Genomic DNA, 230,686 nt, shown 5'->3' on the forward strand with positions numbered 1-230,686 from the left:
ACCGCGATCCCCGGCTGGGCCGCGAGCAGCGTGCGCAGCCCGCTGCGGGTCACCTCGTCGTCGTCCGCGATCAGGAGGGTGACGGGGGCGCCGCTGTCCGAACCGCTCACGCCGACACCCGGACCGGCAGCCGGACGGCCAGCCGCCAGCGCCGGGGCCCGTCCGGGCCGGCCTCGAACTCGCCGTGCAGCAGCCGCACGCGCTCGGCCAGCCCGGGCAGGCCGTGCCCGGAGGTCGGGAAGCCGCCCCCCGCCGCGCCCGTCCGGTTCACCACCGAGAGCTCCAGCCCGTCCGGGCCCGCCGCCACCCGGACCTGTACCGGGCCGCCCGCCCCGTGCCGCAGCGCGTTCGTCAGCCCCTCCTGCAGGATCCGGTACGCCGCCCGGGAGAGCGTCCCCTGCACCTGCGCCAGGTCGCCCGACAGCTCCGGCTCCACCACCGCGCCCGCGTGCCGCAGCCGGTCCAGCAGTTCGGGCAGGTCGGCCAGGGTCCGGGTCGGTGCCGTCCCCGGCTCCTCCTCGCGCAGCACGCCCAGCACGTAGTCCAGGTCCTCCAGCGCGGCCCGGGTCGACTCCTCGATGCTGCGCAGGGCGGCCCGCGCCGCCGCCGGGTCGGCGGCGAGCACCTCGCCCGCCACCGCGGCCTGGATGGTGGCCGCCGTCAGCGTGTGCCCGATCGAGTCGTGCAACTCGTGGGCCAGCCGGTTGCGTTCGGCCAGCAGCCGTTCCCGCTCGGCCGCCAGCGCGAGGCGTTCGGCCGTCGACGGCCCCAACAGCCGGGGCGCCGCCCGGCGCAGAGCGCCCGTCACCGCGGCGCACACACCTGCCGCCGCCAGCACGCAGGCGAGCGCCGCCACCCAGCTCCACCAGCCGCCCGCCACCTGCACCGACCGGCCGAAGAGGCTCAGCCGCGCCTCGCCCCGGAGCCAGTCACCCGGCAGCGACAGGCCCAGGAGGAGCAGCACCCCGCCCACCAGCGCCGCCGCCCAGCCCAGCCCCACGTGCAGCAGCAGCCAGAGCGGGGTCCGCCACCGGTCGGCGCCGGGCCTCCGGCCGACCGCCGGATCGGGCAACGGCACCCCCAACAGCCGCCGGGCGGAGGCGACCAGCGCCCGGCGCACGACGCGGACCGACCCGACCGCGCCGAGCAACGCCGCCCAGGCCACCAGGGTCAGCCCGGCCTGCACCGCGTACGGGGCGGACCGCCACGCCAGCGCCGGCAGCATGGCGAAGGGCAGCAGCGGAAGGCTCGCCAAGGCGCCGCAAACGGCGAACAGCGCACCCGTGTACGTGGAGCCGCGCAGCAACGGCCGGATTCCTCTGATCATGATCGCCAGTATGGTCGGGCGGCTCGGCGGCGGCCTCCCCCGATCGAGGGAGCGATTCCTCCCGCTTTTCCGCGATGTGCGCCCGCGGCTCCGGAACCCATGATCGTGCCCACTGTTGTCCCGACGATTCCAGGGGAGTTGGCACATGAACCAGCAGGCACGGCAGCAGCGGCGTCCTTCCGGGCGGCCGCGAGCCGCCGCAGCGGCGGCCGCGCTGGCCATCGGCGTCGTCCTGGCGGGGACCGTGGCACCGCCCGCCGCGAACGCCGCCTCGAACACCGCCGCGAACACCGCCGCCAGGAAGGACCCCGTCCAGCAGGGCCTGAACGCGCTGGTGCACGACGACGGCCTGCCCGCCGCGCTCGCGAGCGTCAGGGACCGTACGGGCCGCACCCGCGGCTACACGGCGGGGGTCGGCGACCTGGCCACCGGCGCGAAGGTGCCCCGGGACGGCCAGGTGCGGATCGGCAGCAACACCAAGACCTTCACCGCGGTGGTCGTGCTGCAACTGGTCGGCGAGCAGCGGATCGGATTGGACGAACCGGTCGAGACCTACCTGCCGAACGTCGTCCGGGGCGAGGGGATCGACGGCCGCCGCATCACCGTCCGCCAGCTCCTCCAGCACACCAGCGGGCTGCCCGACTACGAGGGCTCCATCGACGACGCCACCATCCGGCACCGCTACTTCGAGCCCCGCGACCTCCTGGACATCGCCTTCCGGCAGAAGGCGGACGCCGCGCCGGGTGCGAAGTTCGGCTACAGCAGCACGAACTACGTGCTGGCCGGCCTGATCGTCCAGCAGGTCACCGGCCGCCCCCTCGCCGAGGAGATCGACCGGCGCGTCATCCAGCCCCTCGGGCTGCGCCGCACCACCTTCCCCGCCCCGGGCGACCGGACCGTCCCCGAGCCCCACCCCCGGGGCTACCACCGGGATCCGGCGGACGGGCCGCTGCGCGACATCACGGAGCTGGACCCCTCCGCGGGCGGGGCCGCCGGCCAGATGATCTCCACCACCTCCGAGCTCAACCGGTTCTTCACCGCGCTCCTCGCCGGCCGCCTCCTCCCGCCGGCCCAGCTCGCCCAGATGCGCACCACCGTCCCCATCGGCGACACCGGCGCCGGCTACGGGCTGGGCCTGATCAGCCGGCCGCTGTCCTGCGGCGGGGTCTACTGGGGCCACGGCGGTGACATCCCGGGCTACGAAACGCGGGGCGGAGCCACCGACGACGGCCGCGCCGCCGAGATCACGGTGACTGCCGTTCCGACCGACGCGGCCGCCACGAAGCACCTCGAGGCCGTGGTGGACACGGCCCTCTGCCACTGACACCGCCACGCGCCCACGCGGCCGGAAACCGAAGTGGCCGGTCGATCCGAGGATCGACCGGCCACTTCTTCTGTGCGCGAGGGGGGAGTTGAACCCCCACGCCCTTTCGGGCACTGGAACCTGAATCCAGCGCGTCTGCCTATTCCGCCACCCGCGCATCTGGGTGATGGGTTAAGCATAGACCATCTGGAGGAGTGCTTCCGACCACCGGGAAATGGACGGGCCGACCGCACGGAGGCCGGGGGTCGCGGCGACCGGCCGACTCGCCGTGGCCCCCTGACCGGACGGCAGGAAGGAGCCCCGACCGGGGCACCGCGCGGCGCCCCGACCCGAACACCTACGGCCGACGCACTACGGCCGGCGCCCTGCGGGCCGAGCGCCGCCGCCCCGGTGCCCGCCCGCCGGCGAAGCGGCTGCCCGGAAGGTGAGGGTCCACCCCCACACGGCCAGGACCGCGAGGCCGGCGGTGAGGCCGCCGAGGGCCATGACCGCGGACGGGGAGGTGCGGTCCACGACGGCCCCGCCGACCAGCGCGCCGAGCGAGATCGTCGCCTGGAAGGAGGCGGTGAACAGCACCGAGGCGGCTTCGGGGGTGTCGGGGGCGGCCCGGGCGAAGCAGGTCCGGGACGCGACCGGGACCGCGCCGTAGGCGACGCCCCAGAGGGTCAGCAGGACCACCGCGCCGGCCTTCGAGCCGCCCACCAGTGGGAGCGGGAGCGTGGCGAGGGCCAGCAGGCCGGCGGCGGCGCCGAACCCGGCGCGCGGGTGCCGGGCGACGACGGAGCCGCCCAGGAAGTTGCCGAGGATTCCCGCCGCTCCGTAGGTCAGGAGGAGCAGGGTGATCAGCGTCGGGCCCGCGTGCGTGACCTGTTCGAGGAACGGGGTCACGTAGGTGTAGGCGCCGAAGTGGGCCAGCACGACGAGGACCGTGAGGAGCAGCGCGAAGCGGGTGTTCACGCCGCGGAGCAGGCCGCCGAGGACGCGCAGGCGGGTGGTCCCGGTCGGCGGCAGGGGCGGCACGACCAGGAGCAGCAGGACCAGCACGCCGACCGCCAGGACGCCCAGCACGGCGAACGCGGTGCGCCAGCCCGCCGCATCGCCGATGAGCGTGCCGACCGGGACGCCCAGCACGGAGCCCAGCGGGACGGCCGAGAAGATCACCGAAACGGCGCGGCCGACCTTCTCCGCCGGGACGAGCCGGTCGGCGAGTCCGGCCCCGATCGACCAGAAGCCGCCGATGGTGACGCCCACCATGACGCGCGACGCGAGGACCAGCCCGAAGCTCGGGGCCACCGCGGCCAGGCCGTTCGCCAGGGCCAGCAGGAGCAGGAACGCGCACAGCATCAGCCGGCGGTCCACGCGGGCGGTCGCCACGGTGACGAGCGGCGCCGAGACCGCGGCGAGGAAACCGGGCATGGTCATCATCAGCCCGGCCATCCCGTCCGAGACGGCGAAGCCGGATCCGATCGACGTGAGCAGGCCGATCGGCAGGATCTCGGTCGTGACGATCGAGAAGATCCCCAGCATCACCGAAAGCACCGCCAGCCACTCGACCAGGGGTGATCGGGGCGGCGGGGAGGTTCCGTCCGGGCGCGGGAGGGCGGTGGTTGTCGAGGTCATGAGTTCCATCCGGTGACGGGCGTGGAGGTGCCCGACCAGTTCAGTCGGTCTCACGGAGGGCCGCTGGCAGCTTTGCGACATCACCCGTGCGGTGAGCCGCCGGCCCAGGGAGGTGCCACTCGACACCCGGACACTCGGCAACCGGACACTCGGCACCCGAACCCTCGACACCCGCACAACTCGGCTCACCCGACCGGCAGTTGGCCTAACGGCCTACCGGCACGCCTGCTCCGGGCCCGGCTCGGCCTCCGCGTGGGACGGGTTCCACAGCCGGTCGGCCTCGCCGCGGGCCAGGTGCTCCTCGTGGTAGACCCGGCGGCCGTTGGCCAGGCGCCGCACCGGGTTGGCGAACAGGCCCTCCCGCTCGTAGAACCGCAGCGCGTGCACGCTCAGCCCGCTGCGCTGCGCCACCTCACCGATGCTCAGGTCCACGGGAACTCCCCCTCGCCCAACTGTTGATCTAGAGAGGACTCTAGGACCTAGCGTCGAGCCATCACCCCCTCTCACCAGGAGAATCCCATGAGCGTTTGGTTCGTCACCGGGGCATCGCGCGGGCTCGGCGCGGAGGTCACCCGCGAGGCGCTGGACCGGGGCCACCGCGTGATCGCCACGGCGAGGGACGCCTCGGCCGTGCTCAAGGCGTACCCGGAGCAGCCGGAGGGCCTGCTGGCCGTGGCCGCCGACGTCACCGAGCCCGCACAGCTGGCGGCGGCCGTGGAGGCCGGGCTGGCCAGGTTCGGCCGGATCGACGTCGTCGCCAACAACGCCGGGTACGGCCTGGTCGGCACGGTCGAGGAGAGCTCGGACGACGCCGTCCGCGCGCTGTTCGACGTCAACGTGTTCGGCGCGCTCAACACGCTGCGGGCGACCCTGCCGACGCTGCGCGCCCAGCGGTCCGGCCACGTGCTGAACATCAGCTCCGTGGCCGGGTTCGCCACCGCGGCGGCGGTGGGCCTGTACGGCGCGTCGAAGTTCGCCCTCGAAGGCATCTCCGAAGCCCTGCACGGCGAACTGGCCCCGCTCGGGGTCCGCGTGACCATCGTCGAGCCGGGCGGCCACCGCACGGACTTCCTGAGCGGCTCCAGCCTCCGCACCGAGCCCGCCACCATCGCCGACTACGCCGCGGCGACGGGGCCGGTGCGCGAGGCGATGGCCCAGTACGACGGCCGCCAGCCCGGTGACCCGGTGAAGGCCGCCAAGGCCATCGTCGACGTCACCGAGATCGCCGAGCCCCCGCTGCGCCTGCCGTTGGGCGCGGACGCGGTCGAGCGCATCGAGGCGAAGCTGGACCTCGTCCGCCGCGAACTCGACCAGTGGCGCCGCGTCGCGCTCTCCACCGCCCACTGACCGCCACCAGGCCCCGGTGCGGTGTGCACAGGACGCGCCTGCGGCTACCGCCACTCCAGGACGACGTCGACGTCGCCGAGCGCCGTGGCCGCCTCCTGCGGGGTGACCTGCTGCGGCTGGGCGCCCGGCACGAGGTCGGTGACGAACGCGTTCTCCTGATCGCCCTGGAAGGATCGGAACAGCAGCTTCTTCCCGTCCGCCGAGACGGCCTGCGGGATGTTCTTCCGGTCGGTCGCCGGGAGCAGGACGGGGCCGGCGCCGTCCTTGGCATTGCTGTTGTCGTTCGGGTTCATCCGGTCGAGGTCGAGGGTCCACAGGTTGTTCTGGTACGGCGGCTTCGGGCTGCCGTTCGCGGCCGGGGCGCAGAGCAGCGTGTGGTTGTCGATCCACCCGGACGGCCGGCAGTCCACGTCCTTGATCGCGCCGGCATGCCCGTCCGCCTTCAGGAGCCCGCTGGCCGTCACCGTCACGACGTTCTGCCCCTCGCCGTCCACGTACCCGACCGCGCGCTTGCCGTCCGGGCTGAAGCGCACGCTGCCGCCGGTCACACCGCGGAGGGGGTTGCCCCCCAGCGTCAGGGCGAGGTCGCCGAAGGCGGCGGGCGCGCCGCTCCACTGCTCGGTGAGCTTGTGGTCGGCGGCGAGCTCGCGACTGGCGACGTGGTCCTGGCCGTTCGGGTCGCGGTACGTGAACCAGACGCTCCCGCCGTCCGGAGCGAAGAGCGCGTCCTTCTCCTTGGGCGTGCTGGTGAAGCCCGCGGCGGTCCCGGTGAGGTCGGTGAAGGTGCCCTTGAGGTCGACGTAGCCGACGTGGCTCGCGCCGGTCCTGTCGTCGGTGGTGACCAGCGCGAGGCGGCTGAAGTCGCGGTCGAAGAGCTGCCGGATCCGCGGCCCGAAGGCGTTGTCCGAGGCGTTGTCACTTCCCCCGGGCGGACGGGGGAAGTTGCCCGCGCACAGGTCCTGGAGCGCACTCAGCCTGGTGCCGGAGCGGGGGCCGACCACCGCCGTCGCCGGAACGGTGAACTCGACCGACGCCACCTTCTTCCAGCTGCCGGGCTCGAAGCCCTCCACCCACACCTTGGCCGGCCTGGACGCGGGCACGGTGCAGCCCGCGCTGATCACGAGGTCCCGGTCGCGGAAGGTCGCGTCGCCGACCGCGGCGGCGCTCGGCGGCTTCTGCGCCGCGTCCTGAGCGGGCGCCGTGGCGTGCCCGTCCGGATCGGGCTGCGAGGACGAGCCCCCGCAGCCGGCGACCAGCGGAAGCACCAGCGCCGCCACCGCCACCGGCGGCGCCAGCCGCCGCCTGACGGTGCGCCACGTCCGCGTGTCTGCCATGAACTCCCCCATCGTTGTGCGGCGGCCGCGCCTGGAGCCGACCGTGGAAGGAAGGCTAGAAGATCACGGACGCCGCCCCGCGCCGCACCCTCGATCCGTCCGCCCGCATGACGAGGAAGCATCGCGTCGGGGACGCGGCCCTCACGCGCCGTACGACAGGGAAGAATCCGGCAATTCAAACGGCTTCGGCATCCACGAGACCCCTTTCTCCTTCTTCGCCGCAGGACGCATTGTTCCCACACGAATCCAATGGGGTCAAGCGAAATAATTCCACATAAGATCGCACAATAGAACGGCCTACGGAAAGGCGTGATCAGGCACCCGGCTTCTCGGCCACGGCCACCACCGCGACCCGCGGCAGCTCCGCGACATAACCCTCCGGCACGAGCCGCACCGTCGGCCGGACGGCCCGGTGCTCGGGCGGGGTCGGGCGGTCGGTGTGGTCGAAGGCCTCGGCCAGCAGCTGCCACGCGGCGTCCGGTCCGATCGCCTCGAAGTGGCCGGCCAGGCCGTAGCTCTCCCCCATGTGGGCGACCATCGCGGCCCGCGCCCGGTCCGGGGTGGGTGCGAGCACGGTGAACGGGTCGTAGACGTCCAGCACCCGCACCTGCGGGCACCGGTCCTCGAAGAGCTTCCGCAGCTCGGGGTGGGTGAAGTGCTCGTAGTCGTGCCGCACCGTGCCGTGGCGGCTGACGACCCGGAAGAAGTCGGCCATCGCGCTGTCGGGGGCGAAGTCGTGCAGGACCACCCGGCCCCCGGGCCGCACCACCCGCAGCGCCTCGGCGACCGCCTGCGGGCGGGTCCCGTCCGGGATGTGGTGGGTGCCGTAGGCCAGCAGCACGGCGTCCACCGTGTCGTCCGCCAACAGCAGCCGATCGGCGGCCTGCCGCACGGCGGGCAGTCCGTTGGCGAGCGCCGCGGCGACCATCGGCCCGGAGATGTCCCCGGTCAGCACCTCCAGGCCGGCCGGGGACTCGCCCGGCCGCAGCGCCGCCGCGCGCGCGACCGTCCCGTCACCCCCCAGCACGTCCAGCACCACGACCTCCCGGCCGCGCCCGGCCGGGACGGTCAGCCCGAGCAGCCGCCGCACACCCGTCCAGCGCACCAGCGGATCCCGCTGGGCCCGGCGGTAGGAGTCGCCACGGCCACCGGAGTCGGAGTCGAACTCGTTCTCCCAGGCCGCCGGCTCCCGAGAGGCGACCGCGCGGTCCAGCCGGTCCGGATCGAGCAGGGCGCGCAGACGCGGATGGCTGACCGCCATCTCCGCCAGGTACTGCGCCGAGGACATTCCGGGAAGATAGGCCGGTGCGGTCATGGCTTCGCGTCCTTTCACCGATGACACCATCGCCATGACTGCCCTTCGCCGGATGAGGAAAAACTCCGCCGATGGGACGTCGATTCGACCGATGAGATGCCGGATCGGACGCTCCCGGAATCTTCGATCGTGGCCGAAGTTCCGGGGCAGAAATCATCGATCCGGGAAATTCGACCGGCTCCCGCGGTCACCGGATCGCCAGTGCGCGCTCCCCGCCGCCCGGGCCCCGGCCCCCGCCGCGCGGTGCGTGCGGCGGGGGCCGGGACGCCGGGGTCAGTTGCGCAGGAGGACCCAGGATCCGAGCCCCGCGCAGCCCGAGCTGTTGTAGGCGCCCAGGTGGTAGCCGGCCGGGACGGGGTTGCCGGGGCAGATCGACAGCCCGGGCGCAGCCAGTTGCTGGAACCAGGATCCGATGCCGCGACAGCCGGTGCTGTAGTGGCCGGTCATGACGTACCCGGTCGGGATCGGCGAGCCCGCGCAGGTCCAGACCCCGTCCGTCACCAGCCGCATGAGCCAGGCGTCGCCGAGGCAGGGGCCATTGCCGGTGACGTGGTCGGTGAGCACGTAGCCGGCCGGGATCGGCGAGCTGGCGCAGATCCACAGCGGGTCCTGCGCGGGTTGCGTGTAGGAGGCGCCGGCTCCGTTGCAGCGGCCGGCGTCATAGCTGGTGATGACGTAGCCCGGCGGGACGGCGGTCCCCCGGCAGATCCAACCGCCCACCGCCAGTTGGGCGGACGAGGCGGACGAGACGGAGGAGACGGAGGAAACAGGGGCGGCAGCGGGCGCGGCACTCGCCGGGCCGGCGGCCGTGCCGGTGAGGACGGCCGCCAGCACGGCGACCACCCCCGCCACGGCGGCGAGCCGGCCCCGGAGGGCCGCCCACGACGAACGGTCCAGCAGTCGGTGATGTCTTCTGATCACGTCACACCAGTCCTATCGGCAGGTCCGTGCGGCACCGCACGACGGCCGTACGGCGCCGGATTGTGGAGCTGCCGTGACCCTAGCGGGGGTCGGCCCGGCCGAATTGTTCACGGCATGGACACATCACCATCTTGTCCGGAAGTACGCGCGGGATGCCCACAATCCCGCCCTTGACGAGAAGGCGAGAAGCGGAGAAGCGGAGAAGACGAGAACCGCCTACATCCCCGGCCAGGCGCCCAGCTCCTCCACCTCGTGCCGGTTCCACAGGCAGTCGGGCAGCGCGTACCGCCGGGCCTCGTGAATCAGCTGGTACGCCCGCAGCACATCGGGGTGCCGGTACCGCTCGGTCGTCCCCAACGGCAGCGTCAGCCGCCACGCCGTGTTGTACCGGTCGAACGCGCCCTCGACCCCCTGCCGGGCCCTCACCAGCCGGGCGAGCGCGACCGCCCGCTCGGCCGGATCGTCCGCGACCAGCCCGAAGGCCCAGCCCAACCGCTCGTCCCACGCACGGGCGTCGTCGTCGCCCGCCACCGCATCCTCGATCACGCGGGAGACCATCCCCGGCACCGCCCGTCCGCTCCATCGACCGTCCGACGCCCCGTGGAGCCGGGAGCCGCACGGACCGTCAGTCCGAAGGGGCGCCGGCGGCCCCGCCGTGCTCCGCGAGCCAGGTACGGGCGATCCCGCCCAGTTCGGCGTCGCGGCCGGCGAGCATCATGCCGATCATCTTCGCGTCCCCGCGCAGGGACCAGCCCGGGTGCCCGAAGGTGGCCGGGTTGTTCCCCTCGATGAGGAAGTGCGCCGGCCAGGCCGTGCCGTAACCGATCAGCGGCAGCGCGGCCAGGTACCGCTTCCGGCCGCGCGCCAGGCCGTAGGCGCCCACCGCGAGCCCGGTGAGGGTGCCCGCCAGGTGCACCCACCGGGTGGCGGCCTTGGAGTGCATCGCGACGTAGTAGGGCCAGAACTCCTCGAAGGACGCGAAGCGCCCGCTCTCAACCATGCCAGGACGGTAGCGCCACGCCGGCGCCACGCCCATGGCCGCGGCGCCGGCGAGGATCCGAACGAGAGGGCCTAGATGCCCGGGTCCCAGGCGAACAGCTGGTCGAAGATGCGGCGGTCGCCGTCGAGCTCCAGGGAGTCCACCGCGGTTCGGCCGTAGAACCACAGGACCAGCTCACTGGCCGTGCCCCGGGCGGAGGCGTCGGCCGGGGCGGCGCCCTCCTCGCCCGCGGCGATGCGGGCGATCCGGGCGCCGTCCGCGGAGAGCGTGACGCGCCAGGAACGGCCCTCGGAGACGTGGTACTCGACGACGGCGGGCTCGTGCGGCCAGGGGGACGACGTCGCGCAGCAGGTGACCAGGAAGTCCTCGGCGCCGTCGAGCGCCACCTCCTCCGGCAGCGGCTGCGCGGCGCCCAGGGCGACCTGGGCGTCGTAGGTGTGCACCGCGATCTCCTGGAGCTGGTGCCGGGCGACGGCGCCGGAGGTCCGCGGCGACTGCGACTTCCCCCACCACGTCCAGCATTCGGCGTCCGGGCCGGATTCCCGCAGGGTGTCCAGCAGTTCCTGGGTCGACGCGGCCAGCCAGGCCAGCAGCGCCTCCCGCTCCTGCGGCTCCTGCACCGCGGCGCGCGCCGCGACGGCCTCGGCCGGCGGGGCGTCGGCCGGCCCGGCCGCGACGATGGCCGCCCAGAAGGGGCGCCCCGAGCCCAGGTGCCGGGCCAGGTCGCGCAGCGTCCACTCGGGGCAGGTCGGCACCCGGACGTCGAGGTCGGGCGCGGCGGCGATCGCGGCCCGGAAGGCCGTCGACCGCTCGTCGATCAGTCGCAGCAGGTCAGGGAGTTCAGGAGTCTTGAGCACTGCGGATGTCTATCACCGCACTTCGGTGGCCGGAAAGCGAATTTCCGGGCGGCGAGGCCGGACCCGGCGGCCGCCCGCCGCCGAAACCGCCGGCCCGCACCGCCGCCCGACGCCGGATAGTCTGCCAACAACCCATCGCCACCCGACCGTTGAGGGGAATCCGTTGATCCGCAGCACCAGCCGCCCGCGCGACTTCCACGTCCCCACCCACCGGGAGACCGCCGACGAGTGGGGCGGGCGGATCGCCGTCCCGCGCACCCTCCCGCCCGACTGGTTCCTCCTCCTCGGGCGGATGAGCAGCGACGGCTACCTGTGCCACCTCGACCTCAGCTACCACCTGGACCGCGAGCTCACGGCGATCGTCCAGACCTCCCGGCCCGTCCCGGAGCACTTCCGGGTCAAGTCCCACACCACCCCGCGGACCCAGCTCGCCACCTACCTGACCACCTCCGACCGCCTCCCCTACCGCGCCGCGATCGCCCCGCTCGCCACCACCACCAGCCGGGGCGAGGTGCACCTCGACGGGGTCCCGGTGCCCGTCGAGATCCACCACGCCCACGGCTGTCGCAGCGCACTGCTCCCCCACGTCCCCGGCCAGCCCGGCTACCTGATCGTCACCGCGCCGGACGAACACTGGACGACCGTCACCGACCTCGTCCTCCAGGCCCCGGACGCCTTCTGAGCGGTCCGGCAGCGCCCGGCCCTCACCGAACCTCCGGAAAAAACACGGGAGTTCCCCACCCGACTTCACTCCAAGGTGGGGTTTGGCTCAACACCCCACCGCCCAGGTGCCGAGAAGCCAACGGGGTGGCGGCGCTGAGGGCCGCCACCCCGCTCCACCCCGTCCCGGCCCCGAAGCCAACGGTGCGTCATGAATCGGTAACAGCAGGATCGTTCCGACGCTCCGCCCGCGAACCGGTCCGTAGAGTGCACGGGGCCGTCGGACAGGACGGCCCAGCAGTGGACACACCCGGGGGTGGGGGAACGCCATGGCGGAGGGCTCGGGCTACACGATCGAGGCCGGCGGGGTCGAGGAGCAGGCCAAGGCACTCGACAAAGCGGCCGGCGACCAGGGCAAGCTCCACCGGTCCACCGTCGACCCCGTCTGCTACGGCGACAACGTGTTCGGCGGCGAGGACGCCGACCCGGCGTACCGGAACTTCAGCACCGCCTGGCACGACGAGACCGACGTGCTCGCGAGCGCCCTGAAGGAACTCGCCGACAAGGTGCGCGGCTCCGCCGGCCACTACCGGAAGGCCGAGAACACCGCGACGACCGGCCTCCACCAGGCGGCCACGGGCGGTGACCCCCGCCCCTTCGGCTGAGCGCCGAGCAGCAGAGCAGCAAGCACTGAGAGCCGAGCGCCGAGAGCCGGAACCGACCAGGAGGGCTGACGAACCACCATGACGAAGCCGTCCACGTCCCAGCGCCGCAAGGCCCTGCAGGACGCACTGAAGGACCTCCGCGAAGCGGACTCCAAGAACGACGTCATCGACGCGATCAAGGACGCCCTCGCCGTCCACGCGCCGGTCGGCGACCCGGCCGCCATCGAGGCCACTGGCAACCGCTACAAGACCATGGCCACCGAGTCGGAGCACCTCCACCGGGACGTCACGACGATCGCCGAGACCGGCCTGCCGGACGTCTGGACCGGAACCACCGGCGCGAAGGCCGCCGAGGTGATCGGTGCCACCGGCCGCGCCATCGACCGGCAGAGCACCGCCTTCATCAAGGCCTGGCTGACCCTGCACAACCTCGCCGACGCCCTGCGCGCCGCCCAGGCGGCGGACGGCCCGGCGCGCTCCGGCGCCCAGCAGGTGCTCAGCCAACTCGGGGGCAAGGAAGGGTGGTTCGACGAGTGGTTCGAGGACGATGATGACGAGGCCAAGCGCAAGAAGGCGCAGCAGGCCGCCATCCCGCATGTCGAGGGGATGCTGACCGCCGCCGCGAAGGCCGACGACGCGGCCCGCGCGGCCGCCCGCGACCTCAACAGGCTGGCGGACGAGGCCCGGGCGGGCAAACTGCGCGCCAAGGGCGTCAGTTCCGCGGACAAGGTGGTCCTCGCCGAGACCTCCGGCCCGGACGGCCCCACCGAACTGAACGACCTGCTCACCGCCAACGACCTCAAGCGGTCCGGCGAGTACCTGGACAGGATGAACCCCACCGACCTCGCCGCCTTCGACCGGATGCTCGCCGACTCCTCGACCCCGCAGGAGCGCGCCTACCTGATGAAGGCCCTGGCCGCCGGCCACAACCTGGACGAGATCCGCGCCTTCGACGGCAAGATCCACGGCAAGGACCCGGAGTGGCTGCGGACGCACCTGACGCCCGTGTACACGAAGAGCGACAACCGGGACAGCGGCGGGCAGGACAGCGACGGCTCCAACCGCTACCAGTACGAGGTGAAGTTCGGCAGCGCCCGGTGGCAGCAGACCGGCCCGACCTGCGTCGCCTCCACCACCGTCACGGCCCGGGCGATGGCCGACCCGCTCTACGCGCTGGACCTGACCGGTGGCCCGACCGGCCAGGACAACGACCCCGCCGCCTTCCAACGGCGCCTGCTGGACGAGCAGAACCGCGTCCACGAGGAAGGGCACGGCAACAAGAAGGGGATGGACGAGCACGGCACCGGGGACGTGCTGGCCAAGGAGGTCAGCCCCCACACCGGGGCCACCTACGAGTACAAGCCCCTGTCGGACGAGAACGCCCGGCGCGCGATCCTGCCGGAGATCGAGAAGGCGGTCGCCGAAGGCAAGCCGGTGCCGGTGTCGATCGAAGGCCACGTCGGCGACGAACGCAAGGGCCACGAGGTGCTGATCGTGGGCCAGGAAGGCGACATGCTGCAGGTCTACAACCCCTGGGGCCGCACCACGTGGATCAGCGAGGCCGACTTCGCCAACGGCCACATGGACCACGTGGCGGACAACCGGACGCCCGTCGTCGACGCCGTCCACCTGCCGAAGTGAGCCGGCCGATGAGGACCGCGACGAGAGCACCGCTGCGGGCGGTGGCCCTGATCGCGGTGTTCGCGGCCTGCCTGGCCGCCTCCTCCTCCAACCAGCCGGACCGCGGCCGGATCCTCGGTCCGGACGAACGCTCGGTGACCCTCGGCCCCGGCGATCGCTTCTCGATCGCCGTCGAGGACAGCGCCTCGATCGGCGACAACTGGAGCATCGTGAACCCGAAGGCGGACACCGCCGTAGTGGCCGCGGTCGCTCAGGTCACCGACTACCCGCCGGGCTACGAGAAGTACAACGGCGGGGGCGGTACCGCCTTCTACATCTTCGAGGCCAAGGGGCGCGGCACCACGACCATCACGCTGTTCAACTGCTTCCGGGGGCTCTGCCACGCCCCGGAACGCATCCAGCCCGACGACCTGGAGTGGCTCGTGCGCAACACCTACACCGTGACGGTCCGATGAGCACCCCCGACCGTTTCCGCCCCAAGACGGACGACGAGCTCCGCCGACTCGACGTCCCCGTCCTGCTCCGCTACGGCCTGGCCTTCGGCGGCCACCACCGGGCGGCCCTGTTCGGCGACGGCGCGGTCGCCGCCGCACTGGAGGCCGACGCGCTCGGGGTGCTCCCCCGCTCGCTGTCCTTCCTCGCCGAGGTGGTGCGCAGTGGCGGTACCCGCTACGCGGCCGAACTCCCCGAGCCCCTGCCCGGGCCGGACGCGGCCCGGCTCGCCCACGCCTGGCTGACCTCGGCGGCCACCACCGTCACCACCGTCGACGGCGACCGGCTGCTGGCGAGCTGGCTGAAGGCGGTCGCCGAGGTCCTGGGCCTGCGTCGGACCGTCCGGGGCGCGCCCTGACCGCGAGCGGCGTCAGTAGTGGTACGCCGCGCGCTTGCGCAGCAGCACCAGCGCCACGAACCCGAGCAGCACGACGGCGATCCCCCAGAACATCTCCAGCCCGATCAGCACCCCGCCCAGCATCTCCACCGCCGCCGCGGCCGACTGCTGCCGCACCTCCACCGGCGTCCGCCGGCTCTCGGACGGCCGCACCAACTGGCGCCCGGTGCCCACCTGGACGAGGTTGATCAGCATCAGCGCACCCGCCGCGACGGCGATGAATATCCACATCCCGCCGAGCGTAGTGACCCGCCCCGCCCGGAGCCGCTACCGGGGGCTGAACAGCGGTTCGTACGCGTTGCCCTCCTCCGCGTTGAGCAGCACGTACCGCCCGCCCAGGCCGATCGCGACCTCCCCCAGCCGGGCCAACGCCTCGGCCACGGACGGGACTTCGAGCCCGAGCGCGGCGGCGGCCGCGTCCCGGTCGGCGTACAGGTCGGGCTCGTCCTCCAGGTAGTCCTCCGCCGCCTCCGCGGCCTCGGCCTCCGTCAGCCGGGTGCAGTCCCGCCACCACGGCACGGCCAGCAGCAGCCGGACCAGCTCCGGCAGGCCGACCGCCAGCAGCGCCGAGCCGCCCTCGGAGTCGGCGTACAGGACGGGCCGCTCCTCGCCGCCGTCCCCGCAGAAGAAGAAGGTGCCGCCCGCACCGTCCTTGGCGAACTCCTCCAGCACCTCGCCGGAGGCGAGCACGACGGCCTCGCCGTGCGGGTAGTGGTCGAGGTTCAGGTCCCCGGGCCAGAGCAGGAAGTCGAGGGCGGCGTCGTTGGCGCGGATGCGATCGATGAGCGACATGGCCGACACCCTAGGGTGCCGCTACGACACCGGTCCGAGCTCGCCCTCGACGACCGTCTCGGTGATCTGCGGGCGGTCCCACAGGGCGAGGATCTCGTTGGCCAGTCGGATGACCGCGCAGGGGTCCGGCTCGCCGTACGCGACGACGGCGGCGGCCGACAGGCTGCGCGGGACGGCCCCGGCGTCGAGCAGGACGCGCCAGTCCCGCGGAGTCAGCTCCAGGAACTCCAGCCCGGTCAGCCCGCCGATCTCCCGGGGGTCGGCGAGCATGCCGTGGCCGGCGGACAACGTCCGCAGCCCGGGCAGGCCGACGAGCGGGGCGAGGCTGAACGGTTCGGGGCTGCCGCCGAGGGTCAGCACCTCCAGGTCGGGGTGGGCGACGGCCTCGACGCTCATCGACTGCCGGCCAAAGATCCTCCCCACCACGGGCGCCTTTTCAGAGCTCCGGCCGGTGTACCAGTCCCGCCGCGGGTCGAGCGCCAGGTCGGTCAGGGACTCGGCGAGCAGGTACCCGCCGACCGTCTCCTCGTGACTGAGCACGATGAGCTGCCCGAGGTGGCCGCACGGGCCGGGTGTCAGGTCGACGGCGATCAGTTCTGCGTCATCGACACCAACGACGATCCAGCCCGGCGACCAGACCAGGTCCTGAACGGCAGCGTCGGGCGCAGTGACACACGCCTCCGTCGCCGCGTGTTCCCAGCGGAACGAGGAGCGCACACGATCGTCGGCGAAGAGGGAGCCCAGGGAGCTCAGCTCGAAGCCGAGCACACCGCCGGCACGCTCCGCGGCCTCGTGGAGCAGCGCGAAGTCCTCCCCGCTCTCCAGGTCGTCGTACCAGTCCGCCCTCGTCACCCGGTAGAGCACCTTCAGCTCCTCCGGCAGCGCCACCCCCAACCGGGCCTCGGCGGCGGCGATCTCCTCCTCGGTGGCGCCGGTCTCGTCCGGCAGCCGCTCGCGCAGCGTCCGCTCCAGCAGCTCCAGGTCCACGGACGGGGCGAGCCGCGCCCCGGGCGCCGGGTCGGGCAGGCGGCGCCACGGCGCCGGCACGGCGTCCTCGACCAGGGTCAGCGCGCTCCGTCCGGCGCTGCTGACCCCCGCATCGACGGCGGCGCCGTAGTCGTACATCCGCAGCACGGCCTTGCCGCTCGGCGGGATCTCGACGGTGAACGCGGCCTCGACCATCGCGGCCTCGACGAGGGCCGCCCGGACCCGGTCGACCGCGTCCCGCTCCGCCCGGTCGTCCGGCTCCGCCCCCGCCGGGCGCCGCAGCGGCACGCTCCAGCCGTGCTGCCCGATCCGCCCCGACACCCGCCCGCCCGGCGCGGCGAGGCGCTCCGCGTGGGACGCCCGCAGGAGCCGGAGCAGCGGCTCCCAGGTGGTGAAGTCGTTCAGCGTGGACAACGGGGGCCTCCGGCGCGGGCGGTGATCGGGACGGTGGCCATTGTCGCCACCGCCACCGACAGCCCGTCACCCGACAGCAGCCCGTCACCCGACGGCGCGTCCGCCCGTCCACGGCCCTCACGCCGCCAGCCGCTCCGCCAGGAACTCCTCCCAGGTGCGCCGCCCGTGCTCGGCGTCGGCCGGGGCGAGGTTGGTGCCCGCCCGGTACGCGCGGCCGACCTTGCCCGGCAGCCGGAAGTGCAGCTGCCGCCGGGTGCGGCCGTGCGCGGCGAGGTAGCCCTTCGCCAGCTCGCCCATCTCGTACACCTCCGGGCCGGCCAGGTCGGCCACCGTCCCGGCGGGCTCGCCGAGCGCCAGCTCGACCAGCCGGGCGGCGACGTCGCGCACGTCGACGGGCTGCCAGCGGACCCCGCCGGGCGCCGGGAGGAGCGGCAGCTTCGCCATCTTCTCGACGACGGTGAGCGCCAGGTCGTGGAACTGGGCGGCGCGCAGCACGGTGTACGGCAGGCCCGAGCCGGCGACGGCCTGCTCGGCGGCGTGCTTGGCCCGGAAGTAGCCGAGCGGCACGGCGTCCGCGCCGATCACCGAGATGTACACCAGGTGCCGCACCCCGGCCCGGCGCGCGGCGTCGACGAGCCGCCGGGTGGCGACGTCGTCGCCCTTGGGGCCGCCCGCCAGGTGCAGCACGGTGTGGACGCCGGCGAGCGCCGCGTCCAGGTCCGCGGCGGCCTGCGCCGCGTCGCCGAGCAGGTCGCCGCGCAGGTACGTCACGCCGTCCTCGCCCGCCCGCTCCTGCCGGCTGAGGACCCGCACGGGCAGCCCGGCGGCCCGCAGCAGCGGGACGACGTGCCGGCCGAGGTTGCCGGTGCCGCCGGTGACCAGGACCGGGGTCTTCGCCGTGTTCGCGGTGTTCCCGGTGTTCGCCGTGTTCGCCGTGTTCGCCATGATCGTCTCCGAATCGCTCGTGCCGGGCGGGAACCTTCGGGATCCAGGTCCCCGGGAGGTTGATCTCCGCGCCGCGGCCGTTGTTGGGTGGCTTCTGCTGCTCTGACCCGAGGCGACGAAGGAATGTGACACGGTGGACGAGAAATCTTCCGAGGAGTCCTCGCGGACCGCGCTCTTCGAGGAGCACCGCCCGCACCTGCGGGCCGTCGCGTACCGGATGCTCGGCTCGATCAGCGAGGCCGAGGACGCCGTCCAGGACGCCTGGCTGCGCTACGACCGCAGCGACACCACCGAGGTGGCGAACCCGGGCGGCTGGCTGACCACCGTGGTCTCCCGGGTCTGCCTCAACCTGCTGCGCGACCGCGCCCAGCGCCGCGAGGAGCCCCTGGAGACCGGGACCGGCCCGGAGCGCATCCCGGATCCGCTGCTGCGGCGCGAGGGCGTGGTCGACCCGGAGCAGGAGGTGCTGCTCGCGGACTCGGTCGGCCTGGCGCTGATGGTGGTGATGGAGTCGCTGTCGCCGGCCGAGCGGGTGGCCTTCGTGCTGCACGACCTGTTCGCGGTGCCGTTCGAGGAGATCGCCCCGCTGATCGAGAAGACGGCCGCCGCGACCCGCCAACTGGCCAGCCGGGCCCGGCGCAAGGTGCAGGGCCAGGCGCCGGCGCCGGATCCGGACCTGGGCCGCCAGCGGATCGCCGTGGACGCGTTCTTCGCCGCCTCCCGCAGCGGCGACCTGGACGCGCTGGTCGCCGTCCTCGACCCGGACGTGGTGCTGCGCTCGGACGGCGGCACGCTGCGCGCCCGGCACACGCTGGTGCTCACCGGCGCGGCCACGGTGGCCGGCCAGGCGGCCATGTGGGGCACCCTGGCGCCGTTCGCCCGCCCGGCGCTGGTCAACGGCACGGCCGGCGCGGTGGTCATCGGCGCCAACGGCCGGGCGCTGTCGATCATGGCGTTCACCGTCGTGGACGACGCGATCGTGGCGATCGACGTGATCGCCGACCCGGAGCGGCTGGCGGCGTTCGACCTCTCGGCCTTCCGCGACTGACGGTCGCGCGATCAGCCCCGTGGCGACGGAAGGGCGGCCGGAACCCCGGCCGCCCTTCCCGCTCCCCGAGTTCCCCGAGTTCCCGAACTCCCCGAACTCCCCGAGCTCAGCGCCCGGCCGCACCCCCCGGGCGCGGCCGACGACCCGTCACCAGCCCTGGGTCCGCACCCAGTCCGCCAGGTGCCGGGCGCAGTCGTCCACCGACTCCCGCCAGCTGTGCCCGGCGCCCTCCCCGGCCTCGTCGCTGACGTGCTTGACCAGCCGCACCGGCAGCCCGGCCCGGTGGGCGACGGTGGCGACGGCGTAGCCCTCCATGTCGACCAGGTCGGCGTGCTCGGCCAGGCGCTCGCGGGCGGCGGCGTCGGAGACGAACAGGTCCCCGGTGGCGAGCACCGGGCCCTCGCCCTTGCCGACCACCAGCGGGGCGCCGTACTGGCGGCCGGTGAGCGCGTACAGCGCGGGGGTGTCGATGTCGTGCTGGATCACCTGGACGACGTGGTGGGTGCCCTCCCAGCCGGGGCGCAGCGCGCCCGCCGTGCCGAGGTTGATCACCTCGGAGGGCTTCTCGCCGCCGGCGAGCACGGTGGCCAGCGCGGCGGCGGCGTTGACCTTCCCTATCCCGGTGAGCAGGACGGGCAGTCGGTCGTCGAGGTGGGCCGCCTCCTCGCGGACGGCGACGACGAGCAGCGGGCGGTCGGGGGTGATCGTTCCAAGCAGGCGCATGGGGTCATGGTACGGAGCGGGGGCCCCGCCGCCCGGGAGCACACGGACCGGTCCCGCCCGCCCGCCGTCCACCGGCCCGCCGCCACAACCGGACCCCGGCGCTCCGCCGGATCCGGGGAACCGCGTAGGGTGCAGCCCGCGTCGGACGGATCGCCGCACGAGAGCCGAACACGAGCACGGCGCGCGAACCGTGCACGACACATGCTCAAGATCCACGCAAGTCGGGTGTGGCCGGGGGGAGTCACGGCCATACTGCTGGCAACGGCCGGGCCCCGCAGGACGGGACCGGCACCAGGGGAGGATGAGGCGGGTGGCGACACCAGTAGGCAACGGCCCAGCGGGCGCCGCGGTCCCGGCACGGCCGAGCAGCCCGCCGGCCGCGCCGGGGACGGCCCCGGCCGCACCGGGCGGCGGCCCCCGCATCCCCGCCCAGCGCTCCCGCCCGGGCACCGCGGCCGCCGGCCTGATGGCCCGCCTGGCGCGCAGCACCAGCACCGCCCCCGGCCGGCTGCGGCTGGCCGGCGTGCTGCTCACGGTGCTGACGGTCGCCTTCGGCGCGCTCACCGCCTGGCAGTTGGAGACCCGGGCGCAGGCCGCCGACCGGGTGGTCTCCTACAGCCAGCCGCTGAGCCGGGACGCGGCCGAGATCCAGCGCAGCCTGGCCGACGCCGCCACCACCTCGGCGAGCGGCTTCCTGCTGGCCGGCGCCGAGCCCGATGCCGTCCGCAAGCGCTACGAACTGGACCTCGCGACGGCCGCCCGGCTGATCTCCGAGGCCGCCGCCCGGACCACCGCGACCTCCCCGGCGCAGGGCTCGCTCTCCACGCTGAACCAGCAACTGCCCGTCTACGCGGGCCTGGTGGAGTCGGCCCGGGCCGACAACCGGCAGGGCATCCCGCTCGGCGGCGCCTACCTGCGGTACGCCTCCGAGCAGATCCAGACCGTGCTGCTGCCGACCGCCGCGCAGCTGGCCGCCGCCGAGGACAAGGAGCTGGCGCGGGACTACGCGGACGCCAAGTCCGTGCCGTGGGCGGCGTTCGGCCTGGCGGTGCTCACCCTGGCGGCGCTGGCCTGGGTGCAGGTGCTGCTGTGCCGGCGCACCAACCGGGTGTTCAACATCGGCCTGCTGGCCGCCACCGCCGCCGTCCTGGCGGGCTCGCTCTGGCTCGCCGTCACCGGGCTGACCACCGGTTCGGCACTGGACCGCAGCGACCGGCAGGGCGCGACGCCGCTGCGGGCGCTCAACGCGGCCCGGGTGGACGTGCTGTCCGCCCGGCTGGCGGAGAACCTGCACCTGGTCGCGCGCGGTTCGACCGGCAAGTACCGGGACCAGTGGACCGCCGCCACCGACAACCTGGGCACCACCGAGAACCTGGCCGCGGCCGGGGCCGACCAGCTCGCCGCGGCCAAGGGCTCGCTCCCGGAGGCCCTGCGGCTCGCCCCGGGCGCCGCCGCGGAGTCCGTCCGGGACGCCGCCAAGGACTACGACACCTGGCGCCTGCGGCACACCGGGGCCGGGAAGTTGGAGCAGGACAACGCCGACTACCAGGGCGCCCTGAACGCCACCGTGTCGGCCACCGACACCACCGGCACCGCCGACGCCGCCTTCAGCCTCACCGACCAGGCGCTGGCCAAGGCCGCCGACGCCGAGCAGCAGCAGTTCGACTCCGCCGCCGAGGGCACCGGCCGGGACCTCCGCACCGCCGCCGGCGCGGCCGCGGTGCTGGGCCTGCTGGCCGCGGTCGCCGCGCTGCGCGGCCTGGGCCGCCGACTGGCCGAGTACCGGTAACAGGGGGATGGGACAGATGCGAACGAGGACCGTACCGACCAGGGGCGCCGCGGCGCTGGCAGTGCTGGCGGCCTGCGCGACGGTGCTCGGCGGGGGCGGCCCCTCGGGTGCCGCGCCGGCCGCCGCGAACGACGCACCGCCGGCCGTCCGGCAGACCGCCGTCCAGCAGACCACCGCCCAGCAGACCGGGGAGAAGTCCGGGGAGCAGTCCGACACCTGCGACCCCTACTCCAGCGTGCCGCCGAGCACGGCGGACGGCCCGGCGGTGAACCTCATCAAGGCCAAGCGCAGCCTGGTGATCGGGGTGGACCAGAACAGCTTCCGCTGGGGCGCGCGCAACCCGAACACCGGTCAGATCGAGGGCTTCGACATCGACCTGGCCCGGGCGCTCGGCGCCGCCATCATCGGCGACCCGGACAAGGTGGTGCTCAAGCCGGTGGCCACCGCCGACCGCGTCGACGCCGTCCAGAAGGGGCGGGTCGACCTGATCGTGCGCACCATGACGATCAACTGCGACCGGATGAAGCAGGTCGCCTTCTCCAAGCCGTACTTCAGCATCAGCCAGCGGGTGCTGGTCCCGAAGACCTCCCCGGCGAAGAACCTGGACGAGGCGATCGGCGGCCGGAACGTCTGCGTCGCCAAGGGGTCGACGGCCGCCGACGTCTTCGACCCGAACAAGGGCGGCGCCAAGAAGGACTCCAAGGCCCGCCTGACGGTCGTGGAGAACCAGCTGGACTGCCTGGTCCTGATGCAGCTCGGCAAGGTGGACGCCACCATGACCGACAACGGCCTGGCGGCCGGCCAGGCCGCCCAGGACCAGACGGTGCGGATCGTGGACGGCGACGTCCAGCCGGAGGTGATCGGCATCGCCATGCTCAAGACCAGCCCCGACCTGACCGCCCGGGTCAACCAGGTGCTGGCCGACTACCACGCGAGCGGCGAGTGGGGGCGCAGCTACGACCGCTGGCTCAAGCCGTACATGCTCAACGACGCCGACCACTACTGGCCCGCCCCGCACTGACCGGCCCGGCCGGCGGGCGCGCCGGCGGCACGTCAGCGGCGCGTTGACGCGCGCTTGACGCCCCGCGCCCGCGCCACCGGAACGGCCACCGGCTAGGGTTCGGGACGATCACCGCGGGCAGGTGCCGGTGGTGGACACGGGGGTTGTCGTGGGATCACCCGCCATCGAGCAGGTCGGCGGGACGCTCGCACGCGAGGAAGAAGGAAGGACACCGCGGTGGCGGCATCGGCTGGCCCGGTACTGAACCGGGAGGAGGTGGACCGCGCGCTCGCCCGCCTCGGCGCGGAGCGGGACGCGGTCGAGTCGGCGCTGCTCGCGCTGCAGGACCACCCGGGCCTGCGGCTGCTGGACGGCGCCGACCTGTCCGGGCGGACGCTGGAGCGCTGGTCCGTGGCCGGGAAGGGCCTGCCGCTGCTGTGGGCGCTGTTCGACCGCTACTCGGAGGCGCTGGCCTCCGCACGCGCCGTCCGGGCCCGCAGGGCCAAGCCCGGCGCGAGCGAACTCGCCGAGCTGAGCGAGCTGTTGACCGGCGACGCGGTGACCGTCCCGGGCGGCGCGCTGCCGGACGGCCCGCAACTGCTCGGCGCACCCGCCAAGCTGGTCGAGCGGGTCAGCCTGGACGCGCTGATGGCCCGGATGAACTCCTGGTACGCCACCGTCCTGGAGGTGGTCAGCGCCGCCGACGCCGTCTGGTCGGCGCTGCCCGCCCGGATCGACCTGCTGCTCGCCGAGCTCCAGCGGGTGCAGACCCTGGCCGCCTCGCTCGGCGTCCTGGCCGGCAGCCACCCGCTCGGCGACGACCTGACGGCCCTGGCCGCCGACCTCACCGGGCTGCGCACCGAGGTCCGCGAGGACCCGCTGGCGCTGTGGCGCCCGGCCCGGGTGCCCGCCCAGCGCGGCACCGTGCCGGAGGGCACCGCCTTCGCCACCCCCACCGGCGTGGTGGACACCGAGCGCTTCGACCGCGCCGGGCGGGCGCTGGACGGCATCCGGCTGGAGCTGGAGGACGTGCTGCGGCTGCGCGACGACGCCGAGGAGCGGCTGCAGGGCGTCGGCGACCTGCTGCAGCGGGCCGACGCCACCCTGGCCGAGGCCCGGCGGGCCCGCGGCGAGGTGCTGGCGAAGATAGCCGCCAGCGACGTCCCGGCCGTGCCCGGCCCGGCCTCGGCGCTGCGCGAGCGGATCGTGGCGGCGCTGGATCTGCGCCAGAGCGGCCAGTGGGGCCGGCTGGCACCGCTGCTGGAGGCCCTGGAGGACGCCGCCGCCAAGGAGTTGGCCCGGGCCCGGCAGTCGCTCACCGAGGTGACCCAGCCGCTGGCCGTCCGGGCGGAGCTGCGCGGCCGGCTGGACGCCTACAAGGCGATGGCGGCCCGGCTGCGGGTCGCCGAGGACCCGGAAGTGCTCGAACGGTACGAGAAGGCGCGCTGGCTGCTGTGGAGCGCGCCGTGCGACCTGCGGGCGGCCGCCGCCGCGGTGGCCCGCTTCCAGCAGTCGCTGCGGCCGGCCCAGGCCGAGGCCGTGCAGGAGACGCCACACGACGCGGCCGGCCCGGCGCCGGTCGACGGACAGGTTCAGGGGGGCTGAGGTTGATGGGCGGGACGTGCGTACGGCCGGAGTGCTCCGGCAACGGCATGATCGACGCGGACGGCTACTGCGACGAGTGCGGGCTGGCCCCGGCGGGCGGCGGGACCGCCACCGGCCCGGTCACCGGCAGCGCCGGCAGCACCGCGCCCCCGTCGGCCGCGACGGCCGGCCCCGGCTCGCCCTGCCCCCGGGACTGCTCGGGCAGCATCGACGCGGACGGCTACTGCGACGAGTGCGGCCTGACCGCGCCCGGCGCCGGCACCGGCCCGGTCACCGGCAGCACCCAGCCGTACGTGCCCTCCGCCCGGGTCGCCCCGGACTCCGGCCGCAGCGGCTCGGTCCGCTCGATGTCGGCCCGCACCGGCTCCGCCCGCTCCATGTCCGGCCGCTCCCGCTCGCACCGCTCGACCCGCACCGGCAGCAGCCGCTCGGTCTCGGTGCGCTCCACCCGGGGCAGCGGCACCGCGGGCACCCGCAACCCGCTGGGCGCCGGCCTGGTCACCGTGCCGACGGTGGCGACGGCCGACCCGGCGCAGGCGGTGCTCGTCAACCCCGAGGTGCCCGAGCGCAAGCGGTTCTGCTCCAAGTGCGAGTCCCCGGTGGGGCGGGAGAAGAACGGCCGCCCCGGCCGCCCGGACGGCTTCTGCACCAAGTGCGGCACGCCGTACTCCTTCACGCCCAAGCTGCGCCGCGGCGACCTGGTCGGCGGCCAGTACGAGGTGGTCGGCTGCCTGGCGCACGGCGGCCTGGGCTGGATCTACCTGGCGGTGGACCGCCGGGTCAACGACAAGTGGGTGGTCCTCAAGGGCCTGCTGGACACCGGGGACGAGGACGCGCTGGCCGCGGCCGTCGCCGAGCGGCGCTTCCTGGCCGAGGTCGACCACCCGAGCATCGTGCGGATCATCAACTTCGCCGAGCACCCGGACCTGCGCACCGGCTCCACCGACGGCTACATCGTCATGGAGTACGTCGGCGGCAAGTCGCTCAAGGACATCGCCAACGAGCGCCGCACCCCGGACGGGCGGCGCGAGCCGCTGCCCGTCGAGCAGGCCATCGCGTACGCGCTGGAGGCGCTGCCCGCGCTCGGCTACCTGCACGGCCGCGGCCTGGTCTACTGCGACTTCAAGATCGACAACGTGATCCAGAGCGGCGACGCGCTCAAGATCATCGACATGGGCGCCGTCCGCCGCCTCGACGACGACGGGCCGATCTACGGCACCATCGGCTACCAGGCCCCGGAGATCGCCACCGACGGCCCCTCCCCCGCCTCCGACCTCTACACCGTGGCCCGCACCCTCGCGGTGCTCACCTTCGACTTCCAGGGCTACAGCACCACCTACCGGGACTCGCTGCCCGGCCCGGAGGACGTCGAGGTCTTCGCCCGGTACGAGTCGTACTACCGCTTCCTGGTCCGCGCCACCGACCCCGACCCGGCCCGCCGCTTCGCCTCCGCCGAGGAGATGGCCGACCAGCTCACCGGGGTGCTGCGCGAGGTCCTGGCCCTCCAGGACGGCCGGGCCCGGCCCGCGCTCTCCACCCTCTTCGGCCCCGAACTGCGCGTCGTCGACACCGAGTTGGTGCTGCCCACCGAGCAGCGCGGGCAGCTCCGGCTGGCCCCGCTCGACCCGGCCGCCGCCGCCCTCGCGCTGCCCGTCCCCCGGGTCGACCCGACCGACCCGAACGCCGGCTTCCTCGCCACCCTGCTCGCCACCGACCCCGAGGAGGCGCTCGCCGCCCTCGCCGGCGCCCCCGCCGCCTCGGTCGAGAGCCGGCTGCGCGAACTGCGCGCCCTGCTCGAACTCGGCCGCCACGGCACGGCGACGGCCGAGCTCGCCGAGCTGGAGGCGGAGCACCCGGAGGACTGGCGGGTGGTCTGGTACCGCGGCCTGGCCTCGCTGGTCGGGGCGGCAGCCGAGGGCGCGAGCGGGCAGGCCGCCACTTCCCTGCGGGCCGCCGCCGAGGCCTTCGACGCCGTCTACGACGCCTTCCCCGGCGAGGCCGCGCCCAAGCTCGCCCTGGCCATCTGCGCCGAACTGCTCGGCGACGGCGGCGACGCGGCCGAGTTCTACCGGCTCGTGTGGACCACCGACCCGGCCTACCTGAGCGCCGCCTTCGGCCTCGCCCGGGTCCGCCTCGCCGAGGACGACCGGCCCGCCGCCGTGCGGGTGCTGGAGTCCGTCCCGGCCACCTCCAGCCAGTACACCGCCGCCCGGATCGCCGCCGTCCGCGCCCGCCTGCGCGAACGCCCGGCCACCGACGACCTGGCCGCCGACCTCACCGCCGGCTCCGCCCAGCTGACGGCCCTGCGCCTGGACGACCGGCTCCGCGAGGAGCTGTCGGTCGAGGTGCTGAGCGCCGCCCTCGGCTGGGTCGACGCCACCCCCGAGAACCGCCGGAAGGAGGCCGCCGCCACCGTCGTGCTCGGGCGGCCCGCCGAGGACCGGGAACTGCGCTTCGCCCTGGAACAGTCCTACCGGGTACTCGCCCGGTTGGCCGACCGGGCCGAGACCAGGATCGAGATGGTGGAGCGGGCCAACCGTGCCCGTCCCAGGACGTGGGTGTAGCCGATGCCGCAGCAGACCGAGTGCCCGAGCTGTGCCGAGTCGATGGACCCGGACGACGCCTTCTGCAACCGCTGCGGCGCCGCCCGGGACGGCGGCTCCGCGCCGGGCGCGATGCCCGCCAGCTGGGCCGCCGCCCATGCCGAGGCCGTCCCCGCCCAGCGCGGGCCGGTCTGCGTCCACTGCGGGCAGCCCAGCGTCGCCCCGGACGGCTACTGCGAGGCCTGCGGGGGCGCCCAGCCGCGCCCGCGCGACCACATGGAGAAGGCGCTCGCGGGCGTCGCCGGGGTCAGCGACCGCGGTGTGCGCCACCACCGCAACGAGGACTCCTTCACCGTCGCCGCCACCTCGCTGCCCGGCGGCGAGCCGGTCGTGGTGGCCGTGGTCTGCGACGGCGTCTCCTCCTCCGACCGCCCCGACGAGGCCTCCGAGACCGCCGTCGACGCCGCCTCCGAATCGCTGCTCACCTCCCTGGAGGCCGGCCGCGACCACGAGGACGCGATGCGCCGGGCCATCGCCGACGCCGCGAAGGCCGTCGCCGACCTCGCCGCCGACGGCACCGGGCCCACCCGGCCCGAGGTCAACGCCCCCGCCTGCACCTACGTCAGCGCGATCGCCGCCGGCGGCCGGGTCACCATCGGCTGGGTCGGCGACACCCGGGCCTACTGGATCCCGGACGACCGCGCCGCCGCCGAGCCGTTCCGGCTCACCCAGGACGACTCCTGGGCGGCCCGGATGGTCGAGGCCGGGCTGATGGGCGAGGCCGAGGCCTACGCCGACCCCCGCGCCCACGCCATCACCGGCTGGCTCGGCGCCGACGCCGACGAGGTCGTGCCGCACACCCTCGAGTTCACCCCGCACGTGCCCGGGGTGCTGCTGATCTGCACCGACGGCCTGTGGAACTACGCCGAGGCGGCCACCGACCTGGCCTACTTCGTCCGGCCCGACGCCCGCGCCGAGCCGCTCGCGGCGGCGCAGACCCTGGTCAAGTTCGCGGTCGCCGCCGGCGGCCACGACAACATCACCGTCGCCGTGCTGCCGATCGACCCGCCGCCGGTCGCGATCGAGGAGGTCGAGCAGACGCCCACCGCGCTGGACCTGCCGATCATCAGCCGCCCGGCCGCGCCCGCCGCGCCCGCCGGCCCGGGTACGCGGGCCGAGGACGACGAGGACGACGAGGACTACGAGCCGACCCTCCCGGACCTCCCGGTGATCGGCTCCCCCGCCGCCCCACTGCCCCCGGCACCGCCCGCGCCCCCGGCCGCGCCCGCCGCACCGCCCGTACCGCCCCGGCCCCCGCACCCGCCGACCGCCTGAGCACGCCACGCCCGGACGGCCCGGGGGCCTGACGGCACGAAAGGCCCCCGGCCCGGTGGACCGCCGCCCGGCGGGCCGCCCCACCGACCCGATCACACCCACCACGCATCCGACGGGAGCCGACCGCCCCATGGCCACACTGGCGAAGCCGAACCTGCCCAAGTTCGACGTGGAGATCTTCCAGAACGAGTGCCTCGCCGAAGGCGCCCGCGAGGTCAACGCCATCGTCACCGTCACCGCCACCGGCGGCGGCACCTCCGGCGGCCGCCCGCTCGGCCGCTTCGACGCCGTGCCGCCGGGTGCCGACGCCGCCGCGGCCGTGGTGATCCTGGTCGACTGCTCCGGCTCGATGGACTACCCCAAGACCAAGATCAACGGCGCCCGCGAGGCCACCGCCGCCGCCATCGACGCGGTGCGCGACGGCACCGCCTTCGCCGTCGTCGCCGGCACCCACGAGGCCCGCGACATCTACCCGGGCGACGGCACCCTGGCGATCGCCTCCGCCGCCACCCGCGACCAGGCCAAGGAGTCGCTGCGCCGGCTCACCGCCGCCGGCGGCACCGCCATGGGCACCTGGCTGACCAAGGCCGACCAGCTCTTCCTGACCCGCCGCGAGATCGCCATCCGGCACGCCATCCTGCTCACCGACGGCAACAACGAGCACGAGTCGGCCGAGGACCTGGCCCGCACCGTCGAGCGGGTCACCGGCCACTTCACCGCCGACTGCCGCGGCGTCGGCACCGACTGGCGGATCGACGAGCTGCGCAAGATCTCCTCCGCGCTGCTCGGCACCACCGACATCGTCGCCGAACCCTCCGGCCTGGCCGAGGACTTCCGCTCGATGATGGCCGGCGCGATGGGCAAGCAGGTCGCCGACGTCGCGCTGCGGATCTGGACCCCGGCCAACGCCACCGTCAAGTTCGTCAAGCAGGTCGCCCCCTCGGTCGAGGACCTGACCGCCCGCCGCACCGAGGCCGGGCCCCGGGCCGGCGACTACCCCACCGGCTCCTGGGGCGACGAGAGCCGCGACTACCACGTCTGCGTCGAGGTCCCGGCCGCCTCGATCGGCAACGAGATGCTCGCCGCCCGGATCAGCCTGGTGCTGCCCCCGCAGGTCGGCGGCGGCACCCCCGAGGTGCTCTCCCAGGGCCTGGTCAAGGCCGTCTGGACGGACGACCTGGCCGCCTCCACCCGGATCAGCCCGCAGGTCGCCCACTACACCGGGCAGGCCGTGCTGGCCTCCTCCATCCAGGAGGGCCTGGAGGCCCACCGGGCCGGGGACGTCGACACCGCGACGGCCAAGCTGGGCGCCGCCGTCCGGATCGCGCACGAGACCGGCAACGAGGGCACGTACAAGCTGCTCCAGAAGGTGGTCGACGTCGTCGACCCCAAGGAGGGTACGGTTCGGTTCCGTAAGAACGTGAGCGAGGCCGACTCGATGACCCTTGAGACCCGGTCGACCAAGACAGTGCGTGTGAAGAAGTGACCGCTGAAGACGTGGCCGGGCCGACGGCCCGGCGCGACGCCGCCCCGATCCGGCTCGACGCGCTCGAAGTGAGGGGGACCTGATGCCGATCTGCCCGAGGGGCCACGAGTCGCAGGCCGAGGACTGGTGCGACTTCTGCGGCTTTCCCATGACGCCGCCGCCACCGGCCCCGCCCGGGGCCCACGGCGGCCACCCCGCGCCCGGCGCGCCCTACGGCGCCCCGGTGCCCCCGCCGATGCCGCCGCCGTCGGCCTACCCTCCGCCGCAGCCCGGCGCGGTGCCGCCGCCCGGGGCCGTACCGCCTCCCCCGGCGGGCCACGGCTTCCCGGACCTCACCGAGGGCCTGGCCCTGTGCCCGATCTGCCGCAGCCCGCAGACCGGCCGGTTCTGCGAGGAGTGCGGCTACGACTACGAGCTGTCCACGCCCTCGCGCCGCCAGCCGCCGCCCACCGGCATGCCCGCGCCCGCGCCCGGGCCGGCCCAGCCGCCGCCGCTGAACATCCCGGAGGCGTACGGCGGCACGGCGCAGCCGCAGCCCGTCCAACACCAGCAGCCCGTCCCGCACCCGCAGCCCGTCCAGCAGCCGCCGGCGGCCCCGCCGCAGCCGGACGCCGCGCAGCACCCGCACATCTACGGCTACCCGCCGCCGGAGGGCGCCTTCCCGGACGCCGTGCTGGGCTCGGACTCCGGCCCGGTCTACGCCGGACAGCCGGCCGGGCCGCCCGCCGGACAGCCCGCGCCCAACCGCGACTACGGCACGTCCTTCCACCTCGCCCCGCCGCAGCCCCAGCCCCAGCCGCAGCCGCAGCCGCAGGGCCAGCCGGAGCCCGCGCCGACCGAGCCCCTGCGGGCCAACTGGATCGCCGTGGTCGCCGCCGACCGCGACTACTTCACCGAGATGATGACCCGCAGCGGCCCCGAGGCGGCCGGCCTGTTCTTCCCGCCGTACTGCCCCGAGCGGCGCATCCCGCTGACCGGCCGCGGCCAGCTGCGGATCGGGCGGCGCAGCCAGCACCGCGGCACCGTGCCCGAGATCGACCTGTCGGTGCCCCCGGAGGACCCGGGCGCCTCGCACCAGCACGCGCTGCTCGCCGAACAGGCGGACGGCAGCTGGGTCCTGGTGGACCAGGACTCGACCAACGGCACCACCGTCAACGGCGGCGCCGAGCCGATCGCCCCGCACACCGCGGTGCCCCTGAACGACGGCGACCGGATCCACATCGGCGCCTGGACGACCATCACGGTGCACCGCGCCTGACCGCCCTCTTGAGGGCCAGTCAGCGACAACTCCGGCCGGGCCGGGCGGAATTCACTTTCCGCCCGGCCCGGCCGCTTTCGCCCCCACCCTCAAGGAATCCCCAAATCCCCAGTCCCCGATGTGCACAAACGCGCTCGGGAGCCCTATTCTCAGGGCACATGACTGCAGCTATATCCGCTGACGGCATCCGTCAGCGGTACGGGGATGTGCAGGCTGTCGACGGGGTGTCACTGACCGTCGAGGCCGGCGAATTTTACGGAATCCTGGGCCCGAACGGCGCCGGGAAGACCACCACGATGGAAATCCTGGAGGGGGTCCGCAAGCCCGACGAGGGCCGGATCGAGCTCCTGGGGATGGCGCCCTGGCCGCGCAATCCGAAGCTGCTGCCGCGCATCGGCGTGCAGTTCCAGGCCTCCGCGTTCTTCCGCAAGTTGACGGCCCGGGAGACCATCCGCACCTTCGCGTCGTTCTACGGGGTCGGCCCCAAGCGGGCCGACGCGATGCTGGAGCGGGTCGGCCTCGCCGACAAGTCCGAGACGCTCACCGACCAGATGTCCGGCGGCCAGGCCCAGCGCCTGTCGATCGCCTGCGCCCTCGCCCACGACCCGGAGCTCGTCTTCCTCGACGAGCCCACCACCGGCCTCGACCCGCAGGCCCGCCGCAACCTCTGGGACCTCCTGCGCGACATCAACGCCGAGGGCCGCACCGTCGTCCTGACGACCCACTACCTGGACGAGGCCGAGGTGCTCTGCGACCGGGTCTCGATCATGGACCACGGGAAGATCCTGCACACCGGCGCCCCGGCGGCGCTGATCCGCGAGATCGACGACACCGTCCGGATCAGCGTGGCCTCCGGCCAGCTGTCGCTCGAGCGGGCCCGCGAGCTGCTGACCGCGGCCGGCGCCGACCTCGCCACCCTGGAGGACGACACCGTCACGCTGTCCGTCTCCACCCGGCTCCCGGCCCCGGTGCTCAGCGTGCTGGCCGAGCAGAACGCGCTGCGCGGCCTCGAGGTGCGCGGTGCCACCCTGGAGGACGTCTTCCTCCAGCTCACCGGACGGGAGTTCCGCGCATGACCGCCACCACCCCCACCACGCCGAAGGCACCCGCCCCGCGCGGCACCTCGGCCGACGCCGGCGGGCGGGAGCGGGTCAGCGCGTTCTGGAGCCTGTCCCGCGCGATGCTGCTCGGCATGAAGCGCGACCGCACCGCGACGTTCTTCATCCTGCTCTTCCCGCTGGTCTTCCTGGTGTTCTTCGGCGCCGTCAGCAAGGGCGACCACAGCCCGCACGCCAAGGTGGCGCAGGTCGGCGCGGTGAAGCTGTTCGACTCGATCCAGGGCCCGGACCGGGCCGGCCTGGACAAGGTCCTCACCATCACCCACACCGACGACGAGGCCGCCACGCTGGAGAAGGTCCGCAAGGGCGACTTCGACGCGCTGATCAAGCAGGGCGCGGACGGCAAGGTCGAACTGCGCTTCACCGCGGCCGACCAGGTCCGCGCCGGCGCCCTCCAGGGCATCCTCAACTCGGTGGTCCAGGAGGCCAACCAGGCGGCCACCGGCCAGAAGCCGGCCTACGTGCTGGACTCCCAGCAGGTCGAGGACAAGTCGCTCAAGCCGATCCAGTTCCTCACCCCGGGCCTGCTCGGCTGGGCCGTCGCCACCGGCGCGGTCTTCGGCGCCGCGCTGACGCTGGTCAACTGGCGCAAGAGCAAGGTGCTGCGCCGCCTGCGGCTCGCCCCGATCAGCGCCGGCACGGTGGTCAGCTCCCGGATCCTGGTCTCCCTGGTGACGGCGCTCCTGCAGACCACCGTCTTCGTGGTGGTCGCGACGAGCTTCTTCGGGCTCAAGCTCACCGGCAACTGGTGGCTGATCATCCCGCTGGTCGCCTGCGCGACCCTCGCCTTCATGTCGATCGGCCTGCTGGCCGGCTCGGTCGCCAAGACCGAGGAGGCGGCGAGCGGCATCTCGCAGGTCATCGTCCTGCCGATGTCCTTCCTCTCGGGCTCCTTCTTCCCGATGGACGGCGCTCCGGGCTGGCTGAAGACCGTCTCCGAGTTCATGCCGCTGCACTACCTGGTCAGCAGCGCGCAGTCGGTCCTCACCCGCGGCGGCGGCGTCATGGACGCCCTCCCCACCATGGGCGGCCTGCTGCTCTTCGCGGCCGTGCTGACCGGCATCTCCTGGAAGCTGTTCAAGTGGGAGGACGCGTAGCCGTCACCCGCTGAATCCGCGAGCGCGCGGGGTCGTACGCCTTTGGTCCTGGTGTACGGCCCCGCCGGCGTCTGCGACCATGGTCGGGTGAAAGAGATCCGGCGTGGCACGTTCAGCGAGGAGACCTTCTTCGACCAGGTCGGTGGCGAGCCGACCTTCCGGCGGCTGGCCCGGCGCTTCTACGAGGGCGTCGCCGGGGACGAGCTGCTGCGGCCGATGTACCCCGAGGAGGACCTCGGCCCGGCCGAGGAGCGGATGGCGCTGTTCCTGATGCAGTACTGGGGCGGCCCGAACACCTACAGCGAGCGGCGCGGGCACCCGCGACTGCGGATGCGGCACGTGCCGTTCAAGGTGGACAAGGCCGCGCACGACGCGTGGCTCACCCACATGCGCGCGGCCGTGGCGAGCCTGGAGCTGCCCGCCGAGCACGAGCGGCAGCTGCTGGACTACCTCGCCTACGCGGCCGCCTCGATGATCAACACCCCGGGCTGAGCCCCGGCCGGCCGTGGCACAGGCCGATCCTCGACCGCCCGAGCGGCCGGACTACCTGCGCGGCCGGACTACCTGAGCGGGCTGAGCCCGAGCCCCGCGCCCGGCGCGGCCGCGGTGCGCAGCACCACCGATCCGGCCGGGGCGCTCAGCCGCAGCCAGCCGCCCGCCCGGTGCGCGGTGAGCGGGGCGCCGGGCTTCAGGAAGCCGATCACGTAGGCGGCGTGCACCGCCCGCAGCGGCAGCTCCGGCAGCACTCCGACCGGGCGGGACCAGATCTCGTCGGCCAGCCCGTCCAGCACCGCGCGGGTGCGATGGTGGGCCGGGACGGCCTCGCTGCGCTCGCGGAACTCCCGGACGCCGGCCATCAGTTCGGGGTACACCTCGGCCACCGGCGGGGCGCCGACCGGCCGCCAGCCGGTGCGCGGCGGCAGCAGGCCGGCCCAGGCCGGGCCGGTCACCGGGGCGGGCAGCGCGACGGCGCCGGTCTCCGCGTCCACGCCGTCCAGCAGTTGCCCGGCCGAGACGGTGAGGTCCACCGGCTCGTCGAGGCCGCCGAGCCGCGCGGTGCGGATCGCCAGCGCGCCGGAGCCGCCCAGCGGCAGCCGTCCGAACACCGCCAGCACGCCGTCGCGGCCCTCCTCCGATGCCTGGCCGACCGCCTGCAGCCGCACGACCGCCGCCTTGTCGAAGCGCAGCAGGCGCAGCAGGAAGGCGGAGAGGTCGGCGGCCTCCCGGGTGTCGGTGAGGGCGAGGCGGGCGGTGACGGTCAACGCGGCTCAGCTCGAATCGTCGTGGGGGGTGTTTCGCGTGGTGCGGGGCGTACGACTTCAGACTGCCGCGACGGCGGGCTCCGCGTCCATGAACCGGGACAGGAACTCCCGCTCCACCGGCGTGATCCGGCGCGGCCGGCCCTCGGCCAGGTCGTAGGGGACGACCACGGTGGAGGCGCGGACGTACACCGTCTCGCTGCCGTCCTCGTGGGTGTCCTTGATCTCGTAGGTGACGGTCAGCGAGGCGCTGCCGATGTGCGTCACCCGGGTCTCGATGGTGACCGGCTCGGGCCGGTGCACCAGCGGACGCTTGTAGTCGATCTCGTGGCGGGCCACCACCGAGCCGCCCGCGAACTCCCCGGCACCGGCCTCGGCGGCCTGGGTGAACATGAAGTCGATGCGGGCCTCCTCCAGGTAGCGCAGGAAGACCACGTTGTTGACGTGCCCGAAGGCGTCCATGTCGGACCAGCGCAGCGGGCAGGCGTAGATGTGGCGGGCCACGGATGTTCTCCTCGGTGTCCGTTCGCCCGCCGCCGTACGTCGGTGACGGGCCGCGGCCCGGCAGGCCGCCCCGGAGGGCAGTCTGCCGGGCCGTTGTGACAGCTGGATGTCAGCCTCGGGTCAGCTTCTTGTAGGTGGCCCGGTGCGGGCGGGCGGCGTCGGCGCCCAGCCGCTCGATCTTGTTCTTCTCGTACGACTCGAAGTTGCCCTCGAACCAGAACCACTTGCTCTCGCCCTCGTAGGCGAGGATGTGGGTGGCCACTCGGTCCAGGAACCAGCGGTCGTGGGAGATGACCACGGCGCAGCCGGGGAACTCCAGCAGGGCGTTCTCCAGCGAGGAGAGCGTCTCGACGTCGAGGTCGTTGGTGGGCTCGTCGAGGAGCAGCAGGTTGCCGCCCTGCTTGAGGGTGAGCGCCAGGTTCAGGCGGTTGCGCTCACCGCCGGAGAGCACGCCGGCCGGCTTCTGCTGGTCCGGGCCCTTGAAGCCGAAGGCCGACACGTAGGCGCGGGACGGCATCTCGACCTGGCCGACGTTGATCCAGTCCAGACCGTCCGACACGACCTCCCAGAGGGTCTTCTTCGGGTCGATGTTGGCGCGGCTCTGGTCGACGTAGCTGATCTTGACGGTCTCGCCGACCTTGACCTTGCCGGAGTCCGGGGTCTCCAGGTCCTGGAGCATCTTGAACAGCGTGGTCTTGCCGGCGCCGTTCGGGCCGATGATGCCGACGATGCCGTTGCGCGGCAGGGTGAAGCTGAGGTCGTCGATCAGGACCTTCTCGCCGAAGGCCTTGTTGAGGTTCTCGACCTCGATGACGACGTTGCCCAGGCGCGGGCCCGGCGGGATCTGGATCTCCTCGAAGTCCAGCTTCCGCATCTTGTCGGCCTCGGCCGCCATCTCCTCGTAACGGGCGAGGCGGGCCTTGGACTTGGCCTGGCGGCCCTTGGCGTTGGAGCGGACCCACTCCAGCTCTTCCTTGAGCCGCTTGGCGCGCTTGGCGTCCTTCTGGCCCTCGACCTTGAGACGGGACTGCTTGGTCTCGAGGTAGGTGGAGTAGTTGCCCTCGTACGGGTAGGCGCGGCCGCGGTCGAGCTCCAGGATCCACTCGGCCACGTGGTCGAGGAAGTACCGGTCGTGGGTGACGGCCACGACGGTGCCCTTGTACTTGGCCAGGTGCTGCTCCAGCCAGTTCACCGACTCGGCGTCGAGGTGGTTGGTGGGCTCGTCGAGCAGCAGCAGGTCGGGGGCCTCCAGCAGCAGCTTGCAGAGCGCGACGCGGCGCTTCTCGCCACCGGAGAGCTTGGTGACCGCCCAGTCGCCGGGCGGGCAGCCCAGGGCGTCCATGGCCTGCTCCAGCTGGGCGTCCAGGTCCCAGGCCTCGGCGTGGTCCAGCTCCTCCTGGAGCTTGCCCATCTCCTCGAGGAGGGCGTCCGAGTAGTCGGTCGCCATCAGCTCGGCGATCTCGTTGAAGCGGTCGAGCTTCCCCTTGATCTCCTTGACGCCGTCCTGCACGTTCTCCAGGACGGTCTTCGTCTCGTCGAGCGGCGGCTCCTGGAGCAGCATGCCGACGGTGAAGCCGGGCGAGAGGAAGGCGTCGCCGTTGGAGGGGTGCTCCAGGCCGGCCATCATCTTGAGCACGGTGGACTTACCGGCACCGTTGGGGCCCACGACGCCGATCTTCGCTCCGGGGAGGAAGCTGAGCGTCACGTCGTCAAGGATGACCTTGTCTCCGTGAGCCTTGCGCACCTTGCGCATCGTGTAGATGTATTCCGCCACGTGAGATCGCTCCGGCGTCGTCGGGAGTAATTCGGCTTGCAGCCTTCCATTGTGCCGCACCCGGCCGGGAGCCCCGAACCGCCGGGGTGCCCCTCGGGGGTATCCCGGCCCGTGGGTTGAGGAGCGCCGCGCCGACGCCCCCACGGCAACGCGAACGGCCCGGCTCCCCGCAGCGGATGCGGGGAGCCGGGCCGTCGTTCCGCCTCAGGGGTCCGAGGAGGTCAGTGCCTCCGGGCCGGGCTCAGGCGCTTCAGGCGCTTCAGGCGGTGGTGCGACCGTGGCGGCCACGGCGGCGCAGGAAGAAGACCGAGGCGCCACCGGCGACGACCAGGGCACCGGCGACACCGGCGATGATCGGGGTGTTGCTGCTGGCACCGGTCTGGGCCAGGCCACCGGTGCCGGGGGCGGCGCTGGTGGTCGACGGGGCCGGGTGGGCGGCCGCGGTGGACGGACCGGCGGTCGGGGTGCCGGTCGCGGCCGGGGTGGTCGGGGCGCCGGTCGGCGTCACGCCGGTCTTGCAGTCGAGGGTGCCGGTGAAGGTCTTGGTGTAGCCGTTCGGGCCGGCCACCGCGATCTCGTAGTGGGCCTTCTCGGCGACCTTGACCAGCACGTTCTCGCTCTTGCCCGGCTGGACGGTCACCTGCTGCTTGCCGACCGTGACGGTCGCGGGCTGGTCACCGGTGTTGTTGACGGTGACGCGCACGCCGCCGTTGGCGCACTCGACCTTGGCGCTGCTGTCGACCAGCGCGCCGGTGCCCTGCTTCCAGGTGGCCTTGGCCTCGGCCGCGACGCTGACCTTGATGGAGTCGGCCAGGATCATGGTCTGGCTGTGGTTGCCCGCGTCGTCCAGGTCGCTCATGAAGACCCGGCCGCTGAGCACGCTGGTGTCGGCGCTGGCGCTGAGCGCGGCCTTGCCGTCCGGGGTGCCGGCCGGCACGTCCAGGAACAGCTGGGTGTCCTTGCCGATCGGGCCGGTCAGGGCGCCGCTGACGGCCTTGCCGTCCTTGTCGAGCACCTTGATCTTGTCGGCCGCGTCGCCGGAGACGGCCAGCTTCACCGCGTTGGCGCTGGAGTTCAGCACGAACGGGCCGAGCTTGCCGCCGGCCTTGCCGGTGACGGAGTCCGGGGTGAGCGTCAGCGAGGGCTTCGGCTCGGCCGCGACGCCCTTGTTGGCGTCGCCGGTCAGGTAGTCGCGCAGCTTCTTGGCGTGCTCGTTGCGCGGGGTCGCGGTCTTGCCGTCCGAGAACTTCCAGATCGCGGTCTGGGTGCCGGCGGCGGCGTCCTCCTCGGACAGGTCCGCGTCGCCGATGGCGTCCCGCAGCTTGGCCAGCTGGACGTGCGGGTACGAGTTGTCCAGGATCCAGCGGATCTGGGGGGCGTTCGCGTTGCTGTTGAGGGAGCTGGCCGACCAGTCCGCCTCGTGGTACTTCGCACCACTGTTCAGGTAGACCGGGTTGTCGAAGTCGATGCAGTAGGTGCGCAGCTCCTCGCCCGACGCCGTCTTGAGGGTGAACAGGCCGGCGTCGACCGCACCCTTGCCCTCGACGTCGACCTTCTCGCCGAACATCTTGTTCTGCACCACCGCGGTGACGCCCGCGCCGGGGCCGTCCGCCGCGACCGCCGCACCGGCCGCGAGCAGGCCACCACCCAGCGCAACGCTGGTCGTGAGCATGACAGTGGTTATGCGGGTCAGACTCCGCTTCTGCCTCTGGACCATCAGGAATCCCTCCGGGACGGGCTCGGCCCGAGGGGCGGCCCGCCGACTTTCCATGCCGCACGCGCCCCCTGTGGCGCTGTCGCGGGGTTTGAAACCAGACGAATCCTATTGAGCCTCAGAGGCCCCGAAACCCCCATGCGAAATCCGAACGATTCCGTATCTGGATCGTTATCAATCCTCCCAGGATCCACACAAGCTGACACCATGCCAGAAACTCGGTGCCGCTTTCCTTGATCGGTCCGGAATGCGCGTGCGGACGCAATGGCCTTCTCGATCAACATATTTGTCGACAGGGCGGGTCGTCGCCCCGTCAGCTCCGCTTCCCTTCCGCCCCACCTCCCCGCTCCCTCTCGGACACCGCGCCGGGCTCCGCCGCCGGCTTCCCGGCCGCCCCGGACGCCACCCCCGACGCCGCCGCGGATGCCGCCCCTGCCGCCGTCACGGATGCCGCCACCGACCCTGCCGGCACCGCCGGTTCGGCCCCCGCCGCACCCGTCGACGGCGCCGCCGCCGCGCCCCTGCGGCCCTCCAGGGCGTTCACGATCCACCCGGGCACCGCTTCGCCACCGGCCCCCGATCCGGCCGCCCCGCCCGGCGCGAGCGCGCCCGGCGGATGCCCGCGCACCCCGACCGCCCAACGGAAGGCCGCGGTACCGCGGGTGAGGTCGTGTCCGACCGACCGGGCGTCGATCTCCGCCCGACTGCGCCGCACCTCACCCTGCGTCCACTCCCGCACCTTCAGCCGGCCACTCACCAGCACCGGATCCCCCCGCGACAGCGAGCCGATCAGGTTCACCGCGAGCGCCCGCCAGGCCGTCACTGTGAGCCACTGCGTCTCGCCGTCGACCCAGCACTCGCGCTCCCGGTCGTACCGCCGCTCGGTGCAGCCGAGCCGGAAACTGGCCATCGGCACGCCACTGCCGGTTTCCCCGTAGCTCACTTCGCTCGCGACATTGCCGAGCAGCGTCACATGCGTCTCGTTCACAGCGCACTCTCCGTTCTCGCCGATGCACCGTACGGAATCGAGCGGTGCGAGAGGAGAGTGCGTCGCGGGGGGAATTCCGGCGATGGACTTCCGAAATCCTGTGGACAACTCGTAGGCCACTCGGCACATTCCGATAGTCACTGTCACTCGCAGGGGTGAATTTCAGCCTTTGGCCGCCGCCCGGACCCCCGACTCCTCGCGGCCATGACAACAAACCACCTGCTCCGTGACCCGGCCGACGCCTCCCGGAACGTGCCCGGGAACGCCCCCGAACGGCCGTCCGCGCACGTCAATCGACCGCGGCAACCCGAATACGACCCCCCACCCGCACCGGTGGCGACGCATTCTCCGTGTCGAATCCATAACGGGTGGGGCGGCAGCCCCGTAACGACTGCACAACGTCCGGCCCGGAACATCGCCAGACCGCTGCACGCACGGCCTTCACCTGCGATTATCGGACCGCTCCACCGAACCGACACACCAACGGCGGTGCTGTCACACCCGGCCCGGCAACTGGACACCCTTATCCTGTCCCCGACAGGGCGAGGGCCCACCAACCCCCACCCCCACACCCCTCAGGCACGGGGCCGGACGCGCGCGCACCAGCGCTCGCCATCCGAACCCGGCCACGGTCACGCCCGCCCGGCGCGATCCGTCCCGCCCCCATAGCTCAGCGGATAGAGCACCCGCCTTCTAAGCGGTAGGTCGCAGGTTCGAATCCTGCTGGGGGCGCCACCCGAGAATTCCCGCAGGCAGCCCCGCGGATGGATACTCTCCGTAGCCAATTCGGCTCTCCCGGTCATCTCCCGGACCAATCGCTTCAGCACCCTCCGACCGTGCGCCGGCCGCGCGCCCGGCGCACCCGAATCGTCACTTTGCGTATCGATCCCGTCGTGAGAGCGGCCCGGCCGCACCGTCCGGGAACCGGTCAGCGGGCCAGCGTCGCCAGGTGCCCGTCCAGCAGCGCGACCTGCCGCTCGGCCGGGAACTCCCCGGGCGCGAACAGTGCCTGCACGACCAGGCCGAGCGCGAAGGCCTGCGCCCCGGCGGCGAGGTCCGCGGGATCGGCGTCCGCCGGGAGCTCGCCGAGCCGCTGGGCCTCCACCACGTGCGCCGTCAGCGCCTCCCGCGAGCGCCCGTAGCGGCCCGCGTGCGCCAGCGCGAGGTCCGGGTCGGCCAGCGCGACGTCCCAGGAGCCGACCCAGATCCGGTTGCCGGCCACGGCGGCGCCGTCCAGCGGCAGCACGTCCAGCAGCGCCGCGCGCAGCCGGGCCAGGCCGGGCGGCGGCGGGGGGCTGCCGTCCGCCGGGGCGGCGCGCCGGGGCCGGGTGGCGGAGCGGCGGTCCAGCTCCTCCAGCGCGTGGCTGAGCAGGGCCTTCTTGTTCGGGAAGTAGTGCGTCAGCAGCCCGGTGGAGGCCCCAAGTTCGGCGGCCACGGCGCGCAGCGTGAGGCCTTCAAAGCCCCGGGTGGACAGCACCCGCCACACCCCCTCGGAGACTTCCGAGCGGCGGGCGTCATGGTCTCCACGGGCTGGCGTCATGGGGGCTATCGTACATACCAAACGTTTGTTATGAATGGTTCCGAGCACCGCGCGGTCCCCGACCGCCGGATGGCTCCCCCGACCGTTCCGCCCCACCGGAGAGGCCCCGCCCGTGTTTGCCGTACCGCTCGCCGAGAACGCCGAACTGCGCCCCCTGGAGCCGTGGCAGGCCCCCGAGTTCCTCGCCCACATCGAGCGCGGCCGCGCCCACATCGACCCGTGGATCCCGTGGGCGAGCTTCTCCACCGACCTGGAGTCGGCCCGCTCCACCCTGCAGCGCTACGCGGACCGGCAGAACTCCGACTCCGGCCGGATCTACGGCATCTGGCGGGACGGCACGCTGGTCGGCGGCGTGATGTTCGTGCACTTCGACGCCAAGAGCGGCACCTGTGAGATCGGCGCCTGGACCGAGCCGGCCGGGGAGGGCGGCGGGCTGGTCACCGCCGCCGTCCGCCTGCTGCTGGACTACGCCTTCACCACCCGCGGCCTGCACCGCGCCGAGTGGTGGTGCTCGGCCGCCAACGCCCGCAGCCGGGCCGTCGCCGAGCGGGTCGGCATGACCCGGGACGGCGTGCTGCGCGAGTGGTTCCTGCACAACGGGGTGCGCCACGACAAGGAGGTCTGGGGGATCCTCGCCCCCGAGTGGGCCGCCGCCACCGCCCGGGACTGAGCAGGTGCGGCGGGGCCCGGTGGACCTTCCCCGTCCACCGGGCCCCGCCGCACGCTCCACCGCCCTCTCCCCCGGCGGCCGCTCAGGCCGCCCGCGCGCCGACCGCCGGCGCCGGCCGCACCGCCGCCGCCGGCTCCGCGCTCGCCACGGGCCCGTCCCCGTCCAGCAGCGCGCCGCCGACCGCCCGCAGCCGCCACACCAGCAGCACCACCAGCACCAGCACCCCGCCCGCGGCCAGGAACACCGTGTCCACCGCCTCGGTGAAGCTGCGCACCGCGTGCTCGTGCGCCTCCCCGGTGAGGGTGCGCACCGCGCCGAGCGGCAGCCCCGGTTCGCCGGCCGCGAAGACCCGGGCCAGCACGCTGCCGAACAGCGCCGCGCCGAGCGCGTTGCCGAGGTTCTGGAAGAACCGGATGCCGGTGGTCGCGACGCCCAACTGGTGCTGGGGCGCGGCGTCCTGCACCACCGTGATCAGCTGGCCGATCAGCTGGCCCAACCCGGCGCCCAGCAGGGCGAGTTCGGCGAGCACCGCGACCAGCGGGGTGTCCGGCCCGCTGAGGCCCAGCAGCAGCATGGCGAGCGCCGCGCAGGCCGCGCCGGCCAGCAGGAAGACCCCCAGCGAGTGGCTCCGGGCGAGCAGCTTGCCGACCAGCAGGCCGGAGACGGTCATCCCGACCGCCATCGGGATCAGGTACAGGCTGGCCGTGGTCGGGGCGACGCCGCGGGCGACCTGCAGGTAGAGCATCACCTGGACGATCGAGCCGATCATGCCCATCCCGGTCAGGCCCTGGATCGCGAAGCCCAGCCGCACCGCGGGGATCCGGAACAGCGACAGCGGCAGCACCGGCTGGGCGGCGACGGCCTGGCGCCAGAGGAAGAGGCCGAACAGGGCCAGCGTGCCGGCGGCCAGCCCGAGGATCACCGGGGACGTCCAGCCGTAGTCCTTGCCGCCCCACTCGGTGACCAGCAGCAGGCCGACCGCGAAGGCGGCGGCCAGGGCCGCGCCGAGGAAGTCCAGGCCGCCTCGGCCGGCCGCCTTCGGCAGCTTGATCACCAGGGCGACGCCGACCAGCACCAGCACGCCGAGCGGCAGGTTGACGCAGAAGATCCAGCGCCAGCTGAGGTGGTCGGTGAGCAGCGCGCCGACCAGCGGGCCGACCGCCATGCCGATGCCGGCGATGATCCCGCCCATCGCGCTGCCCTTGCCCTTGCTGCCGGGGCCGGGCCCCTTGAACTGGGCGATGACGACCATGGTGACGCTCATCAGCCCGCCGCCGCCGATGCCCTGCAGGGCACGGAAGGCGATCAGCTGCTCCATCGACTGCGCCGCCCCGCAGAGCCCGGAGCCGAGCAGGAAGGTGGCGACCGCGCCCATCAGCACGCGCTTGGCGCCGTACATGTCGCAGAGCTTGCCGTAGAGCGGCAGCAGCGCGGTGGCGGCGAGGGCGAACGCGCTGATCAGCCAGGGCAGCCGGTCGACGCCGTGGACGGGGTCGAGGTCGCGGACGATCGGCACGGTGGCCGCCGACACGATGTTCATGTCCAGCACCGCCAGCACGATCGTGATCAGGCAGAGCAGCATGCCCAGCCTGCGCCGGACGGGTGTCATCAGCTCGGTCGCGCCGGGCTGTCCGAGGACGGCGGTCGTCATCTCAAGTCCCCCCATGGTCGGTGGAGTTCGCGCCGGGCCGGAGCGGCCGGCGGCACGTCCTCACCATGGCACGTCTTTTTGGACCGGGTCAACTCTTCATCTCGACCAATCTTTGAGCCAGGCACATGCTTCTTCCCGGTCAACCTTTGAGCCTGGTACAGTCCCGGCATGGCGAAGCAATCCGGACTGGACCTCGGCCCCGACCGCATCCCCGACCTCGACGCGCTCCCGCTGCGTGAGCGCAAGAAGATCCAGACCGGCCTGCGGATCTTCCGCACCGCCATCCGGCTGTTCACCGAGCGGGACTTCGACCAGGTCTCGGTCGCCGAGATCGCGGCCGCCGCCGAGGTGTCCAAGATGACCGTCTTCAACTACTTCCCCAGCAAGGAAGACCTGGTCATGGGCCCGATGGAGCAGCACCTCGACGAGCCGGCCCGGGTGGTGCGCGAGCGCGCGCCGGGCACCTCGGCGGTGGTCGCGCTGCGCGAGCACTTCACGGCCGCGCTGGAGCGCTTCGATCCGGCCTCGGGGCTGAACGACGACGGGACCGTGCTCGACGTGGTCCGGCTGATCCACCGCACCCCGGCACTCGCCCTGCGCGCCACCCACGGCTACGACCGCGTCGCGTCGTCCCTGCTGGCCGCCGAACTGCTCGCCCAGGACCCGGCGCACGACGAGCTGACCGCCCGCGTCGCCACCGCCCAGCTGCTGGCCGCCCGGGTGGCGCTGATCACCGGGAACCACCGGCGGATGCTGGCCGGCGAGCGCGCCGCGGACGCCCTGCCCGCCGCGCTCGACGAGGCCCGCCGCGCCTTCGCCCTGCTCGAACACGGCCTCGGCGACTACTGCGCCGCCGTGGCCGCACCCGCGTCGGACGGCGTCGGCGCCGCCTGAGAGAGTGGGCGCACACGACCCTCCGGAGGTGCGCCATGGACCGGCCAGACCAGCCGCTGCTCGTACGGGACCGCTCCGCCGTGCCCGCCCGGGCGGAGGGCCTGAACGCCTACGTCGGCGCGGACGGCGTCGCGGTGCTGGAGTTCGCCCGCCCGCACCGCCGCAACGCAGTGACCCTGGCGATCTGGCGGGCGCTGCCCGAGGTGCTGAAGCAGCTCGCCGCGCACGAGGGCGTGCGCGCCCTGCTGCTGACCGGCGCCGGGAACACCTTCAGCGCGGGCGCGGACATCACCGAACTCGCCGACGTGTACGGCGATCCGGAGCACGCGGACGCCTACCACGCGATCAACGTCGCCGCCGAGGAGGCGCTGGCCGCCTTCCCGCACCCGACGATCGCCGTGGTGCACGGCGCCTGCGTGGGCGGCGGCTGCCAGTTGGCCGTCGCCTGCGACCTGCGGTTCGTCGCCGAGGACGCCCGGCTGGGGATCACCCCGGCCAAGCTCGGCGTGGTCTACCCGGCGGTGCCGACCCTGCGGTTGGCCCGGCTGATCGGCCCGGCCCGGGCCAAGTACCTGCTGTTCTCCGGGGAGTTGGTGCGCGGCCGGGACGCGCTGCCGCTGGGCCTGGCCGAACGCGTCCTGCCGGCCGCCGAACTGGACGCCGCCGCGCTGGAGTTCGCCCGGCTGCTGACCGCCCGCTCGACGCAGACCATCGGCGCGGTGAAGGCCGCGCTCGCCGTCCCGGCCGAGCGGGCGGCCGAGGCGCTGGCCCCGTGGGAGCGCCGCTCCCGCGAGGACGGCGACGTGCGCGAGGGCCTGGCCGCCTTCCTGGAGGGCCGCCCGCCCCGGTTCTGAACCGCCACCGATGCCCGACCGCGGCTCCGAACCGCCGACTCCGAGCCGCGGCGGTGCCCGACCGCGGCTCCGAGCCGCCGCCGATTCTGAAACTCCGCCCCAGGAAAATACGATCGTCCGACAAGGATCGATCCACACCGCCTGGAGCACACCGCCGATGACCACCGAGCCCACGACGGCCGAGTCCCGGACCGCCGCCACCCCCCGGACGGTCTGGGCCCGGCGGATCACCGACGGCGTCGAGCCGAAGAACGTGATCATCGCGGTCTGCCTGCTGATGGGCGCCGTCCGCTACGGCTGGAAGGGCCTGGCCTGGGCCGCCTTCGCCGCGCTGTTCGCGGCCGTCATTCCGACCCTGTTCATCCAGCGCGGCATCCGCAAGGGCACCCTCGAGGACCGCCACGTCGGCCACCGGCAGCGCCGGCTGACCGTCATCCCGTTCATCATGGGCTCGGTCGCCGTCAGCTTCACGGTGATGATCCTGGCCCACGCCCCCGCCGACCTGACGGCGATGGTGGCGGCGATGTTCGCCTCGCTGATCCCGATCCTGGTGATCACCGTCTGGTGGAAGGTCTCGGTGCACACCGCCGTCGCCGGCGGCGCGGTGGTCTGCCTGGGCATCGCGCTCGGCCCGCTGTGGCTGCTGCTCTACCCGGGCGTCGCGCTGATCGGCTGGTCCCGCGTGGTGCTGCGGGACCACACCACCGCGCAGACGATCGTCGGCGCGGCGGTGGGCGCGCTCACCGCCGGGCTCACCTTCTGGCTGGCCCGCTAGCACTCACGGGGGCGTTCAGCGGATCGGCTTCCCCGAGATCGCCCGGGCGATGACCAGCCGCTGGATCTCGCTGGTCCCCTCGAACACGGTGTAGATCGCGCTGTCCCGGTGCATCCGCTCCACCGGGTACTCCCGGGTGAAGCCGTTGCCGCCGAGGAGCTGCATCGCCTGGGTGGTGACGAACCTGGCCGTCTCACCCGCGTACAGCTTGGACATCGAGCCCTCGGCGGCGGTGAACGGCTGGTTGTTGGCCGCCATCCAGGACGCCCGCCACACCAGCAGCCGGGCCGCGTCGATCCGGGTCTTCATGTCGGCGAGCTGGAAGGCCACGCCCTGGTTCTCGATGATCGCCCGGCCGAACTGCTCCCGGGTGGTCGCGTAGTCCAGCGCCACCTCGTACGCGGCCCGGGCGACGCCGACCGCCTGCGCGCCGACCGCCGGGCGGGAGGCCTCGAAGGTGGCCATCGCCGCGTTGCCGCGGCCGCTGCGGCGCACGCCCTCGCGGGCCCGCGCCAGCCGCTCGTCCAGCTTCTCCTTGCCGCCGAGCAGGCAGCTGCCGGGCAGCCGGACGCCGTCCAGCACCACCTCGGCGGTGTGCGAGGCGCGGATGCCGTGCTTCTTGAACTTCTGGCCCTGGCTCAGCCCGGGGGTGCCCGGCGGCACCACGAAGGAGGCGTGCCCGCGCGCGCCCAGCTCCGGGTCGACGGAGGCGACCACCACGTGCACGTCGGCGATGCCGCCGTTGGTGACCCAGGTCTTGGTGCCGTTCAGCACCCACTCGTCCTTGGCCCCGTCGTACACCGCCCGGGTGCGCATCGAGGCGACGTCGGAGCCCGCGTCCGGCTCGGAGGCGCAGAAGGCGCCCAGCTTGACGTCGTCCGGCGTGCCGAACATCTGCGGGGTCCAGGTGCCGATCTGCTCGTCGGTGCCGTTGGCGAGCACCGCGACGGCGCCCAATGTGGTGCCGACGATGGCCAGGCCGATGCCCGCGTCGCCCCAGAACAGCTCCTCCATGGCGATCGGGATGCCGACGCCGGAGGGGTCGAAGTACTGCTGGGCGTAGAACTCCAGCGAGTAGACGCCCAGTTTGGCGGCCTCCTGGATGATCGGCCAGGGGGTCTCCTCGCGCTCGTCCCACTCGGCCGCGGCCGGGCGGACCACGTCGGCGGCGAAGCCGTGCAGCCAGTCGCGTACGGCGAGCTGGTCCGCGCCCGGGTCCAGCGAGAACGTGCTGCTCATGGTGCTTGCCTCCGAGGAAGGGGTACGGCCGACCAGGGTGTTACCTCCGGTAACATCGTCGGAGTCTGCTACTTGTTGGTAACCGGTGTCAACGCCCAGACCGGTGTCAACCCCCGGACCGACCCCGACTCCCAGGAGAAGCGCATGTCCCGAGAGCCCAGACGCGAGCAACTGCTCAACGCCGCCGACCGGGTCATCCAGCGCGACGGGCCGGGCGCCAGCATGAACGCCATCGCCGCCGAGGCCGGCATCACCAAGCCGATCCTCTACCGGCACTTCGGCGACCGGAACGGCCTGATCAGCGCCCTCACCGAGCGCCACACCGGCGGCCTGCTCGCCGCCGTCCGGGCCGCCCTCGCCGAACCGCTGGAGCGCCGCGACCGGGTCGAGCACGTCCTGGACACCTACCTGGCCGGCATCGAGGCCCGCCCCCAGGTCTACCGGCTGCTCACCCACCCCGAACCGGGCGACCCCACCGGCGCGGGCAACGCGCTCGCCCCCGCGCTCAAGCAGATCGCCGAGGAGATCACCCGGGCCGTCCAGGGCCAGATCGACCTCGGCGCCGACCGCGACCTGCTCGCCGAGGCCTGGGGCCGGGGCATCACCGGCATGGTGCTGGCCGCCGGGGACTGGTGGCTGGAGAGCCGGCCCTGCTCGCGCACCCGCATGGTGCAGGCCCTGGCCGACCTGCTCTGGGGGCGCCTGGCCGCCGCCGCCGACCTGCCCACCGCCGTCCTGCCCACCATCCCGGTCGAGCCCGAGGCCGAGCCGGACGCCGGCTGAACCCCGCTGCCGGACTCCCCTGCCGAACTCCCCTACCGAACTTCCGCTGCCCAACTCCCCGTAGGCGCACGCCCCTTGTGCCGCGACCGGCGCCGGGGGCATCATCGGGCCCCGTCCCCCGCCGTGCGAGGTCCCCCGATGCGCCTGCGCCGCACCGCCGTCGCCCTGCTGCTCGCCGCCACCGCCACGCTGACCGCCACCCCGGCCTCCGCCCACGGCGAGGCCCACGGCGGCGCCCCCGACCGCTTCCCCACCGGGACGGCCACCGCCCCGGACGGCCGCACCGCCCTCACCGACGCCCGGGGCCGGCACCTCCGGTTGCGCGGCTTCAACCTCGACAAGTACGCCGAGGCCACCGAGGCCGACCTCGCCTCCATCGCCGCACAGGGCTTCACCCTCGTCCGGCTGCCCGTCTCCTGGACCAGGCTGGAGCCCGAGCGCGGCCGCCTCGACCCCGCCGAACTGCACCGGCTGCAAGGCCTCCTCGACCGGGCCGACCGCGCGGGCCTGCTCGTCCTGGTCGACCTCCACCAGGACGTCTACGGGCCGAAGTTCGGCGGCGGCACGAACGGCATCCCGGTCTGGGCCACCCGCGACGACGGACTGCCCTTCACCCCCGACCCGGACGACTGGTTCGCGGGCTACTTCCAGCCCGCCGTCCAGGCCGCCTTCCGCCACCTCTACGACGACCCCGACCTGCGCGCCTGGCAGGCCGACTTCTACACCCGGCTCGCCCGCGAACTGCGCGGCCACCGCTCGCTGCTGGGCTACGACCTGTTCAACGAGCCGTTCGGCCCGGTGGACGGCGACCCGACCGACCCGGCCGTGCTCGCCGCCGCCTCCGCCGCCCTGGAGAGCGGCCGGCTCGCCGACATGTACCGCCGGCTGATCGCCGCCGTCCGCCGGGCCGACACCCACGCCTGGCTGTTCGTCGAACCGACCGTCCTGGTCGGCCAGGGCGTACCGACGCGGCTGCCCGGCTTCACCGACCCGCGCCCCGGCGCGCCCCGGCTCGGCTACGCCCCACACTTCTACGACACCGCCGTGGAGAACGGCGCCGACTGGGACGGGGCGGACGGCTTCGTCGAGCAGTACACGGCCGCGATCACCGCCTACCCGGCCGCCCACCGGCTGCCCGTCCTGGTCGGCGAGTGGGGCCCGCCGAACTCCCGCACGCCCGGCAACCGGGAGCTGGTCCGCCGCCAGGTCGCCGCGATGGACGGCTTCGCCGAGGGCTGGACGATGTGGTACTGGTGCCGGGGCGACGGCGGCTACTGCGCGCTGGACCGGGCCGGGAACCCCGCCCCCGGCGACGAGCCCGCCTTCGGCCCGTACCCGGCGGCCGTCGCCGGCACCGGCGTGCGCACGGACGGCTCCACCGTCCGCTGGAGCGCCGACGGCACCGGGCGCGACAGCGAACTCGTCCTGCCGCCTTCCGCGTTCCCACGCGGCGCCCGGGCCGCCGTCACCCCGGCCGACGCCCGGGTCGAGGTCGACCAGCCCGCGCCCGGGCGGGCGGGAACGGTCCGGATCCGGCTCCCGCACGCCCGCCCGGGCACCCCGGTCACGGTGACGCTCACCCCCGGATGAGGATCATGCGAGCCCCCGCCGGGCCAGCAGCGGCGCGGTGTCCGGCGCCCGGCCGACCACCGCGCGGAAGGACTCCAGCGGGTCCCGGCTGAACCCGCGCGCCAGCAGCTCGCGCCGGAACAGCTCGCCGCTCTCCCGCACCGACCGGCCGTTGGTCTCGAACCACCGCACGGTGTCGGCGTCCAGCACCTCGGACCAGATGTACGCGTAGTACGCCGCGCTGTAGCCGCTGGAGAAGACGTGCTGGAAGTACGCCGTCCGGTAGCGCGGCGGGATCGCCGGCACCGCCAGCCCGACGTCGGCGAGCGCCCGCGCCTCGAACTCCTCGGCGTCCGCGACCTCCTGGCCCTGCGGCACGGTGTGCCAGGCCCAGTCCAGCAGCGTGGCCGCCAGGTACTCCACCGTCCGGAAGCCCTGCCCGAAGCCCTCGGCCGCCGCCATCCGCTCGACCAGCTCGGCCGGCAGCGGCTCCCCGGTCTCGTGGTGGCGCGCGTAGTTGGCCAGCACCTCGGGCCGGACCATCCACATCTCGTTGACCTGCGACGGGAACTCGACGAAGTCCCGGGGCACCGAGGTGCCCGCGAACAGCGGGTACTCGACGTCCGAGAACAGCCCGTGCAGCGCGTGCCCGAACTCGTGGAACAGCGTGCGCACCTCGTCCCAGGTCAGCAGCACCGGCTCGCCGGGCGCCGGGCGCGGGATGTTGAGGTTGTTCAGCACCACCGGCCGCCGCCCGGTCATCCGGGACTGGGTGACCAGCGAGTCCATCCACGCCCCGCCGCGCTTGGACGCCCGGGCGTGGAAGTCGCCGATGAACAGGCCCAGCGCGGTGCCGTCCTCCTCGAACACCTCGAAGACCCGGGCGTCCGGGTGGTGCGCGGTGAGGTCCGGCCGCTCGGCGAACTCCAGGCCGTACGCGAGCTTCGCGGCGAAGAACACGCCGTCGCGCAGCACCCGCTCCAGCTCGAAGTACGGGCGCAGCACCGCCGCGTCCACCTGGTAGGAGGCCTGCCGGACCTTCTCCGAGTAGTACGCCCAGTCGTGCGCGGCGATCTCCTCGACCCCGTCCGCGGCCGCCACGCCGGCCAGCTCCTCGGCCTCCCGGCGGGCGTTCGCCACGGCCGGCTCCACCAGGCGGCGCAGCAGCCCGTCCACGGCCTCGACGGTGCCGGCCGTCTCGTCCGCCACCACGTACGCGGCGTGGCTCGGGTGGCCCAGCAGCGCGGCCCGCTCGGCGCGCAGCGCGGCCGTCCGGATCGCCAGCGGGCCGTTGGTGTCGCCGGCCCGGCCGAGCGAGGCGGCGAGCAGCCGCTCGCGCACCGACCGGTCGGTCAGCTGGGCGAGTTCGGGCTGGGTGGAGGTGTTCTTCAGGCTCAGCACGTACTTGCCGTCGTGCCCGAGCACCCGGGCGTTCTCGGCGGCGCCGGCGATCGCGCCCTCGGACAGCCCGGCCAGCTCCTCGGCGGAGTCCAGCACGAGGGCGGCGGCGCGGGTGGCGGCGTTCACGTTCTGCTGGAAGGTCGTGCCGAGCACGGCGAGTTCGGCGTTCAGCTCGCGCAGCCGGGCCTGCTCGGCCTCGCCCAGCCGGGCGCCGGAGCGGACGAAGTCGTCGTAGCGGCGCTGCAGCAGCCGCTGCGACTCCGCGTCCAGGCCGAGGTCGGCGCGGGCCTCGTACAGCGCCTCGATCCGCTCGAACAGCCGGCGGTCGAGGTGGATCGCGTCGTGGTGCGCGGCCAGCAGCGGGCTGACCTTCGCGTCCACCTCGTCCAGCAGGTCGGTGGTGTCGGAGCACGCCTGGTTGTCGAACACCACGCGCACCCGCCGCAGCAGTTCCCCGGAACGCTCCAGCGCCAGCAGGGTGTTGTCGAAGGTCGGCACGCTCCGGGTGTCGGTGATCGCCTCGATCTCGGCCAACTGCTCGGCCATCCCGCGCTCGAAGGCGGGCAGGTAGTGCTCCTCGCGGATCTCGGCGAAGGGCGGCAGTTCGTAGGCCAGCCGGCTGGCCTCGAAGAACGGGTTCTCGGTCATTTCGCCGACCATACGCGCCGTCACCCACCCTGCCCATACGTTTTGGACGCGCGGCGCCGCGGGCGCCCGGGACCGGGGCTTGCCGGGATTGTCGTACCCACCCGCTAACGTCGACGCCGCGCGCCGGCACGGCCCCGCACACCCGCAGCGCACCCCGCAGCGCGCCCCGCCGCACCCCCGCAGCACCGCACCCCGCCCACCGGAGAGGAGGCGCCCGCCCGTGGCCCCCAGAACCGCCCTCGCGCCCGACCCGCACGGCCCCGGCGGCCGCCTCCAGCCGCTGGACGACGCCGGCACGCCGCTCGGCCCGCCCGAGGCCGTCCCCGACCTCGCCGCCGCCGTCGCCGCCCGGGAGGCCGCCGACCGCCCGCGCTGGGTCTGGGCCGCCGCCGACAGCGCGTACGCCCCGCTGCTGCCCCGGCTGCCCGACCGGCTCGCCCGCTGCCACGACCTGCGGCTGGTCGAGCCCCTGCTGCTGGCGCACGAGGGCCGCTTCGGCGCGCCCCGCTCGCTCGGCGCCGCCTGGTCCCGGCTGCGCGGCCTGCCCGTGCCGGACGACCTGCCCGAGCCCGGCCTGGCCGACGCCGACGACGGGCAGGACACCCTGTTCGCCCCCGACCGGCTGCAACTGCCGCCCGGCGCCGACCCGCTGACGGCCGTGGTCGCCGTGCACGCCGAGCAGCAGCGCCGGATCGCCGCGATCGCCGACCCGGCCGCCCGGCAGCGGTTCCGGCTGCTCGCGGCCGCCGAGTCGGCCGGCGCGCTGGTCGCCGCCGAGATCGCGCACGACGGCCTGCCCTGGCGCACCGACGTCCACGACCGGCTGCTCACCGAGCTGCTCGGCCCGCGCCCGACCGTCCCCGGCGCCCAGCCGAGGCGGCTCGCCGAGCTCGCCGTCGAGCTCCAGCACGCCCTCGGCGCCAAGCCGTTCAACCCCGACTCGCACACCCAGGTGCTGCGCGCCTTCGCCGAGGCCGGCATCCAGCTCGGCTCCACCCGCTCCTGGGAGCTCAAGGGAATCGACCACCCGGCCGCCGCGCTGCTGATCCGCTACAAGGAGCTCGCCCGGATCCACGTCGCGCACGGCTGGGCCTGGCAGGACGCCTGGGCCCGCGGCGGCCGCTTCCGGCCCGAGTACGTGGTCGGCGGGGTGGTCTCAGGCCGCTGGGCCAGCCGCGGCGGCGGCGCCCTGCAGATCCCGCGCATCCTGCGCCGCGCCGTCGTCGCCGACCCGGGCTGGCTGCTGGTCGTCGCCGACGCCGCCCAACTGGAGCCGCGCGTCCTCGCCGCGCTCTCCCAGGACGCCGGGCTGGCCCGCACCGCCGCCGGCGGCGACCTGTACGAGGCGCTGGCCGTCACCGCCTTCCAGGGCGACCGCGACAAGGCCAAGCTCGGCCTGCTCGGCGCCATGTACGGGCAGACCAGCGGCGACATCGGCCCGCTGCTGAACACCCTGCGCCGCCGCTACCCGGCCGCGATGGGCTACGTCGAGGCCGCCGCCCGCACCGGCGAGGACGGCGGCACGGTCGCCTCCCGGCTCGGCCGGGTCTGCCCGCCCGCCACCGCCGCCTTCCTCGACCTCACCGAGGCCGACACGGCGGGCGAGGCCGGCGGCCGCACCGCCCGCGCCCGGGGGCGCTTCACCCGCAACTACGTCATCCAGGCCAGCGCCGCCGACTGGGCGCTCGCCCTGCTCGCCGCGCTGCGCCGCCGCCTCCACGACCTGCCCGCGGCCGGCCCGGCGGACCGCCCGCACCTGGTGTTCTTCCAGCACGACGAGGTGATGGTGCACACCCCGGCCAACCTCGCCGACGAGGTCGCCGCCGCCGTCGCCGAGGCCGCCGAGGAGGCCCGGCGGCTGGTCTTCGGCGACACCCCGGTGCGGTTCCCGCTCAGCACGGCGGTGGTGGACTGCTACGCGGACGCGAAGTAGCTACGGCAGCTTGCGGAAGGTCCGCGCGTCCTCGGCCGCCGCGACCACCTCGGCCAGGCCCGCCCCGGTCGAGGCGGTGACGGCGGCCGCCACCGCGCCCTCCACGAACGGCGCGTCCACCAGCCGCACGCCCGGCCGCGGCTCGTCCTCCAGCACCGTCACGGCGGTCAGCACCGAGCTGCCCAGGTCCGGCAGCACGACCACGCCCGCCCCGCCGTCCGCCTCCGCGATCGCACCGGCGATCAGCTCGTAGCTGGTGCCGAGCCCGCCGTCCTCCGTCCCCGCCGCGACCACCACCCGCACGCCGTCCGAGGCGAGTTCGCCGAGCAGCTCGCGCAGCCCGGCCGCCAGCGCGGCACTGTGCGACACCAGAACAATCCCCACGTGTTCGCTCATGCCGGCGACCCTACGGCCGAACGCGCTGCTCCGGGAGAGTGACCGGAAACCCGCGTGTCGCACCCCGTGCCCAGCACCCCCGTCTGGCGTAGCGTCGGGTCCAGCAGCCGTCTGCCGAGGGAGCGAAGCGTCGTGAAGAAGCTGATCAACACCCCGGAGAGCGTCCTGGAGGACGCGCTGGCCGGAGTGGCCGCCGCCCACCCCGAGTTGACGGTGGACATCCCCAACCGGGTGATCACCCGCGCCGCCCGCCCGGCCGGCCCCAAGGTCGCGCTGATCTCCGGCGGCGGCTCCGGCCACGAGCCGCTGCACGGCGGCTTCGTCGGCACCGGCATGCTCGACGCCGCCTGCCCCGGCGAGGTGTTCACCTCACCCGTCCCGGACCAGATGCTGGCCGCCGCCAAGGCCGTCGAGAACGGCGCCGGGGTCGTCTTCATCGTGAAGAACTACACCGGCGACGTGATGAACTTCGAGCTGGCCGCCGAACTCGCCGCCGAGGAGGGCCTGGAGGTCCGCACCGTCCTGGTCAACGACGACGTCGCGGTCGAGGACTCCACCTGGACGGCCGGCCGCCGCGGCACCGGCGCCACCGTCCTGGTCGAGAAGACGGCCGGCGCGCTGGCCGAACGCGGCGCCGGCCTGGACGAGGTGGCCGCCCTGGGCGAACGGGTCAACGCCGCCTCCCGCTCCTTCGCGATCGCCCTCGGCGCGGCCACCGTCCCGGCCGCCGGCAAACCCGGCTTCGACCTGCCCGAGGACGAGATCGAGGTCGGCGTCGGCATCCACGGCGAGCCCGGCCGCCGCCGCGAGAAGCTGCGCCCGGCCCGCGACCTCGCCGCCGAGGTCGTCGAGACCGTCCTCGCCGATCACCACCTCACCCCGGGCGACGAGGTGATCGCCCTGCTCAACGGCCTCGGCGCGACGCCGCTGCTGGAGCTGTACGTGGTCTACGGCGAGGTCGCCGCCCGGCTCGCCGCCCACGGCATCACCGTCGCCCGCAGCCTGGTCGGCAACTACGTGACCAGCCTCGACATGGCCGGCTTCTCCCTCACGCTCACCAAGGCCGACACCCAACTGCTCGAACTCTGGGACGCCCCGGCCGACACCCCCGCCCTCAAGCGGGCCTGAGGAGGACCCGGCATGGACTTCGACCCGCAGCTGTTCGACTCCTCGCTCGCCGAAGCCTGGATCCGCGCGATCGCCGCCGCCGTCGAGAAGGAACGGGCCCGGCTCACCGAGCTCGACTCCGCGATCGGCGACGGCGACCACGGCAGCAACCTCCAGCGCGGCTTCGCCGCCGTCCTCACCGCCCTGGACGGCCTCCGACCGACCGACCCCGGCGCCGTCCTCACCAAGGCCGGCACCACCCTCGTCTCCAAGGTCGGCGGCGCCTCCGGCCCGCTCTACGGCAAGGCCTTCCGCGCCATCGGCGCCGCCCTCCCCGGGCCCGCCGGCCCGGCCGCCCTCGCCGACGCCCTGGCCGCCGGCCTGGACGCCGTCCGCGCCCTCGGCAAGGCCGAACCCGGGGACAAGACCATCGTCGACGCCTGGGCCCCGGCCGTCGCCGCCCTGTGCGACGCGGCCGCCGCCGGCGCCACCCTCCCCGAAGCCGCCGCGGCCGCGGCCGACGCCGCCGACCGGGGCGCCCGCGACACCGTCCCCCTCCGGGCCCGGAAGGGCCGCGCCTCCTACCTGGGCGAACGCAGCATCGGCCACCAGGACCCGGGCGCCACCTCCACCGCCCTCCTCTTCCGCGCCCTCGCCGACGTCACCGCCGCCTGAGGCCCTCCTTCCGGCGTTCCCCGGGCCCCGCAAGGGGCGCGGGGAACGGCGCGAGGCGCCCCCCACCCACCCGCGTTCCGGCCTCCCACCTCGCTCCCCCTCGATCTCAATCCGACCGCGTGATCAACAACAGCAACGCGTCGTCCTTCAGCGCCCCACCCGTGTGCGCCAGCAGATCCGCGTACACCCGCCCCACCGCCGCCTCCAGCTCCCCCGCCGACCGCGCCGCCCCCCGGACCAGCGGTCCGACCCGCTCGGCGAGCGGGTAGAACTCCCCGCTCTTGCGGTGCCGCGCCTCGATCACCCCGTCCGTGCAGAGCACCAGCACGTCGTCCGCCCCGAACGGCTGCCCCCAACTGCTCGGCTCCCCCACCGTGAGCCGCCCGAGCCCCAGCGGCACCCACGGGTCCGGCGCGTCCAGCACGTGCGCCCGCCCGTCCCCGTCGACGCGGATCGGCGGCACGTGCCCGTACTGCAGCAGTTCGATCTCCCCGGGCGCCCGGAACTCCGCGAACAGCGCGGTGGTGAACTCCCCGTCCGGCACGTGCCGTTCGACGCTGGCCTCGATCCGCGCCGCGACGCCCCGCAGCCCGGCCTCGTCGTACGCGGCCTCGCGGAACGCGCCCAGCACCACGGCGGCGGTCTGCACGGCCGCGAGCCCCTTGCCCCGGACGTCCCCGACCGCGACCCGGGTCCCGTGCGGCGTCTCCAGCACCGAGTAGAGGTCGCCGCCGATCCGTGAGGCGTCCGCCGCCGACACGTACCGGACGGCCAGGCGCAGCGGTCCGACGACCGGCCCGGGCAGCCGCAGCAGGGCCCGCTGGGCGGCTTCGGCGACGGAGCTGACCGCGGCGAAGGCGGCCGCCCGCCGCATCCGGATCCTGGCGACCCAGGCCGAGAAGAGCGTGAGGACGACGTAGCTGACGATCGCACCGTAGAGGAAGCGCTCGTCGTTGATGTTGTCGACGCCGTCGTACACGCTGAGCCCGTAGACGGCGAAGATCCCGAGCGAGCAGATGCCGAGCAGTTCACCGGGCTTGAGGGTGAGCGCGGCGATCGCCGGGACGACGGTCATCAGCGGTGCGAGGTAACGGTCCTTTCCGGTGAGGAAGTCCGCGAGTGCGACGAGCAGGACGGCGACCAGCGCCGGGGTGGCGCGCCGCCAGAACGGCACGTCCTGAAGGTCGGCGGCCAGCAGGGCGTCGTGCTGTCGGCCCGGCGGAAGCCCGGCGGCGGTGGGCGTCGAGGGGGACTGGGCGCGGCGGATCGGGAACACATATCGAACATAAGGGACGATCTCGACGCCCACCCATCCGCCCACCCCGCGCGGCCATACCCCGTGGGGGTATGGTGTCACCGAGGTCGGAGACGACAGTTCACCGAGACCACCGCTACCGCCCCCAGGAGGCCCCGATGTCCAGCACCATCACCTACACCGTGTCCGGCATGAGCTGCGGCCACTGCGAGAAGGCGATCAGCTCCGAGCTCTCCGCCCTGGACGGCGTCACCGGCGTCTCGGCCGACTCCGCCGCCGGCACCGTGACGGTCTCCTCGCTCGCCCCGCTCACGGACGAGCAGATCGCCGCCGCGATCGACGAGGCCGGCTACGAGCTGGTCGGCCGCAGCGCCTGAGCCCCGAGGTGCGGCCGGGCCCGGTCCGAACCACCGGCCCGGCCGCACACCCTCAGCAAGGAGCACACCCGCATGACCACCTCAGCCCCCGACGTCGAGGCCGGCGGCCTGGTCGAGCTGTCGATCGGGGGGATGACCTGCGCCTCCTGCGCCGCCCGGATCGAGAAGAAGCTCAACCGGATGGACGGCGTCGAGGCGACCGTCAACTTCGCCACCGAGAAGGCCCGGGTGGAGTACGGCCCCGGTGTCACGGTCGAGGACCTGATCGCCACGGTGGAGCGGACCGGCTACACCGCCGAACCCCCGCCGCCCCCGGCCGAGCCCGCACCGGAGACCGCCGTCGCCGAGGAGCCCGGCCCCCTGCCCGATCCCCTGCGCGAGCGGCTGCTGACCAGCGCCGTGCTGAGCGTCCCGGTGGTCCTGCTCTCCATGGTCCCGGCCCTGCAGTTCGACAACTGGCAGTGGCTGGCCTTCGCGCTCACCGGCCCGGTCGTCGTCCACGGCGGCCTGCCGTTCCACCGGGCCGCCTGGACCAACCTCAAGCACGGCGCCGCGACCATGGACACCCTGGTCTCGCTCGGCACCCTGGCCGCCTTCGGCTGGTCCTGCTGGGCGCTGTTCCTCGGCCACGCCGGCCGGCCGGGGACGCACCACGGCTCCCCGCTCTCGATCGGCGCCACCGACCCCTCCTCCAGCCTGTACCTGGAGACGGCCGCCGCTGTCACCGTGCTGATCCTGCTCGGCCGGTTCCTGGAGGCCCGCTCCAAACGCCGGGCCGGCGCCGCCCTGCATGCCCTGCTGGACCTCGGCGCCAAGGACGTGGCGGTGCTGCGCGGCGGCCGCGAGGTCCGCGTGCCGGTGGCCGGGCTCGCCGTGGGGATGCGCTTCGTGGTGCGGCCGGGCGAGAAGATCGCCACCGACGGCACCGTGGTCGAGGGCGGCTCCGCGATCGACGCCTCGATGCTGACCGGCGAGTCCGTACCGGTCGAGGTCGGGGTCGGCGACGCCGTCACCGGCGCCACCGTCAACGCCGGCGGCCGGCTGGTCGTCGAGGCGACCCGGGTCGGCGCGGACACCCGGCTGGCCCGGATGGCCAAGCTCGTCGAGGACGCGCAGAACGGCAAGGCCGCCGCCCAGCGCCTCGCCGACCGGATCTCCGCCGTCTTCGTCCCGGTGGTCATCCTGATCGCGCTGACCACCCTGGTGGCCTGGCTGCTGGTCTCCGACAGCCCGACCGAGGCGTTCACCGCCGCCGTCGCCGTGCTGATCATCGCCTGCCCGTGCGCCCTCGGCCTGGCCACCCCCACCGCCCTCATGGTCGGCACCGGCCGCGGCGCCCAGCTCGGCATCCTGATCAAGGGCCCGGAGGTGCTGGAGACCACCCGAGCCGTCGACACCGTCGTCCTGGACAAGACCGGCACCGTCACCACCGGCCGGATGACCCTGCTCGCCGTGCACACCGCCGAGGGCGTCACCGAGGCCGAGGCGCTGCGCCTGGCCGGCGCCCTGGAGCACGCCTCCGAGCACCCGATCGGCGCCGCGATCGCCGCGGCGGCCGCGGACCGGACCGGGGCGCTGCCGCCGGTCGACCGGTTCCGGAACCTCCCCGGCCGGGGCGTGCAGGGGGTCGTCGAGGGCCGCGAGGTGGTCGCCGGACGCGAGGCCCTGCTCGCCGACCGCGCCCAGCACCTGCCGCCCGCCCTGGCCCGCGCGGCGGCCGCCGCCGAGGCGGCCGGGCGCACCGCGATCACGGTCGGCTGGGACGGCGAGGCCCGGGCCGTCCTGGAGGTCGCCGACGCGGTCCGGCCGACCAGCGTCGAGGCGATCGCCGGGCTGCGCGCGCTGGGCCTGACCCCGGTGCTACTGACCGGCGACAACCGGGCGGTGGCCGAGGCCGTGGCCGCCGAGGTCGGCATCGAGCCGCAGCACGTGATCGCCGAGGTGCTGCCCGAGGACAAGGTCGCGACGGTCGAGCGGCTGCAGGCCGAGGGCAGGGTCGTCGCGATGGTCGGCGACGGCGTCAACGACGCGGCCGCGCTCGCCCGGGCCGACCTGGGCCTGGCGATGGGCACCGGTACGGACGCCGCCATCGAGGCCGGCGACCTCACCCTGGTCCGCGGCGACCTGCGCGCCGCCGCGGACGCCATCCGGCTCTCCCGCCGCACCCTGGGCACCATCAGGGGCAACCTGTGCTGGGCCTTCGGCTACAACGCGGCGGCGATCCCGCTGGCGGCGGCCGGACTGCTCAACCCGATGATCGCGGGCGCCGCGATGGCCTTCTCCTCGGTCTTCGTGCTCACCAACAGCCTCCGGCTGCGCCGCTTCCAGCCGTCCTGAGCGGCCGCCCCGAGCACGCGCGAAGGGCCCCGGACCGGTCGACCGGTCCGGGGCCCTTCCGCAGGCCCGTGGAAGCGCGCCTCAACGCCCCAGCAGCTCGCCGCCGTTGCAGTGCAGGATCTCGCCGGTGATGAACCCGGCCTCGGGCGAGGCGAGGAAGTGCACGGCCGCCGCGACCTCCCCGGTCTCGCCGATCCGGCCGAGCAGCGTGCGCGCCGCCCGGCGGGCCACCTCGGCCTCGTCCAGCCGGGGCCCGAAGAACTCGGTGCCGCTGACCGTCCCCGGCGCGACGATGTTGGCGGTGATGCCCGAGGTGCCCAACTGGGCGGCCAGGAAGTGGTTCCAGGCGTGCAGCGAGGCCTTCGCGGCGCCGTACGAGCCGGCCCCGCGCAGCGCGGCGATGGAGCTGATGGTGACGACCCGGCCGGAGCCCACGGTGAGCCGGTCGCGGATCGACTCGGTGAGCAGCACCACGGTCAGCACGTTGCGCTCGAAGTCTCCGCGCCAGCGGGCGAGCAGGGCGTGCGGCCCGCCGCCGATCACGGTCTCCCGGCTGCCGGCGTTGTTCACCAGCACGTCGATCCGCTCGGGCAGTTCACGCAGCGCGTCCTCGACGGCGTCCGGGTCGGCGAGGTCGCAGACCAGCGGGGTGACGCCCGGGCCGAGGTCGGCCGCGGCCTTCTCCAGGACCGCCCGGCGGCGGCCCACGATCACGACCTGTTCGCCGGCCTCGGCGAACCGTCGCGCGACTTCGTACCCGATTCCCGTACCACCGCCGGTGACGACGACGTTCCTGGCCATCTGCGCACTCCCTCCCCAGTTCCGCCGACGCGCTACGAGGGTGCGCGACGGTCCGTACCGGAATGCCACGATTCCTATCACGCTCGGTTGCCGTGACTGCGGGGAGGGTGACGTCGGGCGCGGGGGAAGGTGTGGTATGGGCCCGGTACGACGCGCACACGGAGCGTGGCGAGAGGCAGCTCACACCCCCCGGGCGTAACTTCTCGCACCCTGATACGTCTTAGGTTGGTAGTGCGGCAGTTTTCCGGCGGGCCGGGACGACGAACGGCAACGCGTCCCGATCGGTTCCACCGGCTGCCGCCGACGGGGCTCCGGCGGGCCCCGGGACGGTCGTCGTTCTCGACGGCCTTCGCGCACGGCACCGGGCTGCCGGCGGGCCGGGGACGCTTTGAGCGGCCGTCCCCGGCTGCGGCCGGCCCCGGAGTCGTGCGCCGTACGGCCGCGTCCCCGCGTGGGCCCTTTGGCCCCACTCGCGCGGGAACGCACAGGGGCCCGGCCGCGCGTTCTGCGGCCGGGCCCCTGCGGTTTTCAGGTCAGCGCTGGTCGAGCGCGACGTAGTCGCGGATCGCGACGCCGGTGTAGATCTGGCGCGGGCGGCCGATCCGGCTGGTCGGGTCGTTGATCATCTCGTGCCAGTGGGCGATCCAGCCCGGCAGCCGGCCGAGGGCGAACAGCACGGTGAACATGCTGGTCGGGAAGCCCATGGCGCGGTAGATCAGGCCGGTGTAGAAGTCCACGTTCGGGTACAGCTTGCGCGAGATGAAGAAGTCGTCCTTGAGGGCGTGCTCCTCCAGCTTGAGCGCGATCTCCAGCAGCTCGTCGTTCTTGCCGAGCTGGCCGAGGACCTCGTGCGCGAGCTGCTTGACCTGCGCGGCGCGCGGGTCGAAGGCCTTGTAGACGCGGTGGCCGAAGCCCATCAGCTTGACGCCGGCTTCCTTGTTCTTCACCTTCGTGATGAACGCGTCGACGTCGCCGCCGTCCTTCTTGATGCTCTCCAGCATCTCCAGGACGGCCTGGTTGGCGCCACCGTGCAGCGGGCCCCACAGGGCCGAGATGCCGGCCGAGATGGACGCGAACAGGTTGGCGTGGCTGGAGCCGACCAGGCGCACGGTGGAGGTCGAGCAGTTCTGCTCGTGGTCCGCGTGCAGGATGAGCAGCTTGTCCAGCGCGTTGACGACGACCGGGTTGAGCTCGTAGTCCTCGGCGGGGACGGCGAAGGTCATCCGCAGGAAGTTCTCGACGTAGCTCAGGTCGTTGCGCGGGTAGACGAAGGGCTGGCCCATCGCCTTCTTGTACGCGTACGCGGCGATCGTCGGCAGCTTGGCCAGCAGGCGGACGGTCGACAGGTGGCGCTGGTCCGCGTCGAACGGGTTGTGGCTCTCCGGGTAGAACGTGGAGAGCGCGCCGACCACCGAGGACAGCATGGCCATCGGGTGGGCGTCCCGCGGGAAGCCCTGGAAGAAGCGCTTGACGTCCTCGTGCAGCAGGGTGTGCTGGGTGATCTCGCGGTTGAACTGCTCCAGCTGGCCCGCGTCGGGCAGCTCGCCGTTGATCAGGAGGTACGCGGTCTCGATGAAGCCGCCCTGCGAGGCGAGCTGCTCGATCGGGTAGCCGCGGTACCGCAGGATGCCGTTGTCGCCGTCCACGAAGGTGATCGCGGACTTGTAGGCGGCGGTGTTGCCGAAGCCGTTGTCCAGGGTGACCAGGCCGGTCTGCGGGAGCAGCTTCGAGATGTCGAAGCCGGCGTTGCCCGCAGTGCTCTCGACGACGGGGTACTCGTACTCGCCGTCCTGGTACCGCAGTACTACCGAGTTGTCGCTCACGTCTTCCTCACCGACGAAATGAATCCTCTTCCAAGGTGCCCTGACTGTCTCTACCATCCCCCATCCGGAGGACAGTCGCGCACCCGGGGTGGCCCGATAGGGCCCGCCCCTACAAAACCTATTGCCGTTGCCGGTACGAACCGGACAAGATCGGCACCACCCTAGGCTCTGCCGTAAATCTCTTCACGTCAAGAGAACATTAGAGGCAACGATCCGGTTGGATAATCATCCAGTCGCCAGCCTATGATCGAGGGCCGCATGCCGCCGACCAGCACTGACGGCCCGCACGGCCTGCGCGATCGCCTTCCGTGACCCGACCAGCACGACGAGTTTCCTGGCCCTGGTCACGGCGGTGTAGAGCAGATTCCGCTGGAGCATCGTCCAAGCGGACATCGTGACCGGAATCACCACGACCGGGTACTCGCTGCCCTGCGAGCGGTGGATGGTCACCGCGTACGCGTGCGCCAGCTCGTCCAGCTCGTCGAAGTCGTACCCCACCTCCTCGTCCTCGTCGGTCAGCACCGTCAGGCGCTGGTCGTCCGCGCTGAGGGCGGTCACCACACCCACTGTGCCGTTGAAGACGCCGTTGCGCCCCTTGTCGTAGTTGTTGCGGACCTGGGTGACCTTGTCCCCCACCCGGAACGTACGGCCGCCGAAACGGCGTTCGGCCAGCCCCTCCCGGGCCGGCGTCACCGCCGCCTGCAACAGCGTGTTCAGGTTCCCCGCCCCGGCCGGGCCCCGGTGCATCGGCGCCAGCACCTGCACGTCCCGGCGCGGGTCGAAGCCGAACTTCTGCGGGATCCGCCGCGCCACCACGTCCACCGTCAGCCCGGCCGCCCGCTCGGCGTCGTCCTCCGCGAACAGGAAGAAGTCCGCCAGACCGTCCGTCAGCGGCGGCTTCCCCTCGTTGATCCGGTGCGCGTTCGTCACCACCCCCGACTGCTGGGCCTGCCGGAAGATCCGGGTCAGCCGCACCGAGGGGATCGGCCCGCCCTCCGCCAGCAGGTCCCGCAGCACCTCGCCGGCCCCCACCGAGGGCAGCTGGTCCACGTCCCCCACGAACAGCAGGTGGGCACCCGGCGGCACCGCCTTGACCAGCTTGTTCGCCAGGATCAGGTCCAGCATCGAGGCCTCGTCCACCACCACCAGGTCGGCGTCCAGCGGCCGGTCCCGGTCGTACGCTGCGTCCCCGCCCGGCTTCAGCTCCAGCAGCCGGTGCACCGTCGAGGCCTCCGCCCCGGTCAGCTCCGCCAGCCGCTTCGCCGCCCGCCCGGTCGGCGCCGCCAGCACCACCTTCGCCCGCTTCGCCAGCGCCAGCGTCACGATCGACTTCACCGTGAACGACTTGCCGCAGCCCGGCCCCCCGGTCAGCACCGCGACCTTCTCGGTCAACGCCAGCCGCACCGACTGCTCCTGTTCCGGCGCCAGCTGGGCCCCGGTCCGCTTCGCCAGCCACTCCAGCGCCACCGGCCAGTCCACGTTCCCGAACCACGGCATCCGGTCGGTGTCCGAACGCAGCAGCCGCAGCAGCTGGTTGGCCAGCGAGATCTCCGCCCGGTGGAACGGCACCAGGTAGACCGCCGTGATCGGCTCGCCGCCCTCCCCCGGCACCGACTCGCGCACCACGCCCTCCGCCGCCACCAGTTCGGCCAGGCAGTCGATCACCAGCCCGACGTCCACCTGCAGCAACTTCACGCCGTCCGCGATCAGCCGCTCCTCCGGCAAGTAGCAGTGCCCCTGGTCGCTGCTCTGCGAGAGCGCGTACTGCAGCCCGGCCTTCACCCGCTCCGGGCTGTCGTGCGGGATCCCCACCGCCTGCGCGATCCGGTCCGCCGTCAGGAAGCCGATGCCCCACACGTCCGAGGCCAGCTTGTACGGCTCGTTCCTCACCACCCCGATCGAGGCGTCGCCGTACTGCTTGTAGATCCGCACGGCCAACGAGGTCGACACCCCGACCCCCTGCAGGAAGACCATCACCTCCTTGATGGCCTTCTGCTCCTCCCAGGCCGCCGCGATCTTCTTCGTCCGCTTCGGTCCCAGGCCCGGCACCTCGATCAGCCGGCCCGGCTCGTTCTCGATCACCTCCAGGGTGTCCACCCCGAACCGCTCCACGATCCGCTCGGCGAACCGCGGCCCGATCCCCTTGATCAGCCCCGAGCCCAGGTACCGCTGGATGCCCTGCACGGTGGCCGGCAGCACCGTCGTGTAGTTCTCCACCGTGAACTGCCGCCCGTACTGCGGGTGCGAGCCCCACCGCCCGTGCAGCCGCAGCGACTCCCCGACCTGCGCCCCCAGCAGCGCCCCCACCACCGTCAGCAGGTCGTTCCCGCCCCGGCCGGTGTCCACCCGGGCCACCGTGTAGCCGGTCTCCTCGTTGGCGTACGTGATCCGCTCCAGCACGCCCTCGACCTGCGCGAGCTGGAGCGGAGCCTGCTGCCCCGACTGCGCCTTCCTGCTCACCGGAGCCCCCTTCGACCGGTTCGGGTGGACCTATCCGGTACGCACCGTACCGCCCCGCGCCGACAGCGCCCGAAGCCGCCGGAACGGCCCGCGGACCCGCCGTGCACCACCCCCACCGAGGTGCCAGGCTGAGGAGGACGAGGGGGCCGTCGACCGCGCCCGCCCGGGCCCGTCCGAGGAAGCAGCACCGCCATGCTCACCACCGCCTACCGCCCCGGCACCCCCGTCTGGCTGGAGCTGAGCAGCCCCGACACCCGGGCCTCCGCCGACTTCTACACCGCCCTGTTCGGCTGGACCTTCGACTCGGCCGGCCCCGAGGCCGGCGGCTACGGCTTCTTCAAGCTCGACGGCCGGACGGTCGCCGCCCTCGGCCCGCTCCCCGAGGAGGGCACCCTGCCGAGCTGGACGGTGTACTTCGCCACCCTCGACGCCGACCGCACCACCGGACTCGTCGACCAGGCCGGCGGCCGCGTCCGGTTCACCCCCTTCGACGTCTTCACCGCGGGCCGGATGGCCGGCTACACCGACCCCACCGGCGCCGACTTCGCCGTCTGGCAGCCGCACGACACCCGCGGCCTGGGCGTCGTCACCCAACCCGGCAGCCTCTGCTGGACGGAGTGCCACAGCATCGACGCCGAACGCGCCAAGTCCTTCTACCGGGCGGTCTTCGGCTGGCAGGAGCGGGACGTCCCGATCGGCGAAGCGCTCCTCTACACCGTCCTCACCCCGGCCGGCGGCGGCACCGACGACGCCCACGGCGGCCTCGTGCAGCTCGACCCCCGGCACACCGCGCGCGGCACCTCCTCGCACTGGCTGCCCTACTTCGAGGTCCCCGACGCCGACGCGGCCCTCGCCACCGCCGAGAAGCTCGGCGCCACCGTCAGCCTCCCCGCCACGGACGTCCACGGCGTCGGCCGGCTCGCCCGACTCCTCGACCGGCACCGCGCGCCCTTCGCCGTCATCACCAGTACCGGGAGCGGGGAGTGACGGGCCGTTCGTCCCCGAGAAGGGGCTGGAAGGCCCCCTGAACGAGCGACGGGCGGGCGACTAGACTCCCGATGCCATGAGCGACCTCACGATCCGCCAGGCCACCGTCGCCGACCTGCCCGCCATAGTGGCCATGCTCGCCGACGACCCTCTGGGCGCCACCCGCGAGACCCCCGGCGACCCCGCCCCCTACCGGGCCGCCTTCGCGCGCATCGACGCCGACCCGAACCAGCACCTGGTCGTGGCCGAACGCGCCGGCCGCGTCGTCGGCACCCTGCAGCTCACCCTGATCCCCGGCCTCTCCCGCAAGGGCGCCAGCCGCACCCTCATCGAGGCCGTCCGCATCCACGCCGACGAGCGCGGCAGCGGCCTCGGCACCGAACTGATCCAGTGGGCCGTCCGCTGCTCCCGCAACCTCGGCGCCGCGATCGTCCAGCTCACCTCCGACGCGACCCGCGCCGACGCGCACCGCTTCTACGAGCGCCTCGGTTTCGAGCCGTCGCACGTCGGCTTCAAGCTGATGCTCTGACAACCACCCGCCGGCACCCGCGTGCCGGAAACGCGAAAAGGCCCACCCGGGAACCCGGGCGGGCCTTTTCTGAAGAATTGTTCGGCGGCGTCCTACTCTCCCACAGGGTCCCCCCTGCAGTACCATCGGCGCTGTGAGGCTTAGCTTCCGGGTTCGGAATGTAACCGGGCGTTTCCCTCACGCTATGACCACCGAAACACTATGAAACTGTCGACCCGCCGGCAAGGCGGTCGTTGTTTCAGAACAACACAGTGGACGCGAGCAACTGAGGACAAGCCCTCGGCCTATTAGTACCGGTCAACTCCACCCCTCACAGGGCTTCCATACCCGGCCTATCAACCCAGTCGTCTACTGGGAGCCTTACCCTCTCAAGGAGGTGGGAGTGCTCATCTCGAAGCAGGCTTCCCGCTTAGATGCTTTCAGCGGTTATCCCTCCCGAACGTAGCCAACCAGCCATGCCCTTGGCAGAACAACTGGCACACCAGAGGTTCGTCCGTCCCGGTCCTCTCGTACTAGGGACAGCCCTTCTCAACACTCCTACGCGCACAGCGGATAGGGACCGAACTGTCTCACGACGTTCTAAACCCAGCTCGCGTACCGCTTTAATGGGCGAACAGCCCAACCCTTGGGACCTACTCCAGCCCCAGGATGCGACGAGCCGACATCGAGGTGCCAAACCATCCCGTCGATATGGACTCTTGGGGAAGATCAGCCTGTTATCCCCGGGGTACCTTTTATCCGTTGAGCGACGGCGCTTCCACAAGCCACCGCCGGATCACTAGTCCCTACTTTCGTACCTGCTCGACCCGTCAGTCTCACAGTCAAGCTCCCTTGTGCACTTACACTCAACACCTGATTGCCAACCAGGCTGAGGGAACCTTTGGGCGCCTCCGTTACCCTTTAGGAGGCAACCGCCCCAGTTAAACTACCCACCAGACACTGTCCCTGATCCGGATCACGGACCCAGGTTAGACATCCAGCACGACCAGAGTGGTATTTCAACGACGACTCCCACCCAACTGGCGTTGGGCTTTCACAGTCTCCCACCTATCCTACACAAGCCGAACCGAACACCAATATCAAGCTATAGTAAAGGTCCCGGGGTCTTTCCGTCCTGCTGCGCGAAACGAGCATCTTTACTCGTAATGCAATTTCACCGGGCCTATGGTTGAGACAGTCGAGAAGTCGTTACGCCATTCGTGCAGGTCGGAACTTACCCGACAAGGAATTTCGCTACCTTAGGATGGTTATAGTTACCACCGCCGTTTACTGGCGCTTAAGTTCTCAGCTTCGCCTCGACGAATCAAAGCTAACCGGTCCCCTTAACGTTCCAGCACCGGGCAGGCGTCAGTCCGTATACATCGCCTTACGGCTTCGCACGGACCTGTGTTTTTAGTAAACAGTCGCTTCTCGCTGGTCTCTGCGGCCACCCCCAGCTCGGAGTGCAAGACTCGTCACCAGGAATGGCCCCCCTTCTCCCGAAGTTACGGGGGCATTTTGCCGAGTTCCTTAACCATAGTTCACCCGAACGCCTCGGTATTCTCTACCTGACCACCTGAGTCGGTTTGGGGTACGGGCCGCCATGAAACTCGCTAGAGGCTTTTCTCGACAGCATAGGATCATCCACTTCACCACAATCGGCTCGGCATCAGGTCTCAGCCTTAATGAGTGACGGATTTGCCTATCACTCGGCCTACACCCTTACCCCGGGACAACCACCGCCCGGGCTGGACTACCTTCCTGCGTCACCCCATCGCTCACCTACTACCCCGTTGGGTCACCGGCTCCACCACTTCCCTTTGCCCGAAGGCTCCGGGACGGCTTCACGGGCTTAGCATCAGAAGGTTCAGCGTTGGCGCTTCAAAGCGGGTACGGGAATATCAACCCGTTGTCCATCGACTACGCCTGTCGGCCTCGCCTTAGGTCCCGACTTACCCTGGGCAGATCAGCTTGACCCAGGAACCCTTGGTCAATCGGCGCAAGAGTTTCCCACTCTTGTATCGCTACTCATGCCTGCATTCTCACTCGTATACCGTCCACGACTGGTTTCCACCGCCGCTTCACCCGGCACACGACGCTCCCCTACCCATCACAGCAACGCGTTAGGCCTTCACGTTGCAATGACACGACTTCGGTGATGTGCTTGAGCCCCGCTACATTGTCGGCGCGGAATCACTTGACCAGTGAGCTATTACGCACTCTTTCAAGGGTGGCTGCTTCTAAGCCAACCTCCTGGTTGTCTCTGCGACTCCACATCCTTTCCCACTTAGCACACGCTTAGGGACCTTAGTCGGTGTTCTGGGCTGTTTCCCTCTCGACCATGGAGCTTATCCCCCACAGTCTCACTGCCACGCTCTCACTTACCGGCATTCGGAGTTTGGCTAAGGTCAGTAACCCGGTGAGGCCCATCGCCTATCCAGTGCTCTACCTCCGGCAAGAAACACGTGACGCTGCACCTAAATGCATTTCGGGGAGAACCAGCTATCACGGAGTTTGATTGGCCTTTCACCCCTAACCACAGGTCATCCCCCAGGTTTTCAACCCTGGTGGGTTCGGTCCTCCACACGGTCTTACCCGCGCTTCAACCTGCCCATGGCTAGATCACTCCGCTTCGGGTCTTGGGCATGCAACTCAGTCGCCCTATTCGGACTCGCTTTCGCTACGGCTACCCCACACGGGTTAACCTCGCTACACACCGCAAACTCGCAGGCTCATTCTTCAAAAGGCACGCAGTCACGGCCAGCCAGCAAGCTGACTGACGACGCTCCCACGGCTTGTAGGCACACGGTTTCAGGTACTATTTCACTCCGCTCCCGCGGTACTTTTCACCATTCCCTCACGGTACTATCCGCTATCGGTCACTAGGGAATATTTAGGCTTAGCGGGTGGTCCCGCCAGATTCACACGGGATTTCTCGGGCCCCGTGCTACTTGGGAGATGAGCAAGCAAGCCGTACAGATTTCGTCTACGGGGGTCTTACCCTCTACGCCGGACCTTTCGCATGTCCTTCGACTACCCATACGGTTTCTGACTCGCCGACCGGCCGGCAGACCGATCAAGCTCATTCCCACGACCCCGATTGGCAACCCCTGCCGGGTCTCACACCAAACGGTTTAGCCTCATCCAGTTTCGCTCGCCACTACTCCCGGAATCACGGTTGTTTTCTCTTCCTGCGGGTACTGAGATGTTTCACTTCCCCGCGTTCCCTCCACACTGCCTATGTGTTCAGCAGCGGGTGACAGCCCATGACGACTGCCGGGTTTCCCCATTCGGACACCCCCGGATCAAAGCTCGGTTGACAGCTCCCCGGGGCCTATCGCGGCCTCCCACGTCCTTCATCGGTTCCTAGTGCCAAGGCATCCACCGTGCGCCCTTAAAAACTTGGCCACAGATGCTCGCGTCCACTGTGCAGTTCTCAAACAACGACCAGTCACCCACCTCAACAAGCATGGGACCGGCAACCACTGAGACAACGTTTCCGTTCCCTCAGGACCCAACAACGTGCCCGACACAGTCAATCCCCGACCACGTTCCACGCCCGAAGGCAGTACTAACGATCCGATCTCTTCCTGTGCCGAATAGTCAACGTTCCACCCATGAGCGAGCACTCCGGGACATTCGCCCGAAGCTGCTATGTGCTCCTTAGAAAGGAGGTGATCCAGCCGCACCTTCCGGTACGGCTACCTTGTTACGACTTCGTCCCAATCGCTGGTCCCACCTTCGACGGCTCCTCCCCTTACGGGTTAGGCCACCGGCTTCGGGTGTTACCGACTTTCGTGACGTGACGGGCGGTGTGTACAAGGCCCGGGAACGTATTCACCGCAGCATGCTGATCTGCGATTACTAGCAACTCCAACTTCATGGGGTCGAGTTGCAGACCCCAATCCGAACTGAGGCCGGCTTTTTGGGATTCGCTCCGCCTCACGGCATCGCAGCCCTTTGTACCGACCATTGTAGCACGTGTGCAGCCCAAGACATAAGGGGCATGATGATTTGACGTCGTCCCCACCTTCCTCCGAGTTGACCCCGGCAGTCTCCTGTGAGTCCCCATCACCCCGAAAGGCATGCTGGCAACACAGAACAAGGGTTGCGCTCGTTGCGGGACTTAACCCAACATCTCACGACACGAGCTGACGACAACCATGCACCACCTGTATACCGACCACAAGGGGGCACCCATCTCTGGATGTTTCCGGCATATGTCAAGCCTTGGTAAGGTTCTTCGCGTTGCGTCGAATTAAGCCACATGCTCCGCTGCTTGTGCGGGCCCCCGTCAATTCCTTTGAGTTTTAGCCTTGCGGCCGTACTCCCCAGGCGGGGAACTTAATGCGTTAGCTGCGGCACCGACGACGTGGAATGTCGCCAACACCTAGTTCCCAACGTTTACGGCGTGGACTACCAGGGTATCTAATCCTGTTCGCTCCCCACGCTTTCGCTCCTCAGCGTCAGTAATGGCCCAGAGATCCGCCTTCGCCACCGGTGTTCCTCCTGATATCTGCGCATTTCACCGCTACACCAGGAATTCCGATCTCCCCTACCACACTCCAGCCTGCCCGTATCGAATGCAGACCCGGGGTTAAGCCCCGGGCTTTCACATCCGACGCGACAGGCCGCCTACGAGCTCTTTACGCCCAATAATTCCGGACAACGCTCGCACCCTACGTATTACCGCGGCTGCTGGCACGTAGTTAGCCGGTGCTTCTTCTGCAGGTACCGTCACTTGCGCTTCTTCCCTGCTGAAAGAGGTTTACAACCCGAAGGCCGTCATCCCTCACGCGGCGTCGCTGCATCAGGCTTTCGCCCATTGTGCAATATTCCCCACTGCTGCCTCCCGTAGGAGTCTGGGCCGTGTCTCAGTCCCAGTGTGGCCGGTCGCCCTCTCAGGCCGGCTACCCGTCGTCGCCTTGGTGGGCCGTTACCCCACCAACAAGCTGATAGGCCGCGGGCTCATCCTGCACCGCCGGAGCTTTACACCCAGGAGCATGCACTCCCAGGTCATATCCGGTATTAGACCCCGTTTCCAGGGCTTGTCCCAGAGTGCAGGGCAGATTGCCCACGTGTTACTCACCCGTTCGCCACTGATCCACCCCGAAGGGCTTCACCGTTCGACTTGCATGTGTTAAGCACGCCGCCAGCGTTCGTCCTGAGCCAGGATCAAACTCTCCGTGAATGTTTACCGGTAATCCGGTCCACACCCGCGTTGAGCGGCACGGCAACCACCGGAATAGGGCGGCCCCGCGCACTGCGTCCTCGCTAGTGTTTATTTCAAAAGGAATCTCCAACCCCAGGAAACCTGAGGCCGGGGATGTCAACATATCTGGCGTTGACTTTTGGCACGCTGTTGAGTTCTCAAGGAACGGACGCTTCCTTCGAGCCGCCTTCCAGCGGGCCCTCCGGCGCTTCGTTCTTTCGTGTTTCCAGCTTATCAGATGTTTTCCGCTCCGTTTTCCGGAGTTTCATTCATCGGATTCGCTTTCCGCCTTGTCGCCCCGGTCTCCCGCAGCGACTCCGGAACTGTACGGGGACGGGCACGCCACATGCAAATCGCCCCCGTCCGGGCTTCCGGACGGGGGCGATCGGCGAACGACCGGTGAACGGTCAGCGGACCTCGGTGATCTCCGGGCCGCGCGCGAACGGGTCGAGCGAGCCGAAGCGGTTCTCCGCGGTGGCAGCGGCCGCCCCGCCACCGTCCGCGACCATCTGGGCGTCCTCGGGAAGCTTCAGCACGATCGGGTCGCGCGGAGCCATCGGGCTCTCACCGCGCACGACGACCGTCTGACGGAAGACCTGCTCCAGGATGCCGGCCATCTCGGGCTGCACGGCGGCCTGGCCCGAGATCACGCCGCGCAGGAACCAGCGCGGCCCGTCGCAACCGACGAAGCGCACCAGCTGCACGCCCTGGGTGCCGTCCGGCAGCTGCACCGGGACCTGGGCGCGGAGGTGCCAGCCCAGCGGGCCCTCCTCCTCCTCGACGATGCCGCCCTGCGAGGTGATGCCGTTGGCGATCTCCTCGCGGACCTCCCCCCAGATGCCCTCCGACTTCGGGGCGGCGAAGGCCTGGAGCTGGATGGCGCTGTTGCCGAGCACGAGCGTCGCGGCGACGATCGCGTCACCGGCGACCTCGACGCGCAGCTCCATGCCCTCGACACCCGGGACCAGCAGGCCCCCGAGGTCGACGCGGCCCTCTTCGGGGTTCTCCAGCTCGGAGCTGTCCCACGGGCCGTCCGGCCGCGGGGCCGGCGGCAGGCCGACCTTGTCGGCCGGGTCCAGCTCGGTCACGTTCTCGCTCTCGGCGGAACCTTCGACGTCATCGGCCGTCTCGTCGGCGCTGATGGCGTCGTCGGCGAGCTGCTCGACAGCGTCCTCGCTCTTCTGGCGACGACGGAACACGGTCACTGTCCTTCCCGGTCCAAGACCGATGCGAATACCTGCTCGGCTTCCTGCGAGGCCGCGGGAATGCTAGACCGCGGCGTGGCCACCGGTCGACCCGAACCCGCCCTCGGCGCGTGCCGACCCCGGCAGCTCGGCCACCTCGTGGAAGCGGGCCTTCTCGACCTGCTGGATGACCAGCTGGGCGATCCGGTCCCCTCGGCGGAAGCTGACCCCCTCGCGCGGGTCCAGATTGACGACGATCACCTTGATCTCTCCACGGTACCCGGCATCGACCGTCCCCGGGGCGTTCACGAGGGCAACTCCGCAACGAGCTGCCAGCCCCGAGCGCGGGTGGACGAAGGCCGCGTAGCCGTCCGGGAGCGCGATCGCGATGCCGGTGGGCAGTACGGCCCGCTCGCCGGGGGCGAGTTCGGCGTCGACGGTGGTGCGCAGGTCGGCTCCCGCGTCGCCGGGCTGCGCGTACGCGGGCAGCGGCAGCTCGGGGTCGATCCGCCGGATCAGGACGTCCAGTGGCTGGCGGGGGGTCTCGCTCAAGGGTTCACCTCAAAGGCTCGTGCGCGCATCATCAGCTTCGGGTCGTCGAGGATCCTCTCGATGTCCTCGGGACGACCGTGCGTGGTGAAGTGTTCCAGCTTGACCTGGATGAAGAGCGCCTGTGCCCGCACCGCGACCGGTCCGTCCGGTCCGCCGATCCGCGCCTCGGCGGCGCCGTACACCTTCCGTCCGTGCACTCCGGTCACCCGGGCGCGCAGGTGCAGCACCGAGTCGACGGGCACCGGGGAGAGGAAGTCGGTCTCCAGCCGGCCGGTCACGCCGGGGGCGTGCAGCAGCCAGTTGAGCGCGCCGAGGATCTCGTCCATGGCGGTGGTCAGCAGCCCGCCGTGGGCCAGGCCGGGGCCGCCCTGGTGGAAGTCGCGGACGGTGAACTCGGCGGTGACGTCGAGTCCTTCACCGGCTACCGCGTCGATCCGCAGGCCGCCGGGGTGCTGCGGGCCGCAGCCGAAGCAGTGCTCGTAGTGGGAGCCGATCCGGGTGCCGGGGGCGGGCGCGTCGGGGTGGCGCTCCGGCAGGACGGCGTCCGGCGGCGGGGTGGTGGGAGTGGTGGTGGGGGTGGAGGCGGCCGGAGCGGACGGCGTCGCGAGCGCCGGCCGGTCGGCGGGGGTGGTGGGGGTGGTCGTACCGGTCACGGGAGCCAACCCTACCCACCAGTAGCAAAGCCTCGGGCGGGGGCGGCGTGCCGCCGGGGCCGTCAGGGCGCCCACAATGGGGGGCATGTACGACGAACGCCTCACGGTGCCGCGCTCCTGGTGGCTGCTCCCGGTCGCAGTCGGCCTCACCCTCGCGCTGATCCTGATCCGGGTCGGCGGCCTGGCCGCACTGATCGGGCTGGTGGTCGGCGTGGCCGCCGGCGCGGTCGCGATCAGCAGCTACGGCTCCGCCCGGATCCGGGTGGTCCAGGGCTCGCTGGTGGCCGGCCCGGCCCGGATCCCGGTGGACGCCCTGGGCGCCGCCCAGGCGCTGAGCCCGGCCGAGGCCGCGGCCTGGCGCGGGCCGAAGGCCGATCCGCGCGCCTTCATGCTGCTGCGCAGCTACGTCCCGACCGCGCTGCGGGTCGAGGTGACCGATCCGGCCGACCCGACGCCGTACCTCTATCTGTCGACCCGCTCGCCGATGAAGCTGGCCGCGGCGCTGGAGGAGGCCCGTCGCGGCGCCCGTACCTGAGCGCCCCGGGCGAGTGCCCGGACAGGACGACAACGGGCCCCGGAGAACCGGGGCCCGACAAAACGGAGAGGGACGGTTCCGCGGCTGCGGGACCGTCCCTACGACTTCGTGCTGGCCGGCATGGCGCCGTCCGACTCCGTCCTACCGGCGCGCCGCCCGTGCGGGCGGCTCCCGGGTCTGCCGTCCGGCCCCGCTGCCCGGGGCCGGAAGGGACGGTGTGCCGGTCCCGCGGGAGCCGCGGGCGCCGGGCAATGTCCGCTGCGGTGCTCAGGCGCCGCAGTCCCGGCAGATCGGGTTGCCGTTCTTCTCGCTGTAGAGCTGGCTGCGGTGGTGCACCAGGAAGCAGCTCATGCAGGTGAACTCGTCCGCCTGCTTCGGGAGCACGCGGACGGCGAGCTCCTCGTTGGAGAGGTCGGCGCCCGGCAGTTCCATGCCCTCGGCCGCGTCGAACTCGTCGACGTCGACCGAGCTGCCGCCCTTGTCGTTCCGGCGAGCCTTGAGTTCCTCGATGCTGTCTTCGTTGAGCTCGTCGTCGGTCTTGCGTGGGGTGTCGTAGTCCGTTGCCATTGTTCGCTCTCCCCCTCCGGGTTGTGCGGTGTGTGCGGTATCTCCAGCGCACGTAACGCATGGGGGGTCGTTCTTGTGCCCGACCCGAGGGCGAGATTTTGCCTTACTTCAAGCCCTGTTACTCAATCGACACTCAGCCGGGGGGCCGTTGGGGTGATCCATCGGGGCGCGACGGGCCTCACGCTGGGCCATCGCCACCCGGCCCGGGAGCCGAATCTTCGGCCACGCACGGTGACCGGCGGGCGCTGCGGCACCCGCCGATTCCCTTGCCCACCAGGGGTGCCGCGCAATCCTCCGGGCGGGCCGGATGGCCGAATCCGGTCACGGACCGCGATCGACACCCCGAAGGGGATCATCACTCTCCGAGGTCGGTCGAAACCGTGGAGCGACACGGTGTGACCTTGGTCACGTTCAGAATGTTCCGGGGCAAACCGCGGAAAATCCACCCACTCCGACCGCCCCGGGAGCCGGCCTACTCGGCGGTCCGGCGGGCCGCCTGACGGGCCAGCCTGGCCTGCTGGCGCTCGTCGAAACGGCGCGCCTGGGTGTCCAGTCCGTCCAGGAAGGTCCCGAGTTCGTCCTGGGCCAGCAGGCCCTCCGCGCCCAGCCCGCCGAGCTCCATGACGCGCAGGTGGCGCAGCACCGGCTGCAGCACGTCGTCGTGGTGGATGCGCAGGTTGTACACCCCGCCGAGGGCGATCTGCGCGGCGGCGCGCTCGAAGCCGGGAATGCCGTGGCCGGGCATCCGGAAGTTGGTGACCACGTCGCGGACGGCGCTCATGGCCTCGTCGGGGGCGATCTCCAGGGCGGCCTTCAGCAGGTTCCGGTAGAAGACCATGTGCAGGTTCTCGTCGTTGGCGATCTTCGCCAGCAGCTGCTCGCACAGCGGGTCGCCGGCGTACCTGCCGGTGTTGCGGTGCGCGATGCGGGTGGCCAGCTCCTGGAAGGCCACGTACGCGACCGAGTGCAGCATGCTGTGCGCGTTGTCGGACTCGAAGCCCTCCGACATGTGGCTCATCCGGGCCCGCTCGAGCTCGACCGGGTCGACGGCCCGGGTGGCGAGCAGGAAGTCGCGGATGGCTATCCCGTGCCGGCCCTCCTCGGCGGTCCAGCGGTGCACCCAGGTGCCCCAGGCGCCCTCGCGGCCGAACATGGTGGCGATCTCGTGGTGGTAGCTGGGCAGGTTGTCCTCGGTCAGCAGGTTCACGATCAGCGAGACCCGGCCCAGCGGCGTCACCCGGGACTGCTCCAGCGCCCAGGCCTCGCCGCCCAGCACGCCGTCGAAGTCGCGGCCCTGGCTCCACGGCACGTACTCGTGCGGCATCCACTCCTTGGCGACGGCCAGGTGGCGGTCGAGCTCCTTCTCCACGACCTCTTCGAGGGCCAGGATCAGTCGCGTGTCGGTCCAGCCGCTCGATCCGAGCGAGGTGCTGCTCTGCACTGGGGCGATGGTCACGGTCTTGCTCCCGGGAGACGGTCACGCGCGGGACGGGCGCGTTGGGCGGGCACTCGACGCTCCGCCGGAGGCACGGACTCGGGCACACCGGCGGACGCACTTACGGTTGCGTAGGTTACGACACCGTAAGTTGCCGGGGCGGGAAAAGACAAGCCGCCCCCGTCAGGCCTTATGTCGTCTTGACGGGCCTGACGGGGGCGGCTGGGAACGTGGCTGGTGGAGGCCGGTGCGCGGGGACCGGCGCGGTGGTCAGGGCTTCGGGATGCGCACCCGCATGGTGAGGCCGCCACCGGCGCGCGGGGTGGCCTCGATGGTGCCGCCGTGGGCGCGCACCACCGAGCGGACGATGGACAGGCCGAGCCCGACCCCCTTGTCGCTGCGGGTGCGGTCGGCGCCCTTGATCCGCCGGAACGGCTCGAAGATGTGCTCCAGCTCGTAGCCCGGCACCACCGGGCCGGTGTTGGAGACCACCAGCTCGCCGCCGCCGGGCACCTCGGCGGTGGCGAGCTCCACCCAGCCGCCGGGGGTGTTGTACCGGACGGCGTTCTGCAGCAGGTTCAGCGCGAGCCGCTCCAGCAGCACGCCGTTGCCCCCGACCACGGCCGGGTCGAGCTTCGAGCGCAGGTCGACCTCGCGCTTGTCGGCCTCGCCCCGGGTCTGCTCCAGCGCCCGGGTGGCCACCTCGGACAGCTCCACCGGACGGCGGTCGGTCAGCTCGTTCTCGCTGCGGGCGAGCAGCAGCAGGCCCTCGACCAGCTGCTCGCTGCGCTCGTTGGTCGCCAGCAGGGTCTTGCCGAGCTGCTGGAGGTCGGGCGAGGCGGCCGGGTCGGAGAGCTGGACCTCCAGCAGGGTGCGGTTGATCGCCAGCGGTGTGCGCAGCTCGTGCGAGGCGTTGGCGACGAAGCGGCGCTGGGAGTCGAAGGAGCGGTCCAGCCGGTCCAGCATCCCGTCGAAGGTGTCGGCGAGCTCCTTGAGCTCGTCGTCCGGGCCGTCCAGCTCGATCCGCCGGTGCAGGTCGGAGGAGGCGACGTCGCGGGCGGTGCGGGTGATCCGGCCGAGCGGGCGCAGCACCCGGCCGGCCAGCGCGTAGCCGGCCGCGAAGGCGATCACGGCGAGGCAGACCAGCACGGTGAGCGACTTCTGCAGCAGCGTGTTGAGCGCCGAGGTGGAGCGGGCCTCGTGGACGGCGGCGAGCGCGTCGTTCAGCTGTCCGCTGGACATCGGCTGGCCGTTGACCAGGAGGTTCGACGACACGCTGCCGTTGGCGTTGAGAACGCCGAAGTTGAACGGCTGCGGCGCCACGTCGTGCAGCGCCTGCCGGACGAAGAAGTACATCAGCAGCAGCAGCACGACGCCGGCCATCAGGAACATCCCACCGTAGAGCAGGGTGAGCCGCATCCGGATGGTGGGGCGGAACGGCAGCCAGGCGAGCATCCCGTCACCGGGCGCGTAGGTGTCCTGGCGGGGCTGGCGCGGCGGCAGGACGGGCTTGGGCGGAACGGGACGCGGGCCGCCGGCGGGCGCGCCGGAGGGCCCGCCGGCCGGGGGCGGGGTGGTCATGACGATCCTCTCGGGGCGTCCGCCGGGGCGGGCGCGGGGTTGCGACGGGGAGTGCGCCGGGGGGCGGACTCCGTGGTCAGATCCGGTAGCCGGAGCCCGGCACGGTGACGATCACCGGCGGGTCGCCGAGCTTGCGGCGCAGCGTCATCACGGTGACGCGCACGACGTTGGTGAACGGGTCGGTGTGCTCGTCCCAGGCCTTCTCCAGCAACTGCTCGGCGGAGACGACGGCGCCGCCGGCCCGCATCAGCACCTCCAGGACGGCGAACTCCTTGGGGGCGAGCTGGACGGTCCGGCCGTCCCGGATCACCTCGCGCCGGCCGGGGTCGAGCGAGATGCCGGCGCGCTCCAGCACCGGGGGCAGCGGGATGGTCGCGCGGCGGCCCAGCGCCCGCACCCGGGCGACGAGTTCGCTGAAGGCGAACGGCTTCGGAAGGTAGTCGTCGGCGCCGATCTCCAGGCCCTCGACCCGGTCGCTGATGTCGCCGGAGGCGGTCAGCATGATCACCCGGGTGGCGAGGCCCTGCTCGACGACCTTGCGGCAGACGTCGTCGCCGTGCACCAGCGGCAGGTCGCGGTCCAGGACGACCACGTCGTAGTCGTTGACCGCGATGCGCTGGAGCGCGGCCTCCCCGTCGTACACCACGTCGACGGCCATCGCCTCGCGCCGCAGGCCGGTGGCGACGGCCTCGGCGAGCAGCTGCTCGTCCTCGACGACGAGAACCCGCACGGTCGTTGTCCCTTCTCCAGGCCGGCCCCGGAAGCGGACGCGCGGCTCCGACGGTGCCCCCATCCTGCCTGGTCCGGCGGTAAAGCAGCGATAAGCTGCCTCGCAGGCACGGAGCGTGCGCCCCGGACGGTGACCGTTCGTGTCGGGACCGTTCCGCTTGGACTGTGACCCGGGCAACTTTCTCGCGCCGGGAGGTTTCCCGGCCCCGGGGGCGGGGAGGACAGCTGCACACCCGCGATCTGGCCGTCAGCCGATCGCACCCACCCGCCGTGCGTTCATCCGCGCCGGCCCTGGGGCTGGGACGTCACCGGGAGCGGCCGAGCGCCGTCTCCGCGTCCGACCGGAGATCCACCGCTTCGGCCCGGGCGCATTCACCGGCTGGACCACCACCTCGGGGCGGAGAGCGCACGACCGTGCACGTCCGACACAGTAAGGGGGCCCGTATGGACGCCTTCAAGGCCGGAATCCTGCAGCGCATAGCCAACGCGGAGCAGGACCTGCACCGCGCGATCGAGGCCGGGGACGAGTTCCTCGCCGAGGTGGAGCAGTCCGAGCTGGACGACCTCCGCCGGCTGGCCGCCGAGCACGGTGTGGACACCGTGCTGGAGCGCCACCGCACCGCCGCCTGACCCGACGCCGGTCCTCCGGCACCTGCGGCCCTGTGGGGGCCGTGCGAAACCCCAAGCCCTGGCACCCCCCGTATGCCAGGGCTCTTCGCATGCCGCGGACGCCCCCCGGGTGCGGCGGGTCAGTCCGCCCAGGCGCGCAGCGCGACCAGCCGCTCCTGCAGCGGCTGGTACACGCCCGGGGCGGCGGCCACGGTCAGGTCGCCGTCCGGGCCGTGGCCGGGGCGGCCGCCGGTCAGGGCACCGGCCTCGGTGGCGATCAGGCAGCCGGCCGCGCGGTCCCAGGGGGCGAGGCCTCGCTCGTAGTAGCCGTCCAGCCGCCCGGCGGCGACGTCGCACAGGTCGACGGCGGCGGCCCCGGCCCGGCGGACGTCCCGCACCTCGGGCATCAGCGCCAGCAGCACCTCGGCCTGGCGCACCCGCACCGACTGCACGTAGTTGAAGCCGGTGCCGATCAGCGCCTGGCCCCAGGGCGGCGCCGGGCGGGTGGAGACCGGCCGGCCGTTCAACCGGGCGCCCCGGCCGAGGACGGCGTGGAACAGCTCCTCGCGCGCCGGGGCGTAGACCACGCCGACGACCGCCCGGCCGTCCAGCTCGGCGGCCACGCTGACCGCCCAGGAGGGCAGCCCGTACAGGTAGTTGACCGTTCCGTCGAGCGGGTCGACCACCCAGCGCACCCCGCTGCTGCCGGGCCGCTCGGCGCCCTCCTCGCCGAGGTAGCCGTCCTCGGGGCGGCGCTCGGTGATCAGCTCCAGGACGAGCTTCTCGGAGGCGAGGTCCATCTCGGTCACCACGTCGACCGGGCTGCTCTTGGTGCCGGCCACGCCGAGGTCGGCGGGGCGGCCGTCGCGCAGCAGGGCGCCGGCCTGCCGGGCCGCGTCCAGGGCGATGTCCAGCAGGTCGTCGAGGAGCCGGTCGTCGGGCTGGGCGGGGGCGGTCACGGGGGTTCTCCTCCGGTGCGGCGGTGCGGTGCAGTGCGGTGCGGCGGGCGGTACGGCGGGGCGGGTGTCAGCGCTCGGCGACGGCCGGGCGCGGGGCGCGCGGGTTGGGGCAGCAGGCCACCGCGCACACGTCGTGGCTGGGGCCGAGGGCGCCCAGCGCGCAGCGGGTCACGCGCTCGCCGCGCTCGGTGGCGGCCCGCTCCAGGACGAGCTCGCGCACCGCGGCGGTGAACCGCGGGTCGGCGCCCACGGTGGCGGCGCGGGCCACCGGCAGGCCGAGTTCGGCGGCCTTGGCGACGGCCTCGGTGTCGAGGTCGTACTTGACCTCCATGTGGTCCGAGACGAAGCCGATCGGGACCATCACCACGGCGGGCGCGCCCTCGGCGTGCCGCGCCGCCAGGTGGTCGCAGATGTCGGGTTCCAGCCACGGGATGTGCGGGGCGCCGCTGCGGCTCTGGTACACCAGCTCCCACGGCCGGTCGGCGACGCCGGTGCGCTCGGCGACGGCCGCGGCGATCAGCCGGGCCACGTCCAGGTGCTGGGCGACGTACGCGCCGCCGGGGCGGCCGCGGGCCGGGTCGTCCGGGGCGCCGGAGGCCTCGGCCATCGCCTCCGGGATGGAGTGGGTGGTGAAGGCGATCCGGGCGCCGGGGCGGACGGCCTCGGGCAGCTCGTCCAGGGCGGCCAGGGTGGCGTCGATCATCGGCTCGACGAAGCCGGGGTGGTTGTAGAAGTGCCGCAGCTTGTCGACGGTGAGCGCCGGCCCGCCCTCCTCGGCGAGCGCGGCCAGCGCGTCGGCCAGGTTCTCCCGGTACTGGCGGCAGCCCGAGTAGCCGGCGTAGGCGCTGGTGGCGAGCACGGCGATCCGGCGGTGGCCGTCCGCGGCCATCTCCCGCAGGGCGTCCACCAGGTAGGGGGCCCAGTTCCGGTTGCCCCAGTACACCGGCAGGTCCAGCCCGTGCTCGGCGAAGTCCTTGCGCAGCGCGGCGAGCAGCTCGCGGTTCTGCTCGTTGATCGGGCTGACCCCGCCGAACAGGAAGTAGTGCCGGCCGACCTCCTTCAGCCGCTCCTTGGGGATGCCCCGGCCCCGGGTGACGTTCTCCAGGAACGGGACGACGTCCTCGGGGGCCTCGGGCCCGCCGAAGGAGAGCAGCAGCAGGGCGTCGTACGGCCGTGTCGCAGCGGGAGCGGCGCCGGACGGTGAGGGTTTGCGCGCGTCGGACATGGCACCGATCCTGCCACTGAGGGGCCGGGCGCCGTCGCCGGGACCGCGCGGGCTGTCCGGAAAATACTGTTTGCCAACGTACGTAAGCTGTCTTTACCAGCATCGTTCCTTACCCTCCCCGTCCGGAGCTCCCCCGTGCTCTCCAGCTACCGCCGGATCTTCGCCGCCCCCGGCACCCTGGCGTTCTCCTCCACCGGCTTCATATCCCGGATGCCGATCTCCATGACCGGGATCGGCATCGTCACCATGCTGTCCCAGCTGCGCGGCTCCTACGGGGTCGCCGGCCTGGTCTCCGCGACCCTGGCCGTCTCCGCCGCCGTCCTCGGACCGCAGGTCTCCCGGCTGGTCGACCGGCACGGGCAAGCCCGGATCATCGTCCCCGCCATGGCGCTCACCATCGCCTCCGTGGTCGGCCTGCTGCTCTGCGCCCGACTGGACGCCCCGGACTGGACGCTGTTCGTCTTCGCCGCCGGCATGGGCGTCATGCCCAGCACCGGTGCCATGGTCCGCGCCCGCTGGGCCCACCTCTACCGCGACGACGCCGACCGGCTGCACACCGCCTACTCCTTCGAGGCCGTCGTCGACGAGGTCTGCTTCATCGTCGGCCCGATCCTCTCCATCGGCCTGGCCACCTCCGTCTTCCCCGAGGCCGGCGTGCTGCTCGCCGGGATCTTCCTCGCCCTCGGCGTGCTGCTGTTCGCCGGGCAGCGCTCCACCGAGCCGCCCGTCCACCCGGCCGCCCGGCACGAGGGCGGCTCGGTCATCCTCAACCGCGGCCTCCAGGTGCTGATCCTGACCTTCGTCGCCACCGGCGCGATCTTCGGCTCGGTCGAGGTCGTCACCGTCGCCTTCGCCGAGGCCCAGGGGCACAAGTCGATCTCCAGCGTGGTCCTGGCCCTCTGGGCGCTCGGCTCCTGCCTGGCCGGCGTCGTCTACGGCACCCTCAAGCTCACCGGCTCGCTCGCCGTGCGCTTCTTCGGCGGCGTGGTGTTCATGGCGGTCAGCATGGTGCCGCTGGTCCTGGTCGCCCACGCGGTGCACGGCATCGGCGGGCTGGTCGCGGTCGGCGCCGCGCTGCTGGTCGCCGGCATCGCCATATCCCCCACCCTGATCAGCGCGATGGCGCTGGTCGAACGGCTCGTCCCGGCCGCCCAGCTGACCGAGGGCATGACCTGGACCACCACCGGGCTCGCCCTCGGCGTCGCCGTCGGCTCCTCCGCCGCCGGCTGGGTGGTCGACGCCTCCGGCGCCGCCGCCGGCTACTGGGTGCCGCTCACCGCCGGCGTCCTCGGCGTGCTCGCCGCCCTCGCCGGCCTCGGCCGGCTGCGCGCCGGGCTCACCGACCAGGGGGCGGACGCCCCCGGGGCACAACCCGTAGACGCCGAACGGTGAGCTGACTAATCTCTCGCCCTACCCGTGGGCCCACCTACCCATGGGTAGGGCGGCGTGCCGCCGCCCCACGACGGAGGAGGCAGCGCCATGCCCCAGGCCAGCACCGCGACCCCCACCCGCTGGACCAACTGGGCCGGCAACCAGAGCGCCCGCCCCACCCGGACGGCCACCCCCGGCACCCCGCAGGAGCTCGCCAAGGAGATCCTGCGCGCCGCCGACCAGGGCCGCACCGTCAAGGCCGCCGGCTCCGGACACTCCTTCACCGCCATCGCCTCCCCCGGCGACGGCCTGCTGCTGCGGCCCCACGCGCTCACCGCCGTCCGCGGGATCGACCGCGCGGCCGGCACCGTCACCGTCGAGTCCGGCCTCCCGCTGCACCGCCTCAACCGGCTGCTCGCCGCCGAGGGCCTGTCCCTCACCAACATGGGCGACATCGAGGTCCAGACCGTGGCCGGCGCCACCAGCACCGGCACCCACGGCACCGGCCGCGACTCCGGCTCGCTCGCCGCCCAGATCCGTGCCCTGGAGATCGTCCTCGCCGACGGCACCGTCCGGACGTGCTCCCCCACCGAGCACCCCCGGCTCTTCCAGGGCGCCCGGCTCGGCCTCGGCGCCCTCGGCGTGATCACCGCGCTCACCCTCGCCGTCGAACCGGCCTTCCTGCTCACCGCGCACGAGCAGCCGATGGCCTTCGACGAGGTGCTGGAGCGCCTCGACGACCTCACCGCCGTCAACGAGCACTTCGAGTTCTACTGGTTCCCGCACACCGACCGCTGCTCCACCAAGCGCAACAACCGCAGCCAGGGCCCGGCCGCCCCGCTGCCCCGGTTCAAGGAGTGGCTGGAGGACGACTTCCTCTCCAACACCGTCTGGGAGGGCGCCTGCCGGGTCGGCCGCCGCTTCCCCGGCTCCATCCCGACCATCGCCGGGCTGGCCAGCCGCGCCTGGTCCGAGCGCAGCTTCACCGACACCGCGTACAAGGTGTTCACCAGCCCGCGCAAGGTCCGCTTCGTGGAGATGGAGTACGCCGTCCCGCGCGCCGCCGTCGCCGAGGTGCTGCGCGAACTGAAGGCCCTGGTCGAACGCTCCCGCTGGAAGGTCAGCTTCCCCGTCGAGGTGCGCTTCGCCCCCGCCGACGACCTGTGGCTGTCCACCGCCTCCGGCCGGGACACCGCCTACATCGCCGTCCACCTCTACCGGGGCACCGCCGACCAGGGCTACTTCACCGGCGTCGAACAGCTGATGACCGCCCACCAGGGCCGCCCGCACTGGGGCAAGCTGCACACCCGCGACGCCGAGTACCTGGCCGGCGTCTACCCGCACTTCGCCGACTTCACCGCCCTGCGCGACGAGGTCGACCCGCGGCGCGTCTTCGGCAACGACCACCTGCGCCGCGTCCTCGGCGAGTAGTCAGGACGCGGCGGTCGGCGTCGGCGCCACCGTCCGGTCCGCCGGAGCACCGGACGGCACGGGCGGCTGCGGGGTGGCCTCGCCGATGGGCTTCCCGCCGCCCGCGGACGGGGAGGCGCCGGCGGACGGCGACGCGCTCGGGCTCGGGTTCGGGTTCGGGTTCGGGCTCGCCGTGGGCGACCCGCCGGGGTCGGTGTTCGGGGTGCCGCTCGGCTCCCGGCCCGGCCGCGGGCTCGCCGGGGCCGAGGCGCCGCCGGACGGCGCGTCCGCCGGGCCGCGCCCGCCGCCCCCGGGGGAGGACGGCCGCTCGGCCGGGGCGTCCTGCGGGGTCGAGGACCTGGGCGTCACCGTGCCGCCGAAAGACGTCCCGTTCCCGGACTCGCCCTTCACCGTCGCGGACACCGGCTGCCCGGTGGCCAGTTCGAACGCCGTGATCGGCACCATCGCCAGCACGAACACCAGGCCGGACACCGCGGCGTAGGACTTCCACGTCCACCGCCGCCGGGCCCGCACCACCTGCGGCTCGTTCCACTCCGCCGAGATCGCCGGTGGCACCTCGGGCTCGGCCGGCACCTGGCGCAGCGCGTTCGCGGTCTGGTTCGGCCCCCGGTCCACCGCGTCGCGCAGCTGCTCGCCGGTCCGCCGGAACAGGTGCTGGAACACCGCACCGCCGGTGGTCGCCCCGACGCTCACCACCGCGGCGCCCATGATCGTGCCGTACACCCCGAGTTCGGAGGCCAGCACCGCCCCCACCACCGCGGCCAACGCGCTCGCCGCGACCTGAGCCACACTCAGATCGATCCGCTTGCGCTCCTCCTTGCCGCCCTCCTCGGCGTGGCTCCGCTCCGGCATCAACATCCCTCGGTCCGTACGACTGTCCTTCGAACAAGTCACTCCATCTTGCCCAAAGAAGGACACAAGGGGCGAAAATGCGGTTCTCCGCCTCCGGATTGTGTGAAGATGATCACCGTTCATCCGCCGGTGGTACGCCACCGAAGGCGCGCGCTCTTGAGATTCCCGTGAATCGCGGGAGACTTGAGCGGCGAGCCGCCCCTCCGGATGCCACGAATGGAGTACTGTTCGTAAGGCCTGAGCCTTGGGTCGACTTGTCGACTGCGCCTACACCGGCAGCTTGACGAAGAGCCACGGAACAGGCACGCACGGCGACGCCGGTCCCGGATCGTCGCGAACACTCCGTGTGCGAGGACGGCCGGGACACCCAGGCGCGACGTCGACGGATGACGTGGCAAAAAGGCAACCGTGCCACAGCGGCATGCGCGGGCGTGAGCCCGACACGCCGGGGAACTCAGCAAGGTTGTGGCCAGTCGCCAACGGGCAGGCCACACTCAGTACGGGAGCAGCGACGCAGGTGACGTCGGCAGGCACCACCCGGGAGGTAACCGTGCCCGAACTGCGGGTTGTGGCCGTCAGCAACGACGGGACACGGCTGGTGCTCAAGGCTGCCGACAGCACGGAGTACACCCTCCCCATCGACGAGCGGCTGCGCGCCGCCATCCGCGGCGACCGGCCGCGCCTCGGCCAGATCGAGATCGAGGTCGAGAGCCACCTGCGCCCCCGGGACATCCAGGCCCGGATACGAGCCGGTGCCTCCGCCGAGGAGGTCGCCCAGGCCGCCGGCATCTCGGTCGACCGGGTCCGCCGCTTCGAAGGCCCGGTCCTCGCCGAGCGCGCCTTCATGGCCGAGCGCGCCCGCAAGACCGCCATCCGCCGCAACGGCGAGACCACCGGGCCGCAGCTCGGCGAGGCCGTCGCCGAGCGGCTCGCGCTGCGCGGCGCCGAGAAGGACACCGAACGCTGGGACTCCTGGCGGCGCGACGACGGCACCTGGGAGGTCATCCTCTCCTACCGTGCCGACGGCGAGGGCCGCAGCGCCTCCTGGACGTACGACCCGCCCCGCCGCCTGGTCCAGCCCAACGACGACGAGGCCCGCGCGCTGATCGGCGAGAACGTCGAGCGCGAGGAGGAATCGGTCTTCCCGTTCATCCCGCGGATCGCCCGGCTCCCCCAGGACCGGCCGCCCCGCCCGATGATCGACCGGCCCTCCGCCGACCGCATCATGTCGGCCCGCGAGGTCCGCGAGTCGCGCGAGGCCACCGCCGAGTCCCGGGACTCGCTGACCAGCCTGCTCGACGTCGTGCCCGCCTTCCGCGGCGACCTCGCGGTCGGCGGCCCCACCCCGATCGAACCGGTGCCCGCCGAGGTCGCCGAGGAGAACGAGGAACCGGCCGCGGCGGCCGCCGCCCCGGCGGTCGGCGCGGGCTCGGCCTACGCCGACATCCTGATGCCGCGCGCCGTCGCCCCGCACCGCGAGCGACTGGTCGGCACCACCGACCGGCAGGCCGAGGCGGACGGCGTCCGGCCCGGCCGGCGGGCCACCGTGCCCAGCTGGGACGAGATCGTCTTCGGCAGCCGGCGCAAGAAGCAGGAGTAGCAGGACGAACGGTGAAGGGGCGGGAGGCCATCGGCTTCCCGCCCCTTCACCGTTCACCGGTCCCGACGTTCACCGGTCCCGACGTTCACCGGTCCGGGGGTCAGCCCGGCTGGTCCGTCACCGCCACCGGGCGGCTCTCGTCGCTCGACCACTCGCTCCACGAGCCCGGGTACAGGGTGGCGGACAGGCCCGCCGCCTCCAGCGCCAGGATCTGGTGCGCCGCCGTCACGCCCGAACCGCAGTACACCGCCGTCTCCCGCTCCCCCGCGCCCAGCGCGCGGAACCGGGCCGCCAGCTCGACGGCCGGCCGGAACCGCCCGTCCGGGCCCACGTTCTCGGCGGTCGGCGCCGACACCGCGCCCGGGATGTGCCCGGCCTTCGGATCCACCGGCTCCGTCTCGCCCCGGTAGCGCTCGCCCGACCGCGCGTCCAGCAGCAGACCGGCGCGCGCCCAGGCCGCGGCGCCGTCCGCGTCCACCGTGGGCAGCTGCCCCGGCACCGGCTTGAAGTCGCCCTCGGCCGGCTCCGGCAGCTCGGCCGTCACCGGCAGGCCCGCCGCCCGCCAGGCCGCGAAGCCGCCGTCCAGCACCCGGACGTCCCGGTGCCCCGCCCAGCGCAGCAGCCACCACGCGCGGGCCGCCGCCATCGAGGCCGCGCCGTCGTACACCACGACCGGGCGGTCGCCGCTCACCCCGAAGCGGCGCATCGCCGCGCCGAACTCCTCCGGATCCGGCAGCGGATGCCGCCCGCCCCGGCCGGGGGCACCGGGCGGGGCCGCGAGGTCCCGGTCCAGCTCGACGAAGTGGGCACCGGGCAGGTGCCCGGCGGCGTACTCCTCGGCGGCGGTCGGGCCGCCCGGCACGGCACCGACCAGCTGGTAGCGCACGTCCAGCAGCACCGGCGGGCGGGCCGAGCCGAGCGCCCGCGCCAACTCGGCCGCGGAGATCAGCGGAGAACCGTCGTTGAAGGTGGTCATGCCGGCCATTGTCGCGCAGCACCGGGCCCGGGGCGTGCCGTCCGGACCCCTTCCGGGCGGGGCGCACCCGACGCGCCGCTCTTTGTGCGCTCTTTGCCGGACTTTCCGCGCGGCCCGAGGGTTGGGCGCGCGCCAGGGTGGAAGCATCACCCTCGCGCGCGAGGATTTCCGCGCGCCAACCACCCACGAGGAGGCCCGCATTGCCCGCGGTGGAACTCCGACTGGCCCAGGGCACGCCCTGCTGGGTCAGCCTGCTGACCGACGACCTGCCCGGCGCCCGCGCCTTCTACGGCGACCTGCTCGGCTGGACGTACACCCCCGGCCCCGGCCAACTCGGCGCCTACGTACGGGCCGAGCTGGACGGCGAACCGGTCGCCGGTCTCGGCGTCTCCACCGCCACCGGCTTCCCGGTGCAGTGGACCACCTACTTCGCCGTGGACGACGCCGACCGCACCGCCCAACTCGTCCGGGAATGCGGCGGAACCGTCGCCGTGGGGCCCCTCCAGGCCGAGCGCGCCGGGCGGATGGCCATCGCCGCCGACGTCTCCGGCGCCGTCTTCGGCCTCTGGCAGGGCGAGGAGCACCCCGGCCGGGAGGCCGGCAGCACACCCGGCGAGCCCGCCTGGTCCGAACTGCTCACGCCCGACGCCGAAGGCGCCGCCGCCTTCTACGCCACCGTGCTCGACCGGCCCGTCCGGCCCGGCGCCGAGGAGTCCGCGCTGCTCGTCCACGGCCGCCCGGCGGCGGGCCTGCGGCACCACGCCGACCTGCGCGGCCACCCGCCGCGCTGGCGCACCCACTTCGCCGTCTCCGACGCCGCACTGACGGCCCGTCAGGCCGTCGCGCTAGGCGGCCGCGTCCTGGTCGAGCCGCACCGCACCGCGCGCGGCCGCGCGGCCCGACTGGCCGACCCGCAGGGCGGGCACTTCTCCGTCCTGGAGACCGGCTGAGGGCCTGCCTCCTAGACCTGCTGGTCCTCGAAGGGCAGCACGTCCGGGGAGAGCACCGAGGCGCGGGCGGTCGCGGCGGTCAGCCGGCGGCGGTGGTGGCGGCGGCACAGCACCTCGTAGCCGACCTCGTCCTCGCTCACCGAGATGTCGCCGATCACCACCTGGGCGCCCTCGACCACCATCACCCCGCCGACCGTCCGGGCGTTGTGGGTCGCCCGCGCGCCGCACCAGCACAACGCCTCCACCTGCAGCACCTCCACCCGGTCGGCCAGCTCGATGAGCCGCTGCGAACCGGGGAACAGCCGGGTGCGGAAGTCCGTGGTGATGCCGAAGGTGTAGACGTCGATGTCGAGTTCGTCCACCACCCGGGCCAGCTGGTCGACCTGCTCGGCGGCGAAGAACTGCGCCTCGTCGCAGATCAGGTAGTCCACCCGGCCGCCCGCCGAGAGCCGGTGCACCACGTGCGCGTGGAAGTCGAAGTCGTCCGTCACCTCGACCGCCTCCGCCCGCAGGCCCAGCCGGCTGGAGATGGTCGCGGCACCGGCCCGGTCGTTGCGGGTCAGGATGACCCCCTGCCGGCCGCGCGCCGTGTGGTTGTGGTCCATCTGCAGCGCCAGCGTCGACTTGCCGCAGTCCATCGTGCCCGAGAAGAACACCAGTTCAGCCATGGGTGGAGCAAAGGCCTTTCACATCAAGGGGGTTCGGGCGCAGGGTCGCGGACACGGTCAGCCGCGGACTTCGAGCAGCGGCACGAACTGCTCGACCGGGGTCATCGAGCCGTGCAGGCCGATCATCGCGGACTCGCCGGGCTCGTTGCGGGAGGCGATGATCGCGATGTCGTCGCGCGCCGCGGCGACCACGTCGCCGATCCGCCCGTACACCCGCTCGTCCACCACCGGGCCGAACCAGCCCGCGGCGATCGCCTCGTCCCGGGTGGCCACCCACATCCGGTCGCCCAGCACCTCGCTCCACACCGTGTGCACGTCGGCCGCCGCACCCGGCACCGCGTACACGTGCCGGGCCCGGCCCTCGCCGCCCAGCAGGGCCACGCCGGCGCCGAGCTCCCAGTCCTCGTCGAAGTCGATCCGGTCCTCCGGCGCGATGTCGATCATGCCGTGGTCGGCGGTCACGTACATGGCCGAGCGCGGCGGCAGCTGCTCGGCCAGCCGGCGGGCCAGCCGGTCCACCGCGTCCAGGGTCATCCGCCACTCGTCGGAGTCCACCCCGAAGCGGTGGCCGGCGCCGTCCAGCTCGCTGACGTAGGTGTACACCAGCGCCCGGTCGTGCTCGGCCAGCCAGGAGGCCGCCAGGTCCATCCGCTCCTCGCCGGTGGTCCGGCCCAGGAAGCTGCCGCCGGACAGCGCCACCCTGGTCAGCGGCGTCTGCGCGAACAGCGGGGAGGACACCTGCGCGGTCGCCACCCCGGCCTCGTGCGTGCGCTCGAACACCGTGGGGTACGGCTGCCAGGCCTGCGGATCGGTGTGCGGCTGCCAGCGCAGCTGGTTCATCAGGTAGCCGGCGCCCGGCACCGCCACCGTGTACCCCGCCAGCCCGTGCAGGCCGGGCGGGGTGCCGGTGCCGACCGAGGCCAGCGAGGTCGCCGTGGTCGACGGGAAGCCCGCGGTCAGCGGACGGCCGGTGCCGCCCAGCGAACTGCCGACCAGCGAGGACAGGAACGGCGCGTACTCCGGGTGGCGCAGCAGCAGCTCCCAGCCCAGGCCGTCCACCAGGAACACCACCGCCCGGTCGGCCGGGGCGATCGGCAGCGTCGCGGTGAACCCCGGCACGCCGAGGCCCGCCGCCACCGAGGGCAGCAGGTCGCACAGCGAACCGCTGCCGTAGGGGGGCGCGGGGGCCGTGGCGGGGTCAAGGATCTCGAAGGCGTCGTAGCCGTCGGCGGAAGCGAAGGACATGGAACCGGATTCGTAGCGGGCGGAAGCTCTGGCGGTACGGCGACCGGGCAGCGCGGCGATCGGACGAGCCGCGACCGGGCGGGCCGCGACGGGCCGCGCCGATCGGGCGGCGCGGTGGTCAGGCCCGGGGGCCGTTGTCGATCGTCGCGTCGGACAGCGCCCGGGCGAAGGCCAGCGCCTGGGCCACCGTCTCCGGGCCGTCACCGGCCTCGCTCACCCGCAGTGAGAGGTCGTCAGCCGTCGCCGAACCGGTGTAGCCGTGGTCCGCCTCGCAGTTCGGGTCCGAGCAGCCGGCCGGCTCCAGGTCCAGGCGCTGCACCGCTCCCCAGCCGATGGTCAGCACGACCTCGCGCGGCAGCGTCCCCGGCGTGTACGTCTCCGGGTTCGCCACCATCCGGCTCACCACGACCGAACCGATCCGGTCCAGCCGCACACTCTCCGTCGACGTCGTGGCGTACGGCACCGCCGGGCTGCCCTCGGCGCCCGACTGCTCGTCGGTGTGGCTCACCACGAAACGGGTCGGGGTCAGCACCAGCACCGTCACGTGCCGACGCACCTCGTTCGCGTCGAAGGTGGTCTCCTGGTGCACCAGGTAGGAGCTGATCGGCTCGGGGCCCACCGAGGACTCCACCGCCTCGGACACCAGGGCCGGGTAGTAGCCGCTGCGCTCGATCGCCGAGCGCAGGTCCTGAGTGGTGGTGGTACCGGTCTTCGCCATAACTCCATCCTGGCATGGTCCGCCGACGAAGCGGGCGGCACGGCGCCGAGCTTCGGACAACAGGCGCCCGCGAGCGGGGCACAACCAAGGAAGGTTACAGCGTGCTCATCGCGCGCGGGCCCAGATCGCTGCGCACGGGCAGCGGCGCGATGCGCACCCGCGCCCCCAGGATCGCCAGTCCGTGCGGGGCCACGACCACCGGTTCGAGGTCCACCGAGGCGATCTCCGGCACGTCGTCCACCAGCTGCGACACCCGCAGCAGCAGCTCCTCCAGGGCGCCGGTGTCCACCGCCTCGGCCCCGCGCCAGCCGAACAGCAGCGGCGCCGCCCGCACCTCGCGGACCAGCGCGGCCACGTCCTGGTCGGTGGCCGGAACCAGCCGGTGCGCGAGGTCGCCCAACAGTTCGGCGGGGGCGCCGGCCAGGCCGAAGGAGAGGATCGCACCGACCGCCGGGTCGACCGTGGCGCCGATCACGGTGTCCACGCCGCGCGGCGCCATCCGCTGCACCACCAGCTCGGCCTGCGCCGCTCCGCCGAGCAGCGAGTCCAGCTCGCCGTGGGCGCGGCGCAGGCCCGCCTCGTCGGTGAGGTCCAGTCGGACGCTGCCCAGGTCGGGGCGGTGGCGCAGGTGCGGGGCGGTCGCCTTCAGGGCCACCGGGTAGCCGAGCGCGGCCGCCGCCTCGACGGCCGTCCGCTCGTCCGGGGCGGGCAGCGTGGGCGAGACGTCGATGCCGTAGCGGGCCAGCAGCGCGCGGGCCTCGGCGTCCGGCAGGGTGATCCGGGCACCGCCGGGCTGGGTGCGGGCGGCGGTCGCGGCGCGGGTGCTCAGCGCCGCCTCGACCAGGGCGCGGGCGCCCGGCTCGTCGATCCGGTCCAGCTCGGGGACACGCGCCGTCTCCTCCGCCTCGGCGGTGCGGCGGCGCCACTGCGCGTAGTGCACGGCGTTCGCGAGGGCGCGCACCGCGCGCTCGGGCGCCGCGAACGCCGGCACGCCGCCGGGGCGCAGCCGCACCGGCAGATCGGTCAGCGCCAGGTGGGCGAGCACCAGGGGCTTGCCCAACTCCCTTGCGCGGACGCCCGCTTCGAGCAGGGCGGCGGCGATCTCGGGATCGTCCGAGCCCATCTCGGGATCGTCCGGGCCGGTCAGCCGGCCGCCCATGAAGGCGTGCGCGGAGGTGCCGATCGGCGGGATGGCGACGGCGATCACCGCGTCCACGGCGGGGTCGGCGAGCGCGACGTCCAGCGCGATCCGGAAGTTCTCGCCGGTCGCGGCCGTGGTGAGGTCGACGGGCGTGCGGGGGCGCAGGCCGGCGCTCAGGCAGGCGTCGTAGGTGAGCAGGCCCAGCGAGTCCGAGTTGCCGACCACGGCGACCCGGTCCCCGGGCGGCAGCGGCTGCTGGGCCAGCAGCTCGCCGGTGTCGTACAGCTCGGTGATGGTCGCCACCCGGATCACGCCGGCCTGCTCGAACAGCGCGTCGACGGTCGCGTCGCGCAGCCCGCTGGCGGTGACCGGGACGGCGTGCCCGGGCGGCAGGCTGCCGGTGTGCCGGGCGCCCTTGACCACCACGACCGGCTTCGCGGCGGCCAGCCGGCGGGCGATCCGGGTGAACTTGCGCGGGTTGCCGAAGGACTCCAGGTACAGCAGCACCACCTCGGTGGCCTCGTCCTCCGCCCAGTACTGCAGGAAGTCGTTGCCGGAGACGTCCGCCCGGTTGCCGACCGAGGCGAAGGAGGAGACGCCGAGGCCGCGCCGGTGGGCCGCCTCCAGGAGGGCCACGCCGATCGCGCCGGACTGGCAGAAGATGCCGAAGCCCCCGCGCTCCGGCAGGTGCGGGGCGAGCGAGGCGTTCAGCGGGAGGTCCGGGTCGGTGTTGATCAGGCCGAAGGCGTTCGGGCCGATCACCCGCATCCCGGCCGCGCGGGCCTGGCGCACCAGCGCGCGCTGCCGGTCCCGGCCCTCCGGACCGGTCTCCGCGTACCCGGCGGTCAGCACCACCAGGCCCTGGACGCCGTGCGCGCCGCACTCGGCGACGGCCGCCGGGACGGCGCCCTCCGGGACGGTGATCACGGCCAGGTCGACCGGCCCGGGAATGTCCAGAATCGAGCGGTGCACCGGGATGCCGTCCAGCTCGGTGCCGGGCGGGGCGTTGCGGTTCACCGCGTACACGGCGCGGGGGGCGTCCTTGGGCTCGTAGCGGCTCTCGAACTCGGTGTCGAAGCTGCCCAGCAGGTCCCGCAGGACGGCTCGGCCGACGGTCTGCGGGTTGCGCGAGGCCCCGATCACCGCGACCGAGCGCGGGGTGAGCAGCCGCTGCACCGAGCGGGCCTCGGCGCGGTGCTCGCGGGCGCGCATCACGGCGAGCGAGCGCTCGGTCTGTTCGAGGTCGAACTCCAGGTGCACCACGCCGTCCGCGAAGCTGCGGTGCTGGGTGTAGCCGGCGTCGGTGAAGACCTTCACCATCTTGCGGTTCTCCGGCAGCACCTCCGCCTGGAAGCGCCGGATGCCGCGCTCCTGCGCGACCGCGGCGATGTGCTCCAGCAGGGCGGAGGCGACGCCACGGCCCTGGTGGGCGTCCTGGACGAGGAAGGCCACCTCGGCGTCGGTGCCGGTCTCGGACGGGCGGCCCTCGGCGTCGATCCGGTCGTAGCGGACGGTCGCGATGAAGCGGTCCCGGATCACCACGGCCAGGCCGACCCGGTTCACGAAGTCGTGATGGGTGAAGCGGCGGACGTCCTTGTCGGAGAGCCGGGGGTAGGGGGCGAAGAAGCGGAAGTACTTGGACTGCTCGGAGACGTGGCCGTAGAACTCGACCAGCCGCTCGGCGTCGCCGGGAGTGATCGGCCGGATCCGCGCCGTACCGCCGTCACGCAGCAGGATGTCGGCTTCCCAGTGCTGCGGGTAGTCCGGCTGGTCGGGGGTCGCTGCCGCGGAGTCGTCCACGATCGTCAGGTTATCCGGCGGCGAGCCGAATGGCGCCGGACGCGTGCTCGCGGCAGGGTGGACGAGGCGTGGACAGGGCCTGCGACCGGGCCTTATGCCCCGAAAAGAAACAATCACAACTCCTGAACGCGGCGGCTCACGGGGGCCGCCTGCGTGCAACACTGGTCTAGACAACACGGCCGCTTCCCCCCGGCTCCCCCAGAGCACGGCCGTGACCAGCTTCACCGGAAAGGCACGTCTCATGGCTGAGCGCCGCGTCACCATCGGTTGGGCCGAGGGCCTGCACGCCCGTCCCGCCTCCGTCTTCGTCCGGGCCGTCACGGCCACCGGCGTGCCGATCACCATCGCCAAGCCGGGCGGCAACCCCGTCAACGCCGCCTCGATGCTCGGCCTCCTCGGCCTCGGCGCCCAGGGCGGCGAGGAGGTCGTCCTCGCCTCCGACGCCGAGAACGCCGACGACGCCCTCGACCGCCTCGCCAAGCTCGTCCAGGAAGGCCTCGACGAGCTCCCCGCCGCGGCCTGAGGCCCCCAGCACGCACCCGGTCGGGGTGCCGCCACACCGTGGCGGCACCCCGACCGGCTTTCGGTCAGCCCTTCACGCAGACCACCTGCTTGAGGTGGGCGACCACCTCGACCAGGTCCTTCTGCTGCTCGATGACCTTGTCGATGTTCTTGTAGGCGCCCGGGATCTCGTCCACGACGCCACTGTCCTTGCGGCACTCCACGCCCGTGGTCTGCTCGGCCAGGTCACGCGTGGTGAACCGCTTCTTGGCGGCGGTGCGACTCATCTTGCGGCCGGCGCCGTGCGAGGCGGAGTTGAACGCCGCCTTGTTGCCCAGGCCGCGGACGATGTAGGAGCCGGTGCCCATCGAACCGGGGATGATCCCGTAGTCGCCGCTGCCGGCCCGGATCGCGCCCTTGCGGGTCACCAGCACGTCGACACCGTCGTACCGCTCCTCCGCCACGTAGTTGTGGTGGCAGCTGATGACCTCGTCGAACACGACCTTCGCCTTGGCGAACTCGCGGCGGACGACGTCCTGGAACAGCCCCATCATCAGGGCCCGGTTGTGCTTCGCGTACTCCTGCGCCCAGAAGAGGTCCTGGCGGTAGGCGTTCATCTGCGGGGTGTCCGCGATGAAGACCGCGAGGTCGCGGTCGACCAGGCCCTGGTTGTGCGGCAGCGACCGGGCGACGCCCATGTGGTGCTCCGCCAACTCCTTGCCGATGTTCCTCGACCCGGAGTGCAGCATCAGCCACACCACGCCGGTGGAATCAACACATACTTCTATGAAGTGATTTCCTCCGCCAAGCGTTCCCATCTGCTGCATGGCCCGCTCGCGGCGCCACTTGACCTCGTCCGCCACCCCGTCGAAGCGGTGCCAGAAGTCGTCCCAGCCCGCCGCGCGGAAGCCGTGCAGCTTGGTCGGGTCGACCGGGTCGGTGTGCAGGCCGCGGCCGACCGGGATGGCCTGCTCGATCTTGGAGCGCAGGCGGGACAGGTCGTCCGGGAGGTCCTTGGCGGTGAGGGAGGTCTTCACCGCGCTCATCCCGCAGCCGATGTCGACGCCGACCGCCGCCGGGCAGACCGCGCCCTTCATGGCGATGACGGAGCCGACCGTCGCGCCCTTGCCCAGGTGGACGTCGGGCATCACGGCGAGGCCGTGCAGCCAGGGCAGGGAGCTGATGTTGCGCAGCTGCTGCATGGCCGCGCCCTCGACCGTCGCCGGGTCGGTCCACATCCGGATCGGGACCCGGACGCCGGGTACCTCGGTGTACGTCATGGTCGAACGACCTCCATAGGTCGGGTGGTTCACACGAAGGAGTGCCGCGCGCATCGAATCCCGGTGCGGCTCGGGGAAGTTCAGGGGGTGGGCGCGCTCAGGCGGCCGGGGCGGAGCAGGGGAGGTACGACCGTGGGGAGCGTCGTATGGTTCGCTCGACCCGCATGGTGACCGCCTCCCTTCGCTGCATCCGCGATTCGCACGCTCTGTGCGTCGGGGAACATCTATCCACGGAACGGCTGGCACCCGCAACGGATTTAGCAGCGCTCGTGGTCAGGAATGCGTCCGGCCCGGCGGAGCGGGTGCTCCACCGGGCCGGGAAGAGGGCGCGTCAGCTGACGACGGTGACCTCGCCGATGCCGAGCGCCCGCACGTCGTCGGCGATCTCGGCGGCGTCGCCGACCAGGACGGTGACCAGGCGCTCCGGCGGGAAGGCCGCGACGACGGCCTCGGTGGCGGCGGCGGTGGGCAGTTCGGCGAGCTGCCGGTAGACCTCGGCCTGGTAGTCGTCCGGCAGGTGCTGCTCGACCTGGTCGGCCAGGGTGCCGGCGACCGAGCCCGCGGTCTCGTACTTCAGCGGCGCGACGCCGACCAGGAACTGCACGGCCTCGTCGCGCTCGGCGTCGGTGAGGCCCTCGGCGGCGAGGGTGCGCAGGATCGTCCAGGTGTCCGCCAGCGCCGGGGCGGTGGAGGCGGTGTCGACGGAGCCGCTGATGGCGAGCAGCGCGCGCCCGCTGCCGTCCGCGGCGGAGCGCAGCGGCTGGGCGAAGGCGCGGACGCCGTAGGTGTAGCCCTTCTCCTCGCGCAGGACGCGGTCGAGGCGGGAGGTGAGGGTGCCGCCGAGGCAGTAGGTGCCGAGGATCTGGGCGGCCCAGGCGGGGTCGTGGCGGTCGGGGCCGATGCGGCCGATGAGCAGCTGGGTCTGCACGGAGCCGGGGCGGTCGACGATGAGGACGCGGCCGCGGTCGTCGGCGGTGACGGGGGCGAGTTCGGCGGGCTGGGCGGGGGTGCCGGTCCAGGTGCCGAGGGTGCTCTCCAGCAGGGCGGGCAGGTCGGTGCCGGTGAGGTCGCCGACCACGACGACGGTGGCGGTGGCCGGGCGCACGTGGGCCTGGTAGAAGGCCTGGACGGCGGCGCGGTCGATCGACTTGACGGTGTCGGCGGTGCCGGCGCGGGGCCGGGAGAGCCGGTCGGCGGTGTCGAAGAGTTCGGCGTAGAGGGCCTTGACGGCGCGGCGGGCGGGGTTGGCCTGCTCGTGGACGATCTCGTCGAGGCGGTTGGCGACGAGGCGCTCGATCTCCTCCTCGGGGAGGGCGGGGGCGCGCAGGGCGTCGGCGAGGAGGGTGAGGCCGCGCTGGAGCCGGGAGGCGGGGACCTCCAGGGAGACCCGGATGCAGGGGTGGTCGGCGTGGGCGTCGAGGGTGGCGCCGGCGCGTTCGAGTTCGGCGGCGTACTCCTCGGCGGTGAGGGTGTCGGTGCCTTCGCTGAGGGCGCGGGCGAGGATGGCGGCGACGCCGTCGAGGCCTTCGGGTTCGGCGGCGAGCGGGGCGTCGAGGAGGACCTCGACGGCGACGAGCTGCTGGCCGGGCCGGTGGCAGTGCAGGACGGTGGTGCCGTTGCCGAGGGTGGCGCGCTCGGGGGCGGGGAAGGCCCACGGGCTGGGGGTGCCGGGCTGCGGCTGGGGGTGGAAGGTCATCGCGGGGACGTAGTCGGTGCTCATACGGCGGCACCCTCCTCTTCGGTGGCAGCGGTGTCGTCGGAGGCGTCGGAGTCGTCGGTGGCGTCGGTGTCGACGACGGCGTCGGCGGTCGGCTCGTAGGCGAGGACGGCCCGGTTAGCGGGGTGGAGCCGGGCCTCGGCGACCGCGCGGACCTCTTCGGCGGTGACGTCGAGGACCTTGGGGAGGGCGTCGTTGAGCAGCTTGGGGTCGCCGAACAGGACGGCGTAGCGGCAGAGTTCGTCGGCGCGGCCGGCGACGGTGGTGAGCCGGTCGAGCCATTCGCGCTCGATCTGGGCCTGGGCGCGCTCGAGTTCCTCGGGGGTGGGGCCTTCGGCCGCGAAGCGGGCGAGCTCCTCGTCGACGGCGGCCTCGATCTGGTCGAGGGTGGCGTCGCCGGAGGTCTTGACGTCGAGCCAGCCGAGGCTGGGGGCGCCGGCGAGGCGGAGCAGGCCGAAGCCGGCGGCGACGGCGGTGCGGTCGCGGCGGACGAGCCGGTTGTAGAGGCGGCTGGATTCGCCGCTGCCGAGGATGGTGAGGGCGAGGTCGGCGGCGTCGGCTTCGCGGGTGCCGTCGTGCGGGAGCCGGTAGGCGGCCATGAGGGCGCGGGAGGGGACGTCCTCGTGGAGCTGTTCGCGGATCTCGCGGCCGATGGTGTCGGGGAGTTCGCCGGAGCGCGGGGGCTGCTTGCCGTCGTGGGCGGGGATGCTGCCGAAGTACTTCTCGACCCAGGCGATGGTCTGCTCGGGGTCGATGTCGCCGACGACGGAGAGGACGGCGTTGTTGGGCGCGTAGTAGGTGCGGAAGAACGCGCGGGCGTCGTCGAGGGTGGCGGCGTCGAGGTCGGCCATGGAGCCGATGGGGGTGTGGTGGTACGGGTGGTCGCCGGGGAAGGAGAGCGCGGTGAGCTTCTCGAAGGCGGTGCCGTACGGGACGTTGTCGTAGCGCTGGCGGCGCTCGTTCTTGACGACGTCGCGCTGGTTCTCCATGGAGGTGTCGTCGAGGGCGGCGAGCAGCGAGCCCATGCGGTCGGCCTCCAGCCAGAGGGCGAGCTCCAGCTGGTGGGCGGGCATGGTCTCGAAGTAGTTGGTGCGCTCGAAGCTGGTGGTGCCGTTGAGCGAGCCGCCGGCGCCCTGGACGAGTTCGAAGTGCCCGTTGTTGGAGACGTTGGCGGAGCCCTGGAACATCAGGTGCTCGAAGAGGTGGGCGAGGCCGGTGCGGCCCGCGACCTCGTGGCGGGAGCCGACGTCGTACCAGAGGCAGACCGCGGCGACCGGGGTGAGGTGGTCCTCGGAGAGGACGACGCGCAGGCCGTTGGCCAGGCGGTGCTCGGTGATGGCGATGCCTCGGGGGGAGGCGGGGGCCGGGTTGGCCATGCGCTCGGGTCCTTCCCGTCGTCGATGTCGGGGGTTCGTGTGGCGTCCCCCATTGTGGTGCAACGCGTGAGGGGTGCGTTCGTGTCCGCGCGGACGGGGCGTTCGCCAGGGGCGGAAGAGGGGCGCTGGCCGGGAGTGTCGGTGCGAGGGTCCACAATGGGGGCGCCGCGCCCTGTTGACGGGGCTCGCGGCCGGTTCGGACCGGGTCCGACCGTGACCGACCGATTTTCGATCGAGCACACCGCCAGCGACACGTAAGGGAGCCCCGCCGCGATGGCCCGCCGCAGTTCGCAGACCCCGCCGCCCGGAGACTTCGAGGAGCGGATCCTCGACGTCGACGTCGTGGACGAGATGCAGGGCTCCTTCCTGGAGTACGCCTACTCGGTGATCTACTCGCGTGCGCTGCCGGACGCGCGGGACGGTCTGAAGCCGGTGCACCGGCGGATCCTGTACCAGGCCAACGAGATGGGCCTGCGCCCGGACCGCGCGCACGTGAAGTGCGCCCGCGTGGTGGGCGAGGTGATGGGCCGGCTGCACCCGCACGGCGACCAGTCCATCTACGACTCGGTGGTGCGCATGGCGCAGCCGTTCTCGATGCGGCTGCCGCTGATCGACGGGCACGGCAACTTCGGTTCGCTGGGCAACGACGACCCGCCGGCGGCGATGCGCTACACCGAGTCGCGGCTGACGGCGGCGTCGATGGCGATGGTGGAGTCGATCCACGAGGACACCGTCGACTTCGGCCCGAACTACGACGGCAGCGAGCAGGAGCCGCTGGCGCTGCCGGCCGCGTTCCCGAACCTGCTGGTGAACGGCGCGACGGGCATCGCGGTCGGCATGGCGACGAACATGCCGCCGCACAACCTGTCCGAGGTGGTGGCGGCGGCGCGGCACCTGATCAAGCACCCGGCCGCGGACCTGGACACGCTGATGCGGTTCGTGCCGGGGCCGGACCTGCCGACCGGCGGGCGGATCGTGGGCCTGTCGGGCATCCGGGACGCGTACGAGTCGGGCCGCGGCACGTTCAAGATCCGGGCGACGGCGACGGTGGAGTCGGTGTCGGCCCGCCGCAAGGGCATCGTGGTGACGGAGCTGCCGTTCAACGTCGGCCCGGAGAAGGTCATCTCGAAGATCAAGGACCTGGTCAACGCGAAGAAGCTGCAGGGCATCGCGGACGTCAAGGACCTGACCGACCGCGAGCACGGGCTGCGGCTGGTGATCGAGGTGAAGAACGGCTTCGTGCCGGAGGCGCTGCTGGAGCAGCTGTACAAGCTGACGCCGATGGAGGAGACCTTCGGCATCAACAACGTGGCGCTGGTGGACGGGCAGCCGCTGACGCTGGGTCTGAAGGAGCTGCTGGAGGTCTACGTCGACCACCGGTTCACGGTGGTGCGCCGGCGCAGCGACTTCCGTCGCCGCAAGCGCGAGGAGCGGCTGCACCTGGTCGAGGGCCTGCTGGTGGCGCTGGTCGACATCGACGAGGTCATCGCGATCATCCGGTCGAGTGACAACGCGCAGCAGGCGAAGGAGCGCCTGATGGAGCGTTTCTCGCTGTCGGAGACGCAGACCGGCTACATCCTGGACACGCCGCTGCGCCGGCTGACCCGGTTCGACCGGGTGGAGCTGGAGGCGGAGAAGGCGAAGCTGACGGCGGAGATCGCGGAGCTGACGGAGATCCTGGAGTCGGACGCGCGGCTGCGCAGCGTGGTGTCGTCCGAACTGGGCGCGGTGGCGAAGCAGTTCGGCACCGAGCGGCGCACGGTGCTGCTGGAGGCGGGGGCGGCGCCGGCCGCGGCGCTGACGGTGCCGCTGGAGGTGGCGGACGATCCGTGCCGGGTGCTGCTGTCGTCGACGGGCCTGCTGGCGCGGACGGCGGACGGGGAGCCGTTCGAGGTGTCGGAGAAGCGGGCGAAGCACGACGTGATCGTGTCGGCGGTGCACGCGACGGCGCGGGCGGACGTGGGTGTGGTGACGTCGGCGGGCCGGGTGCTGCGGCTGCCGGTGATCGATCTGCCGGCGCTGCCGCCGACGCCGTCGCCGACGCTGGCGGGCGGTGCCGCGGTGGGCGAGTTCCTGCGGCTGGAGGCCGGGGAGCGGGTGTTGGGGCTGACCACGCTGGACGAGTCCTCGCCGGGTCTGGCGCTGGGCACGGTGCAGGGCGTGGTGAAGCGGGTGGTGCCGGAGTGGCCGGCGAACAAGGACGAGTTCGAGGTGATCGCCCTCAAGGAGGGTGACGAGCTGGTGGGTGCGGTGGAACTGCGCACCGGTGAGGAGGACCTGGTCTTCATCACCTCGGACGCGCAGCTGCTGCGGTACCCGGCGGGCCAGGTCCGTCCGCAGGGCCGTCCGGCGGGCGGCATGGCGGGCATCAAGCTGTCGGACGGCGCGCGGGTGCTGTCGTTCACGGCGGTGGACCCGGCGGCGGACGCGGTGGTGGTCTCGGTGGCGGCGGCTTCGGGGACGCTCGCGGGTGACGAGCAGGTGTCGTGGAAGGTGACGCCGTTCGAGCTGTACCCGCGCAAGGGCCGGGCGACGGGCGGTGTGCGCTGCCAGCGGTTCCTGCGGGGCGAGGACGGTCTGGCGTTCGCCTGGGCGGGTGCGGTGCCGGCGCGGGCGGCGACGGCGAAGGGCGCGCCGGTGGACCTGCCGGAGCGGGACCCGCGCCGGGACGGTTCGGGTACGCCGGTGACGACGCCGATCGCGGTGGTCGCCGGTCCGGCGTGATCGGGCGCCGCCCGTAGCTCCCGGGCTCGAAAGGGGAGGTGTGCCGGAGGTTTCCGGTATACCTCCCCTTTGCGTTCCCCATTGCTTCTCATGTTCCGAGGAATGCCTATCAGTTGATATTGCCGGTGCGAACTCCCTTGGTTTCCGGGTTACTTTGGAGGCTCCGAGCACGAGCGGCACCAGCCTTGAGAGGGCGGGGAGTTGGCCGAGCACTTTACGATCGACCTGGACCGGATGAGATCGGTCTCCAGGCAACTGGGCGAATGCGGCGAGCGCATGGGCTCGGCCGCGAAACGCCTGAAGGACCTCGGCAAGGGGAAGCAGCTGGGGACGGAACGCCTGGACTCCGCCTGCAAGGGCTTCGAGCACCACTGGCACGTCGGCATCGGCCGGACGTCCAAGCTCGCCCACGGCCTGCGCGAGGGCGTGGACGCCGCCCTGGACACGTACGAGAAGAACGAGCAGGGCGTCACCCAGGGCTTCACGTAGGACCCGAACCGACACCACCAACGGGGAACCGATCCATGAGCGACAAGAACTGGCCCGGCCTCGGGTTCTGCCCGGCCCCCGGGGACCTCGAAGCCATCGCCAAGATGTACGCGGACGTCGACGCCGTCGCCAACGAGCTGGCGGAACTGCGGCACGCGCTCGCCGGCATCGGCGCGGGCGGCGGCGCCTGGGAGGGCGAGGCCGCCCGCAACTTCGCGAGCAGGCTCGGGCAGCTGCCCAAGTACCTCACCCAGGGCCACGATTCGATGGCCGCCTGCTCGCGGGCCCTGAAGACCTGGCACACCCAGCTGTCCGCGATGGTCGCCGCCGGCAGGGCGATGGAGTCCGAGGCCGTCGAGCTGCGCTCCCGACTGTCCGGCACGGACGACCAACTCGTCGCCCTCGCCCGCACCCTGGACTCGTACCGGCAGGCCGGCGCGCAGCAGCCCGCCGACAACGTGATGATGCGGACCGAGAAGCAGTGGAAGGCCGCGCTGGAGGCCAGCCAGAGCGGCCACCACCAGCTCGACCAGCTGATCTCCCGCGCGCACAAGCAGCTCGACGACCACCGGCACAAGGCCGAGGCCGCCGCCCGGGCGATCACGGAGGCGTCCCGCCACCACCCGCCGGACCCGGGCCTGTTCAAGCGGCTGCTGGACGAGGTGGAGCACGCCTGGCAGAAGTCCAAGGACTTCCTGGCCGACCACGCCGACACCCTGTCCAGGATCTCGGCCGGGCTCGCGATCGCCGCGCTGGCCCTGTCCTGGGTGCCCGGCGCCGCGCCCGTCCTCGGCGGGGCGGCCGCGCTGACCAGCCTGGCCGCCGGCACCGGCCACGGCATCGCCAAGACCCGCGGCCAGGACGTGTCGTGGCTGTCCATCGGGCTGGACGGGCTCGGGGCGATTCCCGGCTTCGGTGCCGTCAAGGGCTTCGCCACCGCCGGGCGCACGGCCGCCCGGGTCGAGGGCGGAGGCAACGTCGTGACCAAGGTCGCCCGCGACTTCGCCAACGACGTGAAGGCGTCCAAGGGCGCCGGCGGGGTCGAGCGGGCCAAGGGCGCCGGCGCGGGCGTGTTCCAGATGACGGCCAACCCCCTGTCGACCAAGGGCATCATGGCCGGGCTCCGGAAGGCGAACATCGAGGTCGACCCCCGCGCCGTGACCCTGCCGGTCAAGACGGGCGGCCTGGCCTTCGGGCTGGCCGAGGACCGCAAGCGCGGGCAGGAGGTACGGGCCCCGCGCCCGCTGCGCCCCTCCCCCGAACCGTTCCTGAGCGCCGTCTCCTGAGCGCCGCCGCCCGAGTGGAGGACCGATGGCCCGGAACCCGTACGTGACCCTGCCCGTGGCCGGCGGGCAGCTGGCCGCAGTCCCCGAAGTCGCCGAAGCCGCCCGGCAGGCGGACCGGCGGTACGGGGTGAACCTGCTGGACGACGCCGCCGCCCGCGAGGTCGTCGCCCGGCACCTGCGGCTGCGCCAGGACTTCGCGTGGCACACCGAGGTCGGGGCGATGCTCGTCCTCGGCGGGATCGCGGTGGCCGCGATCGTCGGCGCCTCGCTGCACCCGCCGGCCGAGCCGAAGCAGGTGGCCGCCCTGGTCGCGGCGGTCGCCGCCGTCCCGGCCGGGCTCGCGGTCTGGGGCCGGGGCTCGTCCCGGGGCGCGGACAAACAGGCGGCCGCCGTCCGCTACACCCTGTACCTCGGTCTGCTGGACCGGGCGCGCGCCGCCGGGCTGGAGGTCCGCGTCCCCGCCGACTGGCCGGTCGACGCACCGGCCTCCCCGCCACTCGCGGCGGCCGACGCCCGCCCGTACGACGGCCCCGCGCTCGACCGGACCCTCCCGGTGCTCCCGGCCGAGCAACTGCACCGCCACCCGGCGCTCGCCGAGCGGGCCCGCGCCCTCGGCGCCCCGCACGGCGTCGACTTCCTCAACGAGCGGGCCGTCCGGGCCCTGCTCACCGCGCAGCGCAGGGCCGTCCGGCGGTGGCACGGGTGGGCCCTGGCCGCCGCGCTCGGCGCGGGCTTCGCCGCCGCCCTGGCCTGCGGCCTGCCGCCCGCCGCCGACGCCCACGGCCGCAAGCTGATGCTCACCTGGATCACCGCCCTCGCGGCCCTCGGCGCGCTCGCCACCCCGCCCGCCCTCTGGACGCACCGCGGCTGGCGGCGCTCCGGGGTGCGCGGGCCCGCCGCCGCCTACCTGGAGCTGCTGCGCGACGCGAAGGCGTACGGCGTCCCGGTCCCCCCGCTGCCGTCCTGGCTGACCGTGAACACCAAGACCCGCCCGTCCGACTGAGGGAGCGCCATGCCCGGCACGCCGATCGCGGCAGGCTCCGACGAGACCTCGCAGCTGCAGATCCGGTTCGTCGTCCCGCCCGCCTTCCACGACCTCCCGGTGTTCGGCACTGAGGACCAAGTGGCCGCCGAACTCTGGGAGTTGGCCTGCGAGGTGCTGGCCGCCGACCCGGCGGAGGTGCGACTGGGCTGGGCCGCCCTGCTCGCCGAGCTGATCCCGCCGATGGGCGCGGCCGGGGTGATCTACGCCGGCGTGTGCCTGGCGGAGGTGGACGGCCGCCCGAGTTCGGCGGCGATCACCGCCTCGGTCTGCCCGCTGGTCGGCACCGACCACCCGGGCGCGGTGGACTTCCTGCTCGCCCGGCTCGCCCGTGCCCGCCCGGGCGCGGAGGTGACCGCGATCGACCTGCCCGCCGGACGGGCGGTGGCGGTGATCGACGCCCTGCCCGCGAACGCGCCGCTCGACGACGGCCGCGAGCCGACCGTCTCGCTCATCCAGGTACACCTGCCGCTACCGAACGAGACCGAGCTGCTGACGCTGGAGCTGAGCACCCCGTGCCCCGAGGAGTGGGAGCTGTACTCGGAGCTGTTCGCGGGCGTCGTGCGCAACCTGTACCTGGAGTTCGCCGACCTCCCGTACGCGGCCGGGCCCGTCGAGCCGCCCGACGAGGAGCTGGCCGCGCGCGTCCGGGCCGCCTTCGGCTGAGGCGGGTCAGGCCCGGCCCGGCCGAGGGCTGCGGGTAGCCTTGCGCCGGTGAGCACCTGTGCGAGCGCGTCGCGCGAACTGTCGGAACCGCTGGCCGCCACGGCGGCAGTGGCGAGCACCTGGCTGCTGATCGAGCAGGACGGCCCGTGGGGCGCGAAGGCGCTCGGCGAGAGCCACCTCGACCGGGCGACCGGGCGCGCGCTGGACGCGGCCGCGGCGGGCACCGGCGTGCGGGTGGGGCTGATCCGGCGGCCGGGCCGGCACGCGGACTGCCTGCCGACCACGCGGCACGAGGTCATCGTGGCGCACACCGTGCCGGGCCGCGGCTGGGTGCGCCGGGCGCAGGTCACCGACCCGGCGGAGCTGCTGGAACTGGACTTCACGGCGCTGGGCAGCGGCGACCACACCGGCTTCGGGACCGAGCACGTCGGCGGCCCGGTGGCCCTGGTGTGCACCAACGGCCGCCGGGACCGCTGCTGCGCGCTGCAGGGCCGCCCGCTCGCGGCGGAGCTGGCGGCGGCCGCGCACAGCGAGGTGTGGGAGGTCACCCACCTGGGCGGGCACCGCTTCGCCCCCACCATGTTGGTGCTGCCGTACGGCTACGCGTACGGGCGGCTGACCCCGGTGACCGCGAAGGAGGTGCTGGCCGCGACGGCGGCCGGGCGGATGGTGCCGGAGTGGTCGCGCGGCTGTTCGGGCTGGGAGCGCCCGGGCCAGGCGGCCGAGCACGCGGTGCGGCTGGCGACCGGCGAGACCGCGGTGGACGTGCTGACCGTGGCGCAGCGCCCGGACGGCGAGGGCCGCTGGCTGGTCGGGGTGCTGCACCAGGACGGCCGGGCGTGGGAGGTGGACGTGATCGAGGCGTTCAGCTCGCCGCCGCGCCCGGAGAGCTGCGGCAAGGCGCCCGTGACGCCGTCCCGGATGGACGTGCTGTCCGTCCGGGGCGTCTGACCAGCGGGGGCGTCCGACCGGCGGGGTCGTCCGACCGGCGGGGTCGTCCGAGAGCGGGAGCGGCCCCGCGCCCGTGGGGGTGAGCGCGGGACCGCCGACCGGGCCGGCTCAGCCGGTGGCCTTGCCGACGAACTCGGTGGTGTAGGTCCTGGCCAGGTCGATGTTCCCTTCCTTGCCCTTGACGTCCGGGTGGAAGGCGGCGAGCACCGCGAGCACCGTCTTCGGCCCGTCCGCCGGCATCACGCCGTCCGTGGTGAACATCGGCAGCGTCGCCTTGATCGCGGCCGCGTACTGCTCGGCGCCGCCCTGCGCGTAGTCGGCCGGCATCTTCGCGGCGATCTCCTGGGCGCTGTGGGTGGACATCCACTTGAGGGTCTTGACGAAGGCGTTGGCGAGCTTCTGGGTGGTGTCCTTGTTCTTCTCCACCCAGTCGGTGTTCATGTAGAGCGCCGACGAGGGGTAGAGCCCGCCGAGCGCCTGCCGGGAGCCCTCGGGGGTGCGCAGGTCGTAGAGGATCTTGCCGAGGCCCTTGTCCAGGATGGTGGCGACGGTCGGGTCGGTGGTCATCCCGCCGTCGATGCTGCCCTGCTGGAGCGCGGCGATGAAGGTCTGGCCGGCGCCGACCGCGATCGGGCTGAACTCGTTGACGGCGGTGCCGTTCTTGACCGCGAGGTACTTGGTGAGGAAGTCGGTGGAGGAGCCGAGGCTGGTGACGCCGAGCTTCCTGCCCTTGAAGTCGGCGCCGGACCTGATCGCGTCGGCCTGCTTGGCGGAGACGATCTCGACCTCGCCGGGGGCCTGGGAGAACTGCACCACGGACTCGACGTGCTTGCCCTTGGCCTGCAGGTCGATGGTGTGGTCGTAGAAGCCGACCGCGCCCTGGACGTCGCCGGCCAGCAGCGCGGTGGTGGCGTTGACGCCGGCGGGCTCGCTCATCAGCTCGACGTTGACGCCGGCCTCGGCGAAGAAGCCGAGCCGCTGGGTGAGCATGGCGGGCAGGTAGATGACCTTGTCCAGGCCGCCGACCATGATCTTGACGGTCGGTCCGTCCACCTTCTGCCCGGCCGGGGCGGCGGCGCCGTGGGCGGACCGGGCGGCGTCGTTGGCGCAGGCGGTGAGCGGGAGGAGCAGGGCGGCGGCGAGGGCGGCGGCAGCGACTCTGCCGGTCGGGTTCGGGCGCATGGCGGGGGTGCCTCTCTTCGGTGGAAGGGGTGGTCAGCGGCCGTCGCCCGCGTCGGCGGGCTTCCAGCGGAACAGCTTCTTCTCGGCGAAGGTCAGCAGCCCCTCGGTGAGCAGCGCGACGACGGCGAGGATGGTCATGGCGGCGTACACGCCGGCCGCGTTGAAGGTGCCCTGGGCGGCCGCGACGAGCAGGCCCAGGCCCTTGGTGGCGCCGATGTACTCGCCGACGATGGCGCCGATCAGCGCGAAGCCGAAGCTGACGTGCAGGCTGGTGAAGATCCACGTGGTGGCGGCCGGGATGACCACCTGGAGGGTGACCTTGCGGTTGGAGGCGCCGAGGATGCGGGCGTTGGAGACGAGGTTGCGGTCGACCTCGCGGGCGCCCTGGAAGGCGTTGAAGAACACCGGGAAGAACACCAGCACCACGGCGGAGGCGACCTTGGAGGCCGGCCCGAGGCCGAACCAGATCAGGAAGATCGGGGCGAGCACGATGCGCGGGATGGCGTTGAGCACCTTGATGTAGGGCCCGAACACGTCGGCCAGGAAGCGGATCCGGCCGAGCGTGATGCCGAGCAGCACGCCGCCTATCACGCCGACCACCCAGCCGGCCAGCGCCTCGTACAGGGTGTAGCCGATCTGCTCGCCGAGCGAGCCCTGCGCGGTGCCGTGGGTGGTCCACTGCCAGATCTGGTCCCAGATCTTCGACGGCTGCGAGAAGTTGAACGGGTCGATGACGCCGCCCCGGGCGCACGCCTCCCAGAGCCCGAGGAAGCCGACCAGGACGGCCGCCCGCGCCGCGTAGACGCTCAACTTCCGGTTGCGGGCCGCCCGTTGGCGGGCCTCGGTCCTGCTGATCACAGCGGCGGTGCTAGCGGCCGGCGCGGTCTCAAGCGGCACGACCCGCTCCTCTCTCCCGGGTGATGCGCACCTCTTCGCCGAGCGAGGCCCAGATCTCGCGGTACAGCTCGACGAACCTCGGCTCCAGTCGGACGGCCTCCACGGTGCGCGGGCGCGGGAGGTCGACGGTGAAGATCTCCTTGACGGTGGCCGGCCCGGCCGTCATCACGACGACCCGGTCGGCGAGCGCGATGGCCTCGTCCAGGTCGTGGGTGACGAACACGACGGACGCCGCGTTCCTGGAAGAACTCGTCCCGGCCCACAGCTCCAGCAGCTGGTCGGACATCAGGGCGCGGGTCTGCACGTCCAGCGCCGAGAACGGCTCGTCCATCAGCAGGATCGTCGGGTCGTTGACGAAGGTCTGGGCGAGCGCGACGCGCTTGCGCATGCCGCCGGACAGCTGGTGCGGGTAGCGGTCCTCGAAGGCGGCCAGGCCGACCCGGCCGAGCCAGTCCCGGGCCCGCTCCCTGGCCTCGGCGGCGGGCACGCCGCGGAAGCGCGGGCCGGCCATCACGTTGGACAGGACGGTGCGCCACGGGAAGACGGCGTCCTGCTGGAACACGAAGCCGACCTCGGGGCCGATCCCGCGGACCGGCTCGCCGTACACCCGGACGTCCCCCTCGGTGGGCTCCTCCAGGCCGCTGACCAGGGTCAGGGTGGTGGACTTGCCGCAGCCGGTCGGGCCGACGACGGCGACGAACTCGCCCTGGGCGACGGTCAGGTCGAGATCGCGGACGGCGGTGTGCAGGGCGCCGGACGGTGTGCGGAACCGTTTCGTCGCGCCGATCAGTTCGATCGCCGGGGCCGTCCTCACGCCCCCTGCCTCGCTTCGCTCGCTCATGCATTCCTCCGGGGTCGGTGCTTGCCCCGGAACGGTAGGAGCGGCCCCGGCCCCGGCGGGAGCCTTCTTCGCGTAGTGCGACTTCTCCGCATTGAGGGGTGTTCTGCTCGTTTTGCTTGCGCTACAACTGCGGGGACGCGGCTGACAGAAACACGCCGGAAACATAGGGTGTCCCGACCCCGCCCGAACCCACCCGAACCCACCTCCACCAGCCGCCGAGAGGAGGCCCGGATGAAGCTCCCCCGCTGGCCCCGCCGGGTCTTCGCCCAGCTGCTGCTCAGCCAGACCGTCGTCACGGTCGGCGTCACCGCCGTGACCGCCGGCCTGTTCCTGGCCCCGGTGAGCAACGAGCTGGACCACGACGCGATGCAGCGCGCGCTGTCGATCGCCCAGGCCACCGCCACCGACGAGGCGATCGCCCGCGCCGCCGAGGCCCGCGACTCGGCGACGGTGCAGCGCAACGCCGAGCAGATCCGGCTGGCCACCGGCGCCAGCTTCGTCGTGGTCACCGACCTGGCCGGGATCCGGCTCTCGCACACCGACCCGGGCCGGATCGGCCACCGGGTCAGCACCGACCCGGAGCCCGCCCTCAGCGGCCGCAGCGTCACCGCGATCCAGGACGGCACGCTCGGCCGCACCGCGCGCGGCAAGGTGCCGCTGCGCACGGCGGACGGCCGGATCGTCGGCGAGGTGTCGGTCGGCATCAGCGACGACTCGATCCGCCGCCGGCTGCTGAAGATGCTCACCGGCATCCTGCTGTGCGCGGGCGCCGGCCTGGCCGCCGGCACCGTCGCCACGCTCGCGCTGGCCCGCCGGCTGAAGCGCCGCACCCACAACATCGCGCTGGCCGACATCGCGGCGCTGCTGGTCGAGCGGGAGGCGATGCTGCACGGCATCCGCGAGGGCATGGTCGCGCTGGACGAGCACGGCCGGGTCCGGATCGCCAACGACGAGGCCGTCCGGCTGCTCGGCCTGCCCGAGGACAGCACCGGCCGCCCGATCACCGAGGTGCTGCCGCCGGGCCGACTGGCGGACGTGCTGACCGGGCGGATCACCGGCACCGACCTGCCGGCCGTCCGGGACGACCGGGTGCTGGTGGTGAACCGGATGGCGACGGCCGGGCACGGCGCCGTCGTCACCCTCCGCGACCGGACGGAACTGGAGTCCCTGGTCCGCGAGTTGGACACCACCCGCAGCCTCACCGAGGCGCTGCGGGCGCAGGACCACGAGCACGCCAACCGGATGCACACCCTGCTCGGGCTGCTGGAGCTGGGCCGGCACGAGCAGGCGGTGGCGTTCATCTCGGAGCAGTCCGGCTCGCACGCCGTGGTGGCCGGCCGGATCGCCGAACAGGTGCGGGACCCGCACGTCGCGGCGCTGCTGGCCGGCAAGACGGCGGTGGCCGCCGAGCGCGGCGTGCGGCTGCTGCTCGCCCCGGCGGCGCACCTGCCGGACGCGGTGGTGGACGCGCGGGCGCTGGTGACGGTGCTCGGCAACCTGATCGACAACTCGGTGGACGCGGTGGAAGGGGGCGGCCGGGTGGAGGTCAGCCTGGCGGCGGCCGGCTCCACCCTGCTGCTGCAGGTCGCGGACAGCGGCCCCGGCGTGCCGGAGGAGCTGCGCGAGCAGGTCTTCGAGGAGGGGTGGACCAGCAAGGACGCGCCCGCGCACCGGCCGCGCGGGCTGGGCCTGGCGATGGTGCGGCGGCTGGTCGAACGGACCGGCGGCCGGATCGTGCTCGACGCGGGGCCGCTCGGCGGCGCCCGGTTCACCGTCGAGCTGCCCGAGGCCCTGCTCACCACTCAGCTCGTGGAGGCGTGATGATCGACGTACTCGTGGTGGACGACGACTTCCGGGTCGCCGACGTGCACGCCGCGTACGTGGCCAAGGTGCCGGGCTTCCGGGTGACCGGCACCGCGCACTCGGCCGGGGAGGCGCTGGCCGCGCTGGAGCACCGCCCGGTGGACCTGCTGCTGCTCGACCACCACCTGCCGGACGAGACCGGCCTGGCGCTGGTGCGCCGGCTGCGGGAGCGGCAGGTGTCCTGCGACGTGATGATGGTGACCGCCGCCCGGGACGTCTCCACGGTGCACGCCGCGATGCAGCACGGCGCGCTGCAGTACCTGGTCAAGCCGTTCACCTTCGCCGGGCTGCGGGAGAAGCTGGTGGCGTACGCGCAGCTGCGGCACGCGCTGGCCGCCCCCGCCCGGGAGGCCGGCCAGGACGAGGTGGACCGGCTGTTCGCGACCCTGCGCAGCGCCGCCGCCCCGACCGGCCCGCTGCCCAAGGGCCACTCGGCACCCACCACCGACCTGGTGCTCGGGGTGCTGCGGCGGGCGGGCCGGCCGCTGTCCGCCCAGGAGGTCGCCGACGCCACCGGCCTGAGCCGCTCGACGGCGCAGCGCTACCTCAAGCAGCTGGAGCGGGACAGCCGGCTGCGGCTGACCCTGCGCTACGGCGACACCGGCCGCCCGGAGCACCGCTACGGTCTGGCCGTTCGGCGCTAGACACGGGGGAACCCCGGCGGCCCCAGGACCGCCGGGGTTCCCCGAGGCGCGGCGCTCAGGCCGCGCCCGCACCGGTGAGGGCCCGCACCTCCAGTTCGGCGAAGCGGTCCGCGTCGGCGGGCTCGGGCGAGGTGACGGTGCCGAGCCAGCCGGCCAGGAAGCCGAGCGGGATGGAGACGATCCCGGGGTTCTCCAGCGGGAACCAGTGGAAGTCGATGCCCGGGAAGAGCGCCACCTTCGTCCCGGAGACGACCGGTGAGAAGAACACCAGCACGATCGCCGGAACGAGCCCGCCGTACACCGACCAGACCGCGCCGCGGGCGGTGAACCGCGACCAGAACAGGCTGTACAGCAGCACCGGCAGGTTCGCGGAGGCGGCCACCGCGAAGGCCAGGCCGACCAGGAAGGCGACGTTCAGCTGCTGGGCGAAGAGGCTGATCGCGATCGCGGCCGCGCCGATCCCGACCGCCGAGATCCGCGCCACCCGGACCTCCTCGCGCTCGCTGACCGCGTCGGCGTCGGCGCTCTCCTCGGCGGCCGGCGCCTCGGCCGAGCGGGTGCCGGGCACCGCGCCGCGCCGCAACACCGCGCCGCGCCGCAGCAGCGGGCGGTGGCGGGGGCGGCCGCGCCAGGCCCCGGCCCAGATGTCGTGGGCGAAGGCCGCCGAGGAGGCCAGGGTCAGCCCGGCGACCACGGCGAGGATGGTGGCGAAGGCGATCGCCGAGATCAGGGCGAACAGCACCACGCCGCCGGTGCTGCCGTTGCCGCCGCCGAGCACCAGGGCGAGCAGCGGGACGGCGGTGTTCCCGGCCGAGTTGGCGTGCCGGACCTCGGCCGAGCCGATCAGCGCGGTGGCGCCGAGGCCGAGCACGATGGCCATCAGGTAGAAGCCGCCGACCAGCCCGATCGCCCACATCGTGGAGCGGCGGGCGGCCCGCGCGGTGGGCACGGTGTAGAAGCGGGACAGGATGTGCGGCAGGCCGGCGGTGCCCAGCACCAGGGCGAGGCCCAGGCTGAAGAAGTCCAGCCGGCTGGTGAAGGTGGCGCCGTACTTGAGGCCCGGTTCGAGGTAGCGGTGGCCGGCACCGCTGTGCTGCGCGGCCTGGCGCATCAGCGCGAACAGGTCCCCGTGGAAGCGCGCCACCAGCAGCACGGTGAGCAGCACCGAGCCGGCGATCAGCAGGAAGGCCTTGACGATCTGGATCCAGGTGGTGGCCTTCATCCCGCCGACCGTGACGTAGACGATCATCAGCGCGCCGACCGCGATGATCGCCCAGGTGCGGGCCCCGGAGCTGTTGGTGCCGAGCAGCAGGGCGACCAGCGAGCCGGCGCCGACCATCTGGGCGACCAGGTAGAGCAGGGTCACGACGACGCTGGCACCGCCCGCCGCGGCCCGGACCTTGCGCCGGCGCAGCCGCAGCGCGAGGACGTCGGCGAGGGTGTACCGGCCGGCGTTGCGGACGAGTTCGGCGACCAGCATCAGCACGACCAGCCAGGCGACCAGGAAGCCGATGCTGTAGAGCACGCCGTCGTAGCCGTACAGGGCGATCAGCCCGGCGACGCCGAGGAAGGACGCGGCGGAGAGGTAGTCGCCGGAGAGCGCGAAGCCGTTCTGCAGCGGGGTGAAGCCGCGGCCGCCGGCGTAGAAGTCCTCGGCGGCGTCGCCCCGGCGGCCGACCCACAGGGTGATGCCGAGGGTGACCAGGACGATGACCGCGAACAGGACGATCGCGAGGTCGTGGTGGTCGCCCGTGGGCGCGACGGGCGGCGGGGTGGCGGTGCTGGTCACCGCGGTCGCGGCGCTCACCGGAGCTGGTCCTGGGTGTCCCAGCGCAGGCCGAGCGCGGCGCGGTCGCGCTTGGTCCGGGCGTTGCGGGCGTAGAGCCAGGTGAGCAGGAAGGTGGTGACGAACTGCAGCAGGCCGAGCAGCCAGGCGACGTTGAGCGGGCCGGCCACCGCGGTGCGCATCAGGTCGGGGGCGGCGGCCTGCGCGGCGACGTACAGCAGGAACCAGCCGAGGAAGGCGCCGCTGACCGGGAAGACGAAGGTGCGGTAGCCGCGGCGGATGTCCTGGAAGGCCGCGCTGGCCTGGACGGCCCGGTAGACCTCGGTGCTGTCGGGGCCGGCGGCGGCCGCCGGGGCCGGCTCGACCAGGGGCGCCGACGCGGGCGCGGGCACCGGCGCCGGTACGGGCGCGGTCGCCGGGAGCGGCGCCGACAGCGGCGCGGCCGGGAGCGGTAGGTCCGACAGCGGTACGGCCGGGAGCGGTACGGCCGGCGGGGCGGCGGCGGCCGGCCGGTCGGGTGCCGCCGGACGGGCGGGCGGCTGCTGCGCCGGTACCGCCGTTCGGCGGTGCGCGGCCGAGGGGTCGGACGCGCTGGCGGCGGCCGGAGCGGCCCACCAGTCGAATCGCTGCCCCTGCCCGGGACTGCTCGTCTGCTGCTGTGGCACTGCTGCTCCTGGACCGGCCGGACGTTCTGACCCGAACCATGATGGAGGCCCCCGGAGACCGTCTCCGACCATCGCCGACACCTTCACCCGATGAGGTGGTCGATGATCTGACGGACACCCATCGGACTACTGCTGCGTACCGGTGATTCCGTGCCGGAACGCGTACGCGACGGCCTGCGCCCGGTCCCGGACGGCGGTCTTGGCGAACAGGTTGTTGATGTGCGTCTTCACGGTCGCCGGGCTGACGAACAGCCGCTGGGCGATCTCGGTGTTGGACAGCCCCTGGGCGATCAGGGCCAGCACCTCGGCCTCCCGCGCGGTCAGCCCGTCCGGCAGCTCCGCCGGCCCGGCGGCGGGCCGCCCGACGGCCGGCGCCGGCTCGGCCGGCTGCTCCGAAAGCCTTTCCAGCAGCCGGAGTTGGATCTGCGGCGAGAGCCCGGCCGCGCCCGCCCGGACGTCCGCGATGGCCTTGGCGATCTCCTCGCCGCCGGCGTCCTTGGTGAGGTAGCCGCGCGCGCCGGCCTGCAGCGCGGGGAACAGCGACTCGTCGTCGGCGTAGGTGGTGAGCACCACGACCTCGGTGCCCGGGTGCGCGGCGCGGATCCGCCGGGTGGCTTCCACGCCGTCGACCCGCGGCATCCGCAGGTCCATCAGCACCACGTCCGGGTGATGCCGCTCCACCAGGGCGACGGCCTCCTCCCCGTCCGCGGCCGCGCCGACCACCTCGATGCCGGGCAGCAGCCCCAGCAGCATCACGATGCCCTCGCGCACCACGGTCTGGTCGTCCGCCACCAGCACCCTGGTGACCGCTCCACCGGTCATGCCGGCACCCGCAGCAGCACGCGCCACCCTCCGTCCTCCGGGCCCGCCAGCAGGGTGCCGCCGAGCAGTTCCGCGCGTTCGCGCATCCCGAGCAGACCGTACCCGCTGCCGCTGGTGGCCAGCTCACCGGACGACTCCCCGCGCGGCGCCCGGCTGTTGCGCACCTCGAGCTCCACCGCGCCGTCCAGGTAGCGCAGTTCGACCGAGCAGCGGGCGCCCGGCGCGTGCTTGCGGACGTTGGTGACCGCCTCCTGCGCGGTGCGCCGCACCGCGAGGGCCGGCTCGGCGGCGAGCGGCCGGGGCGTGCCGGTGACGGTGAGCACGGCCCGCTCCCGCCCGGTCAGCTCGACCAGGAACTCCCCGACCGGTGTGAACTCGCCGCGCAGCGCGGACAGCGCCTGCCGGGTCTCGGCCAGCCCGTCCTGCGCCATCCGCCGCGCGGCGACGACCCGTTCGCGGATCTGCTCGCGGTCCGTCCCGGCGTCCAGCATCAGCCGGGCGGCCTCCAGGTGGACGAGCTGCGCGGAGAGGCTGTGGGCGAGCACGTCGTGGATCTCCCGGGCGATCCGGGCCCGTTCGGCGAGCGCGGCGCTCTCCGCCTCGGCGGCCCGGGCGGCGCGCTCCTGGGCGAGCAGCCGGCGGGCGGTGCCGCGCGCCTCGGTGTCCAGCCGGAGCAGGAAGCCGAGCAGGACGACCCCGCCGATGGTGGCGGCGATGCTGAGCCAACTCGCCCAGGAGGCCGCGGTGTACGAGCCCAGCGCGGCCGTCGCGGTGAGCAGCGCGGGCGCCGGCGGCAGCCGGACGAGGGCGATCACGGCCAGCCCGATCCACAGCAGGTCGGCGAGCGTGTAGGCCCGCCCCCAGTCGGCCACCCCGGCGGCGCCGACCAGGGCGGCGCCCAGCAGGTAGGAAACGGTCGGGCGCTGTGCCCGGGTGGCCCGGAGGTAGAGGGTGCACAGGGCGGCGGACGCGGCCAGTCCGCCCGCCGCGGCCGCCACCGCCCAGCCGGTGTACTTCCCGTTCGCGAAGGTCCCCCAGCCGACGACGGCCAGCAGGACGATCCGCCCGAGCACCGTGAGGACCCGGCGCGGTCGGCTCTCGGCCTCGCGCTCCAGGCCCTCCCGGGACGGCCAGCGGGTCCAGTACCACCCGGCCACGGATGCCTCCTCGGTGCTCACGGCGTCGGATCAGCGCAGGACGGCGGTGGCCTGCGCGGGCTCCAGCGACCGGGCCCTCCAGTTCACCACGAGCGAGCGGACCAGCAGCAGGACCGCCATGCCGAGCATCAGCGAGCTCCCCGCCTGGTGGACGCCCAGGGCCGAGCCGACCGCGTAGATCCCGATCCGGACGGCGATCATCCCACCCCAGGCGGCCAGGGTGGCCTTGGTGCCCTTGACCAGGACGGTGCCGTCCGCGTCCCGCCAGATCCGGACGGTCCAGCCCCAGACCGACCCCATCGCGAGCACGGAGACCAGCCCGGCGGCCAACAACCCGGCCGACAGCGCGGTGTGCTGGTGGTCGATGATCTGCGGGTCGCGCAGCGCGATCACCCCGAGGACCAGCGGCAGCACCCAGAAGCGGCGCTCCCCGTCCAGGCGCTGGACGCGCATCTGCCGCTGGACCACCAGGACCACCACCGCGGCGATCACAACGATGTTGACGAGACCAGTCATCGGATTTCCCCGTCCCGAGGAGAGGCGTGTTGCTGACCTCTCCGACGCTACGGATCCGGCGCTCGCCGCTGATCGGAGCCGGGGTGGACCGCAGGTGGACCCGCGGACGCGAGGGCCCTCCACCCACGGGTGGAGGGCCCTCGAAACGCCGGCGTCAGGCGTCGATGCGCGAACGGTCCAGGGTGGCCGCCGAGTCGACGATGAACTCCTTGCGCGGGGCGACGTCGTTGCCCATCAGCAGGTCGAAGATCCGCTCGGCCTGCTCCAGGTCGCCCAGGTTGATCCGGCGCAGGGTGCGGTGGCGCGGGTCCATGGTGGTCTCGGCCAGCTGGTCGGCGTCCATCTCGCCGAGGCCCTTGTAGCGCTGCACCGGCTCCTTCCAGCGCAGGTTCTTGCGCTGGAACTCCAGCAGGGTGGAGCGCAGTTCGGCGTCGGAGTAGGTGTAGTGGTACTTCTCCTGGCCGCGCTTGGGGCTGGTCAGCTCGATCCGGTGCAGCGGCGGCACCGCGGCGAAGACCCGGCCCTGCTCGACCATCGGCCGCATGTAGCGGTGGAAGAGGGTGAGCAGCAGGGTGCGGATGTGCGAACCGTCGACGTCGGCGTCGGCCATGAAGATGACCCGGCCGTAGCGGGCCTGGTCGATGTCGAAGGTGCGGCCCGAACCGGCCCCTATCACCTGGATGATCGCGGCGCACTCGGCGTTCTTGAGCATGTCGCTCACCGAGGCCTTCTGCACGTTGAGGATCTTGCCGCGGATCGGCAGCAGCGCCTGGAACTCGGAGTTGCGGGCGAGCTTGGCGGTGCCGAGCGCGGAGTCGCCCTCGACGATGAACAGTTCGCTGCGGTCGACGTCGTCGCTGCGGCAGTCGGCCAGCTTGGCGGGCAGCGAGCTGGTCTCCAGCGCGGTCTTGCGGCGCTGGGCCTCCTTGTGCTGCCGGGCGGCGACCCGGGTGCGGGCGGCCGCGACGACCTTCTCCATGACGGCCCGGGCCTGGAGCTTCTGGTCCTTCTTGGCCGAACCGAGGAAGGCCTTCAGCTCCTTGGCGACGACCGCGGCGACGATCCGGTTGGCCGCCGAGGTGCCGAGCACCTCCTTGGTCTGGCCCTCGAACTGCGGCTCGGCGAGCCGGACGGTGACGACGGCGGTGAGGCCCTCGGTGGCGTCGTCCTTGGTGATGTCGTCCTCGGCGACGCGCAGCAGCTTGGCCGCGCGCAGCGCCTCGTTGACGGTCTTGGCCAGCGAGCGCTCGAAGCCGGTGACGTGGGTGCCGCCCTTGGGGGTGGCGATGATGTTGACGAAGGAGCGCAGGGTGGTGTCGTAACCGGTGCCCCAGCGCAGCGCGATGTCCACGCCGAGCTGGCGGGTGACCTCGGTGGGCGTCATGTGGCCGAGCTCGTCCAGGACGGGCACGGTCTCCTTGAAGGTGCCCTCGCCGTGCAGCCGCAGCACGTCGCAGACCGGCTTGTCGGGGGCGAGGAACTCGCAGAACTCGGCGATGCCGCCGTCGTAGTGGAAGACCGACTCCTCGACCTGCTCGCTCTCGGTGAGCCGCTCGTCGCGCACGACGATGGTCAGGCCGGGGACGAGGAAGGCCGTCTGCCGGGCGCGGTTGTGCAGGTTCTCCAGGGAGAGCTTGGCGTCCTTGAGGAAGATCTGCCGGTCGGCCCAGTAGCGGATCCGGGTGCCGGTGCGGGTCTTGGGGACCTTGCGGGTCTTGCCGAGTCCGTTGGCGGGCTCGAACGGCGCGTCCGGGCCGGCCTCGGTGAAGATGCCGGGGGTGCCGCGGCGGAAGCTGATCGCGTGGGTGTGGCCGTTGCGGTCGACCTCGACGTCCAGGCGCGCGGAGAGCGCGTTGACCACCGAGGCGCCCACGCCGTGCAGACCGCCGGAGGCCGCGTACGAGCCGCCGCCGAACTTGCCGCCGGCGTGCAGCTTGGTCATCACGACCTCGACGCCGGAGAGCCCGGTCTTGGGCTCGACGTCGACCGGGATGCCGCGCCCGTTGTCGCGGACCTCGACCGAGGAGTCGGGGTGCAGCAGGACCTCGATGCGGTCGCAGTAGCCGCCGAGCGCCTCGTCGACGGAGTTGTCGATGATCTCCCAGAGGCAGTGCATCAGGCCGCGGCTGTCCGTCGAGCCGATGTACATGCCGGGGCGCTTGCGGACCGCCTCCAGACCCTCCAGGACGAGCAGGTGCCGCGCGGTGTAGTTGGAACCGTCGTCGCCGGCCAGCAGCGCGGACGGCACGGTCGTTTCGGCACTCACGCGGCACTCTCCTCGGTGAAGTTCTGTCTCATCGGTCACATCCGGACGCATCCGGACCGTCCGCCAGTGCAGCACGCCGCACCGACATCCGTCGCCCAGTGTGCTCGCACCCCTCCGCTGGGTGCGTGGCACGGCGGGCCGGCCCCGCGCGGCTTGTACGCGCTGCGCGAACAAGGACCGCGCCCGGGTGCGGGCCCCGGGGGCGCCATCTCCTCCCGGTAGCACCGGTCCTGGCGGATCGTGGGGCCCGGCGCAGGCTCCGGAACTGCTGTGATGCAGGCTACCGGGGCCCGGGACGGGGCTTATGCTCCAACCCGGCAGAGGATTATGCTACGCGGACCTCGCACCCGGTCCCGATCGGGCGTTCGAGCCGCGGTCCGCTCCCGGGATCCGGTACGCATGAACCACCGGCGCCCGGGGCACCTCCTCATCAACACAGCAGAATCCTCAGAGAAGAAAAGCCACGAGCGGGAACGTTTTCGACCTGGTTGGATGTTGACCCTGGTACGACAGCTCGTCGAGCTAGAGAAGAGGCGACGTGACTACTGTTCTGACCCCTGCGAGCCCGCTCACCGCGGCTGACCGCTGCGACCGCTGCGGCGCCCAGGCCTACCTGCGCGTCGTCCTCGCAAGCGGCGGCGAGCTGCTCTTCTGCGCCCACCACGGCCGGAAGTTCGAGCCCGAGCTCAAGAAGATCGCCGTGGAGATACAGGACGAGAGCGGCCGCCTGACCAGCACCACCACCGCGACGGCCGCCGACGACGAGCGCTGATCCCGGGCGCCGCACCAGCAGACAACGTCGAGCTGTGTCCGGTCGCACACCACGTGCGACCGGTGAGCCGGGCGAACGACCCCTTCGGGGGCCGTTCGCCCGGCTCCGTCGTTTCCCCCGCGTTCGACCGGCCCCACCCGACGCGACGTCAGAACGTGACCGCCCGGTCACGGATCCGGGAGGGGCGCCGGCCCCCGGGCGTCACAGCGCCGAGCGGACCTTGTCCGTGACCGAGGAGATCCGGGTGTAGACGCCGGGGTGGGCCGCCTCGGCGCAGCCCGTCCCCCAGGACACCAGGCCGACCAGCCGGCCCTCGACCACCAGCGGGCCGCCGCTGTCGCCCTGGCAGGCGTCCTTCCCGCCCTTCTCCTCGCCCGCGCAGACCATCCCCCGGGCGTCGAACTTGCCGTCCGGCCCGCCCGGGTAGGCGTGCGCGCAGGTCTGGTCCGCGATCATCGACACCTCGACACCGCGAAGCACCGGAGAGTAGTCGCCCCGCCCGGTGGTGTCGCCCCAGCCGTAGACCTGCGCCCGCGTCCCGGGCGCGTACGGCGCGCTCTCCCCCTGGCCGATCAGATCGATCACCGGCCGGTCGCCCTGCGACTCGGTGAGCGTGAGCACCGCGACGTCGTTCATGTTCGCGGAGAACGAGTAGTCGGGGTGGACCCACACCGACCGCACCGAGACCTCCCGGCCGGCCGAGCCGCGCATGTCGTCCCGGCCGACGATCACCTGCAGGCCGGGCCGGTCCACCCGGGTGCCCCGGGACTCGTCGTAGAAGCAGTGCGCGGCCGTCACCACCTTGGTCGGGGTGACCAGCACTCCCCCGCAGAACTGGCCGGAGTGACCGCTGCCGAACTGCTGGCGGCTGGAGAGCGCCACCATCCACGGGTGGTCGGCGGTGCTCACGGCGTCGCCCCCGACCACCCGGCGCTGCGCCTCGGCCGGGCCGGCCGTGCCGAGCGCGAGCAGCGGGACGGGCACGGCGGCCAGCAGCGCCAGCACGGCGGCCCGGCGGCGCCGCCGCCCGTCACGGGAGGTGCCGCCGTCCGGGCGGGTCGGGGCGGGGGTCGGCAGGTCAGCGCGGTCCACGTCGGGCAGCACCGTGAGGCTCCAGTCGCTCGGCAGCAGGCAACCGGCACAGCGTAGGTGATCGACTACGCTGGGCGACCGCTTACCGGCGCGCCTCCACCCGGACGGGCGACAAGCGCCACTCGGACGCTGACGAACCGGGCCGTCCGGGCCCGTCCGGCAGATCCCCCGGACGGGCCCGGACAGCCCGAGGGCCCGGAACCGTACGGTTCCGGGCCCTCGGGTGACGCTGTGCGGCCGATCAGTCCAGGTAGTCGCGCAGCACCTGGGAGCGCGACGGGTGGCGCAGCTTCGACATGGTCTTCGACTCGATCTGGCGGATGCGCTCACGGGTGACCCCGTACACCTTGCCGATCTCGTCGAGCGTCTTCGGCTGACCGTCGGTCAGGCCGAAGCGCATTGAGACCACGCCGGCCTCGCGCTCGGAGAGGGTGTCCAGCACCGAGTGCAGCTGCTCCTGGAGCAGCGTGAAGGAGACCGCGTCGGCCGGGACGACCGCCTCGGAGTCCTCGATCAGGTCACCGAACTCGCTGTCGCCGTCCTCGCCCAGCGGGGTGTGCAGCGAGATCGGCTCGCGGCCGTACTTCTGGACCTCGATGACCTTCTCGGGGGTCATGTCGAGTTCCTTGGCCAGCTCCTCCGGGGTGGGCTCGCGGCCCAGGTCCTGGAGCATCTGGCGCTGGACGCGGGCCAGCTTGTTGATGACCTCGACCATGTGCACCGGGATGCGGATGGTGCGGGCCTGGTCGGCCATGGCGCGGGTGATCGCCTGCCGGATCCACCAGGTCGCGTAGGTCGAGAACTTGTAGCCCTTGGTGTAGTCGAACTTCTCGACCGCACGGATCAGACCGAGGTTGCCCTCCTGGATCAGGTCCAGGAACAGCATGCCGCGGCCGGTGTAGCGCTTGGCCAGCGAGACCACCAGGCGGAGGTTGGCCTCCAGCAGGTGGTTCTTGGCCCGGCGGCCGTCCTCGGCGATGATCTCCAGCTCGCGCTTGAGCTTGGGGGCGAGCTTGTCGGCGGCCGAGAGCTTGTCCTCGGCGAACAGGCCGGCCTCGATGCGCTTGGCGAGCTCGACCTCCTGCTCGGCGTTGAGCAGCGGGACCTTGCCGATCTGCTTCAGGTAGTCCTTGACCGGGTCGGCGGTGGCACCGGCGACGGCGACCTGCTGGGCCGGCGCGTCGTCCTCGTCGTCGTCGGAGAGGACGAAGCCCTGCGACTCCTCCTCGGGCTCCGCCTCCTCGCCCGCCTTGTCGCCGGGCAGCGCGACGTCCTCGAGCAGCTCGTCCTCGCCAATGAGCTCCTCGTCGCCCTTGGCGGCCTTGCCGGCGGCGGTCTTCTTGGCGGCGGTCTTCTTGGCCGGCGCGGCGGTCTTCTTGGCGGCGGCCTTCTTGGCCGGGGCGGCCTTCTTCGCCACGGCCGCCTTCACCTCGGTGACGACGGTGGCCGTCGCCTCGGTGGTGATCTCGGCGGAGACCGTGGGGGCCGGCGCGGCGGCGGCCGCGACGGCCGGAGCCGCGACGGGCGCGCCGGGCGCGATGCGCACGGGCGGCTTGGTCGGGGCCGCGGGGGCGGCCGGGGTCCGGGTGGTGACAGCCTTGGTGGCGGTGCGCTTGGTGGGGCTCTTGGCAGCAACGCTCTTGCGCTTGGCGCCGGCCGGCTCGGCCGCGCTGACCATGAGGTCCACCCCCTCCTCAATCAGCACCTGGTTGAGGCTGCGCATGACGTTCTTCCACTTGGTGACCGGGATCTGGTCCGCCTCGAACGCCTGGCGCACGTCGTCACCGGCGATCTGCCCCTGGGCCTTGCCCCGTTCGATGAGCGCCAGCAGAGCTGCGGACTCGGCGATCTCGGGGGGAAGCGAACGGGATGTGCTGGCCGACACGAACAACCTCTCGGACGATGAGTGGACTCGAACCCGTACCGGCCGCCCGAGCGGGCGGGGAAGGAGATCGCGTGCCTGGGCGCGCGCTGTCGATTCCGACCGACTCGGGCTTGAGGACTGGGGTCTACGGGACGGCAGCAGCGCCGCGGACCAACACAGCGTTCTGACGTGTTGGCGTTATTCCGGAGCTGCTTCCGCTCAGGACACATCGCTGCTACTCGTCAAGTGTTACGCATGGCCTTCGTGTCGCGGGTCACACCCCTCGGGTGCCCGCGGCCACGGGGCCGGAGTCCATCATCGCGCACTCGCGCCGGAAGCCGTCGGCACGGACGCCACCGCACACGCCGCCGACCGCCGCGGCCGTTCCGACCGGGTCCGCGCCCCCGCCCGCACAGGGGCCCTCCGGCGGCACCGCGCGGGCGACCGGAGGGCCCCGGGGCACGCCCCGCCTCGCGGCGGGGCCATCGGGACAGCGGCGGGGAGCAGGGGTGGGGACGGACGGGGCGGGCTGCACACGGCGCCTCCGCGCACCGGACCGGCCCGCTCAGTGCTCCCGGGGGGCGGGGACGGACGGCTCGATCTCCGGGTGGACGGTGAGCAGCGCCCGCATCGCGGCCTCACCGGCGGTGCCGTCGCCGGCGCCCAGCGCGTCCACCAGCCGGGCGTGCAGGCCGACCGAGGACTCGGAGGGCCGCTCGCAGGAGATCGCCGGGCCGCCGGACACCTGCAGCGCGCAGGAGACGATCCCCGACAGGTGCTCCAGCATCCGGTTGCCGGCCATCTGCAGGATCAGCCCGTGCAGCTCGGCGTCGGCCCGGGTGTAGGTGGACAGGTCGGCCTGGGCGGCGGCGTGGCCCATGATCTCGACCAGCTCGACCAGCCGCTGCTGGACGTCCTCCCGGCCGTGGCCTGCGGCGAGCCGGGCGGCCAGCGGCTCGATCGCCCAGCGCAGCTCGAACAGCTCCCGGCGCTGCTCGTCCCGCTGCGGGCCGAAGGCGCGCCACTCGATGATGTCCGGGTCCAGCAGGTTCCAGTCGCCGACCGGGCGGACCCGGGTGCCGACGTTCGGGCGGGCGCTGACCAGGCCCTTGGCCTCCAGCACCCGCAGCGACTCGCGGACGACGGTGCGGGAGACCTCGAAGCGCTGGCCGATCTCCTCGGGGACCAGCGGGCGGTCGGCGCCCAGGTCACCGGAGACGATCATCTGGCCGAGCTGCTGGACCAGCTGGCCGTGCAGGCCGCGGCCGCGGCTGCTGGTGGTCTTGCGGCCGACCCGGGAGAGCTCGGACTCGGCGCCCTCCCAGCGGGGCGCCGGCGGGGTCGGCCGGTCGGCGTAGGAGAAGCGGTCCAGCTCGCCGGAGCCGATCGGCCCTTCGGCGGAACGGGCGGGGGTCATGGTGGGGTGCGCAAGGGTGTTCACGCCTCCTTTGTCGGCGATCGGCGGGCGCAGCTTGAGAATTCTCGTGAAAAGCACACGAAAGGGTGATCGACCGTGACTGGATCATTGACTTCTTATCGGGAAGAACCGCGCATTGCGGTCACTGCTGGTCGATCTTGCTAGTTCGGGGTGCCGAAGGCCTCCGGCGGGCCGGCCCACGGGTCGGCTCGCGGGCCGGGTCAGAGTGCCCGGCGGCGGGCCTGCACCAGCAGGGCGGCGAGCAACAGCAGGGCGGCCGGCGCCGCCACCGCCGCCAGCAGCGCCGGATCGGTCAGCGCCGCGCCCCCGGCCGCCGCCCCGCGCGTGCCGCCGTACACCCAGCCGTACGCCCACTCGATGCCGGACTGGAACGGCAGCAGCTCGGCCGCCCGCCCCGGCCACGGCCGGCCCGTCCGGCGCAGCAGCAGGGCCACGCCGGACTCCAGCAGCGGCGGCAGCGCGCACAGCAGCAGGACCCCGGCCGCGGCGCTGCGGGTCAGCGAGGCGGTCAGCACCCCGGTCCAGGCCGCCACCACGGTCAGCAGGACGAAGGCCAGCAGGGCGGCCGGCACGCCGTGCCCGGCCACCAGCGCCACCGGGGCGAAGGCCCCCGGCAGGTCGTCCAGCCCGGACAGGCCGGCGCCGCCCAGCGCCTCGGACACCCGGGCCGACAGCGCGCCGGGCTCCGCCCAGGCCGCCACCGTCACGCCGGCCGGCAGCGCCAGGTGCACGGCCACCGTGTCCAGCAGCAGCGTGGCCAGCGCCAGCAGCGCCGCCACCGGGCCGACCACCAGCAGCTTGGCCAGCAGCAGCCGAACCCGGCGCGGGTACGCCACCTGCGAAGCCGGCAGCCCCGGGTGGCGCACCTCGTGCCCGTACGACAGCGCGCCCAGCACGCCCGCCCCGAGCGCCGCGAACGGCAGCGGGATCAGCGGGACGGCGGCGGTCAGCAGCCGCACCCCGGCCGGGGCGGCCAGCGGGCCGGACGGCGTCTGGCTCGCCAGCACGGCGGCCACGGCGGCGTCGCCGACCAGCACGGCGGCGAGCAGCAGCCAGGTGGAACGCAGGCCGCGCAGCCGGCGCAGCTCGTAGGCCAGGACACGCACGGTTCACTCGCTCCGGTGGTCGTCGGGGGTGGCGGGCAGGGCGGGGCGGGCGGGGCGGCTCAGCCGGACGGTGTCGTCGGTGAGCAGGTCGGCCGCACTGGTCCGGCGGCCGACCGCCCCGGACCGGACGGGGTGCGGCCGCTCGCCGGGGCCGTCGCGGAAGAGCCGCTCCACACCGACCGCGGGGGCGACCTGCTCCTCCCGGCGCGGGGTGGCGCCGAGCAGCGCGCGGGCGCCGCCGACGGCCGCCACCGGAACGACGGGCAGGGCGGGGGCGGACGGCCGGCCCGGTTCCCGCCGCGGCTCCTCGGACGGCTGCCCGGGCTGCTCCTCGGGCTGCTCCCCGGACTGTTCCTGGGACGGGGCCGCGTGCTGGACCCGCAGGTGCCCGGAGCGGCCCGAGGCGACCGGCAGGGCGGCCCGGGGCACCGGCTGCTCGACCACCCGGTCGGCCAGCTCGTGCAGCAGGATGCCGTTGCGGTAGGCGAGCTCACCGATCTCGGTGCGGTCGAGGCCCGCCACCGCGAGACCCACGCTGCCGTCCCGGCGCACCTCGGCGCCCTGGCCGACCAGCAGGTCCGCCAGCCGGGCCATCTGCGGCCCCCGAACGGCCACTTCGGGGCTGAGCCTGGTCCGGCGGAACTCCGTCACCGGCTGGTCGGCCACCAGCCGGCCCCGGTCCAGGGTGATCACCCGGTCCGCGAGCTGCGCGGCCTCCTGCGGGGTGCGGGTGGTCGCCAGGACCGTCCCGCCGGCGACGGCGAACGAGCGCAGGAAGGAGTGGAACCACTCGACGTTGCGCGGGGACAGCCCCACGGTCGGCGCGTCGAGCAGCAGCGCGGACGGGTCCCCGAGCAGGGCGGCCGCCAGGGCCAGCCGGCGGTGCATGCCCGGGGAGAAGGTGCGCAGCCGCTGCCCGGCGACGGCGGCGAGCCGGGTCTGCTCCAGCAGTTCGTCGGCCCTCCGGGCGGGGACGCCGACCGCCGCCGCGAGCATCCGCAGGTGGCCGCGCGCCGTGCGCCCCGGGTGCCCGGCGACCGCCACGGCGCCCTCCCCCGGCCCCGGCAGCAGCACGCCGACCTCGCGCTCGGGCCGCCGCAGCCGGCGGTAGGTGCGGCCACCGAAGAGCGTGACGCCCTGGCCGCGTTCGAGTTCGAGCATCAGCCGCAGGGCGGTGGTCTTGCCCGCCTCCTCGGCGCCGAGCAGGGCCGTGACCATGCCGGGCCGGACGTCGAAGGTCAGGTCGAGCACGGCGGGCGGGGCGCCCTTGCGGTAGACCTTGGTCAGTCCGGTGCTCTGGATCATTGCTGGCTGCTCCCATGCCCTCGGCCGGTCCGCTGGACGCGCGGCGCCCCCGGCGGGCCGGCGTGCCCGCACGGCCTCGCGCCAGCACATTAGGGGTCGGCGGGGGCTATTCCGGGCATTACGGCGACGGCGCGGGCCGGGCGGCCGTCCGGCTCACCCGATCAGGGGACAATCCGATCCTGCGATTCCCGCCCGGGGTAGGGGGTTCGGCCGGGCGACGCCTGCCGGGCGCGGGCGCCCGATCAGCCGGGCTCAGGACTCCGGGCGCAGCATGGGCGGGTTGAGCACGGTCGCGCCGCCGGCGGTGAACAGCTGGGCCGGGCGGCCGCCCTGACGGGTCGTGGTGCCACCGGAGGGCAGCAGGAAGCCGGGGGTGCCGGTCACCTTGCGGTGGAAGTTCCGCGGGTCCAGCACGACGCCCCAGACCGCCTCGTAGACCCGGCGCAGCTCGCCGACGGTGAATTCGGTCGGGCAGAAGGCGGTGGCCAGCGAGGAGTACTCGATCTTGGAGCGGGCGCGTTCGACGCCGTCCGCGAGGATCAGGCCGTGGTCGAAGGCGAGCGGGACGCCGTCTGCCGGGCCCTGGCCGAGGAGCTCGCCGACCGGGGCCCAGCGGGCGCTGCTGGCGTCGCCGCCGGCCCGGGGCGTCGGCAGGTCGGGGGCGAGCACCAGGTAGGCGACGCTGACCACGCGCATCCGGGGGTCGCGCTGCGGGTGCCCGTAGGTGGCCAGCTGCTCCAGGTGGGCGCCCGCGGTGGCCGGGCCGACCGCCTCGTGGCCGGGAGCGGAGTGGGCGCGCAGGCCGGTCTCCTCGGCGAGCTCCCGGGAGGCGGCCTCGGCCAGGCCCTCGTCCGGGCGGACGAAGCCGCCGGGCAGCGCCCAGTACCCCTGGAACGGCGGCTCGCCCCGTCTGACCAGCAGGGCGCAGAGCGAGTGGTCGCGCACCGTCAGCACCACCAGGTCAACCGTGACAGCGAAGGGGGGGAAGGCCGACGGATCGTAGCGCGACATGGCGACGATCATAGTCGTCTCTCTGACGATAAGGACAGGCCCGCGAACGGGCCGCGCGGCACCGGCGCCCCGCTCGCCCCGCCCGGGGCGCGGGCACGGTTCGCGCACGGCCCGTGGACGGCGCGGGGGACGGCTCGGGGCCGGCGCGCACGGGCACGGCGCGGCCGGGCGCGGCTCAGCGGGCGACGAGCTGCAGCTCCGCGGGCGCCTCCTCCACCATCGCCACCCCGATCCGGCTCACCCGGACCGAGAAGGGCTCCCCCGCCACGCGCAGCCCGGTCAGCTCCAGCTCGCCGAGCGGCGCGGTGCTCGCCGGACGGACCAGGACCCGGCCGCCCGGGACGTCGGGCCGCACCCCGGCGAGGGCGAACACCGCGTGCGCGGCGGCCGCCGCCGAGACCGCCGCCGGGCGGCAGGCGGCCGGGTGCGGCACGGGCGGGCAGCCGGGGGTGCGCTGCTCCCCCGCGTACATCTCGGGCAGCCGCCCGTCGAAGTGGGCCGCCGCGGCGAGCAGGCCCTCCAGCAGGGCGCCGGCCTCGTTCTCGTGGCCGGCCTCGGCGAGCCCGGCGATCGCCAGCGCGGTCTCGTGCACCCGCACCGCCCCGCCGCGGTGGCCGAGCGGGTTGAACCGGGGGGACTTGGCGCTGAGCGTGCGCAGGCCCCAGCCGCTGTCCAGCTCGGGCGCGGCCAGGCGCTGGGCGAGCAGCCGGGTCTGCTCGCGGTCCAGCAGGCTCTCGTGGCGGCCGCCGTCCACGGCGAGCCCGGTGTCGAGCAGGTGCACCAGGGAGGAGGCCAGGGCGGGCAGCGGCCGACCGCCGGGGGCGAGCCCGGCGGCCGGCCGGCCGCCGGAGAGGTCGTCGATCCAGAACCGCTCGCGGAAGCGGCCGCGCAGCTCGGCGGCCCAGCCGCGCCACTGCTCGGCACCCGGGCGGCCGAAGGCCTCCAGCAGTTCGGCGCCGTGCAGGGCGGCCCGGTGGGCCTGCGCCTGGACCTCGGCGCGGGCGGGCACCGGCTGGGCGGAACGGTCCTCCACCGGGCGGCTCAGGTCGGTGACGAAGCCGTCGACCAGGCCCTCGCGCAGGGCGGCCAGGGCACGCTCGGCGGTCGGCAGCAGTTCGGCCGCCTCCGCCCGGGGCAGGCCCCAGCGCCAGGCCTCGGCCAGCACGGTGACGAAGAGCAGGGTGGCCTCGGTGGCCGTGCAGGAGGGGGGCAGCTCCGGGCCGCCGTGCCGCAGGGCGCCGGGGAGCAGCCCCTCGGTGCGGCCGGGGGCGGCGGTGAGCTGCTGCCGGCGGGCCAGCGCCCGGAGGGTGCCGGCGGCGAGCCGGGTGCCGAGCGGCAGGGTCAGCCGGGCGGCCCAGAGCGCGTCGGCCGGGGCGAGGCCGAAGCGCCAGGGCGCGCCGGAGGCCGGGTAGAGGTCGGTCGGCCGGTCCGGGTCGGCGAGCAGCAGCCCGCCGAGGGCGTCCAGGGAGCGGGTGACCAGCGGGACGGCGCGGGGGTCGTCGCTGCGGACCTCCGGTTCGGCCCAGGGCAGCGGAACGCCGGCGCCGCGCCCGCCGGGCGGGCGCGGCCCCGCCGCGGCGGCGCTCTCCAGCTCGACGCGCAGTTCCACCGACCAGCGGGCGCCGGGCTGGACCTCCAGGTCCCAGCGGAGCACCCCCGCACCGGCCAGGACGGCGTGCGGGGAGGGCTTGGCGCCGACCACGGCGCTGTGCGCCGCGCCGGTCCAGCGCAGCCCGGCGGACTGCACCTGGCCCGGAAGGTCGGGCGGACGGTGGCCGGCGGCGATCTCGGCGACCGGGCCGAGGTCGGTGCCGAGCGCGATCTCCAGCGGCAGCCGGGCCGGGCGGGCGCCGGTGTTGCGCACGGTGACGGTCTCCACGCCGTCCGCGTGGCGCAGCCGCTCGACGGTGAGCGCCGGATCCGGGTCGAGGTCCCCGGGGAGGCGGACGGTGCCGAGGAAGCGGGCCTGGGCGGCGCTGGTCAGGGTGCCCAGGAGCGGCAGCGGTTCCATGCCGCCCAGCCGCAGCTCCATCCGGGCGAGCACCCGGACGCCGTGGCGGTAGAAACCGTGCAGGCCGTGGCCGCGCAGCTGGCCGTCCGGACCGGAGGCAGCCATCCCGGGGGCGTTGACGCAGAGCACCGCGTGGTGGGCGGCGGGGGGCTGGGGGCGCAGCGGGGCCATCGGGCGGCCCGGGCCCACGGGTGCGCCGACCGGTGCCCCACCGGGCATGGCGGGCCCGGCGGCCTGGGCGGGCGGGGCCTGGTCGGGCCGGCCGGCCGGTCGCGGCCCGCCGGCCACGCTCTCGGCCGGCATGGCCTGTGGTGGCCTCATGGCGGTCACCGGACTCTCCTCCCCTCGGCGGTCCGGTGGCCGGGTCTGGCCGGTGGGCCGCGCGCATGCTCGATCGCCTGCTGATGGTGCCGGGCCGACGGGCTGCCCCGCCGGCGGTGTGCCGTGCCGTGCCGGGCGCGATGCCGGGCCGGAACCGACGCCGCGCCGACCTTACGGGTCGCCGACACGGGCCCGCCGGGCGGCCCGGGCCTCCGTCCGGTCCGGCACCCCGGGGCACCTGCGGCCCGACGACGCCCACCGGGCGCGGCCCCGAGGGACCACGGCGCGTACGGCACCCGGGCCTGCCGACCCGGGCCGCCGGTCGCACCGCCGATGGCACCGCCGGTCGGCGGCCCGTCCACCCGGGGAGCGGTGTCCGGACGGGCGCCGCCCGGACGCGCGGCCCCCGGGGTGAACGCCGCGGGCAGCCTCCAGGTCACGCCGCGCGGCCGCCACGGCCCGGTCGGACCGTGCCCGTCGCCCGGGTGCCGCACCCGCCGGCCACCGGCCGGAGGCTCAGCACCGCCCGGTCCGTTCGCATGCGGATCGGATGGACCTACCGGCGCCCGGAGTGGGTGGCGATGGTCGAACCGCCGCTCGATCGCGGTCAGGGTACGGTGCGGGAGTCGCGGCGCCCGCACCCGGTGATCCCGTGAATCGCGACACGACCGCTGTGACCAGCAGAGATCGAGGAGTTGCATGTCCACCGTCAGCCGGCTGCCCGGGATTGTCACGACCGACCACGTCTTCCAGCTGCCCCTCGACCACGCCGCCCCGGAGGGCGAGCAGATAGCGGTGTACGCCCGCGAGGTGGTCGCCGCCGGCCGCGAGCGGGACGACCTGCCCTGGCTGCTCTTCCTCCAGGGCGGGCCCGGCGGCAAGGCCGCCCGCCCGCTCGGCCGGGACTCCTGGCTGGACCGCGCCCTGGACGACTACCGGGTGCTCCTGCTCGACCAGCGCGGCACCGGGCGGTCCACGCCCGCGACCCGGCAGTCGCTCGCCCGGCGCGGCGGCCCCCAGGAGCAGGCCGACTACCTGGCGCACTTCCGCGCCGACTCGATCGTGCGCGACGCCGAGCTGATCCGGCACCGGCTGCTCGGCGCGGACCGGCGCTGGAGCGTGCTCGGCCAGAGCTTCGGCGGCTTCTGCACCCTCACCTACCTCTCCATCGCCCCCGAAGGCCTGACCGAGGCCTTCATCACCGGCGGCCTCGCGGGCCTCACCACCTCCGCCGACGAGGTCTACCGGACCGCCTACCCGCGAGTGGTCGACAAGAACGAGGACCACTACGCCCGCTTCCCGCAGGACGTCGAGGCGGTGCGGCGGATCGCCGCGCACCTCGCCGCCGAGCCCGCGACCCTGCCGGACGGCGGGCTGCTCACCGTCGAGGCCTTTCAGGCGCTCGGCCTGATGCTGGGCGGCGGCAACGGCTCCGGCACCCTGCACTACCTGCTGGAGGAGGCCTGGGTGGAGGGCGCGGCCGGGCCCGAGCTCTCCGACACCTTCCTGGCCGGCGCCCAGGCCCAGCTGTCCTTCGCGGGCGGCCCGCTCTACGCCGTCCTGCACGAGTCGATCTACGGCCAGCGGTCGGTGGACCAGGGCGGCACGGCCTGGTCGGCCGAGCGGGTCCGCAAGGAGTTCCCGCAGTTCGACGCCCGGGCCGCGCTGGACTCGGACGCCCCGGTGCTGTTCACCGGGGAGATGATCTACCCCTGGATGTTCGACACCGATCCGGCGCTGCGCCCGCTGAAGGAGACCGCGGAGCTGCTGGCCGCCCGCACCGACTGGCCCGACCTGTACGACCCGGAGCGGCTGGCCGCCAACACCGTGCCCGTCGTGGCGGCCGTCTACCACGACGACATGTACGTGGACACCGCCGCCTCGCTGGAGACCGCCCGCGCCGTGCGGGGCCTGCGGGCCTGGATCACCAACGAGTGGGAGCACGACGGCCTGCGGCTGAGCGGCGGCAAGGTGCTGGACCGCCTGATCAAGATGGCCCACGGCGAGGCGTAGCGCCCACCGCCCCGGCGGGGGCGCGACGAGGTCAGCGCGCATGGCGGCCCCCTCTCGCGTCCCGCCGGGAGCCACGGCACCGGGGCAGGCCGGTACCGGACCCGGTCGCGGCGGCCGGGTGCTCGGCGGCGGACGTGCAGGCGGCCGACCGGCCGAGCCGAACGCCCCGGGTGGGCCGCCGTTCGGCCACCCTCGCCTCCCCGGCCAGCGGCCCGGGCTCCGGGAGCAGGGCGACCGGCCCCGCCCCGCCGGCCTCCGGAGCCGGCCCGGCGGGCCCCTCGGTCACGGGCGCACCCGGGCCCGGCCGAGGCGCTGCCGCCGCCCCCTTCCGCCGGGCGCCCCGCCGGCGCCGGTGCCCGCCCGGCGCCGGATCGGGCGGCCCGGTGGGCGCGTCACCCGGCTCCGGTGCCTCCGACGCCTCGGGCGCTTCGGGCACCTCGGGCGGCTGCGGCCGGTCGGCGGGCCGCGGCGGACCGGGCGGGCGCTCCTCCCGCTGGCGCCGCTGGGCCTCCACCGCGGTCATCAGCGCCTCGGGTGCCAGACCGTCGTTCAGCGACTCGTACAGCAGCTCGGCCAGCAGGTAGCCGGGGGCGAGCCGCAGGACGTGGCCGAGCACGACGCGGGCCGTCGCCGAGTCCCCGGCGACCCAGGAGGCCCAGGCCAGCAAGGTCAGCGGGGCGGCCGCGCAGTCCTCGTACGGCGGCACGGCGCGCCGGGCGAGGAACCGCCAGAGCCGCTCGGCGGGGGCCAGTTCGGCGGGCCTGGCGTACTCGACGCCGCGGTCCCGCGTCCGGCGGTCCCGCAGGGCGACCAGCAACCGGGCCGCCCGCTCCTCGTCGACCTCCCGGGCACCGGCCGCGAACTCGGCGAAGACCTGGTCGAGCAGAGCGGCACCCTGCTCGGGGGTGATGGCGCGCGCGGCGGCCGCCACCCGGTCCAGGGCCTCGCGCTGGGCGCTCGCCCCCGGCGGGCCGATCGGGGCCAGCCCGGCGACGATCGCCTTCCGGCTGCCCCGCGGCACCAGCCCGGCGACGGTCGCGGCGGCGGCCGCCGGGCCCGGGTCGGGGCCGCTGCGCACCGGGTTGCCAGCCGGATCGCAGCAGCCCTCGCCGCGGCAGAGGAAGGACCACCAGCGGCCGTCCGAGACGCAGAGCGACTCCTTGACCGCCACTCCCCTGCGCCCGAAGGCGGCGCGGAGGTGGTCCGACAGCGGCCGCAGGTCGTCCACCGCCGGCGGGGAGTGCGGAGCGGCCGAGTCCCGGCAGAGGTAGACGAGCACCTGCAGCGGGCGGCTGCCGTGCCGCTCGGAGAGCGCGACCAGCAGGGCGGCCGTCTCGTCCGCCGCGGTGGGCCACAGCGCGGGGGCGTCCGGGAGGTCGGCCCGGATCACCCCGCCCTGGTGCAGGTCGGGGCCCTGGAGCCCGACCGCGACGATGCTGTCGTCGGGGTAGAAGCCCAGGAAGTAGGGCAGCAGCTCGGCCATGTCGGCCGGGCCCCGCATGATCACCGGCCGGTGGCCGGAGGCCGGGCCGAGGGACAGGATGACGTGTTCGTTGTTCATCGCGTTCATGGCCGCAAGAGTGCGCGCGATCCGACGCCGCCGCCGAAGCATTCGTTTTCCTGTGGATAACTCCGGCCCCGAATTCCTCTTCGCTCGTTCGGAGTACACCAAACCCGCTCCGTCGAATGAATTTTGACAGGCGTTCAGCGGATGAACGGATTGCCTCCACCCCACATTCCACTCCCCACCGCGATCGGCATTCGCCCCCTGTCGGGGGCTCGGGGTTACATGGACGCCATGCAGCAGCCCGAGATCCACACCACCGCCACCGCCGACCGCGCCGAGGTCAGGGCGCGGGCCGAGGCCGTCCTGCGCGAGCTGGCCGGCCCCGGCGCCGCCCTGCGCGAGGACCAGTGGGCGGCCATCGAAGCCCTCGTGGTCGACCACCGCCGCGCCCTGGTCGTCCAGCGCACCGGCTGGGGGAAGTCCGCCGTCTACTTCATCGCCACCGCCCTGCTCCGGGCCGCCGGCGCGGGCCCGACGGTGATCGTCTCCCCGCTGCTCGCGCTGATGCGCAACCAGGTCGAGTCGGCCGGCCGGGCCGGCATCCACGCCCGCACCATCAACTCGGCCAACACCGAGGAGTGGGCCGAGATCCAGGCCGAGGTCGCCGCCGGGAAGGTCGACATCCTGCTGGTCAGCCCCGAGCGCCTGAACAACCCGGACTTCCGCGACCAGGTGCTGCCCGAGCTGGCCGCCTCCACCGGCCTGCTGGTCGTCGACGAGGCGCACTGCATCTCGGACTGGGGCCACGACTTCCGCCCCGACTACCGCCGACTGCGCACCATGCTCGCCGACCTGCCGGCCGGCGTCCCGGTGCTGGCCACCACCGCGACCGCCAACGCCCGGGTGACGGCGGACGTCGCCGAGCAACTCGGCACCGGCGCCGGCGACGCGCACGCCCTCGTGCTGCGCGGGCCGCTGGAGCGGGAGAGCCTCACCCTGGGCGTGCTGGCCCTGCCCGACCCGGCGCACCGGCTCGCCTGGCTCGCCGACCACCTCGACCGGCTCCCCGGCTCGGGCATCGTCTACACCCTGACGGTCGCCGCCGCCGAGGAGGTGACGGCCTTCCTGCGCGAGCGCGGCTTCGCGGTGGCCTCCTACTCCGGCCGCACCGAGGACGCCGAGCGCCGCACCGCCGAGGCCGACCTGCTGGCCAACCGGGTCAAGGCGCTGGTCGCCACCTCCGCACTGGGCATGGGCTTCGACAAGCCCGACCTCGGCTTCGTGGTGCACCTGGGCTCGCCCAGCTCGCCGATCGCCTACTACCAGCAGGTCGGCCGGGCCGGGCGCGGCGTCGACCGGGCCGAGGTGCTGCTGCTGCCCGGGCGCGAGGACGAGGCGATCTGGCGCTACTTCGCCTCGCTGGCCTTCCCGCCGGAGGAGCAGGTGCGCCGCACCATCGACGCGCTGGCCGAGGCCGGCCGCCCGCTCTCCACCGCCGCCCTGGAGCCCCGGGTGGACCTGCGCCGGGCCCGGCTGGAGACCATGCTCAAGGTGCTCGACGTGGACGGCGCCGTCCGCCGGGTCAAGGGCGGCTGGACGGCCACCGGGCAGAGCTGGGCGTACGACACCGAGCGCTACGCCAAGGTCGCGGCCTCCCGGGAGGCCGAGCAGCGGGCGATGCGCGAGTACGCGACGACCACCGGCTGCCGGATGGAGTTCCTGCGCCGGCAGCTGGACGACGAGCAGGCCGCGCCGTGCGGGCGGTGCGACAACTGCGCGGGCCCGCTGCACACCCCGGAGGTCTCCGCCGACACCCTGGCGGCGGCCCGGGCCGCCCTCGGCCGCCCCGGGGTGAGCTTCGAGCCGCGCCGGCTCTGGCCCACCGGGATGGACGCGCTCGGCGTGCCGCTCAAGGGCCGGATCCCGGCGGGCGAGCAGGCCGAGACCGGCCGGGCGCTCGGCCGGCTGTCCGACATCGGCTGGGGCAACCGGCTGCGCGCCCTGCTCGCCGAGCAGGCGCCGGACGTCCCGGTGCCCGGCGAGGCCGTGGACGCGCTGGTCGCGGTGCTCGCGGACTGGGCCCGTGGCCCGGGCGGCTGGGCCGGGCCGGCCACCGCTGAGGGCACCCGGCTGGAGCGGCCGGTCGGCGTGGTGACGATGGCCTCCTCGACCCGCCCGCAGCTGGTCGGCACCCTCGGCGCGCGGATCGCCGAGATCGGGCGGATGCCGCTGCTCGGCCGGATCGAGTACGCGGACGGGCGGCCGCCGCACGGGGCCCGCAGCAACAGCGCCCAGCGGCTGCACTCGCTGGCCGGGGCGCTGGTCCTGCCGCCCGGGCTGGAGCAGGCGGTGGCGGCCGCCGGCGGGCCGGTGCTGCTGGTGGACGACCTGGTCGACTCGGGCTGGACGGTCACCGTGGCGGCCCGGCTGCTGCGCCGGGCGGGGGCGAGCGCCGTGCTGCCCCTGGTGCTGGCCGTGCAGGGGTGACCGGGAGGGAGTGAGCGGGCGGGAGTGACAGAACAGGAGGTACCGGAGGGCAACCCTCACTCGAACGGCCTAGGAGAGAGGCGCAGGCCGAGCGATTTCGATCACACAGGGCACTCGTACGGAAGGGAGCAGTCACCATGCGACAGGCGGTTCAGCGTGTGCTCCGAGCGGCCCGGATCAAGGTCGACTCCTGGGCGCGCGCCACACGGAGGGTGGCGGCCCGGATGTGCCGGACACAGAGCCATCTGATGGCGTTCATCATTTCGTCATTGCCGCTTCACCCCCGATGCCGCGAGAATCGGAGAGTACCCAAAGCCCGGTCCGCAGGACCTGTCCTTCGGCGTACCCGGACACCCGCCTGCCCTCGGGCCAGGAAGGAGGATCGTGATCAACGGCATCGACCGAGGTCCACATCCCCTCGCCCGGAGTTCGGCGCCCAGACGGCTGCTGGACCTGGAGACCTGGACCGCCTCGGGGATTCCGTTGCTGCGCGATCCGCGCGAGTTCGTCCTGGAGCTGCACCAGCGGCACCTCCCCCAACCGGGCACGGTCGTGGTCGCCGTCCTGGACGCGCTCCACCACCTCGCCGCCTCGGCCTCCTTCGCTCCCTGGCCGCACGACAGCGACGGCTGGCAGCACCGCAACACCCTGCTCGCCCACCTGCGCCGGATCATCCCGCACGACCTGCGGCTCGCCCGGCCGACCCGCACCGCCGTCGTGCTGCGCTGCCGCGAGGGCGCGCCCGGCTGGACGGAACAGGACGGCGCCTGGATGTGGGCGCTGCGGGACGCCTCGGTGCTGCACGGCCTGCGCTGCGGCGCGTACATCGGGCTCACCCCGGCGGGGTGGCAGATCCTCGGGGACGGGCGGAGCGGACGCAATCCGCACGCGGGTTCGTGGGCGGACGGGCCGGTGCACACCGTGACGGAGCTGCCGCCGCGCTCGGCGCTCGACGACTCCCCGCGCAGCCAGCGCGCCCGGCAGCAGGCCGCCGGGCAGGTCAGGCGCGCGGACGGGCCGCAGCGCGCCCGCCCGTCCGAGCGTCCCGCCGAACTGCCCTGGGCCCCGGCCCGGGTGGCGGCCGTCGAGCCGGCCCGGCGCACGGGCACCCGCTGAGCCGGGACCGCGCCGAGCGGCCCGCGCACACCCGGGAAGCCCGTCCGCCCGTCCCGCGGGCGCGGCGGGACGGCCGGCGGGCCCGGTGCCGTGGCGGCCCCGGGCCCGGGTGGTCGGCTGCGGCCGACCGGTCAGGCGATCGGCCGGTCGGGCCTCAGGCGGTCAGGCGTTGACCCGGCGCCCCGGTGCGGCTGCGGCCTTACCGGTGGCGGCCGGGCCGGCGTCCCCGCAGACCACGAGCAGCGCGGTCGCGTGGCCGAGCGCCTTGGCGTACGCCTCGGCGGACCGGGCGGCCGGGCCTCCGTTGGCCACCAGGACGACCGCCTCGCGGCGGGCCGGGCGGTCCAGCGCGGCGTCCGCGTAGAAGACGTCCCCGCCCTCGGCGAGCTGCGCCCAGTAGCGCTCCTCGCCGAAGGAGAGCTCGTGCTGCTGCCAGGGGTGGGCCTCGCCGACCGTCAGGACCAGGATCTGGCCCGGATCGCGGCCGGCGTCCAGCAGGTGGTCGACCGCCTCGTCGGCGCGGTCGAGCGCCTGCGCCGGGGTGGCGGCGATCCGCTGGACCTCGACCTGCGGTGCGGCCGGGGTCTGGCGGCGCGGCGCCGGGCCGGGCTTCGGGATCCGCGGCGGCGCGCCGGAGCCGGCGGCCCGCGGCGGGGCCGGGCGCGGGGGTGCCGGGCGGGGGCCGGGCACCATGGCCGGCGCGGCGACGGTGGTGGTTGCGGGGGCGGGCGCGCCGCCGGTGGCGGGCGTGTGGAGGGCTTGTGCGTCCGACTCGCGGGGGAAGGGAACGCCGGGGCCCGGGAGGCTCTCGTGAATCTCCGGCTCCTCGGGGAAGACAGGCATACCCGGATATCTATCAAATGCCGGTCGGACGCGCACGGGCGCCCCACCCATTGGGCACCGGGGAGTTGCTCGGCCCACCCGGGGCAATTCCCGACGCAACGTCAGAAACCGAGCGTCAACTGTTCGTCGGCGCACGCCTGATCCGCGCCGCCGACGTCCCGGACACGCTTGAGATGACGCCACCGGGGCAGCGCGTCCAAGTACGCCCAGGAGAGCCGGTGGTGCTCGGTGGGGCCGTACTCCTCCAGCGCGGCGCGGTGCACCGGGGACGGGTAGCCGGCGTTGTCGGCGAAGCCGTACGCGGGGTGGCCCTCGCCCAACTCGGCCATCATCGTGTCGCGGTGGACCTTGGCGAGGACCGAGGCCGCGGAGACGCAGATGCAGGACTGGTCGCCCTTGATCACCGTGCGCACCCGCCAGGGGCCGCCGAGGTAGTCGTGCTTGCCGTCCAGGATCACCGCGTCGGGTTCGACCGGCAGCGCCTCCAGGGCGCGGACGGCCGCGAGCCGCAGGGCGGCCGTCATGCCGAGCTCGTCGCACTCCTGCGGGGACGCGTGCCCGAGCGCGTACGCGGTGACCCAGTCGGCGAGGACGGGGGCGAGCGCCTTGCGGCGCAGCTCGGTGAGCAGCTTGGAGTCGGTCAGCCCCTCGGGCGCCCGGCGCAGGCCGGTCACGGCCGCGCCCACGGTGACCGGGCCGGCCCAGGCTCCGCGCCCGACCTCGTCCAGACCGACCACGATCCTGGCGCCGGCCCGGCGGAGCGAGCGTTCGACGGAGTGCGTCGGGGGGACGATGGGCATGGCGGTTTCCGTTCAGCTGGACAGCCTCCAGCCTAAGCCCGTCGCGCCGAAGGCCGGTTCGCCGGACGGCCGGCCCCCGCGCGGACGCACCCGGGCGAGCCCACCCGAGGCGGACGCGCCCCCGGCCGGCGAACCGGAGAGCCGACGAACCGGAGAGCCGGCGCACGGGGGGCCGACAAGACCGGGAAACCGGTACCGGCGCCGCCCCGCTACGGGTTCCGGATCAGCGGCACCATCACGTCGTCGACCAGCCGGATCGCGAAGTCCGGCGCCATGTGCTCATGGCCGCCGACCTTCACCTGGTACATCAGCATCGCGGGCACCACGTCCGCCACCATCGGGTTGGCCGCACCCGGCCGGGCGTCGCCGCGCTCGGCGCCGCGGCGGAGGATGTCCAGGATGGTGTCCTTGGTCGGCTCGATCACCCGCTGGACGATGAAGTCCTTGAACACCTGGGCCTGTTGCTGGGACAGCTCCCCCATGAGCGCGTGCATGGCGCTGCCCACCCGGGAGTTCAGCGCGTCCGCGAACACCTCGATGAGCTGCAGCAATTCGGCGCGGGCGGACCCGAGGTCGGGGACCCCGTGAGGGCGTGGGAGAGTGGAGTCCAGGGCGTCGATGACGAGTTCGACCTTGGACGCCCAGCGCCGGTACAGCGCGGCCTTCCCGGTCCGCGCCGCTGCGGCGACCCCTTCCATCGTCAGCCGCGCGTAACCGCCGGAGGTGAGTTGATCGAGCGTCGCGTCGAAGATCGCGTTCTCCAACTCCTTGCCCCGGCGCCGCATCGGCCGGGCCAGCGCCTCTCGGGCCGCCCGCACCGGACAGAGGGCCGCCGGGGCCGGTCTCGCGCCCACTGACACCTCAGACCCCTCCGACTGCACGTCCGACGGCACGCCCGACGACGCCTCCGGCGACACCTCCGACGACGCTTCCGACACCGCCGCCGTCTCCGCCAGTCCGGCGGCCGCCCGACCGGACTTCCGGCCGGACGCCCGGCCGGTCGCCCGGTCCGCCGTCAGGCGCCGCACCAGTCTTTCCGTCGCCACCGTTCAACACTCCTAAGGAACGCTTGCGTTCACAATCACGACCAAGCTATCGTCCCAGATTAGTGAACGATCCCGTTCTCTCCCAGCCCCTCCGGCACGGGGCAGCACACCAGGGCCGGCGGGTGCGCTGAACACCAGCACCGAGCACGTAGCCAGCAGGGGGCTCATTCGTGGCTATCACCGACACGCTCAAGAAGACCTCACCACCGCAGGGCCGCCAGTCGCGCGGCAAGGGCATCACCCTGGCCGTCATCGCGGCCACCCAGCTGATGGTGGTGCTCGACGCCACCATCGTGAACATCGCGCTCCCGCACATCAAGGACGCGCTCAACTTCTCGACCACCAACCTGTCGTGGGTGATCAACGCCTACACGCTGACCTTCGGCGGACTGCTGCTGCTCGGCGGCCGGGTGGGCGACATCCTCGGCCGCCGCAGAATGTTCATCCTCGGCACCCTGCTGTTCGGCCTGGCCTCGCTGCTCGGCGGCTTCGCCCAGGACAGCAACCTCCTGCTGGCCGCCCGCGCCCTGCAGGGCATCGGCGGCGCGATCTGCTCCCCGACCGCCTTCGCGCTGATCGCCACCAACTTCGAGGAGGGGCCGGAGCGCAACAAGGCGTTCGGCGTCTTCTCCGCGGTGGCCGGTTCGGGTGCGGCGATCGGTCTGCTGGCCGGCGGCGTGCTCACCGAGTACCTCAACTGGCGCTGGGTGTTCTTCGTCAACGTGCCGATCGCGATCCTGATCGCGATCGCCGCGCCGCGCTACATCACCGAGTCCGAGCGCCAGGACGGCAAGTTCGACCTGCCCGGCGCGCTCACCTCGACGCTCGGCCTGGTCGGCCTGGTGTACGGCTTCATCCGGGCCGCCTCGGACGGCTGGTCGGACCCGATCACCCTCGGCTCCTTCGCGGCCGGTGCCGTCCTGATGGCCGCGTTCATCGTGGTCGAGAAGCGCACCGCCCAGCCGATCACCCCGCTGCACCTGTTCGCCGACCGCAACCGCACCGGCGGCCTGGTGATGATGCTCTGCATCGCCGCGGCCATGTTCGGCATCTTCTTCTACGTCGTCCTGTTCGTGCAGGGCCCGCTCAACTACAGCCCGGTGCGGGCCGGCGTGGCCTTCCTGCCGATCAGCGTGGCGATCATCACCGCCGCGCAGCTCGCCTCCCGCTTCCAGACCACCTGGGGGCCGAAGCCGTTCATGGCGGGCGGCGCGCTGCTGGTCACCATCGGGCTCAGCTGGCTGACCCAGATGAACAAGGACAGCGGTTACCTGGACGGTGTCCTCGGCCCCACGGTGGTCTTCGGCCTCGGTATGGGCATGATCTTCGTCCCGGTGATGCTGCTCTCGGTCGCCGGCGTGCCCGGCGAGGAGACCGGCGCCGCCTCCGGCCTGCTCAACTCGATGCAGCAGATCGGCGGTTCGCTCGGCCTCTCGATCCTGACCACGGTCTTCGCGCACTACGCCAAGGCCGAGGGCCAGGCCCAGGCCCCCGGGTTCCTGAAGTCCGCCACCCCGGAACAGATGGCCTACTTCCAGGAGAAGGGCGAGTTCCCGCCGCACACCGACGCGGCCAACTCGGTGCTCGCCCACGGCATCTCGCACGGGTTCGTGGTCGGCGCGGCGCTCGCCGCCGTGGCCGTGCTGGTCGCGCTCTTCGTGGTCAAGGCCAAGCCCGGCGACCTGCCGTCCGAGACCTCCGGCGTCGCGATGCACTGAGCCGGCGCCGGACCGGCACAGCACGTCCGGCATGCACCACAGAAACCACAGGCACCACCCGTACGGCCGGTCGGGGAGCAGCCCGCTCCCCGGCCGGCCGTACGCCGTTCACGCCCCGACGCCCCACCCCACCCCGACTCCCCACCCCACCCCCGCCGTCCGTCAGCCCTTCACCGAACCGGCCAGCAGCCCGCGCACGAAGTACCGCTGCAGGCTGAAGAACACGACCAGCGGCACCACGATCGACAGGAACGCCCCGGCCGTCAGCAGCTCCCACCGCCCGCCGAAGGACCCGGACAGCTGGGCCAGCCGGACCGTCATCGGCGCCACCTCCGGGGTGCCGCCCGCGAACGTCAGCGCGATCAGCAGGTCGTTCCAGACCCACAGGAACTGGAAGATCGCGAACGAGGCCAGCGCCGGCGTGCACAGCGGCAGCACGATCGAGCGGAAGATCCGGAAGTGCGAGGCGCCGTCCACCACCGCCGACTCCATCAGGTCGCGCGGCAGCTGGGCGATGAAGTTGTGCAGCAGGAACACCGCCAGCGGCAGCGCGAACATGGTGTGCGCCAGCCAGACCGGGGCGTAGCTGCCCTTCAGGTCCACCGCCGGGACCAGCGTCAGCGAGCCCAGGTGCGCCCCGCCGGAGAACAGCCGCAGCAGCGGGATCAGCGCCATCTGCAGCGGCACCACCTGCAGCGCGAACACGGTGAGGAACACCGCGTCGCTGCCCCGGAACCGCACCCAGGCCAGCGCGTACGCGGCCATCGCCGCCAGCGCCAGCGGGAACACCGTCGCGGGGACGGCGATCGCCAGCGAGTTCACCAGGTAGGGCATCAGACCGGTGGAGACGCCGGAGCCGCCCTCGAACAGCACCGTGTGGTAGTTGCCGAGGCCGAAGTCCGGGTGCAGGAAGGCGTTCCACCAGCCGTCCGCCGTCACGTCCTGCTTGGGGCGCAGCGAGGTCACCAGCAGGCCGACCGTCGGGATCGTCCAGAGCACCGTCACCGCGATCACGAACGCCGAGGCCAGCGGGCTGCTGAAGGCCTTCCGCACCGGGCTCGCCCCCCGGGGCGCGCGCACCCGGGGCGCGGCCTCCCGGGGCGCGTCTTCCCGGGTCACCTGAGGCGTGTTCACCGCACCTCACGCTCCTTCCGCAGCTGGACGATGTTGTAGGCCACCAGCGGCAGCACCGCGAGGAAGAGCAGCACCGCGAGGGCGCTGCCCCGCCCGTCGTTGAACTGCACGAAGGACTGCGAGTACATCTCGTTGGCGAGGACCTGGGTGCCGAAGTTGCCGCCGGTCATGGTCCGGACGATGTCGAAGGCCTTCAGGGTGATGATCATGACGGTGGTCAGCACGACGATCACGGTGGTGCGGATCATCGGCACGGTGACGTACCAGAACAGCCGCAGCCCGCTCGCGCCGTCCAGCCGCGCCGCTTCCACCACCTCGGACGGGATCGCCTTGACCGCCGCCGACAGCACCACCAGGGCGAAGCCGGTCTGCACCCAGACCATCACCGCCATCAGCAGGAAGGTGTTCAGCGGCTGCGACAGCATCCAGTTCGGCGGGTCGTCCCAGCCCACGGCCGCGGCGAGCTGGCTGAGCAGGCCGATCTGCCGCTGCCCCGGCCCGCGCCACTCGTAGACGAACTTGAAGATGATCGAGGCGCCGACCAGCGAGATCGCCATCGGCATGAAGATCAGCGCCTTGTACACCGCCTGGCCGCGCATCCGGTCCATCAGCAGCGCCAGCGCCAGGCCCAGGCCGGTGGCGACCAGCGGCACGACCACCAGCCACTCCAGGGTGGTGAGCAGCACCTTCCGCACCGAGTCGGTGGTGAAGGCCCAGCCGAAGTTCTCGCCGCCGACGAACCGGGAGCCGTCGTCGTTGTGCAGGCTGAGGTAGAGCGTCCGGATCAGCGGCACCACCACGCCGACCAGCAGGAGCAGCACGGCCGGGCCGAGGAACACCAGCACCGCGAGCGGACGGGCCAGCCGGCCGCGGGCCCGGCCGGCGGCGAAGAACACCACCAGCAGGATGCCGAGGAAACCCGCGACGGCGCCGACGGTGTTGCCGAACTTGACCGCCGCGTCACCCCAGGCGCCGGTGGCGAGCGCGGCGGTGGGAGGCGGTGAACCGGGTACGGGCATGGCGGTGCGCCCCTTCGCGTTCGAGTCGGGGGAGGAGGGGCGGGCGGTGCGGGTGGGTGGCCCCGCACCGCCCTCGGCAGGTGGTCGTGGCGCCGCCGGACCCGCGGGCCCGGCGGCATCCCGCCCGGCCGGCTACTGCGGCCAGGCGGCGTCGATGTCGGCGGCGGTCTTCTGGATCGACTGCCCCTCGGCGAACCAGGCGGTCAGCGACTTCCACTCCTGCCCCGCGCCGACCGCGGCCGGCATCAGGTCGGAGCCGTCGAAGCGGAAGGTCGCGGCCGGGTCGGTGAGCGCCGCGGCGGAGAGCTGGTCGATCGGGTCGGTGTACAGGCTCTTGTCCACGCCCTGGTTGGCCGAGACCCAGCCGGTGGCGGTCTTCACCCGGCTGCTCGCCCAGTCCGCGCTGGACAGGTAGTTCTGCACCGCCTGCACCTCGGGCCGGCTGGAGAAGGCGGCCAGGAACTCGCCGCCGCCCTCGACCGGGTTGGGGATCGACGGGTTCACCGCGGGCAGGTGGAAGGCGAACACGTCGCCGTCCGGGCCGACCTTGGTCCCCTTGGGCCACTGCGCCTCGTAGAAGGACGCCTGCTGGAGCATCGCGCACTTGCCGGTGAGGACCGGGGCGCCCGCGTCCTGGAAGGTGGTGGTGGCGATCGACTTCACGTCACCGTAGCCGCCGTTGACCCACGCCGGGTTCTGCATCCAGTCGGCGACGGTCTTCATCGCCGTGGTGATCTTCGGGTCGGAGAACTTCACCTGGTGGCCGACCCACTGGTCGTACACCTCACCGCCGTACGTGCCCAGCACCACCTCCTCCAGCCAGTCGGTGGCCGGCCAGCCGGTGGCGGTGCCGGAGGCGATGCCGCCGCACCACGGCTTGGCGCCGCCCGCCTTGGCGATCCGGTCGCTGAGCGCCGTCAGGTCGGCCCAGGTCTTCGGCACCTCGTAGCCGGCCGCCTTGAACGCCCTCGGCGAGTACCAGACCAGCGACTTCATGTTGGCGCTCATCGGCGCCGCGTAGAAGGTGCCGTTGACGGAGCCGTACGTCTTCCAGACCGGGCTCCACTTGTCCTGGTTGGCGACGGTCCCGTCCGGCGGCTTCACCACCTTGCCGCTCTTCACCATCTGCGCCAGCAGGCCCGGCTGCGGGATGATCGCGAAGTCCGGCGTGTTGCCGCCGGCCACCCGGACCGGCAGCTGGGACTCGAAGTCGTTCGACCCCTCGTAGCTGATCCTGATCCCGGTGCACTTGGCGAACTCGGCCCAGGACTTCTCCAGGTGGTCCGACTCCGGGCTGAGGATGGAGGCGAACATCGTCACCGTGGTGCCCGAATGCCCGGCGTACGGCTGGTACTTGGCGCAGTCGCCGGTCAGCGTCGCGGCGGCGCCGCCACCGCCGCCGGAGCTGTCGGAACTGTTGGAGCAGGCCGCGGTCAGGGCCAGTGCCGCCAGCAGGGCGGGCACGGCGACCCTGCGGCGGCGGGAACTCGGGTGCGGCGCGGTCGGGTTGAGGGTCAACGCGGTCCTCCTCGCCAGGGCGTGCTGCCGGCTGTGGACTGAACGACATTGCGCTGTACGGAAGATGGGCGTACGGGGATCGCGGGCGAGCGGCGGCCGAACCGATTCGACGACGGTAGCCCAGCCCTCGGCCGCCGTCGAGGTCCGTGGTCGACCTTCATCCACCGGTGCCCGGACCGTGACCGCCGGAAACCCCCGAACACACCAACGGCCCCACCCGGAACCGGGCGGGACCGCCGGGCCGGCGACGGCTCGGAGGACTCGGTACGGACGGCTCAGTACAGCCGGACGGGAAGCTCCAGCAGGCTGTTCACCACCATCGACGGACTCGGCCGCAGCTCGCCGTCCGGCACCGCCAGGGACAGCTCGGGGAAGCGCTCGAACAGCGCCGGCAGCGCCACCCCCGCCTCCAGCCGGGCCAGCGGCGAGCCCGGGCAGACGTGCGGGCCGTGGCCGAAGGACAGGTGGCGGATCGGATCCCGGGTGACGTCGAACAGCTCGGCGGTCACGCCGTGCTGCAGCGGGTCCCGGCCGATCGCGTTGTACGAGACCAGCACCGGCTCGCCCGCCGGGATCACCACCTCGCCGACCGGGATGTCCTCGGCCGCGAAGCGGAACAGGAAGTTGCTGGTCGGCGGCGTCCACCGGAGCGACTCCTCCACCACCGCGTCCCAGGACACCTGCCCCGAACGCACCAGCGCCAGCTGGTCCGGGTGCGCCAGCAGCGCCCGGACGGCGTTGCCGATCAGGTTCACCGTGGTCTCGTGGCCGGCCGCGATGATCACCCGCAGGGTGGCCGCCGCCTCCGCGTCGGTCAGCGCCCCGCCCTCGGCGTCGGCCGCCAGCAGCGCGCTCGCCAGGTCCTCGCCGGGAGCCGAACGGCGCTGCGCCACCAGGTCGTTGACGAAGGCGTTCAGCCCGGCGACGGTCGCCTGGATGCCCTCCGGGTTCGGCTTGATGCCGAAGAACCGCTCGTACAGGTCGCGCAGCGTGCCGTGGTCCGACTCCGGCACGCCCAGCAGCGAGCAGATCACCGTCATCGGCAGCGGGAAGGCGAAGGCGTTCTTGAGGTCGACCACCGGCTCCCCGGCCGCCAGGCCGTCCAGCAGCGCGCGGGTGACCTCCTCGACGCGCGGGCGCATCAGCTCGACCCGGCGCGGGGTGAACGCCTGCGCCACCAGCGCCCGCAGCCGCCGGTGCTCGGCGCCGTCCGTGGTGACCATGCTCGGGCCGGGCACCGCGAGCCCGATCAGCGGCCAGGTCCGCGACACCTCGCCGCGCTGGTAGGCCGCCCAGTGCCGGGCGTCCTTCACCAGCCGGGCGTCGGTGAGCAGGTCGCGGGCGGCCGCGTGCCGCGTCACCGCCCAGGCGGCCACCCCGCCGGGCAGCACCACCGGCACCGCCGGGCCGGCGGCCCGCAGCAGGGCGCCCTCGGCGGCGTTGTCGCGGGCCAGCGGATCCAGGGCGATCGGGGCCGGGACGGCGGTCATCGGTGACTCTCTTTCGAACGTGCGAACTCGAACAGTGTTGACGATCAGGCGCTCACGATCAGGCGCTCACGGCCGGGCGGAGCGGGGCCGGCGGGGCGGGCCCAGCGGCACCGGCCCGGCGGGACGGCCCCGGCGGAGCTACTGGCCCGGGGTGAACGCGACCGGCAGCGCGACCAGCCCGCGCACCCAGGCCGACGGCCGCCACACGAGCGCGTGCTCGGCCACCGCCAGCCGCAGGTCCGGAAGCCGGTCCAGCAGCACCTCGATCGCGGTGGTGGCGATCACCTCGGCCGCCTCCTGCGCCGGGTACGGGCAGCCGTGATCGCCGTACGAGTAGCTCATGTGCGCCCGGTTGCCCTCGGCGGGGCGGCCGTCGGCCTGCCGCACCAGCGGGTCCCCGTTCGCCCCCGCGTAGCCGAGCAGGAGCATGTCCCCGGCGGCGATCCGCTGGCCGCCGAGCTGGGTGTCCTGGGTGGCCCAGCGGCCGGCGAAGATCTGGACCGGTGTGTCCTCCCAGAGCACCTCGTTGAGCGCCTGGCCGATGCTGCGCCGGCCGCCGGCCAGCGAGGCGGAGAAGCGCTCGTCGGTGAGCATCAGCCGCAGCGCGTTGGAGATCCAGTACGAGCTCGGCTGGTGGCCGGAGATCAGCAGCACCCGCAGGTCGCGCATGACCTCCTCGTGGTCCAGGCCCGCCGGGTGGGCCAGCATCCGCGAGGCCACGTCCTCCCCCGGGAACTCGGCCTTCGTCCGGACCACTTCGAGCATCAGCTCCAGCAGCCGCTGGGCGGCGGCCGGGGCGCCCGCTCCGCCGTCCAGCATCGTGAGCACCGCGTCGACCAGCTCGGGCGCCCGCTCCTCGTCCAGCCCGAACACCCGGCACAGCACCAGCAGCGGCATCAGGTGGGCGTACTCGGCGACCAGGTCGGCCTCGCCGCGCCCGGCGAAGCCGTCGATCAGCCGGTCCGCGATCTCCTCGCCGTGCTTGCGCAGCTCGTAGGCGTCGATGCCGGCCAGCGCGTCGGTGACCGCCCGGGAGCGGCGGACGTGCTCCTCGCCCTCGGTGTAGAGCATCGACGGCACCGGGGCCATCATCGGCTTCAGCGGCCAGTCGGCGGGGATCGACTCCCACAGGCGCCAGCGGCTGGAGTCGCGGCCGAACAGCTGCGGCTGGCCGGTGACCAGCTGCAGCTCGCGGTAGCCGATCACCAGCCAGGCGGGCACGCCGCCGGCCAGCTCGATCGGGGCGACCGGGCCGTGCGCGGCGCGCAGCTCGCGGTAGAGCTGGGCCGGGTCGGTCTGGAAGCGCGGCCCGTACAGCGGCGTGGCGCCGGCGTGCGCCGGGCAGCCCGGCGGCGGGGTGGCGGCGGGCTCGGTCACGGGGTGCTCTCCTCGTAGATCGCGTCGGGTGCCCCGGCGGAGGCGGCCGGCGTCAGGACGGCCGATTCCGGGACGACCGGCTCCGGGACGACCGGCTCCGGGACGACCGGCTCCGGCGCGGCCAGGGCGGCCTCGTCGGCCCCGGCGAGCGCGGCCAGGTGGTGGACCAGGTGGATCAGGACCCGCTTGCCGGAGTCGCGGTCGCGGGCGTCGCAGTCCACCAGCGGGACCTCGGGCGACAGATCCAGCGCCTCACGGACCTGCTCCAGCGTGTGGGTCGGCTCGCCGAAGTTGTTGCGGGCCACGATGAACGGGGTGCCGTGGTGCTCCAGCCGGTCGATCGCGTACCAGGAGTCCTCCAGCCGCCGGGTGTCCACCAGGACGACGGCGCCGAGGGCGCCGCTGAACAGGCGGTCCCAGAGGAACCAGAAGCGTTCCTGCCCGGGCGCGCCGAACAGGTACAGCACCTGGCGCTCGGAGAGCGTGATCCGGCCGAAGTCGAAGGCGACCGTGGTTGAGCGCTTGCCGTGCAGGCCGGCCGGGTCGATCCCCTCCCCCGCCCGGGTCATCACCTCCTCGGTGTTCAGCGGGCGGATCTCGCTGACCGAACCGACCAGCGTGGTCTTGCCCACCCCGAAACCGCCGACCACGACGATCTTCAGCGCGTTGTCGGCCGTCGCCCGCAGCGGGGTGCGCACCGCGGGCCGGGGGTCAGAGCCGTTGGAGGCCATGCAGCACCTGCTTCAGCGTGTCGAGGTCGGGCAGCCGGGCCTTGTTCGGCGCGAACCTGGGGTGCCGGGCGGTGACCGCCCCGGACTCCAGCAGGTCGCCGAGCAGGATCTTCACCACCGAGATGGGCAGCGACAGCTCCGCCGCCACCTCCACGACGGCGGTCGGGGCCTCGCACATCCGCAGGATCCGGACGTGCTCGGACTGCATCCCGGCCGCCGGCCGCCGCTCCGCGACGATCAGGGTGACCAGGTCGAAGGCGTTCTCCGGCGAGCGGCTGCGGCCGCCGGTGATGGTGTAGAGACGGTCCGGGTCGTCGTCACGGCCCGGCAGCACCGACCCGGCCGTCATATCCCGGCGCTCTCTCGCGCGGCGCCGTCCGCCGCCTCCGCAGCTCGGGCGGGCGCGCTCAGGTGGACGCCGATCTGCTCGATCAGGCCGTGCATGTTGTGGCCGACCACGCCCACGTCCGCCTCGTCGTCCGTGACCACGGCCAGGTGCGCGCCCTCGCCGGCCGCCACGATGCACAGGATGCCGCCGTGGAACTCGGTCATCGACTGCCGCACGCCGCCGCTGCCGTCGCCGAACTCGATCGAGGCGCCGTGCGCCAGGCTCTGCAGGCCGGAGGCGATCGCGGCCAGCTGGTCGGCCTGGTCGGCGCTCAGCCCGGCGGTGTGGCACAGCTTGAGGCCGTCCGCGGAGAGCACCAGGGCGTGCCGGGCACCGGGCGTCGCCGCCAGCAGGTTCTCCAACAGCCAGTCGAGGTCACGGTCGGTGGCGCTGCTCATTCGGAATCCTTCTCGGTGACGGGGGAGGCGTCGGGCGTGGTGTCGGGGTCCGCGGTCGGGGCCACGGCGGGTGCGGCCGGCAGGGCCGCCTTGCGGAACGCGCCGAACCGGGCGGCGGCGCCCGCCGGGCCGGTCCGTACGGGCTTGACGGCCGGGGTCGCCGCGCGTGCGGTGGTGGCGCTCAGGGTCTGGCCGCGACGGCGCTGCGGCAGGCCGCTGTCGGTCACCCGGGTGGGCACGCCCTGCGCGGGCACGGCGGGCGCGGGCGCGGGCGCGGCGGGTGCCGGTACGGCGGGCGCCGGTACGGCCGCGGCGGGTGTGGCGGGCGTGGCGGCCGGCGCGGGGAAGCCCGGCAGCGGGGTGGGGGCGGCCGGCAGCGGGGTGGGCGCCGGGCGGGCGGGGGTGAGCGCGGGGCGCGCGTTTTCGACGACCGGCGCGGGGGCTGTGGCGGGCGCCGGGGTCAGGTGGGTGATCAGCTGCTGCGGGATCAGCATCACCACCCCCGTGCCGCCGCGCGCGGACGGCCGGAAGGAGACCTGCAGCCCGTGCTTGCGCGCCAGCACGCCGACCACCGCGAGGCCCAGCCGTGTCCCGGCGGAGAGCGTGGCGAGGTCCAGCGGCTCGGCGGAGACGGCCTGTTCGGCCCGGCGCAGCCAACTCTCGCTCAGGCCCAGCCCGCTGTCCTCGACGGTGACCGCCAGCCCGGCCGGCACCTCCTCGACGTAGACGTGCACCTCGGCCGGCGGGGCGGAGAAGTTGGTGGCGTTGTCCAGCAGTTCGGCCAGCGCGTGCATCACGCCCTCGGCGGCGAACCCGGCGACCGCGGCGGTGCTGGCGTTGTGCAGCCGCACCCGCTGGTAGGCGCCGATCCGGCCGAGCGCGCCGCGCAGCACTGATTCGACGGCGATCGGCTTGGCCCAGCGGCGGCCCGAGCGGGCGCCGGTGAGCACCGCGATGCTGTCCGCCATCCGGCCCGCCTGGGCGGTCGAGTGGTCCAGCCGCAGCAGGTCGCCGAGGACCTCCTCGTCGTGCCGGTGCTGCATCTCGCGCAGCTCGGCGTGCATGCTCGTGGCCAGCGCCTGCACCCGCCCGGCGGCGGTCGCGCACACCGCGAGCGCGGCGGCCCGCAGGCGCTCGCCCCGGCCGACCTCCTCGCCGACCGCGCGCAGCAGCGCGTACTGGGGGTGCTTGCGCTGGGACGCCAGCGCGCTGTCCACGGTCGCGCCCCTGCGGAGCTTCTTCACCACCTCGGGCAGCACGCCCTCGGCGATCCGGTCCAGCTCGGCGCGCTCGGCCTCGACCTGCGCCCGGAAGTCCTCGGCCGCCGCGCGCTCGGCCTCGAACCCGGCGCGCTCGGCGTCGAAGCCGGCGCGCGCGGCCGCGGACTCGGCCCGTGCCCGGTCCAGCTCGGCGCGCGCGGCGTCCCGTTCGGTGAGCGCGGCGGCCGTGCGCTCGGCGGCGGCCCGCTCGGCCTGCCGGGCGGCGTCGGCCGCGGCCAGCGCGGCCCGGGTCGCCTCCTGCTGGGCGGCGAGCTCCCCGGCCAGTCGGCGGGAGCGCTCGGCGCCGGTCGCCGCGAGGCCGACCGCGATCAGCCAGAGCACCGCGACGGCGGCCACCGCGACGCCGGTGAGCGGCTGGTGCGCGTTCAGGGCCCGGCCGATCCCGACCGGCGCGGCGACCAGCGCCAGCAGGACGGCGGCCGCCGTGACGGCGGCGGTGCGCGGTGCGGGCCGTCGCTGCGGCCGACCGTCTGGGCTGGTGGCTTCTCTCATCGGTGCGGTCCTCGGCAACGTCGGCGGGCGGCGGCGCGGGCGGCGGGCGGCGACCGTGCCGCCGCCGACAGCTGGGCGGGCGCATACGAGACCGCCCGGCGGCGTCGCGAAACGTTTCCGGGCGGCTGATCGGTTCACGCTTTCGGCCGATCATATCGATTCAGACATTGCCCTCAAGCCGCCAGTTGACGGTCAATCTCCTTCATTCACACCGACTCCACCGCACAGCGACCTCCTCCCCCCTTCCGGGCTCCCGCGTTCAGGCCAGGGCCGGCCCCGCACACGGGGCGTCACCTGCGACGACCCTCAGCGATCGAACCGCTCCGCCAACGCCTCCTCGAAGCTCCCCACCCCCACCGCACGCTCCGGCGCCGTCAGCCCGCCGGCCCGCAGCCCGCGCCCGACCGCCCCCGGCAGCCGCAGCGGCACCCGCACCCGCCGCCGGCCCGCCGCCCGCAGGTACGCCTCGGCCAGCTCCCGGTACGGCCGCGCCCGCGGCCCGCCCACCTCCGGCGCGAACCCGGCCGGCTCCTCCCCCACCAGCGCCGCGACCGCCGCGGCCACCTCCCGCACGTCCACCGGCTGGATCCGCACGCCGCTGAGCACCGGGAACACCGGGAGCTTCGCGCTGACCGCGAACACCTTCAGCAACAGGTCGTGGAACTGCGTCGCCCGCAGCACCGTCCACCCCAGCCCGGATTCCCGCACCACCCGCTCGCAGGCGAGCTTCGTCCGGTAGTACGCGAGCGGCACCCGGTCGATCCCGACGATCGACACGTAGACCAGGTGCCGCACCCCGGCCTCCCGGGCCGCCCTCACCAGGCGCCGGACGCCCTCGACGTCCTTCGTCCCCTGGGTGGTCGCGCAGTCCACCACCGTCTCCACCCCGGCCAGCGCCTCGGCGACCCCGGCCCCCGTCACCAGGTCCCCGACCGCCCACTCGACCCCGTCGCCCCCGGCGCGCGCCCGCCGGCTCAGGCCCCGCACCGCGAGCCCGCGCTCCACCAGCAGCCGCACCACCTCCCGGCCCAGCGTCCCCGTCGCCCCGGTCACCAGCACCGTGCCCGTCACCGCACCACTCCTCTCGGGAAATGCCTTCGCCCGTCCTGACCGACCAGCGGTCCCGACCGTGACATCGGCCTCTCCGGGAACGCGGAAAAGCGGGGCGAGGACCGTGAAGTCCTCGCCCCGCTTCAGGGGTTCACCTCAGCGGGTGAACACCGGGGTCGGCGTGCGATCAGCTGCAGCCGCTGGTGGAGCCGCAGCCCTCGCAGAGGTAGCAGGAGCCGGCGCGGCGCATCTTGGTGCCGCAGGAGAAGCAGAGCGGCGCGTCGGCGTTGAGGCCGAGCTGGATCTCCATCAGCTCCGTGGAGTTGTGGGCCTGCTTCGGGGCCGCCTTGGGCGCCTCGACGGCGGCCGGGGCGACGGGCTTGGCCGCCACCGGGGCCGACTGGGCCAGCGACTCGGTGTCCAGCTCCTCGGCCTCCAGCGGCTCGTACGAGCCGGTCTCCAGGTGGCGCGTGCGCTCCTCGACGGAGTGGATGCCGAGCGCGGAGCGGGTCTCGAACGGCAGGAAGTCCAGCGCCAGGCGGCGGAAGATGTAGTCGACGATCGACTGCGCCATCCGCACGTCCGGGTCGTCGGTCAGACCGGCCGGCTCGAAGCGCATGTTGGTGAACTTCGAGACGTAGGTCTCCAGCGGCACGCCGTACTGCAGGCCGACCGAGACGGCGATGGAGAAGGCGTCCATCATGCCCGCGAGGGTCGAACCCTGCTTGGACATCTTCAGGAAGACCTCGCCGAGGCCGTCGTCCGGGTAGGAGTTGGCCGTCATGTAGCCCTCGGCGCCGCCGACCGTGAAGGACGTGGTGATGCCGGGACGGCCCTTGGGCAGGCGCTTGCGGACCGGGCGGTACTCGACGACCTTCTCGACCGTGGCCACCGGGGCGGCCGCGGTCTCCTCGGCCTTGGCCTCGGAGTCCTTCTTCTTGGCCGACAGCGGCTGGCCGACCTTGCAGTTGTCGCGGTAGATGGCCAATGCCTTCACGCCGAGCTTCCAGGCCTGGAAGTAGATCTCCTCGATCTCCTCCACCGTGGCGCTCTCGGGCATGTTGACCGTCTTGGAGATGGCGCCGGAGATCCACGGCTGGATCGCCGCCATCATCCGCACGTGACCCATGGCCGAGATGACCCGCTCGCCCATCGCGCAGTCGAACACCTCGTAGTGCTCGGCCTTGAGCCCGGGCGCGTCCACCACGTTGCCGTGCTCGGCGATGTGGGCGACGACCGCCTCGATCTGCTCGTCCTGGTAGCCGAGCCGCTTGAGGGCGCGCGGGACGGTGCCGTTGACGATCTGCATCGAGCCGCCGCCGACGAGCTTCTTGAACTTGACCAGGGCGAGGTCGGGCTCGACGCCGGTGGTGTCGCAGTCCATCATCAGGCCGATGGTGCCGGTCGGGGCGAGGACCGAGGCCTGGGCGTTGCGGAAGCCGTTCTCCGCGCCGAGGCGCACGACGTCCTGCCAGGTCTTGTTCGCCGCTAGCCAGACCGGGGCGTCCAGGTCGTCGAAGGAGACGGCGTCCAGCGAGGCGTCCGCGTGCTGCTTCATGACCTGCCGGTGCGCGGCCGCGTTGCGGGCGTAGCCGTCGTACGGGCCGACGACGCCGGCGAGCTCGGCGCCGCGGCGGTAGGCGGTGCCGGTCATCAGCGAGGTGATGGCGCCGGCCAGGGCGCGGCCGCCCTCGCTGTCGTAGGCGTGGCCGGTGGCCATCAGCAGGGCGCCGAGGTTGGCGTAGCCGATGCCGAGCTGGCGGAAGGCGCGGGTGGTCTCGCCGATCTTCTCGGTCGGGAAGTCGGCGAAGCAGATGGAGATGTCCATCGCGGTGATGACCAGCTCGACGACCTTGGCGAAGCGCTCGGCGTCGAACGAGTCGTCCTCGCGCAGGAACTTCATCAGGTTGAGCGAGGCGAGGTTGCAGCTGGAGTTGTCCAGGTGCATGTACTCGGAGCAGGGGTTGGAGGCGTTGATCCGGCCCGACTCCGGGCAGGTGTGCCAGTGGTTGATCGTGGAGTCGTACTGGATGCCGGGGTCGGCGCAGGCCCAGGCGGCCTCGGCCATCTTGCGGAAGAGCTTCTTCGCGTCGACGGTCTCGATGACCTCGCCGGTCATCCGGGCGCGCAGGCCGAATTCGGTGCCGTTCTCGACGGCGGTCATGAATTCGTCGCTGACGCGGACGGAGTTGTTGGCGTTCTGGTACTGGACGGACGTGATGTCGTCGCCGCCGAGGTCCATGTCGAAGCCCGCGTCGCGCAGGGCGCGGATCTTCTCCTCCTCCTTCACCTTGGTCTCGATGAAGGCCTCGACGTCCGGGTGGTCGACGTCGAGCACGACCATCTTGGCGGCCCGGCGGGTGGCGCCGCCGGACTTGATGGTGCCGGCGGAGGCGTCGGCGCCGCGCATGAAGGAGACCGGGCCGGAGGCGTTGCCGCCGGAGGACAGCAGCTCCTTGGAGGAGCGGATGCGGGAGAGGTTGAGGCCGGCGCCGGAGCCGCCCTTGAAGATCATGCCCTCTTCCTTGTACCAGTCGAGGATCGACTCCATGGAGTCGTCGACGGACAGGATGAAGCAGGCGCTGACCTGCTGGGGCTGCTTGGTGCCGACGTTGAACCAGACCGGCGAGTTGAAGCTGAACACCTGGTGGAGGAGGGCGTGCGTCAGCTCGTGCTCGAAGATCTCGGCGTCGTCCTTGGACGCGAAGTAGCCGTGCTTCTCGCCGGCGGCGCGGTAGGTGAGCACCACGCGGTCGATGATCTGCTTGAGGCTCCACTCGCGCTGCGGGGTGCCGACCGCGCCGCGGAAGTACTTGGACGTCACGATGTTGACGGCGTTGACCGACCAGAAGTCGGGGAACTCGACGCCGCGCTGCTCGAAGTTGATCGACCCGTCACGCCAGTTGGTCATGACGACGTCGCGCCGCTCCCAGCTGACCGCGTCGTACGGGTGCACGCCAGGAGTGGTGTGGATGCGCTCCATCCGGAGACCGCCCTTCGGGGCCGCCTTGGCGCCCTTCGCCGCGGCCTTCTCGGACTTCGACCCGCGTGCGGAACCGCTCGTGGTGTCTGTCACTTCTCGCTCCTCCTCCTGGGCAAACGCCCGAAGTGCCCCGAAAAATCCGGGCACCGCTGGTTCGTTCTTCCGGTGTGCGGGCAGGCGGAGACCTCGCCCGCTACGCACGGTTTGTAGTGTTTCGCGCCCCGTTTTCGGACGCACGGGGGCCCCGCGGGGCCGATGGTGGTGCGGAAGGGCCCGCGAGGGGCCCGGTGCACGCCTCCTAGGGCGCGGCGGCGGGAACGGACACGCAGGTCTCGTCCGCCTCGACGAGGGGCCGCTCGGCGCGGAGCTCCGCGATGGCGGCCTCGAAGTCCTCCAGCCCGTCGTACGCCTGGTAGACGCTGGCGAAGCGCAGGTAGGCGACCACGTCCAGGTCCTTGAGCGGGCCGAGTATGGCCAGCCCGACGTCGTGGGTGGTCAGTTCGGCGTTGCCGCTGGCGCGCACGCACTCCTCGACCCGCTGGCCGAGCTGCGCGAGGGCGTCCTCGGTGACCGGGCGGCCCTGGCAGGCCTTGCGGACGCCGGTGATGACCTTCTGCCGGGAGAACGGCTCGGTGACCCCGCTGCGCTTGATGACCATCAGCGCGGCGGTCTCCACGGTGGTGAAGCGTCGGCCGCAGTCCGGGCACTGCCGGCGGCGTCGGATCGAGCTGCCGTCCTCGGTGGTCCGGCTGTCGACAACGCGGCTGTCGGAGTGCCGGCAGAAGGGGCAGTGCACCTGAGAGATCCCTCCCTGGCAGGACGTGCGGACCGGTCGAGTCTATGCGATGTGCCCGGGGCATCGGCAAGCTGATCATGCGCCGTGACCACTAGTACTGGGCACGGAGAGGAGAGTAGCCACTACATCTAGGTCTGCGGGGGAAGCGACACCCCTGGCGTGTCGGCGCCGATTAGACTTCCGGAGTCGCGTTCGAGTCGAACATTTAATCGATGTACAACAAAGCCTTGATCGAGTCAGCCAACTCCCGAATAATTCACTCGAACGTGTGTTTGGCGCAACCTTTCGATAGGAGGTGCGTTGGGCTGGAAAAAGGAGAGGACAGCCGTCGAGAGGGGCCGCCGTGAACACGATCGAAAGCAACACCATCCCGGTGCAGGAACACTCCCAGTTCAAGGTGGGGCAGCGCACCACGAATCAGCAGGGTGTCGACATCAGCATGGACCGTAGTGAAGACCACCGCCTGACCGGCGCGGCCCTCTCCGGCGCCGGCCGCGTCCCCGACCAGCCGATCGAGCACTCCGCCGCGATGGACGAGACCCATCCCTCCCCGGCCCGCGCGCTGCCCGGCCGTCCCCCCGGGATCCGCACCGACGAGGCCGGCCTCACCGAGCGCCAGCGCCGGGTGATCGAGGTCATCCGGGATTCCGTCCAGCGCCGGGGCTACCCGCCGTCCATGCGCGAGATCGGCCAGGCCGTGGGCCTGTCCAGCACCTCCTCGGTCGCCCACCAGCTGATGGCCCTGGAGCGCAAGGGCTTCCTGCGCCGGGACCCGCACCGCCCGCGCGCCTACGAGGTCCGCGGCGTCGAGGTGGCCCGCCCGAACACCGCCGAGACGGCCGGCCGGCCCTCCACCTCCTACGTGCCGCTGGTCGGCCGGATCGCCGCCGGCGGGCCGATCCTCGCCGAGCAGACGGTCGAGGACGTCTTCCCGCTGCCGCGCCAACTGGTCGGCGAGGGCGAGCTGTTCGCGCTCACCGTGCGCGGCGACTCGATGATCGAGGCGGCCATCTGCGACGGCGACTGGGTCACCGTGCGCCGCCAGCCGGTCGCCGAGAACGGCGACATCGTGGCCGCGATGATCGACGGCGAGGCCACCGTGAAGCGCCTCAAGCGCGAGGACGGCCGGATCTGGCTGATGCCGCACAACCCGGCGTACGAGCCGATCAACGGCGACAACGCGACCATCCTGGGCAAGGTCGTCGCCGTCCTGCGCCGCCTCTGACACGCTCCCGGACACCGAGGAACCGGGAAGGGGCTCCACCGCGTCAGCGGGGAGCCCCTCCGGCGTGTCCGGGAAGGCGTGTCCGGGAAGGCGGGCCCGGGAAGGCGGGCGGTCAGCCCCGCTTCGCCACCGGCCGCACCGGCGCCGCCGAGGCGTCGATCGCCGCCAGCGAGCGGCGCACCTGGTTGCGGTCCGTGGTGTACCAGAACTCCGGCATCGAGGACCGGAAGAAGCTCCCGTACCGCTTGGTCTCCACCCGCGGATCCAGCACCGCCACCACGCCCCGGTCGTCCGCCGCGCGCACCAGCCGGCCCGCGCCCTGCGCCATCAGCAGCGCCGCGTGCGTCGCCGCGACGGCCATGAAGCCGTTCCCGCCGTGCTGTTCGACGTCCTTCTGCCGGGCGCTCATCAGCGGGTCGTCCGGCCGCGGGAAGGGGATGCGGTCCATCACGACCAGCTGGCAGGCCGAACCCGGCACGTCCACGCCCTGCCAGAGCGAGAGCGTGCCGAACAGGCAGGTGGTCGCGTCCGAGGCGAACTCCCGGATCAGCTCGCCCAGGGTGTCCTCCCCCTGGAGCAGGATCCGGTGGTCCAGCCGCTCCCGCATCGCCTCGGCGGCCGCCTGGGCGCCGCGCATCGAGGAGAACAGGCCCAGCGTGCGCCCGCCGGCCGCGCCGATCAGCTCGGCCAACTCGTCGAGCATGTCCGGCCGTTCGGGATCGCGCCCGGGGTCGGCGAGGTGCTTGGCGACGTACAGGATGCCCTGCTTGGGGTACTTGAACGGCGAGCCGACGTCGAGCCCCCGCCAGTACGGGACGGCCTCCTCGTCGGGCCCGGACGAGAGGCCGGGCTCGGGGTTGTCCCCCGGCGTGCGCTCGTCCGGCAGCCTGGTCTCCTTCGGCAGGCCGAGCGAGCCGGCCACGCCGTTGAAGTCCCCGCCGAGCTTGAGGGTGGCCGAGGTCAGGACGACCGAGCGCTCCTTGTACAGGCCCTCGCGCAGCAGCCCGGACACGCTCAGCGGGGCGACCCGCAGCGAGGCGGTGCCCAGCCCGTAGCGGTCGCTGCGCTCGATCCAGACCACGTCGTACTCGGAGTCCTCCAGCAGCCGCTCGGCGGTCTCGTGCAGCGTCTCGGCGGAGGCCATCGCCTGCTTGCGCACCGCGTCCTCGTCGCTGAGCCCCTTGTCCCGGGTCTCGCCGAGCGAGGTGATCACCTGCCGGGAGGCGTCCCGGATCGCGGTGACGGCGTACGCCAGGTACTCGGGCAGTTCCTCGACCCGGCCGGGCTGGGCGGTCTCCATCAGGCCGTGGTAGTTCTCGGCGGCGGCCTGCAGCGCGTCGACGGCCTTCTCGTTGGCCAGCCGCGCGGCCCGCTTCACGGCCCGGTTGACGGCGCCCACGGTCAGCTCGGCGGTGGCCGCGCCGGTGACCCGGTTGACCAGCTCGTGCGCCTCGTCGACGATCAGCAGCCCGTGCTCGGGGAGCACCGGCGCGCCCTCGATCGCGTCGATCGCCAGCATCGCGTGGTTGGTGACCACGACGTCCGCCAGCTTGGCCCGCTCCCGGGCCTTCTCCGCGAAGCACTCCTGCCCGTACGCGCAGCGGGTGGCGCCCAGGCACTCCTTGGAGTTGACCGACAGCTGCGCCCAGGCCTTGTCCGAGACGCCGGGGCTCATGTCGTCCCGGTCGCCGGTCTCGGTCTCGTCGGCCCAGTCGCGCAGCCGCAGCACCTCCTGCCCGAGCTTGCCGGTGGGCCCGCCGAGCGCGTCCACCGGGTCGAACAGGCCCTCGCCCTCGTCGCTCGGGGTGCCCTCGTTGGCCCGGTGCAGGCACAGGTAGTTGGAGCGGCCCTTGAGCATCGCGAACAGCGGGCGGCGGCGCAGCACCGGGTGCAGGGCGTCCACGGTGCGCGGCAAGTCCCGTTCGACCAGCTGGCGTTGCAGCGCCAGGGTGGCGGTGGCGACCACCACGCGGTCTCCGTGGGCGAGCGCCGGCACCAGGTAGGCGAGGGACTTCCCGGTGCCGGTGCCGGCCTGGACGAGCAGGTGCTCGCCGTGGTCGACGGCGTCGGCGACGGCCTCGGCCATCCTGACCTGGCCGGGGCGCTCCACCCCGCCGACGGCCTCGACCGCGGCGTGCAGCAGTTCGGGGATGCGCGTGCGCGGGACGGCCGCGGCCTCCTCGGCCGTGGCGTCGCCATCGGCCGGGAGCTGGGTTTCGGAGTCGTTCGTCATGACTCTCCCACCCTACGGCGCGGGGGCGACAATCCGGTCCGGTTGCGGCGGAAGTGCGGGGCGGCGCACGTCCACGCCCACCAGCGCGTTCGGCACCGTCCCGTGCCGGGCGGCGTGCGGGCGGTGCGGCCGGTCCTGGTAGCCGTCGAGCAGCAGCCGGTTGCGGTTGAGGCAGAGCCGGTCGATCCGCGGCCGGAACAGGTCGAACAGCTCGAAGCGCTCGCGCAGCTCGGGGAAGCGGGCCTGGTAGCGGCGGATCTCGGCGCTCAGCAGCGCCCAGAAGTCCGGCTCCGGCAGCCCGGTGTGCGCCTCCAGCAGCGGGGCGAGGTAGCGGAAGACGCCGATGAACAGCCCGGAGTGGATGAACTGGCAGAGCCCCTGCGGGTCGTCGCGCAGCAGCACCCCGGCGACCTCGGCGGGCAGGGCGCGCAGCTCGGGCAGGTCCTGGTCGCTGAGGTTGACGTCGTCGACGAAGTCCTTGACCGCGAGGCGCACCGGCACGTCGGACGGGTCGAAGACCACGATGGCGTTCTCGCCGTGCGGGGAGAAGACCAGGCCGTAGCGGTAGAGGAAGTGCAGCAGCGGCGGGAGGACGGCGGCGAACAGCCGGCCGGTCCACTCGGCGGCGGTGAGGCCGGAGCGGGCGATCAGTTCGGCGGTGAGCGCCCGCCCGTCCGAGCCGGTCTGCAGCAGGGCGGCCAGGGTTCGGGCGCGTTCACCGGTGTCCAGGCGGGGGCCGAGCGGTTCGCGCCAGATCGCGCCGAGCAGCTCCTTGTACTGGTAGGGCGCCTCGGGCAGCTCCCGGTAGACCGGGTGGTCGACGGTGACGGAGGCGATCTCGCCGAGCAGGATCACCCGGCACTCGTCGCGCAGGAACGGGTCGCCGTCGCGCAGCCCGTGCAGCCAGGCGGTGACGGCGGGCGCGGCGAGCGTGCGCTCGGTGGGCAGGCCGCGCCAGACCAGGGTGTTGAGGATCGAGAGCGGCAGCTTGACGGTGCAGCGCTCGGGGCGGTCGGTGTTGAAGAAGGAGCGGATGGACTGCTGCGGTAGCCGCAGGTCGCCGTCGGTGGGCAGCGGGACGATCTCGCCGGAGGCGATCCAGGGCGCGAACAGCGGCAGGACCGTCTGTTCCCACTGCCAGGGGTGGACGGGCAGCAGCAGGTAGTCGGCGGCGTCCGGGCCGAGCGCGGCGCGCAGCGCGTCGACGTCGTCGAGCTCGCGGGCGTACAGCTGCTCGGGCCGCTCCAGGCCGGGCACGCCGCGGTACCGGGCGAGCCGGCGGTGCACGGCGAGCCAGGGCAGCGGGCTCGGGCTGCGGGCCTCCGGGGCCCAGCGGGCGGCGTCGCTGCCGGAGAAGCCGATCCGGCCCTTGTTGGGGACGATCCAGGGGTGGCCGTCCTGCCGGCCCTCGATGCCGGGGTGGTCGAGGTCGGCGAGTTCGGCGGCGGTGAGGGCGGTGGCGAGCTGGCGGGCGTCGGCGGTCAGGGTGGCGGCGAGTTCGCGGACCAGGTGGCCGGCGGTCTCGCCGCCCATGCCGAGGGTGGTGCGGGCGTACGGGAGGAAGCGCAGCGGGTCGAGGCCGTCCGGGCGGTCGCAGCGGACGGACTCCGGGTCGACCTGCCAGCTGCCGTAGGCGCCGCGCCGGGCGGTGAACGCGTACCGGGCCCCGGGCAGCTTCAGCCGGTACTCGCCCTCGGTCGGGCCGGGGTCGGGGGTGAGCAGTTCCTCGTAGGCGAACTCGCCGAGCATCTTGGCCAGCAGGGCGCGGCCGGCCCGCCGCCAGTGCCCGGCGGTGAGGTGCGGGGGCAGGTAGAGCGGCGGTTCAGCGGCCGGCTGTTGCGGCACGGGTCAGCTCCTGGGGTCGTGGGACGGAGGCGTGCGGACGGGCCGCGGGGGGCGGTGCGAAGCCGGTCCAGGCGGTGCGGTCGGGCAGCCGGTGGACGGTGCGCCCGGTGACGGCGTTGAGGATGACGGCGGCCCGGTGGGCGCCGAGCCCGAGGTCGGGGGTGCCGACGCCGTGGGTGTGCAGTTCGGCGTTCTGGACGTACAGGCCGCCGGTGAGTTCGGGCCGGGTGGCGACCCGGTGGTCGAGGTCGACCCGGTAGCGCCCGGCGTCGTCCCAGTCGATCAGGTCGGCGAGCGGTTCGAGCGCGGCCGGGCGGGCGGCCCGGTAGCCGGTGGCGAGCACCACGGCGTCGGTGCGCAGCACGTGCGCGGCGCCGGAGTCGGTGTGCCGGCAGTGCAGTTCGAGGCCGCCGCAGGGGCCTGGGCGGGCGTCGGTGACGGCGGTGCCGGGGGTGATCTCGACCGGGGCGGCGTCGATCGGGCGGCCGATGGTCCGCTCGTAGAGGTGGTCGTGGATGTCGGCGAGGGTCTCGGCGCTGGCGGCCTTGTGCAGTTGCCACTGGGCGGCGACCAGGGTGTCCCGGACGGGCCCGGGCAGGCTGTGGAAGTAGCGGGTGTAGTCGGGGGTGAAGTGTTCGAGGCCGAGCTTGGAGTACTCCATGGGGGCGAGCGCCCTGGTCCTGGTGAGCCAGCGCAGGCGCACGCCGTCGCCGTCGTGGCGGCGGAGCAGGTCGAGGAAGACCTCGGCGCCGGACTGCCCGCTGCCGACCACGGTGATGTCCCGGGCGCCGGCCAGCTCGGCCCGGCGGTCCAGGTAGTCGGCGGAGTGGAAGGCGCCCGGGTGGCCGTCGAGCCGGGCGATGGCCTCGGGCAGCACGGGCCGGGTGCCGACGCCGAGGGCGAGGTTGCGGGCCCGGACGGTGGACTGCCGGCCGGTCGCGGTGTCGGTCAGCTCGGCCAGGAACAGGGCGCCGTCCTGGCGCAGCGCGGTGACCTCGGTGCCGAACCGGCAGTTGGCCAGCCGTTCGGCGGCCCAGCGGCAGTAGTGGTCGTACTCGCGGCGGGGCAGCTGGAAGCGCTCGGCGAAGTAGAACGGGAACAGCCGGTCCTGCTCGCGCAGGTAGTTGAGGAAGGACCACCGGTTGGTCGGGTCGACCAGGGAGACCAGGTCGGCGAGGAAGGGCACCTGCATCCGGGCCCCGTCGACGAGCATGCCGTGGTGCCAGCGGAACTCCGGGCGCTGTTCGCAGAAGAGCGTGCGCAGCCCGGGTACGGGCTCGGCGAGCGCGGCGAGCGAGAGGTTGAACGGGCCGATGCCGACGCCGAGCAGGTCGTAGGGGGGTGTGTTCACAGGTCGTCCTCAGCGAAGGGCAGAGCTCGGGCGCGGACCATCAGGGCCGCGCGCTTGTCGGGCAGGTCGAGTTCGGCGGCGACGTGGAATCCGGCCCGTTCGAAGGCCCGGACGGAGCGCCGGTTGCGCACGTCCGGTTCGGCCACCACCCGTTCGCAGGCCGGGCGGCGGCGCAGGACCAGGTCGGCGAGGGCGGTCAGCAGGACGGCGCCGAGGCCCCGGCCGCGGGCGGCGGCGGGGCCGAGCAGCAGGTGCAGGCCGGTGTCGTGCGGCCGGGCGGGGTAGTGCGCGGCGAGCGGGTCGAGGTCGGCGCGGTAGACCTCCCAGTAGCTCATCGGCTCGCCGTCGAGCAGGCCGAGGCAGGGCAGGCTGCGGCCGTCGCCGTCGAGTTGGGCCCGGACGTGCCGCTCGGTGACGGCGGGCGGCCCGGCGAGCGCCCAGAACTCGTCGACCTCGGGGTCGTTCATCCACCCGGCGAGCAGCGGGAGGTCGGCCGGCAGCCGGACGGGGCTGAGCCGGAACTCGCCGGCCGGGGTGGGGACGGCGCCCCACGCCGGTACGTCGTCCGTCATCGGGCGCCCGCCACCGGGTTGGGGATGTCCACGTACACGGACTGGGTGGCGACCGGGCCGACCAGTTCGTCCAGGCCGTTGATCCGGGTGAGCAGGTTGGCCTTGCAGGGCAGGGTGGGCGCGTCCAGCAGCAGCGCGGGCAGCGCCGAGCCGGTGGCGGCGGCGCGCGGGCCGGCCAGGAAGCGGCGCAGCCCGGCGAGCAGGACGTCCTCGTCGGCGAGGCCCTGGCTGCCGAGGGCGCCGATCAGGCCGAGCACGTGGTTGATGCCGAGGTAGTAGGCGAAGTGGTGGTCGATCACCTGGTCGGGCAGGAAGGTGTCGCTGTCGGCGCCGAGCCCGGGCAGTCGGGCGGTGAGCCGGTCGGCGGCGCTCTGCCGGTAGTAGTAGCCCTGGTTGTCGCGGTAGCGGCCGCCGCTCGGCCAGCCGTCCCGGTCGAGCAGGACGAGGCTGTTCTGCTGGTGGGCCTCCAGGGCGATGCCGCCCCGGCCGTCCAGCCAGAGGACGGGCAGCACGACGGCGTCCAGGTAGCGCAGGAACCATTCGGCGGCGACGGTGCGCAGCGGTCGGCCGGTGCGGGCGGCCAGCGCCCGGACGGTGTCGCCGAGCCGGGAGGGCATGGTGTCGCCGGCTCCGCGCGGCTGTTCGGCGACCAGCCCGGCGACGCACAGCACGCGGTCGGCGGGGGCGAAGGGCTGGGCGCGCAGCACGGTGTCCAGGCCGCCCGGGTCGCCGAGGGCGGGGTGGTCGACGCCGATCCAGGCCGGGTCGCGGACGATGTCGAAGCCGGGGTGGGCGGCCCGCCACTCGGCGGCCAGCCCGCTCTCCAGCAGCCGGTGCATCTCCAGGCCGCGGTGCAGTTCCTTGCGCAGGTTCTCCCGGCGGGAGTTGGTGATCCGCAGGCCGAGCGAGAGCTTGAGCATCCACGGGGTGCCGGGCCGGTAGACGGTGCGCACCGAGGAGGTGGGGTGCCAGGGTTCGCCGGCCGGCCCGAGGTCGCGCAGCAGCCCGTCCGCGAGCAGGGCGGCGACGGCCGGACGGTGGGCGAGTTCGCGGGCCTGCCAGGGGTGCAGCGGCAGGGCGGCGGTGCCGGGCGGCAGGGTGAGGGCGCCGTCGAGCAGGTCGGCGGTGAGCCGGTCGGCGGTCTCGGCGAGGGCGGAGCCGGCGGCGAGCAGGGCGCGGTCGACGGCGTACCAGTGGAGTTGGAAGGCGCCGTGCAGTTCGGGCGAGTAGGCGGCGCTCTGGGCCGGGCCGAGGCCGTCGCGGCTCTTCGGGGTGGGGTGCAGCGGGTGGCCGAGCAGCAGGGCCTGTTCGGCGGCGAGGAAGTGCGAGCGTTCGGGGCCGCCGGCCGGGGTGGCGGTGCGGTGGTGGGCGAGGATCTCGGCGGTGCGCACGACCGAGTCGGCGACCCGGGCGGCGAGGTCGGCGACCTGGCCGGGGTCGGGCCGTTCGGCGGCCGCGGCGGCGAGCAGGGCGGCGGCGGTGACGGCGTCGACGGGGGCCCCGAAACCGTCGACGGCCCCGCCCGAGGCGGCGTCGCCGACCGCGAGGACGGCCGGGCCGAAGCGGTGCCAGCCGCCGGGCGACCAGTAGCGGACGGCGGCGGAGAGCCGGGCGGCGCCGCCGAGGACGGCGATCCGCAGCCGGCCGTCCGGTCCGGGCCGGGCGCCGGTCTCGCGGGTCCAGCACCGCAACAGGGCTTCCACGGCGGCCTGTTCGGCGGCGACGGCCGGGTCCGGGTGCAGCAGCGGGTCGGGCCCGGGATGCCCGGCCGCGGCCGGCGGCGGGACGGGCGGGGCTCCGGTGAGTGCGGTGCTCAAGGCTGCTCCTTGGTGCGCGTGGGGGTGCGGACGCGCGGGCGGCGGGGCGTGGAGCGGTTCGGCGGGTGCTCGCGGCCTTCGCGTCAGGTAAGGGTTACCTATCCCTGACGGGTGATCACAAGGGCGGGTCACTCGTCCTGGTGAAGATCCGTGATACTCCCGCACCGGCCCGGCGGAGCCTGCTGCGTCAACGGACCCGCCCGGTCCGCGTCACGGATCGGTGACCTGCGCCCGCCCGCGCAACCCGGGGGGCGGCCGCCGCCGTCCTGTACGGCGGTGGAAGACTCCAGGGCGGCGAGCCGCCGCCCCGGAGCCGGACCGACCGCCGCCCGCCCAAACCGACCGACCGAAACCGCCCGCCCGAACCGACCGACCGAGCACACAGGGGGAAGTGCACAGATGCCTACGATCCACCGGTCCCTGGCCGCCGTCGCGGTCGCGGGGGCCCTGCTCGCGGTGAGCGCCTGCGGGCCGGACGGCCCGGCCGGCGACGGCGGCTCCACCGTGGCGGGCCCGCCGCCCGCGAGCGACTCGCCCTCCTCCGGTGGCCGGATCACCCTGCCCTCCGGCCTGCCGACCAGCCTGCTGGAGGGCCTGCCGAAGACCTGGGACGACCTGAAGAAGTGGAGGTTCGAGGACTGGGACTCCTGGGCCTCCAAGCACGTCTTCAACAACCCGGTGGTGAAGGACTTCTGGGACCCGGACACGATGGGCGACTCCAAGCCCGCCGACCCGGCCCCGCCGTCCGCGAAGCCCGCCCCGGCCACGCCCACGCCCACCGCCGCCGGCTCCGCCGCGGACGACGGCGCGACCGACCCGGAGCCGCCGGTGGTCAAGGCGGTGCCGGTGCCCCGGCCGTACCTCCAACAGCCGTCCGGCAAGGTGTTCTTCAGCGCCAAGGGCGGCCGCGGCAACTGCTCGGCGACGGTGATCACCGACCCGCAGCACCCGGGGAGGAGCAACCTGGTCTGGACGGCCGGCCACTGCGTGCACGAGGGCAAGGGCGGCACCTTCTACAAGGACCTGGTCTTCGTGCCCGCCTACAACAACTCGGGTGCCTCCAGCGGCGGCAAGCGGGCCCCGCTGTCCGAGCTGGCGCCGCTGGGCACCTGGTGGGCCGACCAGGTCACCACCTCGCCGCAGTGGATGGTCGAGGGCGGTGGCAGCGGCGACGCGGCCAACCAGTACGACTTCGCGGTGATGCGCGTGCACAACCAGAACGACACGGGCAAGTCCCTGGAGGAGACGGTCGGTTCGGCCGTCCCGGTGTGGTTCGACGCGCCGCGCGACAAGCTCGACGTCTGGGCCGCCGGCTACCCACTGGTCAAGCCCTTCGACGGCCAGGAGCTCTACAAGTGCGTCGGGGGCAGGCCCACCCGGCTGTCCTTCGACGCCAAGCGCCCGACGATGCTCACCATCGGCTGCGACATGACCCAGGGCGCCAGCGGCGGCGGCTGGTTCGCGACCATGCCGGACGGGAAGACCGCCCTGGTCAGCAACACCTCGATCGGCACCCAGGGGCACACCTCGCTCAGCGGCCCGTACCTGGAGACCGTCGCCAGGAACGCCCTGGACTGGATCTCCCGCAAGCAGTGACCCACAAGCAGTGACCCATAGACAGTGACCCGCAGGCAGTGAGGACGCGCGGGCGGTCGACAGCCGCCCCGCAGCCGTCCGTCAGCCGCACCGAGCACCGAAGCACCACGGGGGAGGACTCAGCATGCCCAGGCACGAAGGCCGGCGCCGCCGGGCCGCGACGGCCGCCGCCGCGCTGCTCGGCGCGCTCGCGCTCACCGCGACGGCCTGCGGGCCGGACGCCGCCCCCGGCGCGAGCGCCCCGCCGCTCGCGCTGCCCAAGGCCGCGCCCACCAGCGTGGGCGACCTGAGCGGCTGGAAGCTGGAGGACTGGGCCCGGTTCGTCGCCGACAGCGGCTTCGCCAACGAGGTGGCCCAGGGCTACTGGTCGACCGGCCGGACGGAGGGCGCCAAGCCCCGACTGGTGCAGGAGTACGCGCTCTCCTCCCCCGCCCAGGGCGACGTCCAGCGGGACGCGCCGCCCGCCGCCGTCCCGGCCACGCCGCAGCCGCACCCGTACACCCCGGCCACCGCGGTGGCCGGCAAGCTCTTCGTGACCACGCCCAAGGGCGACGCGGTCTGCTCCGGCACGGTGGTCTCCGACCCGCTCAACCCGGGGCGGAGCAACCTCGTCTACACCGCCGCGCACTGCCTGCACGAGGGCAGGGGCGGCGGCTGGATGAAGAACATCGTGTTCGTGCCGGCCTTCAACCGGGACGGCCGGGCGGGCCGCGGCAAGCCGTACACCGAGCAGCAGGCCGCTCCGTACGGCCGGTGGACGGCGGTGCGGGCGATGGTCTCGCCGACCTGGCTGCAGGAGAGCGGCGTCGGCGCCCGCGACCAGTTCGACTACGGGATCGTCCGGGTGCGCGGCGAGGGCGGCACCTCGCTGGAGGAGGCGGTCGGCGGCTCGGTGCCGATCTGGTTCAACGCCCCGCGCGAGCAGATCACCTCGGCCGTCTCGTACGGCTACCCGGCCGAGCGGCCGTTCGACGGCATGGAGCTGGACCACTGCGACTCGGCCGTCCGGCCGTCCCGGCTGTCCTTCGACCGGGCCCGCCCGCCGATGTACATGATCGGCTGCACGATGACCGGCGGGGCCGGTGGCGGCGGCTGGTTCATCACCAGGGACGGCAAGCCGAACCTGATCAGCGTCAACTCGATCGGCGACCGCAACCCGTCCGGGTACCTGGCCGGGCCCTCGCTGCAGGACCAGGCCAAGCAGGCCTTCGACTACTTCGCCAAGAACGTGAAGTGACGCGCGAGAGGCCCCCGGACCGGTCGCGGTCGGTCCGGGGGCCCCTCGTCGGCACGTCAGCCCTGCAGGGCGACCGCGAAGTGCTCCAGCTCGGCGGCCAGCTCGGCCGGCACCTTGGCGTGCACCAGGGTGCCCTCGCCGGTGTGCTCGGTGGCGATCAGCTCGCCCTCCGCGTGCACCCGGGAGACCAGCGCGCCCTGGGTGTAGGGCACCAGGGCCCGCACCTCGATCGCCGGGCGCGGCAGCTCGTCGTCGATGAGCTGCAGCAGCTCGTCCATGCCCGCGCCGGTGCGGGCCGACACCACGATGGCGTGCGGCTCGCGGCGCAGCAGCCGCTGCAGCACGTGCGGGTCGGCGGCGTCCGCCTTGTTGATCACCACGATCTCCGGCACGTTCTGCGCGTCGACCGAGACGATGACCTCGCGGACGGCGGCCAGCTGCGTCTCCGGCTCGGGGTGCGAGCCGTCGACGACGTGCAGGATGAGGTCCGCGTCGGCGACCTCCTCCATGGTCGAGCGGAAGGCCTCGACCAGGTGGTGCGGCAGGTGCCGGACGAACCCGACCGTGTCGGCCAGGGTGTAGACCCGCCCGCTCGGGGTCTGGGCCCGGCGCACGGTCGGGTCCAGGGTGGCGAACAGCGCGTTCTCCACCAGCACGCCCGCGCCGGTGAGCCGGTTGAGCAGGGAGGACTTGCCGGCGTTGGTGTAGCCGGCGATGGCCACGGACGGCACCTGGTGGCGCTTGCGCTCCTGGCGCTTGGTGTCGCGGCCCTTCTTCATGTCGGCGATCTCCCGGCGGAGCTTCGCCATCTTCTCGCGGATCCGGCGCCGGTCGGTCTCGATCTTGGTCTCACCGGGACCACGGGTGGCCATGCCGCCGCCGGACGAGCCGGAGCCGCCACCACCCATCTGCCGGGACAGCGACTGACCCCAGCCGCGCAGACGCGGCAGCATGTACTGCATCTGCGCCAGCGAGACCTGCGCCTTGCCCTCCCGGGACTTGGCGTGCTGGGCGAAGATGTCCAGGATCAGGGCCGTCCGGTCGACGACCTTGACCTTGACCACGTCTTCCAGGTGGATCAGCTGGCCGGGGGTGAGCTCACCGTCGCAGACCACGGTGTCGGCGCCGCTGGAGGCGACGATGTCGCGCAGCTCCTGCGCCTTGCCGGAGCCGATGTAGGTCGCGGCGTCGGGCTTGTCGCGGCGCTGGATGACGCCGTCCAGCACCTCGGAGCCGGCGGTCTCGGCGAGCGCGGCGAGCTCGGCCATCGAGTTCTCCGCCTCCTCCAGGGTGCCGTCGGTCCAGACGCCGACGAGCACCACGCGCTCCAGGCGGAGCTGGCGGTACTCGACCTCGGTGACGTCTTCGAGTTCGGTGGAGAGGCCGGCGACCCGGCGCAGGGCGGCACGCTCGCTGCGGTCGTACTGGTCGCCGTCGTAGTGGTGGCCGAGGTCCTCGTCGATGGCCGCGAGGTCCTCGTCCATGAGGGCTTCCGCCCGCCGACCGTCGATGCGGCGCGGGGCGTCGGCGTGGTCGCGGGCTTCGAACGTGGAGGTCATTCTGTCCTTTGGCTGCTGGTACGGGTGGCCTGTCGGGGACCGTCGGTACGGGCCCGTAAGGAGTCTGCCCAGCTGTCGCCCCGGCTACCGTCCGGGTGAGGTGAGCTACCCCTCGGGGCCGCGGTGTCACCGGGGCTCCTGTGCCCTGAGAACGCCGCGGACCGGCCGTGAATTCCCCATGATGGTCGCACGCCCGGGGCGGGCCGGTCACCCCCTTTTCACCCGGGGTCATCCTGCGGTCACCCAGGACGTCCGCCGCCGCCGCACCCGTCACCCCGGTCGCCCGACCCCGCCCTCCGGCGCGTGCGGGCGGCTCACGTCGTACACGCCCGACACCTTGAGCATCGCCCGCATCAGGCCGGGCAGCGCGGCCGGCTCGGGCAGCTCGACGGTGTAGGTGTGCCGGACCCGCAGCTCCTGCGGCGGCTCGACCTCGGCCGAGACGATGCCGACGCCCACGGCGGAGATCGCCGCGGTGAGGTCGGCGAGCAGCCGGGGCCGGTTCAGCGCCTCGGCCCGCAGGGTGACCCGGTGGCCGGCCGCCGGCGCGTCCTGCGGCCGCCAGCGGACCTCCAGCACGGCCCGGCCGTCCGCCCGCATCCGCTCCCCGGCCGGGCAGCCGGCCCGGTGCACCGCCACCGCTCCGCCGCGGATCGGGTAGCCGGCCACCTCGTCCGGCGGGACGGGCGTGCAGCAGCGGGCCAGCCGGACGGCCGCGCCGGGCCGCCCGGCCACCGCGACGGGCGCGGCCCGCCGCCCGCCGGCCCCGCGCCGGGCGTCCCGGTGCGCGGACGGGCCAAGCAGCTCGGGCTGTCCCGGTTGTCCGGGCTGCCCGGCCGAGGGGCCGGTGCGCACCACCGGCAGCCGGGCCGGGTGGTCGGCCAGCCAGCGTTCGATGGCCAGCCGGGCGGCGGGGGTGCGGGCGTACTCCAGCCACTGCGGGGACGGCCCGGAGGGCTGCCCGCCGGCCGTGGCGGCCTCGGTGAGCACGGCCAGCACGTCGCCGTCGCGCAGCGCGGTGGACAGCGCGGTGAGCCGGCCGTTGACCCGGGCGCCGATACATCGGTGCCCGGTCTGCTCGCCGAGCAGATAGGCCGCATCCACACAAGTGGCCCCGGCCCTCAGCTGAAGCGTTTCGCCAGCCTCGGTCACGACGGTGATCTCGCGGTCCCCGGCGAGGTCGGCGGTGAGCGCGGACCAGAAGGCGTCCGGGTCGGGCGTCTCCTGCTGCCACTCCAGCAGCCGGCTGAGCCAGCCGGGCCGGGCCGGGTCGGTGCGGTCCAGCTCGTCGGTGTCCGGGGCGGCGCCGGCCGGGGTCGGGTCGCCGAGCGCGACCACCCCGGTCTGGGCGACCTCGTGCATCCGCCGGGTGCGGACCAGCACCTCGACCACCTCGCCCTCCAGCGCCACGGCGGTGTGCAGCGACTGGTAGAGGTTGAACTTGGGGGCGGCCACGAAGTCCTTGAACTCCCCGGGCAGCGGCGTCCAGCAGGTGTGCAGCTCGCCCAGCACGGCGTAGCAGTCGGCGTTCTCCTCGACCACCACCAGCAGCCGCCCGAAGTCGGCCGGCTGCGGCCGCTGCGGCTGCCCGTCCGGCCCGGGCGCGGCGGCCCGCTTCAGCAGCACCCGGTGCAGCGAGACGCAGTGCCGGGGCCGGACGGTGACCTCGGCGGCCACCCCGGCCTCGGCCAGCTGGCGGGCCAGTCGCCGGGCGAAGGGCTCCAGCAGGGCGTCCGGCTCGGCCTCGTGACCGGCGATCAGGGCGCGGGTGCGGGCGTGCTCCTCGGGGTGCAGAGTGGCGAAGACGATGTCCTCGAGCTCCGCCTTGAGCACCTGGATGCCGAGCCGCTCGGCCAGCGGGATCAGCACGTCCCGGGTGACCTTGGCGATCCGCACCTGGCTGGCCGGCTTCATGTGCCGGATGGTGCGCATGTTGTGCAGCCGGTCGGCGAGCTTGATCACCATCACCCGGACGTCGTCCCCGGTGGCGACCAGCATCTTGCGGAAGGTCTCGGCCTCGGCGGCCGCGCCGAAGTCGACCTTCTCCAGCTTCGTCACCCCGTCGACCAGGTAGGCGACTTCGGGGCCGAAGCCGGCGCCCACCTGTTCCAGCGTCAACTCGGTGTCCTCGACGGTGTCGTGGAGCAGCGAGGCGACCAAGGTGGTCGTCCCGGCGCCGAGTTGGGCCAGGATCATGGTGACGGCCAGCGGGTGGGTGATGTACGGCTCACCGCTCTTGCGCTTCTGGCCGCGGTGGCTCGCCTCGGCGAGCCGGTACGCCCGGGCGAGCAGACCGAGGTCGGCCTGCGGATGGTGGGCGCGGTGGACCCGGACGAGCGGTTCGAGCGCGTCCGGGACCGGCTGGCGGCCGGTGGCCAGTAACGCCGCCCGCCCGGCCCGGCCGAGGGCTGCCAGGCCGAGCTCCCCGAGGGGCCGCCTGGCCCCGGCCTGCCGTACGGTCGTCGGCTGCCCCCCCGCGAGGGGCTGCCCGGCTTCGATGGTCATCGCACCTCCGGCAACGGTCGCCGGGTGCTGCCCCTCCCCAGGGGTGATCGACCCGGTGGTCCATGCTACCGAGCAGAGCACGTTCCGCGATGCCGTGATTCCCGTCCGCGACCGGTATCACCCGATCGGGGGGATTCGTCGCCGTACGAATTGGGCAAACCGGGCCCTCAGCCCCGGTGCAGCGCCCACCAGCGCTCGTCGAGGCGCCCCTCGGCGACGATCACGGCCGGCCCCGTCATCTCCACCCGGCCGTCCGGGTGCTCGGTGATCACCAGCCGCCCGCCCGGCACGTCCACGGTGTACGCGACGGCCTCGCCGGTGACGGCCGGGTCCGCGCCGTCGCGGCGGATCGCCGCCACGGCGACGGCACACGCGCCGGTGCCGCAGGAGCGGGTCTCGCCGGAGCCGCGCTCGTGCACCCGCATCGCGACGTGCCGCGGGCCGCGGTCGACCACGAACTCGACGTTGACGCCCTCCGGGTAGGCGCCCTCGGGGCTGGTGAGCGGCGCGCGGAACAGGTCGCCGGCGTGGTCCAGGCTCTCGACGAAGGCGACCGCGTGCGGGTTGCCCATGTTGACGTTCACGGCGGGCCAGCGGCGCTCGCCGACCGCGACCTCGATGCCGTCCGGCCCGGGCAGCCGGGCCTTGCCCATGTCGATGGTGACCTCGCCGGGCGTGCCGTCCGCGGCGTCCTCGGCGACCTTCGCGGTGAGCACCCCGGAACGGGTGGCGATCGCCAGCTCGCCGGGCTTGGCCAGACCGGCCTCGACCAGGAAGCGGGCGAACACCCGCAGGCCGTTCCCGCACATCTCGGCGATGCTGCCGTCCGAGTTGCGGTAGTCCATGAACCACTCGGCCCGGTCGGCCAGGTGCGCGGCGGCCGGATCGGCGGCGGCGCGCACCACCCGCAGCAGCCCGTCCCCGCCGATGCCGGCCCGGCGGTCGCACAGCGCGGCGACGGCCGCGGGGCCGATCTCCAGCGCGCCGTCCGGGTCCGGGACGATCACGAAGTCGTTCTGGGTGCCGTGGCCCTTGAAGAAGGGGAGGCCGGCCTGCGGGAGGGAGGATGCGCTCACGCCACCCAGGGTACTGAGGAGGGGTGCCGAGCCCTACCGCAGGTACGCGACCCGCCAGACCGCGAGCACGCACGCGGCCAGCGCGATCAGGGTGTAGACGGCGATCGCCCGCCAGCTCGCCCGCTGCCCGGAGCCGCGGCGCGGCAGGCCGGGCCACCGGTAGCCGGCGTGCCGGGCGGCCATCGCGCCCCAGCCGAACGAGGCGGCGGTGAACAGCAGCCCGAGCATCCCGACCATGGTGGCGCGCGCCCCGGCCGAGCCGAAGGCGAGCGGGAAGGCGAACATCAGCGAGCCGAGGGTGCCGAGCAGCGCGATCGGCAGCGTCTGCCACCAGCGCAGCCGGCGCAGCGGGCGGATCTCCCGCTCGTGCACGGCGGCGTCCGGCGGGAGGTGGGTGTCCAGGGCGGGCACCGCGAGCGCGTACGAGGTGGGTGCCTCCAGGCCGGTCAGCACGGGGAGGTCGCCCATCGTGGACTCGTCGAACTCCTCGGCCGGTGCGGTGACGCTCCCGCGCTGGCCGGGTTCGGGGCCGGTACCCGTCGACACACGGCCTCCCCTGACTGTTCGACACGAGCGGACTCGCGGCCGGGCACGGTCGGCCCTCGCGGGCCGACCCCTACGCCATCGATGATGGCATGTCCAGGGGGGCCGTTCGGGCCGGACCGGGGTCGGCGGGTGATCCGTGGCCATCACGTGATCCGGCCGTGACCCCCGGTTCGTCCTGCACGGCCACCTGCGCGCGCACCTGCACCGCCGAACTGGCCGAAACCCGAGCTACACGGCCGGAACTCCCTGACGCCCGATCAGTTCGAGGGACCGCTCCAGCAGCTCGACCGGGTCGGTGCCGGCCGGGCGGGAGAGCCAGTGGATGCGGTCGTCGCGGCGGAACCAGGACTCCTGGCGGCGCGCGAAGCGCTTGGTCGCCCGCACGGTTTCGGCCCGCGCCTCGTCCTCGGTGCACTCGCCGGCGAAGTGGTCGAGCACCTGCTGGTAGCCGAGCGCCCGGGAGGCCGTCCTGCCCTCCCGCAGGCCGACCGCCTCCAGCGCGCGCACCTCGTCCAGCAGCCCGGCCTCCCACATCCGGTCGACCCGCAGCGTGATCCGCTCGTCCAGCTCGGGGCGCGGCACGGCGACGCCGATCTGCACCGCCTCGTACACGGCGGTGTTGCTCGGCAGGTTGGCGGTGAACGGCTGCCCGGTGATCTCGATGACCTCCAGCGCGCGGACGATCCGCCGCCCGTTGCTGGTCAGGATCGCCTCGGCGGCCGCCGGGTCCAGCTCGGCCAGTCGCCGGTGCAGCGCGTACGGGCCGGCCTGGTCCAGCTCGGCCTCCAGCCGGGCGCGCACGGCCGGGTCGGTGCCGGGGAACTCCATCTCGTCGATCGCCGCCCGGACGTACAGCCCGGAGCCGCCGACCAGGACGGGCGTGCGCCCGGCGGCGAGCAGCCGGTCGATCTCGGCCCGGGCCAGCCGCTGGTACTCGGCGACGCTGGCGGCCTCGGTGACGTCCCAGACGTCCAGCAGGTGGTGCGGCACTCCCCCGCGCTCCTCCTCGGTGAGCTTGGCGGTGCCGATGTCCATGCCCCGGTACAGCTGCATCGAGTCGGTGTTGATCACCTCGCCGCCGAGGCTGCGGGCGACGGCGACGGCTAGGTCGGACTTTCCGGCGGCGGTCGCGCCGACGATGCTGATCACACGGGAGCTGCTCACCGCTCCAGTCTCCCAAAACCGGAACCGCACCGGAGATCGGGCTGCCGCCCGCCCCCGGCTGCGCGAGGATATGACTGTTTCCTCCGTTTCCGCCGTCGACGCTCTTTGCGAACGCTTTGCCCGTCCCGGGCGTTGTGCAGGGAGACAGTCGAGGAAGGGTGAGATCGCCATGGGTCTGATGGACAACCTCAAGGGCAAGGCCGAGGAGCTCAAGGAGAAGGCCAGCGAACTCGCGGGCAAGCACCACGAACAGATCGACAACATGGTCGACAAGGCCGGCGGCGCGATCGACAAGGCGACCAAGGGCAAGTACAGCGACAGGATCGAGCACGGCGCCAGCAAGGCCAAGGGCGCGGTGGACGACTTCGCCCACAAGCCGGAGCAGCCCGGCGGGAACGGGGGCCGGGCCCCGCAGGCCTGAGGCTCAGCTCCAGGACGCCACGAAGTAGCCGACCCCGTACGGCGCGTCCTGGTAGCCGAGCTTCGCGGTCAGGCCGGCGCCCTGCGCGGCGCCGGCCAGGACCTGCCACGGCGCCCGGCCCTCGGCCTTGAGCTCGGCGGCGAGCCCGGCGTCCAGCGCGGCGAGGGCGGGCAGGTCGGCGGAGCCCAGGGCGGCGGCCAGCGCGGCGTCGTAGCCCTCGGCCCGCTCGTCCAGGTAGCCGGGTGCCTTCAGCGAACGGCAGGCGCTGCCGTCGCCCAGCACCAGCAGGGCGACCCGGTCGGCGAGGCCGGCCAGGCCCTGGCCGAGCCCGAGCATCCGGTCGGCGGGGGCGTCCGCGGGCACCGCGCAGGCGTGCGTCGGCAGGCTCACGCCGGCGTGCTCCAGCAGCCAGGCGCCGACGGTCAGCGAGGGCGCCAGCTCCGGCCCCTCGACCCGGCCGCCGGGCAGCTTGACGACGAGCGGCACCCCGTAGCGCCGGAAGGAACCGGCCCCGCCCTCGGTCCACACCTCGGCCTCCGGCCCGGTGCCGACCACCACGACCAGCTGCGGCTCGGCCGCGACCAGCGCCGCCAGCGCCTCCGCGCAGGCGGCGCGCAGCCCGTCCAGCTCGGGCGCGGCCCCGGCGGCGACCTCGGGGACGAGCAGCGGCGGACAGGGGCACACGGCGGCGGCTACCAGCATGCGGATCACTCTAGCCAAACGCGACGGCGGCCCGGCGGGAGTCGAAACTCCCGCCGGGCCGCCGCCCGGTCGTGATCAGTCCCCGCAGCAGGCCCCGCCCGCCGGGGCGGCCAGCGGCAGCTCGGCCGGGGCGCCGATCTTCGGCAGGCCCAGCAGGACGCCGGCCGGCTTGGCGGCGGGCTTCGCCTGGCGCTTCTCCCAGGCGTCGCCGGCCCGGGTGCGGCGCACCGCGAGCGACGGGCCCTCGGCCAGCAGGTGGTGCGGGGCGGCGTAGGTGATCTCGACGGTCACCATGTCGCCGGGACGCACCGGCTCCTCCGGCTTCGTGAAGTGGACCAGCCGGTTGTCGGGCGCGCGGCCGGAGAGCCGGTGGGTCTTGTCGTCCTTCTTGCCCTCGCCCTCGGCGACCAGGATCTCCAGGGTGCGGCCGACCTGCTTCTTGTTCTCCTCCCAGGAGATCTCCTCCTGGAGGGCGATCAGCCGGTCGTAGCGGGCCTGGACGACCTCCTTCGGCACCTGGTCCGCCATCTCCGCGGCCGGGGTGCCGGGGCGCTTGGAGTACTGGAAGGTGAAGGCGTTGGTGAAGCGGGCCTCGCGGACGGTGTGCATCGTCTCCTCGAAGTCCTCCTCGGTCTCGCCGGGGAAGCCCACGATGATGTCGGTGGAGATGGCCGCGTCCGGCATCGCCTCGCGCACCTTGCGGATGATCCCGAGGAAACGCTCCTGCCGGTACGAGCGGCGCATCGCCTTGAGCACGCGGTCCGAGCCGGACTGCAGCGGCATGTGCAGCTGGTGCATCACGGCCGGGGTCTCGGCCATCGCGGCGATGACGTCGTCGGTGAAGTCGCGCGGGTGCGGGGAGGTGAAGCGGATCCGCTCCAGGCCCTCGATCTTCCCGGCGGCGCGCAGCAGCTTGGAGAACGCCTCGCGGTCGCCCAGGTCGGAGCCGTACGCGTTGACGTTCTGGCCGAGCAGGGTGACCTCGATGACGCCCTCGTCGACCAGCGCCTCGATCTCGGCGAGGACGTCGCCGGGGCGGCGGTCCTCCTCCTTGCCGCGCAGCGCGGGGACGATGCAGAAGGTGCAGGTGTTGTTGCAGCCGACCGAGATGGCGACCCAGGCGGCGTAGGCGGATTCGCGGCGGGTCGGCAGCGTGGAGGGGAAGGTCTCCAGCGACTCCAGGATCTCGACCTGGGCCTTCTTCTCGACCGCGGCCCGCTCCAGCAGGGCCGGCAGGTGGCCGATGTTGTGGGTGCCGAACACCACGTCGACCCAGGGGGCCCGGCTGACGATGGTGTCGCGGTCCTTCTGCGCCAGGCAGCCGCCGACGGCGATCTGCATGCCCTGGTTGCGGCCCTTGGCCGGCGCGAGCTGCCCGAGGTTGCCGTACAGCTTGTTGTCGGCGTTCTCGCGCACCGCGCAGGTGTTGAACACCACCAGGTCCGGGTCGCCCTCCGGCCCGGCCTTGACGTAGCCCGCCTCCTCCAGCAGCCCGGACAGCCGCTCGGAGTCGTGGACGTTCATCTGACAGCCGTGCGTGACGACCTTGTAGCTCTTCAATCCGCTCTCACCGCTCACCAGACCAGGGTACGGGCACCCGGGAAGCGCTTTTCCCGGCCCTTCGCCCGTTCCTTCCCCTCCCGTTCGGCCGGGGCGCCTGGCACTATCCCTGCATGGCCCCCATCACCGCCCCCCGTCTCGGCGCCGCAGTCCGCGCCGCGGCCCGCAGCCCGCTGTGGCGGACGGTGCTGGTGCTGGCGCTGCTGCTCGCGGGCTTCGGCGGCTGGTGGCTGTCGGCGGGCCGCTCGCCCGACTACCCGCGCGGCGAGACCCGGTTCGCGACGGGCTCGGCGAGCGGCGTCTACGACCGGTACGGGCGGCTGCTGCAGACCCACGTCGCGCGGGCGATGCCGGGGGTGCGGCTGGCCCTGGACAACACCGCCGGCTCGGTGGAGAACCTGGACCGGGTGGCCACCGGCCGCGACTCCTTCGCGATCGCCACCGCCGACGCCGTCGCCGACTACCACGGCCCGGGCCGGGACCGGCTGCGCGCCATCGCCCGGCTGTACGACGACTACCTGCAGCTGATCGTCCCGGCCGACTCCCCGGTGCGGCGCACGGCCGACCTCAAGGGCCTGCGGGTCGGCGTGGGCGAGCCCCAGTCCGGGGTGGCCCCGGTGACGAGGCGGCTGCTGACCGCCGCCGGGCTGGACCCGGACCGCGACATCAAGCCGGTGCCGGTCAACATCGGCGAGGCCATAGCCGAGCTGCGCGAGGGCAGGGTGGACGCCTTCTTCTGGTCCGGCGGGCTGCCGACCGGCGCGATCACCGACCTGTCCGACCACGTCCCGATCCGGGTGGTGCCGCTGGGCGACCTCGCCGAGGCACTGCACAAGGCGGAGGGCAGCGGCTCGGACGCCTACCGGGCGGCGACCATGCCCAAGGGCACCTACCCGAACGCCGAGCCGAAGGACGCGGTCGCCACCGTGGCCGTGCCCAACCTGCTGATCACCCGGGACGACGTCGACCCGGGGCTGGTCGAGGGGATGACCCGGGCCGTGATCGACAGCCGCGACCAGATCGGCGCCCAGGTGCACGCCGCCCAGCTGGTCGACCTGCGCACCGCCGTGTACACCGACCCGCTCCCGCTGCACGAGGGCGCGGCGCGCTACTACCGCTCGGTGAAACCCTAGGACCTAGTCCTTCACGGCCCGCGGTACCGCCAGGGTCACCGCGAGCCCGGTCGGCTCGACCGGGGCGAAGGAGAGCGAGCCGCCGCCAGCCGTCAGCAGGGTCCGGGCGATCGAGAGGCCGAGCCCGGAGCCGTCCACGTTCTGGTGGCGCGGGCTGCGCCAGAAGCGGTCCCCGGCGCGGGTCAGCTCGTCCTCGGTGAGGCCGGGCCCGGCGTCGGTGACGGTGACCGCGACCTCGTCCCGGCGCACCGACACCCGCAGCCGCACCCGGCTGCCGGGCGGGCTGAACTTGAGCGCGTTGTCGACCACGGCGTCCAGTGCGGAGCCGAAGCCGATCGGGTCGGCCATGCCGACCGCCAGCGCCGGGCCGTCCCAGCCCAGCTCGATGCCGCGCTGCTCGGCGACCGGCCGCCAGGCGTCCACCCGGGCCAGGGTGAGCCGGGCGAGGTCGGTCTGCTCGGGCTCGGGGCGGGAGTGCTCGGCGGTGGCCAGGCCGAGCAGGTCGTCGAGCACCCGGGCCAGCCGGACGCCCTCCTCGCGGACGCCGCCGAGCTCCTCCTCGTGCCCTTCGGGCAGTTCCAGGCCGAGCACCTCGACCCGCAGCAGCAGGGCCGCGAGCGGGTTGCGCAGTTGGTGCGAGGCGTCCGCGACGAAGGCCTTCTGCTGGTCCAGGGCGAGCACCACGTGGTCCGCCATCTCGTTGAACGACCGTGCCAGCCGCTGGAGTTCGGGCGGTCCGCCACCGGGCGCGACCCGGGCGGCCATCCGGCCGGTGGCGATGTCGTGGGTGGCCCGGTCGAGGGTGCGCACCGGGCGCAGCACCCACTCGGTGAGCCGGACGGCCAGCAGGACCGCGACGATCATGGCGGCCGTCTCGCCGCCGGCGATCACCAGCCACTTGTGCAGGACCCGGGTGCGCAGCGCCCCGGTCGGCGATTCGCTGAGCACCACCGCGACCACGTCGCCGTCGCGCACCACCGGGGTGGCGATGGTGAGCGTGCGGTCCCCGGTCCAGGGCCAGACCTGCGGCGGGTTGTGGCTGCGCCGCCCGTCCAGTGCCTCCTGGAAGGCCTGCGCGCCCCAGCCGCCGGCGGGCACCCGCCAGTCCGCGGGGGCGACCGAGATCGGCGACCCGTCGCGCTGGAAGATGCCCAGGCGCACGCCGTACAGGTCGTGGTAGCGCCGCACCTCGGCGTCGATCGCGCGCCGGCGGCTGACGTCGCCGGGGGCCGGCTCCGGGTCGCCCTTGCGGGCGGCGTCCACCGTGCCGGCGCCGGAGGTGGGCAGGTCCTGGGCGAAGCGGGCGGCGTCGTCGAGCCGGTCGACGACCACGGCGGTCTGCTCGCCCGCCGCCACCGCCGCCGCGAGCGGCAGCCCGAGGGCGGCCAGGACGCAGAGCATGAGGGCGATCAGGATGCCGAGCAGGCGGGTGCGCACGTGCGGTCAGTGCTCCGCGGAGGTCGCGGGCGGCGTCCGGTCGGCGGCCGGCGCCGGGCACTCGGGGATCAGCCGGTAGCCGACGCCGCGGACGGCCTCGACCAGCCCCGGCAGCGCGAGTTTGTTGCGCAGCGAGCCGATGTGCACCTCCAGGGTGCGCCCGTTGCCCTCCCAGCCGCTGCGCCAGACCTCGCTGAAGATCTGCTCGCGCCGGTAGACCACGCCCGGGCTCTGGGCGAGCAGGGCGAGCAGGTCGAACTCCTTGCGGGTGAGCGGCACGTCCCGGCCGTCCACGCTGACCCGGCGGCGCTCCCGGTCGATCCGGATGCCGCGGGACTCCAGCGGGCCGCGCTGCTGCGGGACGGCGTCGGGCGCGGGCACGGCCGCCGCGGAGGGGCCGGCGCCGCGGCGGGCCACGGCGTGGATGCGGGCGAGGAGCTCGCCCATGTCGTAGGGCTTGGTGACGTAGTCGTCGGCGCCCAGGTTGAGCCCGTGGATGCGGGAGCGGATGTCGGCGCGGGCGGTGACCATGATCACCGGCACGCCGCTGCCGGCCCGGATCCGGCTGCACACCTCGAAGCCGTCGCGGTCGGGCAGCCCGAGGTCGAGCAGCACCACCCGGAACGGCTCGTTGCCGTCCGGCACCAGGGCGTCCAGCGCCTCGTGGCCGCTGCGCGCGTGCCGGACCTGGAAGCCGTGCCGGCCCAGCACCGCGACGAGCGCCGCGGCGACGCGTTCGTCGTCCTCGACGAGCAGTAGTCGCATCCTGTTCTCCTCCTTCCCCCGCGGGTCACCGGGCCGATCGGTCCGGTGCCGGTCCTGCGCAGTATGGGCCAGTGGGCGGCCCGACGCCAGGGACGGCCGCGCACCGGGCGCGCGGGGGACGCGGCGCACCGGCGCGAACGCCCGCTGTGACATGCCCGATCGGCGACCCTGCGAACGGTCCGCGCGCGACGTGTGGCCGTTTCGTGATCCTCAAGTTCCGCTCAGATCGGCTGACGGGGCGCGGTCACCGCTCCTAAGGTCGGCCCACCGGGGGCTGCGGCTCCGCCGGCCGCGGCCCCCGGTCTACGTACCACCACTGCCACCCAAGGGAGTTGAGCTCCCGGGGTAGGCGTGATTCGACAAGTAGGGAGCAGGCGCGATGACCGAGAGCCCGGTCGAGGACTCCATTTCCGCAGCCGCCCCACTGGTCGTGCTGAGCAAGGTCAACAAGCACTACGGCGCACTGCACGTGCTCCAGGACATCGACCTGGAGATCCGCCAGGGCGAGGTCGTGGTGCTGATCGGCCCGTCCGGTTCGGGCAAGTCGACGCTCTGCCGGACGATCAACCGGCTGGAGACCATCGACTCCGGCCGGATCACCATCGACGGCCACCCGCTGCCCGCCGAGGGCCGGGAGCTCGCGCGACTGCGCACCGAGGTCGGCATGGTGTTCCAGAACTTCAACCTGTTCGCCCACAAGACCGTGCTCGAGAACGTGGTCATGGGGCAGGTCAAGGTCCGCAAGGTGATCCGCTCGCACGCCGAGAAGACCGCCCGCGAGCTGCTCGACCGGGTCGGCGTCGGCGCGCAGGCGGACAAGTACCCGGCGCAGCTCTCCGGCGGCCAGCAGCAGCGCGTGGCGATCGCCCGCGCGCTGGCGATGAAGCCCAAGGTGATGCTCTTCGACGAGCCCACCTCGGCCCTCGACCCGGAGATGGTCAACGAGGTGCTGGAGGTCATGCGCCAGCTGGCCGCGGACGGCATGACGATGGTCGTCGTCACCCACGAGATGGGCTTCGCCCGCTCCGCCGCCAACCGCGTGCTGTTCATGGCGGACGGCCGGATCGTCGAGCAGAACACCCCCGACGCCTTCTTCACCGCACCGCGCTCCGACCGTGCCAAGGACTTCCTCTCGAAGATCCTGCACCACTGACGCTCCGCACCACCGCGGGGCCGCCCCGGCGACTGCGCCGACCGGCCCTGTCCGCGCACGACTTCCCCCGACGTCAGAGCCCCGTTTGACGCCGTCTCCCAGCCCCCAGGAGAACAACCCTCATGAGGACTTCCCGCACCCTCGCCGTCGCGCTCTGTGCCCTCGCGCTCACCGCCACCGCCGCCTGCGGCAAGGACGGCTCGCCCAGCGACTCCGCCAACGCGAGCGCGAGCAACGCCCCGAAGGCGCCGACCTACGTGGTCAAGAGCGACGTCAAGATCGACTCCCAGGTCCTCGCCGAGGCCAAGAAGCGCGGCCAGCTGACCATCGGCGCCAAGGCCGACCAGCCGGGCCTCGGCTTCGAGGACGTCGCCAGCGGCGACCGCAGCGGCTTCGACATCGAGATCGCCAAGATGATCGCCGCCGACCTCGGCTTCACCCCGCAGCAGATCAAGTGGCAGACCCTGGTCTCCTCGCAGCGCGAGCCGGCCATCGCCAAGGGCCAGATCGACTTCTACGTCGGCACCTACAGCATCAACGACGAGCGCAAGAAGACCGTCTCCTTCGCCGGCCCGTACTACATCGCCGGCCAGGACCTGCTGGTGAAGAACGACAACACCACGATCACCGGCCCGGACAGCATCGCCGGCAAGAACATCTGCACCGCGACCGGCTCGACCTCGATCAAGAACATCCAGAAGTACAACGCCAAGGTCACCCAGTTCGACACCTACTCGGCCTGCGTGGACAAGCTGATGGCCGGCGAGGTCGACGCGGTCACCACCGACGACGCCATCCTCAAGGGCTACGCCTCCAAGTTCGCCGGCCAGCTCAAGGTCGTCGGCAAGCCGTTCACCGAGGAGAAGTACGGCGTCGGCCTGAACAAGGACGACAAGAACCTGCGCGACGCGATCAACGACGCCATCAAGGCCCACCAGGACAACGGCGACTGGAAGAAGGCGTACGACGCGACGCTCGGCCTGTCCGGCTCCCCGGCGCCGGCCACCCTGCCGACCCCCGAGCGCTACTGATCCCCCGCACCGACCAACGTTCCTGACCACTCCTGAGAGGAGGGCCGCCGGATGGGTTTCCTGTTCGAGGACGACAACTTCGCGTTGTTCCGCGACGGCTTCCTGCAGACGATCGAGCTGAGCGCGCTCAGCGCGCTGCTCGCCCTGCTGCTGGGCACCCTGCTGGCGGCCTTCCGGGTCTCCCCGGTCCCGGTCCTGCGCGCCTTCGGCACCGTCTGGGTGACGCTCTTCCGCAACACCCCGCTCACCCTGCTGTTCTTCGCCGTCACCTTCGGCCTGCCCCGGCTCGGCGTGCACCTCAGCCACCTGACCTTCGCGGTCGTGGCGCTCGGCGGCTACACCGCCTCGTTCGTCTGCGAGGTGATCCGCTCGGGCATCAACACCGTGCCGCTGGGCCAGGCGGAGGCGGCCCGCAGTCTCGGCATGAGCTTCGGCCAGACCCTCACCCTGGTCGTCCTGCCGCAGGCCACCCGGACCGTCCTGGCCCCGCTGAGCAGCGTGTTCATCGCCCTGCCGAGGAACTCGGCGATCGCCGGCGCGTTCAGCGTGGGCGAGATCTTCAGCACCCAGCAGGCCTTCTCCGAGAAGGGCTACTCGATCTTCGCGATCTTCTTCTGGGTGGCCTGCGCCTACCTGCTGATCAGCGCGACGGTCGCCTCGCTGTTCCGCTTCCTGGAGTCCCGACTGGCGGTGGCCCGATGAGTCCGTTCAACCGCACCGCGACGGCCAGCGTCCTCTACGACGCCCCCGGCCCGCGGGCCCGCGCCCGGTACCGGGTCTTCGGGGTGCTCTCGCTGATCGGCGTCGCCGGACTGCTCTGGTTCGTCTACGCCACCCTGGACGACAAGGGCCAGTTCAACCCGGCCCTGTGGGACGTGTTCCAGTACAACACCGTCCAGCAGCGGATCGTGGACGGCCTGCTCGCCACGCTGGAGGCCTTCGGGCTGGCGGCGGCCTTCTCGCTCACCCTCGGCGCGCTGCTGGCCGCCGGCCAGCTCTCCGACCACAAGCCGGTCCGCTGGGCGTGCACCGCGGTCGTCCAGTTCTTCCGGGCGATGCCGCTGCTGATCCTGATCGTCGCGCTCTACTACGCCTTCTTCGCCACCGACCCGATGTGGGCCCTGGTGCTCGGCCTCACCCTCTACAACGGCTCCGTGCAGGCGGAGATCATCCGCAGCGGCGTCAACGCCGTGCCGCGCGGCCAGGGTGAGGCGGCATACGCCCTCGGCATGCGCAAGACCCAGGTGATGGCCTCCATCCTGGTGCCGCAGGCCGTCCGCTCGATGCTGCCCTCGATGATCAGCCAGCTGGTCGTCACCCTCAAGGACACCTCGCTCGGCTTCATCATCACGTACCACGAGCTGCTGTTCGTCGGAAAGGCCATCGCGAGCCAGCCCACCAACTCCGCCGGCTTCCCCTACATCCCGGTGGTCCTGGTGATCGGCCCGATCTACATCGCGCTGTGCCTGTTGCTCACCGCGCTCGCGCGCTGGATCGAGGCACGCGGGCGTCGCGGCGCGAACCGGCGCACTTCGACTGCTGCTTGACGGACACGCAGGTGAACTGTTGCATTGCTGTTCGTGACACCTCCCGGGAGCATCCACGCGGCATATGCGGCAGCGGTAACTGACGCCGGCCGATCGGCCGGTTCGTGCCCGGAGGTCCTCTCATGGACCCGGTGATCGTGGTCGGGGCCGGACCGGTCGGTCTGGCCCTGGCCCTCGCACTCGCCCGGCACGAGGTGCCGACCGTCATCCTGGACGAGGGCTCCGGCCTCTGCCCCGAGGGCCCGCGCAGCGTCGTCCTCGGCGCCGACACCACCGCCTTCCTGACCCGGATCGGCTACCCGCGGGCCGTCTCCGACTCCGCCCTCTGGGACTCCTTCTCGCTCTGGCGGCGGCGCCAGGAAGTGCTGCGGATCGACCTCGCCGACTCCCCCACCTTCCACCTGCCCCAGCACCGCCTCCAGCGCGGCCTGCGCGACGCGCTCACCGGCACCCCGCTGATCAAACTCGTCCCGCTCCACCGGGTCGTCGAACTCGAACAGGACCGCGACGGCGTCAGCGTCCGCACCACCGGCACCCAGGACGGCTCGACCACCTGGTGGCGCGGCAGCCACCTGGTCGGCTGCGACGGCGCCAGATCCACCGTCCGCAAACTGCTGAAGGTCCGCTTCCCCGGCCGCCCGGCCGTCGACCGCAACGCCATCGCCACCGTCCGCGTCGACCTGCCCTTCGACGGCGCCCGGCTGCACCGCGAACCGCCGTGGCGCGGCGACCGCGAAGCCTCCGCCCGGCCGCTGCCGGACGGCGTCTGGCGGCTCGACTGGCGGCTGCCCCCCGGCCGGCCCGCCCCCACCGAACCGGTCGACCCGCACGCCACCTGGCCCGGCATCGTCACCGGCGACACCCTGCTCACCCGGGTCACCGCCACCCTCACCGGCTGGTGCGGCGAACTGCCCCGCTACGAACTGCTCGCCGCCGCCGACCACACCGCCCAGCAGCGCCTCGCCGCCCGCTTCCGGGTCGGCCGCTGCTTCCTCGCCGGCGACGCCGCCCACCTGCACGGCGCGCTCGGCATGCAGAACCTCACGGACGGGCTGCGCGACGCCGACAACCTCGCCTGGCGGCTCTCCCTCGCCTGGCACCTTCACAGCGGCGGCCCCCAGCCCGGCGGCTCGCTGCTGGACGGCTACGAGGCCGAGCGGCGCGGCGCGGTCGGCGCCCGGCTGCGCGCCGTCGACCAGTCCATGCCGCTGCTGCGCCCGCTGCGCGGCTGGCAGCAGACCCGGCGCTCGCTGCTCGTCGGCGGCTTCCGCAAGCACGCCCCGCTGCTCGCCGACGGCCAGCTCGGCACCGGCCGCTTCGGCGGTGCGCCCGCCTACCCGGCGGCCCCCTCCGGCGTCCCCACCCGCGTCCCGGTGCAGCGCGGCGCGCGCGGCACCACCTCGCTCAGCGAACTGCTGCCCGCCACCGCGCCCGGCGTGCTCGTCCCCGACCTGCCGGTGCTCGCCGCCGACGGCACCCCGGACCACCTGCACGCCCGGCTCGGCGCCACCTTCCTGCTGCTGCTGGTCGCCCCCGGCACGGCCGTCTGGTCCGCCGAACACTGGCTCGGCGCCGGGCTGATGCCCCGGCTCGCCGAGGTCGCCGCCGCGCTGCCGGTGCCGGCCGAGGTGCTGGTCACCGAGGAGTACCCGGAGGCCGGGCCGCACACCGTGCTGCTGATCCGGCCGGACGGGCACCTGGTCGGCGTCACCCAGGGCGCCGCCGCCGAGGACCTGCTGGCCCTCGCCGACCGTGCCCGCGGCGGCCCGGTCCCCCTCGCCGGCGCCCCCGAACCGGAGCCCGCCCCCCACCAGCAGGTCGAACCCACCGGCTGACGCACGGCCGCCGGACCGCCGGCGGCCGCCCGCCGGCAGCACGCCGCGCACGATCGGCCGTGGAGTCCCGGCGAGGTCCTGTCCGCCCGGGCCCTCCGGCGCACCGCACGCCCCGGCCGCTACGCGGAGCCGTCCGCCGCCTCGTCCTCCAGCGCGGCCCGCACCACCCGGAAGGCCAGGCCCTCCGAGTAGCCGCGCCGGGCCAGCATCCCGACCAGCCGCCGCATCCGGGTCTGCTGGTCCAGCCCGCGGGTGGCTCGCAGCTTGCGCTCGACCAGGGCCCGGGCGGCCTCCGTCTCGTCGTCGTAGTCGAGGTGGGCGACGGCCCGCTCGACCAGCTCGGCGTCCACGCCCTTGGTGCGCAGCTCCTGCGCCAGCGCCCGCCGGGACAGGCCCCGGACGGCGTGCCGGGACTCCACCCAGGCCTCGGCGAAGGCGGCGTCGTCGATCAGCCCGACCTCTTCGAGCCTGGTCAGCACCCCGTCCGCGACGTTCTCCGGGATCTCCCGCTTGCGCAGGGCGTCGGCGAGCTGCTTGCGCGTCTTGGCGGCGCCGGTCAGCAGCCGCAGGCAGATGTCCCGGGCGCGGCTCTCCGGATCGGCCGGCTCCTCCGCCCGCCGACGCGCGCCGGAGCCCCCGTCCCCGCTCTCGTTGCTCTCCTTCGCGCCCCGCCCGCGCGACCGCGTGCGCGGGGCCGAGGCGGCCACACCCCCGTGACCGGCCGCTTCGGCCTCGCGCCACCCGCCGTCCTCGGACGGCGGCCGCGCGTCGTCCTCCTCGGCCGCCACCGCCGAGCGGCGGCGGCGTCGGCCGGTGGGCAGCTCGGAGGCGGAGACCAGGCCGAGTGCCTCGGCCCGGACCTCCGCCGGGCCCGGTCCGGGCGCCGCGCCGCGCCGCGCCCGGACCGGTGCCCGGTCGAACTCCGGCTCGGGGCCGGATGCCCTCGCTGCGGTGGACGGGCGGCGCCGTCGCCCCGCGCGGGGCGACGAGGGCTCCGGCTCCGGAGCAGGCTCCTCCGCCACCGCGGCGAACCAGTCCGGCGGGCCGTAGTCGTCGTCCTCGGGGCCGCCGCCCACCGTGTCGTGCTGCGTCAACGGCTCAGGCCTTGGCAGCCGCCGTCTTCTTCGCCGCGGCCGTCTTGGCGGCGGTCGCGGTGATCGGCTTCGCGGCGCCGTCCGCGGCGGCGGCGTCGGCCGCACCCTCGGCCGGCTCCTCCACCTTCGGGCCGATGCCGAGCTTGCCCTTGATCTTCCGCTCGATCTCGTCGGCGAGCTGCGGGTTGTCCTTCAGGAAGTTGCGGGCGTTCTCCTTGCCCTGGCCGAGCTGGTCGCCCTCGTAGGTGTACCAGGCGCCCGACTTGCGGATGAAGCCGTGCTCGACGCCCATGTCGATCAGGCCGCCCTCGCGGCTGATGCCGACGCCGTAGAGGATGTCGAACTCGGCCTGCTTGAACGGCGCGGCGACCTTGTTCTTGACCACCTTGACGCGGGTGCGGTTGCCGACCGCCTCGGTGCCGTCCTTCAGGGTCTCGATGCGGCGGATGTCGAGCCGGACCGAGGCGTAGAACTTCAGCGCCCGGCCACCGGTCGTGGTCTCCGGCGAACCGAACATCACGCCGATCTTCTCGCGCAGCTGGTTGATGAAGATCGCGGTGGTGTTCGACTGGTTCAGCGCACCGGCGATCTTGCGCAGCGCCTGGCTCATCAGGCGGGCCTGCAGACCGACGTGCGAGTCGCCCATCTCGCCCTCGATCTCGGCGCGCGGGACGAGCGCCGCGACCGAGTCGATGATCACCAGGTCGATCGCGCCGGAGCGGATCAGCATGTCGGTGATCTCCAGGGCCTGCTCACCGGTGTCCGGCTGGCTGACCAGCAGGGCGTCGGTGTCCACGCCGAGCTTCTTGGCGTACTCCGGGTCGAGCGCGTGCTCCGCGTCGACGAAGGCGACCGTGCCGCCGGCCTTCTGGGCGTTGGCGGCCAGGTGCAGGGTCAGGGTGGTCTTACCGGAGGACTCGGGGCCGTAGATCTCGACCACGCGGCCGCGCGGGATGCCGCCGACCCCGAGGGCGACGTCCAGGGCGGTGGAGCCGGTGGAGATCACCTCGACCGGCTCGTTGGCCTTCTCGCCGAGGCGCATCACCGAGCCCTTGCCGAACTGCCGCTCGATCTGGGCGAGAGCTGTCTCCAGGGCCTTCTCGCGGTCCGTACCTGCCATGGCTTTTTCCCTCGGGTTCTGTGCTGTGCGCTTCATCGTCCTCGACGCTAGCGCGTCCCACTGACAAACGAGCCCGACCGGGCTCGTCCTGTGGAAAACTCCTCGCCGGAGAGTACAAAGAACATATGTTCGATTCAAGCGTCGCACGTTCGGACGCGTGCACCGCGTCCGAACGGGTTCAGTCCCCGTCGCCCCCGACCATCCGCCGCAGCCGCCGGGTCGCCTCCCGGCGCAGCGCCCGCCGGGCCCGCCGCTGCTCGCCCCGGTCGATCCGCGGGTCGACGGCCACCTCGTAGCGCCGCACGTACGTCCCGACGAAGCCCTGCAGGGTGGCCGCCACCGGGATGGCGATCAGCGCGCCCACCGCGCCGAGCAGCGCCGCGCCCGCGATCACCGCGCCGAACGCGACCGCGGCGTGCACGTCCATCGTCCGCGCGGTGATCCTCGGGTGCAGGACGTAGTTCTCGACCTGCTGGTAGACCACCGTGAACGCCAGCACCCACAGCCCGTCCACCGGCTGCACGGTGAGCGCGACCAGCACGGGCAGCGCCCCGGCCAGATACGTCCCGATGGTCGGCACGAACTGCGACATGACGCCGACCCAGACCGCCAGCGCCACCGCGTACGGCAGGTCGATCAGCGCGAACATCACCCAGTGCCCGGCCGCCGACACCAGCGCCAGCACCGCCCGCGAGTAGAGGTAGCCGCCGGTCTTGGCCAGCGCGATCTCCCAGGCCCGCAGCACCTCGCCCTGCTTGGCGGGCGGCAGCAGCGAGCAGACCGTCCGGCGCACCCGCGGGCCCTCGGCGGTGAAGTAGAAGGTGAACAGCCCGACCGTGAAGGTCTGGAAGAGCCCGCCGATCACGGTCGAGGACAGGCCCCACACGTTGTCGGCGGCCTGCTGGGCGTAGCCCTCGATCGCGCCGGAGTCCTTGAGCACCTTCTGCTGCAGCTGGCCCAGCGAGAGGTCCTGGTGGAAGGTCCGGTTGACCCAGAGGATCACGTTGTCGACCAGGTGCGGCAGGTCCTTGGCGATCTTCGCCACCTGGTCGACCAGCAGCGTCCCGAGCGCGGCGACGAACCCCACCACCGCGATCCCGACCGCGAGGAACACCAGGAAGGTGCCGACCCCGCGGCGCACCCCCCGCGCGGCCAGCCGGTCGACGGCGGGCTCCAGCGCGAGCGAGAGGAAGAAGGCCACCAGCAGCATCACGAACAGGTCGGTCAGCTGGAGGAAGGCCCAGCTGGCGAGCTGGAAGAGCCCGACGAACAGCAGGGCCAGCAGCATCGCCCGGGGCAGCCAGCGCGGCATCCCGCCCGCGGTCCACGCCTCGATTCCCCGCGCCCCGATTCCCCGCGACCCGTCGTCCCGCGCCCCGCCGGCCTCCGCCGGCCGCCCACCGCGCTCGTCGGCGGCCCGCACCGGCGCGTCCGTACCCTGCTGCTCCGCACTGCTCGTCACCCGAACAGTCTGGCCCATCGGGCCGGCCGCGGTCGGTTCAGCGCAGCCGCCCGGAGACCCCCTGGGTGTCGCAGACCACCCGCCAGACGTCCTTGGCCTCCCAGCCCGCCTCCAGCGCCTGACGCACCGTCCGCCCGCCGAGCTCGCTCATCACGTGGTCGGACGCGAAGGACTCCGCGTACGCCTCGCCGAAGTGCGCGTACATCCGTCGCCAGAACTCGGTCAGCCTCATGCCTCCAGTATCCCGGACCGGCCCCGGGCCTCCCGGGCCTCCCTCGCCCGCCACCGCTCGGCGGTCAGCGCGTACTCGACCTCGCCGTGCTCGCTGCCGGGGATCGCCTCCGGGTGGTCCTCGTGGAAGGTGCGGACGTACGAGAGCCCGCTCTTCTCCAGCACCCGCCGCGAGCCGCGGTTCACCGCCATGGTGCAGGCCACCACCCGCTCCACCCCCAGCTCGGTGAAGCCGCGGCGCAGCAGCGCCCGCGCGCCCTCGGTGGCGTACCCGCGCCCCCAGGCGGCCCGGCGCAGCCGGTAGCCGAGCTCGACCTCCGCGCGCTCGCCCTCCTCGGTCGGCCGGAACTCGAACCAGCCGAGGAACGCCCCGCCCGTCCGCTCCTCGGCGGCCCACCAGCCGAGGTCGCCGTAGCGCTCGTAGTGCGCGAGGTAGAGCGGCAGCAGGGTCCGCTCGACCCAGTCCCGGGTGCTCGGGAGCCCGCCGGTGAGGTGGCGCATCACCTCCGGATCGCCGTCCAGCTCGACCAGATGATCCACGTCGGCCGGGGTGAAGCGGCGCAGCACCAGCCGCTCGGTCGTCAGGAAGACGGTCATCCTCCGATCCTCGCGCCCGCGCCGACCCCCGTCACCCGCTTTTCCGGACACACACCACCCGCGCGCCCCACCGCCTCAGGCGCCCCGCCGCCCTCCGCGCCTCACCGGGGCAGGGCGAGCAGCCCCGCGCCGAAGTACTGCCGGTCCCCGCACGCGTACGGCCCGGGCGGGCAGGCGGCCGCCGCGGTGGTGGCGAGCAGCGCGGCGAGCCGGTCGGCGTCGTAGTCGGGGTGCAGCGCGGCGGCGACCGCGACCGCGCCGGTGACGTGCGCCGCGGCCATCGAGGTGCCGGCCAGCGCGGCGTACTGCCCGCCGGGCCAGTCGGAGACGATCGCCCCCCGGGGTCCGCCGTCCGGGTCGCCCCCGGGGGCGGCGAGCGAGACGTGGCCGCGACCGTAGTTGGAGTAGGAGGACGGGTGGCCGTCCCGGTTGACGGCGGTGACGGTGAGCACCGCGGGCAGTTCGCCGGGCAGCCGGACGCACTCGGTGCCCAGGTAGCGGGTGCGGGGCGGGCCGGAGACCCGGTCGTTGGGGCTGCGTTCGTCGGTGCGGGCGGCGCCGAGGTCCTGCCCGTCGTTCCCGGCGGAGGCGACCACCACGGCGCCCTTGCGCCGGGCGTAGTCGGCGGCCCGGCCGACCGCGGCGATCAGCGCGGCCTGGTCGCGGTCCTCGGGGCAGTTGTACTTCCACGGGTCGGCGAAGTAGCTGTTGTTGATCGCGCGGGCGCCGTGGTCGGCGGCCCAGAGCATGCCGCAGACGATGTTCTCGGCGTAGTACTGGCCGAGCGGTCCGAGCAGCCGGACGGCGGCGATCCGCACGCCGGGAGCGACCCCGGTGACGCCCTGCCCGTCCCGCGCGGCGCCGACGATCCCGGCGACGTGGGTGCCGTGGCCGCTCTCGCCGACGCCCGGGTCGGGCCGCCAGGCGCCCACCCGGGCGTCGGGGCGGCCGTCCGCGCAGGAGGCGGAGGCCTTGGGGTCGACGGCGGCGCGCAGGTCCGGGTGGGTGTCGTCGACGCCGGAGTCGAGCACCGCGACGAGCACCTTGCGCAGGGCCTCCGGGTTCGGCGGGGTGCCGACGCCGGGCGGGGCGGAGGCGTCGCCGGTCCGGGCGGTGGCGACGCCGAGCATGGCGAGGTTCCAGGCGTCGCCCTCGGCGGGGTCGGGCACGGTGGGCGTCCCGCCGTCGTCCCTGCGGTCGGCGCTGCCCGGTCCGCCGGCCCGGGTGGTGCCGGCGGCGAAGTCCCCGGTGCCGGCGACCCCGCGCGGCGGGCCGACCACGGGCGCCGTCCGGGTGGCGCCGACCGCCGCGATGCCGGGGCGGGCCCGCACCCGGTCGGCGAAGTCGCCGGTGGCGTACGCCAGGACGGCCCCGATCTGCGGGTACTCCTGGACGACCTGCCCGCCCGCCGCGCGGCTCTCCGCCCCGGCCCGGGCGGCGCCGGTCGCGTCCACCTGCTCGGCGAGCACCAGGAAGCTGAGGTACGCCCGTCCGGGCCCGGAGACGTAGGGCACGGCGCCGCCCGCCACGAGGGCGGTGAGCAGCATCGCGAGCAGGGCGCGGGCGGGCCCGCGGACGCGGCGGCGGGCGGCCCGGGCGGGGCTGCCGGACGGGTGCGCCTGCGCCATCGCACGGTCTCCGCTCGTCGGTCCGGTGGGGTCGCGGCCACGAATTGATCACGCGTCCGAATCATCACCATATGAGCGGATTGTCATTCTTGCTCCCCCGGTTACACCGCCCCGCACCCGCCGCCCCGCACCCGCCGGCCGGCGCCCGCCCGCTTGTCAGTCCCACCCGGCACCATGGGGGCATGGCGCCCGAGCACCCCACCCCGCCCGCCGACGACCCGCTGACCGGCTTCGCCCCGGCCACCCGGGCCTGGTTCACGGGTGCCTTCACCGCCCCCACCACCGCCCAGTCCGAGGCCTGGCGCGCCATCCGGCAGGACACCGACGTCCTGGTCGTCGCCCCCACCGGCTCCGGCAAGACCCTCGCCGCCTTCCTCTCCGCCCTCGACCGGCTCAGCAGCACCCCGCCCCCGGCCGAGCCCAAGCGCCGCTGCCGGGTGCTCTACGTCTCCCCGCTGAAGGCCCTCGCGGTGGACGTCGAACGGAACCTGCGCGCCCCGCTGACCGGCCTGCGCCAGGCCGCCGTCCGGCTCGGCCTGCCCGAGCCCGAGGTCCAGGTCGCGATCCGCTCCGGCGACACCCCGGCCGCCGACCGCCGCCGCTTCGCCACCCACCCGCCGGACATCCTGATCACCACCCCCGAGTCGCTCTTCCTGCTGCTCACCTCCGCCTCCCGGGAGGCGCTGCGCGGCATCGACACGGTGATCCTGGACGAGGTGCACGCCGTCGCCGGCACCAAGCGCGGCGCCCACCTCGCCCTCAGCCTGGAGCGCCTGGACGAACTGCTGGACCGCCCCGCCCGCCGGATCGGCCTGTCCGCGACCGTACGGCCCGTCGAGGAGGTGGCCCGCTTCCTGAGCCCCCGGCGCGGCGCCGTCGTCGTCCAGCCGCCCGCCGCCAAGGAGTTCGACCTCTCGGTGGTCGTCCCCGTCCCCGACCTGGACGACCTGCCCGCCGCCCCGGCCACCGGCGGCGCCGCCGGCTCCGACCCGCAGCGCCAAGCGTCGATCTGGCCGCACGTCGAGGAGCGGATCGTCGACCTGGTCGAGGCGCACCGCTCGACCATCGTCTTCGCCAACTCCCGCCGCCTCGCCGAGCGGCTGTGCAACCGGCTGAACGAGATCGCGTACGAGCGCGCCACCGGCACCGCCGTCCCCGAGGCGCACGCCCCCGCCGAGCTGATGGGCGGCTCCGGCGCCGCCAAGGGCGCTCCGGCGGTCATCGCCCGGGCCCACCACGGCTCCGTCTCCAAGGAGCAACGCTCGCTCGTCGAAGAGGAGTTGAAGGCCGGCCGGCTGCCCGCCGTGGTCGCCACCTCCAGCCTGGAGCTGGGCATCGACATGGGGGCCGTCGAGCTCGTCGTCCAGGTCGAGTCCCCGCCCTCGGTCGCCTCCGGCCTGCAGCGGGTCGGCCGGGCCGGCCACCAGGTCGGCGCCGTCTCCACCGGCGTGTTCTTCCCCAAGTACCGCGGCGACCTCGTGCAGTCCGCCGTGGTCACCGAGCGGATGCGGGCCGGCCGGATCGAGGCGCTGCGCATCCCGCGCAACCCGCTGGACGTGCTGGCCCAGCAACTGGTCGCGATGACCGCCCTGGACGCCTGGCCGGTGGACGACCTGCTCGCCGTGGTCCGCCGCGCCGCGCCGTTCGCCACCCTCCCGCAGTCCGCCTTCGACGCCGTGCTCGACATGCTGGCCGGCCGCTACCCCTCGGACGCCTTCGCCGAGCTGCGCCCCCGCCTGGTCTGGGACCGGGTGGCCGGCACCGTCACCGGCCGCCCCGGCGCCCAGCGCCTCGCCGTCACCTCCGGCGGCACCATCCCCGACCGCGGCCTGTTCGGCGTCTTCATCGCCGGCGCCGACCCGAAGAAGGGCGGCGGCCGGGTCGGCGAACTCGACGAGGAGATGGTCTACGAGTCCCGCGTCGGCGACGTCTTCACCCTCGGCACCACCTCCTGGCGGATCGAGGAGATCACCCACGACAAGGTGCTGGTCACCCCCGCCCCCGGCGTCCCCGGCCGACTCCCGTTCTGGAAGGGCGACGCCCTCGGCCGCCCGCTCGAACTCGGCCGCGCCCTCGGCGCGTTCACCCGCGAACTGGGCGCGCTGAAGCCCCAGGAGGCCACCGACCGCCTCAAGCAGGCCGGCCTGGACGACTGGGCCGCCGCCAACCTGCTCGACTACCTGGCCGAGCAGCGCGCCGCCTGCGGCCACCTCCCGGACGACCGCACCATCGTGGTCGAGCGCTTCCGGGACGAGCTCGGCGACTGGCGGATCGTCATCCACTCCCCCTTCGGCGCCCAGGTGCACGCCCCGTGGGCCCTCGCCCTCGGCGCCCGGCTGCGCGAGAAGCACGGCCTGGACCCGCAGGTCATGCACGCCGACGACGGCATCGTGCTCCGCCTACCCGACGCGGACCTCCTTGACTTCCCTTCTGAGTCGACGACCACCGACGAAGCCCCGGTCGGCGCCGACGCCGCCCTCTTCGACGCCACCGAGATCGAGCAGCTGGTCACCGACCAGGTCGGCGGCTCCGCCCTGTTCGCCTCCCGCTTCCGCGAGTGCGCCGGCCGCGCCCTGCTGCTCCCCCGCCGCAGCCCCGGCCGCCGCACCCCGCTCTGGCAGCAGCGCCAGCGCGCCGCCCAACTCCTCGAAGTCGCCTCCGAGTACGGCTCGTTCCCGATCGTCCTGGAAGCCGTCCGCGAGTGCCTGCAGGACGTCTTCGACGTCCCCGGCCTGGTCGAGCTGATGGGGGACCTCGAATCCCGCGCCGTCCGCCTGGTCGAGGTCACCACCCCCGAGCCGTCCCCCTTCGCCCGCTCGCTGCTCTTCGGCTACGTCGCCCAGTTCCTCTACGAGGGCGACTCCCCGCTCGCCGAGCGCCGCGCCGCCGCCCTCTCGCTCGACTCCCGGCTGCTCTCCGAACTCCTCGGCCAGGCCGAACTGAGCGAACTGCTCGACCCCGGGGTGCTCGCCGAGCTGGAGGCCGAGCTCCAGCGCCTCACCCCCGAGCGCCGGATCAAGGACGCCGAGGGCGTCGCCGACGCGCTGCGCCTGCTCGGCCCGCTCACCGAGGCCGAGTTGACCGCCCGCGGTGCCGAACCGCTCTGGGCGCTGGAGCTGGAGGCCGCCCGCCGGGTGATCCAGGTCCGGATCGCCGGCGAGCAGCGCTGGGCCGCGATCGAGGACGCCGGACGGCTGCGCGACGCGCTCGGCACCCCGCTGCCGGTCGGCGTCCCCGAAGCCTTCACCGAGCCGGTCAAGGACCCGCTGGGCGACCTGCTGGCCCGCCACGCCCGCACCCACGGCCCGTTCACCGCCGCCGAGGCCGGCGCCCGCTACGGCCTGGGCACCGCCGTCGTCACCGGCACCCTGCACCGCCTGACCGCCGCCGGCCGCCTGGTCCAGGGCCAGTTCCGACCGGCCGACAGCCACCTCGCCCCCGAGTGGTGCGACGCCGAGGTGCTGCGCCGCCTGCGCCGCCGCTCGCTGGCCGCCCTGCGCCAGGAGGTCGAGCCCGTCCCGCCGCGCGCCCTTGCCGCCTTCCTCCCGCAGTGGCAGCACCTGGCCGGCCACCGGCTGCGCGGCCCGGACGGCCTGCTCCGCGCGGTCGAACAGCTCCAGGGCACCGCGCTGCCCGCCTCCGCCCTGGAGAAGCTGATCCTCCCGGCCCGGGTCGCCGACTACTTCCCCGCCCTGCTGGACGAACTGACGGCGGCCGGCGAGATCGGCTGGTCCGGTGCCGGCGCACTGCCCGGCAAGGACGGCTGGCTGAGCCTGCACCTGGCCGAGAACGCCCACCTGCTGCGCCCCGAGCCCGTCCCGCCCGCGCTCACCCCGGTGCACAGCGCCCTGCTGCAGGCACTGGCCGGCGGCTACGGCCTGTTCTTCCGCCAACTCGTCCAGCAGCTGCCGCCGGAGACCCCCGAGCCGGAGGCCGTCGAGGCCCTGTGGGACCTGGTCTGGGCCGGCTACGTCACCAACGACACCCTCGCCCCGCTGCGCGCCCTGCTCGGCTCCGGCCGGACGGCGGGCGCCACCGCCCACCGGGCGCCCCGAGCCACCCCGCGCGGCCGCTACGGCGGCGCCGGCCGCCCCTTCGGCCGGGCGGCCGGCGCCCTGCGCGGCGGCCCGCCCACGGCGGCCGGCCGCTGGTCGCTGTTGCCCGCCCTCGCCGCCGACCCGACGGTGCGGGCCACCGCCCAGGCGCAGAGCCTGCTGGACCGGCACGGCCTGCTCACCCGGGGCACGGTGGCGGCCGAGCGGGTGCCCGGCGGCTTCGCCGGGGTCTACCGGGTGCTCGCCGCGATGGAGGAACGCGGCCGGGCCCGCCGGGGCTATTTCGTCGAGGGCCTGGGCGGCGCCCAGTTCGCCATGGAGGGCGCGGCCGACCGGCTGCGCTCGGTCAACGGCCGGCTGGAGCGGGCCCGGGCCGTCGAGTGGCCGACCGCCCCGGCCGCCGAGCCGGCCCAGCCGCTGGTGCTGGCCGCCGCCGACCCGGCGAACGCCTACGGCGCCGCGCTGCCCTGGCCCGAGCCGCCGGCCGCCCCGGGGGCGAAGGAGTCCAAGGCGCACCGGCCGGGCCGCAAGGCCGGCGCCCTGGTGGTGCTGGTGGACGGCGAGTTGGCGCTGTACGTCGAGCGCGGCGGCAAGTCCCTGCTGGCCTGGCCGGAGGACGGGCCGACGCTGGCCCTCGCGGCGGGCGCCCTCGCGGCCGCCGCCCGGGAGGGCGCGCTCGGCACCGTCACCGTCGAGCGGGCCAACGGCGAGCCGGCCCTCGGCTCGGCCCTGGGCGCGGCCCTGGAGGAGGCCGGCTTCCACCCCACCCCGCGCGGCCTGCGGCTACGGCCGTAGGGCCACCGGGGCCACCCGGGCCGAGGAAACGCCGGAGGCCGCGGGGTCGTCGACCCCGCGGCCTCCGGCCAGGTCCGTTCGGCTGTTTCACTCGATCGGTGACGGCTGCGCCTCCACCGGGGCGGCACTCTCCGCGCGCGGGCGGCGGGCCGGCCCGGTGGCGTTCCGGTCGGCGTGGACGGGGATCAGCCCGAGCCCCCAGCCGCCGGCCGCGAGCAGTCCGAGCACCGCGCCGTCGACCAGTCCGCTCCGGACGGCCGAGAGCCACCAGCCGAGCCCGGCGGACAGGACCACCAGGACCACCAGGACCCGACCGGCCGTCCACGGCACCGATCGCCGCGTCCGCAGCCGTATTCGGGCCACCGTGCGCACCGTCGCGGTTCTCCGCACGACCGCCTCCTCCGCTCGCCCCGGGCATCGGGAGCCCGGACTGGCGAGGCCGGATCAGGCGGCGACCACGTCCATCGCGGCAGCCTTGGGCGACATGGTCGCCCGGTCGGTGCCGGGGGCGGGAAGCGGAACCGGTTCGAGTACCGGCCTCAGCAGATCACCTTCCGAGAGGGTGGCCATCGCCGCAAGTTCGGCGAGCGACAGTTCGTCGCTGACCTCGCGCATGACCTCGGACATCCGGACGTCGAGTGCGTCGCAGATGGCGGAGAGCAGCTCCGAGGAGGCCTCCTTCTGTCCCCGCTCGACCTCGGAGAGGTATCCGAGCGAAACCCTGGCGGCCGCCGACACCTCGCGGAGTGTGCGGCCCTGGCGCTGGCGCTGCCGACGCAGTACATCGCCCAGTAGGCGACGGAGCAGGATCATCGGTGCCTCCCTCCTCGGACTGCGGATCGAGATGTCACGCCCCCACCGTACCGCCTTGGCCGCTTCGCGTGCGGGGACCCCGGTCGTGTTCACTCTGGGCTGCAAGGCTGCCCCCCTCTTCGTTCCGGTGTCCTACCCGGGTTCGCGGGCCCCTCGTGGTACCCGACGCCGACCACCCGGTCACCATCACGCAACTCGTTCGCCACCTGGTTTCTGCCCCACCAGGCCTTCGGATGTAACACGATCCTCCAGCCGGGCCGTCCCCCGAGCACCGGTCCGGCGGATCTCGGTTCGGTGGAGATTCCTCTCAGCCGGCGTCTCGCTGTGCGAGCCGGCCGGCCAGCAGCTCCAGTGCGGCGGTCACCGCTCCGTGACGGATTGTGGCACGCCCGCCGGACAGTCGGGGCGATCTGACCAGAGTTCCCCCCGGACCGGCGACCGCGAGGTGTACGGTGCCCACCGGCTGTCCGTCCTGCGGCTCCGGACCGGCGACCCCGGTCGTCGCGAGCCCGTAGTCGGCGCCCAGCAGTCTGCGCACGCCCTCGGCCATCTGCCCGGCCACCAGCGGGTGCACCGGCCCGTACACGTCCAGCAGGCCCTCGTCCACGCCGAGCACCGAGGCCTTCAGCCCGGTCGCGTAGGCGGTGACCGAGCCGCGGAAGGTCGCGGACGCCCCGGGGACGTCGACCAGGGCGGCGGCGAGCAGCCCGCCGGTCAGCGACTCGGCAACGGCCAGCGTGCCGCCCTCGGCGCGCAACGCCGCGTGCACCCGCTCGGCCAGCTCGAAGTCCACCCCGTGCGCCGCGTTCACCCGTGCCCCCGTCCGTTCACCGGCCCGCGCGCTCCGCGGCCAGGCCCTCGCGGCGCAGGCGCAGCGCCTGCCCGATGTAGTCCAGCGCGGTGCCCACGGTGAGCAGCACCGCCAGCGCCATCAGCACGGCCCGCCCGGTGGCCAGCCAGCCGGTCAGGGCCAGCACGTACATGCCGACCGCGGTGCCCTGGGTGAGCGTCTTGAGCTTGCCGCCGCGGCTGGCCGGGATGACGCCGTAGCGGATCACCCAGAAGCGCATCAGCGTGATGCCCAGCTCGCGGGCCAGGATCACCGCGGTGACCCACCAGGGCAGGTCGCCGAGCAGCGAGAGCCCGATCAGCGCCGAGCCCATGATCGCCTTGTCCGCGATCGGGTCGGCGATCTTCCCGAAGTCGGTCACCAGGCCCTTGCGGCGGGCGAGTTCACCGTCGAACAGATCGGTGATCATCGCGATCGCGAACGAGGCCCAGGCGACCGAACGCCACTTCGGGTCGTGCCCGCCGTCGGCGAACAGCAGTGCCACGAAGACCGGCACCAGCAGCACCCGGACCATCGTGAGCACGTTGGCGATGTTCCAGATCCCCGGGGTCGACGGCACCGCGGCCGCCGGTCTTCCCGGGTGGGCCGCGGCCGGGGCGCCGGGCCCCTTGGTCATTCCCCGGCTCCCGGAGCCTCGGCCCCGGACGTCCGGGGCAGCCGGACCTGCTCCAGCGCCTCGGCGATCAGGTCGACGCCCTCGCTGGCCGTCACCTTCGCCCGCCAGAACTGGCCGATCTCGGGGGCCTCGACGCCGGTGAGGGTGGTCAGGCCGTCCGTCTCGGGCGCCTGGTGGCCGGCGCGACCCTCGACCACGCCGTCCTCGATCGACTCGATCAGCACCTCGACCTCGGTGCCGATCCGCTGCTCGGCCCGCTGGGCGGTCATCTCCTCGGCGAGCCGGCTCAGCCGGTCCAGCCGCTCGGCGATCACGTCCTCGGACAGCTTGCCGTCGTAGGTCGCCGCCTCGGTGCCGTCCTCGTCCGAGTAGCCGAAGACGCCGATCGCGTCCAGCCCGGCGTTCGTGACGAAGCGTTCCAGCTCGGCGAAGTCCTCCTCGGTCTCGCCGGGGAAGCCGACGATGAAGTTGGAGCGGGCGCCGGCCTGCGGGGCCTTGTCGCGGATGGTCCCCAGCAGCTCCAGGAACTGGTCGGTGGAGCCGAAGCGGCGCATCCGGCGCAGCACCGCGGGCGCGGAGTGCTGGAAGGACAGGTCGAAGTAGGGCACCACGTCGGCGGTGCCGGTCATCGCGTCGATCAGGCCGGGGCGCATCTCGGCCGGCTGCAGGTAGGAGACCCGGACCCGCTCGACGCCCTCGATCGCGGAGATCTCGCCGAGCAGCGTCTCCAGCAGCCGGATGTCGCCGAGGTCCTTGCCGTACGAGGTGTTGTTCTCGCTGACCAGGACGACCTCCCGGACGCCCTGCTCCGCCAGCCACTTCGCCTCGTTCAGGACGTCGGAGGGGCGGCGGGAGATGAACGAGCCGCGGAAGGCCGGGATCGCGCAGAAGGAGCACCGCCGGTCGCAGCCGGAGGCGAGCTTGACGGAGGCGACCGGGTTGTCGTCCAGCCGCTTGCGCAGGGTGCGCGGGCCGGAGGCCGGGGCGAGGCCCTCGGGCAGGTCGGCGATCGGCTCGGCCGGGGCCTCGGCGCCGTGGCCGGGCAGGGCGACGGCCTCGGCGGCGGACTGCCGCTCGGCCGGGCTGATCGGCAGCAGCTTGCGGCGGTCGCGCGGCAGGTGGGGGGCGTGGTGGCCGCCGGAGAGGATGGTCTGCAGGCGGTCGGAGATGTTGGTGTAGTCGTCGAAGCCGAGCACGCCGTCCGCTTCGGGCAGCGCGTCGGCCAGCTCCTTGCCGTACCGCTCGGCCATGCAGCCGACCGCGACGACGGCCTGGGTGCGGCCGTGACCCTTGAGGTCGTTGGCCTCCAGCAGGGCGTCCACGGAGTCCTTCTTGGCGGCTTCGACGAAGCCGCAGGTGTTGACCACGGCGACGTCGGCATCGGCGGCGTCGTCGACGAGCAACCAGCCGTCGGCTTCCAGTCGCCCGGCGAGTTCCTCGGAGTCCACCTCGTTGCGGGCGCATCCGAGCGTGACAAGGGCGACAGTGCGGCGTTCAGGCATAGGCCCAAGATTAACGCGCGGCCTCCGGTGCCGTTCGCCCCGGAGGCCGCGCGCCTCGGATCACCTGATCATCACCGGGCCCCGGGGGCCCCTGCGGTCAGCCCGCCTGCGGGTCGCCGGGGGTGTACGTGACGTGCACCACTTGGCCGTCCTTGCCGAGCAGACCGAGGTCCTTGCCGTTGACGTACGCGTGCACGGCCCCGCCGTTGCCGAGCACCAGCTTGATCTGCTTGGCGTCGGTGAAGGTCTGGTCCTGGCCCTCGCTGATGTTGTTCTGGAACAGCGACTTGCCGTTGCCGTCGGTCGCCGAGATCCAGCTGGTGCCCTGGGCGACCAGCTTCACGGTGACCTTGTCGGCCGGGACGGCGGCGATCGCGGCCGCGCTCGGCGCGGGCGCCGGCGGCTGCGCGGCGGGCGAGGCCGGAGCCGGGGCCACCGAGCCGGTGCCGGAGCCGCTGGGCAGCGGCGCGCTGGCGGAGCCGGTGGAGCTGTGGCCGCCCTTGCCGCTCACCAGGTTGAAGCCGATCAGCGCGACCACCGCGACGATCGCGGCGACCATCGCCGCGGCCCAGTTGGGCCGGCCGCGGCCGGGCACCTTGATCGGGCCGCTGTCGATCAGCTGGGTGGGCCGCTTGGAGGCGGGCGAGCCGCCGTGCGCCGCGTCGTAGCGGGCGACCAGCGCCTCGCCGTCCGCGCCGACCGCCTGGGCGATCGCGCGGATGTGCCCGCGGGCGTAGAAGTCGCCGCCGCAGCGCCCGAAGTCGTCCTCCTCGATGGCATGGACGATCGGCACCCGGACGCGGGTCGCCGAACTCACCTGGTCCACCGTGAGCCCGGCGTCGATCCGGGCGGTGGACAGCACCCGGCCGATGCTCGGGGCACCGGCCGCCTGCACCGCGTCGTCGGTCGGCTGGACGGACGACGGGGCGTTCTCGTGGTCGCGGGACTTGCCGATGGTCACGGGGCACGCCTTTCGAGCGGATGGCCACCTGCTGGGGAACAGTCTAGGGGCGTGGGCGGATCGTTTCTCAAGCGGAGCAGGCCCGAATGCGCGCGCCCGCTCCGGCCGGAGGGCCGGCCCCGCCGACGGCCGGTCAGCGGGGCGTACGGGGAACCCGGGATGCGCCGTTACGGCCCTGGGACGCCGTGCCCGGACGTTCGGTTCCCCGAAGGTCGCCTACCCCCCTCCGAACGAGTGAACACCCCCCGAGGACACGCCCCGGGGGGCGCCGGAGCCGCCCTCCGGACGACGCCCCGTCAGCCCCGCAGGGTCAGCAGCACCCCGTCCAGCTCGTCCGGCTTCACCAGCACGTCGCGCGCCTTCGACCCCTCACTCGGACCGACGATCCCGCGCGACTCCATCAGGTCCATCAGCCGGCCCGCCTTGGCGAAGCCGACCCGGAGCTTGCGCTGGAGCATCGAGGTCGAGCCGAACTGGGTGGAGACCACCAGCTCGGCCGCCTGGATCAGCAGGTCGAGGTCGTCGCCGATCTCCTCGTCGATCTCCTTCTTCGGCCCGCCGCCGACCGTCACGTCGTCCCGGTAGACGGCGGTCAGCTGGTCCTTGCAGTGCTGGACCACCTTGGCGATCTCCGCCTCGGTGACGAACGCGCCCTGCATCCGGATCGGCTTGCTCGCGCCCATCGGCAGGAACAGCGCGTCGCCCTTGCCGATCAGCTTCTCCGCGCCGGGCTGGTCGAGGATGACCCGGGAGTCGGCCATCGCGGAGGTCGCGAAGGCGAGCCGGGACGGCACGTTGGCCTTGATCAGACCGGTGACGACGTCCACCGAGGGCCGCTGGGTGGCCAGCACCAGGTGGATGCCGGCCGCGCGGGCGAGCTGGGTGATGCGCACCACCGAGTCCTCGACGTCGCGCGGCGCGACCATCATCAGGTCGGCCAGCTCGTCGACGATCACCAGCAGGTACGGGTACGGCGCCAGCTCGCGCTCGCTGCCCAGCGGCGGGGTGACCTTGCCGGCCCGCACCGCCGCGTTGAAGTCGTCCACGTGCCGGAACCCGAACGCCGCGAGGTCGTCGTAGCGCATGTCCATCTCGCGCACGACCCACTGGAGGGCCTCGGCGGCCTTCTTGGGGTTGGTGATGATCGGCGTGATCAGGTGCGGGATGCCCTCGTAGGCGGTCAGTTCGACCCGCTTGGGGTCGACCAGGACCATCCGCACCTCGTCCGGGGTGGCCCGGGCGAGGATCGAGGTGATCAGGCAGTTGATGCAGGACGACTTGCCCGCGCCGGTCGCGCCGGCGACCAGGATGTGCGGCATCTTGGCGAGGTTGGCCATCACGGTGTGGCCCTCGACGTCCTTGCCCATGCCGACGACCATCGGATGGGTGTCCTCGGCGGCGGTGCGCGAGCGCAGCAGGTCGCCGAGGTTGACCATCTCGCGGTCCCGGTTGGGGATCTCGATGCCGACCGCGGACTTGCCCGGGATCGGGCTGATGATCCGCACGTCCGGGCTGGCCACCGCGTACGCGATGTTCTTGGCGAGCGCGGTGATCCGCTCGACCTTGACGGCCGGGCCGAGCTCGACCTCGTAGCGGGTGACCGTCGGGCCGCGGGTGAAGCCGGTGACCCTCGCGTCCACCTTGAACTCGGCGAAGGTGCCGGTGAGCTGGGCCACCACCTCGTCGTTGAGGGCGCTGCGGGCCTTGGCCGGGCCGCCGCGCTCCAGCAGGTCGAGCGAGGGCAGCGCGTAGGTGACGCCCTCGCCGAGCTGCAGCTGCTCCATCCGCACCGGCGCCGGGCCGTGCTCCTCGGGCGCGCCGGGGCCGCCGCTGCGGGCGGCCGGGACGGCGGGCTCCTCCGGCGGGGCGGTGCGGTCCTGCACCTGGTGCATCATGTCGGCCACGGCCGAGGAGGCGGGCACGCCGTAGACCAGCGCGCCGTCCAGGTCGGCGGCCGCGCCGGCGGCGAGGTCGCGGGTGGCGTACGGGTCCAGCGGCTCCTTGTCCAGGGAGATCCGGGCGGCCTCGGCCGGCTCCTCGTCGGCGGGCTTCCTCCGGCGGCGGCGCCGGCGGGCGGCGACCTCGTCGCCCGGGTCGTCCCCCTCGGTGTCCAGCGCGTAGGGCAGCGCGTCCGGGTCGGCGTCCTCCGGCGGGTCGGTGGACAGCTCGCGCTCCGGCGTACGCCCCCAGTGCAGCTCGTCCTCGGGCCCGGGCTCGACCACGCCGAGCCGTATCCCGACCCCCCGCAGCCGCTCGCCGATCCGGTTGACCGGGGTGGCGGTGACCACCAGCAGGCCGAAGAAGGCCAGCAGCAGGAGCAGCGGCACGGCCAGCACCGCACCCGCGGCGGCCATCATCGGGGTGGACACGGCCCAGCCGATGATCCCGCCGGCCGCCCTTATCCGGGAGGCGCCGCTGCCCATCCCGGGGGCGCCGCAGCCGATGTGGACCAGGCCGAGGACGCCGACCAGCAGCGTGCTCAGCCCGATCACGATCCGGCCGTTGGCCTCCGGCAGCTCCGGGTGGCGCCAGAGCCGGATCGCGATCCCGGCCAGCAGGAACGGCACCAGCACGTCGAGCCGCCCGAACAGCCCGGACACCACGGCGGTGGCCGCCTCGTTCAGCCAGCCCTCCGAGCTGAACCAGGTGCCGGCCGCGACGACCAGCGCGAGCGCGAACAGCAGCAGGCCGATCCCGTCCTTGCGGTGGGCCGGGTGGAGGTTCTTGGCGCCGTCGCCGAAACCGCGGAAGATCGCCGCGATCGGGCTGGCGAGGGCGTTGAGGGCGCCCATCAGCAGCCCCCGGCGCGGCGGGGGCGGCGGCGGGGCGGACTTGGCCGCCGTCTTCTTCGCGGGGGCCCTGCGGGCGGCCGCCTTCTTCGCGGGCGGCTTGCCCGGGGCCTTGGCCGCGGCCTTCTTGGACGGTCCCGGACTCGGCTTGCGGGCGGCGTTTCCGGGCGTACGAGTGGCCATGGGTCAGCAGCCTACCGGGGCGGACGACCAGTGCACATGCGGCCGAGCCGGGGTGCCGGGACGTGTCGCAGACACACCGTCACGCTGACCGCGTTTCACCCGGCGGCAGCAGCGAATCACCCGGACGGGTGAACGCCCGACGGACTGGCTACGCGCCGCCGGGGCGCATCGCGTCCAGCGCCCGGCGCAGCCCGACGAGCTTGCGCTCCAGGTGCGCCGCGGTGGCGGCCACCCCGGCGTCCTCCACCCCGTCCAGCTGCTTGGCCAGCGCCTCCGCCTGCTCCTCCACCGCCGCCAGCCGCGCGGACAGCTCGCCCAGCAGCGCCCCGCCCACGGCCGGCTCCCCGCCGCCCGCCTCCAGCTGGAGCCGCAGCAGCGCGGCCTGCTCCCGCAGCTGGCAGTTCTTCGCGTACAGGTCGACGAAGACGGAGACCTTGGCGCGCAGCACCCACGGGTCGAAGGGCTTGGAGATGTAGTCCACCGCGCCGGCCGCGTAGCCGCGGAAGGTGTGGTGCGGGCCGTGGTTGATCGCGGTCAGGAAGATGATCGGGATGTCCCGGGTGCGCTCGCGGCGCTTGATGTGGGCGGCGGTCTCGAAGCCGTCCATGCCGGGCATCTGGACGTCCAGCAGGATCACCGCGAAGTCGTCGGTGAGCAGCGCCTTCAGCGCCTCCTCGCCGGACGCGGCGCGCACCAGCGTCTGGTCCAGCGCGGAGAGGATCGCCTCCAGTGCCAGCAGGTTCTCCGGCCGGTCGTCGACCAGGAGGATCTTCGCCTTCTGCATGGGGGCTCGCCCTCCTGTCGCCTGCCTGCCGCCCGGTGCGGGCACCCGCGTACCGCCCACCGCTACCCCGGTCATGCTAGCCGCACCCCCTCGCCCGGCACACCGCCCCGTCGTCACCCGATCGGGAGCGGCGCGCAGCCGGTGCTCCGGCGCACGCTCAGCAGTCAGTCGCCGTCCGGTCACCGTTCGCAACGATCGGTGACCCTACCCGGTTCCCGGGCCCGACCGCCAGCAAACCGGTCCGCCGGCGGGCGCGAACCCCGGGGCCCGGCCCGGAGTTCACGCCCCCGGGCCGGTCCGCGCCCGGGCTCACGTGCGGTCGGGCTTCAGCCACTCGTGCATCACGGACAGCAGGTGCTCGGTCTCCACCGGCTTGGTGATGTGGTCGGTGGCGCCCGCCTCCAGCGACTTCTCGCGGTCGCCCTTCATCGCCTTGGCGGTCAGCGCGATGATCGGCAGGCCCGCGAACTGGGGCATCCGGCGGATCGCCTCGGTGGTCGCGTAGCCGTCCATCTCCGGCATCATGATGTCCATCAGGACCAGCGCCACGTTCTCGTGCTGCTCCAGCATCTCGATGCCCTCGCGGCCGTTCTCCGCGTACAGGACGGTCAGGCCGTGCTGCTCCAGCACGCTGGTGAGCGCGAACACGTTGCGCACGTCGTCGTCCACGATCAGCACCTGCTGGCCGTCGAAGCGGGTGTCGCCGCGGGCCGGCCGCGTCGGCGCGGGCTCCGGCGCGCGCGGGCCGGCCAGGCTCTCCAGGGCGGCGGTGCGCCGGCGCTCCACCGCACCGCGGCGGCGCTCCTCGGCCAGCTCCCGGACCTCCTGGGCCCAGTGGTCGGCCGGGTTCTCGCCGACCGGGACGGGCAGGCCCACCGGCGTCACGCCGACGACGGCCCGCCGCGCCGGGGCACCGGGCGCGGCCGTGCGCGGCTCGGCCGGGGCGGTGCCCGGGGCCTCGGCGCGCAGCGGCAGGTAGAGGGTGAAGGTGGAGCCCTTGCCCAGCTCGCTCTCGGCGTGGATCTCGCCGCCGAGCAGCCGGGCGATCTCGCGGCTGATCGACAGGCCGAGGCCGGTGCCGCCGTACTTGCGGCTGGTGGTGCCGTCCGCCTGCTTGAAGGCCTCGAAGATCTCCCGCAGCTTGTTGCCGGGGATGCCGATGCCGGTGTCGGAGACGGCGAAGGCGATCAGCTCGTCGTCCGGGCCCTGGATCGAGCCGGACTCCAGCAGCCGCTCGCGCACGTGCTGCGGGACGTCCGCGCCGGCCGGGGCGATCGAGAAGTCGACGGCGCCGGCGTCGGTGAACTTCACCGCGTTGGAGATCAGGTTGCGCAGCACCTGCTGGAGCCGCTGCTCGTCGGTGTGCAGGGTGACGGGCAGGGCGGGCGAGACCCGGACGGCGAAGTCGAGGTTCTTGTCCAGCGCGACGGGCTGGAAGGTGGCCTCGACGTAGTCGACCAGCTGGACCAGGGCGATCCGGGCCGGGCGGACGTCCATCTTGCCGGCCTCGACCTTGGACAGGTCGAGGATGTCGTTGATCAGCTGGAGCAGGTCGGAGCCGGCGCCGTGGATGGTGTCGGCGAACTCGACCTGCTTGGGCGAGAGGTTGCCCTCGTTGTTGTCGGAGAGCAGCTTGGCCAGGATCAGCAGCGAGTTGAGCGGGGTGCGCAGCTCGTGCGACATGTTGGCCAGGAACTCGCTCTTGTACCGGGAGGCCAGGGCGAGCTGCTCGGCGCGCTCCTCCAGGACCTGCCGGGCCTCCTCGATCTCGCTGTTCTTGATCTCGATGTCGCGGTTCTGCTGGGCGAGTTGCTCGGCCTTCTCCTGCAACTCCTCGTTGGTGCGCTCCAGCTCCTCCTGGCGCGCCTCCAACTCGGCCGACCGCATGGAGAGTTCGGCGGTGAGCCGCTGGGACTCCAGGAGCAGGCCCTCGGTCTTGGTGTTGACGCTGATGGTGTTGACGGTGACGCCGATCAGGTCGGCGATCTGGTTGAGGAAGTCCAGCGCGACGGTGGTGAAGGAGCTGAAGGTGGCCAGTTCGATCACGCCGAGCAGCCGGCCCTCGAACTGCACCGGCAGCACCACGATGTGGGCCGGGGAGGCCTCGCCCAGGCCGGAGGCGATCTTGAGGTACCCGGGCGGAGCCTCCTTGACGATGATCGCCCGCTTCTCCACCGCGGCCTGGCCGATCAGCGACTCGCCGGGCCGGAAGGTGGTCGGCATCGCGCGGCGCTGGTAGCCGTAGCTGCCGATCATGCGCAGCACGGTGTCGTTCTCGTCGTCGTCCTCGGTGATCAGCTCGGCGGTGCGGCCGGCCGGCTGGGCGAGGAAGAAGGCGCCGTGCTGGGCGGAGACCACCGGGGTCAGCTCGGTCATGATCAGCGAGGCGACGGCCTCCAGGTCCCGGCGGCCCTGCAGCAGGCCGGAGATCCGGGCCAGGTTGGTCTTGAGCCAGTCCTGCTCCTGGTTGGTGCGGGTGGTCTCGCGCAGGTTGGCGATCATCTGGTTGATGTTGTCCTTGAGCTCGTCGAGCTCGCCCGCCGCGTCCACGTCGATCCGCAGGCTCAGGTCGCCCCTGGTCACCGCGGTGGCGACCTGGGCGATCGCGCGCACCTGCCGGGTCAGGTTGTTCGCCAGCTCGTTCACCGACTCGGTGAGGTCCTGCCAGGTGCCGTCCACGCCCGGCACCCGGGCCTGGCCGCCGAGGCGCCCGTCGGTGCCCACCTCGCGGGCGACCCGGGTGACCTCGTCCGCGAACGCGGACAGCTGGTCGACCATGGTGTTGATGTTGGTCTTGAGCTGGAGGATCTCGCCGCGCGCGTCGACGTCGATCTTCTGCGAGAGGTCGCCGCGGGCCACCGCCGTGATCACCAGCGCGATGTTGCGGACCTGGCCGGTGAGGTTGTTGGCCATCTGGTTGACGTTGTCGGTCAGGTCCTTCCAGATCCCGGCCACGCCCGGCACGCTCGCCTGGCCGCCCAGCGTCCCGTCGGTGCCCACCTCACGGGCCACCCTGGTCACCTCGACCGCGAACGCGGACAGCTGGTCGACCATCGTGTTCAGGGTGCCGGCCAGCGCCGCGACCTCGCCCTGCGCGTCGATCGAGATCTTCTTGGACAGGTCGCCGCGGGCCACCGCGGAGGCGACCTCGGCGATGTTGCGCACCTGACCGGTCAGGTTGGACGCCATGAAGTTGACGTTGTCGGTCAGGTCCTTCCAGATCCCCGACACCCCGCGCACCCGGGCCTGGCCGCCCAGGATGCCCTCGGTGCCCACCTCGCGGGCGACCCGGGTGACCTCGTCCGCGAAGGCCGACAGCTGGTCGACCATGGTGTTGACGGTGGTCACCAGCTCCAGGATCTCGCCCCGGGCGTCGACGGTGATCTTCTTCGACACGTCGCCGAGCGCCACCGCCGTGGTCACCTCGGCGATGTTGCGCACCTGACTGGTCAGGTTGTTGGCCATCAGGTTGACGGAGTTGGTCAGGTCCTTCCACGTCCCGGACACCCCGGGCACGCTGGCCTGGCCGCCGAGGATGCCCTCGGTGCCGACGTCCCGGGCGACCCTGGTCACCTCGTCCGCGAAGGAGGAGAGCTGGTCCACCATCGTGTTGATGGTGTTCTTCAGCTCCAGGATCTCCCCGCGCGCGTCCACCTGGATCTTCTGCGACAGGTCGCCCTTGGCGACCGCCGTCGTCACCTGCGCGATGCCGCGCACCTGGTCGGTGAGGTTGTTCGCCATGAAGTTGACGTTGTCCGTGAGGTCCCGCCACACGCCGGCCGCCCACGGCACCTGCGCCTGACCGCCCAGCCGCCCCTCGGTGCCCACCTGGCGGGCCACCCGGGTCACCTGCTCGGCGAAGCCGGAGAGCTGGTCGACCATCGTGTTGATGGTGTTCTTCAGCTCCAGCATCTCGCCGCGCGCGTCCACCTCGATCTTCTGCGAGAGGTCCCCGCGGGCCACCGCCGTCGTCACCTGGGCGATGTTGCGCACCTGGCCGGTCAGGTTGTCGGCCATGAAGTTGACGGAGTCGGTCAGCTCGCGCCACACCCCGGCCACGTTCGGCACCTTCGCCTGACCGCCGAGCCGGCCCTCCGTCCCCACGTCCCGGGCCACCGTGGTGACCTGCGCGGCGAAGCCGTTCAGCTGGTCCACCATCGTGTTGACGGTGTTCTTCAGCTCCAGCATCTCGCCGGCCACGTCCACGGTGACCTTGCGGGACAGGTCGCCCTTCGCCACCGCGGTGGTCACCTGGGCGATGTTGCGCACCTGCGCGGTCAGCCGGCCGGCCATGGTGTTGACCGAGTCCGCCAGGTCCTTCCAACTGCCGGACACGCTGCGGACCTTGGCCTGGCCGCCGAGCTTGCCCTCGGTCCCGACCTCCAGCGCCACCCGGGTCACCTCGTCGGTGAACTCCGAGAGCTGGTCCACCAGCCCGTTGACCGTCCGCCCGATCCGCAGGTACTCGCCGCGCAGCGGGTGGCTCACCCCGTTGCTGTGCAGCGAGCGCAGCTCCATCTTCTGGTCCAGGTCGCCCTCGGCGATCGAGGTCAGCACCCGGCCCACCTCGGCCATCGGACGGGCCAGGTCGTCGATCAGCGCGTTGCAGTTGTCGACGGCCGCCATCCAGGCGCCCTCGCCCGCGCCCGTCTCCAGCCGCTCGTTCAGCCGGCCCTCGCGGCCCACCGCCCGCCGCACCCGGGCCAGTTCACCGGTCAGGTGCTGGTTGCGCTCGGCGACCTCGTTGAACACCGCGGCGATCTCCGCCAACGGGCCGTCACCCGGAACCGTCAGCCGGCGGCGGAAGTTGCCGTCCCGCATCGCCGTCAGCGCCGCCAGCAGCTTGCGCAGGTCGGCCGGCTCCGCGCCGCGGTTGTGGATCGCCCGCCGCCCGGCCGCGTTCCGCGGCGCGGTGCCGGAGCGTGCGCCGCGCGGGGCGGGCGGCGTCGTACCGGTTGCGTCCTTGGTGGCCGAACTCAACGGGCCCCTCCCACATCGTGAACTGTCCGGTTGACCGCACGTGCCCTGCGGCACGCGCCCGGGCACCGGCCCGGCTGGGCTGCACCGGCGAGCCGCTCGGCGCACCGGCATCCACTCCGACCGTACTGCTCGCACCGGCCGTCGCGGACCCCCCAGTCTGGCAGCACCTGCGCCGGGTGTCCGGCCGGTTGCACAGGGTTGATGCGGCAGCCTCACAAACGGGTGGGCAGAATCACCCTCTGGTGCCTGTTTCGGCGCCCCGGCCCCACGGGGTACCAAGCGGAAAGTAGGGTGGAGCGCTGCACCGGGCCACGACCCGACCCAGCGCCGCCGCTCACCCGGCCAGGCGCGCCCCGGGAGTCGGCGCCGCACCCCGGACAGCCAGGGCCAGAGCAGCAGAGGAGAAGTGGCAACGTGGTCACCGCGCGCGCAGCCGCCACCTTCGACCCGGACGGCCGCTCCGCGTCCGCCGCCCGCGGTTTCGTCCGGGACGCGCTGCTCGGCTGGGGCCTGCCCGAGGTCGTCGACGACGCCGTCGTCCTGGTCAGCGAACTCGTCACCAACGCCGTCGTGCACGCCGGCACCGCCGCCGACGTCTGCTGCCTGCGCGAGGAGGAGAGCGTCCGGATCGAGGTCACCGACCACCACCCCGAGCGCGGCCTGCCCTCGCTCGGCGACGTCCCGTCCTCCGACCGCTACGCCGACCCGGACGGCGAGGGCGGCCGCGGCCTGCTGATGTGCTCCGCCCTCGCCGAGCGCTGGGGCGTCGAGTACGCGGCCGGCCGCAAGACCGTCTGGTTCCGACTCGCCCTGCCCGCACACGTGCTCGGCACCCGCTACGCCGTTCCCGCCACCCCCGGCAGCGACCTGCCGAGCAGCACCGGCCCGGTCCACGTCGCCGTCGTCCAACTCGACGAGGACGGCCGCGTCCTCGCCTGGAACCCGGACGCCGAAGCACTCTTCCGCCACCCCGCCGCCACCGTCCTCGGCCGCCCCTGGGCCGACCTCGCCGTCTGGCCCACCCCCGCCGGCCGCGGCCCCGGCCTCACCGACACCCTGCGGCTGGCCCGTTGGGAGGGCGGCTACGGCCTGCGGCTGCCGGACGGCACCGAGGTCGAGGTGTACGGCGTCCAGGTCCGCGTCCGCGACACCGAGGGCGTCCCCTCCACCCTCTGCCTGCTCGTCCACGAAGCCGACCGCGCCGTCCTGCGCTCCCCCGCCCGCACCCTGCCCGGCGAACGCCCCGACCCCACCGGCCCCCGGCTCGACCTGATGGCCGGCCCGGCCACCGCCGACGACCTGGACGGCCTGCTCCAGCGCACCGTCGAACGCGCCCGGGACCTGCTCGACGCCGACGCCGCCTACCTGTTGCTCACCACCGAGGACGAGACCGAGTTCGAGGTCCGCGCCGCCACCGGCCTCACCTCCGGACACCGCCGGCACGCCCGCTTCCCGGTCGAGTCCGGCAACCGCTACGACTCCGCCCGGCTCCCCTCCGTCCACGAGGACCTCTCCGCCCGCCCCACCGGCCTGCCGCTCCTCACCGGCAGCGGGATGCGCTCCCTGGTCACCGTCCCGCTCAAGGTCGAGGGCCGGCTGATCGGCTCGCTCGGCATCGCCACCGCCGCGCCCGGCCGCTACGACAACGAGGACGCGCTGCGCCTGCAGTTCGCCGCCGACCGGGTCGCCCTGGCCATCGAGAGCACCCGGTTGTCCGAGCTGGAGCGCCTGCGCCGCGGCTCGCTGTCCTTCCTCGTCGAGGCCTCCGACCTGCTCGCCGGCACCCTCGAACACGAGCAGACCCTCGCCCTGATGGCCCAGATGGCCGTCCCCACCCTCGCCTCCTGGTGCGCCGTCTACACCAATGGCGACCACGGCTCCCCGTCCGACCTCGCCTTCGTCCTGCACGAGGACGAGGACCGGATCGACCCGCTGCGCGACCTGCTCGACAAGACCCCCGCCCCCGAGGCCGGCCCCAGCCACGGCGCCGACTTCTGGACCGCGCCCGCCGACACCGCCGCCGCCGGCGGCCTCACCGACAGCCCCGAACTCGCCGGCCTGCTCGGCGAGACCGTCGTGCTGCCGCTGACCGCCCGCAACCGGGTCATCGGCCTGCTCGCCCTGGGCGTCCCCACCGGCGTCCGGTTCCGCCAGGAGATCCTCGAACTCGCCGAGGACCTCTCCCGCCGGGCCGCCCTCGCCCTCGACAACTCCCGCCTCTACTCCGAGCGCACCGCCACCAGCCAGGCCCTGCAACGCAGCCTGCTGCCACCGGAGTTGCCCGAGATCCCGGGCGTCGAGGTGGACGTCTACTACCAGGCCGCCGGCGAGGGCAACGAAGTCGGCGGAGACTTCTACGACCTGTTCACCATCCGCGAGGGAACGTACGGCTTCGCCATCGGCGACGTCTGCGGCACCGGCCCCGAGGCCGCCTCCGTCACCGGCCTCGCCCGCCACTCGCTGCGTCTGCTCGCCCGCGAGGGCCTGGACGCCCCGCAGGTGCTGCGCCGGCTCAACGCGGCCATCCTGGACGAGGGTTCGCGCAGCCGCTTCCTCACCCTGCTCTACGGCGAGCTGACGCCCCGGCCGGACGGCAGCACCGAGCTGTCCCTGGTCTGCGCCGGCCACCCGCTGCCGCTGCGGCTGCGCACCGACGGCCAGGTCGACCGGGCCGCCACCCCGCAGCCGCTGCTCGGCGTCCTGGACGACCTCGACCTCACCGCCGAGCACCTGGTGCTCGCCCCCGGCGAGGTCCTGCTCTGCGTCACGGACGGCGTGACCGAACGCCGCGAGGGCCTGCGGATGCTCGGCGACGACGGTCTCGCCGAGGTGCTCACCGGCTGCACCGGCCTCACCGCAGGCGCCGTCGCGATGCGGGTGCAGCGCGCGGTCGAGCGCTTCGCCCCGGAGCCGCCGTCCGACGACATGGCGATCCTGACCCTCCGGGTGCCGACCCAGCGCGCCGTCTGAGCGGTTCCGGGCTTCCGGGCTTTCGCCTCTGAACGCTCGGCAGCTGACGCAGTCACAAATTGTTATCTTCACAAGGGTACAAGCGAACGACGCCGGGTACACCGATCTCACCGGGGAATCCCCCGGCGGGGACGCGACCAGCGGCTCTCCGCTGGCCCATCACTTCTGACCGCAGCCCGCGCACGCCACTGCCGTGCGCCCTCGGCGCGGTCGCGCGCATCCACCTCCGTCACCACCACACCACTGCGTCACTGCGCCCTGCGCGCGCCCAGAGTGAAAGGAGCCTCCGGTGAGCAACGAAGCTACCGGGGCAACGAACGCCCGCTCCACCGGAGCCGACGCGGGTAACCTCGGCTACCTCGCACTCGGCCTCACACTGCTCGCCTACGGTCTGCTCTCCACCGGCATCCTGCACGGCACCGGCGTCGGGGACGCCGCCCACCTCGCCCACCTCGTCGGCGGCGTCACCCTCTTCATCGCGGGCCTCTGGCAGCTCCGCGGCGGCGAGGGCTTCACCGGCACCGCCTTCACCAGCCTCGGCGCCTTCTGGGCGACCTGGTCGATGGCCGGCGGGGCCGGCAAGAACGCCGCCGGCCTGTTCCTGCTGCTGTGGGCCCTGCTCGCCCTCAGCCTCACCGCCGCGAGCTGGGGCGCGGGCCTGCTGAGCCGGCTCGTCTACGGCCTGCTGACGGTCGCGCTCGCGCTGGGCGCCCTCGCCACCTTCGGCGAGTGGAGCGGGCTGGCGAAGTTCGCCGGCTGGGTCGCGACCGCCTCCGGCCTCGCCGCCTGGTACTGGGCGACCTCCGCCCTCAGCAACGGTGCCTGGGGGAAGATCGCCCTGCCGGTCAAGTGACCTGCTTCGACCGATCCGGACTATCCGGACTATCCGGACGAGACGACCGGTCCGAGCGGTCCGCCTGACCCGCATCCTGCTCGACACCCGACCGGGGCCGGGCCTCCGCCAGCGCGGAGGCCCGGCCCCGCCGGCGTGCCACCCGGGCCGCCGACGCCAGGACGGCGTACGCGAGGAGCAGGATCGCGACGGCGACGATGCCGTCCGCCCAGAAGTGGTTGGCCGTCACCACGACGACGGCGACCGTCAGCACCGGGTGCAGCACCACGACCCACCGCAGCGGGCTCGGCGACACCCGCACCACGGCGACCGCCACCAGCACGCACCACGCCACGTGCACCGAGGGCATCGCCGACAGCTGGTCGGCGACCACACCGCCCACCGCGCCGCCGTACACCGACTGCCCGTACTGCGCCGCCAGGTCCACGAAGCCGTCCTGCGGCAGCATCCGGGGCGGCGCCACCGGGATGAACTGCACCAGCAGGCACACCGCCGTGGTGATCACCACCGTGTTCCGCACCCACGCGTACCGCTCGCGGTGCCGCACGAACACCCACAGCAGGACGACCAGCATCACCGCGAAATGCATCACCGCGTAGTAGTAGTTCGCCAGCCGCACCAGCACCGGGTACGGCGTGACCGCCGACTGCCAGGACACCTCGTCCGGCAGGCCGAGCGCCAGCTCGGTCCGATGGATCCAGCTCGCCCGGTCCAGCGCGTGGTCCGTGCTCATCACCGAGAGGTGCCCCACCAGCTGCCAGAGCGCGAACAGCGCCAGCAGCGTGCCGGCCTCCCGCAGCAGCGCCGACAACGACGGCTTCCGGACCCTCGCGGCGGCGAACGCACCGCCGTAGAGAACGGCGGCGGTACCCCCGGCGGACTGCCAGGTGAGGGTCAGGTTCTGCATTCGCAGAGGGTAACGCAAAAAGACCCCCTCCCGGACGGGAGGGGGTCTTTTTGGAATGATTGTTCGGCGGCGTCCTACTCTCCCACAGGGTCCCCCCTGCAGTACCATCGGCGCTGTGAGGCTTAGCTTCCGGGTTCGGAATGTAACCGGGCGTTTCCCTCACGCTATGACCACCGAAACACTATGAAACTGTCGACCCGCCGGCAAGGCGGTCGTTGTTTCAGAACAACACAGTGGACGCGAGCAACTGAGGACAAGCCCTCGGCCTATTAGTACCGGTCAACTCCACCCCTCACAGGGCTTCCATACCCGGCCTATCAACCCAGTCGTCTACTGGGAGCCTTACCCTCTCAAGGAGGTGGGAGTGCTCATCTCGAAGCAGGCTTCCCGCTTAGATGCTTTCAGCGGTTATCCCTCCCGAACGTAGCCAACCAGCCATGCCCTTGGCAGAACAACTGGCACACCAGAGGTTCGTCCGTCCCGGTCCTCTCGTACTAGGGACAGCCCTTCTCAACACTCCTACGCGCACAGCGGATAGGGACCGAACTGTCTCACGACGTTCTAAACCCAGCTCGCGTACCGCTTTAATGGGCGAACAGCCCAACCCTTGGGACCTACTCCAGCCCCAGGATGCGACGAGCCGACATCGAGGTGCCAAACCATCCCGTCGATATGGACTCTTGGGGAAGATCAGCCTGTTATCCCCGGGGTACCTTTTATCCGTTGAGCGACGGCGCTTCCACAAGCCACCGCCGGATCACTAGTCCCTACTTTCGTACCTGCTCGACCCGTCAGTCTCACAGTCAAGCTCCCTTGTGCACTTACACTCAACACCTGATTGCCAACCAGGCTGAGGGAACCTTTGGGCGCCTCCGTTACCCTTTAGGAGGCAACCGCCCCAGTTAAACTACCCACCAGACACTGTCCCTGATCCGGATCACGGACCCAGGTTAGACATCCAGCACGACCAGAGTGGTATTTCAACGACGACTCCCACCCAACTGGCGTTGGGCTTTCACAGTCTCCCACCTATCCTACACAAGCCGAACCGAACACCAATATCAAGCTATAGTAAAGGTCCCGGGGTCTTTCCGTCCTGCTGCGCGAAACGAGCATCTTTACTCGTAATGCAATTTCACCGGGCCTATGGTTGAGACAGTCGAGAAGTCGTTACGCCATTCGTGCAGGTCGGAACTTACCCGACAAGGAATTTCGCTACCTTAGGATGGTTATAGTTACCACCGCCGTTTACTGGCGCTTAAGTTCTCAGCTTCGCCTCGACGAATCAAAGCTAACCGGTCCCCTTAACGTTCCAGCACCGGGCAGGCGTCAGTCCGTATACATCGCCTTACGGCTTCGCACGGACCTGTGTTTTTAGTAAACAGTCGCTTCTCGCTGGTCTCTGCGGCCACCCCCAGCTCGGAGTGCAAGACTCGTCACCAGGAATGGCCCCCCTTCTCCCGAAGTTACGGGGGCATTTTGCCGAGTTCCTTAACCATAGTTCACCCGAACGCCTCGGTATTCTCTACCTGACCACCTGAGTCGGTTTGGGGTACGGGCCGCCATGAAACTCGCTAGAGGCTTTTCTCGACAGCATAGGATCATCCACTTCACCACAATCGGCTCGGCATCAGGTCTCAGCCTAATGAGTGACGGATTTGCCTATCACTCGTCCTACACCCTTACCCCGGGACAACCACCGCCCGGGCTGGACTACCTTCCTGCGTCACCCCATCGCTCACCTACTACCCCGTTGGGTCACCGGCTCCACCACTTCCCTTTGCCCGAAGGCTCCGGGACGGCTTCACGGGCTTAGCATCAGAAGGTTCAGCGTTGGCGCTTCAAAGCGGGTACGGGAATATCAACCCGTTGTCCATCGACTACGCCTGTCGGCCTCGCCTTAGGTCCCGACTTACCCTGGGCAGATCAGCTTGACCCAGGAACCCTTGGTCAATCGGCGCAAGAGTTTCCCACTCTTGTATCGCTACTCATGCCTGCATTCTCACTCGTATACCGTCCACGACTGGTTTCCACCGCCGCTTCACCCGGCACACGACGCTCCCCTACCCATCACAACAGGCGTTGGCCTATAGTTGCAATGACACGACTTCGGTGATGTGCTTGAGCCCCGCTACATTGTCGGCGCGGAATCACTTGACCAGTGAGCTATTACGCACTCTTTCAAGGGTGGCTGCTTCTAAGCCAACCTCCTGGTTGTCTCTGCGACTCCACATCCTTTCCCACTTAGCACACGCTTAGGGACCTTAGTCGGTGTTCTGGGCTGTTTCCCTCTCGACCATGGAGCTTATCCCCCACAGTCTCACTGCCACGCTCTCACTTACCGGCATTCGGAGTTTGGCTAAGGTCAGTAACCCGGTGAGGCCCATCGCCTATCCAGTGCTCTACCTCCGGCAAGAAACACGTGACGCTGCACCTAAATGCATTTCGGGGAGAACCAGCTATCACGGAGTTTGATTGGCCTTTCACCCCTAACCACAGGTCATCCCCCAGGTTTTCAACCCTGGTGGGTTCGGTCCTCCACACGGTCTTACCCGCGCTTCAACCTGCCCATGGCTAGATCACTCCGCTTCGGGTCTTGGGCATGCAACTCAGTCGCCCTATTCGGACTCGCTTTCGCTACGGCTACCCCACACGGGTTAACCTCGCTACACACCGCAAACTCGCAGGCTCATTCTTCAAAAGGCACGCAGTCACGGCCCACCAGCAAGCTGATGAACGACGCTCCCACGGCTTGTAGGCACACGGTTTCAGGTACTATTTCACTCCGCTCCCGCGGTACTTTTCACCATTCCCTCACGGTACTATCCGCTATCGGTCACTAGGGAATATTTAGGCTTAGCGGGTGGTCCCGCCAGATTCACACGGGATTTCTCGGGCCCCGTGCTACTTGGGAGATGAGCAAGCAAGCCGTACAGATTTCGTCTACGGGGGTCTTACCCTCTACGCCGGACCTTTCGCATGTCCTTCGACTACCCATACGGTTTCTGACTCGCCGACCGGCCGGCAGACCGATCAAGCTCATTCCCACGACCCCGTATTGGCAACCCCTGCCGGGTCTCACACCAATACGGTTTAGCCTCATCCAGTTTCGCTCGCCACTACTCCCGGAATCACGGTTGTTTTCTCTTCCTGCGGGTACTGAGATGTTTCACTTCCCCGCGTTCCCTCCACACTGCCTATGTGTTCAGCAGCGGGTGACAGCCCATGACGACTGCCGGGTTTCCCCATTCGGACACCCCCGGATCAAAGCTCGGTTGACAGCTCCCCGGGGCCTATCGCGGCCTCCCACGTCCTTCATCGGTTCCTAGTGCCAAGGCATCCACCGTGCGCCCTTAAAAACTTGGCCACAGATGCTCGCGTCCACTGTGCAGTTCTCAAACAACGACCAGTCACCCACCTCAACAAGCATGGGACCGGCAACCACTGAGACAACGTTTCCGTTCCCTCAGGACCCAACAACGTGCCCGACACAGTCAATCCCCGACCACGTTCCACGCCCGAAGGCAGTACTAACGATCCGATCTCTTCGCTGTGCCGAATAGTCAACGTTCCACCCATGAGCGAGCACTCCGGGACATTCGCCCGAAGCTGCTATGTGCTCCTTAGAAAGGAGGTGATCCAGCCGCACCTTCCGGTACGGCTACCTTGTTACGACTTCGTCCCAATCGCTGGTCCCACCTTCGACGGCTCCTCCCCTTACGGGTTAGGCCACCGGCTTCGGGTGTTACCGACTTTCGTGACGTGACGGGCGGTGTGTACAAGGCCCGGGAACGTATTCACCGCAGCATGCTGATCTGCGATTACTAGCAACTCCAACTTCATGGGGTCGAGTTGCAGACCCCAATCCGAACTGAGGCCGGCTTTTTGGGATTCGCTCCGCCTCACGGCATCGCAGCCCTTTGTACCGACCATTGTAGCACGTGTGCAGCCCAAGACATAAGGGGCATGATGATTTGACGTCGTCCCCACCTTCCTCCGAGTTGACCCCGGCAGTCTCCTGTGAGTCCCCATCACCCCGAAAGGCATGCTGGCAACACAGAACAAGGGTTGCGCTCGTTGCGGGACTTAACCCAACATCTCACGACACGAGCTGACGACAACCATGCACCACCTGTATACCGACCACAAGGGGGCACCCATCTCTGGATGTTTCCGGCATATGTCAAGCCTTGGTAAGGTTCTTCGCGTTGCGTCGAATTAAGCCACATGCTCCGCTGCTTGTGCGGGCCCCCGTCAATTCCTTTGAGTTTTAGCCTTGCGGCCGTACTCCCCAGGCGGGGAACTTAATGCGTTAGCTGCGGCACCGACGACGTGGAATGTCGCCAACACCTAGTTCCCAACGTTTACGGCGTGGACTACCAGGGTATCTAATCCTGTTCGCTCCCCACGCTTTCGCTCCTCAGCGTCAGTAATGGCCCAGAGATCCGCCTTCGCCACCGGTGTTCCTCCTGATATCTGCGCATTTCACCGCTACACCAGGAATTCCGATCTCCCCTACCACACTCCAGCCTGCCCGTATCGAATGCAGACCCGGGGTTAAGCCCCGGGCTTTCACATCCGACGCGACAGGCCGCCTACGAGCTCTTTACGCCCAATAATTCCGGACAACGCTCGCACCCTACGTATTACCGCGGCTGCTGGCACGTAGTTAGCCGGTGCTTCTTCTGCAGGTACCGTCACTTGCGCTTCTTCCCTGCTGAAAGAGGTTTACAACCCGAAGGCCGTCATCCCTCACGCGGCGTCGCTGCATCAGGCTTTCGCCCATTGTGCAATATTCCCCACTGCTGCCTCCCGTAGGAGTCTGGGCCGTGTCTCAGTCCCAGTGTGGCCGGTCGCCCTCTCAGGCCGGCTACCCGTCGTCGCCTTGGTGGGCCGTTACCCCACCAACAAGCTGATAGGCCGCGGGCTCATCCTGCACCGCCGGAGCTTTACACCCAGGAGCATGCACTCCCAGGTCATATCCGGTATTAGACCCCGTTTCCAGGGCTTGTCCCAGAGTGCAGGGCAGATTGCCCACGTGTTACTCACCCGTTCGCCACTGATCCACCCCGAAGGGCTTCACCGTTCGACTTGCATGTGTTAAGCACGCCGCCAGCGTTCGTCCTGAGCCAGGATCAAACTCTCCGTGAATGTTTACCGGTATTCCGGTCCACACCCGCGTTGAGCGGCACGGCAACCACCGGAATAGGGCGGCCCCGCGCACTGCGTCCTCGCTAGTGTTTATTTCAAAAGGAATCTCCAACCCCAGGAAACCTGAGGCCGGGGATGTCAACATATCTGGCGTTGACTTTTGGCACGCTGTTGAGTTCTCAAGGAACGGACGCTTCCTTCGAGCCGCCTTCCAGCGGGCCCTCCGGCGCTTCGTTCTTTCGTGTTTCCAGCTTATCAGATGTTTTCCGCTCCGTTTTCCGGGGCTTCGTCATCCAACTCGCCGGTGTCTTCCGGGGCTTGACGCCCTGTCCGACGTTTCAAACTCTAGCCGATCCCCGCTCCGAAAAGCGAATCCGGCCGAGTCCGACCGCAATCCGATAAAACGCGCACACTGAATAAGCACCCTGTCGCGACGCGAAAACGCAAACGCGACCCAGTGCGAACCAGGAAGTGGTGTTTCGAAGGATTGGCTACCCCGGGACCGTCCGCGCAGATGCGTGTCCGGTGCTCCCTGCCAGGCAGCTCGAAGAACTCTACGCGCTTCGGCCATCGGATGCAAACGAGGCGCAAAGGGCGCAGGCCGGGCCCCCGAGGGAGGGTCCGGCCTGCGGAGGTGCGGCTCAGCTGTTGGTGGGGAAGCCGAGGTTGATGCCGCCGTGGGACGGGTCCAGCCAGCGCTGGGTCACGGCCTTGCCCCGGGTGAAGAAGTGCACGCCGTCCGGCCCGTACGCGTGGGCGTCGCCGAACAGGGAGGCCTTCCATCCGCCGAAGGAGTAGTAGGCGACCGGAACCGGGATCGGCACGTTGATACCGACCATCCCGACCTCCACCTCGAACTGGAAGCGCCGGGCCGCGCCGCCGTCGTTGGTGAAGAGGGCCGTGCCGTTGCCGTACGGGTTGGCGTTGATGAGCGCCACGCCCTCCTCGTAGGAGGCGACCCGCACGACGGAGAGGATCGGGCCGAAGATCTCGTCGTTGTAGACGGACATGCCGGGCTTCACGTGGTCGAACAGGGTGGGGCCGAGCCAGAAGCCGTCCGCGGTGGGGGTGCCGTTCGCGTCCTCGGCGGTGACGGGGTGCTTGCGGCCGTCCACGGCGAGCTCGGCGCCGTCCGCGATGCCGGACTCGACGTACGAGGTGACCTTGTCCCGGTGCTGGCCGGTGACCAGCGGGCCCATCTCGGAGTCGCCGTTGCAGCCGGGGCCGACCTTGAGGGTCGCGATCCGCTGCTTGATCTTGTCGACCAGTTCGTCGCCGATCGGGTCGACCGCGACCAGCACGGAGACGGCCATGCAGCGCTCGCCGGCCGCGCCGAAGCCGGCGTTGACGGCGGCGTCGGCGGCGAGGTCGAGGTCGGCGTCCGGCAGGACGAGCATGTGGTTCTTGGCGCCGCCCAGGGCCTGCACGCGCTTGCCGTACCGCGTGCCGGTCTCGTAGACGTAGCGGGCGATCGGGGTGGAGCCGACGAAGCTGACGGACTTGACGTCGGGGTGCTCCAGCAGGCGGTCGACGGCCACCTTGTCGCCGTGCACGACGTTGAATACGCCGTCCGGCAGGCCGGCCTCCTTCCACAGCTCGGCGAGGAAGTTGACCGCGGACGGGTCCTTCTCCGAAGGCTTCACCACGACGGTGTTCCCGGCCGCGATGGCGATCGCGAAGAACCACATCGGCACCATGGCCGGGAAGTTGAACGGCGAGATGATCGCGACCGGGCCGAGCGGCTGGCGGATCGAGTAGACGTCGATGCCCGTGGAGGCCTGCTCGGTGAAGCCGCCCTTGATGAGCTGCGGGATGCCGCAGGCGTACTCGACGACCTCCAGACCGCGGGCGATCTCACCGAGCGCGTCCGAGTGCACCTTGCCGTGCTCGGACACGATGATCGCGGCCAGCTCGTCGCGGCGTGCGTTCAGCAGCTCGCGGAAGGCGAAGAGCGCCGTGGTCCGCCGGGCGACCGAGGCGGTGCGCCAGTCGGTGAAGGCGGAGGCGGCGGCGGCCACGGCCTGGTCGACCTCGGCGGTCCCGGCGAAGTCGACGTGGCCGGCGACCTGGCCGGTGGCCGGGTCGAAGATCTCACCGCGACGGGGCGCGGCACCGGCGGTGGCGACGGGCTTGCCGCCGATCCAGTGGATGATGTGCTTGCTCAAGGTCCGTCTGCCTCCGAAGTCCCGGGCGGCGTCCTGCCTCCGGTCCGGCGCCGCCGACTCGTGGGCCGGTCGGCGGGGGTTCGCGGGGCCACCGCGCTCGTCTCCCAGTCTGGTCGCCGCCCCGGCTCGGCTCAACGAACAGGCTGACGGAGATCAGGGATTCAGCCTTACAGGTCGTCCGGTCGGCTCAGGACTCCTCGTCCTCCAGGTACGGGTCGTGCAACCCGTCCGCCGCCTCCTGGGTCTCCAGCAGGTCCAGCCGCAGGTCCTGCGCCCACTCCAGCGCCCACCGCTTCAACCCGTCCACCTGCCCGGCCGGAACACCTCGGGCACGGAACCGGCCGTCCGCCGCCTCGGCCAGCGTCTCCAGCCGGTCGGCGAGCGCGGCGGGCTGGAAATCCGGGTCCAACTCCCGTGCCATCGCGAGAAGTTCGCCCTCCCGGTAACAGGCGGTGAGGGCCCGGACGTCGACCAGGTCGCGCGGCATGCCCCGGTCGACGAGCAGCGTGGTGGTGAGCGCCGCCGCGTCCTCCAGGGCGACGACCGGCAGCGTCACCGCGTCGTCGTCCGGCCCGGGGGCGCCGAGGTCGAGCCGGACGGGCTGGTGGCCGAGCGGCTCCTTCCGCAGCTCGACCGAGTGCGTGCGCGCGCCGAGCGCCAGCCGCACGGTGAGCTGTTCCAGCCGGGGCGTGCCGGGGCGCTCGGCGACGCCGCCGCCGGCCGCCCGGTAGGCCTCGGCCAGCGCGGCGGCCACCTCCGGCAGGTCGGCCCCGCCAGTGGCCAGGGTCAGTCCGTCCTGCGCGCACGCCGTCACGCCGTGGGCGCGCAGCGCGTGCCCACCGGCCAGCGCGAGCCCGTACCGCTCGCAGACGGGCGCGGCGAGGGCGGCGAGGCGCAGCTGGGCCGGGCCCGGGCGCAGGGACGGGTCGACGGCGTGCGGGACGGTGGTCACGCCTCCAGTCTGACGCGACCGCCCGCTCCGCGCGCCGCCGGACGATCGCCGCCGCCGGTCGGGCGCGCGGCGATCGGGCGCGCGGCGGCGGGCGACCCGGCCGGACTCAGCGGCCGCAGAGACCGGCCGCCGCCTCGTGCAGCGCGAGCTCCAGCAGCGCCGGGTCGGTGAGCCGGCCGGACCCGTCCGGCGGCACCAGCCACCGCACCCGGCGCCTGACCCGCCCGGGGTGCGGGACGACGATCCAGGTGCCCTCCCCGGAGCCGCGCACGCCGGTGCCGACCCAGCGGGCGGCGGTGCCGACCGGCACCAGGAAGCTGACCAGGTCCTCGTCGAAGTCGGCGAGGACCGGGCCGCACGGGCCGGCGTCCATGATGTCCACGGTCGGGTGCCCGAGCTGCCCGGGGACGGAGAGGACGTCCCAGCACCGGCCGGCCGGCATCGGCATCAGTCCCAGTCCGCTGCGCTGCCAGTGCGCCCGGAAGGCCGCCGGGTCCGGCATCACCTGGGTGAGCCAGTGCAGTCCGGTGTTCGCCATGTCGTTTCTCCCCGCTTCTCGCCACTCGTACCGATCGGGTGCGGCGGGGCGTTCGCGACCCGCCGCACCAGGGAGAGGCGGGCGGCCGGTGTCTCTTACACAGGTCCGGGAGGGCGGTCCCCCCGGGACGGCGGTCGGACGACAGGTCGTCGCCGGGAGGGATGATTCACCTGACACCCTGTTCACCTCCCCCGCCCCCGCCTGGAGGCCCGCGATGCTCCCCACCGTCGCCCGCGTGCTCGACCTGGAGGTGATGCGGCGCGGCCTGCCCCTGGTCGTGGCCGGCGGCGACCACCTGGAGCGGCCGGTCCGCTGGGTCCACGTCATCGAGCTGCCCGACGTCGCCGGCATGCTGCGGGGCGGCGAACTGGTGCTGACCACGGGCATCGCGCTGCCGGAGGACCGCGACGGGCTGTCCCGGTACGTCCGGGACCTGGACGAGCTCGGCGTGGCCGGGCTGGTGGTCGAGTACGGCCGGCGCTACCTCGACGCGCTCCCCCGCGCGCTGGTGCACGCCGCCGAGCAGCGCGGGCTGCCGCTGGTCGCCCTCCGCCGCGAGGTGCGGTTCGTCGCCGTCACCGAGGCCGTGCACGCCCTGGTGGTGAACGCCCAGCTGGAGCAGCTGCGGATCTCCGAGTCCGTCCACCAGGTGTTCAACGAGCTGGTGGTGGAGGGCGCCGAGCCCCCCGAGGTGATCCGCCAGGTGGCCCGGATGGCGGGTGCGCCGGTCGTGCTGGAGAACCTGGCGCACCAGGTGCTCGCCCACGACACCGCCGGGCGCCCGGAGGCGGAGGTGCTGGAGGACTGGGAGCGCCGCTCGCGCGGGGTCCGCCCGTCCGGCCGCACCGGTCACGACCCGCGCAGCGGTTGGCTGGTGACCGCGGTCGGCGCCCGCGGCCAGGACTGGGGGCGGCTGGTCCTCGTCCAGGAGCCCGGCCCGCTGCCCGGGGGCGAGCCGCACCCGCACGCCATGCTGCTGGAGCGCGGCGCGTCCGCGCTGGCGCTCAACCGGCTGGTGGTGCGCGACCGGGAGAGCCTGGAGCGGCAGACCCACCGCACCCTGCTCTCCGGCATCCTCACCCACGCGCTGACCGTCTCCGAGGTGGCGCTGCGCGCCCAGGCGCTCGGCGTGCCGCTGGAGGGCCGCCGGCTGGTCGGGGTGGTGCTGCGCCGGCGGCACGGGCCGATCCCCGCCGCGCTGGAGGCGCAGGCCCGGTTGCGCGACTTCACCGAGCTCGCGGCCGGCGCCGTCCGGGCCTGCGGGCTGTCCGCCCTGGTCGGTTCGCTGGACGACGAGGGCGTCGGCCTGCTGATCGCGCTCGGCGCGCAGCAGGACGAGCACGCGGCGCTGGACTCCTTCTCGGCCGCGCTGCGGCGGATGTCGGCCGAGGCCGGGTGGGCGGAGGGCGGGGCCGCGGGCCCGGTGGTCGCGGTCGGCTCCTCGGTCGGCGCGGTCCGGGACGCCCGGCGCACCCTGCTGGAGGCCACCCAGGTCGCCGACGCCGCGCTGCACGACGCCCCCGGCGGCGCCCGGGCCGCCTCCTACTACCGGCTGCCGGACGTCCGGCTGCGCGGCCTGCTGCACCTGCTGCGCGACGACGCCCGCCTGCAGACGTACGTGGAGCGGGAGTTGGGGCCCCTGCTGGCCCACGACGCCGAGCACAACGGGCAGTTGGTGCAGATGCTGCGGATCTACCTGGAGCAGGGCCGGAACAAGTCGGCGGCGGCCGACGCCGCGCACCTGTCCCGCCCGTCCTTCTACGACCGGCTACACAAGGTGGAGCGCATCCTCGGCGTGGACCTCGACCAGGTGGAGTCCTGCCTGTCCCTGCACGTCGCGCTGCTGGCCCTGGACGCCGTCCGCCGGTAGCGCGGAGAGCGCCCGGGCCCCGGGCGAACGAGCGCGCCCGGGGCCGGAGGTGACGAATCGTCAGACCGTGTGCGCGTCGGTGAGCGAGAGCACCTCGTCGAGCACCGCGAGGCCCGCCTTCGCCTCCTCCTCGGTGACGGTGCACGGCGGGACGACGTGGAAGCGGTTCATGTTGACGAACGGCCACAGCCCGCGCCGCTTGCAGGCGGCGGCCAGCTCGGCCATCGGCGCGTTGTCGGCGCCGGCGGCGTTGTACGGGACGAGCGGTTCGCGGGTCGCCCGGTCCTTCACCAGGTCGAGCGCCCAGAACACGCCGAGCCCGCGCACCTCGCCGATCGAGGGGTGCCGTTCGGCCAGTTCGCGCAGTCCGGGGCCGAGCACGGTCTCGCCGATGTGCGCGGCGTTCTCGACGATGCCCTCCTCCGCCATCGCGTTGATGGTGGCGACGGCCGAGGCGCAGGCGAGCGGGTGCCCGGAGTAGGTGAGCCCGCCGGGGAACGGCCGCTCGGCGAAGTCGGCCGCGATCTCGGCGCTGATCGCGACGCCACCCAGCGGCACGTAGCCGGAGTTGACGCCCTTGGCGAAGGTCAGCAGGTCCGGGGTGACCCCCCAGTGGTCGGCGGCGAACCACGCGCCGGTGCGCCCGAAGCCGGCCATCACCTCGTCGAGGATGAACACGATGCCGTACCGGTCGCAGATCTCCCGCACCCCGGCCAGGTAGCCCGGCGGCGGGACGAGGACGCCCGCGGTGCCGACCACCGTCTCCAGGATGATCGCCGCGACGGTGCCGGCGCCCTCGAAGGCGATCACCTGCTCCAGGTGCGCCAGCGCGCGCTCGCACTCCTGCGCCTCGTTCTCCGCATGGAAGTTGGAGCGGTAGGGGTACGGCCCCCAGAAGTGCACCACGCCGGAGACGCCGGTCTCGTTGGGCCAGCGCCGCGGGTCGCCGGTGAGGGCGATCGCGTTGGCGGTGGCGCCGTGGTACGAGCGGTAGGTGGCGAGCACCTTCTGCCGGCCGGTGTGCAGCCGGGCCAGTCGGACGGCGTTCTCGTTGGCCTCGGCGCCGCCGTTGGTGAAGAAGATCTTGTCCAGGTCACCGGGGGTGCGCTCGGCGATCAGCCGGGCGGCCTCGCTGCGCGACTCGACCGCGAAGCCGGGCGCGAGGGTGCAGAGCTTCGCCGCCTGCTCCTGGATCGCGGCGACCACCTTCGGGTGCTGGTGGCCGATGTTGGTGTTGACCAGCTGCGAGGAGAAGTCGAGGTAGCGGTTGCCGTCGTAGTCCCAGAAGTACGAACCCTCGGCGCCGGCCACCGCGAGGGGGTCGATCAGCGCCTGGGCGGACCACGAGTGGAAGACGTGCGCGCGGTCGGCGGCCTTGACCGCCCGGCCGGCGGCTGGGTCAGCGGTGGGGATGCTCATGGCGGTAAGGCTAGGGAGTTCCGGCCGCCGCGGGCAGGTCCATGCTGTCAGCCGCTCGCGCGCCGGGCCGACAGGGTGCAAAGGCGGCGGGCCCGGGTCGTGTCGACCCGGGCCCGCTGCCTACTCACAAGATCATCAGATCGTCAGATCGCGGTCATGACGTGCTTGACCCGGGTGTAGTCCTCGAAGCCGTACGAGGACAGGTCCTTGCCGTAGCCCGACTTCTTGAAGCCGCCGTGCGGCATCTCGGCGACCAGCGGGATGTGGGTGTTGATCCAGACGCAGCCGAAGTCCAGGCGGCGCGACATCCGCATGGCCCGGGCGTGGTCCTTGGTCCACACCGAGGAGGCCAGCGCGTACTCGACGCCGTTGGCGTACTCGACGGCCTGGTCCTCGTCGGTGAACTTCTGCACGGTGATGACCGGGCCGAAGACCTCCTGCTGGATGATCTCGTCGTCCTGGTTCAGGCCGGAGACGACGGTCGGGGCGTAGAAGTAGCCCTTGTCGCCGACCCGGTGGCCACCGGTCTCGACCTTGGCGTGGGCGGGGAGGCGCTCGATGAAGCCGGCGACCTGCTTCAGCTGGTTGGCGTTGTTCAGCGGGCCGTACAGCACGTCCTCGTCGTCGACGCCGCCGGTCTTGGTCTCGGCCGCGGCCTTGGCCAGCGCCTCGACGAAGGCGTCGTGGATCGACTCGTGCACCAGCACGCGAGTGGCGGCGGTGCAGTCCTGGCCGGCGTTGAAGAAGCCCGCGACCGAGATGCCCTCGACGGCCTCGGCGATGTCGGCGTCCTCGAAGACCACGACCGGGGCCTTGCCGCCGAGCTCCAGGTGGACGCGCTTGACGTCCTTGGAGGCCGACTCGGCGACCTGGATGCCGGCCCGGACGGAGCCGGTGATGGAGGCCATCGCCGGGGTCCGGTGCTCGACCATCAGCTTGCCGCTCTCGCGGTCGCCGCAGATGACGTTGAAGACGCCGGCCGGCAGGTCGAGCTCCTTGAGCACGCCGCCGATGATCTCGGCCAGCAGCACGGTGGAGGCCGGGGTGGTGTCCGAGGGCTTCAGCACCACGGTGTTGCCCGCGGCGATGGCCGGGGCGAACTTCCAGACCGCCATCATCATCGGGTAGTTCCACGGCGCGACCTGGGCGCAGACGCCGACCGGCTCGCGGCGGATGATCGAGGTCATCCCGTCCATGTACTCACCGGCGGCCTTGCCCTCGAGCAGGCGGGCGGCGCCGGCGAAGAAGCGGATCTGGTCCACCATCGGGCCGATCTCCTCGGAGAGGGTCAGCCCGCGCGGCTTGCCGGTGTTGCGCACCTCGGCGTCGACGATCTCGTCGGCCCGGGCCTCGACGGCGTCGGCGATCTTGAGCAGCAGCTTCTGGCGGGTGCTCGGGGTGGCGTCGCGCCAGATCGGGAACGCGGCGGCGGCCGAGGCCATGGCGGCGTCCACGTCAGCGGCGCCGGACAGCGGCGAGGTCGCGTACACCTCGCCGGTGGTCGGGTCGACGATGTCGAGCGTGCGGCCGTCGGCCGCGTCGACGAACTCACCGTTGATGTAGTTGCGCAGCGTGCGAAGGTCGCTCACGGATCTTCTCCTCGGTCTGGGCCTGCGGCATTGCAGATTCCGGCGCCATGGTACGTCGGCGGGTCCGCCGTACGAAGGGGGCCGAGTGGCCGGGCCTGGGGCGTCGCGGTCCACTGGTGGCGGTACGCGCGCGATGCCGCGGGGCGGCGCGCGTACCGTGCCAGAGTAACCGCACGACTGCCGTGATCGACAGGCCGAGTCCGGGATGGCGATGAAATCCGTACGGGTTTTCCGAGATCTCGACGAAATCAGCAGTTTCCGCGCTTGCGAACGAGGGAACGATCGGGCACAGTGGCCGCGTGGCCAACCGCGACCGGAACGCGAGTGTTCCCCTCGACGCCGCCTCCAAGGCGATCATCGAGCAGCTCCAGGAGGACGGGCGCCGCCCGTACGCCGCCATCGGCAAGGCCGTCGGCCTGTCCGAGGCTGCCGTGCGTCAGCGCGTCCAGAAGCTGCTCGACCAGGGCGTGATGCAGATCGTCGCCGTCACGGACCCGCTCACCGTCGGCTTCACCCGCCAGGCGATGGTCGGGATCCGGGTCGAGGGTGACATCGAGCCCGTCGCCGACGCGCTGGCCGCCCTCGACGAGGTCGACTACGTCGTCTGCACCGCAGGCTCGTTCGACCTCCTGGCCGAACTGGTCTGCGAGGACGACGAGCACCTGCTCGAAATGATCAACAAGCGCATCCGCGCGCTTCCCGGCGTGCGGAGCACCGAGAGCTTCGTTTACCTGAAGCTCCGGAAACAGACCTACACCTGGGGCACCCGATGACAGCCGACCCGGCGCAGAAGGACCTTTCCAAGACCGCCTACGACCACCTGTGGATGCACTTCACCCGCATGTCGTCGTACGAGAACTCCCCCGTGCCGACCATCGTCAAGGGCGAGGGCACCTACATCTGGGACGACAAGGGCCGGAAGTACATCGACGGCCTCGCCGGCCTGTTCGTCGTGCAGGCCGGTCACGGCCGCACCGAGCTCGCCGAGGTCGCCGCCAAGCAGGCCAAGGAACTCGCGTTCTTCCCGATCTGGAGCTACGCGCACCCCAAGGCCGTCGAGCTGGCCGAGCGCCTGGCCAACTACGCCCCGGGCGACCTGAACAAGGTCTTCTTCTCCACCGGCGGCGGCGAGGCCGTCGAGACCGCCTGGAAGCTGGCCAAGCAGTACTTCAAGCTGATCGGCAAGCCGACCAAGTACAAGGTGATCTCCCGCGCGATCGCCTACCACGGCACCCCGCAGGGCGCGCTGTCCATCACCGGCCTGCCGGGCCTGAAGGCCCCGTTCGAGCCGCTGGTGCCGGGCACCCACAAGGCCCCGAACACCAACATCTACCGCGCCCCGCACTACCTGGAGGGCCCGGACGGCACCGTCGACCCCGAGGCCTACGGCCGCTGGTGCGCCGACCAGGTCGAGGAGGCCATCCTCTTCGAGGGCCCCGAGACCGTCGCCGCCGTCTTCGTCGAGCCGGTGCAGAACGCCGGCGGCTGCTTCCCGCCGCCGCCCGGCTACTTCCAGCGCCTGCGCGAGATCTGCGACCGCCACGACGTGCTGCTGGTCTCGGACGAGGTCATCTGCGCCTTCGGCCGCCTCGGCACCATGTTCGGCGCCGACAAGTTCGGCTACGTCCCGGACATGATCACCTGCGCCAAGGGCATGACCTCGGGCTACTCCCCGATCGGCGCCACGATCATCTCGGACCGCATCGCCGAGCCGTTCTACAAGGGCGACAACACCTTCCTGCACGGCTACACCTTCGCCGGCCACCCGGT

General features: G+C 73.0%; 181 protein-coding genes, 2 tRNA genes and 6 rRNA genes (2 of these 189 running past the window's edge). 68 read left to right on the plus strand and 121 right to left on the minus strand.

What is annotated here, in order from left to right; translation table 11 throughout:
- Nucleotides 1-110: the 5' end (the start) of a response regulator gene (locus AB2U05_RS09485; protein ID WP_369183006.1), read on the minus strand. It extends 640 nt beyond the left edge of the window; the window shows 110 of its 750 coding nt (coding positions 1-110); it begins with the start codon at nt 108-110; its stop codon lies beyond the left edge, outside the window.
- Nucleotides 107-1,327 carry a sensor histidine kinase gene (locus tag AB2U05_RS09490; RefSeq protein ID WP_369183007.1) on the minus strand — a complete coding sequence of 407 codons (1,221 nt, stop codon included), beginning with the start codon at nt 1,325-1,327 and terminating at the stop codon, nt 107-109. Before AB2U05_RS09490 ends, AB2U05_RS09485 begins: the two co-directional genes overlap by 4 nt.
- A gap of 145 nt (nt 1,328-1,472) precedes the next feature.
- Here AB2U05_RS09490 and AB2U05_RS09495 point away from each other — a divergent pair, with 145 nt between their 5' ends.
- Nucleotides 1,473-2,651, plus strand: a complete 1,179-nt coding sequence (locus AB2U05_RS09495) for a serine hydrolase domain-containing protein (RefSeq protein WP_369183008.1) — start codon at nt 1,473-1,475, stop codon at nt 2,649-2,651.
- A 73-nt stretch (nt 2,652-2,724) separates the two neighbouring features.
- Here the strand turns inward: AB2U05_RS09495 and AB2U05_RS09500 are convergent.
- The 3 genes from AB2U05_RS09500 to AB2U05_RS09510 all read right to left on the minus strand — a co-directional run bounded on the left by AB2U05_RS09500 (nt 2,725) and on the right by AB2U05_RS09510 (nt 4,703).
- A tRNA-Leu gene (locus AB2U05_RS09500) sits at nt 2,725-2,808 on the minus strand.
- Between the two features lie 194 nt (nt 2,809-3,002).
- A complete protein-coding gene (locus tag AB2U05_RS09505; protein ID WP_369183009.1) occupies nt 3,003-4,271 on the minus strand; it encodes an MFS transporter in 1,269 nt (422 codons plus the stop codon).
- Nucleotides 4,272-4,484: 213 nt separating this feature from the next.
- The gene (locus AB2U05_RS09510; RefSeq protein ID WP_369183010.1) at nt 4,485-4,703 is read right to left on the minus strand and encodes a MerR family DNA-binding transcriptional regulator; all 219 of its coding nucleotides are present in this window, start codon (nt 4,701-4,703) and stop codon (nt 4,485-4,487) included.
- Between the two features lie 87 nt (nt 4,704-4,790).
- Here AB2U05_RS09510 and AB2U05_RS09515 point away from each other — a divergent pair, with 87 nt between their 5' ends.
- The gene (locus AB2U05_RS09515; RefSeq protein WP_045692788.1) at nt 4,791-5,618 is read left to right on the plus strand and encodes an oxidoreductase; all 828 of its coding nucleotides are present in this window, start codon (nt 4,791-4,793) and stop codon (nt 5,616-5,618) included.
- Between the two features lie 44 nt (nt 5,619-5,662).
- Here AB2U05_RS09515 and AB2U05_RS09520 read toward each other — a convergent pair whose 3' ends face one another.
- The 6 genes from AB2U05_RS09520 to AB2U05_RS09545 form a co-directional block, all read right to left on the minus strand.
- Nucleotides 5,663-6,952: a hypothetical protein gene (locus AB2U05_RS09520; RefSeq protein ID WP_369183011.1), complete on the minus strand. Its 1,290-nt coding sequence runs from the start codon at nt 6,950-6,952 to the stop codon at nt 5,663-5,665.
- Between the two features lie 313 nt (nt 6,953-7,265).
- Nucleotides 7,266-8,240 (minus strand): class I SAM-dependent methyltransferase, encoded by a 975-nt coding sequence (locus AB2U05_RS09525; protein ID WP_369183012.1) that lies wholly within the window; start codon nt 8,238-8,240, stop codon nt 7,266-7,268.
- A 300-nt stretch (nt 8,241-8,540) separates the two neighbouring features.
- Complete coding sequence (locus AB2U05_RS09530) at nt 8,541-9,188, minus strand: hypothetical protein (RefSeq protein ID WP_369183013.1); 648 nt, start codon at nt 9,186-9,188, stop codon at nt 8,541-8,543.
- A 216-nt stretch (nt 9,189-9,404) separates the two neighbouring features.
- Nucleotides 9,405-9,734, minus strand: coding sequence for a hypothetical protein (locus AB2U05_RS09535; RefSeq protein WP_369183014.1), 330 nt, complete (start codon nt 9,732-9,734; stop codon nt 9,405-9,407).
- A 79-nt stretch (nt 9,735-9,813) separates the two neighbouring features.
- Nucleotides 9,814-10,188, minus strand: a complete 375-nt coding sequence (locus tag AB2U05_RS09540; RefSeq protein ID WP_045692848.1) for a DUF962 domain-containing protein — start codon at nt 10,186-10,188, stop codon at nt 9,814-9,816.
- 71 nt (nt 10,189-10,259) lie between these two features.
- The gene (locus AB2U05_RS09545; RefSeq protein WP_045709092.1) at nt 10,260-11,045 is read right to left on the minus strand and encodes a maleylpyruvate isomerase family mycothiol-dependent enzyme; all 786 of its coding nucleotides are present in this window, start codon (nt 11,043-11,045) and stop codon (nt 10,260-10,262) included.
- A 163-nt stretch (nt 11,046-11,208) separates the two neighbouring features.
- On the opposite strand from AB2U05_RS09545, the gene AB2U05_RS09550 reads away from it, so the two are divergent.
- The 5 genes from AB2U05_RS09550 to AB2U05_RS09570 all read left to right on the plus strand — a co-directional run bounded on the left by AB2U05_RS09550 (nt 11,209) and on the right by AB2U05_RS09570 (nt 14,861).
- The gene (locus AB2U05_RS09550; protein ID WP_045692784.1) at nt 11,209-11,727 is read left to right on the plus strand and encodes a hypothetical protein; all 519 of its coding nucleotides are present in this window, start codon (nt 11,209-11,211) and stop codon (nt 11,725-11,727) included.
- 307 nt (nt 11,728-12,034) lie between these two features.
- Nucleotides 12,035-12,370 carry a hypothetical protein gene (locus tag AB2U05_RS09555; protein ID WP_369183015.1) on the plus strand — a complete coding sequence of 112 codons (336 nt, stop codon included), beginning with the start codon at nt 12,035-12,037 and terminating at the stop codon, nt 12,368-12,370.
- Nucleotides 12,371-12,448: 78 nt separating this feature from the next.
- Complete coding sequence (locus AB2U05_RS09560; protein ID WP_369183016.1) at nt 12,449-14,011, plus strand: peptidoglycan-binding protein; 1,563 nt, start codon at nt 12,449-12,451, stop codon at nt 14,009-14,011.
- Nucleotides 14,012-14,019: 8 nt separating this feature from the next.
- On the plus strand, nt 14,020-14,466 hold the full coding sequence (locus AB2U05_RS09565; RefSeq protein ID WP_369183017.1) for a hypothetical protein: 447 nt from the start codon (nt 14,020-14,022) through the stop codon (nt 14,464-14,466).
- Nucleotides 14,463-14,861 carry a hypothetical protein gene (locus AB2U05_RS09570; protein ID WP_045692781.1) on the plus strand — a complete coding sequence of 133 codons (399 nt, stop codon included), beginning with the start codon at nt 14,463-14,465 and terminating at the stop codon, nt 14,859-14,861. Before AB2U05_RS09565 ends, AB2U05_RS09570 begins: the two co-directional genes overlap by 4 nt.
- A gap of 12 nt (nt 14,862-14,873) precedes the next feature.
- On the opposite strand, the gene AB2U05_RS09575 is transcribed toward AB2U05_RS09570, so the two are convergent.
- The 4 genes from AB2U05_RS09575 to AB2U05_RS09590 all read right to left on the minus strand — a co-directional run bounded on the left by AB2U05_RS09575 (nt 14,874) and on the right by AB2U05_RS09590 (nt 18,038).
- Nucleotides 14,874-15,131 (minus strand): hypothetical protein, encoded by a 258-nt coding sequence (locus AB2U05_RS09575; RefSeq protein WP_045692780.1) that lies wholly within the window; start codon nt 15,129-15,131, stop codon nt 14,874-14,876.
- A gap of 36 nt (nt 15,132-15,167) precedes the next feature.
- Nucleotides 15,168-15,692: a hypothetical protein gene (locus tag AB2U05_RS09580; protein ID WP_045692779.1), complete on the minus strand. Its 525-nt coding sequence runs from the start codon at nt 15,690-15,692 to the stop codon at nt 15,168-15,170.
- Between the two features lie 21 nt (nt 15,693-15,713).
- A complete protein-coding gene (locus AB2U05_RS09585; RefSeq protein WP_369183018.1) occupies nt 15,714-17,093 on the minus strand; it encodes an SMI1/KNR4 family protein in 1,380 nt (459 codons plus the stop codon).
- Between the two features lie 117 nt (nt 17,094-17,210).
- Nucleotides 17,211-18,038 (minus strand): SDR family oxidoreductase, encoded by an 828-nt coding sequence (locus AB2U05_RS09590; RefSeq protein ID WP_369183019.1) that lies wholly within the window; start codon nt 18,036-18,038, stop codon nt 17,211-17,213.
- A 133-nt stretch (nt 18,039-18,171) separates the two neighbouring features.
- Here AB2U05_RS09590 and sigJ point away from each other — a divergent pair, with 133 nt between their 5' ends.
- Complete coding sequence (sigJ, locus tag AB2U05_RS09595) at nt 18,172-19,086, plus strand: RNA polymerase sigma factor SigJ (protein ID WP_369183020.1); 915 nt, start codon at nt 18,172-18,174, stop codon at nt 19,084-19,086.
- A 147-nt stretch (nt 19,087-19,233) separates the two neighbouring features.
- On the opposite strand, the gene AB2U05_RS09600 is transcribed toward sigJ, so the two are convergent.
- The gene (locus AB2U05_RS09600; protein WP_045692775.1) at nt 19,234-19,809 is read right to left on the minus strand and encodes a nucleosidase; all 576 of its coding nucleotides are present in this window, start codon (nt 19,807-19,809) and stop codon (nt 19,234-19,236) included.
- A gap of 310 nt (nt 19,810-20,119) precedes the next feature.
- Between AB2U05_RS09600 and AB2U05_RS09605 the strand changes: the two genes are divergently transcribed.
- From AB2U05_RS09605 to AB2U05_RS09650, 10 genes are all read left to right on the plus strand, one after another.
- Entirely contained in the window at nt 20,120-21,598 is a 1,479-nt protein-coding gene (locus tag AB2U05_RS09605) for a hypothetical protein (protein WP_052706338.1), read from the plus strand.
- Between the two features lie 16 nt (nt 21,599-21,614).
- Complete coding sequence (locus AB2U05_RS09610) at nt 21,615-22,619, plus strand: glutamate ABC transporter substrate-binding protein (protein WP_369183021.1); 1,005 nt, start codon at nt 21,615-21,617, stop codon at nt 22,617-22,619.
- Nucleotides 22,620-22,835: 216 nt separating this feature from the next.
- The gene (locus tag AB2U05_RS09615) at nt 22,836-24,203 is read left to right on the plus strand and encodes a hypothetical protein (protein ID WP_063773453.1); all 1,368 of its coding nucleotides are present in this window, start codon (nt 22,836-22,838) and stop codon (nt 24,201-24,203) included.
- A 5-nt stretch (nt 24,204-24,208) separates the two neighbouring features.
- The gene (locus tag AB2U05_RS09620; RefSeq protein ID WP_369183022.1) at nt 24,209-26,767 is read left to right on the plus strand and encodes a tetratricopeptide repeat protein; all 2,559 of its coding nucleotides are present in this window, start codon (nt 24,209-24,211) and stop codon (nt 26,765-26,767) included.
- Between the two features lie 3 nt (nt 26,768-26,770).
- A complete protein-coding gene (locus tag AB2U05_RS09625) occupies nt 26,771-28,081 on the plus strand; it encodes a protein phosphatase 2C domain-containing protein (RefSeq protein ID WP_369183023.1) in 1,311 nt (436 codons plus the stop codon).
- Between the two features lie 130 nt (nt 28,082-28,211).
- Nucleotides 28,212-29,567 (plus strand): VWA domain-containing protein, encoded by a 1,356-nt coding sequence (locus AB2U05_RS09630; protein WP_045692844.1) that lies wholly within the window; start codon nt 28,212-28,214, stop codon nt 29,565-29,567.
- Between the two features lie 82 nt (nt 29,568-29,649).
- The gene (locus AB2U05_RS09635) at nt 29,650-30,825 is read left to right on the plus strand and encodes an FHA domain-containing protein (protein WP_369183024.1); all 1,176 of its coding nucleotides are present in this window, start codon (nt 29,650-29,652) and stop codon (nt 30,823-30,825) included.
- A gap of 158 nt (nt 30,826-30,983) precedes the next feature.
- Nucleotides 30,984-31,901, plus strand: coding sequence for an ABC transporter ATP-binding protein (locus AB2U05_RS09640; protein ID WP_045692771.1), 918 nt, complete (start codon nt 30,984-30,986; stop codon nt 31,899-31,901).
- The gene (locus AB2U05_RS09645) at nt 31,898-33,040 is read left to right on the plus strand and encodes an ABC transporter permease (protein WP_369183025.1); all 1,143 of its coding nucleotides are present in this window, start codon (nt 31,898-31,900) and stop codon (nt 33,038-33,040) included. The genes AB2U05_RS09640 and AB2U05_RS09645 overlap by 4 nt, the downstream gene beginning before the upstream one ends.
- A gap of 87 nt (nt 33,041-33,127) precedes the next feature.
- The gene (locus AB2U05_RS09650; protein ID WP_369183026.1) at nt 33,128-33,532 is read left to right on the plus strand and encodes a globin; all 405 of its coding nucleotides are present in this window, start codon (nt 33,128-33,130) and stop codon (nt 33,530-33,532) included.
- A gap of 68 nt (nt 33,533-33,600) precedes the next feature.
- Here the strand turns inward: AB2U05_RS09650 and AB2U05_RS09655 are convergent, their stop codons facing one another.
- From AB2U05_RS09655 to AB2U05_RS09675, 5 genes are all read right to left on the minus strand, one after another.
- Nucleotides 33,601-34,302 (minus strand): hypothetical protein, encoded by a 702-nt coding sequence (locus AB2U05_RS09655; protein ID WP_045692770.1) that lies wholly within the window; start codon nt 34,300-34,302, stop codon nt 33,601-33,603.
- A 57-nt stretch (nt 34,303-34,359) separates the two neighbouring features.
- Nucleotides 34,360-34,803 carry a thioesterase family protein gene (locus AB2U05_RS09660; RefSeq protein WP_045692769.1) on the minus strand — a complete coding sequence of 148 codons (444 nt, stop codon included), beginning with the start codon at nt 34,801-34,803 and terminating at the stop codon, nt 34,360-34,362.
- Nucleotides 34,804-34,912: 109 nt separating this feature from the next.
- Nucleotides 34,913-36,577, minus strand: a complete 1,665-nt coding sequence (gene ettA, locus AB2U05_RS09665) for an energy-dependent translational throttle protein EttA (protein ID WP_045692768.1) — start codon at nt 36,575-36,577, stop codon at nt 34,913-34,915.
- A gap of 259 nt (nt 36,578-36,836) precedes the next feature.
- Nucleotides 36,837-38,249, minus strand: a complete 1,413-nt coding sequence (locus AB2U05_RS09670) for a Cys-Gln thioester bond-forming surface protein (RefSeq protein WP_052707145.1) — start codon at nt 38,247-38,249, stop codon at nt 36,837-36,839.
- A gap of 355 nt (nt 38,250-38,604) precedes the next feature.
- Nucleotides 38,605-39,279, minus strand: a complete 675-nt coding sequence (locus tag AB2U05_RS09675; RefSeq protein WP_369183027.1) for a single-stranded DNA-binding protein — start codon at nt 39,277-39,279, stop codon at nt 38,605-38,607.
- Between the two features lie 659 nt (nt 39,280-39,938).
- On the opposite strand from AB2U05_RS09675, the gene AB2U05_RS09680 reads away from it, so the two are divergent.
- Nucleotides 39,939-40,014 (plus strand) — tRNA-Arg (locus tag AB2U05_RS09680).
- 193 nt (nt 40,015-40,207) lie between these two features.
- Here AB2U05_RS09680 and AB2U05_RS09685 read toward each other — a convergent pair.
- A complete protein-coding gene (locus AB2U05_RS09685; protein ID WP_369183028.1) occupies nt 40,208-40,819 on the minus strand; it encodes a TetR/AcrR family transcriptional regulator in 612 nt (203 codons plus the stop codon).
- Between the two features lie 112 nt (nt 40,820-40,931).
- Here AB2U05_RS09685 and AB2U05_RS09690 point away from each other — a divergent pair, with 112 nt between their 5' ends.
- The gene (locus tag AB2U05_RS09690; RefSeq protein ID WP_045692765.1) at nt 40,932-41,489 is read left to right on the plus strand and encodes a GNAT family N-acetyltransferase; all 558 of its coding nucleotides are present in this window, start codon (nt 40,932-40,934) and stop codon (nt 41,487-41,489) included.
- Nucleotides 41,490-41,571: 82 nt separating this feature from the next.
- Here the strand turns inward: AB2U05_RS09690 and AB2U05_RS09695 are convergent, their stop codons facing one another.
- Nucleotides 41,572-43,098, minus strand: a complete 1,527-nt coding sequence (locus AB2U05_RS09695; RefSeq protein ID WP_369185930.1) for an MFS transporter — start codon at nt 43,096-43,098, stop codon at nt 41,572-41,574.
- A gap of 210 nt (nt 43,099-43,308) precedes the next feature.
- Between AB2U05_RS09695 and AB2U05_RS09700 the strand changes: the two genes are divergently transcribed.
- The 3 genes from AB2U05_RS09700 to AB2U05_RS09710 all read left to right on the plus strand — a co-directional run bounded on the left by AB2U05_RS09700 (nt 43,309) and on the right by AB2U05_RS09710 (nt 45,663).
- Entirely contained in the window at nt 43,309-44,034 is a 726-nt protein-coding gene (locus tag AB2U05_RS09700; protein ID WP_369183029.1) for a TetR/AcrR family transcriptional regulator, read from the plus strand.
- A gap of 35 nt (nt 44,035-44,069) precedes the next feature.
- Nucleotides 44,070-44,888: an enoyl-CoA hydratase/isomerase family protein gene (locus tag AB2U05_RS09705; protein ID WP_078859607.1), complete on the plus strand. Its 819-nt coding sequence runs from the start codon at nt 44,070-44,072 to the stop codon at nt 44,886-44,888.
- Between the two features lie 157 nt (nt 44,889-45,045).
- Nucleotides 45,046-45,663, plus strand: coding sequence for a phosphatase PAP2 family protein (locus AB2U05_RS09710; protein ID WP_045709081.1), 618 nt, complete (start codon nt 45,046-45,048; stop codon nt 45,661-45,663).
- A 15-nt stretch (nt 45,664-45,678) separates the two neighbouring features.
- On the opposite strand, the gene AB2U05_RS09715 is transcribed toward AB2U05_RS09710, so the two are convergent.
- Nucleotides 45,679-46,902: an acyl-CoA dehydrogenase family protein gene (locus AB2U05_RS09715; RefSeq protein ID WP_045692762.1), complete on the minus strand. Its 1,224-nt coding sequence runs from the start codon at nt 46,900-46,902 to the stop codon at nt 45,679-45,681.
- Between the two features lie 144 nt (nt 46,903-47,046).
- Between AB2U05_RS09715 and AB2U05_RS09720 the strand changes: the two genes are divergently transcribed.
- Both AB2U05_RS09720 and AB2U05_RS09725 read left to right on the plus strand, forming a co-directional pair.
- Nucleotides 47,047-47,685, plus strand: a complete 639-nt coding sequence (locus AB2U05_RS09720; RefSeq protein ID WP_045692761.1) for a TetR family transcriptional regulator — start codon at nt 47,047-47,049, stop codon at nt 47,683-47,685.
- Between the two features lie 138 nt (nt 47,686-47,823).
- A complete protein-coding gene (locus AB2U05_RS09725) occupies nt 47,824-49,275 on the plus strand; it encodes a cellulase family glycosylhydrolase (RefSeq protein WP_369183030.1) in 1,452 nt (483 codons plus the stop codon).
- A gap of 3 nt (nt 49,276-49,278) precedes the next feature.
- Here AB2U05_RS09725 and AB2U05_RS09730 read toward each other — a convergent pair whose 3' ends face one another.
- A complete protein-coding gene (locus AB2U05_RS09730) occupies nt 49,279-51,303 on the minus strand; it encodes a M3 family metallopeptidase (protein WP_369183031.1) in 2,025 nt (674 codons plus the stop codon).
- A gap of 220 nt (nt 51,304-51,523) precedes the next feature.
- On the opposite strand from AB2U05_RS09730, the gene AB2U05_RS09735 reads away from it, so the two are divergent.
- Complete coding sequence (locus AB2U05_RS09735; protein WP_045709077.1) at nt 51,524-53,236, plus strand: bifunctional 3'-5' exonuclease/DNA polymerase; 1,713 nt, start codon at nt 51,524-51,526, stop codon at nt 53,234-53,236.
- Here the strand turns inward: AB2U05_RS09735 and dhaM are convergent, their stop codons facing one another.
- Entirely contained in the window at nt 53,237-53,632 is a 396-nt protein-coding gene (dhaM, locus tag AB2U05_RS09740) for a dihydroxyacetone kinase phosphoryl donor subunit DhaM (protein ID WP_045692757.1), read from the minus strand.
- 132 nt (nt 53,633-53,764) lie between these two features.
- Between dhaM and dhaK the strand changes: the two genes are divergently transcribed.
- Together dhaK and dhaL are read left to right on the plus strand one after the other, a co-directional pair.
- Complete coding sequence (dhaK, locus tag AB2U05_RS09745) at nt 53,765-54,760, plus strand: dihydroxyacetone kinase subunit DhaK (RefSeq protein ID WP_045692756.1); 996 nt, start codon at nt 53,765-53,767, stop codon at nt 54,758-54,760.
- Nucleotides 54,761-54,772: 12 nt separating this feature from the next.
- Complete coding sequence (gene dhaL, locus AB2U05_RS09750; protein WP_369183032.1) at nt 54,773-55,414, plus strand: dihydroxyacetone kinase subunit DhaL; 642 nt, start codon at nt 54,773-54,775, stop codon at nt 55,412-55,414.
- Between the two features lie 106 nt (nt 55,415-55,520).
- Here dhaL and AB2U05_RS09755 read toward each other — a convergent pair whose 3' ends face one another.
- On the minus strand, nt 55,521-56,690 hold the full coding sequence (locus AB2U05_RS09755; RefSeq protein WP_369183033.1) for a PP2C family protein-serine/threonine phosphatase: 1,170 nt from the start codon (nt 56,688-56,690) through the stop codon (nt 55,521-55,523).
- A 137-nt stretch (nt 56,691-56,827) separates the two neighbouring features.
- On the opposite strand from AB2U05_RS09755, the gene AB2U05_RS09760 reads away from it, so the two are divergent.
- Nucleotides 56,828-57,046, plus strand: coding sequence for a heavy-metal-associated domain-containing protein (locus AB2U05_RS09760; RefSeq protein ID WP_045692754.1), 219 nt, complete (start codon nt 56,828-56,830; stop codon nt 57,044-57,046).
- A 72-nt stretch (nt 57,047-57,118) separates the two neighbouring features.
- A complete protein-coding gene (locus AB2U05_RS09765) occupies nt 57,119-59,383 on the plus strand; it encodes a heavy metal translocating P-type ATPase (RefSeq protein ID WP_369183034.1) in 2,265 nt (754 codons plus the stop codon).
- An 81-nt stretch (nt 59,384-59,464) separates the two neighbouring features.
- Here the strand turns inward: AB2U05_RS09765 and AB2U05_RS09770 are convergent, their stop codons facing one another.
- The 3 genes from AB2U05_RS09770 to AB2U05_RS09780 all read right to left on the minus strand — a co-directional run bounded on the left by AB2U05_RS09770 (nt 59,465) and on the right by AB2U05_RS09780 (nt 64,467).
- A complete protein-coding gene (locus AB2U05_RS09770; RefSeq protein WP_045692752.1) occupies nt 59,465-60,184 on the minus strand; it encodes an SDR family NAD(P)-dependent oxidoreductase in 720 nt (239 codons plus the stop codon).
- 533 nt (nt 60,185-60,717) lie between these two features.
- Complete coding sequence (locus AB2U05_RS09775; protein ID WP_045692751.1) at nt 60,718-62,007, minus strand: citrate synthase; 1,290 nt, start codon at nt 62,005-62,007, stop codon at nt 60,718-60,720.
- Nucleotides 62,008-62,232: 225 nt separating this feature from the next.
- The gene (locus AB2U05_RS09780) at nt 62,233-64,467 is read right to left on the minus strand and encodes an ATP-dependent RecD-like DNA helicase (RefSeq protein ID WP_045711727.1); all 2,235 of its coding nucleotides are present in this window, start codon (nt 64,465-64,467) and stop codon (nt 62,233-62,235) included.
- A 192-nt stretch (nt 64,468-64,659) separates the two neighbouring features.
- Between AB2U05_RS09780 and AB2U05_RS09785 the strand changes: the two genes are divergently transcribed.
- Complete coding sequence (locus AB2U05_RS09785) at nt 64,660-65,454, plus strand: VOC family protein (protein WP_369183035.1); 795 nt, start codon at nt 64,660-64,662, stop codon at nt 65,452-65,454.
- A gap of 76 nt (nt 65,455-65,530) precedes the next feature.
- Nucleotides 65,531-65,983, plus strand: coding sequence for a GNAT family N-acetyltransferase (locus tag AB2U05_RS09790; RefSeq protein ID WP_045692748.1), 453 nt, complete (start codon nt 65,531-65,533; stop codon nt 65,981-65,983).
- 79 nt (nt 65,984-66,062) lie between these two features.
- Here AB2U05_RS09790 and rrf (AB2U05_RS09795) read toward each other — a convergent pair.
- The 6 genes from rrf (AB2U05_RS09795) to AB2U05_RS09820 form a co-directional block, all read right to left on the minus strand.
- Nucleotides 66,063-66,179 (minus strand): 5S ribosomal RNA (gene rrf, locus AB2U05_RS09795).
- Nucleotides 66,180-66,250: 71 nt separating this feature from the next.
- A 23S ribosomal RNA gene (locus AB2U05_RS09800) occupies nt 66,251-69,370 on the minus strand.
- Nucleotides 69,371-69,629: 259 nt separating this feature from the next.
- Nucleotides 69,630-71,153: ribosomal RNA gene (locus AB2U05_RS09805) — 16S ribosomal RNA — on the minus strand.
- The 16S, 23S and 5S rRNA genes sit together here, the layout of an rRNA operon.
- 428 nt (nt 71,154-71,581) lie before the next feature.
- A complete protein-coding gene (locus AB2U05_RS09810) occupies nt 71,582-72,373 on the minus strand; it encodes a DUF3710 domain-containing protein (protein WP_045699005.1) in 792 nt (263 codons plus the stop codon).
- Nucleotides 72,374-72,442: 69 nt separating this feature from the next.
- On the minus strand, nt 72,443-72,910 hold the full coding sequence (gene dut, locus AB2U05_RS09815; protein WP_045698974.1) for a dUTP diphosphatase: 468 nt from the start codon (nt 72,908-72,910) through the stop codon (nt 72,443-72,445).
- The gene (locus tag AB2U05_RS09820; protein WP_045699004.1) at nt 72,907-73,446 is read right to left on the minus strand and encodes a PaaI family thioesterase; all 540 of its coding nucleotides are present in this window, start codon (nt 73,444-73,446) and stop codon (nt 72,907-72,909) included. Before AB2U05_RS09820 ends, dut begins: the two co-directional genes overlap by 4 nt.
- A gap of 193 nt (nt 73,447-73,639) precedes the next feature.
- Between AB2U05_RS09820 and AB2U05_RS09825 the strand changes: the two genes are divergently transcribed.
- Complete coding sequence (locus tag AB2U05_RS09825; protein ID WP_045698972.1) at nt 73,640-74,098, plus strand: DUF3093 domain-containing protein; 459 nt, start codon at nt 73,640-73,642, stop codon at nt 74,096-74,098.
- 267 nt (nt 74,099-74,365) lie between these two features.
- Here the strand turns inward: AB2U05_RS09825 and AB2U05_RS09830 are convergent, their stop codons facing one another.
- From AB2U05_RS09830 to AB2U05_RS09845, 4 genes are all read right to left on the minus strand, one after another.
- Entirely contained in the window at nt 74,366-74,665 is a 300-nt protein-coding gene (locus tag AB2U05_RS09830; RefSeq protein WP_030285479.1) for a DUF4193 domain-containing protein, read from the minus strand.
- Nucleotides 74,666-75,137: 472 nt separating this feature from the next.
- Nucleotides 75,138-76,121, minus strand: coding sequence for an acyl-ACP desaturase (locus tag AB2U05_RS09835; RefSeq protein ID WP_045708358.1), 984 nt, complete (start codon nt 76,119-76,121; stop codon nt 75,138-75,140).
- Nucleotides 76,122-76,370: 249 nt separating this feature from the next.
- The gene (locus tag AB2U05_RS09840) at nt 76,371-77,555 is read right to left on the minus strand and encodes a cell wall metabolism sensor histidine kinase WalK (RefSeq protein WP_244178865.1); all 1,185 of its coding nucleotides are present in this window, start codon (nt 77,553-77,555) and stop codon (nt 76,371-76,373) included.
- A gap of 202 nt (nt 77,556-77,757) precedes the next feature.
- Nucleotides 77,758-78,411 carry a response regulator transcription factor gene (locus AB2U05_RS09845; protein WP_030057689.1) on the minus strand — a complete coding sequence of 218 codons (654 nt, stop codon included), beginning with the start codon at nt 78,409-78,411 and terminating at the stop codon, nt 77,758-77,760.
- Between the two features lie 443 nt (nt 78,412-78,854).
- Here AB2U05_RS09845 and AB2U05_RS09850 point away from each other — a divergent pair, with 443 nt between their 5' ends.
- Nucleotides 78,855-79,040: a hypothetical protein gene (locus AB2U05_RS09850; protein ID WP_030057688.1), complete on the plus strand. Its 186-nt coding sequence runs from the start codon at nt 78,855-78,857 to the stop codon at nt 79,038-79,040.
- A 119-nt stretch (nt 79,041-79,159) separates the two neighbouring features.
- Here the strand turns inward: AB2U05_RS09850 and AB2U05_RS09855 are convergent, their stop codons facing one another.
- Nucleotides 79,160-79,978: an inositol monophosphatase family protein gene (locus tag AB2U05_RS09855; protein WP_369183038.1), complete on the minus strand. Its 819-nt coding sequence runs from the start codon at nt 79,976-79,978 to the stop codon at nt 79,160-79,162.
- 67 nt (nt 79,979-80,045) lie between these two features.
- Complete coding sequence (locus tag AB2U05_RS09860) at nt 80,046-81,203, minus strand: ferrochelatase (RefSeq protein ID WP_045708360.1); 1,158 nt, start codon at nt 81,201-81,203, stop codon at nt 80,046-80,048.
- Nucleotides 81,204-81,338: 135 nt separating this feature from the next.
- Between AB2U05_RS09860 and AB2U05_RS09865 the strand changes: the two genes are divergently transcribed.
- A complete protein-coding gene (locus tag AB2U05_RS09865; protein ID WP_107073024.1) occupies nt 81,339-82,595 on the plus strand; it encodes an MFS transporter in 1,257 nt (418 codons plus the stop codon).
- A gap of 87 nt (nt 82,596-82,682) precedes the next feature.
- Complete coding sequence (locus AB2U05_RS09870; protein WP_045698959.1) at nt 82,683-84,005, plus strand: D-arabinono-1,4-lactone oxidase; 1,323 nt, start codon at nt 82,683-82,685, stop codon at nt 84,003-84,005.
- Here AB2U05_RS09870 and AB2U05_RS09875 read toward each other — a convergent pair whose 3' ends face one another.
- Nucleotides 84,006-84,857 carry a hypothetical protein gene (locus AB2U05_RS09875; RefSeq protein ID WP_369183039.1) on the minus strand — a complete coding sequence of 284 codons (852 nt, stop codon included), beginning with the start codon at nt 84,855-84,857 and terminating at the stop codon, nt 84,006-84,008.
- A gap of 517 nt (nt 84,858-85,374) precedes the next feature.
- Between AB2U05_RS09875 and sepH the strand changes: the two genes are divergently transcribed.
- On the plus strand, nt 85,375-86,457 hold the full coding sequence (sepH, locus tag AB2U05_RS09880) for a septation protein SepH (RefSeq protein ID WP_369183040.1): 1,083 nt from the start codon (nt 85,375-85,377) through the stop codon (nt 86,455-86,457).
- A gap of 100 nt (nt 86,458-86,557) precedes the next feature.
- On the opposite strand, the gene AB2U05_RS09885 is transcribed toward sepH, so the two are convergent.
- A complete protein-coding gene (locus AB2U05_RS09885) occupies nt 86,558-87,433 on the minus strand; it encodes a sulfurtransferase (protein WP_369183041.1) in 876 nt (291 codons plus the stop codon).
- 209 nt (nt 87,434-87,642) lie between these two features.
- Here AB2U05_RS09885 and AB2U05_RS09890 point away from each other — a divergent pair, with 209 nt between their 5' ends.
- Entirely contained in the window at nt 87,643-88,383 is a 741-nt protein-coding gene (locus tag AB2U05_RS09890) for a VOC family protein (protein WP_369185931.1), read from the plus strand.
- 11 nt (nt 88,384-88,394) lie between these two features.
- Here AB2U05_RS09890 and AB2U05_RS09895 read toward each other — a convergent pair whose 3' ends face one another.
- The 4 genes from AB2U05_RS09895 to AB2U05_RS09910 all read right to left on the minus strand — a co-directional run bounded on the left by AB2U05_RS09895 (nt 88,395) and on the right by AB2U05_RS09910 (nt 93,955).
- Complete coding sequence (locus AB2U05_RS09895) at nt 88,395-89,051, minus strand: thymidine kinase (protein WP_045698952.1); 657 nt, start codon at nt 89,049-89,051, stop codon at nt 88,395-88,397.
- 57 nt (nt 89,052-89,108) lie between these two features.
- Entirely contained in the window at nt 89,109-90,296 is a 1,188-nt protein-coding gene (locus tag AB2U05_RS09900; protein ID WP_045698950.1) for an alkaline phosphatase family protein, read from the minus strand.
- A gap of 118 nt (nt 90,297-90,414) precedes the next feature.
- Nucleotides 90,415-91,014: a DUF5998 family protein gene (locus AB2U05_RS09905; protein WP_045698948.1), complete on the minus strand. Its 600-nt coding sequence runs from the start codon at nt 91,012-91,014 to the stop codon at nt 90,415-90,417.
- A 94-nt stretch (nt 91,015-91,108) separates the two neighbouring features.
- On the minus strand, nt 91,109-93,955 hold the full coding sequence (locus AB2U05_RS09910; RefSeq protein WP_063773533.1) for a GNAT family N-acetyltransferase: 2,847 nt from the start codon (nt 93,953-93,955) through the stop codon (nt 91,109-91,111).
- A gap of 241 nt (nt 93,956-94,196) precedes the next feature.
- Here AB2U05_RS09910 and AB2U05_RS09915 point away from each other — a divergent pair, with 241 nt between their 5' ends.
- Nucleotides 94,197-94,478: an HPr family phosphocarrier protein gene (locus tag AB2U05_RS09915; RefSeq protein ID WP_045698946.1), complete on the plus strand. Its 282-nt coding sequence runs from the start codon at nt 94,197-94,199 to the stop codon at nt 94,476-94,478.
- Between the two features lie 64 nt (nt 94,479-94,542).
- Here the strand turns inward: AB2U05_RS09915 and AB2U05_RS09920 are convergent, their stop codons facing one another.
- The 3 genes from AB2U05_RS09920 to AB2U05_RS09930 all read right to left on the minus strand — a co-directional run bounded on the left by AB2U05_RS09920 (nt 94,543) and on the right by AB2U05_RS09930 (nt 98,829).
- The gene (locus AB2U05_RS09920; protein WP_045698944.1) at nt 94,543-95,736 is read right to left on the minus strand and encodes an RtcB family protein; all 1,194 of its coding nucleotides are present in this window, start codon (nt 95,734-95,736) and stop codon (nt 94,543-94,545) included.
- A 331-nt stretch (nt 95,737-96,067) separates the two neighbouring features.
- Nucleotides 96,068-97,432, minus strand: a complete 1,365-nt coding sequence (locus AB2U05_RS09925; RefSeq protein WP_107073025.1) for a pitrilysin family protein — start codon at nt 97,430-97,432, stop codon at nt 96,068-96,070.
- 20 nt (nt 97,433-97,452) lie between these two features.
- Nucleotides 97,453-98,829 carry a M16 family metallopeptidase gene (locus AB2U05_RS09930; RefSeq protein WP_369183042.1) on the minus strand — a complete coding sequence of 459 codons (1,377 nt, stop codon included), beginning with the start codon at nt 98,827-98,829 and terminating at the stop codon, nt 97,453-97,455.
- A gap of 273 nt (nt 98,830-99,102) precedes the next feature.
- On the opposite strand from AB2U05_RS09930, the gene AB2U05_RS09935 reads away from it, so the two are divergent.
- The 6 genes from AB2U05_RS09935 to AB2U05_RS09960 all read left to right on the plus strand — a co-directional run bounded on the left by AB2U05_RS09935 (nt 99,103) and on the right by AB2U05_RS09960 (nt 105,987).
- Nucleotides 99,103-101,553 carry a DNA topoisomerase (ATP-hydrolyzing) subunit A gene (locus tag AB2U05_RS09935; RefSeq protein ID WP_045698939.1) on the plus strand — a complete coding sequence of 817 codons (2,451 nt, stop codon included), beginning with the start codon at nt 99,103-99,105 and terminating at the stop codon, nt 101,551-101,553.
- Between the two features lie 201 nt (nt 101,554-101,754).
- Nucleotides 101,755-102,042 carry a hypothetical protein gene (locus AB2U05_RS09940; protein ID WP_369183043.1) on the plus strand — a complete coding sequence of 96 codons (288 nt, stop codon included), beginning with the start codon at nt 101,755-101,757 and terminating at the stop codon, nt 102,040-102,042.
- A gap of 35 nt (nt 102,043-102,077) precedes the next feature.
- Nucleotides 102,078-103,328, plus strand: a complete 1,251-nt coding sequence (locus AB2U05_RS09945; protein WP_369183044.1) for a hypothetical protein — start codon at nt 102,078-102,080, stop codon at nt 103,326-103,328.
- A gap of 25 nt (nt 103,329-103,353) precedes the next feature.
- Complete coding sequence (locus tag AB2U05_RS09950; RefSeq protein ID WP_369183045.1) at nt 103,354-104,331, plus strand: hypothetical protein; 978 nt, start codon at nt 103,354-103,356, stop codon at nt 104,329-104,331.
- Between the two features lie 9 nt (nt 104,332-104,340).
- The gene (locus AB2U05_RS09955) at nt 104,341-105,036 is read left to right on the plus strand and encodes a hypothetical protein (RefSeq protein WP_369183046.1); all 696 of its coding nucleotides are present in this window, start codon (nt 104,341-104,343) and stop codon (nt 105,034-105,036) included.
- Nucleotides 105,037-105,084: 48 nt separating this feature from the next.
- Nucleotides 105,085-105,987: a sucrase ferredoxin gene (locus AB2U05_RS09960; RefSeq protein WP_369183047.1), complete on the plus strand. Its 903-nt coding sequence runs from the start codon at nt 105,085-105,087 to the stop codon at nt 105,985-105,987.
- A gap of 108 nt (nt 105,988-106,095) precedes the next feature.
- Here AB2U05_RS09960 and AB2U05_RS09965 read toward each other — a convergent pair whose 3' ends face one another.
- The 3 genes from AB2U05_RS09965 to AB2U05_RS09975 are packed head-to-tail and all read right to left on the minus strand — an operon-like array spanning nt 106,096 to nt 108,907.
- Nucleotides 106,096-107,169 carry an ABC transporter substrate-binding protein gene (locus AB2U05_RS09965; RefSeq protein WP_369183048.1) on the minus strand — a complete coding sequence of 358 codons (1,074 nt, stop codon included), beginning with the start codon at nt 107,167-107,169 and terminating at the stop codon, nt 106,096-106,098.
- Nucleotides 107,170-107,202: 33 nt separating this feature from the next.
- Complete coding sequence (locus AB2U05_RS09970; protein ID WP_369183049.1) at nt 107,203-108,066, minus strand: ABC transporter permease; 864 nt, start codon at nt 108,064-108,066, stop codon at nt 107,203-107,205.
- Nucleotides 108,056-108,907: an ABC transporter ATP-binding protein gene (locus AB2U05_RS09975; RefSeq protein WP_369183050.1), complete on the minus strand. Its 852-nt coding sequence runs from the start codon at nt 108,905-108,907 to the stop codon at nt 108,056-108,058. The genes AB2U05_RS09970 and AB2U05_RS09975 overlap by 11 nt, the downstream gene beginning before the upstream one ends.
- A gap of 231 nt (nt 108,908-109,138) precedes the next feature.
- Here AB2U05_RS09975 and AB2U05_RS09980 point away from each other — a divergent pair, with 231 nt between their 5' ends.
- Nucleotides 109,139-110,728, plus strand: a complete 1,590-nt coding sequence (locus AB2U05_RS09980; protein ID WP_369183051.1) for an ATP-binding protein — start codon at nt 109,139-109,141, stop codon at nt 110,726-110,728.
- Complete coding sequence (locus tag AB2U05_RS09985; RefSeq protein ID WP_369183052.1) at nt 110,728-111,414, plus strand: response regulator; 687 nt, start codon at nt 110,728-110,730, stop codon at nt 111,412-111,414. The genes AB2U05_RS09980 and AB2U05_RS09985 overlap by 1 nt, the downstream gene beginning before the upstream one ends.
- Before the next feature lie 55 nt (nt 111,415-111,469).
- On the opposite strand, the gene AB2U05_RS09990 is transcribed toward AB2U05_RS09985, so the two are convergent.
- The 6 genes from AB2U05_RS09990 to AB2U05_RS10015 all read right to left on the minus strand — a co-directional run bounded on the left by AB2U05_RS09990 (nt 111,470) and on the right by AB2U05_RS10015 (nt 118,626).
- Complete coding sequence (locus tag AB2U05_RS09990; protein WP_369183053.1) at nt 111,470-113,221, minus strand: cation acetate symporter; 1,752 nt, start codon at nt 113,219-113,221, stop codon at nt 111,470-111,472.
- Nucleotides 113,218-113,865, minus strand: coding sequence for a DUF485 domain-containing protein (locus AB2U05_RS09995; RefSeq protein ID WP_369183054.1), 648 nt, complete (start codon nt 113,863-113,865; stop codon nt 113,218-113,220). Before AB2U05_RS09995 ends, AB2U05_RS09990 begins: the two co-directional genes overlap by 4 nt.
- Nucleotides 113,866-113,991: 126 nt before the next feature.
- A complete protein-coding gene (locus AB2U05_RS10000) occupies nt 113,992-114,687 on the minus strand; it encodes a response regulator transcription factor (RefSeq protein WP_045698918.1) in 696 nt (231 codons plus the stop codon).
- Complete coding sequence (locus AB2U05_RS10005) at nt 114,684-115,844, minus strand: sensor histidine kinase (RefSeq protein WP_045698916.1); 1,161 nt, start codon at nt 115,842-115,844, stop codon at nt 114,684-114,686. The genes AB2U05_RS10000 and AB2U05_RS10005 overlap by 4 nt, the downstream gene beginning before the upstream one ends.
- Before the next feature lie 30 nt (nt 115,845-115,874).
- On the minus strand, nt 115,875-116,360 hold the full coding sequence (locus AB2U05_RS10010) for a DUF1453 family protein (RefSeq protein WP_045698914.1): 486 nt from the start codon (nt 116,358-116,360) through the stop codon (nt 115,875-115,877).
- 154 nt (nt 116,361-116,514) lie between these two features.
- Nucleotides 116,515-118,626 carry a type IIA DNA topoisomerase subunit B gene (locus tag AB2U05_RS10015; RefSeq protein WP_369183055.1) on the minus strand — a complete coding sequence of 704 codons (2,112 nt, stop codon included), beginning with the start codon at nt 118,624-118,626 and terminating at the stop codon, nt 116,515-116,517.
- 538 nt (nt 118,627-119,164) lie between these two features.
- Here AB2U05_RS10015 and AB2U05_RS10020 point away from each other — a divergent pair.
- Nucleotides 119,165-119,398 (plus strand): hypothetical protein, encoded by a 234-nt coding sequence (locus AB2U05_RS10020; RefSeq protein ID WP_045698911.1) that lies wholly within the window; start codon nt 119,165-119,167, stop codon nt 119,396-119,398.
- A 201-nt stretch (nt 119,399-119,599) separates the two neighbouring features.
- Here the strand turns inward: AB2U05_RS10020 and AB2U05_RS10025 are convergent, their stop codons facing one another.
- The 7 genes from AB2U05_RS10025 to AB2U05_RS10055 all read right to left on the minus strand — a co-directional run bounded on the left by AB2U05_RS10025 (nt 119,600) and on the right by AB2U05_RS10055 (nt 129,546).
- Entirely contained in the window at nt 119,600-120,490 is an 891-nt protein-coding gene (locus tag AB2U05_RS10025; protein ID WP_369183056.1) for a trypsin-like serine protease, read from the minus strand.
- A gap of 241 nt (nt 120,491-120,731) precedes the next feature.
- Nucleotides 120,732-122,375 (minus strand): RNA polymerase sigma factor, encoded by a 1,644-nt coding sequence (locus tag AB2U05_RS10030; protein ID WP_369183057.1) that lies wholly within the window; start codon nt 122,373-122,375, stop codon nt 120,732-120,734.
- Between the two features lie 544 nt (nt 122,376-122,919).
- Nucleotides 122,920-123,849, minus strand: a complete 930-nt coding sequence (locus AB2U05_RS10035) for a FadR/GntR family transcriptional regulator (protein ID WP_045698907.1) — start codon at nt 123,847-123,849, stop codon at nt 122,920-122,922.
- Nucleotides 123,850-123,992: 143 nt separating this feature from the next.
- Nucleotides 123,993-124,898, minus strand: a complete 906-nt coding sequence (locus AB2U05_RS10040; RefSeq protein ID WP_045708378.1) for an ABC transporter permease — start codon at nt 124,896-124,898, stop codon at nt 123,993-123,995.
- A 3-nt stretch (nt 124,899-124,901) separates the two neighbouring features.
- Complete coding sequence (locus AB2U05_RS10045; protein ID WP_369183058.1) at nt 124,902-126,203, minus strand: ATP-binding cassette domain-containing protein; 1,302 nt, start codon at nt 126,201-126,203, stop codon at nt 124,902-124,904.
- Between the two features lie 252 nt (nt 126,204-126,455).
- Complete coding sequence (locus tag AB2U05_RS10050) at nt 126,456-127,214, minus strand: NUDIX domain-containing protein (protein ID WP_045698903.1); 759 nt, start codon at nt 127,212-127,214, stop codon at nt 126,456-126,458.
- 175 nt (nt 127,215-127,389) lie between these two features.
- A complete protein-coding gene (locus AB2U05_RS10055; protein ID WP_369185932.1) occupies nt 127,390-129,546 on the minus strand; it encodes a glycogen debranching N-terminal domain-containing protein in 2,157 nt (718 codons plus the stop codon).
- A 699-nt stretch (nt 129,547-130,245) separates the two neighbouring features.
- Here AB2U05_RS10055 and AB2U05_RS10060 point away from each other — a divergent pair.
- Entirely contained in the window at nt 130,246-131,559 is a 1,314-nt protein-coding gene (locus AB2U05_RS10060; RefSeq protein ID WP_369183059.1) for an alpha/beta fold hydrolase, read from the plus strand.
- 31 nt (nt 131,560-131,590) lie between these two features.
- Here the strand turns inward: AB2U05_RS10060 and AB2U05_RS10065 are convergent, their stop codons facing one another.
- Nucleotides 131,591-133,129 carry a DUF4192 domain-containing protein gene (locus AB2U05_RS10065; RefSeq protein WP_369183060.1) on the minus strand — a complete coding sequence of 513 codons (1,539 nt, stop codon included), beginning with the start codon at nt 133,127-133,129 and terminating at the stop codon, nt 131,591-131,593.
- Between the two features lie 228 nt (nt 133,130-133,357).
- Between AB2U05_RS10065 and AB2U05_RS10070 the strand changes: the two genes are divergently transcribed.
- On the plus strand, nt 133,358-135,553 hold the full coding sequence (locus AB2U05_RS10070) for a RecQ family ATP-dependent DNA helicase (protein WP_369183061.1): 2,196 nt from the start codon (nt 133,358-133,360) through the stop codon (nt 135,551-135,553).
- 384 nt (nt 135,554-135,937) lie between these two features.
- Nucleotides 135,938-136,669 (plus strand): hypothetical protein, encoded by a 732-nt coding sequence (locus AB2U05_RS10075; RefSeq protein ID WP_369183062.1) that lies wholly within the window; start codon nt 135,938-135,940, stop codon nt 136,667-136,669.
- A gap of 162 nt (nt 136,670-136,831) precedes the next feature.
- Here the strand turns inward: AB2U05_RS10075 and AB2U05_RS10080 are convergent, their stop codons facing one another.
- The 3 genes from AB2U05_RS10080 to AB2U05_RS10090 form a co-directional block, all read right to left on the minus strand.
- Nucleotides 136,832-137,512 carry a hypothetical protein gene (locus AB2U05_RS10080; protein ID WP_045698896.1) on the minus strand — a complete coding sequence of 227 codons (681 nt, stop codon included), beginning with the start codon at nt 137,510-137,512 and terminating at the stop codon, nt 136,832-136,834.
- A gap of 101 nt (nt 137,513-137,613) precedes the next feature.
- Nucleotides 137,614-138,312, minus strand: coding sequence for a ribonuclease HII (locus AB2U05_RS10085; protein ID WP_045708381.1), 699 nt, complete (start codon nt 138,310-138,312; stop codon nt 137,614-137,616).
- A gap of 209 nt (nt 138,313-138,521) precedes the next feature.
- Nucleotides 138,522-139,130 carry a TetR-like C-terminal domain-containing protein gene (locus AB2U05_RS10090; protein ID WP_244178861.1) on the minus strand — a complete coding sequence of 203 codons (609 nt, stop codon included), beginning with the start codon at nt 139,128-139,130 and terminating at the stop codon, nt 138,522-138,524.
- 404 nt (nt 139,131-139,534) lie between these two features.
- Between AB2U05_RS10090 and AB2U05_RS10095 the strand changes: the two genes are divergently transcribed.
- Entirely contained in the window at nt 139,535-141,076 is a 1,542-nt protein-coding gene (locus AB2U05_RS10095; protein WP_244178864.1) for an MFS transporter, read from the plus strand.
- A gap of 162 nt (nt 141,077-141,238) precedes the next feature.
- Here the strand turns inward: AB2U05_RS10095 and AB2U05_RS10100 are convergent, their stop codons facing one another.
- The 12 genes from AB2U05_RS10100 to nrdR form a co-directional block, all read right to left on the minus strand.
- Nucleotides 141,239-142,210 (minus strand): carbohydrate ABC transporter permease, encoded by a 972-nt coding sequence (locus AB2U05_RS10100; protein ID WP_369183063.1) that lies wholly within the window; start codon nt 142,208-142,210, stop codon nt 141,239-141,241.
- On the minus strand, nt 142,207-143,229 hold the full coding sequence (locus AB2U05_RS10105) for a carbohydrate ABC transporter permease (RefSeq protein ID WP_369183064.1): 1,023 nt from the start codon (nt 143,227-143,229) through the stop codon (nt 142,207-142,209). Before AB2U05_RS10105 ends, AB2U05_RS10100 begins: the two co-directional genes overlap by 4 nt.
- Nucleotides 143,230-143,361: 132 nt before the next feature.
- Complete coding sequence (locus AB2U05_RS10110) at nt 143,362-144,747, minus strand: ABC transporter substrate-binding protein (protein WP_045698339.1); 1,386 nt, start codon at nt 144,745-144,747, stop codon at nt 143,362-143,364.
- A 275-nt stretch (nt 144,748-145,022) separates the two neighbouring features.
- Nucleotides 145,023-146,237, minus strand: coding sequence for a cytochrome P450 (locus AB2U05_RS10115; protein ID WP_369183065.1), 1,215 nt, complete (start codon nt 146,235-146,237; stop codon nt 145,023-145,025).
- A gap of 138 nt (nt 146,238-146,375) precedes the next feature.
- Nucleotides 146,376-147,614 (minus strand): cytochrome P450, encoded by a 1,239-nt coding sequence (locus tag AB2U05_RS10120; protein ID WP_045698343.1) that lies wholly within the window; start codon nt 147,612-147,614, stop codon nt 146,376-146,378.
- Nucleotides 147,611-148,345, minus strand: a complete 735-nt coding sequence (locus AB2U05_RS10125; protein WP_369183066.1) for an ATP/GTP-binding protein — start codon at nt 148,343-148,345, stop codon at nt 147,611-147,613. Before AB2U05_RS10125 ends, AB2U05_RS10120 begins: the two co-directional genes overlap by 4 nt.
- Nucleotides 148,326-148,694 (minus strand): DUF742 domain-containing protein, encoded by a 369-nt coding sequence (locus AB2U05_RS10130; RefSeq protein WP_045698347.1) that lies wholly within the window; start codon nt 148,692-148,694, stop codon nt 148,326-148,328. The genes AB2U05_RS10125 and AB2U05_RS10130 overlap by 20 nt, the downstream gene beginning before the upstream one ends.
- The gene (locus AB2U05_RS10135; protein ID WP_045698350.1) at nt 148,691-149,131 is read right to left on the minus strand and encodes a roadblock/LC7 domain-containing protein; all 441 of its coding nucleotides are present in this window, start codon (nt 149,129-149,131) and stop codon (nt 148,691-148,693) included. Before AB2U05_RS10135 ends, AB2U05_RS10130 begins: the two co-directional genes overlap by 4 nt.
- Entirely contained in the window at nt 149,128-150,903 is a 1,776-nt protein-coding gene (locus tag AB2U05_RS10140) for a sensor histidine kinase (RefSeq protein WP_369183067.1), read from the minus strand. The genes AB2U05_RS10135 and AB2U05_RS10140 overlap by 4 nt, the downstream gene beginning before the upstream one ends.
- 306 nt (nt 150,904-151,209) lie before the next feature.
- Complete coding sequence (locus AB2U05_RS10145) at nt 151,210-151,974, minus strand: SDR family oxidoreductase (protein WP_045698351.1); 765 nt, start codon at nt 151,972-151,974, stop codon at nt 151,210-151,212.
- A gap of 166 nt (nt 151,975-152,140) precedes the next feature.
- Nucleotides 152,141-155,029 (minus strand): vitamin B12-dependent ribonucleotide reductase, encoded by a 2,889-nt coding sequence (locus AB2U05_RS10150; protein WP_369183068.1) that lies wholly within the window; start codon nt 155,027-155,029, stop codon nt 152,141-152,143.
- Nucleotides 155,030-155,234: 205 nt separating this feature from the next.
- Nucleotides 155,235-155,732: a transcriptional regulator NrdR gene (gene nrdR, locus AB2U05_RS10155; protein ID WP_045698354.1), complete on the minus strand. Its 498-nt coding sequence runs from the start codon at nt 155,730-155,732 to the stop codon at nt 155,235-155,237.
- 529 nt (nt 155,733-156,261) lie between these two features.
- Here nrdR and lexA point away from each other — a divergent pair.
- Nucleotides 156,262-156,957: a transcriptional repressor LexA gene (gene lexA / locus AB2U05_RS10160; protein ID WP_208615482.1), complete on the plus strand. Its 696-nt coding sequence runs from the start codon at nt 156,262-156,264 to the stop codon at nt 156,955-156,957.
- 112 nt (nt 156,958-157,069) lie between these two features.
- Here the strand turns inward: lexA and AB2U05_RS10165 are convergent, their stop codons facing one another.
- From AB2U05_RS10165 to AB2U05_RS10185, 5 genes are read right to left on the minus strand one after another with little or no spacing between them, the layout of a single operon-like run.
- Complete coding sequence (locus tag AB2U05_RS10165; protein WP_369183069.1) at nt 157,070-159,190, minus strand: ATP-dependent DNA helicase; 2,121 nt, start codon at nt 159,188-159,190, stop codon at nt 157,070-157,072.
- Between the two features lie 12 nt (nt 159,191-159,202).
- On the minus strand, nt 159,203-160,999 hold the full coding sequence (locus tag AB2U05_RS10170; protein WP_369185933.1) for an IucA/IucC family siderophore biosynthesis protein: 1,797 nt from the start codon (nt 160,997-160,999) through the stop codon (nt 159,203-159,205).
- Nucleotides 161,000-161,012: 13 nt separating this feature from the next.
- Nucleotides 161,013-162,386 carry a lysine N(6)-hydroxylase/L-ornithine N(5)-oxygenase family protein gene (locus AB2U05_RS10175; RefSeq protein ID WP_369183070.1) on the minus strand — a complete coding sequence of 458 codons (1,374 nt, stop codon included), beginning with the start codon at nt 162,384-162,386 and terminating at the stop codon, nt 161,013-161,015.
- On the minus strand, nt 162,383-163,066 hold the full coding sequence (locus AB2U05_RS10180; RefSeq protein ID WP_369185934.1) for a GNAT family N-acetyltransferase: 684 nt from the start codon (nt 163,064-163,066) through the stop codon (nt 162,383-162,385). Before AB2U05_RS10180 ends, AB2U05_RS10175 begins: the two co-directional genes overlap by 4 nt.
- Entirely contained in the window at nt 162,955-164,775 is a 1,821-nt protein-coding gene (locus tag AB2U05_RS10185; protein ID WP_369183071.1) for an IucA/IucC family siderophore biosynthesis protein, read from the minus strand. The genes AB2U05_RS10180 and AB2U05_RS10185 overlap by 112 nt, the downstream gene beginning before the upstream one ends.
- A 399-nt stretch (nt 164,776-165,174) precedes the next feature.
- Between AB2U05_RS10185 and AB2U05_RS10190 the strand changes: the two genes are divergently transcribed.
- Together AB2U05_RS10190 and AB2U05_RS10195 are read left to right on the plus strand one after the other, a co-directional pair.
- Nucleotides 165,175-166,371 carry a serine protease gene (locus tag AB2U05_RS10190; protein ID WP_045698363.1) on the plus strand — a complete coding sequence of 399 codons (1,197 nt, stop codon included), beginning with the start codon at nt 165,175-165,177 and terminating at the stop codon, nt 166,369-166,371.
- Between the two features lie 124 nt (nt 166,372-166,495).
- Nucleotides 166,496-167,608 (plus strand): serine protease, encoded by a 1,113-nt coding sequence (locus tag AB2U05_RS10195; RefSeq protein WP_369183072.1) that lies wholly within the window; start codon nt 166,496-166,498, stop codon nt 167,606-167,608.
- A 56-nt stretch (nt 167,609-167,664) separates the two neighbouring features.
- Here AB2U05_RS10195 and hflX read toward each other — a convergent pair whose 3' ends face one another.
- The 5 genes from hflX to miaA all read right to left on the minus strand — a co-directional run bounded on the left by hflX (nt 167,665) and on the right by miaA (nt 174,458).
- Nucleotides 167,665-169,167, minus strand: a complete 1,503-nt coding sequence (hflX, locus tag AB2U05_RS10200; protein WP_045698367.1) for a GTPase HflX — start codon at nt 169,165-169,167, stop codon at nt 167,665-167,667.
- A 270-nt stretch (nt 169,168-169,437) separates the two neighbouring features.
- On the minus strand, nt 169,438-171,672 hold the full coding sequence (locus tag AB2U05_RS10205) for a bifunctional (p)ppGpp synthetase/guanosine-3',5'-bis(diphosphate) 3'-pyrophosphohydrolase (protein ID WP_369183073.1): 2,235 nt from the start codon (nt 171,670-171,672) through the stop codon (nt 169,438-169,440).
- Between the two features lie 167 nt (nt 171,673-171,839).
- Nucleotides 171,840-172,748: a diaminopimelate epimerase gene (gene dapF / locus AB2U05_RS10210; protein WP_369183074.1), complete on the minus strand. Its 909-nt coding sequence runs from the start codon at nt 172,746-172,748 to the stop codon at nt 171,840-171,842.
- A 33-nt stretch (nt 172,749-172,781) separates the two neighbouring features.
- Complete coding sequence (locus AB2U05_RS10215) at nt 172,782-173,294, minus strand: hypothetical protein (protein ID WP_045698373.1); 513 nt, start codon at nt 173,292-173,294, stop codon at nt 172,782-172,784.
- A 228-nt stretch (nt 173,295-173,522) separates the two neighbouring features.
- A complete protein-coding gene (gene miaA / locus AB2U05_RS10220) occupies nt 173,523-174,458 on the minus strand; it encodes a tRNA (adenosine(37)-N6)-dimethylallyltransferase MiaA (RefSeq protein WP_045698379.1) in 936 nt (311 codons plus the stop codon).
- 169 nt (nt 174,459-174,627) lie between these two features.
- On the opposite strand from miaA, the gene AB2U05_RS10225 reads away from it, so the two are divergent.
- The gene (locus tag AB2U05_RS10225; protein ID WP_045698381.1) at nt 174,628-174,879 is read left to right on the plus strand and encodes an antitoxin; all 252 of its coding nucleotides are present in this window, start codon (nt 174,628-174,630) and stop codon (nt 174,877-174,879) included.
- A gap of 3 nt (nt 174,880-174,882) precedes the next feature.
- Here the strand turns inward: AB2U05_RS10225 and AB2U05_RS10230 are convergent, their stop codons facing one another.
- Nucleotides 174,883-175,581 (minus strand): hypothetical protein, encoded by a 699-nt coding sequence (locus AB2U05_RS10230; RefSeq protein WP_369183075.1) that lies wholly within the window; start codon nt 175,579-175,581, stop codon nt 174,883-174,885.
- A 75-nt stretch (nt 175,582-175,656) separates the two neighbouring features.
- The gene (gene miaB, locus AB2U05_RS10235; protein ID WP_279616834.1) at nt 175,657-177,159 is read right to left on the minus strand and encodes a tRNA (N6-isopentenyl adenosine(37)-C2)-methylthiotransferase MiaB; all 1,503 of its coding nucleotides are present in this window, start codon (nt 177,157-177,159) and stop codon (nt 175,657-175,659) included.
- 95 nt (nt 177,160-177,254) lie between these two features.
- Between miaB and AB2U05_RS10240 the strand changes: the two genes are divergently transcribed.
- On the plus strand, nt 177,255-178,274 hold the full coding sequence (locus tag AB2U05_RS10240; RefSeq protein ID WP_045698383.1) for a TAXI family TRAP transporter solute-binding subunit: 1,020 nt from the start codon (nt 177,255-177,257) through the stop codon (nt 178,272-178,274).
- A 3-nt stretch (nt 178,275-178,277) separates the two neighbouring features.
- On the opposite strand, the gene AB2U05_RS10245 is transcribed toward AB2U05_RS10240, so the two are convergent.
- A complete protein-coding gene (locus tag AB2U05_RS10245) occupies nt 178,278-179,711 on the minus strand; it encodes a sensor histidine kinase (protein WP_369183076.1) in 1,434 nt (477 codons plus the stop codon).
- A gap of 6 nt (nt 179,712-179,717) precedes the next feature.
- Nucleotides 179,718-180,476: a response regulator transcription factor gene (locus tag AB2U05_RS10250; protein WP_045698387.1), complete on the minus strand. Its 759-nt coding sequence runs from the start codon at nt 180,474-180,476 to the stop codon at nt 179,718-179,720.
- A gap of 379 nt (nt 180,477-180,855) precedes the next feature.
- Here AB2U05_RS10250 and AB2U05_RS10255 point away from each other — a divergent pair, with 379 nt between their 5' ends.
- The 5 genes from AB2U05_RS10255 to AB2U05_RS10275 all read left to right on the plus strand — a co-directional run bounded on the left by AB2U05_RS10255 (nt 180,856) and on the right by AB2U05_RS10275 (nt 186,042).
- On the plus strand, nt 180,856-181,629 hold the full coding sequence (locus AB2U05_RS10255) for an amino acid ABC transporter ATP-binding protein (RefSeq protein ID WP_045698389.1): 774 nt from the start codon (nt 180,856-180,858) through the stop codon (nt 181,627-181,629).
- A gap of 122 nt (nt 181,630-181,751) precedes the next feature.
- The gene (locus AB2U05_RS10260; protein WP_045698391.1) at nt 181,752-182,660 is read left to right on the plus strand and encodes a glutamate ABC transporter substrate-binding protein; all 909 of its coding nucleotides are present in this window, start codon (nt 181,752-181,754) and stop codon (nt 182,658-182,660) included.
- A gap of 51 nt (nt 182,661-182,711) precedes the next feature.
- Nucleotides 182,712-183,362 (plus strand): amino acid ABC transporter permease, encoded by a 651-nt coding sequence (locus AB2U05_RS10265; protein ID WP_045698393.1) that lies wholly within the window; start codon nt 182,712-182,714, stop codon nt 183,360-183,362.
- The gene (locus AB2U05_RS10270; protein WP_045698394.1) at nt 183,359-184,207 is read left to right on the plus strand and encodes an amino acid ABC transporter permease; all 849 of its coding nucleotides are present in this window, start codon (nt 183,359-183,361) and stop codon (nt 184,205-184,207) included. The genes AB2U05_RS10265 and AB2U05_RS10270 overlap by 4 nt, the downstream gene beginning before the upstream one ends.
- Nucleotides 184,208-184,329: 122 nt before the next feature.
- The gene (locus AB2U05_RS10275; RefSeq protein WP_045698396.1) at nt 184,330-186,042 is read left to right on the plus strand and encodes an FAD-dependent monooxygenase; all 1,713 of its coding nucleotides are present in this window, start codon (nt 184,330-184,332) and stop codon (nt 186,040-186,042) included.
- 119 nt (nt 186,043-186,161) lie between these two features.
- Here AB2U05_RS10275 and recX read toward each other — a convergent pair whose 3' ends face one another.
- The 6 genes from recX to AB2U05_RS10305 all read right to left on the minus strand — a co-directional run bounded on the left by recX (nt 186,162) and on the right by AB2U05_RS10305 (nt 192,174).
- On the minus strand, nt 186,162-186,830 hold the full coding sequence (gene recX / locus AB2U05_RS10280; protein ID WP_045708415.1) for a recombination regulator RecX: 669 nt from the start codon (nt 186,828-186,830) through the stop codon (nt 186,162-186,164).
- Nucleotides 186,831-187,140: 310 nt separating this feature from the next.
- Nucleotides 187,141-188,256, minus strand: a complete 1,116-nt coding sequence (recA, locus tag AB2U05_RS10285) for a recombinase RecA (RefSeq protein ID WP_045698397.1) — start codon at nt 188,254-188,256, stop codon at nt 187,141-187,143.
- Nucleotides 188,257-188,434: 178 nt separating this feature from the next.
- On the minus strand, nt 188,435-189,568 hold the full coding sequence (locus tag AB2U05_RS10290) for an AI-2E family transporter (RefSeq protein WP_369185935.1): 1,134 nt from the start codon (nt 189,566-189,568) through the stop codon (nt 188,435-188,437).
- Between the two features lie 187 nt (nt 189,569-189,755).
- Nucleotides 189,756-189,950 carry a DUF3046 domain-containing protein gene (locus tag AB2U05_RS10295; protein ID WP_045698398.1) on the minus strand — a complete coding sequence of 65 codons (195 nt, stop codon included), beginning with the start codon at nt 189,948-189,950 and terminating at the stop codon, nt 189,756-189,758.
- On the minus strand, nt 189,947-190,546 hold the full coding sequence (locus AB2U05_RS10300) for a GNAT family N-acetyltransferase (protein WP_369183077.1): 600 nt from the start codon (nt 190,544-190,546) through the stop codon (nt 189,947-189,949). The genes AB2U05_RS10295 and AB2U05_RS10300 overlap by 4 nt, the downstream gene beginning before the upstream one ends.
- A 101-nt stretch (nt 190,547-190,647) precedes the next feature.
- Nucleotides 190,648-192,174, minus strand: coding sequence for a S8 family serine peptidase (locus AB2U05_RS10305; protein ID WP_369183078.1), 1,527 nt, complete (start codon nt 192,172-192,174; stop codon nt 190,648-190,650).
- A gap of 182 nt (nt 192,175-192,356) precedes the next feature.
- Between AB2U05_RS10305 and AB2U05_RS10310 the strand changes: the two genes are divergently transcribed.
- On the plus strand, nt 192,357-197,024 hold the full coding sequence (locus AB2U05_RS10310) for an ATP-dependent helicase (RefSeq protein ID WP_369183079.1): 4,668 nt from the start codon (nt 192,357-192,359) through the stop codon (nt 197,022-197,024).
- An 87-nt stretch (nt 197,025-197,111) separates the two neighbouring features.
- Here AB2U05_RS10310 and AB2U05_RS10315 read toward each other — a convergent pair whose 3' ends face one another.
- The 9 genes from AB2U05_RS10315 to AB2U05_RS10355 form a co-directional block, all read right to left on the minus strand.
- Nucleotides 197,112-197,414, minus strand: a complete 303-nt coding sequence (locus tag AB2U05_RS10315) for a hypothetical protein (protein WP_369183080.1) — start codon at nt 197,412-197,414, stop codon at nt 197,112-197,114.
- Nucleotides 197,415-197,468: 54 nt separating this feature from the next.
- Entirely contained in the window at nt 197,469-197,837 is a 369-nt protein-coding gene (locus tag AB2U05_RS10320) for a helix-turn-helix domain-containing protein (RefSeq protein ID WP_045698408.1), read from the minus strand.
- A 307-nt stretch (nt 197,838-198,144) separates the two neighbouring features.
- The gene (locus tag AB2U05_RS10325; protein WP_045698444.1) at nt 198,145-198,618 is read right to left on the minus strand and encodes a CinA family protein; all 474 of its coding nucleotides are present in this window, start codon (nt 198,616-198,618) and stop codon (nt 198,145-198,147) included.
- Between the two features lie 46 nt (nt 198,619-198,664).
- Nucleotides 198,665-199,303 carry a CDP-diacylglycerol--glycerol-3-phosphate 3-phosphatidyltransferase gene (pgsA, locus tag AB2U05_RS10330; protein WP_045698410.1) on the minus strand — a complete coding sequence of 213 codons (639 nt, stop codon included), beginning with the start codon at nt 199,301-199,303 and terminating at the stop codon, nt 198,665-198,667.
- Nucleotides 199,300-200,805, minus strand: a complete 1,506-nt coding sequence (gene rimO / locus AB2U05_RS10335; protein ID WP_045698412.1) for a 30S ribosomal protein S12 methylthiotransferase RimO — start codon at nt 200,803-200,805, stop codon at nt 199,300-199,302. The genes pgsA and rimO overlap by 4 nt, the downstream gene beginning before the upstream one ends.
- A 97-nt stretch (nt 200,806-200,902) precedes the next feature.
- Nucleotides 200,903-201,766, minus strand: coding sequence for a helix-turn-helix domain-containing protein (locus AB2U05_RS10340; RefSeq protein WP_045698414.1), 864 nt, complete (start codon nt 201,764-201,766; stop codon nt 200,903-200,905).
- Nucleotides 201,767-202,062: 296 nt separating this feature from the next.
- On the minus strand, nt 202,063-204,738 hold the full coding sequence (locus tag AB2U05_RS10345; RefSeq protein WP_045698417.1) for a DNA translocase FtsK: 2,676 nt from the start codon (nt 204,736-204,738) through the stop codon (nt 202,063-202,065).
- Between the two features lie 148 nt (nt 204,739-204,886).
- Nucleotides 204,887-205,522 (minus strand): response regulator, encoded by a 636-nt coding sequence (locus AB2U05_RS10350; RefSeq protein ID WP_045698419.1) that lies wholly within the window; start codon nt 205,520-205,522, stop codon nt 204,887-204,889.
- A gap of 309 nt (nt 205,523-205,831) precedes the next feature.
- Complete coding sequence (locus AB2U05_RS10355; protein WP_369185936.1) at nt 205,832-210,403, minus strand: HAMP domain-containing protein; 4,572 nt, start codon at nt 210,401-210,403, stop codon at nt 205,832-205,834.
- A gap of 513 nt (nt 210,404-210,916) precedes the next feature.
- Here AB2U05_RS10355 and AB2U05_RS10360 point away from each other — a divergent pair.
- Both AB2U05_RS10360 and AB2U05_RS10365 read left to right on the plus strand, forming a co-directional pair.
- Nucleotides 210,917-213,472, plus strand: coding sequence for a SpoIIE family protein phosphatase (locus AB2U05_RS10360; protein ID WP_369183081.1), 2,556 nt, complete (start codon nt 210,917-210,919; stop codon nt 213,470-213,472).
- A 289-nt stretch (nt 213,473-213,761) separates the two neighbouring features.
- Entirely contained in the window at nt 213,762-214,325 is a 564-nt protein-coding gene (locus tag AB2U05_RS10365; RefSeq protein ID WP_045698424.1) for a GPR1/FUN34/YaaH family transporter, read from the plus strand.
- Here AB2U05_RS10365 and AB2U05_RS10370 read toward each other — a convergent pair.
- The 7 genes from AB2U05_RS10370 to AB2U05_RS10400 all read right to left on the minus strand — a co-directional run bounded on the left by AB2U05_RS10370 (nt 214,318) and on the right by AB2U05_RS10400 (nt 224,038).
- Nucleotides 214,318-215,232 carry a phosphatase PAP2 family protein gene (locus AB2U05_RS10370; protein WP_369183082.1) on the minus strand — a complete coding sequence of 305 codons (915 nt, stop codon included), beginning with the start codon at nt 215,230-215,232 and terminating at the stop codon, nt 214,318-214,320. The two genes, AB2U05_RS10365 and AB2U05_RS10370, sit on opposite strands and share 8 nt — an antisense overlap.
- A gap of 61 nt (nt 215,233-215,293) precedes the next feature.
- Nucleotides 215,294-215,410 (minus strand): 5S ribosomal RNA (gene rrf, locus AB2U05_RS10375).
- Between the two features lie 71 nt (nt 215,411-215,481).
- A 23S ribosomal RNA gene (locus tag AB2U05_RS10380) occupies nt 215,482-218,599 on the minus strand.
- A 260-nt stretch (nt 218,600-218,859) separates the two neighbouring features.
- Nucleotides 218,860-220,383, minus strand: a 16S ribosomal RNA gene (locus AB2U05_RS10385).
- Between the two features lie 641 nt (nt 220,384-221,024).
- Nucleotides 221,025-222,548 (minus strand): CoA-acylating methylmalonate-semialdehyde dehydrogenase, encoded by a 1,524-nt coding sequence (locus tag AB2U05_RS10390; RefSeq protein WP_045700202.1) that lies wholly within the window; start codon nt 222,546-222,548, stop codon nt 221,025-221,027.
- Between the two features lie 187 nt (nt 222,549-222,735).
- The gene (locus tag AB2U05_RS10395; RefSeq protein WP_369183083.1) at nt 222,736-223,500 is read right to left on the minus strand and encodes a hypothetical protein; all 765 of its coding nucleotides are present in this window, start codon (nt 223,498-223,500) and stop codon (nt 222,736-222,738) included.
- Nucleotides 223,501-223,606: 106 nt separating this feature from the next.
- Nucleotides 223,607-224,038: a hypothetical protein gene (locus AB2U05_RS10400; protein ID WP_045700204.1), complete on the minus strand. Its 432-nt coding sequence runs from the start codon at nt 224,036-224,038 to the stop codon at nt 223,607-223,609.
- A 214-nt stretch (nt 224,039-224,252) separates the two neighbouring features.
- On the opposite strand from AB2U05_RS10400, the gene AB2U05_RS10405 reads away from it, so the two are divergent.
- Nucleotides 224,253-225,908, plus strand: a complete 1,656-nt coding sequence (locus tag AB2U05_RS10405; protein ID WP_045700205.1) for a PucR family transcriptional regulator ligand-binding domain-containing protein — start codon at nt 224,253-224,255, stop codon at nt 225,906-225,908.
- A 60-nt stretch (nt 225,909-225,968) separates the two neighbouring features.
- On the opposite strand, the gene AB2U05_RS10410 is transcribed toward AB2U05_RS10405, so the two are convergent.
- The gene (locus tag AB2U05_RS10410; protein ID WP_045700206.1) at nt 225,969-227,327 is read right to left on the minus strand and encodes an aspartate aminotransferase family protein; all 1,359 of its coding nucleotides are present in this window, start codon (nt 227,325-227,327) and stop codon (nt 225,969-225,971) included.
- A 143-nt stretch (nt 227,328-227,470) separates the two neighbouring features.
- Nucleotides 227,471-228,916, minus strand: a complete 1,446-nt coding sequence (locus tag AB2U05_RS10415; protein ID WP_045700207.1) for a gamma-aminobutyraldehyde dehydrogenase — start codon at nt 228,914-228,916, stop codon at nt 227,471-227,473.
- 299 nt (nt 228,917-229,215) lie between these two features.
- Between AB2U05_RS10415 and AB2U05_RS10420 the strand changes: the two genes are divergently transcribed.
- Together AB2U05_RS10420 and AB2U05_RS10425 are read left to right on the plus strand one after the other, a co-directional pair.
- Entirely contained in the window at nt 229,216-229,689 is a 474-nt protein-coding gene (locus tag AB2U05_RS10420; protein ID WP_030306695.1) for an Lrp/AsnC family transcriptional regulator, read from the plus strand.
- On the plus strand, nt 229,686-230,686 hold the 5' portion of the coding sequence (locus AB2U05_RS10425; protein ID WP_030290419.1) for an aspartate aminotransferase family protein. 394 nt of this gene lie beyond the right edge of the window; the window shows 1,001 of its 1,395 coding nt (coding positions 1-1,001); it begins with the start codon at nt 229,686-229,688; its stop codon lies off the right edge, out of view. The genes AB2U05_RS10420 and AB2U05_RS10425 overlap by 4 nt, the downstream gene beginning before the upstream one ends.

Origin of the sequence: Streptomyces sp. Y1 (assembly GCF_041053115.1) — a bacterium.
Classification (GTDB): Bacteria; Actinomycetota; Actinomycetes; order Streptomycetales; family Streptomycetaceae; genus Kitasatospora; species Kitasatospora rubellomurina.

What these genes read in the sequence shown, in the direction of transcription:
- AB2U05_RS10130 (WP_045698347.1), bottom strand. Translation starts at nt 148,694, where the DNA reads ATGACGGCCGGGTCGGTGCTGCCGGGCCGTGACGACGACCCGGACCGT.
- AB2U05_RS10275 (WP_045698396.1), top strand. Translation starts at nt 184,330, where the DNA reads ATGGACCCGGTGATCGTGGTCGGGGCCGGACCGGTCGGTCTGGCCCTG.
- AB2U05_RS10045 (WP_369183058.1), bottom strand. Translation starts at nt 126,203, where the DNA reads ATGATCCAGAGCACCGGACTGACCAAGGTCTACCGCAAGGGCGCCCCG.
- recA (WP_045698397.1), bottom strand. Translation starts at nt 188,256, where the DNA reads ATGGCAGGTACGGACCGCGAGAAGGCCCTGGAGACAGCTCTCGCCCAG.
- AB2U05_RS09980 (WP_369183051.1), top strand. Translation starts at nt 109,139, where the DNA reads ATGAAGCTCCCCCGCTGGCCCCGCCGGGTCTTCGCCCAGCTGCTGCTC.
- AB2U05_RS09945 (WP_369183044.1), top strand. Translation starts at nt 102,078, where the DNA reads ATGAGCGACAAGAACTGGCCCGGCCTCGGGTTCTGCCCGGCCCCCGGG.
- hflX (WP_045698367.1), bottom strand. Translation starts at nt 169,167, where the DNA reads ATGACCTCCACGTTCGAAGCCCGCGACCACGCCGACGCCCCGCGCCGC.
- AB2U05_RS09875 (WP_369183039.1), bottom strand. Translation starts at nt 84,857, where the DNA reads ATGCCGGAGCGGAGCCACGCCGAGGAGGGCGGCAAGGAGGAGCGCAAG.
- AB2U05_RS09515 (WP_045692788.1), top strand. Translation starts at nt 4,791, where the DNA reads ATGAGCGTTTGGTTCGTCACCGGGGCATCGCGCGGGCTCGGCGCGGAG.
- AB2U05_RS09560 (WP_369183016.1), top strand. Translation starts at nt 12,449, where the DNA reads ATGACGAAGCCGTCCACGTCCCAGCGCCGCAAGGCCCTGCAGGACGCA.
- AB2U05_RS10125 (WP_369183066.1), bottom strand. Translation starts at nt 148,345, where the DNA reads ATGGCCTCCAACGGCTCTGACCCCCGGCCCGCGGTGCGCACCCCGCTG.
- AB2U05_RS10300 (WP_369183077.1), bottom strand. Translation starts at nt 190,546, where the DNA reads ATGACCGTCTTCCTGACGACCGAGCGGCTGGTGCTGCGCCGCTTCACC.
- AB2U05_RS09695 (WP_369185930.1), bottom strand. Translation starts at nt 43,098, where the DNA reads ATGACACCCGTCCGGCGCAGGCTGGGCATGCTGCTCTGCCTGATCACG.
- AB2U05_RS10400 (WP_045700204.1), bottom strand. Translation starts at nt 224,038, where the DNA reads ATGGCGAACACCGGACTGCACTGGCTCACCCAGGTGATGCCGGACCCG.
- AB2U05_RS09765 (WP_369183034.1), top strand. Translation starts at nt 57,119, where the DNA reads ATGACCACCTCAGCCCCCGACGTCGAGGCCGGCGGCCTGGTCGAGCTG.
- AB2U05_RS10320 (WP_045698408.1), bottom strand. Translation starts at nt 197,837, where the DNA reads ATGATCCTGCTCCGTCGCCTACTGGGCGATGTACTGCGTCGGCAGCGC.
- AB2U05_RS10205 (WP_369183073.1), bottom strand. Translation starts at nt 171,672, where the DNA reads ATGACCATCGAAGCCGGGCAGCCCCTCGCGGGGGGGCAGCCGACGACC.
- AB2U05_RS09840 (WP_244178865.1), bottom strand. Translation starts at nt 77,555, where the DNA reads ATGCTCGCCTGGCTGCCGTTCCGCCCCACCATCCGGATGCGGCTCACC.
- AB2U05_RS10305 (WP_369183078.1), bottom strand. Translation starts at nt 192,174, where the DNA reads ATGGCGCAGGCGCACCCGTCCGGCAGCCCCGCCCGGGCCGCCCGCCGC.
- AB2U05_RS09935 (WP_045698939.1), top strand. Translation starts at nt 99,103, where the DNA reads ATGGCCCGCCGCAGTTCGCAGACCCCGCCGCCCGGAGACTTCGAGGAG.
- AB2U05_RS10000 (WP_045698918.1), bottom strand. Translation starts at nt 114,687, where the DNA reads ATGACCGGTGGAGCGGTCACCAGGGTGCTGGTGGCGGACGACCAGACC.
- AB2U05_RS09950 (WP_369183045.1), top strand. Translation starts at nt 103,354, where the DNA reads ATGGCCCGGAACCCGTACGTGACCCTGCCCGTGGCCGGCGGGCAGCTG.
- AB2U05_RS09925 (WP_107073025.1), bottom strand. Translation starts at nt 97,432, where the DNA reads ATGACCTTCCACCCCCAGCCGCAGCCCGGCACCCCCAGCCCGTGGGCC.
- AB2U05_RS09850 (WP_030057688.1), top strand. Translation starts at nt 78,855, where the DNA reads ATGGACGCCTTCAAGGCCGGAATCCTGCAGCGCATAGCCAACGCGGAG.
- AB2U05_RS10190 (WP_045698363.1), top strand. Translation starts at nt 165,175, where the DNA reads ATGCCTACGATCCACCGGTCCCTGGCCGCCGTCGCGGTCGCGGGGGCC.
- AB2U05_RS10055 (WP_369185932.1), bottom strand. Translation starts at nt 129,546, where the DNA reads ATGAGGCCACCACAGGCCATGCCGGCCGAGAGCGTGGCCGGCGGGCCG.
- pgsA (WP_045698410.1), bottom strand. Translation starts at nt 199,303, where the DNA reads ATGACCAAGGGGCCCGGCGCCCCGGCCGCGGCCCACCCGGGAAGACCG.
- rimO (WP_045698412.1), bottom strand. Translation starts at nt 200,805, where the DNA reads ATGCCTGAACGCCGCACTGTCGCCCTTGTCACGCTCGGATGCGCCCGC.
- lexA (WP_208615482.1), top strand. Translation starts at nt 156,262, where the DNA reads ATGGACGAGACCCATCCCTCCCCGGCCCGCGCGCTGCCCGGCCGTCCC.
- AB2U05_RS10195 (WP_369183072.1), top strand. Translation starts at nt 166,496, where the DNA reads ATGCCCAGGCACGAAGGCCGGCGCCGCCGGGCCGCGACGGCCGCCGCC.
- AB2U05_RS10290 (WP_369185935.1), bottom strand. Translation starts at nt 189,568, where the DNA reads ATGCCGCGCTGGCTGCCCCGGGCGATGCTGCTGGCCCTGCTGTTCGTC.
- AB2U05_RS09685 (WP_369183028.1), bottom strand. Translation starts at nt 40,819, where the DNA reads ATGACGCCAGCCCGTGGAGACCATGACGCCCGCCGCTCGGAAGTCTCC.
- AB2U05_RS09720 (WP_045692761.1), top strand. Translation starts at nt 47,047, where the DNA reads ATGTCCCGAGAGCCCAGACGCGAGCAACTGCTCAACGCCGCCGACCGG.
- AB2U05_RS09600 (WP_045692775.1), bottom strand. Translation starts at nt 19,809, where the DNA reads ATGCGCCTGCTTGGAACGATCACCCCCGACCGCCCGCTGCTCGTCGTC.
- AB2U05_RS09625 (WP_369183023.1), top strand. Translation starts at nt 26,771, where the DNA reads ATGCCGCAGCAGACCGAGTGCCCGAGCTGTGCCGAGTCGATGGACCCG.
- AB2U05_RS10225 (WP_045698381.1), top strand. Translation starts at nt 174,628, where the DNA reads ATGGGTCTGATGGACAACCTCAAGGGCAAGGCCGAGGAGCTCAAGGAG.
- AB2U05_RS09580 (WP_045692779.1), bottom strand. Translation starts at nt 15,692, where the DNA reads ATGTCGCTCATCGATCGCATCCGCGCCAACGACGCCGCCCTCGACTTC.
- AB2U05_RS09700 (WP_369183029.1), top strand. Translation starts at nt 43,309, where the DNA reads ATGGCGAAGCAATCCGGACTGGACCTCGGCCCCGACCGCATCCCCGAC.
- AB2U05_RS10240 (WP_045698383.1), top strand. Translation starts at nt 177,255, where the DNA reads ATGGCCCCCATCACCGCCCCCCGTCTCGGCGCCGCAGTCCGCGCCGCG.
- AB2U05_RS09955 (WP_369183046.1), top strand. Translation starts at nt 104,341, where the DNA reads ATGCCCGGCACGCCGATCGCGGCAGGCTCCGACGAGACCTCGCAGCTG.
- AB2U05_RS10135 (WP_045698350.1), bottom strand. Translation starts at nt 149,131, where the DNA reads ATGAGCAGCGCCACCGACCGTGACCTCGACTGGCTGTTGGAGAACCTG.
- AB2U05_RS10310 (WP_369183079.1), top strand. Translation starts at nt 192,357, where the DNA reads ATGGCGCCCGAGCACCCCACCCCGCCCGCCGACGACCCGCTGACCGGC.
- AB2U05_RS09965 (WP_369183048.1), bottom strand. Translation starts at nt 107,169, where the DNA reads ATGCGCCCGAACCCGACCGGCAGAGTCGCTGCCGCCGCCCTCGCCGCC.
- AB2U05_RS09830 (WP_030285479.1), bottom strand. Translation starts at nt 74,665, where the DNA reads ATGGCAACGGACTACGACACCCCACGCAAGACCGACGACGAGCTCAAC.
- AB2U05_RS10165 (WP_369183069.1), bottom strand. Translation starts at nt 159,190, where the DNA reads ATGACGAACGACTCCGAAACCCAGCTCCCGGCCGATGGCGACGCCACG.
- AB2U05_RS10255 (WP_045698389.1), top strand. Translation starts at nt 180,856, where the DNA reads ATGACCGAGAGCCCGGTCGAGGACTCCATTTCCGCAGCCGCCCCACTG.
- AB2U05_RS10260 (WP_045698391.1), top strand. Translation starts at nt 181,752, where the DNA reads ATGAGGACTTCCCGCACCCTCGCCGTCGCGCTCTGTGCCCTCGCGCTC.
- AB2U05_RS09715 (WP_045692762.1), bottom strand. Translation starts at nt 46,902, where the DNA reads ATGAGCAGCACGTTCTCGCTGGACCCGGGCGCGGACCAGCTCGCCGTA.
- AB2U05_RS10230 (WP_369183075.1), bottom strand. Translation starts at nt 175,581, where the DNA reads ATGCTGGTAGCCGCCGCCGTGTGCCCCTGTCCGCCGCTGCTCGTCCCC.
- AB2U05_RS09620 (WP_369183022.1), top strand. Translation starts at nt 24,209, where the DNA reads ATGGGCGGGACGTGCGTACGGCCGGAGTGCTCCGGCAACGGCATGATC.
- AB2U05_RS09590 (WP_369183019.1), bottom strand. Translation starts at nt 18,038, where the DNA reads ATGGCGAACACGGCGAACACGGCGAACACCGGGAACACCGCGAACACG.
- AB2U05_RS10270 (WP_045698394.1), top strand. Translation starts at nt 183,359, where the DNA reads ATGAGTCCGTTCAACCGCACCGCGACGGCCAGCGTCCTCTACGACGCC.
- AB2U05_RS10105 (WP_369183064.1), bottom strand. Translation starts at nt 143,229, where the DNA reads ATGCCCGTACCCGGTTCACCGCCTCCCACCGCCGCGCTCGCCACCGGC.
- AB2U05_RS09490 (WP_369183007.1), bottom strand. Translation starts at nt 1,327, where the DNA reads ATGATCAGAGGAATCCGGCCGTTGCTGCGCGGCTCCACGTACACGGGT.
- AB2U05_RS09790 (WP_045692748.1), top strand. Translation starts at nt 65,531, where the DNA reads ATGAGCGACCTCACGATCCGCCAGGCCACCGTCGCCGACCTGCCCGCC.
- AB2U05_RS09895 (WP_045698952.1), bottom strand. Translation starts at nt 89,051, where the DNA reads ATGGCTGAACTGGTGTTCTTCTCGGGCACGATGGACTGCGGCAAGTCG.
- AB2U05_RS10065 (WP_369183060.1), bottom strand. Translation starts at nt 133,129, where the DNA reads ATGAACGCGATGAACAACGAACACGTCATCCTGTCCCTCGGCCCGGCC.
- AB2U05_RS09630 (WP_045692844.1), top strand. Translation starts at nt 28,212, where the DNA reads ATGGCCACACTGGCGAAGCCGAACCTGCCCAAGTTCGACGTGGAGATC.
- AB2U05_RS09575 (WP_045692780.1), bottom strand. Translation starts at nt 15,131, where the DNA reads ATGTGGATATTCATCGCCGTCGCGGCGGGTGCGCTGATGCTGATCAAC.
- AB2U05_RS09975 (WP_369183050.1), bottom strand. Translation starts at nt 108,907, where the DNA reads ATGAGCGAGCGAAGCGAGGCAGGGGGCGTGAGGACGGCCCCGGCGATC.
- AB2U05_RS09930 (WP_369183042.1), bottom strand. Translation starts at nt 98,829, where the DNA reads ATGGCCAACCCGGCCCCCGCCTCCCCCCGAGGCATCGCCATCACCGAG.
- AB2U05_RS09905 (WP_045698948.1), bottom strand. Translation starts at nt 91,014, where the DNA reads ATGGCGAAGACCGGTACCACCACCACTCAGGACCTGCGCTCGGCGATC.
- AB2U05_RS10070 (WP_369183061.1), top strand. Translation starts at nt 133,358, where the DNA reads ATGCAGCAGCCCGAGATCCACACCACCGCCACCGCCGACCGCGCCGAG.
- AB2U05_RS10140 (WP_369183067.1), bottom strand. Translation starts at nt 150,903, where the DNA reads ATGAGAGAAGCCACCAGCCCAGACGGTCGGCCGCAGCGACGGCCCGCA.
- AB2U05_RS09610 (WP_369183021.1), top strand. Translation starts at nt 21,615, where the DNA reads ATGCGAACGAGGACCGTACCGACCAGGGGCGCCGCGGCGCTGGCAGTG.
- AB2U05_RS09520 (WP_369183011.1), bottom strand. Translation starts at nt 6,952, where the DNA reads ATGGCAGACACGCGGACGTGGCGCACCGTCAGGCGGCGGCTGGCGCCG.
- AB2U05_RS09555 (WP_369183015.1), top strand. Translation starts at nt 12,035, where the DNA reads ATGGCGGAGGGCTCGGGCTACACGATCGAGGCCGGCGGGGTCGAGGAG.
- AB2U05_RS09710 (WP_045709081.1), top strand. Translation starts at nt 45,046, where the DNA reads ATGACCACCGAGCCCACGACGGCCGAGTCCCGGACCGCCGCCACCCCC.
- AB2U05_RS09495 (WP_369183008.1), top strand. Translation starts at nt 1,473, where the DNA reads ATGAACCAGCAGGCACGGCAGCAGCGGCGTCCTTCCGGGCGGCCGCGA.
- AB2U05_RS10370 (WP_369183082.1), bottom strand. Translation starts at nt 215,232, where the DNA reads ATGCAGAACCTGACCCTCACCTGGCAGTCCGCCGGGGGTACCGCCGCC.
- AB2U05_RS09870 (WP_045698959.1), top strand. Translation starts at nt 82,683, where the DNA reads ATGCCCCAGGCCAGCACCGCGACCCCCACCCGCTGGACCAACTGGGCC.
- AB2U05_RS09635 (WP_369183024.1), top strand. Translation starts at nt 29,650, where the DNA reads ATGCCGATCTGCCCGAGGGGCCACGAGTCGCAGGCCGAGGACTGGTGC.
- AB2U05_RS09760 (WP_045692754.1), top strand. Translation starts at nt 56,828, where the DNA reads ATGTCCAGCACCATCACCTACACCGTGTCCGGCATGAGCTGCGGCCAC.
- AB2U05_RS09670 (WP_052707145.1), bottom strand. Translation starts at nt 38,249, where the DNA reads ATGCTCACGACCAGCGTTGCGCTGGGTGGTGGCCTGCTCGCGGCCGGT.
- AB2U05_RS09860 (WP_045708360.1), bottom strand. Translation starts at nt 81,203, where the DNA reads ATGTCCGACGCGCGCAAACCCTCACCGTCCGGCGCCGCTCCCGCTGCG.
- AB2U05_RS09540 (WP_045692848.1), bottom strand. Translation starts at nt 10,188, where the DNA reads ATGGTTGAGAGCGGGCGCTTCGCGTCCTTCGAGGAGTTCTGGCCCTAC.
- AB2U05_RS09645 (WP_369183025.1), top strand. Translation starts at nt 31,898, where the DNA reads ATGACCGCCACCACCCCCACCACGCCGAAGGCACCCGCCCCGCGCGGC.
- AB2U05_RS10410 (WP_045700206.1), bottom strand. Translation starts at nt 227,327, where the DNA reads ATGAGCATCCCCACCGCTGACCCAGCCGCCGGCCGGGCGGTCAAGGCC.
- dhaM (WP_045692757.1), bottom strand. Translation starts at nt 53,632, where the DNA reads ATGAGCGAACACGTGGGGATTGTTCTGGTGTCGCACAGTGCCGCGCTG.
- dhaL (WP_369183032.1), top strand. Translation starts at nt 54,773, where the DNA reads ATGGACTTCGACCCGCAGCTGTTCGACTCCTCGCTCGCCGAAGCCTGG.
- AB2U05_RS10345 (WP_045698417.1), bottom strand. Translation starts at nt 204,738, where the DNA reads ATGGCCACTCGTACGCCCGGAAACGCCGCCCGCAAGCCGAGTCCGGGA.
- AB2U05_RS09505 (WP_369183009.1), bottom strand. Translation starts at nt 4,271, where the DNA reads ATGACCTCGACAACCACCGCCCTCCCGCGCCCGGACGGAACCTCCCCG.
- AB2U05_RS10060 (WP_369183059.1), top strand. Translation starts at nt 130,246, where the DNA reads ATGTCCACCGTCAGCCGGCTGCCCGGGATTGTCACGACCGACCACGTC.
- AB2U05_RS09570 (WP_045692781.1), top strand. Translation starts at nt 14,463, where the DNA reads ATGAGCACCCCCGACCGTTTCCGCCCCAAGACGGACGACGAGCTCCGC.
- AB2U05_RS09785 (WP_369183035.1), top strand. Translation starts at nt 64,660, where the DNA reads ATGCTCACCACCGCCTACCGCCCCGGCACCCCCGTCTGGCTGGAGCTG.
- AB2U05_RS10115 (WP_369183065.1), bottom strand. Translation starts at nt 146,237, where the DNA reads ATGACCGCCGTCCCGGCCCCGATCGCCCTGGATCCGCTGGCCCGCGAC.
- AB2U05_RS09730 (WP_369183031.1), bottom strand. Translation starts at nt 51,303, where the DNA reads ATGACCGAGAACCCGTTCTTCGAGGCCAGCCGGCTGGCCTACGAACTG.
- AB2U05_RS09725 (WP_369183030.1), top strand. Translation starts at nt 47,824, where the DNA reads ATGCGCCTGCGCCGCACCGCCGTCGCCCTGCTGCTCGCCGCCACCGCC.
- AB2U05_RS10405 (WP_045700205.1), top strand. Translation starts at nt 224,253, where the DNA reads ATGCTCCCCACCGTCGCCCGCGTGCTCGACCTGGAGGTGATGCGGCGC.
- AB2U05_RS10010 (WP_045698914.1), bottom strand. Translation starts at nt 116,360, where the DNA reads ATGACTGGTCTCGTCAACATCGTTGTGATCGCCGCGGTGGTGGTCCTG.
- AB2U05_RS09770 (WP_045692752.1), bottom strand. Translation starts at nt 60,184, where the DNA reads ATGGCCAGGAACGTCGTCGTCACCGGCGGTGGTACGGGAATCGGGTAC.
- AB2U05_RS10295 (WP_045698398.1), bottom strand. Translation starts at nt 189,950, where the DNA reads ATGAGGCTGACCGAGTTCTGGCGACGGATGTACGCGCACTTCGGCGAG.
- AB2U05_RS09915 (WP_045698946.1), top strand. Translation starts at nt 94,197, where the DNA reads ATGGCTGAGCGCCGCGTCACCATCGGTTGGGCCGAGGGCCTGCACGCC.
- AB2U05_RS09920 (WP_045698944.1), bottom strand. Translation starts at nt 95,736, where the DNA reads ATGACGTACACCGAGGTACCCGGCGTCCGGGTCCCGATCCGGATGTGG.
- AB2U05_RS09825 (WP_045698972.1), top strand. Translation starts at nt 73,640, where the DNA reads ATGGGGGGCATGTACGACGAACGCCTCACGGTGCCGCGCTCCTGGTGG.
- AB2U05_RS10250 (WP_045698387.1), bottom strand. Translation starts at nt 180,476, where the DNA reads ATGCGACTACTGCTCGTCGAGGACGACGAACGCGTCGCCGCGGCGCTC.
- AB2U05_RS10350 (WP_045698419.1), bottom strand. Translation starts at nt 205,522, where the DNA reads ATGCAGAAGGCGAAGATCCTCCTGGTCGACGACCGGCCGGAGAACCTG.
- AB2U05_RS10085 (WP_045708381.1), bottom strand. Translation starts at nt 138,312, where the DNA reads ATGCCCATCGTCCCCCCGACGCACTCCGTCGAACGCTCGCTCCGCCGG.
- AB2U05_RS09900 (WP_045698950.1), bottom strand. Translation starts at nt 90,296, where the DNA reads ATGTCCTTCGCTTCCGCCGACGGCTACGACGCCTTCGAGATCCTTGAC.
- AB2U05_RS10050 (WP_045698903.1), bottom strand. Translation starts at nt 127,214, where the DNA reads ATGTCGCGCTACGATCCGTCGGCCTTCCCCCCCTTCGCTGTCACGGTT.
- AB2U05_RS09985 (WP_369183052.1), top strand. Translation starts at nt 110,728, where the DNA reads ATGATCGACGTACTCGTGGTGGACGACGACTTCCGGGTCGCCGACGTG.
- AB2U05_RS09565 (WP_369183017.1), top strand. Translation starts at nt 14,020, where the DNA reads ATGAGGACCGCGACGAGAGCACCGCTGCGGGCGGTGGCCCTGATCGCG.
- AB2U05_RS09640 (WP_045692771.1), top strand. Translation starts at nt 30,984, where the DNA reads ATGACTGCAGCTATATCCGCTGACGGCATCCGTCAGCGGTACGGGGAT.
- AB2U05_RS10265 (WP_045698393.1), top strand. Translation starts at nt 182,712, where the DNA reads ATGGGTTTCCTGTTCGAGGACGACAACTTCGCGTTGTTCCGCGACGGC.
- AB2U05_RS09885 (WP_369183041.1), bottom strand. Translation starts at nt 87,433, where the DNA reads ATGACCACCTTCAACGACGGTTCTCCGCTGATCTCCGCGGCCGAGTTG.
- AB2U05_RS10080 (WP_045698896.1), bottom strand. Translation starts at nt 137,512, where the DNA reads ATGCCTGTCTTCCCCGAGGAGCCGGAGATTCACGAGAGCCTCCCGGGC.
- AB2U05_RS09705 (WP_078859607.1), top strand. Translation starts at nt 44,070, where the DNA reads ATGGACCGGCCAGACCAGCCGCTGCTCGTACGGGACCGCTCCGCCGTG.
- AB2U05_RS09525 (WP_369183012.1), bottom strand. Translation starts at nt 8,240, where the DNA reads ATGTCCTCGGCGCAGTACCTGGCGGAGATGGCGGTCAGCCATCCGCGT.